The following is a 224,253-nucleotide window of genomic DNA, read 5'->3' as shown; positions in this document are numbered from 1 at the left end:
CCGAACTGCTCAACGATCCGAAAGACTTCGTTGCGACGCATCTGCTTGCCTGGGCGCAGGGTTTCTCCGTCGGCACCAAGAACTTTTATGCCTATTACCTACTGAGCCACGGGTTGGTGAAGATACTGCTCGTCATCGGTTTGCTCAGAGGCAAGATGTGGGCCTACCCGGCATCATTGGTGGCTTTGGCGCTTTTTATCGCCTACCAGCTCTACCGCTTCACCGAGACGCACGGCATCGGGCTCATCATCCTCACCGTCTTCGATTTGGTGGTGATGATCCTGATCTGGCAGGAATACAGAATCGTGCGGCGGCACGTGCCGGCCGAATAGAACGACAATCGAGCGGAATCAGCTGGGGAATACTACGCCATCAAAGCCGCCGCCGGCCTGATATCCCCGACATGGATGCCGTTCCAATTCCTGAACGGTCTGTTGGCCATGGCCATAAGGCCGGCGTGAACTTCGCCATCTTTTTCGAAGAAACGGGAGAGCGCCGTCGTCACCATAACTTCGGCGGCGCGACCATTGCCGTCGTCGCATTTGACTGAGATGGCGATGCCCTGTTCGGGGATTGCAGCGCAAAAGACGCCTTCGGCGCCGGTCTTGGCAAAGATGCGGCCGGGGGCGATCTGCATCAGCTTCGTGCAGGCGCGGTCGGTGCCGGCAACGTAAAAAGGCTCGGCCATGCAGGCCTCGAACAGCCGGCGTGACGCCTTGGCGCGCAGCGGCTCCAGGCCGACGCCGGTTGCCATCTTGGCAAAGCCGTGCGCCAGCCCCTTGAGCGGTACGGCATAGGTCGGGATCGAGCAGCCGTCCGTGCCGCAATTGTCATGGCCGAGAACCGCCCCGGTGAGGCTTTGCATCGTCTCGCGGATCTGCTGCTGCAGCGGATGGTCGTAGCCGACATAACCTGTCGGATCGATACCCTGATGGCAGCAGGCGCAGACGAAGCCCGCATGCTTGCCCGAGCAATTGTTGTGCAGCGCCGTCGGCTTGTCGATGGTGCGCGCCTGATGGATGACCGTCTTCAGATCGGAAGACCAATGCGCGCCACATTCGAGCGTGCCGACATCACGACCGGCGCGGGCGAGCATGGATGCGGCGAGCGCGACATGCTCATCCTCGCCATTGTGGGAGGAACAGGCAAGCGCCAGCTCCCTGTTGCCGAAACCGTATGCATCGGCGGCACCGCTTTCGACCAGCGGCAAAGCCTGCATCGCCTTGCAGGCCGAGCGGGGAAACACGCCCCGTTCGATATCGCCGACCGAAAAGACCAGCTTCCCCTCTCCGTCGACCGCAACGACGGAGCCGCGATGGCGGCTCTCCCCCAGGGCACCACGGGTGACTTCGACGCAGACGGGATTGGACATGACGGAATGCAGCCTCTGATTTGCCGGGATGGCCAGTGATAGCCGCTGCACCCCGGATTGCCAATCTCCGATGACATCAACGGCTCTCAAAAAGACCCCAGCCGAGACTGCTCCGAACCCTTGGCTGCGGCGAGAGGTTCCGCCGCCGTCAAATCCAATTTTCCAAGTTATAACTTGTTTTAATTTCGCAGTGATGTAATTTTCCAAATTATAACTTGGAAAATAATTACCCTACTAGGGAAACGCCGAGGATCTTCCGGTGTCGAGCATCGAAAACACCATGCCGCCCAAACCCGCCTCCCTCTTCACGCTATTCTCGCCAAGGCTCTTGCCTGCGACGCTGATGCTCGGCGGTGGCGTTACGCTCTATGCCGTGGAAGCCTATATCATGGCCACGGTTGCACCTTCGATCGTTCGGGATATCGGCGGCCTGGAGCTGTTTTCCTGGATGACGACGCTTTTCGTCGCCGCTGGCGTACTCGGTTCAATCACCGTCGCAACGAGGCCGAAAGGCATGGGTCTGCGTGCTGTCTATATCACGGCCGCCATCCTATTCGGCGCTGGCAGCCTGATTTGCGCCGCCGCGCCGGCAATGCCGGCGCTGTTGGTCGGTCGCGCCGCGCAGGGCTATGGCGCCGGCATGCTGTCCGGTCTCGCCTATGCCTTCATTCGCTTCGTCTATCCCGAGCCTCTGTGGCGCAAAGCGTCCACGCTCTATGCTGCCATCTGGGGCGTAGCGACAGTGCTCGGACCGACGCTGGGCGGCTTCTTTGCCGCCGGAGGCGCCTGGCGCGAGGCCTTCATCGTCCTGGTGCCGCTGACCCTGGTCATGGCAGTTTCAGCACGGTGGCTGCTGCCTGACGTCGCCGACGACCGGGCGGGCGGCAAAACGCCGCTTATCCAAATCGTGCTTCTGCTGACCGCCGTCCTGCTGGTCAGCATCGCCGGCACGAGCGGGCATGGATCCTATAAGATCGTGTTGATCGCCGTTTCGATCCTGCTCGTCACGGCGATGGTCATGATTGAGCGCAACAGCGACACACGGCTGCTTCCTTTTGGCACCGCCATGATCACCAACCCGATCTCACGGCTCTATCTGACGATGTTCACGCTCATGCTGGTGCTGACGAGCGATATCTACATCCCCTATTTCCTGCAGACGCTGCATGGCGTGACGCCCCTGATCTCGGGCTATCTCGTTGCGCTGGTAGCGCTCGGCTGGACGATCGGGGCTTTCTTCAGCGCCTCGTTTTCGCGCAGGCAGGCGGCCGTCGCCATCGTAACCGGCTGCATCCTTGAAACGGCCGCCACCGCATCCTTGATCCCATTCATGGCGACCACCGCTTCCTTTGGCGATCTTGTCCAGCTCGCGCCCGCCGTCGCCGCCATGTTCCTGATGGGCTTCGGCGTCGGCATCGGCTGGGCACATCTCGTCACCAGGATCATCAGTATCGCCAGCCGGGCCGAGCAGGACAAGGCATCGGCAGCGATCTCGATGGTTCAGTCGCTCGGCGGCGCATTCGGTGCGGCGCTCGCCGGCGTCATCGTCAACGGCGCGGGACTGACCCATCCGGGCGGCATTGCCGGAAGCCTGTCAGCGGCGACCTGGCTCTACGCACTGATGGCACTGCCCGGCCTGATCGCCATCGCCATGTCCGTGACGATCAAGCCAGCTTCAGCATGATCTTGCCGATATGGTTGCTGGTCTCCAGCAACCGGTGCGCCTCGATCACATCGTCAAAGGCAAATACCCGATGAATGACGGGGGCAATCGTGCCATCGTCCAGCAGCGGCCAGACCTGGGAGACAAGGTCGTCGCGGATGGCCCGCTTTTCCTCCGCCGTGCGCGGGCGCATGGTCGACCCGGTCACCGTCAGGCGCTTGACCATGATCGGCTGCAGATTGACCTTGTCAGCCACGGCGCCGCCGAGGAAGGCGATGATCGAGAGGCAGCCATCGCGGGCGAGCGAGGCCAGATTCTTCTCCAGATAGGCAGCGCCGATCATATCGAGGATGATATCGACGCCATGGGTCGTTTCCGCCTTGATGACCTCCGCAAAATCCTCTTGCCTGTAATTGATGGCCCGCTTCGCGCCGAGCTTTTCGCACGCCTCGCACTTTTCTTTCGATCCGGCCGTCGTGTAAACAGTTGCGCCGAAAGCGCGGGCAAGCTGGATCGCCGTCGTGCCGATGCCGCTGGAGCCGCCATGGATCAGCACGCTTTCGCCTTCGGTCAGGCCGGCCATCTGGAAGAGATTGGCCCATACGGTGAAGAAGGTTTCGGGGACCGCCGCGGCGCGCACTGCATCATAGCCATTGGGAAATCGCAGGGCCTGACCGGCCGGCAGCACGCAATATTCGGCGTAGCCGCCGCCGTTGGCAAGGCCGCAGACCTTGTTGCCAATGGCGAATTCCTTGACGCCGGGGGCGACGTCGACGACCTCGCCGGCTATTTCGAGGCCGAGTATCGGGCTGGCATCCTTGGGCGGCGGATACGTGCCCTGCCGCTGCGCCACATCCGGCCGGTTGACGCCGGTGGCCTCGACACGAACCAGGATCTCGCCTGCTTTCAGAACCGGCAGAGGCTTCCGGGCGATGGTCATGACCTCCGGTCCGCCGAAAGACGGCAAATCCACGAAACGCATTTCAGACGGCAAGGGCATGGCGCATTTTCCTCTCCAGTAAAGCAGTGGAGATAGTTTAGCGCAGGGCGCTTGAAAAGGCGCGAATGCGGGAGGGCGTCAATTCGTCTCGGCCAGACTGAGGAATGCGACGCCGGCGGCGCTCTCCTTTGCCTTCGTCTTGATGCCTGCGATGGAGGTACTGACGCGGTTGATATTGTCGATCACCAAACCTTCTGGCAGTTGCAGGATGCCGATGGAGCAGCGCATCAGCGGGAACTCGGCCTCGACGCCGCTACGGTCATGACCGCGAATGCGGCCGGCCGCCCGGTCCTCCGCCGAATAGAGATCGAGAACATCAGCATGAAAATCGGCAAGCAGCCGGTCCAGGATTTCGCGAAGCTCCTCCATGCTCCAGCCGGCGACGCCGATGAAGAAATCGTCGCCGCCGACATGGCCGAGGAAATTGCGCTCGGCAAAGAAGTAGCGGCGCATCAGCGCGGCGAACAGCGAGATGGCATGATCGCCCAGATGGAAGCCGTAGGCATCGTTGAACGGCTTGAAATTGTCGAAGTCGCAATAGCAGAAGTGCCTGACCTCATCGCCGTCGCGACCGGCACCCTGCATGAAATCATGGATCGCCCGGTTACCCGGCAGGCCGGTCAGCGGATTCTGATCCTGGGCGATCTTGAGCTGCTTTTCGTTGATGACCTTGATCAGCGACGCGGCCGAAACAATACCGGCATAATGCGTGCCCTCGGTGACGATCAGGCAATCGCTGCTTTCCATATTGGCGAAGATCGCCATCAGCGTATCGGCATCGGAATCGAGGCCGACGATCGGCGCCATCTCGACGAAATGCGAGATCGAGCGCTCGTAGACCTTGTTCTTCAGGAGATCGCGCCCGAAGGGCTGATAGATGTATTCCTTGAGCTGGTATTCATGGATGATGCCCCGCGGCTCGTCATTGGCGTTCACGACCGGGAAATAGGCCCGGCGCGGATTGCGGCGGAAGAGCTCGAAGACGCTGTCCATGCTGTCGCCCTCACGAATGGTCGGCAGCACTTCGATCTGCTTGCGGATGAGAATTTCGTCCAGGGACTGGCTGTTGCGCATCGTTTTGCCAAGGTCCTGCAGATGCGGATAGCTCTGTTTCAGTTCATTGACCAAAACCGTCGGGCGCGCAATGAACCAACCCTGGACGAGATCCACCCCGAATTCGCGGCAGGTCAGGAACTCCGCCTCGGTTTCAATGCCTTCGGCAATGACGCGGGTGCCGAGGACATGGGCGATATTGACGAGGTTTCTGAGAATGTGGCGCTTGCGGGCGCTGCGATCGATATTGACGATGAGATGCCGGTCGATCTTCAGGTAATCGACGGGGTAATCGGACAAAAGCTTCATTTCGCCGTGGCCGACGCCGAAATCGTCGATAGCCAGCTTGAAGCCCGCATTGCGCATCCGTGCAACCAGATCACGGAACTCGGGCACGCTCGTATTGTCGAAGCGCTCGGAAAACTCGAAGCAGACGGAGGAAGGGGCGACACCCGCCTTTCTCATGTGCTGCAGCAAGCCATCGACCAGTGCGACGCCCTGCGGGATCAACCGGACATCGAGATTGAGGAAAAGAGTGGCGGCAACGGCATTGGGCAGGGTGGCGAATTTCGCCAGTGCGCGGCTTGTGACCATCTGCTCCAGCCCGAAAAGCTGGCCGGTGCGCTCGGCTTCGTCGAGTATATCCACCGGGCTGTCGAAACCGATACGCTCCTGTCCGCGCATCAGGGATTCATAGCCGAAAACCGTGCCGGTGCCGGCCTCCACGATCGGCTGGAGCGCATTTTCGATAACGAGTTTGGCGAGAGTGACAATCTGGTCGCTGGCATACCGGCGCAATAGGCCCGGCTCGACTGCGGCAGTCAGGGACATGCCCATCTCCACTTGCGGATTCTTGATCTAATTATTTGAGTAAAACTTTGGATTTACCGCGTTTTCAACCCAAGATGCGCCAGAAGACGTCAACGAAACCTTTCCCCTGTGTGAAAGTTTCGTGAATGGTAAAGGTATATTAACCATCCATTCAGCGGCCACGAGCAAGGGATCCGCGACGATCTTCCGACGTTGCGGGGGCCTTGCGGCTCAGTTGTGCCGGCGTCTCTCCGCCTCGTAGTCGGCGAACATGTCAGCAACGCAACGGCTGCTTTTTACCGCCGTTTCCAGATCTTTGGCTGCTTGGGGCGCATCGCAAATGTCGCCGCGCTTGCGTGCGGCATCCCACATGCGCAGGGCCTCCCGCACGACTTCACTGCTCGAGGCGTAGGTGCCGGTGTCGACTGCGGCACGAATGCCCGCGGCCTGAAGCGGAGAGATGGAAACCGTTACCATCGGCATGATATTCCTCCCTTGACGTTGTTTAAGCGGAATTTTCGCTGGAGACATATTCTGCGGGCTTAAACAGTGCCTGTGAGACATGTCCTTTGGACATGCATGCTCCAGTTGATGGCACCGTCGTTACATTCGTTCGACGCCGTTCCGCCTTACACGGCAACAGGCAAAGAGTAGCGCTGCTCACGCTCCTTGTCAAAAAGTAGTAGTTCGTTACTCCTTAGGAAGCGGTCTACCGCCTGAGGAAGAGGCCGAAGGCCACCTGCGTCCAGCCCTGGAAAATCAGATCAAACGCCAGGAAAAGACCGAGAACCCACAGGCTGTTGACCGGCCAGCCAAGCGCGATGGCGATGCCGGCGATGGCGGTTGCAACGCCGCTGATGACGATCCAGAACCAACCGCTCTCGGGCTTTACCTTGCGGCCGACCCAGACGCGAAATGTGCCGGCGATGAGCAGCGCGATGGCGAGGAACAGGGTCAATGCCTCGGAGGCCAGCAAGGGGTTGGTAAAGGCAAGGACGCCGGCAAGCGTATAGAGCAGGCCGCTGAGCACCCAGAACAGGATATGCTCCCAACCCCGCACCTGAAAGGCATGCGCCAGATGCACGATGCCGCCGATCAGCATCAGCATGCCGACATAGTACACCGAGGCTACGGTGGCGATAAACAGATTGCCGAGAGCTATGCCGCCGCAAATCAGCAGCAAGATGCCGAGGCCAACAAACCAACCCCACTTGTCGCGCATCGCGGATGGGGGAACTTCATTAGGAATATCGACCATGACTGTACCTCCTCCTGTCAGGAAGTATGGCACAGAAATGCAACTCGGAAAGAGGCTGCGGATTTTTTGACGCGGCCCGGTCCGGCACGAGATTTTTTTGTTGATTGATCAGTCAATCAAAAATACACTCGCTGCAAGCCTTCAGGAGTGACGCATGCCGAAAGTCGGAATGGAACCGGTGCGCCGCAAGGCGCTTGTGGATGCGGCGATGCGCGTGATCGGCGATCACGGCTCGCTGACCGTTACCATGTCCGAAATCGCCAAGCAGGCGGGCGTTTCCCCTGCCCTGGCGCATCATTATTTCGGCAGCAAGGAACAGTTGCTGATCGAAACCGTCCGCGCTCATCTACAGCGCCTGCGCGACAGCGTCGTGACGGCGCTCAGGGCCGCGAGAACACCCCGAGAGAAGCTGTCAGCCATCATTCGCGTCAGTTTCCAGGCGGACCAGTTCGCACCGGAAACTATCGCCGCATGGCTCGCCTTCTATGCCGAGGCGCAACGCTCCGAGGAAACGCGCCGCTTTCTCGTTATCTACGCGCGCCGGCTGCATTCGAACCTGGTGGCAAATCTGAAGCCTCTGTGCCTGGCCGAGGACGCGGAGCGTATCGCCGAAGGTGCCGCCGCCATGATCGACGGGCTTTATATCCGTCAGAGCCTGCGATCCGCTCCGATCAGCACCGAGGCGTCGATCGCGCTGACCGAGGATTACCTGACGACCTACCTCAACGCGCTGAAAGGCTGAAGAGCATGCTGACCGTATGGGGCCGTAAATCGTCATCCAACGTACAGGCGCTGATGTGGTGCATCGGCGAGCTCGGCCTTGCCTATGAACGCATCGATGCGGGCTTCAAATATGGCGTCAACGACACCGTTGAATTTCTGGCGATGAATCCGAACGGCACCGTTCCGGTGCTGCGCGAGGATGATGGCGAGCCGCTCTGGGAAACAGGCGCCATCATCCGCTATCTCGCCGCGCAACATGGCGATGAGGCCTTCTGGCCGGATGACGCGCGACGCCGCGCTCAGATCGACAAATGGGCTGAGTGGGCCAAGCTCAACATTACGCTGAACTTCACCGGCCCGGTGTTCTGGCGCGTGGTGCGCACCGCACCGGCTCTGCAAGACCAACAGGCCATTGCGGCGGCGCTGACTGCGCTCGGCGCGAAACTCGACATCGCCGAGAGGCAGCTCGAGCGGCATCGCTTCCTTGCAGGAGATGACCTGACGCTGGCCGATATACAATTCGGCCATGTGCTCTATCGCTATTTCGACATCGATATCCCGCGCCCCTCCCTTCCGCGGCTGGAGCGCTATTACGAAAACCTGACCGAACGACCTGCCTTCCGGGAGCATGTCATGGTGTCTTACGAAGAACTGAGGGTTCTATGATGCGCGCACAACCGAAAGCCTCGCATTTCATCGACGGCGAGTATGTCGAGGATACCGACGGAACCGTCATCGAAAGCATCTACCCCGCGACCGGCGAGGTGATTGCACGGCTGCACGCGGCAACACCTGATATCGTCGAGAGGGCCATTGCCAGCGCCAAGCGGGCGCAGCCGGAATGGGCTGCGATGAGCCCGACGGCGCGCGGCCGCATCCTGAAGCGTGCCGCCGACATCATGCGCGAGCGCAACCGCGAGCTTTCCGAGCTCGAGACACTGGATACGGGCAAGCCGATCCAGGAAACCATCGTCGCCGACCCCACTTCCGGCGCCGACAGTTTCGAATTCTTCGGCGGCGTCGCGGCAGCCGGCCTCAACGGCTCCTACATCCCGCTCGGCGGCGATTTCGCCTATACCAAGCGCGTGCCGCTCGGCGTCTGCGTCGGGATTGGCGCCTGGAACTATCCGCAGCAGATCGCCTGCTGGAAGGGCGCGCCTGCACTTGTGGCAGGCAACGCCATGGTGTTCAAGCCTTCGGAGAACACGCCGCTCGGCGCGTTGAAGATCGCCGAGATTCTCATCGAGGCCGGTCTTCCCAAGGGGCTTTATAACGTCATCCAGGGCGACCGCGAAACGGGGCCGCTGCTCATCAACCATCCCGACGTCGCCAAGGTTTCGCTGACCGGCTCGGTGCCCACTGGCCGTAAGGTCGCCGCCGCGGCCGCGGGCAACCTCAAGCATGTCACCATGGAGCTCGGCGGCAAGTCGCCGCTGATCGTCTTCGAGGATGCCGACATCGACAGCGCCATCGGCGGCGCAATGCTCGGCAATTTCTATTCGACCGGCCAGGTCTGCTCGAATGGCACCCGCGTTTTCGTCAACAGGAAGATCAAGTCCGAATTCCTGAAGCGGCTGAAGGCTCGCACCGAAGCGATGCTGATCGGCGACCCGATGGACGAGGCGACCCAGATCGGCCCAATGGTCTCCTGGGCGCAGCGCGAGAAGGTGCTGTCCTATATCGAAAAGGGCAAGGCGGAAGGCGCGACACTGGTGGCCGGCGGCGGCATTCCGAACAATGTCTCCGGCGAAGGCTACTATATTCAGCCGACCGTCTTCGCCGACGTGACCGACGACATGACCATCGCCCGCGAGGAGATCTTTGGGCCGGTCATGTGCGTTCTCGATTTCGATGACGAGGCTGAAGTCATCGTCCGCGCCAATGCCACCGAATTCGGCCTCTCCGGCGGCGTCTTCACCGCCGATCTCACCCGCGCCCACCGCGTCGTCGACCAGCTCGAGGCCGGTACGCTGTGGATCAATGCCTACAATCTCGCACCGGTGGAAATTCCCTTCGGCGGCTCCAAGCAATCCGGCTTCGGCCGCGAGAATTCGCTCGCAGCACTAGAGCATTATTCGGAATTGAAGACCGTTTACGTCGGCATGGGGCCGGTGCAGGCGCCTTATTGATCTACCTCCCCTTGAGGGGGAGGTCGCCGCATAGTGGCGGGTGGGGGTGACCAGCCGCTATGCGCATACCAACGATCACCCCTCCCCGGCCTTCGGCCGACCCTCCCCTCAAGGGGAGGGTATAGAACCGCCTCGACTTTCGCCGCTATCCACCTGGAGCACATGGTCATGCAAGCAGATTTCGTCATCGTCGGCTCGGGCTCGGCCGGCTCCGCCATGGCCTACCGCCTGTCGGAGGATGGCAAGCATTCGGTCATCGTCCTTGAATTCGGCGGCAGCGACTTCGGCCCCTTCATCCAGATGCCGGCGGCCCTTGCCTGGCCGATGAGCATGGACCGCTACAATTGGGGCTATCTTTCCGAGCCGGAGCCGCAACTTAACAACCGGCGCATCACCGCGCCGCGCGGCAAGGTGATCGGCGGCTCCTCCTCGATCAACGGTATGGTCTATGTGCGAGGCCATGCGGAAGATTTCAATCGCTGGGAAGAACTCGGCGCCCAAGGCTGGGCCTATGCCGACGTGCTGCCCTATTTCAAGCGGATGGAACACTCGCACGGCGGCGAGGAAGGCTGGCGTGGCACCGATGGGCCGCTGCATGTGCGCCGCGGGGACGCCCGCAATCCGCTGTTCCATGCCTTCATCGAGGCGGGCAAGCAGGCAGGCTTCGAGGCGACCGAAGACTATAATGGCAGCAAGCAGGAAGGCTTCGGCCTGATGGAGCAGACGACCTGGATGGGCAGGCGCTGGTCTGCGGCGACAGCCTATCTCAAGCCCGCCCTCAAGCGGCCGAATGTCGAGCTCATCCGCTGCTTCGCCCGCAAAATCGTCATCGAAAATGGTCGCGCCACCGGCGTCGAAGTGGAACGCGGCGGCAAGATCGAAGTCATCAAGGCGAACCGCGAGGTGATCATTTCAGCCTCTTCGTTCAATTCGCCGAAGCTGCTGATGCTCTCGGGCATCGGACCGGCGCAGCATCTGCGCGATATGGGCATAGAGGTGAAGATCGACCGCCCCGGCGTCGGCGCCAACCTGCAGGACCACATGGAATTCTATTTCCAGCAGACCAGCCTGAAGCCGGTTTCGCTCTATTCCTGGCTGCCCTGGTACATGCAGGCGATTGTCGGTGCTCAATGGATGTTCTTCAAATCGGGCCTCGGCACCTCGAACCAGTTCGAAGCCTGCGCCTTCCTGCGCTCGGCACCCGGCGTCAAGCAGCCCGACATCCAGTATCACTTCCTGCCGGTCGCCATCAGCTACGACGGCAAGGCGGCGGCCAAGAGCCATGGTTTCCAGGCGCATGTCGGCTACAATTTGTCCAAGTCGCGCGGCGCAGTCACCTTACGCTCGTCCGATCCGAAGGCCGATCCCGTGATCCGCTTCAACTACATGAGCCATCCGGAGGACTGGGAAAAATTCCGGCATTGCGTGCGCCTTACCCGCGAAATCTTCGGGCAGAAAGCCTTCGACGACTATCGCGGGCCGGAAATCCAGCCAGGCCCGGGCGTCCAGACGGACGAACAGATCGACGCCTTCCTGCGTGAGCATCTGGAAAGCGCCTATCACCCCTGCGGCACCTGCAGGATGGGCTCGAAAGACGATCCGATGGCAGTGGTCGATCCGGACACCCGCGTTATCGGCGTCGACGGGCTGCGTGTCGCCGACAGCTCGATCTTCCCGCACGTCACCTACGGCAATCTGAACGGCCCCTCGATCATGACCGGCGAAAAGGCCGCCGACCATATCCTCGGCAAGCAGAGGCTGGCGCGCTCGAATCAGGAACCGTGGGTCAATCCGCGCTGGGAGACGAGCGACCGGTAAGATCGACAGGAATCAGTGATAGTCTTCCTCGCGCTGAGGCCTGATCGCCAATATCGTCACCGTCTCGCTATCCTCGATTTCAAACAGCGCGACGTAACCGGCAGACCCAAACGGAATGACGAGCTCGCGGAGAAATGGATTATCCACCGATGCCTTGCGGCAGCTGAACGGAAAGTCCGCTAACATCTTCATCGCACTTTCAATGACCGAAATGGCACGTTTGGCGGTGTTCTCATCGCGGTCGAGCAGACAGGCATAAAGCCGCTTGATATCGTCACGAGCCGAGCTGGCATAGCGAACTGCATATTTCAATTTGGCTTGCGCGCTATCTTTGCTGCAAGCATCTCCTTCAATTCGCCAACCACCTCATCGGCGCTATAATAGATCCCTGTACGCTTGGCTTGCTCTCGCGCAGCCAAGCCGCGCGCGATGAATTCCGCGTGTACCCGTCTGTGATCGATTTGAGCCCTTAGCGAATTCTCCACAAAAGCCGAGAGCGTTTCCCCCTCTTTCAGCACACTCTCAGCGGCGGCGCGCAGTTCCGGGTCGACTCTTAACGAAGGAATGGAAGCGGATTTCATGACCCACCTTTGTGCGTTGCAATTGCGATGCAATTGGAACATGTCAACACTCATGCAAACGTCCGCGGTAAATTGAAGTCTTGTAAGACAGTGTGAGTATCCTCATCCGCCATTTTTAAGCAGACTGTTCAGACTTGAGTCCTAAATGGACACATCGCTCGATCCACCGGTTAAAAAGCCTCATGCCCCCCATCTATCGTAAGTCTAAGCTGCTCCGCCGTTCCCGCGTCTTCTGGGGTTCATTTCAGCTCTGGCGGCCGCGATTGGTCTTCTGGACGGGGGCTCTGGCGATCGGCGTAATCAGCGTCGGCTTTGCGAAGCTTGCCGATCTGGCGCAGCGCGCCTTTGCGGGTGTTACCCATTCCGGAGAATGGACTTGGCTGCTGCCGCTCGTGCTGACGCCGCTTGGCTTCGTGCTGTCAGCCTATCTGGCCACGACCTTGTTTCCCAACGCGCAAGGGAGCGGTATTCCGCAGGCAATTGCCGCGCGGCATCTGCATCACCCCGAGGACCGTACGAAACTGCTGTCGCTACGGCTTGCCTTCGGCAAGATCGTGCTGACCGTTCTCGGGCTCCTCAGCGGCGCCTCGATCGGCCGCGAAGGACCTACGGTGCAGGTCGGCGCGTCCTTCATGCTGGCCGTTGCCCGGTTCGGCGGTATGGCGCAGGCGAAGGGGTTGATCCTTGCCGGCTCGGCGGCGGGCATCGCGGCAGCCTTCAACACGCCGCTTGCCGGGATCGTCTTTGCCATCGAGGAGATGAGCCGCACCTATGAATCGCGTGCCAACGGCCTGGTATTGACGGCCGTCATCCTTTCCGGCCTTGCAGCCCTCGGCCTTTCCGGCAGCTATAATTATTTCGGCACCGCCGATGCCGCGCCGACGATGCTCAGGGATTGGATCGTCATGCTGATCTGCGGCGTCGGTGGCGGCGCTCTCGGCGCCACCTTCAGCGGATTTGCGCTCTATGCCGGCATCCGCATCCGCCGCTGGGCACAGCCGCAGCCGCTCCAGCGCATGCTGATCCTTGCCGGCCTGTGCGGCCTCGTCGTGGCCGCCATCGGCGTCTTCTCGGGCGGCCAGACCTTCGGCACCGGCTACGACCAGGCCCGCGGCGCTGTGGAGGGACATGCCCTGCCCGCGCTCTTCTTCGTCGAAAAGCTGCTTGCGAGCTTCCTGTCGATGATCTCAGGCATTCCCGGCGGCATCTTCGCGCCTTCGCTTGCCGTCGGCGCCGGCTTTGGCAGCACGGTCGGCCAGTTCGTCGGTGGCGGTGTCGCACTTGCGGCAATTCTCGGCATGGCCGGCTATTTCGCCGGCGTCGTCCAGGCACCGATGACGGCCTTCGTCATCATCCTGGAAATGACAGGCGACCATCAGGCAGTGATTCCAATCATGGCGGTCTCGATGATCGGTTATGTGACGTCGCGGCTGCTATCGCGCGAGCCGCTTTATCACGGCCTGTCGCGCGTCTTCATCGCGGCGGCCATCCGCGCGCGGCGTGCCATGGAGAAGGAAGCGGGCGAGGAAACCGCCGCTCACTAGAGGTCAGGCCATCAGCCTCGTGACCGCGGCACCGTCAGGCTGCGCCACCGCATCGGCGATGGTCGTCGAGAAAAGAACCTTGCGGGTTGCATCGGCGACCCTGGCGAAGACATGCCGGATTTCGCAGGTCTGCTCACCGTCACAATCGTCACAACGACGATAGGCGGTGAGCGACAGACAGGGCAGCGGCGCCAGCGGCCCGTCGATGACGCGCAAGATCTCGCCGAAGGTGATTTCGTCGGCCGGCTTGCGGAGGAGATAACCTCCCTGCTTGCCGCGCCGGCTGATCACGATGCCCTGATGCTTCAGGTCGAGAAGGATCTGCTCCAGAAACTTTTTCGGGATCCTTTGCTGCGCCGCGATATCGGAAATCATCATCGGCGCGCCTGCCTCGGACTGGGCAAGGGCCGATAGCGCACGCAGCGCATATTTTGCTTTCTGAGTAATCATTTCGAACCGCTTACACACACATGCGATACGTTCGGCCGATCGGTTCAGCCGGATCGTTTGAGAACTCTGCAGACTTCGTCCACGGCTAATTCCGGAGCGAAGACACCAATGGGGCAACGTCGGGAAAACGCTGGCAACCCAGCCTTGTTTTCATTCTTTTGTCTCTATGCTCATAGTTTAGCTCAAAATCCGCCAATACGCATCATTTTGGCCATCACTTCCGATTTCCGTTTGACAAGCTATGTGTAACTCTACTATTTCTATAGACATTAAAGCAAGCACTTAAAGATGGCTAGCCATTTCAGGTGCTTCCGAGCAGCCGCTTCAGGTGGCAAAACGCCTTGGTTAACAGCCGAGGCGGTCGCTTTTCCTTATCGGCGCAGCTTCATGGAGATATTTACTCTCCAGCCGCTTGCTTTCGAAATCTATTTTTCTGTCCGCTGCCCCTGCGAGCTGCGATACTCCTGAGAATATCAGGACAGGATCCCCCATGACTGCCATTACACTTATTGAAGACGCCGCGACGCTGAACAGCCGCTTGGCATCGCTCGATCTTGCAGGCCGTCTGTCCCTGGTCGCCAGCCTTGGCGGCCGCGCCGTGTTCACGACCTCGCTCGGGATAGAGGACCAGGTCATCACGGCGGAGATCGGCAACCATCGCCTGCCGATCGAAGTCGCGACGCTGCAGACCGGCCGTCTCTTTCCCGAAACGCTCGCCTTGATCGACGAGACGGAAAGCCAGTACGACATCCATATCGTCCGTTACGAACCGGAAAAGGCTGATATTGACGCCTATGCCGAAAAGTACGGTCTCAACGGCTTCTACGAGAGCGTCGAAGCCAGGCATGCCTGTTGTGGCGTGCGCAAGCTGAAGCCGCTTGCGCGTGCACTGTCCGGCGCCACGATCTGGATCACCGGCCTGCGCCGCGGCCAATCCACCAACCGCGCCGATACGCCGTTTGCCGAATTCGACTCGGAGCGCAACCTGATCAAGATCAATCCGTTGGCCGATTGGGATATCGATGCTATCCGCGCATACGTCGCGGATAACAGCGTCCCGGTAAACCCGCTGCATGCCCGCGGCTATCCGTCGATCGGCTGCGAACCCTGCACCCGTGCCATCAAGCCAGGCGAGCCCGAGCGCGCCGGCCGCTGGTGGTGGGAGAACGACGAAAAGCGTGAATGCGGCCTGCATGTTCACGAAGAGGCCACGGTCGCCGCTCAATAGCATACCTCGCCGGTTCCCGGCTCCGATCTGAAGCGCGTTTCATCGCCGCCGATCTACCGGGAACCAACGCAGCCATTCTTTCCGGCCAAATTTCAGGTCGGGACAATTGAAGTTCTGGAGTCATACATGCCCGATAGCCGTCCGGATACGGAACTTTCCAATCCGCAAAGCGTCAAGCCGCCGCTCGATCCGCACCTGAAGGCGCTGGAAAACGAAGCCATCCATATCTTTCGCGAAGTTGCGGCCGAATTCGAGCGTCCCGTGATGCTCTATTCGGTCGGCAAGGATTCCTCGGTGCTGCTGCATCTGGCGCGCAAGGCCTTCTATCCCGGCCGCATCCCCTTCCCGCTGCTGCACGTGAACACCGGCTGGAAATTTGCCGAGATGATCACCTTCCGCGACGAGATCGTGAAGAAGTACGATCTCGACCTGATCGAGCATATCAACCCGCGCGGCAAGGCGGAGAACATCACGCCCTTCACCCATGGTTCGGCTGGCTACACCGACATCATGAAGACGGAGGCCTTGCGGCAGGCGCTGGATGCCGGCCAGTTCGATGCCGCCTTCGGTGGCGCCCGCCGCGACGAGGAGGCTTCGCGCGCCAAGGAACGCATCTACTCCTTCCGCACGCCCGATCATCGCTGGGATCCGCGCAATCAGCGCCCGGAGCTCTGGAACATTTATAACGGCCAGATCCGCAAGGGCGAGAGCGTGCGCGTCTTCCCGCTCTCCAACTGGACCGAGGTCGACATCTGGCGCTACATCCAGGCCGAGGACATTCCGATCGTGCCGCTCTATTTCGCCGCGAAGCGCCCGATCGTCGAGCGCGACGGCATGATGATCATGGCGGCCGATCCGCGGCTCGAATTGCTGCCGGACGAAGTCAAGCGCGAGGAACTCATCCGCTTCCGTACGCTCGGCTGCTTCCCGCTGACCGGTGCGATCCGCTCCACCGCCACGTCCCTTGAAGAAATCATTGCAGAGCTGGAAATCGCCACGGTTTCCGAACGTCAGGGCCGCGCCATCGACCGCGACCAGTCCGGCTCCATGGAAAAGAAGAAGCGTGAAGGATATTTCTGAGATGACCGCAAACGCCAACGCCGCCGTCACCCTGCCCGCTGTCGGGGCCGCCGCCGAACCGGCCAAGGCCGTCCGCGACTCGCGCCCGCTTCGCTTGCTCACCTGCGGCAGCGTCGACGACGGCAAGTCGACGCTGATCGGCCGCCTGCTCTGGGATACCAAGGCGGTCAAGGAAGACCAGGCCGCCACGCTGCAGCGCGATTCCACCGGCAAGCAGAACGATCTCGGCTTGCCAGACTTCGCACTCCTGCTCGACGGCCTGCAGGCCGAGCGCGAACAGGGCATCACCATCGATGTCGCCTATCGTTATTTCTCCACCGACAAGCGCTCCTTCATCGTTGCCGACACGCCCGGCCATGAGCAATATACCCGCAACATGGCGACGGGCGCTTCCACCGCCGATCTGGCGGTGCTGCTCGTCGATGCGCGCATGGGCATCCTGGAGCAGACGCGCCGCCACGCGACGATCGCTTCGCTGCTCGGCATCAAGCAGTTCGTCCTGGCCGTCAACAAGATCGACCTGACGAACTACGACCGCGCCGGCTTCGAGAAGATCTCGCACGATTTCCGCGAATTCGCCCTTTCGCTCGGCGTCAAGCAGATCACGGCCATTCCAATGTCGGCGCTGAAGGGCGAAAATGTCGTCTATTCCGGCCAGGCCGCCATGCCCTGGTACAATGGCCCGACGCTGGTCGAGGCGCTGGAATCGGCAACCGTTCGCTCGGCGCAGACGGTCGGGTTCCGTCTCTCCGTGCAGCGCGTCTCGCGCCCCGGCGAAAGCTTCCGCGGCTATCAGGGCACGGTTGCCGGCGGCTCGGTGAAGCCGGGCGACAGCGTCATGATCCTGCCTTCGGGCATGGTCGCCAACGTCTCGAAGATCGTCACCTTCGATCTGGTGCGCAACGCCGCCGTTGCCGGCGATGCGATCACGCTCGTCCTCGACCGCCAGGTTGACGTCTCGCGCGGCGACATGATTGTCGCGATCGACAGCCAGCCGCAATCCGGCCTCTCCTTCGATGCGCAGATCGTCGCGCTGCAGCCTGAGGGCATCGAGCCGGGCAAGCGCTACTGGCTGAAGAGCGGCAGCCGCCGCCAGCGTGTGCAGGTGCAGCCGATCGCTCAGCTCGAACTGAAGACCGGCGCCTGGGCACCGGCGCAATCGCTGTGGATGAACGCCATCGGCAAGGTTCGCCTTTCCTTCGACGAAGCCGCCGTCTTCGACCCATACGACCAGAACCGTTCGACCGGCTCCTTCATCCTGATCGATCCCGAGAGCAACAACACGGTCGCCGGCGGCATGATCACCGGCAAGCGCACCGATGTCGGCGGCATCCACAAGGAGGGCCAGCGCGTTCTCCTGTCTCTGCCGGCCGATCTCGCCGAGCAGATCATGGCGAGCGAACTCTTCGCCAGCCGCCGCGACGAGACGGAAGTCCGCCGCGTCACCTCGGCGCAGGCCGCGGAAATCTGGTCGAACGCTGCCAGCGATATCTAATCACGGCTGGGCATTCAGCAGCAGAGAGGCCGACCTCGGTCGGCCTCTCGCCAATTCCGGCCCCCTACACTTGGGATCAGCGCAATATTTCGCCTGGAGCCGCCAGAAGCCGATCGCATTCGGCGTCCGTTCCAATGGTGATGCGCAGGTAGTCGCCAATGCGCCCCCGGGAAAAACGCCTTATCAGAATTCCCCGGCTCCTGAGTTGTGCCGCCAACTCCGCGCCCGATTGATCCGGGTGCCGCGCGAACAGAAAATTGGCAGAGGACGGCAGCACGTCGAAGCCGAGTTCTTTCAGCGCCATGGACAGGCGTTCCCGGCTGGCAATGATCAAATCGCGATGTCTCTCGAACCAGTCCCGATGAAAGGTGCTGTAGGGGGTTTCGTTGGTATTCAACTTGATCACATCGCCCATGGCCGGCTGCTCCCCTGCGACATAGGGGGTCAGGGAATGGACAATGGGACTCCAGAAACAGTCATCGTGATTTCCAAATTTTGGCGGTTGCGGGCTGGTTTGGCGTCGCGTGGTTCAATTTTACTGTCTAATGGAGCAAATGCCACCATCGAACGGCATCTTTCGGCAGCCAAACTCCAAGAGCTTTGGTCCTTTGCCTTGTCCCACATTTTCCAAGCCATCTATGCGGGACCGGATTAATCGCAAGACCCGCTCTCAGAGTTGACCCGACACCATCTGCATGAGGAGCGTGATACGGTGAGACCGGAAAGCGGGCCTTATCCTGCCGTGGCGCTCAAGCTCCGCCAATCCGTGGAGTGCCGCCCAGAAAGTTTCAGTAGCGGTATCCACATCCTGGGAGAACGGCGCGATCACGGTCGCCATGGCTCCGAAACCCGCACGGAGCGGTGCCGGCGTGTCGGACCTGGCGAAGCGAAGGCCGGTTGGAAGGATAAACATCGCCTCGTACATCGCAGGCCGGGCGAAAGCGAAATCGAGATAGGCGGTCGCGACGCCTTCCACTGATTCCTTTGGCGTGGAGGATGGCCGGATCGCGGCACGGAGTATCGTGGCCAATTCGCTGAAGCCCTCAAGAGCGACCGCTCCGACGATCTCATCGCGATTTCCGAAATGCGAATAGAGAACGGGCTGGCTGTATTCTATCTCGTCGGCGAGACGCCGGATCGTGACGGCAGGCCAGCCATCACGTTCCGCGATCGTCCTCGCAGCGACGACTATCCGGCGTTCGCGCTCCTCACGTTCCCTGATCTTGCGTTCGCTGCTGCCCACCTCATGCCCTCATCTTCATGCGCGCGAATTTTGTAAGGCCAAGGCTATCAAAAAGAGCAGCGATTGACAAACTAGCTATGCTAGAATATATTCTATTGCTAGAATATCTAGAGCGGCATGATTCATCATCGAAGAGAAAATCAATGAATCTTCCAATTCAAACTTTCACGGGCGCAACGGTCCTCGAAAACGTCCTCGTCTGGCTGGCCGCCGCGGCGTTCCTCGTTGGCGCTATCGTCAACGCGAGCGGTCACCCGAAAATCCGCGCGGGTTTCGTGCAACTTGGATTCCCATTCTGGTGGTGTTGGGTAACGTCCGCTCTCGAGCTTGTAGCCGCGTTGTTGTTGATCACAGCCGGCACCCGCTACATCGGGGTCGGATTGGGTGCCTGCATCATGCTCGCCGCAATCGCGTCCGTTGTCCGTATCCGGAACTATCGGGAACTCCCGCCGCCAATGCTGTTCCTACTACTGCTGATACTGGCCGGTCTCAGCGGCCTCGCCTGAGCATCTTGCGGCAAGCAGAGGCGGTACCATGAGAACCAGCGCGTAACCGGCTGGATAACGGTCTCCATCGCCGCGGCATCGGGTGTCGTCCGAACTCCCGTCATCAATCCATCTCGAAGAAGACGCCAGACGGAGCGAACTCGCTTCCGGACAGCGCAAAGCAACGGCCCGAAGGAGGCCAAAACCAGCATGTCAAATCGTACAGCAAGCACAGTCGTCGTCTATCATTCCGGCTACGGCCACACCCAGCGGATGGCGGAAGCCGTCGCGGAAGGTGCGGGCGGAGTGCTTTACGCCATCGATGCAGACGGCAACCTCTCCGATGACGGATGGGCCGCGTTGGATGCCGCCGATGCCATCATCTTCGGATCGCCAACCTACATGGGTGGCCCGAGCTGGCAGTTTAAGAAGTTCGCGGACACTTCCTCGAAGGCCTGGTTCACCAATAAATGGCAGGACAAGGTTTTCGGGGGCTTCACCAACAGCGCCAGCCTGAACGGCGACAAACTCAACACGCTTGAATACTTCGTTCTTCTGGCAGGACAGCATGGGGGACTGTGGGTCAGCCTGGGGATAAAGCCAGCGAACGTGAAGGCGTCGACGCGAGACGATGCAAACAGGATGGGATCGTATATCGCGCCCATGGCGCAGTCCGATGCCGACGCAGCCCCGAACGAAATGTCGGTCGGCGATCTGGAGACTGCCCGCACTTACGGCGAGCGCGTGGCACGAGTCGCACGGCGGTTCGCGTTGGCTCAGGACGCCTGAGGCCGTGTCCTAACTCCCGGCATATGAAAGGCAGATGAATCTGGCGAGCAGAGCAGTCGTTTTCAGCATCACCGACCGACCCGCGACGCAGCGGTGCAATCGCGTCAACAAACACGACATAAACGGAAGTCACTCGCTCTGCTCGCCCGGCTACGCCGCCATATTGAGCTCTGCCTAATCGCCAAGCATGCCGCGTGCATCAGCACCTTTGCAAAATCCGCTGTTGGCGCGAAGTTGCCGCCAGACACAGTTGCTATCTCATTCCGCAATTTTGCATTGCCGTTGAAGATTGGCCCGGATAGGCCTTGATTCATGCTTTGAGAGCAGCGGGCAAGACTTCGCAGCTCTTTGCAAAGAGCCGCTCGCCGACAAAATCGACGAAGACGCGGACCTTGGGCGACAAATGACGGCTCGAGGGCCAGAGCACATGGAAATGGCCGGGCTCATTGATGAAATCATCGAGAACAGTTCGCAACTTTCCTTCCGCAAGCGGACTGCGCGCGAGGAAATCCGGCATGCATCCGATGCCAAGGCCGGCGACGGTGGCACCGCGCACGGCTTCCATATTATTGCAGGAAAAAGCCGTTCGCATGCGCAGTTCTGGCTCGCCCTCCGGCAAGGTCAGGGGCCAATCCTGCAGCTTGCCGCTGTTCGGAAAGCGAAACCGCACCGCCACATGCTCATTGAGCGCGCGCGGGCAATCGGGAACGCCGTGGCGCTCCAGATAGCTGGGGGCCGCGCAAAGCAGCATCTGAAACGGCCGCAAGGTGCGTGACATCAGACGCGAATCCGGCAGATCGCCACTGCGGATCGCCACATCGACCCCCTCCTCGATCATATCGACGATCCGGTCGTTGAAATCGATGTCGAGTTCGACATCGGGATAGCGGGCCACGAATTCCGGCACGACCGGCAGCAGGAAATGGTAGCTGACGATGGGAACGCTGACACGCAGCCGCCCACGCGGCACCGCCACCGCCTGCGCGAGCGAGGCCTGCGCGTCGTCGAGATCGTCGAGCACGCGTCGGCAGCGCTCATGAAAGAGGCGCCCCTCCTCGGTCAAGCGGATGCTGCGAGTGGAGCGCTGCAGCAGCCGAACGCCAAGCTGCCGCTCCAGATTGCTGACCGCCTTGCCGACCGCTGAGGCCGAAAGGCCAAGCACGCGACCGGCAGCGGCAAAGCTGCCGAGATCCGCCGTCCGGACGAAAGCATTCAAACCGCTCAAGCGATCCATGCGCACCTCATTCAAGCGTTTTTTTCCGGTATATATGGAGTTATAGCCTTATTATCATCCGATTACAGCAAAACTATCTTCATCCGGTCATTTGAAGCCCATGGGCGAAGGCGTTCAAGCCTTCATCGTTCCCAAGCCGCCCGTGGGCTCGCCCTTGCTCAAACCCAACGGAAATCCCGATGACCCTCAGCAAGACAAAGGTCGCAACTGCGACCGAAAAACTCTTCGTCCTCGTCGCAGTCTGCTGCGCCGCAGCGGCGATGCCCCTGACCTTCACCGGCCCGGCCGTTGCCTTGCCGGCCATCGGCCGCACGCTCGGCGGCAGCCCGATCGCCCTCAACTGGGTGACCAATGCCTTCATGCTGACCTTCGGCAGTTGCCTGATGGCGGCCGGCGCACTTGCCGACAGTTTTGGCCGCCGGCGCATCTTCCTGACTGGAGTGGGATGTTTCGCGCTGTTTTCGGCCGGACTGGCCTTTGCCGGCAACATCGTCTGGTTCGACATATTGAGAGCCCTGCAGGGCCTCGGCGCCGCCGCCGCTTTTTCGGGCGGCATGGCATCCCTTGCCCAGGAATTCGATGGCACGGCACGCATGCGGGCCTTCAGCATCGTCGGCTCAAGCTTCGGCGTCGGTCTGGCTTTCGGGCCGATTGCCTCCGGCCTGATGATCGATGCGTTCGGCTGGCCCTCTATCTTCCTCCTCGTCGTTATACTGGCTCTATTCGCGCTCGGCCTCGGTGCGCGCTTTCTGCGCGAATCCCGCGATCCGGATGCGGCCGGGCTCGACTGGCCGGGAGCGCTGAGCTTCACGCTTGCCCTCACGCTCTTCACCTATGGCGTGCTGCGCGCGCCGGAAACCGGCTGGAGCGACCCGATTGTCATTATCTTGCTAGCCGGCGCCGCATTGCTCCTCCTGGCCTTCGGTATTATCGAACGTAGCGTGAAGCGGCCGATGCTGGATCTCAGCTTGTTTCGCTATCTGCGTTTCGTCGGCGTGCAATTGCTGGCGGCAGCGCCGGCCTATGCCTTCGTCGTGCTGCTGATCCTGCTGCCGGTGCGCTTCGTCGGCATCGAAGGCATGAGCGAGATTGCCGCCGGCCGAATGATGATCGCCCTTTCGGCGCCGCTTCTCATCCTACCGATCGCCGCCGGCCTTTTGACGCGCTGGTTCAGTGCCGCCGCGATCTGCGGTGCCGGCCTTGTCATTTCGGCTGTGGGTCTCTTCTGGCTCAGCCATTTCGCTGCCGGTTCGGCGTCGTCGGCGCTGATCGGCCCGCTGCTGACGATCGGCGCCGGCATCAGCCTGCCCTGGGGCCTGATGGACGGGCTGGCCGTCAGCGTCGTTCCGAAGGAACGCGCCGGCATGGCGACCGGTATCTTCAGCACCACCCGCGTCGCCGGCGAAGGTGTCGCCCTTGCCGTCGTCAGCGCTGTTTTGAGCGCCTTCATACAGTCCAATCTCGGCACATCGGCGGGCGAGCACGCGGCCACCACGGCGCAACGGCTCGTCACCGGCGATCTTTCCGCCGCGGCAGCGAACGCACCTGCGATCGGACAAGCCGCACTGATCCACGGTTATAGTGATGCCTTCAGCGCACTGCTTTGGCTCCTGACCGCGATCACCGCCATCACCGCGATCGTCGTCTTCTCTTCCCTCGGACGAGGATCGTCGAGCGACACCAGCGAAGCCGCGAACCAGGTGCCCGACGACGACGAGGCTCTGACGGCGTCGGAGGCATAAGCCGGCGAGAGGCATGCCAGCAAGGCAAATCGAAGGCCAAAGAACGCAGAAATCTTTGCCACAACGCAACGGAATGTTTCGCCGCCACATAAATTGTGCGCGCCGCATCGCATCGATCGCAGCCTTTGGAATGGCAGAAGACTGGAGTTTAAATGTGCCGCTGCTATATCATATCCCAATGATATCAGACCGGTTTTTTAAGATTATCGCATGGACCTATATCGCGGCGCTCATCGCTGTGACCTTTGCGCATCTCAATTGGCAAGCCGCGTTTGGCAATCCCTTCGACCTATTTCGTGCCGGCGCGCTTTGCGTGGCCGGCATGCTTGCGCGACTGGCCTACCCGCAGTCGCCATCCTTCACCTGCCTCTTGATGATCGGCAGCGTGTTGGCACTTTGGCTTTCGCATTTCCTGGCGAGCGGGGACTCCGGTTCATCCCTTGATATCATCATCGGCATGATCAGCGGTCTTTGGGGCATCATGATCGGCGCGGCGCTCAGCAAGCTGATATCTCCGGCTTCGAAACGAACCGTGTCGTACTGAGCAAACCGGCGCCTGCCTCCTCACGCCAGCTTGACAGCGGCGCAGGCATGCTTGGCTTTTGCCCTCGCCTGAGCGCATGTCGGCTCGGCCTCTCCAGCCGCCTCTGCCACTCCGCTGAGCCATTCGAACGACAGCCGAGGCCGTCCTTTTCAGCGATCTATTCTTAAGAATGACTATTGCGTAGCCAATATTATGGCGCACTTACTATTTGTATTTGCAGATGTTGCTTTCCTGCAACTGGAATTTAAAATTCACGAAAAAGTCATTCCGAGAAAAATATATCATATAACTTTACAGGAATTCGTCTTTAATAGCGAACAGAAGCGGGTGGGGCCCGTTTCTCCCGAGTCGGGGTTTTTAAACAGGGATAGGGTCAAGGCACGTCGATTTTTCGACGCGACAGCCTGTGCCCAATCTATATTGGATTGGAGTTTTTATGAACATCAAGAGCCTTCTTCTCGGCTCCGCTGCTGCTCTGGCAGTAGTTTCTGGCGCTCAGGCAGCCGACGCTGTCGTCGCCGCTGAGCCGGAACCGCTCGAATACGTCCGCATCTGCGACGCGTACGGCGCTGGTTATTTCTTCATCCCGGGCACGGAAACCTGCCTGAAGGTCGGCGGTATGGTTCGTACCGAAGGCAAGTGGTACAACGCTTACAACCCGGCTGACCGTTACGGCACGCTGTGGCACACCCGCGCTCAGCTGAGCGTCGATACCGCATCGGACACCGAATACGGTCCGCTGAAGACCAACACCGTCTATCGTTTCGACTGGCAGGATGGCGGTTCGACAACCACCAAGCTGCTGTTCGCCAATATCAGCCTCGGTGGCTTCACCATTGGTAAGGCCGACTCGCAGTACAACTCCTACATCGGTTACGCCGGCAACGTCATCAACGACGACGTTGTTTATGACGGTCCGTACGAACTGAACCAGTTGACCTACAACTACGACGCAGGCAACGGCTTCACGGCTGTGATCTCGGTCGAAGACAGCAACTCCGGTTCGGGCGCCAAGGGCGTCAACGGCGAAGACAGCTCCGACCACTACGCTCCCGACGTTGTTGCCGGTGCCGGCTACAAGGTTGGCAACTTTGGCTTCAAGGTTGTTGGCGGCTACGACTCGATCGTCGAAGAAGGTGCCATCAAGGCCCGCGCCGATGCCGACTTCGGCGTCTTCAAGGCCTTCGTCATGGGCGGCTGGAACACCGACGGCGACAAGCTGAACAAGTACGCAAGCTCGAACGGCGCTGGCCCGGCCAAGACCATCGGCTGGGGTGACTGGGCTGTTTGGGGCGGCGTCACCGTTCCGATCGACGCCAAGCTTCAGGCCAACGCTCAGGTTGCCTACACCGACTCGAAGATCTTCGCTGCGACCGCCAACCTTCGTTGGAACCCGGTCAAGAACCTCCTGGTTCAGCCGGAAGTTTCCTACACCAATTGGGACTCCATCAATCAGGACCAGTGGGCTGGCGTTCTGCGCTTCCAGCGTAGCTTCTAAGACCTCGTTTTCGAGATCTGATCTGACTTGACCCCTGATCGGATGGGGACTGGTCCGACTTCCAGCGAAGTCGGGCCGGTCCTTCCGAGGCAGGGGTTAAATTTTGGGGTCCGTGCCTCTCAAACGAACAACAGCGGCATCCGTAGAGAATTGTAGAATATCTCACCCAGACAGACGATCCGCAAATAGGCGCTGAAGACCGGATCTGTCAGTAAGATGGAATGGCGGCGCCGCAGCCAATCTCCTTCATTTTGCCCGCATCAACATCATCGACATCAAGCATTTTTTGTCGTAGAGACAACTCATGTCGATCATCTGCGTATACGCCTCGCGATTTTATTCGTACCGCTGCTTTCAGCGGAGGCGGGCCTGTGCGTAGTTAACACTGACGCGACACCAAAGACCCGAACAGCCGCTAGTCTACCTGGCGGCTTTTTTTTTGTCGCCGCGGTATGATCTTACAAGGAACCGATACCGTGCTGAATTCCACTGATGATTTGCGCATTGTCGAGATCACGGCGCTCACGCCGCCCTCTCGCATCATAGATGAGATCCCCCGCGACGAAGCGGTGACGACAACCGTCACCGAGGCGCGCAACGCTGTCCATAACATCCTGCGCGATGAGGTCGACCGGCTGATCGTGGTCATTGGCCCCTGCTCCATCCACGATCCGGATGCCGCGCGTGAATATGCGGCATGGCTGAAGGAACAGCGCGACCGTTTCGTCGACGATCTCGAGATCATCATGCGGGTCTATTTCGAGAAGCCTCGGACCACCGTCGGATGGAAGGGTTTGATCAACGACCCGCATCTTGACGGCAGCTACCGCATCGAGGAAGGCCTGCGCATCGCGCGGAAACTTCTGGTCGATGTCAACGAAATCGGTCTGCCGGCCGGTTGCGAATATCTCGATACGATTACGCCGCAATATATCTCCGATCTCGTAAGCTGGGGCGCGATCGGTGCGAGGACGACCGAGAGCCAGGTGCATCGGCAATTGGCGTCCGGTCTCTCCTGCCCTGTCGGTTTCAAGAACGGGACGAATGGCGATGTGCGGATCGCGCTCGACGCCATCGTAGCGGCTTCGCAGCCGCATCATTTCCCGGCCGTGACCAAGGAAGGTCTGGCGGCGATCGCCTCGACACGCGGCAACGAGGATTGCCACCTCATCCTGCGCGGCGGCAAAGAGCCGAATTACGATGCGACCAACGTGCAGGCCGTATCGGAACTGGCATTGAAAGCCGGGCTCGAGCCGCGGATCATCATCGATGCCAGCCATGCCAACAGCAGCAAGAACCCGGAAAACCAGCCGGTGGTGGTCAGCGCCGTGGCGGAGCAGATATCGGCCGGCGACCGGCGCATCAAGGGCATGATGATGGAGAGCAACCTCATCGCCGGCCGCCAGGATCTCGTTCCCGGCAAGCCGCTGGTCTATGGCCAGAGCATCACCGACGGCTGCATTGACTGGCAGACCTCCATCCGCACATTGGAGGATCTGGCGCAAGCGGCGCAGGCAAGGCGGCGGCTTGCCCGATAAGGCAAGCCCAACCAGAACAGGCGGCTTTGATTAAGCGCGTCGATAGTGCGCGAGGCTGAGATAATGCTTCCGAGGCCCGCGCACGTGCCACATCTCGGCCCAGGCGTCCGGCCCTCGAAAGAAAAAACGGCCCCGGTAAAGATCGGGGCCGCAATGATGAACGACATGCTGTGACGCGCCGTCACCGATACGGATGAATTCGGCAAGATCGGGAAAGCGGACGACGAGATCTTCAACCGCATCGTCAAGCCGATACGCGCGGCTGCTTCTGAGCGTCGCGTGATCGCTGTGCGTGTCGCCATGTTCTTCGAACTGGACAGGCGTCACAAAAGCCTGCCCTTCGAATGTTACCAGCGAACGATTGAGGCGGTCGATGATCCGGCGCCTCACATCCCATGTGCCGAGATAGGGTTTCAGCCGTCCGATTGAGCTGTTCCCCGCGTCAGGACGCCGCGCGCTGCGCTGCGTCGGCATGCCGGACCGGAAGCTTCCAGCCGGGCCTGACGAAGTGGCAGGTATAGCCGTTCGGATAGCGCTCCAGATAATCCTGGTGTTCCGGTTCCGCTTCCCAGAAATCGCTGACCGGCGCTACCTCGGTGACGACTTTGCCCGGCCACAGGCCGGAGGCGCCGACATCAGCGATCGTGTCCAGAGCGACCCGCTTCTGCTCCTCGCTCGTGTAGAAAATCGCCGAGCGGTAGCTCATGCCGACATCATTGCCCTGGCGATTACGGGTGCTCGGATCGTGGATCTGGAAGAAGAATTCCAGAAGGTCACGGTAGCTGATCTTCTGCGGATCGAAAACGATCTCGATCGCTTCGGCATGCGAACCATGGTTGCGATAGGTGGCATTGCGGACATCGCCGCCGCTGTAGCCAACGCGCGTCGAGATGACGCCGTTGTAACGACGGATGAGATCCTGCATGCCCCAGAAACAACCGCCGGCGAGAACTGCACGCTCCGTAGTCATCTTACATCCTCCACTTGATCGATATAGGCACCATACCCCTCGGCTTCCATGCGGTCACGCGGCACGAAGCGGAGGGAGGCGGAATTGATGCAATAGCGCAGGCCGCCACGGTCCTGCGGCCCGTCCGGGAAAACATGGCCCAGGTGGCTGTCGCCGTGCGCCGAGCGCACTTCGGTGCGCACCATGCCGTGCGAGATATCGGTCAGCTCGCTGACATTGGCTGGTTCGATCGGCTTGGTGAAGCTCGGCCAGCCGCAGCCAGAATCGAATTTGTCGGAAGAGGCAAACAGTGGCTCCCCCGATACGATGTCGACATAGATGCCCGACTGCTTGTTGTAGAGAAGTTCGCCCGTACCGGGGCGCTCCGTGCCGCCTTGCTGCGTCACGCGATATTGCTCAGGGGTAAGCTTGGCTATCGATTCTGCTGTCTTGCTATAATTGCCCATGTTGTTCTCCTTGCCCTTGGCACGCATTTCAAACTTGACCGGGACCAGCGAAAGGAAGCGGGTTGGCGGATATCAAGCTCGATCAGCGTTATGGGAGTGGTTGCGAGGCGAGATATAGGTATCGCTGGTTCAATTTGCCATATCGATCACGAGCGCGTGACACTCCACGGTGTCGGCGCTCAATCGCCCGTTTGGCAAGAGGCGGTGTAGATTGCGGCAAGCGCCTCGATGCCGGCCTGATCATCGCGATCGAAGCGGCCGGCAACCGGACTATCGAGATCGATGACGCCGAAAACCTTTCCATTGCGGACCAACGGCACCACCAGCTCCGAGCGCGAGGCCGCGTCGCAGGCGATATGACCGGGAAAAGCATGAACATCTTCCACGAGGATCGACTGTGCCTTCTCGACCGCCGTTCCGCAGACGCCGCGGCCGACGGCTATGCGAACGCAAGCCGGCTTGCCCTGGAACGGCCCCAGCACAAGCTCGCTACCCGACCGCAGGAAATAGAAGCCGGCCCAATTCACATCGGGCAACATCTGGAAGATCAGCGCGGATGTATTGGCTGCATTGGCAATCGAATCCGCCTCGCCATCAAGCAAGGCTTGCAGCTGGCCGGCAAGCTCGCGATAGAATTCGGGCTTGCTGTCGTGCTCAATCGTCTTCTCTGCAAACATCGCACACTGCCTTCTTAAGGATCTCTTCTCTCAGGACCAGCGTCAGTCCTTGTCATCCGGATCGTCCGGCGGGCATGGCCAGACGGAGGGCGCCTGCAGCCAGGAGGGCAGCTTCGTCGTATTGTCGCCGCAAGCCAGATTGATCTGCGCCTGCTGGAGGCCAGTGGCAGCCGTCAGATCAAGACCTTCGATGCGGGTCAGGTACATGAAGGCCCCGCCGAAGGAGACCGGCCCCTGCATCACCGCGCCGGCCAGCGTCGCACGGGAGAGATTGGCAAAGGAGAAATTCACGCCTGACAGGACCGCCTTGTCGAAATCGGCGCGGCCGAGCTCGGCCTTCTGGAAATCCGCATTGGCAAGCTTAGCGCCGCCGAATTCTGCCCGTTGCAGCTCGGCATTGGCAAAAGATGCGCCATTGGCAGAGGCGTTGCTGAAGTCGGAGCGATAGGCCTCGATCCTTGAAAAATTCGCCCCGTCGGCAAGGACTGTCTTCAACCATGCGCGCACCAGCGTCGCCTTTTCAAGATTGGCGGAGGTCAGATTGGCGTCGCTCAGATCCGTGCTGTCGAAGTGAGCGCCGGCAAGATTGGCGCCGTGCAGATCGCTGCTTGGCAACATGATATTGGTCTTGCTGCATCCGCTCCAGTCGAGACCGGGCGCTGCGACATTGCCGCAATCAGCGGCGCGCGCGGGATCTCCGCCTGAAGCAAGGAGAAATGCGGCACCTAGAGCCAACACACCGACGCCGGTTGCAATCCCCAGCTTTTGTCCGATAGCGTCGCGAGACCACGCGCCATAGCGCTGCCGCCGCCACGCAAGTCCCTCTCCGGCCAACCCAGCCACCCTTTCAACAAGACTCATCCCGTCACTCCGCTTCTGCGCCCGCAAGCCGTCCGACGGTCGAGTCGGGTGCATGCACGCCTCCTTTGTATATGGTGCTTTGGGCGACAAAAAGAGCCGGTTTTGCAAAAGCAGATCTTGAACGCGGTCTGGGTGTCCGTGGCGCGCGATAACGGCGCGCACAGCCTTGAAGGCAACTCAACGAACCTCCAAGGGTATGGCCAGCTTCGCCGTAGTACAACGCCGCTCTGATGACTGCTTTGGGTGGATTTTTCGGGAGAAAGATCAGTGTTTTAAGCTGGTCGGAGTGGAGTGATTCGAACACTCGACCCCCACGTCCCGAACGTGGTGCGCTACCAGACTGCGCTACACTCCGTGACCAGCGGCGCTTCTATAGACCAGCCATTTTTGATGCACAAGCACCAATCTCAAAAAACCGTTTGATTTTTGACGAAAAGATTACAGGGCCGCTGCCTAGAAAATCGGCAGGAAACAGGCGCTGGAAGGGCCGGCGTGCAAAAGACGCAACAGATTGACTAAAATCCCACTTGTACACGCGGATGGGAATTTTCTTTTGCCGGCTTTGGCGCTAAAGCCCTAGGCGGGACAGGTGGAAACGTCGTGGGACAGCGGCCTTTCCGCGACCGAATGCGTGACAGAAGCTCAAGGACGACACGATGAATATCCGCATGATCACCGCGGCGGGACTGTTGCTGGCGCTAGCCGGTTGCAGCACCACGACAGCAACGACAACAGGCCTGCCGCTGATGGCGAGCAACCCCGTTCAGGATCGCTGGGAAGGCCAGTCCGCTGGACGCTTCTTCGCGGCCTACGGTCCGCCGCTCTCCGACCGCGACGAAAGCGGCAATCGCGTCTATACGTGGCGCGGCGGCTACAAGACGATCACGATCGCGACCAAGGATGGCAAGAAGGGCGGCAAGCGCTATCTCAGCTGCAAGGCCGATATCGTCACCAATCAGAGCTATGTCATCCGCTCGGTCCACATCCTCGGCGACCAGCCGGGCGTCAGCGGCTCGTCCTATTGCGCCGAACTTCTGGCTCCGCCGGAAAAGGCGAGCTGAAACAGGGACTTTATCGGGAAACCAATTCGACGGGCGGCTCGAAGGAGCCGCCTGTTTGACTTGATGCGGCCTCAGTCATTTGCCGCGGCGAACTCGGCGCAGCTCTTCGGCGGCACCGCACCCGCAGGCGGCACGAAGGCCTTGTCGATAGCATAGAGCTTGGCAAAGGGCGTTTCCGCGGCAAGCCCCACGCCGCTCGGGATCGTGCCGTCAAAACGATCCTCGACATCGGCATTGACCAGCAGAATGAAGTCGAAGCGCTGCCGCCAATTGACGAGATAGGGCGCAAAGCTGCTGACGGTGCCGATCTCATCGGGGCAATCGAGCAGGCCAACGGAGAGGAGATTGCCTTCCGGCACAGCGATATCGCTCCAGGGCGGCAGGACGGTCAATGGCTGCTTGCCCTTGGCGGTAAAGACCGTCGGCACGAAGCTATGCGCATAAGGGATAGCAAGCGTCGGCAAATGCCGGAACGTGTCCTGATTCCACGCAAAGTAACGATGGTCGACGACATGCGGCGCACTCTTTTGCTGCCGCATGACAGGCAGGATCGCCGCGCCCTCCGGTACCGCGGCAAGCACGGTGCGAACATCTGCGACCTCGGCCTCGCCCTGCCACCAGTTGAAACCGATCCAGGCGGTCCTGCCAAGCGCAACCGCTGAAAGCATGGCGACGACAAGCAGGGCCTGCCGGCGCGACAGGCGAGGCAAGGGACATACCATCACCATGGCCGCCAGCGCCGCCATGATCGGGAAGCGCCAGCTGATCCAGCCAGTAGCCAATAGATGGCGCGGCGAGAGGCAGGCGAACAGCAGCAGACCGGTTGCCGTGACCGCAAGCCCCGCATGCAGCTGCAGCCGGCGTGTCCGCACAGCATTGGTGCAGACGAGGATCAGCGGGATCAGGAACAGCATGTCCACCAGGACCGTATAGCTCCAGAACGCCGACATCAGGTTGGCCAGGATCAGAACCAGGGAATCATTCCAGGACGCGCCGAGATTGCCGTTGCCGGCATCGGGCAGCACCGGCTGGTAGAGGAAAAGACAGATCGCCGGCAAGGCGCAGGCCAGCACCGCCATCGCCAGCCTGCCGCATAAGCGCATGAAATCGCGAAATGACTTCATCGCCGCCATGGTGGGCGAAAACTCGAGCCCGCAGACGAGCGCCATATAGAAGCCGAGCGAAAAGATATGCATGGTGGTGAGCAGCAGGCCAGCCAGCAGGCGAAAGACAAACAGCACGGCCCGGTTTCGCGATTGCAGGGCATGATCGGCTGTTGCGAAGAACAGTGCCATGCCGAGCCCAATCTGGAAATTGATGAAGCCGCCGATCAGCGTTGCGCACCAGGCGAAATAAAGAATGGCGATCTGCCAATAGTAGCCGCCGCCAAACAAGCGCCTGTGCAAAGCAATCGCTCCGAGCGGCGGCAGCACGATCGCTAGGAAAAGCAGGCTGCGCGCCAGCAACGAAACACCGATCAGCGGTCCCAGCCAATAGGCCATGAGATCGATGCCGACATTGGTGAAGCTCCTGTTCCAATCGATCGCATAGATCTGCTGAAACGGCGGTGTATCGATGCCGCCGGCAAGCAGCCACATGCGCGCATGGTGGTTGGGATAGTCGAGGATCGGCGGGAATTTGAAAATGGCGACGAAGATGGCCACTGCCACCACGAAGGCAGCGATGACGACATCGGGCCTTTGCCTGACAACGAGGGCATCCGCCTCAACAGTGGTCCGCGCCGGAGCCGCGGCCGTCGCCCCGCCCCATGACGAATTGGCGGACTGGTGGGACATCAGCGGACTGCCCTGACCTGCGCCGCGCCGTTGCCCGCCTCACCCGGTCCACCCAAAGCTTGCTCCAGCGCACGGCGTTTGGTCGCTGTATCCATCTCGGAAAAATCGCCGGGGATATCAAGCGATCGATTGCCCTGCACGAGGCTTTCGATCATGAACATCGGGCGTCTCTTGTTCTCCTGCACCAGCCGGCCGACATATTCGCCGATGATGCCGATGCAGATAAGCTGGATGGCGCTGAAGGCGGTGATCGCCGCCATGATGCTCGACCAGCCGACGATCGTCTCGCCCGCAATCCAGCGCGCGAGCGTGTAGAGCAACAGCAAGGCCGCGCAACCGGCGCTCGCAAGGCCGAGCCACGTGCTGATCCGCAAGGGCACGGTGGAGAAGCTGGTGATGGCGTCGATCGCGAAATTGATCATCTTGCGCAGCGGATATTTGGTCGTGCCGGCGAAACGCGCATCGCGCTCATAGGGCAGCGCCACCTGCCGCCCGCCGATCCAGCTCACCATGCCGCGAATGAAGCGATCGCGCTCCGGCATCGACAGCAGGATATCGACCACCCGGCGGCTCATCAGCCTGAAATCACCGACATCGCGCGGGATCGTAACCGAGGCGAGCCGCGACAGCAGGCGATAAAAGAGCGAGGCGGAGGTGAGCTTGAACCAGCTCTCCCCCTGCCGGCGCACGCGCTGGCCATAGACGACATCCGCGCCCCGATCCATGATCGGCATCATCATCAGCAACAGTTCCGGAGGATCCTGGAGATCGGCATCGATGAGCAGCACCCGCTCGCCCCGCGAGGCGGCAAGGCCTGCGGTGGCGGCAAGCTGGTGACCATGATTGCGCATCAGGCGCACGCCGAGCACCTGCGGCGTCTCCCGCGCAAGCGAGGCGATGATCTCCCAGGTGCAGTCGGTGGAACCATCATCCACCAATATGACCTCGAAGGCTTCACCGACCGCACCCCGCGCCGTCGCCACCGTCCGCCGGCAAAACTCCTTCAGCCCCTCCTCCTCATTGTGGCAGGGGGCAACGATGGAGAGCAGTAATTTGGGGGAGGTCTGGTTCATGATCGCCTGTATCGAGATGATGGCGATGAGAGTGTCTGAAAATGGTCAAACAATATTTAAGCGCTGGGAATAAAGGGGAGCGGATACTGGGATTTCTCGAGCGAATTTCCTTCGTAAGTTAAAGAAAGACTGCCCTTGCGTTCTACAAGACAATAGCCGGAACGGACCCACAGATATGTGGCTGGGGCGCCAGGATTCGAACCTGGGAATGCCGGTACCAAAAACCGGTGCCTTACCGCTTGGCGACGCCCCAACAGAGGAAGTGGCCGCAACTCAGCCAAATCGGCGTCTGATTAGCAAAGGTCGCATCCGGCCACAATCACTAAGTTGCGCGTGGATGCATATTTCTGTGCGCTTCTCGGGTCGCTATGATAGGTCTTGCCGCACTGCAATCCAATCAGGAGATCCGATGAGCCAGTTTCGCGCCCGCCCGCCGGCTGTCCCGACCGTGCTTCTCGACGATGCTGTCGTGCGCATCACCCGCTGGGATTTCGAGCCGGGCGCCGATACCGGTCATCATGTGCATGGCCTCGGCTATGTCGTGGTGCCGATGACGGATTGCCGGTTTCTTCTGGAAGAGCCGGGCGGCAATCGGCGCGTCGATATGGCCAAGGGTGCCGCCTACCGGCGCGAGGCCGGCGTCGAGCATAATGTGGTCAATGCCGGCCCCGAGCCGATGTCCTTTATCGAAATCGAATATAAGCAATCATGAGCACGCCCGACTTCGACCTTGCTTTCAAGCCAGCCTATGGCCGCGCTGTTCCCGTTGCGCCCGGCATCGAGCGGATGACGGTCAACAATCCCAGCGCCTTCACCTTTCATGGCACCAACAGCTACATCGTCGGCGGCTCGTCCGTGGCGGTCATCGATCCCGGACCGGAGAACGAGGAGCATTTTGCCGGTTTGATGACGGCACTGAAGGGGCGCGAGGTCACGCATATCTTCGTCAGCCACACCCATCGCGATCACTCGCCGCTCGCAAGGCGGCTGAAAGAGGCGACGGGGGCGCTCACGGTCGGCGAAGGGCCACATCGCGCCGCGCGGCCGCTCTATCAGGGCGAGGTCAATCCTTTCGCCGAAAGCTCCGATATGGAGTTCCGGCCGGACATCGTGCTTGCTGACGGCGAAAGCGTCTCGGGAGACGGCTGGCAGCTGACCGCGCTGCTGACACCCGGCCATACGGCCAATCATGCCTGTTTTGCGCTTGATGGCAGCGGCATCCTCTTTTCGGCCGATCATGTCATGGCCTGGGCGACGTCGATCGTCGCGCCGCCGGACGGTTCGATGGCCGATTACATGGCCTCGCTCGAGCGGCTGCTTGTTCGAGAAGATCGCCTGTTTCTGCCCGGCCATGGTGGCCCAGTGAGGGAACCCGCTTCTTTCATGCGCGGCTTGAGAACCCATCGCCGCATGCGCGAACGCGCCGTACTGGAGCGCATCAAGGCCGGCGACCGGCTGATCCCCGACATGGTGAAAGCCATCTATCGCGATACGGACGCGCGTCTCCACGGCGCGGCGGCGCTTTCGGTGCTGGCGCATCTCGAGGATCTCGTGGAAAAAGGCCGGGTGGAAACCGACGGGCCGCCGGCGCTCACTGGAGCGTATAGACCCGCCTGAGCCGCGTCAGCCTCCGGCGATCCCGAGCAGCTCCGCATCCAGCGCCTTCAGAAAGCCGTCCGCCATATCGGCGCTGACGCCGAGATCATTCTGGCCGTAGCGGGAGGAAACGCGGATATCGACGAGCGTCGTCTCGGCCTCCTCGCGAAGACGGATCAGCACATCGCATGGGAGACCGAAAATGCGGGTGCGGGTCGCCCCCTGCAGAACAACGTCCGTGTTCTGACGGATCAGATCGGCCACGCCATCCCGAAGGGGGCGCGGCTTCGGCACCGGAACGATATCGGGCACGTCACCCACTGTGCTGTCGTCCTGTGCCGGGCCGGTGTTCTGCGGGCGGGTGCGGTGCCTCGGCTTCGCATTGCCGTTCGGGTCGGCGACATCGGCGCCATCGGCCTTGACGATGGTGATATGACTGTCCCTCGCAACCTTGCGCACCGCCTCCAATACCCGGTCGGTGGCCCCTTCGTAGCGGCGGCTGATCAGGGCCGGATAGGCTTCAGATTGCGCATCGCGCTCCTGCTGCGTCACCAGATGGCGTGCCGGCAGCCAGATCTGCCTGGCATCCGGCGTCGCCAGCCATTCCGGCGGGTCGCTGAGATCGGTCGATATCTCGTAGATCGGGGGCCGGGTCCAATAGCGCTCGGCGCCGTAACCGACGATAGCCAAGGGCAAGGTGGCATAGATGAGTGCCTTGACGGCTGAGACGCCGCCGATGGCGGCGCTCTGCCAGAGTTGGACAAGGCCGAGCATCGCAAGCAGCACCGCCAGGGCGGCACAGCCGGCGGAGATCAACAGCAGCAGCACGAAATAAGGCGTTTCCAACGGTCCGAAACGATGACCGATCAAGGTCACCCCGCAAAGCACCAGCGCAAAGGACGCGATCAAACGCCCGGCGCGGGCGGCATGTGAAACGGGACGGTCGAAGCGAATGGTCATCAAGGGCTCATCGGCGCGTCGGATCGGAAGCCGGATGCACCGAATCCCGGAAAGCGATCTATGTTTAGAACAAGAAACAGCGAAAATAAATCGAATGTCATGGCGTCGACGAGCAATGTCCTGTCAGAGCTGAAGCCAGTAACGGCTAGAACAAAAATGTGAGCGCTTGCTTAAATTCCAAAAAAAGGCCATTCTTCCAGTGTTTTATCGAGGCTGTGAAAGGACTTGATGAGATGGAACCGATGCTTTCCAAAGACATCGCGGCCAAGCCGCTGCCGGGAGCGACCATTGCCGCGGCCGATGCAGCCGAGCCGACATTGCCGCTCGAACTTCTCGAGCTTGAACTTTCGCTCGAAGGTTTTTCCGGTGGCGAGGCCTCCTTCTGCGCGGCCGTACGAAGCGCAGCTTCGACCGTGAGCGGCGACTTTCTGTTCGATCTTCCCGCCGCGGGGCTGATTCCGGATTGCCGCAGGTTGGCTGTCATCAGGATTCCCGAAGGAGACGCGGCGATGCGCACCCTCTTTGCGGCTCTCGATGAAGACGGCGCGGAAATCCGCCTGCTGCAACCCGATGAGGAAACCGAGCATCTGCTGCGTTTCGCCGATGCCTTCGTCGATCTGCTGCAGCGGCTGCCGAAAAAGCCGAGAGAAGCTGCCTGAGCATTTGCGCCGGCAACCGATGATAGGCCTTTCGCGCGGCACCGCGCGGCGCTATAATTCGCGTCTGCATATTTGCGTTGAGGACATCAGGTCATGCGTATCGTCGCTCCCGTACTCTCCCTTCTCGCCATGACGTTCGTGCTCTCTTCCTGCCAGACGGCGGAGGAGATTCGCGCGGCGGACGAAGCCAGATGCGGCAGCTACGGTTTTCGGCGCGGCTCGGAAAATTTCGCCAACTGCCTGATGAATCAGGATCTTAGCAGACGCGCGGACCAGCGTGCCTTCATGGAAAGCAATGATGATTTCTTCTGGGGACCGACAATCGTGGTCGGCGGACCGGGATATTACCATAACCGCGGCTATTGGCGCCGCTGAGCGGCGCGGCGTTCCGCCATCAGCGCATTTCCGCTTTTCTCCGAATCGCGAAAACGATCTATCTTCTTGTTTTTACGCATTCCGGACGGAAAACTGCTGCGCACTTTTCCTGGAAATGCTCCAGAAAATCAGGCTCGCCCCTTGATCGCCGCCTGTGCTGCCGCAAGCCGCGCGATCGGCACGCGGAAGGGTGAGCAGGACACATAGTCCAGCCCGATATCCTCGCAGAAATGGATGGAGGCTGGATCGCCCCCATGCTCGCCGCAGATGCCGAGCTTCATGTCATTGCGCGTGCGGCGGCCGCGCTCGGCGGCGATGCGGATAAGTTCCCCTACCCCGTCGAAATCGAGCGATATGAACGGATCGTGCTCGATGATGCCCTTGCGCTGATAGGTCGGGATGAAGGCGGCGGCATCGTCGCGCGACATGCCGAAGGTGGTCTGAGTCAGGTCGTTCGTGCCGAAGGAGAAGAACTCGGCAGCCTCGGCGATGATATGGGCGCGCAGCGCCGCGCGCGGCAGCTCGATCATCGTGCCGACGAGATAATCGATCTTCATCATGGCTTCCGACATGACGGCGCGGGCCACCTCGTCGATCCGCGCCTTGACGTAGTCCAGCTCCGAGCGCAGGCCGACGAGCGGCACCATGATCTCGGGCACGACCGGGGCACCCGTCTCGCGCGCCGCCAGAACCGCCGCCTCGAAGATGGCTCGCGCCTGCATCTCGACGATCTCGGGATAGGAAATCGCCAGCCGGCAACCACGATGGCCGAGCATGGGGTTGAACTCGTGCAAGGCATCGACGCGCTGGCGCAGAATAGCCGGCTCCATGCCCATACTGCCGGCAACCTCGGCAATTTCCTCGTCCGTCTTCGGCAGGAACTCATGCAGCGGCGGATCGAGCAGGCGGATGGTCACCGGCAGGCCATGCATGATGGTGAACAGGCCAGTGAAATCGAGCCGCTGCATCGGCATCAGCTTGGCGAGGGCAGCGCGGCGCCCCGCCTCGTCTTCGGCAAGGATCATCTCGCGCATCACATGGATGCGGTCTCCCTCGAAAAACATGTGCTCGGTGCGGCAAAGACCAATGCCTTCGGCGCCGAACGAGCGCGCCGCACGGGCATCGGCCGGCGTGTCTGCATTGGTGCGCACCGTCATGCGCCGCGACCGGTCGGCCCAAGCCATGATGAGCCCGAAATCACCGGACAATTCCGGCTGGATCATCGGCACCTCGCCTTTCAGCACCTGGCCGGTGGATCCATCGATGGTGATGATGTCGCCCTTCTTCAACGTGACGCCGATGCCGATCAGCTTTTCATTGCGCATATCGATGCGCATGGTGCCGGCGCCGACGACACACGGAATGCCCATGCCGCGGGCGACCACGGCGGCGTGGCTGGTCATGCCGCCGCGCGTGGTGAGGATCGCTTCGGCGGCATGCATGCCGTGAATGTCTTCCGGGCTTGTTTCGATCCGCACGAGAATAGCCTTTCGGCCTTCCTCTTCGGCGATGATCGCCTCCTCGGCCGTGAAGACGATCTCGCCGGTGGCCGCGCCCGGTGAGGCGGGCAGACCGGACCCGATGACCTCACGACGGACGCGCGGGTCGATGGTCGGATGCAAAAGCTGATCGAGCGTCGTCGGATCGATGCGCGTGACGGCTTCGTCTTCCGTGATCAACCCCTCCCCGACCATATCGACGGCTATCTTCATTGCCGCCTTGGTGGTGCGCTTGCCCGCTCGGGTCTGCAGCATCCAGAGCTTGCCGCGTTCGATGGTGAACTCCAGATCCTGGACGTCGCGGTAATGCGCCTCCAACTGCGCGCAGATGCGGCGGAATTCGGCGAACGCCTCCGGCATCACCTTTTCCATCGACGGCCGGTCGTAGCCGGAAGCGATGCGGGCGGCTTCGGTGATGCTCTGCGGCGTGCGGATGCCGGCGACGACATCCTCTCCCTGCGCGTTGACGAGGAATTCGCCGTAAAGCTCCTTTTCCCCGGTCGACGGATTGCGGGTGAAGGCCACCCCGGTCGCGGAGGCATTGCCGAGGTTGCCGAACACCATCGCCTGGATGTTGACGGCCGTGCCCCAGGCCTCGGGAATATTGTGCAAATGGCGATAGGTGACGGCGCGCGGGTTCATCCAGCTGGAAAAGACGGCGCTGACGGCGCCCCAGAGCTGGACCTCCGGATCCTGCGGGAAGGCCACACCGAGCTCCTCCTCGATGACGGTCTTGTAGATGGAGACCACGTGCTGCCATTCGACGGCGGAAAGATCGGTATCGAACTCGTGACCGAAACGGGCCTTCTCATCTTCCAAGATCTCTTCGAAGACCTCGTTGTCGAGTCCCATGACGACATCGGCATACATCTGGATGAAGCGGCGATAGCTGTCCCAGGCGAAACGCGCGTCGCCGGCATCGTGGCCGAGAGCCTGCACCGTGGCATCGTTGAGACCGAGATTGAGGACGGTATCCATCATGCCGGGCATGGAGGCGCGACCACCCGAGCGAACGGAGACCAACAGCGGCCGCTCGGTATCGCCGAACTTGCGCCCCGTGATGGTTTCCATCTGCTTCAGGCCCTGCATGACCTGTGGCTTCAGCTCATCGGAAATATTACGGCCATTCTTGTAGTAGAAAGAGCAGGCCTCGCTGATGATCGTTAGGCCAGGGGGAACCGGCAGGCCGAGGCTGCACATTTCGGCAAGATTGGCACCCTTGCCGCCGAGCCTCTCAAAGTCTCCGGCGCCTCCCTCGGCTTTGCCGCCGCCGAATGTATAGACCCACTTCGTCATTGTCCCCGTCCAACTCCTAGGGTTGAACTTAATTCATTGAGCGGCAAATGAAAATCGACAAATGCGGCAAAATGTTGCGCTGCACAATAAATATGACCCGCAGGCTCCCGATTTCAATCGATTGACTGAAATCGGAGGTCTTCCGGCCATTCCAAAAGACAGGGAGAGAGTGGGCAAGCGGTATTTCGTCGCTGCCGTCGGCCGGCGTTTAAGCCCCCGCCTCCCGCCGCGCCAGAATCTTGTCGATCCGCATTCCATCGAGATCGACGATTTCGAAATGCCAGCCGCCGAAGGTGAAGCTTTCGCCGACATCGGGCAGGTGGCCGAACTGGTAAAGAGCAAAGCCCGCGAGCGTATGGAATGTGACGTCTTCCTCGCCCTCGCGCAGACCGAGCCTCGCAAAGGCATCATAGACCGGCATCATGCCCTCCATCAGCAATGAGCCGTCGGCGCGCTCGACAACATCGGGCGTCTCGTTATCCATATCGGGCAGATCGCCGGCGATCGCTTCCAGGAGGTCGGTCTGCGTGACGATGCCCTCCAGGCTGCCATATTCGTCGATGACCATGGCGAGGCGCACGGGTGCGCGCTTGAAGCTTTCGAGCACCTTGAACACCGCCGTCGCCTCATGCACGACCAGCGGCTGGCGGATGACGGCCATCGGGTTCAGCGGCTCGCCGTTCAGCAGCTGATCGAGAAGATCCTTCTTCAGGATCATGCCGATGGGCTCGTCGATCGAGCCGCGGGCGACCAGAAGCTGCTCGAAACGGCTTTCTCGGATGGCTTTCTGCATTTCCTCCGGCGTATCGTCGGCATCGATCCAATCAACCTCCAGCCGCGGCGTCATGATGTTGGAGACATCGCGATTGCCGATGTTGAAGATGCGTTCGACCAGATCCTGTTGGGCTGGCTCCAACAAGCCGGCTTCCTGACTTTCGGCGATCAAAAGCTTGATCTCGGCGGGCGAATGCAGCGAGCCCTCGCCAGTCCCAGGCCGCAGCCCGAAGAGACGCAGGACCAGATTGCCAAGGCCGTTGAGGACGGTGATCGCGGGACGCAGCAGGAAGAGGAAAAGGCCGAGCGGCCGCACCACGCCGAGGGCCGTATCCTCGCTGCGCTGCAATGCCAGGCTCTTCGGAGCGAGTTCGCCGAGCACGATGTGGAGCGCGGTGATGATGACGAAGGAAATGACGACGGCGATCGCATGCGAGCTGGCCGCGGCCCATGCTCCGGGAAGGAAATCGAGAAGCGGCTCCAGAAGATGGGCGAGCGCCGGCTCACCGACCCAACCGAGGGCGAGCGAGGAAATAGTGATGCCGAGCTGCGTGGCCGCCAGATTGGCGTCGAGATTGTCGACCGCCTTCTGCAGCGACTTGGCGTTCATCCGCCCTTCGGCAACCAGCTCCGTCACGCGACTGCGACGAACGGAAACGAGAGAAAACTCCGCCGCGACGAAAAAACCGTTGGCGGCAACGAGCAGCAGCACGGCGAGTATTCCGAAGAAATCGAAAATACCGCCACCAGATCCAGACATGCTTCCCTTCCGGGCGGATTAGCGCCACATATTGTTGATCGAAAACAAAGCTATCACGCTTTACGGCTGCACGGCAGCCGACACCGCAATTTCTTGTCGATATCAGACCAGTTTTCTTGCCCGTGGAAAGGCGCTCAGGCGATTTCGCGCAGCCGCTCGGCGGTCTGCAGGTCGACGGAGACGAGCTGTGACACGCCCTGCTCGGCCATGGTCACGCCAAAGAGGCGATCCATGCGGGCCATGGTGATGGGATTGTGGGTGATCACCACGAAACGCGTCTCGGTCGATGCGGCCATCTCGTCCATCAGATTGCAGTAGCGCTCGACATTGTGGTCGTCGAGCGGCGCATCCACTTCGTCCAACACGCAGATCGGCGCGGGATTGGTGAGGAACACGGCGAAAATCAGCGCCATGGCCGTCAACGCCTGCTCGCCGCCGGACAGCAGCGTCATGGTCTGCGGCTTCTTGCCCGGCGGGCGGGCGAGAATTTCCAGGCCCGCTTCCAGCGGATCGTCGGATTCGATGAGCTGAAGCTCGGCCGTGCCGCCGCCGAAGAGATGCGTGAACAGCCGCTGAAACTGCGCGTTGACGACGTCGAAGGCGACGATCAGACGCTCGCGGCCCTCGCGGTTGAGGCTCTGGATCGCTCCGCGCAGCTTCCTGATGGCGTCGATAACGTCGTCGCGCTCCTTGATCAGCGCCTGCAGCCGCTCGCTCAGTTCCCGGCTCTCCTCCTCGGCGCGCAGGTTGACGGCGCCCAGGCGCTCACGCTCGATCTTCAGCCGTTCCAGCTCGCGCTCGACTTCGCGCAAATCCGGCGTGCTCTGCATCGCCGACAGGCCGGTGAGCCGGAGCGCTTCATGCGGCTCGACGTTCAGGGCCTGGCGAATGCGCAGCTCGCTCTCCTGCCGGCGCTCGCGGGCGGACGCCAGCCGCTCCTCGACACGGCCGCGCTTTTCGCGGCTTTCCGCCAGTTCGGACAGTGCTATAGCCGCGTGCCGATCGGCCTCGCGCTGAACGGTCTCCGCTTCGGCCAGGCGGTCGGCGGCCACGCGGCGCGCCTCCTCGGCCTTCTGCAATTCGTTCATCAGCGCGCGGCGCTTGTCATCGAATTCATCCGGCGCGAGATCGAGCTCGGCGGCCTCGTCACGCGCTTCCTCTTCGCGGTCGCGCAGCGTCTGGATATGCTCCTCGGCGCTGGCGGCGCGCTGGCGCCAGGTATCCCGCTCCTGGTGGATCGCCAGGATGCGCCGCTGCCGCGCCTCGTTTTCCCGGTTCAGGCCCTCATGGCGGGCGCGGGCCTCGGCCAAGATGCCGCGATCGGTCGCGACTTCAGCCTGCTGGGCATTCAACTTCAGATCGATGGCTGCAAGATCCGGCGCATCTTCCAGCTCGATGCGGGCATTTTCATCCTGCATCGCCACGTCTTCGAGCTGCTCCCGCAGCCGGCTGACCGCCTCGACGATCACATCCCGGCGGCGGATGAGATCGCCGGACGCGCGCTCGGCCGCAGCCAAGGCTTCACGGGCTTCAGCGAGATGACGGGCGGCAAGCCGGCTGGCGTCGCGGGCGGTGCCCAGACGCCCCTCTTCCGCCCGGATCGCCTCCGCGGCGGCCGACAGATGCTCTTCAGCCTCGATCAGCACGTCGCGTGCAAGCTCGGCCTCGGCTTCCAGTTCGGAAAGGCGATTCTTCTGCGCCAGCCGCAGGGCCGCGGCACTCGGCGCATCGGCTCCGGTCACATGGCCATCCCAGCGGAACACCGCCCCATCCTTGGTGACCAGCCGCTGCCCTGGCTTCAACGCCGGCATCAGCCGCTCAGCGTCGCCCGCCGCGACGATGCCGATCTGACGCAGGCTCCGCGTCAATGCTGCCGGCGCACCGACATGTGAAATCAACGGCACGGCTCCGTCAGGCAGGGCCGGATCGGTCGCGCCGCTGCCGTTGTCGGACCAATAAATCGGCGCCTGGGGATCAAGAGGCGATTCCAAATCATCACCGAGCGCCGCCCCGAGCGCAATCTCGAAGCCGCGATCGACGCGCAGATCCTCCGCAACCGGCGAAAAGGCGCCGGACGTGGCGCCCGCCGCCAGCATCTTGGAAATGGTGCGCGCTTCCGTTTCAAGCGCGTTCAGCGCCGCCCGTGCCTGCTCGACCGGTCCGCGCGACAGGGCTTCGGTTTCGCGCGCTTTGGAAAGAGCAGCTTCCACGAGCTGGATTGCGGCTTCCGCTTCTGCGACGACGTCTTCGGCCGCCTCGACCATGCTGCGTTTTTCGTCGGGGTCGGGCAGATCGGCCATCTTCTCGTCGATGGCGGCAAGCTCGCGGTTCGCCTCGTCGGCCTGGCGTTCGAGCCGCATCTTACGGTCGGCTAGATCACGGATGGCGCGTTCAAGCTGGTTGCGGGCGGCTGCGGCCTCGGCACGCTCGGCCGTCAGCGCGGCGAAGATCCGTTCGCTATCGGCGAGCTTTGCGGCAGCCTCCTCGAACGCCTCGCGCGTCTCCTCGGCAAGACGGCCGGAATCGGCAAGGGTCTCGGCAAGATCGGCTTCTTCCGCGTCCAGCCTGGCAAGGATCGTGGCGTTGTCGGCGACAAGGCGCTCCTCGCGGCTGATATCCTCGGCCAGTTGCGCCAGCCGGCGGGTCAGCTCGTCGCGGCGGCGCAGGATGCGGTTAGCATCCTCTTCCAGCTGGTTGCGGGCGAATTGCAGCCGTTGCAGCGCAGCAGCAGCCTTCGCCTCGTCCTCGCGCAGTTCGGGCAGCTTGAAGCTGGCGATGCCCTGGGCCTTCGCCGCCTCCATCTGGATCTGTGCCTTTTCGGCAACCAACACCGTCGCTTGATTGAGGGCACTGTCGGACTCGGCTTCGGCCTCCTTCGCCTGCACCCAGCGTATATGCAGCAGCATGGCTTCGCGGGCGCGGATATCGGCTGATAGCATCTTGAAGCGGCTGGCCTGACGCGCCTGACGCTTCAGGCTCTCAATCTGGCTTTCGAGCTGCGAGGTCACATCGTCCAGGCGCTCGAGATTGCCCTCGGCCGCACGCAAGCGCAGCTCGGCCTCATGACGGCGCGAATGCAGGCCGGAAATGCCAGCGGCCTCTTCCAACAGCTGCCGCCGTGCCTGGGGCTTGGCCTGGATCAGCTCGCCGATGCGCCCCTGCCCGACCATGGATGGCGAACGCGCCCCGGTCGAGGCGTCAGCGAAGAGAAGCTGCACATCCTTGGCGCGGGCCTCCTTGCCGTTGATGCGGTAGACCGAGCCCTGCTCGCGCTCGATGCGGCGCGTCACCTGGATCTCGTCGCTATCATTGAAGGCGGCCGGCGCCGTGCGGTCGCTATTGTCGAGATAAAGGCCGACTTCGGCGGTGTTGCGGGCAGGACGGTTGCCGGAGCCGGAGAAAATGACGTCATCCATGCCGGAAGCGCGCATGTTCTTGTAGGAATTCTCGCCCATCACCCAGCGCAGCGCTTCGACCAGATTGGACTTGCCGCAGCCGTTCGGCCCGACGACGCCAGTCAAGCCGCGCTCGATGACGAATTCCCCCGGCTCTACGAAGGATTTGAAACCGACCAGTCTAAGCCTGTTGAATTTCATAGGCTGATCTCCACCCTCCCCTTGAGGGGGTGGGTCGGACCGAAGGTTCGAGGTGGGGCGATCCTGCGTTCACCCCAGAAATCACCGCCACCGGCGGGTTCCTCGCTACCTCCCCCCTGGAGGGGGAGGTGATAGAAAGCAGGCGTGCGGCCTCGGCCGCCCGCCTGTGCATCAAAAAGGCGCGGATCAGAGAAGGCCGTCGATGAGCTTCGACATGGCACCAACAGACATGTCCCCTGCGTAGCGCTTGCCATTGATCAGGAAGGTCGGTGTCGCATTGACGCCGAAGTCCTTGGCCGCGCGTTCCCTTACTGAATTGACATCATCCAGAAGCTTCTGGTTCGTCAAGCACTTCGTAAAGCTATCCTCAGTAAAACCGGCGAGTTTCGACATTTGCAGCAGTGCGGAGCGGCCATCGACATCCGGAGACGCCCAGGCGATCTGCTGCTTGAACAGCATTTCGACCATCGGCATGTACTGTTCCTGCGGGGCGCAGCGGGCCAGCATGAAGGCTGCGGCGGCGCGCGGATCGAACGGGAATTCGCGGATGATGAAGCGAACCTTGCCGGTGTCGATATACTTCTGCTTGATCGCGTCAAAGGTCGTGACGGCGAAATGCGCGCAGTGCGGGCAGGTCAGCGACATATATTCGACGATCTTGACCGGAGCATCTTCCTTGCCGAGTGCGATTTCCGGCAGCGCGCCGGGCTTCAGCACTTCGCTCATGTTGACATCGCCATCCGCCGGGGGAACCGCGTCGTCGCCGGAGCTGGTGGTCTCCTGTCCGCCCGCGGCCGTCGAGGCATTTGCGGCGGATGCGGTGTCGGCAAAGGCCGAGAACGCCACGGAAAGCGCTGCAACGGCAGAACCGCCCAGCAGGTGGCGTTTGGTCAAGAACATGTCGGACATCGGCATAGAGTCACCCGTCGTTAAAAGAGGTCTTCGAATGTTTCATGCGATATAACGGCTGGTTGCCGCTAACAAGGCACGGTTGGGCAACTTTCTTCAAAGAATTGTGACCTGGCAAAGACAAACAACTTAAATTTCTTCCACAATTCAGGAAATATGCGGTTCGCCCGGTCTGTTACCGCCGCTTCCAGACCATCGCGGTGCCCAACCTCTGAATAGCCGCCCGCAACTTCTCGTCCTCGATGCCATCCATCATGCCTTCGAGCTTGCGAGCAGCCTCGCCCTTCAGCGGCGGCGGCGTGCGGGAGCGCTTCGACGCGGTCGAGACCGGCTTTTGCACGATGCGGATCTGGCTGATGGCGTGGAAGCCGAAGAAACCGTTGATGCGCTGGATGAGCTCGCCCTGCGCATGAGTGAGAAAAAGCGCGCGGGCGCCTTCGCAGGCGATGGTGAGTACGCCGGGCTGGTAGCGGCCGTCATCGCCCGAACCTCCATGCCTTGCCCAGGCGATCTTTTCCGGCCGCGTGCATTCCGCGAAATCCTCGCCGGCGATTTCATCCCAGGAACCGAGCAGCGCCGTATTGATCCCGGCGCGCTTCGCCAGCACGGGATCGACGATGCCGTTGGTCAGCTCGGAAATCTGCTTCTCGCCTTTTCGGGGATAACTCATCTCAATCGGGTTCCGGCACACGCTTTGTACGTTCTGGACCTTGATCGCCCGACGCAGCTTAGCCAAGTATAGAGCACTTCCCCTCGACGCGGCAAATCATGACCAAGACTTCGCAATCCCCTTCGGCCGCATCCCTGCTTGCCTGGTACGACCGCCATCATCGAGACCTGCCCTGGCGCGTCTCGCCGCCGATGGCCGCGCGCGGCGTCAAGCCAGACCCCTATCATATCTGGTTGTCGGAGGTGATGCTGCAGCAGACCACGGTGCCTGCGGTCAAAGCCTATTTCGCCAAGTTCCTCGAGCGCTGGCCGACAGTCGGCGATCTGGCTGCGGCTCCCACCGACGATGTGATGGCCGCCTGGGCCGGCCTTGGCTATTACGCGCGTGCCCGAAACCTGAAGAAATGCGCTGAAGCCGTGGCGGCGGACCATGGCGGGCGCTTCCCCGATGCCGAGGACGGTCTGCGGGCTCTGCCGGGGATCGGCGACTATACGGCGGCGGCCGTCGCGGCCATTGCCTTCAACCGGCAAGCGGCCGTCATGGACGGCAACGTCGAGCGCGTCATTTCCCGGCTCTATGCTATCTCGACGCCGTTGCCTGCAGGCAAGCCCATAATGAAGCAGAAAGTGGCATTGCTAACGCCTGCCGACCGCCCCGGCGATTTCGCGCAGGCGATGATGGATCTGGGTGCTACGATCTGCACGCCGAAACGACCGGTCTGTTCGCTCTGTCCTTTCAACAATGCATGCGTGGCGCTGGCGTTGCATGATCCTGAGCATTTTCCAGTGAAGGCGGCAAAGAAAGATAAGCCCGTGCGGCAGGGAGCAGCCTTCGTGGCGGTCAATGGCGAGGGCGAAATCTATCTGCGCCGGCGCATCGCCAGCGGGCTGCTCGGCGGCATGACCGAGGTTCCGACCACCGGCTGGACGGCACGGATCGATGGTGAGACCGGCACGGACGCCGCCCCCTTCCCGGCCGATTGGCAGGCAGCGGGGACCGTGACGCACATCTTCACCCATTTCGAACTGCGGCTGTCGATCTATCGCGCTCAGGTGGCATCGGGCAGCAACCGCAATGACGGATGGTGGGAACCGGTTACAAATCTTGAAGCGCAGGCCTTACCAACCGTCATGAAAAAAGCGATCACCCAGGCTATTCCTCGCGCATTCATTAAAGCCAGTGCCTAAACATCAGGAACTCATTCATGACCACGGAAATACGGCATATCGTTTTCGATATCGGCAAGGTTCTTCTTCATTACGACCCCACCCTTCCCTACAGCCGCGTCATCCCGGACGATGCCGAGCGCGAATGGTTCCTGGCGAACGTCTGCACCCATGAATGGAACATCGAGCAGGATCGCGGCCGTCCCTGGGAAGAAGCGGAAGAGCTGTTGATCGCCGAACATCCGGAGCGGGCGGAACAGATCCGTGCATTCCGCAAGCACTGGAACGAAATGGTGCCCCACGCCTATGACGACAGCGTCGCGATCTTTGAAGGATTGATCGATGAGGGACGTGATGTCACCATGCTGACCAACTTCGCCTCCGACACGTTTCGCGAGGCGCAGGTGCGCTTTCCGTTCCTCAACAAACCGCGCGGCGTCACGGTCTCCGGCGATATCGGGCTGATCAAACCGGATGTCGCAATCTACGATGCGCATGCCAGGAGCTTCGGCCTCGACCCCGCGTCAACGATTTTCATCGACGATTCGCTCGCCAATGTCGAAGGCGCCAAGGCCGCCGGCTGGCACGCGGTCCATTTCACCGGCGCCGAGAAGCTGCGCAGCGATCTCGCCGCCCATGGCATAAAGGTTTGAACCGATGATCTTCGATCCCGCAGAACGCATCGACCTGTTCCACGACGCCATCAATCGTCTTGACTACGAGGCGATCGAGAATTTCTTCGCTGACAATGCCACCTATGTCTCCAACGGTGTCGGCAGCCTCTCCGGCCGCGCCGAAATCATGGAGGCCTTCCGGGGTTATTTCGATACCTATCCCGACCAGACGGCGTCCAATTCGCTGGTGGAAACGCTGACACCGCTTTCGGGCCGCGCTGTCTGGTCCGTTCGCGCCACCAACAGCAAGACAGGCAAGCCGCTGATCCGCGAGGGCGAGGAAACGATCACCTTCGACGAAGACGGTCGCGTCGTACGCGTCGACGTCACGGACTATCAGGACTTCTGAGACCGGAAGCTAAAGAGACGCCCAGGGCCTTACCGGACGTATCGTGCGGTAAGGCCCTGGGCGTTTCGCCTTCTTCCCTAACTGGAGGTACATGACGGAAGAAGGGGTATTCGGATCCGGCCTCAGGCGACGTCCCGGAAACCGTGGGGCGGTTTACAACCGGACCTGCCCGCGCTTGCGACTGAGGCTACTCCACCTTTGCCATATCGCTGCGGATGATGGCCCGGAGCTCGTCGATCGGGCGCAGGGACCGCCCGTCGTCGACATGCCAGAACATCCATCCGTTGCATGCATCAAGGCCCTGGACCTTCGCGCCAAGGCGATGAATGGAACCGGCCTCACCGCCGGAAGCAACCGTGCCGTCGGCGCGCACGATGGCGCTATAGCGACGCTTCGCATCCGTCAGCACCTGACCGGGCTTGATAAGGCCGCTCTCGATGAGCACGTTGAAGGCGACGCGAACTTCGGCCTTCTTGCCGGTCATGACGGTCAGTTCCGCCTTGCCGAGCGGCTCGACGGCGGCGATGCGAGCACTGGCAGCGTCGATATAATCCTGCTCGCGCTCGATGCCGACGAAGTGGCGCCCGAGGCGCTTGGCGACGGCGCCGGTCGTGCCCGAGCCGAAGAAGGGATCGAGAATGATGTCGCCGGGCTTGGAGGAAGCCATGATGACGCGGGCGAGCAGCGCTTCCGGCTTCTGTGTCGGATGCGCCTTCTTGCCGTCTTCGCCCTTCAGCCGCTCGTTGCCGCTGCAGATCGGGAACAGCCAGTCCGAGCGCATCTGCACGTCGTCGTTGGCGGCCTTCATGGCGTCGTAGTTGAAGGTATAGCCCTTGGCCTTGGCGTTCGGGCTCGCCCAGATCATGGTCTCATGCGCGTTCTGGAAACGGCGGCCCTTGAAATTCGGCATCGGATTGGTCTTGCGCCAGACGATGTCGTTGAGGATCCAGAAATTCAGGTCCTGCATCGTCGCGCCGACACGGAAGATGTTGTGATAGGAGCCGATGACCCAGATCGTGCCTGCCGGCTTCAGCACGCGGCGGCAGGCAAGCAGCCAGGCGCGGGTGAAGGCATCATAGGCTTCGAAGGAGGCAAACTGGTCCCATTCGTCATCGACTGCGTCGACAAGCGATTGGTCGGGACGATGCAGCGTGCCGCCCAGCTGGAGATTATAGGGCGGGTCGGCAAAAATGACGTCGACGGAATGATTGGGTAGTGCTTCAAGAGCCGCTACGCAATCGCCCTTGATGATCGTGTCGATCCAGGACCCCGGAACTGCTGAGGTCCTGAGGTCGGCAAGCGGGAAAACTGACGCCATGTGATACTCTCTGTTACACTTACTCGATGCTCTTAACTGGGTGTTATGGTTACCTAACTTGGTTACCAAAGGCTGAAGCGGAGAGCATTTTCTCGAAATTCCGGTGGGACGGGTTAAATGGCGCCGACAACGCCAATGGCACAGATGACCATCGGGACGGTCCCTGGCAGTCGCAGCCAAAGATCAATCTGTTGGACAATTTTGGCAGCTCCGTCGACTTCGATCGAAGCTGAGCCCGTGCCGTTCGCTTTTGACGAACTGGCCCTGGAGTTGCGTAAAAACAATAACATGGAGCCGACAGAGACGCGGAAATCCGCGGCCCTGCCTTCATACACCTAGCGTCAATGCTTCAGCGAGCCACTTCACCGTATTGCATTGCGTCGAGATCGGCGATCAGCGACGGACCGGTCGGATGCCATCCGAGCCGTGCCTGGGTCTGAGCACTGGAAGCGGGGAAATCCATGCCGGCAAACGCCGACATCCATCCAAAATAATCCGCTGCCTCCTCGCGCGAAATGGACACGGCCGGCACATTCAAGCCGCGGCCAATGGCCTCCGCGATTTCGCGGGCTTCAACCCCCTCTTCGTCAACCGCATTGTAACGTGCTCCCGGTTCCCGCTTTTCCAGTGCGAGCCTATAGAGACGCGCCACATCGAGCAGGTGCGCAGCAGGCCAGCGATTGCGTCCTTCGCCGATATAGGCTGCGACGCCCTTTTCGCGAGCGATGGCGATGAACGGCGTGATGAGGCCCTGCTTGCGCGTATCATGAACCTGCGGCAATCGGACCACCGATACGTTCACTCCCGCATTCAACAGCTCAGCGCCCGTCAGTTCGGAAGCGATACGTGGATTGGGATGGCTGGTGTTGAAGACATCTTCGGTCCCGGGCTGGCCGGGCTTATGATTTCCCATGCCGGTGCCGGAGGTTATGACCAGCGGCCGATCCGAGCCGGCGAGTGCGGCGCCGAGCGCCCGGATGGCGTGTCGATCCTTTTCGCAATTTTCCACGAACCTTGAGAAATCGTGGTCGAAGGCTGTGTGGATCACGCCGTCCGCCTTCGCCGCGCCGCTGCGCAGGCTCTCCGGATCCTCAAGAGTTCCCCTGTGCACTTCGGCGCCTGCAGCCGCCAGCGATTGCGCTCCGGCGTCCGACCGGGTCATGCCGATCACCTGATGGCCAGCGTTTATAAGTTCAGGAACAAGGGCTGAACCGATAAAGCCGGTCGCACCCGTAAGAAAGATACGCACGATGACGTCTCCTTGTTGGTCGAGCACACACTATCCGACCATCCTTTATTCTGTTAAAGTAGTGACCTCATCATATTATAATTGCTAACAGGATCATCATGCCGATCAATACCGGCAACTCATTGGGAGCCTTCTTGAAGGATCGCCGCAACCGGCTTGATCCGGCGACCTTCGGCTTTTCGGGGCGCCGACGCACCCCCGGACTGCGCAGGGAAGAGGTGGCCCAACGCGCCAACATAAGCCCCACCTGGTACACATGGTTGGAGCAGGGTCGCGGCGGCTCTCCCTCCTCGGACGTATTGAACCGGATCGCCACCGGGCTGATGCTGACCGAACCGGAGCGCGAACATCTTTTCATGTTGGGGCTCGGGCGGCCACCCGAGGTTCGTTACAGGACCACCGAAGGCGTCACTCCTCGGCTGCAACGCCTGCTGGACTCGCTCGACGCAAGTCCCGCCTTGATCAAGACCGCCACCTGGGATGTCGTCGCGTGGAACCGCGCCGCAGCCGTGGTCCTGACCGACTATGGCGCACTTCCCGTCGAGCAACGCAATATTCTGCGCCTGCTATTCGGCAATCCCGCCATTCGCGCTTCACAGCATGACTGGGAGAACCTAGCCCGTTTTGTGGTCGGAGCCTTCCGGGCCGATGCGGCCCGCGCCGGCGCGGTGTCGGAAGTCAGCGAGCTTGTCGATGAACTCTGCAAAGTCAGTTCGGAATTCGAAGCGTTGTGGCTTGAGAATAACGTTCACGTCCAGGGGGAAGGATTAAAGCACCTGCGCCATCCCAAACTTGGCCCTATCGAGCTGGAATATTCCGCCTTTGCCGTCGACGGCCGACCCGATCTGGGTTTGGTCATCTATACCCCGGCCGACAGATCGGTTGCCGACCGTATCCGCTCACTTGTCATGCAGCAGCTTTGACTTTGCCGAGGCCGACTATCAGGCCCCGGCTCTCTCGGCTGAATCATGAATTTCCCGGCTATCAGCTGGCGCCTCGTCCCGCTCGTTCATGCCGTAGTCGCGGACGACATGGGCGATACGCAGACGGTAGTCCGCAAAAACAGTTCCTCGACCGGCCTTCTGCGCCGCGCGATGGGCTTCGCGGTTGCGCCACTCCTTGACCGCCGCCTCGTCGCGCCAGAAGGAAAGCGACAGGATCTTGCCGCTCTGGCTGAGACTCTCGAAGCGCTCGATGGAGATGAAACCTTCGATCGTTTCGAGTTCGGCGCGCAGCTTTCCGGCTATGTCGAGATAGTGCTGACGCTCATCGGGACGGGGAACGACTTCGAAAATGACTGCGATCATGGCGATATCCTCGGCGTATGCGGCAGGGATATATTTTTCAGGAAAATACGGTCCTCCTGCAAGATGAAACGCTCGCGGCGGGAGAAATCGTGATTCGCCTGGGCCTGCGGATCGGCGGCCAGGCTTTTGCGATAGGCCTCGTAGGCGGCCAGGCTCTCGATATTGTAGACGCCGTAGGCTGTCGTCAATGAGCCCTCGTGCGGGGCGAAATAGCCGATGAGATCGGCGCCATTGCGCGGGATGATCTGGCCCCAAGCCTTGCCATATTCGGCGAAGGCCTCCTGCTTGAAGGGGTCGATCTGATAGCGGATGAAACAGGTGATCATGGCTTTCTCCTTTGCTGATACGGATGTTTTCGCACATTGAAGAACGGAGATGCTTCGGCTACGATCGAAGTATGAGAGAAGGTCCTGACATAGCGCAGATCGGCTCGTTGATCGGCGATCCGGCGCGAGCAAACATACTGACGGCCTTGATGGGCGGCCGCGCGCTGACGGCAACAGAGTTGGCGGCTGCGGCCGGCGTGACGCTGCAGACGGCAAGCGCGCATCTTTCCAAGCTCGAAGCGGGTGGTTTACTGACGCAGCGCAAGCAGGGCCGGCATCGCTATTTCGCGCTGGCGGATGATGGCGTCGGCAAGCTGCTTGAGGGGATCATGGGGTTTGCCGCCAGCCGCGGACACCTGCGCCACCGCCCCGGCCCGAAGGAGCCGGCGCTGCGCAAGGCGCGCATCTGCTACGATCATCTTGCCGGTGACTATGGCGTGCGCATGCTCGACAGTCTGATAGAAGGTGGTTCGATTTCGGCCATGGGCGAAGGCCTGAGCCTGACGGCGCAGGGCGAGGCCCACCTTGGTTCGATCGGCATAGACATATCCGGATTGCGGTCGAGCCGCCGTCCGCTCTGTCGATCCTGCCTGGACTGGAGTGAACGCCGCGCCCATCTCGCCGGCAGCCTCGGCAAGGCACTTCTTGCGAATTTCCTCGACAAGGGCTGGGCGCGGCGAACCGAAAACAGTCGCTCGATCTTCTTTACGCCGGAAGGCGAGCGCCGTTTTCTGGCGCTCTTTCCGATCGAGGCGGGCGAGCTCTCCTAGGCGTGGCCGATCAGGACGTCGGCGAAATTGCCAGCTGCAATTCGGCTGCAGAGATCTCCCCATTCGCAACCAAGGCAGGCGTGGCGAATCTCACCGCTGGCGAAATTCCGCCGCAGTTTTGCAAGCAGGGCGGCATCGGGCACCAGCATCGCGCCAATTTCGATCTCTTCTCCCAGCAGGGCCACCACGTCCGCAAGAGCGGCGGCGTCCCGCTCGATGACCGACGCCTTGAAACAGTGCGGCTCCATCTCGTCCAGAAGCGGTGCGCAGATATCGTCAGGCCCGGAAACCAGCTTGATCTCCTCCCCTTTTGTCAGACGCTCGGCAACGCGGCGATAATTGTCGGTGAAGGCCGGCGTATAGCCTTCACCGACGAAGGTCAGCATGCAGAGCAGATGGTGGGCGCGAAGCCGAACAGTCAATTCAGCTTTGCCTTGCCGCTATAGACCTGGGCGGTCTTCAATACTGCGGCCGCAAGCGCGGATTTCAGCACGGCGCCAAGGATGAATGGAGCGACGCCTAAGAGCCAGCCCTTTTCAGCGCCGATCAATGCCGCAAGCCATGCGCCACCGATCGCAAGGCACAGGATATTGGCCGAGAGATGGGCGAGGAAACTACGCACGACGCGGTCGCCGCTCCAGCCGCGCTCGGCAAGCCAGCCGACCAGCGCGCCAATGATCGGGAAGGAGACGAGATAGCCGGCCGTAGGCCCCATGAAGGGCGCCATGCCGCCTGCGCCGCCGGCCAGAACCGGAAAACCGACCATGGCTTCGCCAAGCCACGCCAGAATAGTGATCGCGCCGAGACGCCAGCCGTAGAGCGCGCCGATCATGGTGATCGCAAAGGTCTGCATGGTGATCGGCACAGGCACCATCGGCACCGAAATCTGCGACGCGAGCGCCAGCGCCAGCGTTCCGGCGAGAACGAAGGCGGCCTTGACGACCAGCGACCGTTGAGCAAGGCGCAGCGGGTCAAAGGTGGCTTCTTCGTGATGATGCAACAGGGACATGAGCTCTCCTTCTAGAAATTATAGATAATTTTTAATTCTCATCTATTTTATGTCCGAGTTTATAGATCGAGGCAAGCGGCGGATGCGTAAATTTATGCTGCTTGGGGCAGGAGTACCCGGAAAGCATGGATTTCAAAGGGAAGAAAAATGGTAGTGCCGCCTTCAGGTACGGAGCTTTAGACCAAGCCCCGTACCGCAGATCAGATAGAATGGGCCAACTCCTGCCATCGAAAGATGACTCGTGCGAGTGCTTCCGCCAAAAATTATCTATAATTTTTTCGAGCGCTCAACCGACGATCGCGAAGGCCTCGCGCGTCGAGCCTGAGGGAGTGCGCACGGGAGCGCGACCGATCCATTGGACGTGCTTCTGCAGGATGGCGGCAGCCTCGTCGGTTCGACCTTGGCGGAGCGCGGCCAGGATGGCGCGATGATCATGATCCGTGCGCTTTTCCCAGCCGGATTGCCATGCGGAAAAGAGAAAGCGGGCGCTGGCGGCATGCAGGTCGTCGATGGCGGCCAGCAGGCGCACCATGCCGCAGGGCGCCAGGATGAGACGATGGAAGCGGCGATTGGCCTCTTCCCAGGCATGGACATCGCCGGCGGCATCGCCTTCCCGCGTCGCCTCCTCGGCGGCATCCAGAATGGCAGGCGTCAGGTGCTGCGCCGCATGCTTCAAGGCGAGACCCTCGAGTGCCGCGCGCATTTCGGCGACTTCGCGGACCTCCTTGAGATCGAAGGAGGCGACGCGAACGCCGCGACGCGGCAAGTTGATCGCCAGGCCTTGCGCTTCCAGCCGCCGGAATGCCTCGCGCACCGGCACATGGCTGGTGCCGAACTCCTCGGCGATATGATCCTGCCGCAGCCGCGCATCGGGCGCGATCTCACCACGGATGATGCGGTCGGCAAGCACCCGGCTGATGCGGCTGGCAATGGTGTCGTGACGCTCCTTGGCCATGGCCGATCCTTAAAGCCGGGCTTACGGATTGTCGAGCGACATGCTGAAGTCACGAAGCCTTTTGAACTTCGCCGACCCTTTCCGTCAGCGCAGCACAGCCATGCCCGCCAATTGGTTGAGCTTTGCCGGCACATCGTGTAAAGCGCGACGGTCATTTTTCTGAGCATGTTCCGACACACTGACGGTTTTCCACCGAACATGCCGAACCCAGCCCTCATCAAAGGCAGCAATTCTCATGAGTAATGGCTTCGACCTCATCATCTTCGACTGCGACGGCGTTCTGGTCGATTCGGAAATCATCGCGGCAGACGTCGAATCCAAACTGCTGACGGATGCAGGCTATCCCATCAGTGCCGAGGAAATGGGCGAGCGCTTCGCCGGCATGACCTGGCACAACATTCTGTTCGAAGTCGAGCGCGAGGCCAGCATCCCGCTCTCCGCATCGCTGCTCGACAAATCGGAAAAACTTCTGGATCTGCGGCTCGCCAACGATGTCCAGGCGATTTCCGGCGTTCCGCTCGCGCTGTCGCGACTGCCGATGCCGCGCTGTGTCTGCTCGAACTCCAGTTCCGCGCGTCTCGACATGATGCTCACCAAGGTCGGCTACCTCACGCTGTTCGCGCCGCATATCTACTCCGCCAAGGATCTCGGCGCCGACCGTGTGAAGCCCAAGCCGGACATTTTCCTGCATGGCGCCGAGCAAATGAACGCCAGCCCGGCCAATACCATTGTCGTCGAGGATTCCGTCCACGGCGTCCAGGCGGCGCGCGCCGCCGGCATGCGCGTCATCGGCTTCACCGGCGCTTCGCATACCTATCCCTCGCATGCCGACAAGCTGACCGATGCCGGCGCGGAGACCGTGATTGCCCGTATGGCCGACCTGCCTGGCATCGTCATGGCCCTGGCCGAATGGGATGGCGTTTTGTAAGACATCGCAGGCTGCAAAGAAAAGGCCCTGCCGCGAGACAGGGCCTTTTCTTTTTCATTTCGTGCGAATGACATATGCGCCCAAACAATCGCGGCGCAGGTTGGATGCGCAGGCGACGTGCGCTTAGTGGCGCTTCTTGCGTGCCGGCTTCTCGCCCTTGTCAGGCTTCTGCGGCCCCTGGTCGAAACTGACCTGGACGATGGTAAAGCCGCCTGAACCACCGGTAACGCTGATATCGTCGTCCCTGAAGAGGAACTGGGCCGTGCTCTCGCCCGGCGGAATTTCAGCCGTGTAGTTGATGGTCTTGCTGTAAAGCGCGGTCTCGTTGTCCATGACGGCGACATGGATCGGCAGGGTCACCTTGCCGGAGCTACCCATCGGGCCGGCGACCAGACGCCCTTGCACGGCGACATGAATCCCGAGATTGGTGCCATCGGTCGTGCACTGGCGTGTCGCCTCCGCCAGCGAGGCCTGATAGGTCAACTGGTTCGGGTCATCCTTGGCGCCCTTGGCGTAAGTCCGGTAGACGGCGGCCTGGTCGGGGATGGTAACCTGCGGGCATTTGCCGGCGACATAGGCCTGACCACCAGTTACCTGCGGAGCAGCCCCGGTGGTACCCGCCTGCGGTGCGACCGTAACATCCGTTCCCGGCTGCTTGTCACTGTTGCCGCCGAGGCCAAGAGAGCTGCAACCAGTCAGCAATGCCAGAAGCGAAGCGGAAAAAAGACGACGCGAAACCCTGCCAAACACTATTATTCCACCCTCTCCATACAATTCACATTATCGGCCTGAAGCCTGTCGGACGGGCCTTTTATGACACTTGGCGATGGTCTATACCAGCGACGCAGCGAAAAATCGATTGGGTAGACACCGTTTTGGCTCACTTTTCGAGATCGACATATTGGCACAAACTGCCGCCCGCCGGCGCTGATCCCACGCGCCTTGCGCAAACGCGAAAACCACGCGGCTGATCCGACGCAAAAAGACAGGCCGCCGTCGTTTCGTTCCTCTACTCTCTCAACCGATCACTCAGGCAATTTTGCGACCGAAGGAATTCTAGACCGTGGACTATATCTCAACGCGGGGAGAAGCCCCTGCCCTTGGCTTCTGCGACGCCCTCCTGGCCGGCCTTGCCCGTGACGGCGGGCTCTACGTTCCCCGTGAATGGCCGACCCTGACGAAAAAAGAGATCCGCGCCTTCCGCGGCAAGAGTTACCAGGACGTCGCCTTCGCCGTCCTGTCGCCCTTCACCAACGGCGAAATCCCCGCCGATGTCTTCCGCGGCATGATCGACGACGCCTACGCCACCTTCCGTCATCCGGCGGTGACGCCACTGGTGCAGACCGGCCCGAACAGCTTCGTCATGGAACTGTTCCACGGCACGACGCTCGCCTTCAAGGATGTCGCCATGCAGCTGCTCGCGCGGCTGATGGACTATGCGCTGGAAAAGCGCGGGCAAAAGGCAACGATCGTCGGCGCCACATCGGGCGATACCGGCGGCGCGGCAATCGACGCCTTTGCCGGCCGCGAGCGCACCGACATCTTCATTCTATTTCCGCATGGCAAGGTCTCGCCGGTGCAGCAGCGGCAGATGACCACCTCGACCGAAGCCAATGTGCATGCTCTGGCAATCAACGGCAATTTCGACGATTGTCAGAACCTCGTCAAAGCCATGTTCAACGATGCCGGCTTCCGCGACAAGGTCAGGCTTTCCGGCGTCAACTCGATCAACTGGGCGCGAATCATGGCGCAGGTGGTCTATTATTTCACCACGGCCGTTGCGCTGGGCGGCCCGGACCGGAAAATTTCCTTCACCGTGCCGACGGGCAATTTCGGTGATATTTTCGCCGGCTACGTCGCCAAGCGGATGGGCCTGCCGATCGACCGCCTGGTCATCGCCACCAACGAGAACGACATCCTGGCGCGCACGCTGAAGACCGGCCGCTACGAGATGCGCGCCGTCAAGGCAACCACCGCGCCATCGATGGATATCCAGATCTCCTCCAACTTCGAGCGGCTGCTGTTCGAAGCGAATGGCCGTGACGCCTCGAAGGTGCGCGCCGCGATGGAAAGCCTGAAACAATCGAGCGGCTTTTCGATCAGCGAAAAGGCCTTGAAGTTCATCAAGAAGGACTTCCGCGCCGGTCGTGCCAGCGAAAAGCAGGTGGCAGAGACAATCCGCAAAACACTGGCGGAAACGGGTTACCTACTCGATCCGCACACGGCCATCGGCGTCTTCGTGGCGGAGAAAAACGAGCGGTCGACGAGCCCGATGGTGACGCTTGCCACCGCGCATCCCGCGAAATTCCCCGCCGCAGTAAAATCCGCATGTGGTATTGACCCGGCGCTTCCAACGTGGCTTGCTGGTCTGATGACCAGGGAGGAGCGTTTCGACGTTCTCGATCCGGAGCTTAAAGCCGTGGAAAGTTTTATCGGCGAGCATGCCCGGGCCGGGGAACAACAGACGCGGAAAGACAAGCGATGACAGTGGAATGCACCCGGCTTGCGTCCGGGCTGACAGTAGCAACCCAATCGATGCCACACCTCGAAAGCGTGGCACTCGGCGTTTGGATCAAGTCGGGTTCGCGTAACGAGACCGAAGCGGAACACGGGATCGCGCATCTGCTCGAGCATATGGCGTTCAAGGGTACGGCGCGGCGTTCCGCGCGGCAGATCGCCGAGGAGATCGAGAATGTCGGCGGCGAAGTCAATGCCGCTACCTCGACCGAAACGACCTCCTATTATGCACGCGTGCTGAAGGACCATGTGCCGCTCGCAGTCGATATTCTTGCCGACATCCTGACGGAGTCCGCCTTCGAAGAGGAGGAGCTGGCCCGCGAAAAGCAGGTTATCCTGCAGGAAATCAATGCGGCGAACGACACGCCCGACGACGTGGTCTTCGACAAGTTCTCCGAGGTCGCCTATCGCGGCCAGACGCTCGGCCGCGCAATTCTCGGTACGCCGGAAACCGTCGTCTCCTTTTCGCCAGAGCAGATTCGTCACTATCTGGACCGCAACTACACGACCGATCGCATGTTTGTCGTGGCGGCCGGTGCGGTCGATCACGAAAGCTTCGTGCGTCAGGTGGAAGAGCGCTTCTCCAGCCTGCCGACCAAACCCTCCACTTCGCCTGTGATCGAGCCGGCTCGCTATATCGGCGGCAACATCCGCGAAACGCGCGACCTGATGGATGCGCAGATCCTCCTGGGCTTCGAGGGGCGTGCCTACCACACGCGCGACTTCTACTGTTCGCAGATCCTTGCCAATATCCTCGGCGGGGGCATGTCCTCGCGTCTCTTCCAGGAGGTGCGCGAATTCCGGGGTCTCTGCTATTCGGTCTACGCATTTCACTGGGGCTTCTCCGATACCGGCATCTTCGGAATCCACGCCGCCACCGGCGGCGAGAACCTGCCGGAGCTGCTGCCCGTCATCGTGAAAGAGCTCCATAAGTCCTCACACGACATCCAGCAGCAGGAAATCGAGCGTGCCCGCGCCCAGATCCGCGCGCAGCTGTTGATGGGCCAGGAAAGTCCTGCTGCCCGTGCCGGCCAGGTCGCCCGGCAGATGATGCTTTATGGCCGCCCGATCCCCAACCAGGAGATGCTGGAGCGCCTGGAGGGCATCACCATCGACCGGCTGACGGATCTTGCCGGCCGCCTGTTCTTCGATACAGTACCGACGCTTTCGGCGATCGGGCCGCTGGAACAGCTTGCACCGATGGAAGACATCGTCATGTCGCTGTCGTCGCCGGCGCCCGCCTCCAGAAGCGCGAGCGGCTAAGGCCACGCCGCGGGCCGATGGGTTCAATTCTCGGGGGAGTGCTTGGCGGCATGCAAAAATCTGTCTTTCGGTTTCTCTCACGTCATCCGGACGCGGTTGAACTCGAAAACGACCAATATTTGCTGCGCCTGCCGCGTTACTCCGATTTCAATCAATGGCACAGGCTGAGAGCCGAAAGCCGCCGCTTCCTGGAGCCTTGGGAGCCGACCTGGCGGCATGACGAGCTGACCGAAGGCGCCTACCGGGCGCGCATCATCAGGGGCAAGCAGGAATATAGTTCCGGCCAGGCCATACCGCTATTCATTTTCCTTAGGGAAAACATGACGTTGGTCGGAGGCATAACGATCGGATACATTCGCCGCGGTGCTGCGCAGAGCTGCATGATCGGATACTGGATGGGCGAGCGCTATTCCGGTCAGGGCCATATGTTCGCCGCACTTCAGTTGGTTATACCCTATATCTTTTCCGGACTTGAGTTGCACCGTATTGAAGCAGCCTGTATTCCGGATAACGAGCGTAGCATGCGGCTTTTGGAAAAGGCCGGTTTCCAGCGAGAAGGTCATTTGCGCGGGTATCTAAAAATCAACGGTCAGTGGCGCGACCATGTCATGTTTTCAAGGTTGGCAGCGGATGCCGACCCGAACCGAAAATACGACCAGCGATGACCACCGGATTGATGCCAGCAATGCCGACCGCCAAGCGGCTCTGCGCGCTGCTCGCAACGCTCGCGGCCACCATGCTGCTCCTGTTTGCCGGCATGGCGCACGCAGCCGAGCCCGTGAAGATTTCCCGCGACGACACAGCCCTCGACCTGACGGCAACAACGGAGATCTATACCAACCAGGGCGAGGCCTTTCAGGTCTCAACGGCCGCCGGCGCCGACGGCATCCGGCGCCGGATTGAGGTACGATCCTCCTCACCGAACCATCAGGGCGACTGGGCCGTTTTCGCGCTCGCCAATGTTTCCGAAGAGCAGCTGGAACGCGTCATCGTCGCCCCACATTTCCGCCTGGTGAATTCGAAGGTCTTCTGGCCGGACCTCGGCTCGCAGCGCATCGTCGCGATCACGCCGAGCGAAGGCTTTGCGCTCGACCGGCAACCGAGCGACGAGGCCGATGTGTTCCGCATCACGCTGAACCCCGGCGCCGTCGTCACCTTCGTTGCCGAACTCTCGTCTCCGAACCTGCCGCAGCTCTATCTCTGGGAACCCAACGCCTACAAGGATACGGTCAACGCCTTCACGCTCTATCGTGGCATCGTGCTCGGCATTGCCGGCCTGCTGGCAGTGTTCCTGACCATTCTCTTTGTCGTCAAGGGCACCTCGATGCTGCCGGCAACGGCAGCGCTCGCCTGGGCGGTGCTCGGCTATATCTGTGTGGATTTCGGCTTCCTCGGCAAGCTCATCATGATCACGTCAAGCGATCAGCGAATATGGCGCGCCTGTGCGGAGGTGGCGCTCGCTTCAAGCCTGGTGATCTTCCTGTTCACCTATCTCAACCTCAATCGCTGGCATGCGCACCTGGGCTACGTCACGCTCGCCTGGGTCCTTGGCCTCGCCCTACTCTTCGGCGTGGCGATCTACGATCCGTCGATCGCGGCCGGCATCGCCAGGTTGTCGCTGGCATTGACCGCGACTGCGGGCCTGCTGCTCATCATCTATCTGGGCTTCAGCCGCTATGACCGCGCCATCCTGCTGGTGCCTGCCTGGGCGCTGATCCTCGTCTGGCTGTTCGGCGCCTGGATGACGGTGACGGGCAAGCTCGACAACGACATCATCCAGCCAGCACTCGGCGGCGGCCTCGTGCTGATCGTCCTGCTGATAGGCTTCACGGTCATGCAGCATGCCTTTGCCGGCGGCGCATTCCAGCAGGGCCTGTTCTCGGATCTCGAACGGCAATCCCTAGCGCTTACCGGCTCCGGCGACACCGTCTGGGACTGGGATGTAGCACGCGACCGCGTGGTGACGACGCCCGACATCTCGACGAAGCTCGGCCTGTCGCCGGGCACCATGCATGGCGCGGCGCGCAACTGGCTGCCGCGGCTGCATCCCGACGACCGCGACCGCTTCCGCGCGACCCTGGACGTGCTTCTCGAACATCGTCGCGGCCGGCTGAACCACGAATTCCGCATCCGCGCCGAAGACGGACATTTCCACTGGCTCTCGATCCGCGCGCGGCCGGTGCTTGGATCGAACGGCGAGATCATTCGCTGCGTCGGCACCATCGTCGATATTACCGAGCAGAAGAATTCGATCGAGCGGCTGTTGCACGACGCGGTGCACGACAATCTGACAGGGCTGCCGAACCGACAGGTCTTTCTCGATCGCCTGCAGGCCGTTCTGACGCTGGCGCCGGAGGGCAACCAGCTGCGGCCGACCGTCATGGTGATCGACATCGACCGCTACAAGCTCGTCAATGACACGCTCGGCGTCGCTGCGGGCGACAATATTCTCATCGCGCTGACGAGACGCCTTCGCCGCCTGCTGAAGCCTCAGGACACGCTCGCGCGCCTCTCCGGCGACCAGTTCGGCTTGATCCTCGTTTCCGAGCGCGATCCGGCCAAGGTGGCCGACTTTGCCGACGCGATCAGCAAGGCGATCATGGTGCCGATCAACTTCGCCAATCGCGAGATCATCCTGACGGCATCGGTCGGGCTGACGTCCTGGGTCGACCAGCAGGAAAATGCGCCCGGCATGCTCAGCGACGCCGAGCTTGCCATGTACCGCGCCAAGCGCGCCGGCGGCAATCGCGTCGAGCCCTTCCAGCCCGCCTTCCGCAGCTTCGGCACTGACCGTCTGCAGCTCGAAACAGACCTGCGCCGCGCCGTCGAACGCAAGGAACTCTCGCTGGTCTATCAACCGATCGTGCGGCTTGAAGACGCCGAGGTGGCCGGCTTCGAGGCGCTGATGCGCTGGGAACATCCGAAGCGCGGCAATATTCCACCAACGGAATTCATCCCCATCGCCGAGGCCTCGGACATTATCGGTCCGCTCGGCATGTTCGCGCTGGAGCAGGCGACCAACGATCTGATGGCTTGGCAGCGACAGACCGGCGACCTGCCGCTCTTCGTATCCATCAATCTCTCCAGCGTGCAGCTGCTCAACAACGAGCTCTACGACGATATCCGTGCCCTGCTCGCCAAGACCCATTGCGATCCGAGCCGCATCAAGCTCGAGCTGACGGAATCGCAGGTGATGGAGAACCCGGAGCAGGCGCGGCTCGTGCTCGACAAGCTGCGCGAAGCCGGCATCGGCCTGGCGCTCGACGATTTCGGCACCGGCTATTCCTCGCTCGCCTACCTTACCCGCTTCCCCTTCGACATGATCAAGCTCGACAAGGCGATGGTCCGCGACGAGAGCGACAAGAAGGCCATCCTTCTGCGTTCCGTCATTTCCATGGCGCGCGAACTCAACATGCGCGTCGTCGCCGAGGGAATCGAATCCGAAGAGGATGCGCTGGAGCTCGCCAAGATCGGCTGCACCTACGGTCAGAGCTTCATCTTCGGGCCGCCGATGGGCACGGATTCCGTGATCAGGCTGTTGAAGGAACGCTTTCCTCTGACGAAGCGTGCATAGACCTTCCCCTCCCCGGCAGGGGTGACGGATCAGGCGTCGTTGATTAGGGTGCGGACATAGTCCAGCTTCGCCACCACCGGCGGCGACAGGATGAAGGGATAGGAGTCCGGCTGCCCCATGCTGCGCTGAATGGCGTTGATCGCGACGCTCAAGGGGATCCAGGCGCTGACGAGCTGGTCGGCGCTTTCGGCTCTATAGGGATTGAAATCCACCTCCGCCGCCATCTCGTGATAACCAAAGGGGTCGACCGCCAAACCGAAGGAGCGCGCGGTTTCCAGCGTATCGACGATGTGCAGGTAATGCGCAAAGCATTCCGCAAAATCTTCCCAGGGATGGGCGCTGGCATAGGCACTGATGAAGTTTTCCTGCCAGTTCGGCGGCGGGCCATTGTCATAGTGAGACTGGAGCGCCATGCCGTAATCCGCTCTCTCGTCTCCGAAGACGGTGCGGAAAGCATCGAACCGGCCGCGGTCGCGCACGAGCTTGTTCCAGATGAAGTGGCCGGTCTCGTGGCGGAAATGGCCGAGCAGCGTGCGGTATGGCTCGTTCATGGAGGTGCGCGCCTGTTCGCGCGTCACGTCGTCAGCTTCGGCGGCGCGAATGGCGATCAGCCCCTCTTCATGGCCGGTCCTGGCGGGCACGACATTGCTGCCCTGCACCTCATCTTCGAGGAAGTCGAACACCAGCCCGCCCACAGGATCCTGTTGTCGATCAGGATGCGGCAGGTTCCAGCGCAACAACGAATAGAACAGATGCCGCTCGGCCTGACCGATACGCCGCCAGCGGTCTATGCCCTGTTGGGTATCCGTGTTGGGCACCAGGCGGTTGTGGCGACAGGCTGTGCAGAATGGCTGCGGGTCGTCCGCATCGACAAGCCAATTGCAGATATCGAGTTCGGCGTTGGCGCAGAAACGGACGTGGCTCGATGGCTCGGCGACCAGATGCCAATTCGCCCCTTCCTCGGCCTCCAGCGCATATATGGCCAGACGATCCGGGACGAACCCGAGCTGATGACCGCAGCGGACACACTGCCTGTTGTCGAAATGCACCGGCTGGCCGCAATGGTCGCAAGTGAAAAGCCGCATGGAAACCCTCTTCGAAATAACGTCCCATCGACACGAAAGAGCCCGTCGCGTCTCCGAGACAGGCTCTACTTAGCGGGCCGCTTCTGCGGCATTATCTCAGATTGCACAGCGACCTGAAATTGGCGAGCAGCCGGATTACATCCGATCCACTGCACCCTTGACTTTATCCTTGGCCTTGCCGACGGCGCCCTGCACCTTGCCCTTGGCTTCCTGGGCCGCGCCTTTTGCGCGCAGTTCCTTGTCGTTCGTGGCCTTGCCGGCCATCTGCTTGGCCTTGCCGGCCACTTCGTTGACCTTGCCGGATACCTTGTCGGTCGTGCTACCCATGTCTAACACCTCCATAATTGGCACAGCGTTATTGCCGTTGCCCTGCCATGAAAACGTCACGGGCGTTACTTCGTTCCAATATAATGCAGTTCGGCTCAGCCATGCCCCGCATGCGGCGACAGCATTGCGGGGTTGATACCCATCAAAGCCAAGGCGCGCTCGTACTTGTCGTCGAGGCTTCGGTCGAAGATCAATTCCTCTTCGGCGGGGCAGTTCAGCCAGCCGTTATTGCCGATCTCGGCCTCCAATTGGCCGGCGCCCCAGCCGGCGTAACCGAGCAGCATGGTGGCGCGTTTGGGGCCGCTTCCCTTGGAGATGGCCCGCACGATATCCAGCGTCGCCGTCAGGCTGATGTCGTCGCTGACCGGAATACTGCTGTCGCTGATATAGTCGTCGGAATGCAGGACGAAGCCGCGGCCGCTTTCGACCGGTCCCCCGGTCTGGATGGGGAAATCGCGCGCGACGGGCGGGAGAACGATGGCGTCGTCGTCCTTGATCATATCGAGATGCAAAAGGACATCCGTGAAGGTCAGCTTCTGGCCGCGGTTGATGACGAAGCCCATGGCCCCGGCATCGGAATGAGCGCAAATATAAATAACCGTCCGGTTGAAGTTCCGGTCCTCCATGCCCGGCATGGCGATCAGGAACTGGCCGTCGAGAAAACCTCTTTCGCGTCTATTCTTCAGCGTCGATAGGGACATTGTGCCTCCTGACCGCAGTCCATAACTGCACCGCTAAAAAAGAAGATGGGGCAATGTCATAAATCAATCAACTGAAAATGATCATTTCTTTTTTAAGCCGCGCTGGCTCCGGGCCAGCCAATCCGCTAAATCCTGCTCTCATGATTGGAACAGTTGCCCTTCCCCGTCTGCCAACGCTTCTTGCCGAAACGCTTGCCGCAATCCTGTGCATCGGTACCGCCGCTTCCGCTGCAACGAGTGATTGGGTGGACAATCAGGGCGGCCGCATGCGCCTGGTTGCGCTGGCACCGGATGCCGAAGGGAATATCCGCGCCGCGCTGCAGATCGAACCACAGCCCGGCTGGATCACCTATTGGCGCGAACCGGGCCAGAGCGGCATCCCGCCACAGGTAACGCTGGCCCCCAATAGCGGAATAAAGCTGGAGAAGACCGGCTATCCGATCCCGAAAAGGATCACGGTCGGCGCCATACAGGAAATCGGCTATGACGCGCCGGTGACATTGCCGCTCGATTTCACCATCGAGGGCAAGACGCCGGCAAAACTGGAATTGACCGCCTTCATCGGTCTCTGCAAGGAGATCTGCATTCCATTCCAGGCTGAGTATTCGCTGGCGCTACCGACGAGCGAACAGCCGACGGCGCACGAACTGGCACTGCTGGACGCAGCCAAGGCCTCCCTGCCGCAGGCTCCATCCTCTGATTTCGCCCTTGAGAGCCACAGCCTTTCCGCGGATGCGAAAAACCTTTCGCTGCACCTCACCCTGCCTGACGCGACCGGAGAAAAACCGGCGATCTATGTCACCGGGCCGACGGGCTACGTGTTTTTCCAGCAGGCGAATGCGAAGCGGGAAGGCACCGCCTACTCGGCGGATATCGCAATCGCCAAGCTGCCGAAGAATTACGATATCAAGGGCAAGACCTGGGGTGTCCTCGTCGTCGACGGCGATCGCGCCATGGAAACCACGCTTGCGTTCGAATAGCTCCGATCTATAGTTCGCCCAACAATCCCTATCCAATCGGCGGCCGTTCAAACGCCCCCGAGATCGCGCCCCAAGGAGAGAGCCATGACCATTGCAATCGGCGATAAACTGCCTGCCGCCACTTTCAAGGAAAAGACCGCCGACGGCCCGGTCGAGATCAGCACCGAGCAGCTTTTTGCCGGCAAGCGCGTCGTGCTTTTCGCCGTTCCGGGCGCGTTTACGCCCACCTGCTCGCTCAACCATCTGCCTGGCTATCTCGAAAACCGGGACGCCATTCTCGCCAAGGGCGTCGATGATATCGCCGTCATCTCGGTCAACGACTGGCATGTGATGGGCGCCTGGGCGCAATCATCCGGCGGCATGGGCAAGATCCACTTCCTCGCCGACTGGGACGGCTCCTTCGCCAAGGCGCTCGGCCTCGAAGTCGACCTCTCCGCCGGTGGCCTCGGCATCCGCTCCAAGCGCTATTCCATGCTGGTGGAAGACGGCGTGGTGAAGTCGCTGAACATCGAGGAAAGCCCCGGCCAGGCCACGGTTTCGGGTGCTGCCGCGATGATCGAGCAGCTTTGAGATTTCGACGGATTGAGGGGGCTGGTCGTATGACTGCCGCTCCAGACTGAACCGGGAATACTTGGGTATGCCCAAGTGTTCCCATTTCTATGCCCTATGTCTGCTTGTCACCCGGATATAATAGCCATCCGGATCTATGATACGAAAATCGCGTAGACCCCATGGTTGCAGGACAAGCTCGGATACCGGGTGACCACGCGTTCTGGTGGTTTCATAGAAGCCCTCTATGTCCGCAACGTTCAATACGATTTCGACGCCGAGGCCGAGCCGCTCTCCATCGGTGGCTCGAAGGGGATGATCGTGTCCGAGGGCCTCCCGCTTGTTGACAGAAATGGCCGCCTCGCCATTCGTGAGCATCGTATAGTCCGCGCTTGCCTGACCAATCACCTGGAAATTCAGCACCCGGCGATAGAATTCTATCGATGCCTGAACGTCGGTAACAAATAGCTCCAGCCGCAATTTCAAGACAGCCTCCTCTTCCAGCCCTGTCCAGCATTCTCCAGATCTCAATATCGCGGCAAGATAACTTTGTAGCAATCGCTATGGCGATTGGGAGCCAACGGCATTGGCTGACAGATATTCCAATATCGTTCGTAGCAATCGGCAGGTAATCCAGCCCACGCCTCTTTTTCGCCATATTCTCCCGGCTACAACACGTAATGTTATTACATAAATGAAAGCCCCCACATGCCTTTCGACCACAACCCCTTCGCGTCCTCCCTGATGGGGCGTTCCGCTCTTGTGCGCCTTGCTTATGTCGCGGTCGGCATAGCGGTACTCTGGGCGGCCATCGGCTGGGCGGTGGCCTTGGCATGAGCGATCTGATCCGTCTCGACAATCTTACCGTCACCTACGAGCGTCATCCCGCCGTGCACCACATTTCCGGCGCCTTCCGGACCGGTAGCCTCACGGCGATCGCCGGGCCGAATGGTGCGGGTAAATCGACGCTCTTGAAAGCCATCGTCGGTGAACTCAGGCCGGCGGGAGGGTCGATCGATCGCGGGGCGCTGACGCGCAACGATTTCGGCTATCTGCCGCAGGCCGCCGATATCAACCGCCGCTTTCCGATCTCGGTCGCCGATACGATCATGCTCGGTGCCTGGAAGAATGCCGGCGCATTCGGCCGCTTCTCGCGCCAGGATGCGGAGCGGGCGCGCGATGCGCTTTCGGTCGTCGGGCTTTCCGGTTTCGAGAACAGACATATCGGCTCGCTCTCGGCCGGCCAATTCCAGCGCGTGCTCTTCGCGAGACTGCTGCTGCAGGACGCGCGCGTCATCCTGCTGGACGAACCTTTTACCGCCATCGACCAGCGCACGACGCGCGATCTGCTCGACCTCGTTCTGCGATGGAACAACGAAGGGCGCACCGTCATCGCCGTTCTGCATGATTTCGATCAGGTGCGCGCTCACTTTCCCGAGACGATGCTGATTGCCCGCGAGCTTGTGGGATGGGGCGACACGCAGGACGTGATGAGCCCCGCCAACCTCATCAGGGCGCGGGCCATGGCCGAGCACTGGGACGACGAGGCCGAAGCCTGCTTGCCGGACGATGAGCTTGCTGAAGGTGGTCTCGCAAAGCGGGAGCCGGCCGAATGACCGCCTACGATATCTTCCTCGCGCCCTTCGCGGATTATGGCTTCATGCGGCGCGCGCTCATCGCCTGCCTCTGCCTCGGCCTCGGCTCCGGCCCGATCGGCGTTTTCCTGATGCTCAGGCGCATGAGCCTGATGGGCGATGCCATGAGCCATGCGGTGCTGCCCGGTGCTGCCATCGGCTATCTCATCGCCGGTTCGCTGTCGCTGACGGCCATGGGGCTCGGGGGGCTGGTGGCCGGCCTGTCGGTGGCGCTGCTCTCCGGCCTCGTCAGCCGCATGACGGTGCTGCAGGAGGATGCGAGCTTTGCCAGCTTCTATCTGACGTCGCTGGCGCTCGGCGTGCTCATCGTGTCGCTGCGCGGGTCGAATATCGACCTGCTGCATGTGCTCTTCGGCACGATCCTCGCGATCGACGCCCCTGCCCTCTACCAGATCGGCACGATCACGACCGTGACGCTGCTGGCCCTTGCCGTCATCTACCGGCCGCTGGTCATGGAATGCTTCGATCCGGGCTTCCTGCGCGCCGTCGGCGGGCGTGGGCCGGTCTATCATTTCCTGTTCCTGCTGCTCGTCGTGCTCAATCTTGTCGCCAGCTTCCAGGCGCTCGGCACGCTGATGGCCGTGGGGCTGATGATGCTGCCGGCGGCGATCGCGCAGCTCTGGTCGCGCAGCCTGCCCGCGATGATGGTGATCGCGACGGGGACGGCGGCGGCTTCCGGCTATATTGGCCTCATCGCCTCCTACCATCTCGAATTTGCCTCGGGCCCGACCATCATCATCACGGCAAGCCTGATCTACGGCCTCTCCATCCTCTTCGCACCTTCGGGCCTTGCCCGGCGGTTCTTTCCCCGTCCCCATCTCCGGGGCTAATCCGAACAAGGAGACTCGCATGAACAAACAGAAACTGCTCCTCTCAACCGCTGCAGTGGCCTTCGTCGCCTTTGGCGTCGCCCGCCCCGCCGCCGCCGAGACGCTGGATGTCGTCGCTTCCTTCACCGTGCTCGCCGATGTCGTCAAGCAGGTCGGCGGCGACCATGTGAAGGTGTCGAGCCTCGTCGGCCCGAACGGCGACCCCCATGAATTCGAGCCGTCGCCGGCCGACGCCAAGAGGCTCAACGCCGCCAAAGTCACCTTCGTCAGCGGCGAGGGCCTGGAAGGCTGGATGGACCGGCTGATCAGCGCATCGGGCTACAAGGGAACGCCCGTCGTCGCCTCCGATGGCATCAACACCCGCACCATGGTCGATGACGGCAAGACGGTCACCGATCCGCATGTGTGGAACAGCCCGGTCAACGTGAAAATCTGGGTCGCCAATATCGAAAAGGCGCTCTCCGCGGCCGATCCCGCCGACGCTGCCGATTTCAAGGCCAATGCCGAGCGCTACACCAAGGTGCTCACCGAACTCGACGCCTATGCCCACAGCAAGTTCGACAAGATCGCTGACGATCGCCGCAAGGTGCTGACCAGCCACGACGCCTTCGGCTATTTCGGCCGCGAATACAATGTCAGCTTCCTGTCGCCGCTCGGCGTCTCGACGGAAACCGAAGCCTCTGCCGCCGATGTCGCCAAGCTGATCGAGCAGATCAAGACGGAGCATGTGAAGACCTATTTCTTCGAAAACTCCAACGATCCGCGTCTGGTCAAGCAGGTTGCCAAAGCCACCGGCGCCGAGCCGGGCGGCGAGCTCTATGTCGAATCCCTTTCCAAGGCCAACGGCCCGGCTTCGACTTACGAGAAAATGTTCCGTTATAACGTTGACCAGTTGGCCGCCGCGATGGCGAAGTCGAGCTGAGCCGCCGACTGAACGAACACTGAGCAAACCGGGTCGCAGGTATGTTTCGCCTGCGGCCCGTTCTGCTTAAAGCCCGTTGTGCTTAAAGATTGAGATCGAAGACCAGCAGCCCGGCCAGGCCGCCATCGGTCGAAGAGACGATCCGCTCGCCGACGGCGACATGCTGCGGATGCACCAGATAGGCATCCCGCGCCTCGGCGCTCTCGAACGTTACGGCAAAACCATCGACAAAGCCGCCATGCAGCCCTTCCGGCGAGACATTCGGCCCGTATTTGACATCGACAATGCCGGGAATGACCTGCTGCAAAGCGGCCACGGATTCGAAAAGAGCTTTCTTCTCATCCTGTGTCATGGCGGATTTAAGCCGCAGGAAAACGCAATGCAGGATCATGGATACAGCCTCCCTGAGTGTTGAGGGCAGCATAGAGGGAAAGGGGGATGGGGCAAGATGGGGTTGGGTGATGTTTGTGCTTTTTGGTGGTGACTGGCTCAATGTTCTCAGTGGACCAGAAGCGGACTTTGAAGGCCTGGCAAAGTCGGTCCTCTTCCCCTACCCCAAAGGCTGATTGGATCTGTCCGTATTTTTGATGGACGATCCGCCCGAGAACCATTGTTAAAACTGCGATCCTCACCGTCATCTACTTTATGATTGGCCTTCCGAGTGCCATGTTTCAGCGCAAAAGAGCCTTGCAAGGCAAATTGATCGAAGGCTTTCAATCGGTTCTGAGGATAGCATGAAGAAGCTGATGGCCGTGGCGATTCTGTTCGCTTGTCTTATCATAGGAACGCTCTATGCCACTGCAGGCGGTGACTATCCGCCGCTTCAAGACGGTGATCTGATTTTTCAGACATCGACCAGTAGCCAATCAAGCGCGATCATATTCGCCACTGGCTCCGCCTTTTCGCACATGGGCATCATCAAAAACGACAATGGCGCAATCACGGTCATCGAGGCCGCGGCGCAGGTCAAAGAAACACCCCTGAAGACCTGGATCAATCGCGGCTTGTTGAGGCGAGTGGCGATCTATCGCGACCCGCGCCTCACACCCGAAAAAGCACGGCAACTTCTGTCCTACTCCCGCACGCTCTACGGTAAACCCTACGACCTCTTTTTCTCCTTCAACAATGATGCGATTTATTGCAGCGAACTGCCCTATCTCGCCTACAAGGCTGCGGGCATCGACATTGGCAAGGCACAGAAAATATCTGAGCTAAACATCGACAACATGCTTGTCAAAAACCTGGTTCAGTCACGATGGCAGCGCGATAGCGAATGCACCGAACGCGGTTACGATTTCGATCAGTGCTATAAATACATCCTCAATCAGAGCCTCGTGACTCCAGTCAGCATCGCCAAAGATCCAAATCTCAGGATGATTTATTCGGACTACCCACTGTGATGACGCGATGCTGACGGCCGACAAAAATCGACGATCAGAGTGGCCTTAAGGGAGAAAATCTGGGCCGAGAACGAACGACACCAACCCCCTACTTCCGCTTAAACGGCTCCATCCCCTTGCGCGCCAGCTCATCCGCGCGCTCATTCTCCGGGTGCCCGGCATGACCCTTCACCCAGTGCAGCGTCACCTGATGCCGGTTGCGGGCCTCTTCCAGCGCCTGCCAAAGCTCGACGTTCTTCACTGGCTTCTTGTCGGCGGTCTTCCAGCCGTTTTTCTTCCAGCCGAAAATCCATTTGGAGATGCCGTCCATCACATATTTGGAATCGGTGTGAAGATCGACCTCGCAGGGGCTCTTCAGCGCGTTGAGCGCCGAGATCGCCGCCAGCAGCTCCATGCGGTTGTTGGTGGTCTCGGCCTCGCCGCCGAAAAGTTCCTTTTCGACGTCGCCGTAGCGCAGCACCGCGCCCCAGCCGCCGGGACCGGGATTGCCGGAGCAGGCGCCGTCCGTGAAGATATCGACATGCTTCATGCCTTCAGCCCGTATTCGGCTGCGGAGGCGATCTGGCGGTGGAAGCGCAGCTTGCGCAGATATTCGATCGGGTCCTTCTTGGTGACCATGGCGCCGGCCGGCGTCGTCAGCCAGTCGTAAAGGCGGGTCAGGAAGAAGCGCAGCGCCGAGCCGCGCGCGAGCGTCGGCAGGGCGGCGATTTCGGCTGAATTCAGCGGGCGCACGCTCTGATAGCCGTCGAGCAGCGCCATCCCCTTGGTGACATTGTAGGCGTGGTCCTTCTCGAAGCACCAGGCGTTGAGGCAGATCGAGACATCGTAGGCGAGCTGATCGTTGCAGGCGAAATAGAAGTCGATCAGTCCGGAAAGCGTGTCGCCCAGGAAGAAGACATTGTCCGGGAAAAGGTCGGCGTGGATGACGCCTTCAGGCAGGTCCTTGGGCCAATGGTGCTCAAGGAAATCGAGCTCGCTACGGATCTCGTTCTGCAGGCCGGACTCGACCTCATCGGCGCGCGCCTCGGACTTTTCCCAGAGCCCCTGCCATCCCTCGAGCGACAGCGCATTCGGGCGGCGGATCTCGAAGCCCTCGCCGGCAACATGCATGGCGGCCAGCGCCTTGCCGACCTCGCGGCAATGATGCGCCTCGGGCTTCCTCAGCCACATGCCTTCGAGGAAGGAGATCAGGGCGGCCGGGCGGCCGGAGAGATGGCCGAGCAGCTCGCCATCGCGGCGGGGCAACGGCAGCGGGCAGGACAGGCCGCGGCTTGCCAGATGCTGCATCAGCCCCAGGAAAAACGGCAGGTCGCCCTTATCGACACGCTTCTCATAGAGCGTCAGGATCAGCGGATCGCGCGTCGTGTGCAGCAGGAAGTTCGAATTCTCGACTCCCTCGGCGATGCCCTTGTAGGAGAGCAGTTCGCCTACATCATACTCCGTCAGGAACCACTTCAAATCGTCTTCGGTAATATCGGTATAAACAGCCACGAAACAGTCCTGAATTTGGGCGCTTTGGGATCGGTTATTCGCCGTTGACGAAGGCCATGTCGGCGGTCGTCAGCTCGATGCTGCGCAGCTCGCGATTGACGAGGAAATTCTCGGTTTCCTTCACCGTCTCGGCAAGCTCCACGACGGCATTGTAGCGGGCGCGGAACGCTTCGATGATCTCGTTGACGATGACCTCTGGCGCAGATGCACCAGCCGAAAGGCCGACAGTGCTGATGTCGCCGATGTTGTCCCAGTCGATCTCCGAAGCGCGCTGGACGAGCACAGATTTCGTCGCCCCTGCTCGCAGCGCCACTTCGACGAGGCGCTTGGAATTGGAGGAGTTCGGCGCGCCGACGACGATGAAGAGATCGCAGCCGGGGGCTGCCTCCTTCACCACTTCCTGGCGGTTTGTCGTGGCATAGCAGATCGAATCGGCTGATGGGGCGGTGAGATTGGGAAAGCGCTCCTGCAGCCGCGCGATGACGCCGGCGGTGTCATCGACCGAAAGCGTCGTCTGGGTCACGAAGCCGAGATTATCGGGATCGGCGGGCTCGTAGACGTCGGCATCCTCGACGGTCTCGATCAGCGACACCGCGCCTTCGGGAAGCTGGCCCATGGTGCCGATCACTTCCGGATGACCGGCATGGCCGATGAGGACGACATGGCGGCCGAGGCGATTGTGGCGCATGGCCTGCTTGTGGACCTTGGAAACCAGCGGACAGGTGGCGTCGAGATAGAAGAGATTGCGCGCATCGGCATCGGCCGGCACGGATTTCGGCACGCCATGCGCGGAGAACACGACCGGCTGGGCGCGATGCTCGGCCGGGATCTCGTCCAGCTCCTCGACGAAGATGGCGCCCTTGGCTTCCAGCCCCTCGACGACATAGCGATTATGCACGATCTCGTGGCGGACATAGACCGGCGCACCATAGGCCTTCAGCGCCAGCACGACGATCTGGATGGCGCGATCGACGCCGGCGCAAAAGCCGCGCGGCCCGCAAAGCCGGATGGTCAGGTCAGGTTTGGAAACGGCTATGTTCATGTCTCTTCCGAAATCCGCGACAGTGGCAGAGCTATAGATAGGTGCGCCCTGCCGCCTGCTCCATTTAGTCCGCATGATCTTGTCCAAAAACCGCTGCGCACTTTTGGGATCATGCTCTAGCCGAATATTCCATCGAAATGAAGCTATTCTATTGTGATGGCGCGTCCGGATGGTGTTTGCGCCACCAGGAAATCGCGACGATGGCAGCCAGCGCCACCGCCAGGCCATACCAGGTCACCGCATATTGCAGGTGGCTGTTCGGCAGATCGATGATGGTTACGCCGCCGATAGGCAAGCCCTGAGGATTGGGCGTCTTGTCGGCATCGATGAAGAAGGGCAGCACCTTGTCCTTGGGCAGCCCGACACTGGATGCCATCGCATCCAGGTCCCTCCAGAAGAATATGTTCTTGACCGGATCGTTGTCCGGCATGCCCGAGGGCCGGTCGACGAGCTTGGCGCGCGCAAGGCCGGTGACGGTCTGCTCGCCGGTCAGCTGCCCCTGCTTGCGCATTTCCGGCTCTTTGGCCTCGGACGGCACGAAACCCCGGTTGACGAAGATGAAGCGGCCATCGTCAAGCTGCAAAGGCGTATAGATGTGAAAGCCCGGCTCCTCTGCATAGGTGGCGAGGAAGTCCCGTTCCTTGTTGTTGAGATAGTGACCGGTGGTAGTCACCACGCGATATTCTATGTCGCCGCCGGAAGCGGCCATCGCCTCGATCGCCGACAGCGGCACGGCAGGCACATCCTTGCGCGCGGCAATGTCGGCCAGAAGGCCTTCCTTCCAGTGCAGCCGCTGGACCTGCCAGGTGCCCAAACCAACCAGGATGACAAGGACGGCGAGCAGGATCAGCGCCTTGCCGATTTGCCACAGAGGATTGGCGCGGCGGACTGATACAGCGGACTCAGTCACGACTGATCTGCCCTTCGCTGGCCTTGTTGCGATATTGCAGCGCGATCAGAATGCCCTTGCACCAGCGCAGGGACAGCAGCGACAGAATGATGGTGAGCGGCGCAAACAGCACGATATAGACCCACACCGGCGGCGCATAATTGATCTGCATCCACAGGACCAGGCCGATGACGATGAAGCCGACGATCAGGATGACGAAAACCGCCGGCCCATCGCCGGCATCGGCAAACGTATAGTCGAGATTGCAGGCGGAACAACGCGGCTTTATCGACAATAATCCATCGAAGAGCTTGCCATGGCCGCAGCGCGGGCAACATCCCTGGATGCCGACCTTGAACGGATCGACGGGGGCAAAGAGGGTGCTGTCATCACGGGGTGCCCCGTCGGGGCCTTTGTCTTGCTCTGAGGTCAAAGTTCTGTCTCGATCGGCCTGTCATTGCGGACGAGCATTCCGATCCCGCCCCCTGTCACCATCAGTAGCGGCGATGGGTGCGTCCGTCCAATCGAAAAGCTCTGACATCGTCGCATTCGAGCCGGAATATATGCAAAAGGGACCTATTTCATGGAACATGGCGACGGTGGCTCAGCGGGCCGCATCATCATCCTGAACGGTGCGCCGAGGTCGGGAAAATCCAGCATCGTCGAGGCCATCCAGGCCGGATTCGACGGCGTGTGGGTCAATCTCGGCGTCGACGCCTATATCAGGCACATCACGCCGGCGCGCTACCGTCCCGGCATCGGCCTGCGCCCCGGCGGCGAGCGGCCCGATCTCGAACCGCTCATTCCGCGCTTTTATGCCGCACTGTATGCGTCGATCGCCGCTCACAGCCGCATGGGCTTGAATGTCGTCGCCGAGTTCGGCCATCACGACGCCTATTCACGCCCGCTCGGCATTCTGTCGGGTTGCGCCAGGCAATTGGCCGGGTTGCCGGTTCTATTCGTCGGCGTGCGCTGTTCGCTCGACGTGGTGATGCAGCGGCGGCTGGCGGAAAGCCCGGAGAGGCAAGGAATCTACGTTCCGATCGGCCCTGATATGGCCGTTCCCGCGCCGGTGCTTGCCTGGCAGGAAGTGGTGCATCGGCCCGGCATCTACGATCTGGAGGTCGATACCTCGGCAAAAAGCCCACGGACATGCGCAGATGAGATCAAGCAGGCTCTGGATCGCGGCATTCCGAGCCCCTCGGCATTCGAGCGGCTTGCGGCGGGGGGCTGAAGCCGCCCAAACAGAAAGGCGGGCACCTGGTGCCCGCCTTCCATTTCATTGCAAGGGGATATTGGCGATCAGCCGGCCGCGACCGGCGCACCCCAGCTGCCCCAGATGTAGATGCAGAAGAACAGGAACAGCCAGACGACGTCGACGAAGTGCCAGTACCAGGCGGCCGCCTCGAAGCCGAAATGCTGCTTCGCGGTGAAATCGCCCCTGATGGCGCGGCCGAGGCACACCAGCAGGAAGATCGTGCCGATCAACACGTGAAAGCCGTGGAAGCCGGTCGCCATGAAGAAGGTCGCGCCATAGATCGAGTTCTTGAACTCGAAGGGTGCGTGCGCATATTCGTAGGCCTGCACGCAGGAGAACAGCGCGCCGAGAAGGACTGTCAGCGTCAGCCCCTGGATCATGCTCTTGCGGTCGCCATGCAGCAGCGCATGGTGCGCCCAGGTGACCGTCGTGCCCGACAGCAGCAGGATGATGGTGTTGTAGATCGGCAGGTGCCAGGGATCGAGCACCTCGACACCCTTCGGTGGGAACTGGCCGCCGAGGAAAGCCGTACGCGAAGCCTGGATCGCCTCGTTCGGGAACAGGCTGACGTCGAAATAGGCCCAGAACCAGGCGACGAAGAACATCACCTCGGAGGCGATGAACATGATCATGCCGTAGCGCAGGTGCAGCGAGACGACGCGTGTATGCGCGCCTTCATGCGCCTCCTTGATCGTGTCCGACCACCAGCCGTACATGACGTAGAGAATGACAGCCAGGCCAATGAAAAACAGCCAGGGCTGCGCAAAGTTGATCCCGAACAGATGCAGCGCGCCGCCATTGAGGTAGCGCATGAAGCCGACGCCGCCGAAGGTGATCACGAAGGCCCCGATGGCCGCGATGAACGGCCATGGGCTGGGATCGATAATATGATAATCGTGTTTCTTCTGATGCGCTTCGGCCATGTCAGCAATCCCCGAATAACTTTTTCCCATATTGCTTCCGGTGAACCCGAAAAGCACTCTCCATCAAAGTTTTTTTTCCGCCGGCTGCACTGCGCCGTCATTCGACGCCAAGGGCTTTGCGCCCTCCCGCGGGTAGAATGTGTAGGACAGTGTCAGCGCGTTGATCGTCTTGGTTTCCGCAGCCTTGGTGATTTCAGGATCGACGTAGAAGACCACCGGCATCTCGCGCTTTTCCCCGGGCGCGAGATCTGTTTCATTGAAGCAGAAGCATTGGACCTTGTTGAAATAGACACCGGCTTCGAGCGGCGTGACATTGAAGATCGCCTGGCCGCGTTCCACCTTGTCGGACTTGTTTTCCACCAGGAACTTGACCTCGATCGTCTCGCCGATCTTCGGATTCACCGATTTTTGCGCCGGCTTGAAATCCCAGGGCAGGCCGGGCGCGACATTGGCGTCGAAGGAAACCTGGATCGACTTGTCGAGAATGACGCTGGATACCTGTTCCGTACGCTGCGTGGTGCCGTTGTAGCCCGTAACCTGGCAAAACATGCGATAAAGCGGCACGGCGGCGGCACACATGGCGCTCATGCCGATGACGAAGCTCAGGCACATGGCAACGACCAGCCCGTTGTTACGGGTGCCGGTTCTTGCGCTCTTCGTGACCTCCTCCTCCATCATCCCTCCTCAACCGTGTCCGGTGCCGACCTTGATGATGGTGATCGTGTAGAACAGGATCACCAGGCCGGCCAGTACCAGGCCGAGCGCGATATTGCGCCCTCGCCGCGATTTCTTCTGTGCTTCGGTCAATTTGACGAGGTCGATCATAGCCAGCCTCCGCCGCCGCTCGACATCAACACGGCAATGAGCCGGTCGATCAGCAGCGCGGAAAAGATCGCAAAGAGATAGATGATGGAAAAGCCGAAGAGCTTCTTTGCCGGAACCATCTTCTTGTCGCCATCGGCCATGCGCCAGACGGCGATGGAACAGTGCACGAAGATCGCGCCCAGCACCGCGGCGACGACGCCGTAACCCAGGCTCGCAAAGCCCATGAAAGCCGGTACCACACCCACGATAGCGGTCAGCACGGCATAGACGACGATCTGCTTCTTGGTCGTGGGGATACCAGCGACGTTCGGCAGCATCGGGACACCGACGGCCTCGTAGTCGCCCATCTTGAACAGGGCCAGCGCCCAGAAATGCGCCGGCGTCCAGAGAAAGATGATGAGGAAGAGCACGATGCTCTCGATCGACACACTACCGGTGACGCAGGCCCAGCCGATAACAGGCGGGAAGGCGCCGGCGGCGCCGCCGATGACGATATTCTGCGGTGTCGAACGCTTCAGCCACATCGTGTAGATGACGGCGTAGAAGAAAATCGTGAAAGCGAGTATTCCGGCGGAGAGCCAGTTGACGGCAAGACCGAGGATCACCACCGAAAAACCTGACAGCACGAGGCCGAACGCCAGCGCTTCGGAGGCCCTGATGCGGCCCGAGGGTATCGGCCGGCGCGCGGTGCGGCTCATCACCGCGTCGATATCGGCATCATACCACATGTTCAAGGCGCCGGATGCGCCGGCACCCACGGCTATGCAAAGAATGGCGATGAAACCGAGAATCGGATTGATATGACCGGGAGCCAGCACCAGGCCGGTAAAGGCGGTGAAGACGACCAGCGACATGACCCGCGGCTTCAGAAGCTCGAAATAATCGCGTGCACTCGCTTCCGACAAGCCGGTTTCGCCTTTCTTTGCGAGCGCTTCGTGATTGTCGATGACCGTCATTCTCTCTTCCAATTGTCAGTTGAGCCGGACGCCGCTCATCACGGCGTCCGGAAACAGGCTTACTTGATGCGCGGCAACTCTTCCCACTGGTGGTGCGGCGGCGGCGACGATAGCTGCCACTCGAGCGTGGTTGCACCCTCACCCCAGGGATTGTTGCCTGCAACGCGCTTCTTCACGAATGCATCTATAACGCCCCAGAAGAAGAAGCAAACGCCTACCGCTGCGACATAGGAGCCGATGGAGGACACGAAGTTCCACCCCGCATAAGCATCCGGATAGTCGATGTAGCGGCGCGGCATGCCCGCGCGGCCGAGGAAGTGCTGCGGGAAGAACACCATGTTCACACCGACAAAGGTGATCCAGAAGTGCCAGTTGCCGATCCGCTCGTTGTACATGTAGCCGGTCATCTTCGGGAACCAGTAGTACCAGGCGGCGAAGATCGCAAAGACCGCGCCGAGCGACAGCACGTAGTGGAAGTGTGCCACAACAAAGTAGGTCGCGTGCAATTCGCGGTCGAGGCCGGCATTGGCGAGCTGAACGCCGGTGACGCCGCCGAGCGTGAACAGGAAGATGAAGCCGAGCGCCCAGATCATCGGCGTGCGGAACTCGATGGAGCCGCCCCACATCGTCGCGATCCACGAAAAGACCTTCACGCCGGTCGGCACCGCGATGACCATCGTCGCGAACACGAAATAGCGCTGCGTGTCGAGCGACAGGCCGGTCACGTACATGTGGTGAGCCCAGACGACGAAGCCGACCGCGCCGATCGCAACCATGGCATACGCCATGCCGAGATAACCGAAGATCGGCTTGCGCGAGAAGGTGGAGATGATGTGGCTGATCATGCCGAAGCCGGGCAGGATCAGGATGTAGACTTCCGGATGGCCGAAGAACCAGAAGAGGTGCTGATAAAGCAGCGGGTCGCCGCCGCCTTCCGGCGCAAAGAACGTCGTGCCGAAGTTGCGGTCGGTCAGCAGCATGGTGATGGCGCCGGCAAGAACGGGCAGCGACAGGAGCAGCAGGAAGGCAGTGACCAGCACCGACCAGGCAAACAGCGGCATCTTGTGCAGCGTCATGCCCGGGGCGCGCATGTTGAGGATCGTCGTGATGAAGTTGATCGCGCCGAGGATCGACGAGGCGCCGGCAAGATGCAGCGCGAAGATCACCAGATCGATCGCTGGGCCCGGATGGCCGACGGTACCCGACAACGGTACATACATCGTCCAGCCGGCGCCCGCGCCGTAAGCACCCGCGGGACCCTCGACGAACATCGAAAGAATGAGCAGCAGGAAGGCCGGAACGATGAGCCAGAAGGAGATGTTGTTCAGGCGCGGAAACGCCATGTCAGGCGCGCCGATCATGATCGGCACCATCCAGTTGGCAAAGCCGCCGATCATCGCCGGCATGACCATGAAGAAGATCATGATCAGCGCGTGGGCTGTCACGAAGACGTTGTACATCTGCTTGCCGCCGTCGATGGCGGCATCGCCCGAATAGCCATAGACCATGGACGCCAGACCGCTGAAGATCTGAATGCCGGGCTCCTGCAATTCCATGCGGATGGCAACGGACAGCAGGAAGCCGATCACACCCGCGAAAATCGCGAAGATCAGATAGAGCGTGCCGATGTCCTTGTGATTCGTCGAATACAGCCAGCGCTCGGCAAAGCTTGGCGTGTGAGCGTGATGATCGTCATGCGCATGGGCGTCCTGAAGATCGTGCGAATGATCGTCGTGTGCCGTGGATCCAGCCATTGTCCCTACCCCTCCTTATTTCGCCGTGTTTTCAGCGACCTTGACGGTTGCCGGTTGGTCGACGGCGGCCATCAGAGCCTTGTTCGCCTTGCTCAGATCAGTTGCAGCGGAAGCCATCCACTGCTTGTACTGATCGTCGGAGACGACACGGATGGCGATCGGCATGAAAGAGTGATCCTTGCCGCAGAGCTCGGAACACTGGCCGTAAAACAGGCCTTCGCGGTCAGCTTTGAACCAGGTCTCGTTCAGACGGCCAGGAATAGCGTCGATCCTGATGCCGAAGGCAGGCATGGCGAAGGAATGGATGACATCGGTCGGCGCGGCAGTGACGAGAACACGGACGTTCTTGCCGATCGGCACCACCATCTCGTTATCGACGGCAAGGAGCCGAGGATATTTCGACTTGTCTTCCTTGCCGGCGGCCGCCCGATCCGGCTCCTTCAACATGAACGAATCGAAGGCGAGCGGCGTGGTGCCGCTGTTCTCGTATTCATAGTTCCACTGCCACTGCGTCGCCGTCGCCTTGACGGTCACGTCCGTCTGCTCCGGGAAAGTCAGCTGGTCAGTGAGAAGGTTGAAGGAAGGAATGGCCAGGAACAGAAGGACGAGGACAGGACCTATGGTCCAGGCGACCTCGACCAGCGTGTTGTGACTCGTCCTGGAGGGCACCGGGTTTTTGGAAGCCCGGAATTTCACGATAACGACGACCAGAAGGACGAGAACAAGCAGCGTGATCGGGATGATAAACCAAAGCGTGTACGCCTCAAACCAGCGGATTTGATGCATATTGCCGGTCGCCGCCTCCTGCATACCGGTTTCCCAAGGTCTCGGCTGATCGGCATAACTGCCTGTCGCGAAAAGCAGACAGATCAGAGCCGTCAGAGCCGCGTAAGCTCTCTTAATCACGATGTCTCTCCCTCCAGCGTTTGATCCCAGATCAACCTCAAACGCAGTATCCCTACAGTCTATTGCGCTTCAAACCACAGTTTGGGGTACTCCGCAACAACTCCCGCCATTTGTTAGTGCGGCATTTTTGCGCGAATATGCCGTCCCCTTTTGCCAGCCGGACATGGCAAGCATTTCATCATCATACGAAAAATTGCATCGCGGTCCATGGCGTCACACGGACAAAATGGAGTACACGTCGTATTTCCGCCGTAGTCGATTGGAATCCAGCACGCGGGGCTTTTCATTTGCCAGCCTGGGCTTCAACAATATCGGCACTGATTCGAATCTAGAGGTTTCCATGGGTTTTCGTTCCCTTGCCCGGCTTTGGCTTGTTACCGGCAGCATTGCGGCATCGATCGCTGTGCCTGCATGGGCGCAGCAGGCACAACAGACTCAGCCGGCGCAGCAGACCCAACAGCTGCAGCCCCAGCAACAGGGCCAGCCGCAGCCCCATACGCAGCAAGTTCCGACCAGCCAGGTTCCACAACCTCCGGGCACGGTGCGCTCGAGCCACGGGGCCTGGTCCGTCGTCTGCGACAAGCCAGCGGGTGCTTCTGCCGAGCAGTGCGCCCTGATGCAGAACGTGATCGCAGAGGATCGCCCGGAGATCGGCCTTTCCGTCGTGGTCCTGAAGACCGCTGATCGCAAGTCAAAGATCCTGCGCGTGCTCGCGCCGCTCGGCGTACTTTTGCCGAACGGCCTCGGCCTCAATATCGACGGCAAGGATATCGGTCGCGCCTATTTCGTGCGCTGCTTTGCCGACGGCTGCTATGCGGAAGTCGTGCTTGAAGACGAATTGCTGAAGACGCTGCGCAGCGGCGCCACCGCGACCTTCATCGTCTTCCAGTCGCCGGAGGAAGGCATCGGCATTCCGGTCGATCTGAAGGGCTTTGCAGAAGGCTACGACGCCCTTCCCTGAGGGGATGGGCTTGCTCTTGCGCCATGCGAAGCCTACATCGGCTCTGAACGGAGCACCTGACCCATGAATACCGATCTCCTTACTCTTTTCGATGCCGATGAAACCAAGCTGCGCGGCATCGTCGCCGAGGCGCTTTCAGGCGCCGATGACGGCGAGCTCTTCGTCGAGCATGTCCAGGCGGAATCGCTGACATTCGACAATGGACGGATGAAGGGCGGCAGCTTCAACACAGAACAGGGCTTCGGCCTGCGCGCCGTTGCCGGCGAGGCGGTCGGATACGCCCATGCGGGCGATCTCTCCGAAGCTGCGCTGAAGCGGGCCGCCGATGCCGTGCGCGCCGTCACGGCGGGTTACGCCGGCTCCTATGCGGCCGCGCCGCAGCGCACCAACAAGGTGCTCTACAGCGACGAGAATCCGATCGGCGCGCCGACATTCGAGGATAAGGCGAAGCTGCTTCAGCAGATCGACAGCTATCTGCGCGACAAGGACGGCAAGGTGCGCCAGGTGACGGCATCCATCGCCGCAAGCTGGCAGGTGGTCGACATTCTGCGCGCCGACGGCCATCGCGTGCGCGATATCAGGCCGATGACGCGCATCAATATCTCCGTCGTCGTGGGTGACGGCGACCGGCAGGAGTCCGGTTCCTTCGGCACGGGCGGCCGTATCGGTTTCGGTGATTTCATCACGCAGGACAACTGGCGCCACGGCGCCGACGAGGCACTGCGCCAGGCACTCGTCAATCTGGAGGCGATCGATGCGCCTGCCGGCACGATGGATGTCGTGCTCGGATCCGGCTGGCCGGGTGTCATGCTGCATGAAGCCGTCGGTCACGGGCTGGAAGGCGATTTCAACCGCAAGAAAACATCGGCCTTTGCCGGACTGCTGGGTCAGATGGTCGCCGCACCGGGTGTCACCGTCGTCGACGACGGTACGATCGAAAGCCGCCGTGGCTCGATCACGGTAGACGACGAAGGCACGCCCTCGGCCTATAACGTGCTGATCGAGAACGGCAAGCTGGTCGGCTACATGCAGGATCGGCAGAACGCCCGCCTGATGGGCATGAAGGCGACGGGCAACGGTCGTCGGCAGGGCTATGCCCACACGCCGATGCCGCGCATGACCAACACCTATATGCTCGGCGGAGACAAGACGCCCGAAGAGATCATCGCCTCGGTGAAGAAGGGCGTCTACGCCGTTTCCTTCGGCGGCGGCCAGGTGGATATCACATCAGGCAAGTTCGTCTTCGGCTGCACCGAGGCCTATCTGATCGAGAACGGCAAGGTCGGCGCGCCGATCAAGGGCGCCATGCTGATCGGCAACGGCCCCGACGCCATGAAGCGCGTCTCGATGATCGGCAACGACATGAAGCTAGATACCGGCATCGGCAATTGCGGCAAGGGCGGCCAATGGGTTCCCGTCGGCGTGGGCCAGCCACATCTGAGGATGGATCAGGTGACGGTGGGCGGCACGAAGGCCTAGAGCGGTAACGCGTTTCACGGAATCGCCTGACCGCTCTATGCTATTGTTTCACGCAATTCCGGACGGAAAACCGCTACGCACTTTTCCTGGAATTGCTCTAGACCGCCCCTCACCCTCAATCTCCACGAGGGCGAAAGCACCACTTGCGCTCGACTGCGGCAGCGAGATCGAGGCCATTTCGATGCGCGAAAAGCAGGACATGGCCGAGCAGATCGGCCGTTTCATCCGCGAGCGCCATCGCCAGCTGCTCGTCGCTCATGCCCCTGCGTCGCCCGCGGCCTGTCGTCTTATTCCAGATCTGCGTGAGTTCGCCCATCTCCTCCTGAAGTTTCAGGACGAACCAGTCGTCGTCGCGCTCAAGGCCATTGTCGGCGGCATAGGTCGCGGAGGCTGTTTCGAATTGCTGGATCAGTTCGGATAGCATCGATATCGTTCCCTTTATGTTCCAGCCATCAATGAACGATTCCATCAAAAAAGTCGAGCCGGCGGATTTTTTTGCCCTGCCGGCTCGACTTTTCGAACTATCGCTATGCTCAGCCCTTGTTCGGAAGCAGCATGCAATCGAAATCCTTGCGCTTCAGCGCAGCGCAGGCCGAGCTTGCATCGTCACGGGTGGAGAAGCCGACGAAGCGGGCGCGATAGACCGTGTTGCCGCCCTTGCCGAATGCCTCCGTATAGGGCGAGGCGTTGGCGAGGGCATTGCCAGTCCTAGACTTCGCCTCGGACAGAATATCCTTGGCGGCCTGTGCGCTTGGGGTGGCGGCGATCTGCACCTGCCAGCCGCCGGTCGCAGCGGGCTTGCCGGCACTCATGATTTCGTCCATCGCGACGGGACGATCCATCGGCACGGTGACGTTCGACGTGGCGGCATATGCCAGCGGAGCGACCGGAGCGACCTCCAGACGCTTACGCGTCGTGGCGGTGGTCTGCGCGTCGATATCCACGGCGACGTTGTCGGACGCCGATGCCACTTCGACCTGCTTCGTCCTGATGTTGCCGATGCTGGCAACGAGCCGCGATGTCGAAACCGGGCTCGCCTTCGGCACGTTGCGATCGAGCAGCGACGCCATCAGGGCATCTCGGCTACGCGCTGTCGCGCCGCCCATGACGACGCCGATCACACGACGGTTGCCGTCACGCACGGCGCTGACGATGTTGAAGCCGGAGGCGTTGGTGTAGCCGGTCTTGATGCCGTCCATGCCCTCGTAACGATACATGAGGTTATTATGGCCGCGAACGTATCGGCCACGATAGTTGAAGCTTGCCTGCGAGAAGAGCCGGTATTCCTGGGGGTAGTTGTTGATGAGGGCGACGGCAAGCGTCGACATATCGCGGGCGGTCGTCACCTGCTGCATGTTCGGAAGGCCAGAAGCATTCATGAAAACGGTGCGGCGCATGCCGAGTTCGCGTGCCTTCTGCGTCATCAGCCGGGCAACGCCGCTTTCGCTGCCGCCAAGAGCTTCGCCCATCGCAGCGGCGGCGTCATTGGCTGACTTGATGATCATGCCGTCGACGGCTTCGCGGACGGTGACCGTGCCGCCGGGCTTCAAGCCGAGTTTGGTCGGGGGCTTGGACGCGGCGGCGCTCGATACGGGGATCCTGGTGTTCCAGCTCAGCTTGCCGCGATGGATCGCCTCGAAGGTCAGGTACAGCGTCATCATCTTGGTCAGCGATGCAGGATGGTTGAGATCATCGGCATTGCTCGATGCAAGGACCTTGCCGGTCTTCGCATCCATGATGAAATAGGCACTGCCGGCGAAGCTCGCCGCAGGAGCGCTCAACAGCAAGACGGCCGCCGACAGGGCCATCAAAAGTCTTTTCATAATTGTCCCCAACCGAATGAATGCCAACACACCGCATCAATCCCTGTATGATTTTGCGACAAAAAACCTGATATCGGTGCGATATTGAGGCAATAGCCTCGATAATTCCTCAATTTTGTCTTTCCTGGTAAAATAACTGTTAACGCATTGGAAATATGGCAAAGATTCAGCAAGACTTAACGGAGGATGCGCTACAGCCTTGACATTCGTCAACCGGGTCAAGCCGCATGGAACCAGGCATCAAGGTCCGCCTCAAGCGCACGATGATCTCCGGCGGGCTGGAAGCCGCCGCAATTCTTAAAGGCGCAGGCCTAATGCGAGACGTTGCCGGCATGGGCGTCATATTCACCCTGCATCACGTTCGCCCCGCCCTCCCCCGCCGCTTCGCCCCCAATGCACATCTCGAGGTTTCGCCCGATTTTCTCGACCGCACGATCGTCCGGTTGAAGCAGGATGGCTATGATTTCATTGCCCTTGATGCGCTGCCGGAGCGCGTGGCGAACGCTCATGGCAAACCGCCCTTCGTCGCCTTCACGCTCGACGACGGCAATCGCGACAATCTCGATCATGCCCTGCCGATCTTCGCCCGCCACCACACGCCGTTCACCGTTTTCGTTGCCCAGGGGCTTTCAGAGCGGACTCATAGCCTTTGGTGGGAAACGCTGGCTGAGCTGCTTGGCCGGCTGGATCGGCTGACCTTCGATTTCGGCGCCGGTGAGGAATTTCTGCCGCTCGGCAAGGAGAGCCAGCGATACGCCGCCTTTGCGCGCTTCGCTGCCTTCGTTCATGACAGCGACGAAAGCGAGGCCATCGCCCGGATCGATCACATTGCGCGAAAGAAGGGACTGGAGCCGCTCGACATCGTGAGCGCGTCGATCATGGACCGGACGGAGTTGAGGCATCTCGCCCATCATCCATTGGCTTCGCTCGGCGCGCATACGGTGAGCCACCGGGCACTGGCCAGGCTGCCCGAAGCGGAGGCTGCTGTCGAAATGGCGCTCTCGGCCGATTATGTGGCCGATATTACGGGACGGCGGCCGATGGCGATCGCCTATCCCTATGGCACGGCCCAGGCGGTCTCGCCGCGCGAAGGCAGGCTTGCCGCGGAGCTCGGCTTCTCGGTCGGCGTCACGACACGCCCCGGAACAATTACAGCAAACGCCAATGCCCTCACGCTTTTGCCGAGATTATCCCTGAACGGTCATTACCAGAAGGCGCGCTATGCCGCGGCGCTCGCCTCCGGCATCCCCCTGCGGCTGATGGGTCGCCGGGAAACGGCGTAGGCCCGCCGGACAACGGCGTAGGCCCGCCGGACAACGGCGTAGGCCTCACGGATACATCCGCACCTTTTGCCACGCGCCTTCCGGCACGTCACGGCGAAATTCGATTCGATCGTGCAGGCGGAATTGGCGATCGTGCCAGAATTCGATCGACAGCGGCCGAATACGGAAGCCGGACCAATAGGGCGGGCGTGGAATGTCGCCTATGACATAACGGGCCGTATATTCCGCAACGGCCTTTTCCAGCGCAAACCGACTCTCCAGAGGGCGAGACTGCTTCGAAGCCCAGGCGCCGATGCGGCTGCCGCGCGCCCTCGTCTTGTAATACTCATCTGCCTCCTTGTCGCTCACCACTTCAACCAATCCGCGCAGGCGCACCTGCCGGCGCAGCGATTTCCAGTGGAAACACATGGCTGCTTTCTTTTGGGAAAGAATTTCTTGACCTTTCTGGCTTTCGAAATTCGTATAGAATACGAATCCGTCGCTATCGAAACCCTTTAAAAGGACCATGCGGACATTTGGCAATCCATCCCCATCCACCGTCGCCAGGGCAACCGCATTCGGATCATTTGGCTCTGTGGTCTCTGCTTCGTGCAGCCAGGCCGCGAAAAGAGTGAAAGGCTCGTTCTGTTCGGTGAAGTCACCGCTTGTTAACTCGTTTTCCGACATATTAGTTCAAATGCTCCGCAATTCCTAAAAATCGCCAGCCTCTCAGGCAGGCCAAGATATCCGGGTGGAAGTCATAGCAAAGTCGACCGTTCATACAAAGCGCAAGCTTGCAAAAGGCGTGACGACGGCTGTCGCCCTTGTCTCCTTTTTCACCCTTGGCGGCTGCGTCGGCGGCGGCATGGACTATCTGAGCTCGGCCAAGGTCGACCGCAGCGTATCGACGGGCACGGTCCCGACTGCTCCGGTGACCACCGACAGCATCTCCGACGAAGCCACCGTGCGCAACGCCGTGACCTCTGCGGATCTTCACAAGCTTAACGGACAACCCATTCCCTGGGCGAATGCCTCCACCGGCAGCGCCGGCGTCATCGGCACGATCGTCGAGAGCAATGCCGCGGGTCTTGTCTGCCGCCAGTTTCGCACCACCCGCCATTCCTATGACGGCATCGCCAATTTCTCCGGCCGGACCTGCCTCATCGGTCAGGGCGAATGGCAGTTGCTGAGCTTTCAACAGGCCGGCTGACCGCAGCCCCTCCCTTTTTCCGGCTCGCGAAGAGACCTGGCGGAACAATGCGCTCCGCATCCAATCCCATATCTGGCAGCGATCGTTAGTAATTGGCTAACCATCCCCGAAGATGCAGGGCGCCACCCACTGTCCGGCGTAACGCCTGATTAGCAACTATTCCCGCAGGATCAGCTCGTACGCGCATCGACCTTGCCCCCTTCGGGGACGCGAGAAAACGAGGTGCGATCGTTGTGTTTTTGTTTCGGGGTGCCGCCGTGGGGCCAGGCACACCCATAAGACGGTGGCTACAGGAATGCGCGATCCTTACAAGATACTGGGCGTAAAAAGAGATGCCGAGGCGGGCGAAATCAAGGCAGCCTGGCGAAATCTCGCAAAGACCGCCCATCCCGATCACAATATGGGTGATCCGACGGCAACGGAGCGTTTCGCCGAAATCGGCCGCGCCTATGAAACGTTGAAGGATCCGCAAAAGCGCAGCCGCTACGATCAAGTCGCCCGTATGGCCGAAGCGAAGGGCCAGACCGCGGAGCAGACCATCATTCAACAGCGACAGGCTGCCCGTGAAGCCGCGGAACGTGCCAGGGTTGCCCGCGCCAATGCCGAAAGGGTGATGGAGGAGCTTGCCCGCGCAAACGCCCGCAAGGCAGCGGCAGCCGCCGCTTCGGGACAACAGGCCGGCACAGGCGAGGCGCCGGAAGATATGGTCGAGCGGATCTTCGGCGTGAAAGCCGGCCGCGCGCAGCAGGACCAGGCTGCATCCGAGATGAGCGCGCAACAGGCAGAGAAGCAGCGCGAGCCGAACGCGGCCGCGATGGAAGAACAGCGGGCGGAAGAGGAGCAGCTGGCAACGGGGACCGCCTCTGTCGGAGCGCGCTCCCCCTTCCGCATTCTCGGTTCCATCGTGCGTCGCTTCACGGGCAGCGTGCCGGACAAGGCGCCCGAAAAGACCCCGGAGGTCGCGGCCGAAGCGACAGTAACGCTCGACGACATGCTGAAGGGGCGATGGATCACCGTTCCGCTATCCGATGGTCGCGAGGCGCGCTTTCAGGCGACGACGGATATCGGTAACGGCCAGGTGCTTCATCTGAAGGGACAGGGATTGAAGCTTCAGGGGATGCTGCGTGGCGATGTGGCGGTCACCGTCCATCTCTCCACTGACGCGCGTTTCACACTCAACGGCCATGACGTCCGCACGACGCTGCCGGTTACCATCGAAAATGCAGTGCTCGGTTGCGAGACGACAGTCGAAGGGTTGAGCGGGCCGGTCAAGCTCACGGTGCCTGCCTGGTCCGGTTCGGATCAGATTATCCGAGTCCACGGCGAGGGATTACCGGACGGAAATGGCGGAAATGGCGATCTCGTCGTGGAATTGCGACTGATGCTGTGGGAAAAACCGGATGATAAGATTACCGATTTGATGCGCAGCATGCGGGAAGGTCTTTTCCTGTGAAATTTTGGTGAAAACAGCACCCTTTGTTACGATCCCTAACAGTTGATGATCCTGACGATGCTTGAACAGGGGGACGGCCTATGCCATAGGCAGGATCATTCGAAAGTTCAAGGGAGCAGAATATGGCTCAAACCACTGGCCTCATGGCAGGCAAGCGCGGCGTCATCCTCGGCGTAGCAAACAACCGTTCGATAGCGTGGGGTATTGCCAAAGCCTGTTCGGAAGCCGGAGCCGAAATCGCATTGACATGGCAGGGCGATGCCTTGAAGAAGCGCGTCGAGCCGTTGGCTCAGGAGCTGGGCGCCTTCATGGCCGGCCATTGCGACGTTACCGAGCCCGCGACGATCGACGCCGTCATCGACGCGCTGGAAGCGAAATGGGGCAAGATCGATTTCGTCGTGCACGCCATCGCCTTCTCCGACAAGGATGAGCTGACCGGCCGTTACCTCGATACCAGCCGCGATAACTTCACGCGGACGATGGACATCTCCGTCTATTCCTTCACCGCCGTAGCCCAGCGCGCCGAGCGAATCATGAATGATGGCGGCTCGATGATCACCCTGACCTATTATGGTGCAGAGAAGGTCATGCCGCATTACAACGTCATGGGTGTCGCCAAGGCTGCTCTGGAAGCAAGCGTGCGCTATCTCGCCGTCGATCTCGGCGGCCGCGGCATTCGCGTCAACGCGATTTCGGCAGGCCCGATCAAGACGCTCGCTGCTTCCGGCATCGGTGATTTCCGCTATATTCTGAAGTGGAATGAATACAACGCGCCGCTGAAGCGGACTGTCACGATCGACGAAGTCGGCAACTCCGCTCTCTATCTCCTGTCCGACCTGTCGACAGCCGTTACCGGCGAAATCCATCATGTCGATTCCGGCTACCACACGATCGGCATGAAGTCCGTGGACGCGCCCGACATTTCCGTCCAGAAGGACTGATCAACAGGAAATCTGACCGTGCCGCCCATCCTCTATGTGATCCGACACGGTCAGACCGACTGGAATGCCGAGCGCCGCCTGCAGGGTCAGAAGGACATCGACCTCAACGCCATCGGCCGAGAACAGGCGCGGCAGAACGGCATCGACCTTCGCGAAATCCTCGCATTCGAAAACAAGCCGTTCGATTTCGTCGCAAGCCCGTTGCGGCGCACCCGCGAGACCATGGAGATCGCGCGGGAGGCCATGGGCCTGCCGCCCAAGGATTATGGCACCGACGAACGGCTGGTCGAGGTGTCCTTCGGCGCCTGGGAAGGCTTCACCCTTAGGGAATTGAAGGCTGCCGAACCCGAGCGCCTTGCCGAGCGCAAGGCCGGCAAATGGGATTTCATCCCGCCCGGCGAAGATGCGGAAAGCTATGAAATCCTTTCCTGGCGTGTCGGCTCCTGGCTGACCTCGGTCGAACGGCCGACCGTCTGCGTCACGCATGGCGGCGTCATCCGCACATTGTTCCGTCTGGTCGGCGATGTCGCAAAGGAAGAGGCAGCGGAAATTCCGATCCACCAGGACCAGATTCTGAAGGTCGATCCGCACATGAAGATCATCGGCTGGATCTGAGGCAGCCCCGGAAAAGTACGCGGCAGCTTTCTTCCAGACCTCGATAAAACAACACGTCAACACAGCCGGTGACACGGTTCACGAGCCGCCAGTTGTCCGGCGGCATCAATATTTACTGAACGATGTCGAGATCGTTGACGACGCGTTTGCCGTCGACCTCAGTGTAGAAGACAACAACCTTCACGCCGGCCTTCAGACCGTTGAAATCGAAATCCTCCGGCACCTGATAGTTCTTGCCATCGTCCAGCGTAATGTTGAAATTCTTCGTATCGACCTTCTTGATCGTGGACTCGACGTCAGCGCTTTCGGCAAAGGCCGCGACGGGAGCAAGCAGGCTTGCCGTGGCCAAAAGCGTCGCTACAAAAAAGCGCATGGTCGTTACCCTTTATACGTCAATTCGATTTTGATTTGTTATGCAGCCTAAAAAACACTTCGAATATGGCGGAAGTTGCCCACAACGGTGACTTTGCTTGCCCAATTGATAAATGCATTGTCACAATCCACAGCACGGCTTAATCCTTGTTTACCATACCGAAGAGGCGATGACGGAGGGTGGAGACCGGCACTGCGCCATCGCGGAAAGAAAGATTTTGTCTTACCGGCTTTTTGTCCTATGAGTGTGCCGCAATCGCAAGAGACAAGACGCGGCCTGCCCGGCAGACCGCACCAATCCGGTCGTTTTTCATGTCGCACAATACATTCGGTCATCTTTTCCGCGTCACTACCTGGGGCGAAAGCCATGGGCCGGCGCTCGGCTGCATCGTCGACGGCTGCCCTCCCGGCCTTCGCTTCAGGCTCGAGGACATTCAGGTCTGGCTCGACAAACGCAAGCCCGGCCAATCGCGCTTCGTGACGCAGCGGCGCGAGGACGATCTCGTCAAGGTGCTGTCCGGAGTGATGATGGACGAGGACGGCGAAACGATGATCTCGACGGGCACGCCGATTTCGATGCTGATCGAGAATACCGACCAGCGCTCGAAGGATTATGGCGAGATCGCGCGCCGCTATCGCCCCGGCCATGCCGATTATACTTATGACATCAAATATGGCATTCGCGACTATCGCGGCGGTGGCCGCTCGTCTGCCCGCGAGACGGCAGCGCGGGTTGCCGCGGGCGGCATCGCCCGCCTCGTCGTGCCCGGCGTCACAATCCGCGGCGCGCTGGTGCAGATCGGCAAGCACAAGATCAACCGTGCCAACTGGGATTGGGCGCAGGTGGACCAGAACCCGTTCTTCGCACCGGATCCTGCGATCGTGCCGGTATGGGAGGAATATCTCGACGGCATCCGCAAGGCCGGTTCCTCGGTGGGCGCCGTCGTGGAAGTCGTGGCCGAAGGTGTGCCGGCGGGCCTCGGCGCGCCGATCTATGGCAAGCTCGACCAGGATATCGCCTCGCTGCTGATGTCGATCAATGCCGTCAAGGGCGTCGAGATCGGCGAAGGCTTCGCATCTGCCGAACTGACGGGCGAGGAAAACGCCGACGAAATGCGCATGGGCAACGACGGCAACCGCATCTTCCTGTCCAACCATGCCGGCGGCATTCTGGGCGGCATTTCCACCGGTGAGCCGGTTGTCGCCCGCTTCGCCATCAAGCCGACGTCCTCGATCCTGACGGAACGCCGATCGATCGATGCTGATGGCAACAATGTCGACGTGCGCACCAAGGGGCGGCATGATCCATGCGTCGGCATTCGCGCCGTGCCGATCGGCGAGGCAATGGTTGCCTGCGCCGTTGCCGATCATTATCTGAGAGATCGCGGCCAGACGGGCCGGCAGAGATAGGGATTTCTTGATGCCTTACGACCAGAAGCGCGTTGTCGATGCCATCCGGGCTTTTGAAGCCGGCGAAATCGTCGTCGTCATGGACGACAACGACCGCGAGAACGAGGGCGACCTGATCGTCGCGGCGGTTCATTGCACGCCGGAAAAGATGGCCTTCATCGTTCGCCATACATCCGGCATCGTCTGTACGCCCATGCCGCGCGAGGAGGCCAAGCGCCTGAACCTCAATGCCATGGTGGCGGAAAACGATTCCGCCCATACGACCGCTTTCACCGTTTCCGTCGACTTCAAGCACGGCACGACAACGGGTATTTCCGCCGACGACCGGACGCTGACCGTGCGCAACCTCGCCAATCCGAATGTCGGCCCGACCGATTTCGTCCGCCCCGGCCATATTTTCCCGCTCGTCGCCCGCGAAGGCGGCGTGCTGATGCGCTCGGGCCACACGGAAGCCGCGGTCGATCTCTGCAAGCTCGCCGGCCTGCCGCCGATCGGCGTCATCAGCGAACTCGTCAATGACGACGGCACGGTGACGCGCGGCCCGCAGGTGGTCAGCTTCGCCGAACAGCACGAGCTGAAGATGGTCTCCGTCGCCGATCTCATCGCCTATCGCCAGCGCAAGGAAACGCTGATCGAGCTCGGCACCAGCTTCGATATCGACACGCCATTCGGCAAGGCGCGCGCGCATACCTATTCGCTGCCCTGGGACACGATGCAGCATCTCGCCGTCGTCTTCGGAGACATCCGCGACGGCATCGACATTCCGGTGCGCCTGCATCCCGAGAGTGTTGCCGAGGATATTTTCGGCAAGCGCCGTCCCGTCGATTTCTACATGAAGAAGATCGCAGAAGAAGGCCGCGGCATCATCGTCTATCTGCGCGAAGGTTCCGTGGGCGTTGGCCATTTCGACAATGGCCGCAAAGCGCGACAGGCCGAGCGTGAAAGCCATGCCGAGGCGCAGGCGCGCGAAAGCGAATGGCTGGAAATCGGTCTCGGCGCGCAGATCCTCAAGGATCTCGGCGTCAGCTCCATCAAGCTGCTGACCAGCCGCGAACGGCACTATGTCGGCCTCGAAGGCTTCGGCATCAAGATCGCCAAGACGGAGATTTGCTGAGAGGTTGATCTCGCCCGCGAATGGGCGAGACAGCGCGATCGTTCCTGGCGAAGCCTGTACGAGGTCTATAGCCGTTGAAGCTGACCTGTTACGATGAAGGGTTGGAGCTAACGATTGCCGGGTTGCCGCCGATCTGGTTGCACGGTGGTATCATGATCGTTGCGTTCTTCATCACTTTTCCCCTGTGGAGCAGGTTTAGCGCAACGGGATTCATCGCCGCAGGCCTCGTGGCCGTAGGCATCATCCTTTCGATCCTGGCTCATGAGCTCGGCCATTCTCTTACGGCGCGGTATCTCGGTTTTACCCCAACGCTAATCCGCCTGCATGCAGGCGGTGGTCAAGCTATTTTGGAAACCGAGGGGAGCACCCATATTCAGCGGCGTTTGATTACGATCGCGGGGCCCATTATCAATCTCGTGCTCGGGCTCGTGCTTTTGTTGGCCTATCATACCGCTATCCAGAATTCCCTCAGTCCTGTTGCGCCAAGTCCAGAGGCACCTTGGTTTCGGCCCCCACCCACTGCCGTTCCACCGCTTTTCACAGCGTTGCTTTGGCTTGGCGTGTTAAATCTTGTCTGGTGTGGCGTGAATCTTTTGCCGGCATTTCCGCTTGACGGTGGGAATCTGCTGTATGAGGCACTCGAAGCGCGTTACGGCTCTTACCGCGCATTGTTTTGGACAGGATTGCTTGGGACAGCTTTCGCCATCGCTGCAAAGATCATTTTCATAATCGGCATTTTGACGGGGCTTGTGATCTGGTCACCGCCTTATCTCAAACCGAATTTGCAGGCACTACGAGCGTCGCGCCAACATCGACCAGCAACGTGAGCAAAAGCCGACCAACCGCACGCGGCACGCAGTTCTGACGGATAAAATCAGTCTCGCGGCCGCAGCGACGAGAAATCTCGATCGAGCAGGCCCATCATGATGTCATCGTGCCAACTGCCGTTGACATAGGCCGTCTCCCGCTCCCGTCCTTCGACAATAAAGCCGCACTTTTCATAGGCGCGGATGGCGCGTTTGTTGTAGGCGAGCACGCGTATTCCGATACGATGCAGCCCCATTTCACCAAAAGCATGGCGCAGCAGAACGGTGATCGCTTCGGTGCCGAAGCCTTTGCCTAGCAAGGCTGGATTGTTGATACCGATCGCCATCGTCGCGCGCCTGTCTTGGCGATTGACGTTGTCCAATCTGATTTCACCGGCGAAGACGCCATTGATTTCGATGATCCACGCATGGGGATGATCGATAAGCCATTGCAGCCACGCGGTCGCGCCTTCCTGGGTGATCGGCTTCACGTCGCCGCTGTTCACGCCGTACATCCCCGCTATCTCGGCATGATTGCCGAGAGCAACACGCACATCTGCATCATCAGCACATGGCGGGCGGAGCCTGATATTGCGGCCCTCAAGAATTGGTGCCAAGTATCCCTCCCTTTTCATAGGCCCCTCCACCTAACCCTCCCCTTGGGGGGGAGGGTTAGGTGGAGTTATTTGCGCCCGCTGCCAGAGCTAACCAACTGTCAGCCCAACCAGCGCGTTCCGCGCGACCTCCCCCCTCAAGGGGGAGGTGGTTAGCCCCGCCAGCCCTCGAGAAAAACGACCTTCTCGACGCCGGTGAAACGGGCGACACGCTCTAGCTCCGCTTCCAACCTCTCAAGCCGGCCAGCAGAGGGTTTGACGCCCGGTTCCAGCCACAAGCGCTTGACGTCCAATGTACCCACCTTGCGGTCGGCCTTCATGTCGATGCGGCCGATGAGCCGGTCGCCCTCCAGCAGAGGGAAAACATAGTAGCCATATTCGCGCTTGGGCTCCGGTACGAAAATCTCGATGCGGTAGAAGAAACCGAAGAGGCGTTCGGTGCGGTTGCGGTCGCGCAGCACCGGGTCGAAGGGACTGAGCACGCGGATACGCGCCGGCGCTTCCGGATAACTGTCGAGCATGGCATGGAAGTCGGTGAACGCGAAGGAGGGGCGTGGCTTCCCGCCAATGGCCGGTTCGATCAGCATTTCCGTCAGTTCGTCGCGATGTGTCTCCACCCATGTCTTAGCTTCCTGCGGCGTCACCAGATCCCAGAAGGCAGCGATTTCGCCTGAGGTGGCAAAGCCCAGGCGCTGCAAAGCGCTGCGGCAAGCCCATTCGACGAATTCCTCATGATCGACCTCCGGTGTATGGATGTGATCCGGCAAGACGCGCTCGACCAGATCGTAGACCTTCTGGAAATTCGTGCGGCCGGCGATCGCGAATTTGCCGGTACGCCAGAAATATTCGAGCGCGGTCTTGTTCGGATGCCAATTCCACCAGCCGCCCGAGACATGGCCCTCCGCCTTGATCTCACGCGCCATGATGGCGCCGTTCTTCAGCACACGCTCGTAGGTCTCTTCAAAAGCAGACTCGAAACCCTCGCCGCGCCATTTGCGCCACCGCTCGACGAGCGCCAACTCCTCGCGGCGGAACCGGTGCTTCCAATAAACGAAGAAAGCGCTCGGCAGGATCGAGGCATCGTGCGTCCAGTGTTCGAACAGCGCACCGTCCTTTTCCAGCAGCTCGGTCAGATGTTCGCGTCGATAGGTCTGATTGCGCGAGAACAGGATCTGGTGATGCGCCCGCTCGACGGTACCAATACTGTCCACCTGCACGAAGCCGATATCGTGGATGAGCTGCAGCAACCCCGCCTTGGTCAAGGCGCGGTTTGGCGGATTGGCAAGCCCCTGCTTGGCAAGGAAGACGCGGCGAGCGTCGCGATTCGAAAGCAGATTCGTCATGGAGCGATCATAGGCATAAATTCCCATGCTTTCAAACAGCCCGTGATTTGATAAATCGCCGTAATGCGCTATAGGACCGCGACATCACCATGGGACAGGCAAGCCGCTTGGACATCCGCTTCGACAATGCCGGCGTCAACTTCGGCACACGGACCGCGCTCTACCCGCTGAACCTGACGCTTCAGGAGAAGCGCGTCGGGATCGTCGGCCTCAACGGTTCCGGTAAGACGACCTTTGCGCGGCTGATCAACGGGCTCGCCAAGCCGACCACCGGCCGCGTCGTCGTCGACGGGCTCGATACGGCCAGCGATGCCGCCTCCGTGCTCGGAAAAGTCGGATATATCTTTCAGTCGCCGCAGAACCAGATCATCCTGCCCATCGTGCGCGACGACATCGCCTTCGGGCTCAAGGCACGCGGCTTGGACAAGGTGCAGATCGAGGCGGCGGTGGACGGCATTCTCGAGCGGTTCGGCGTCAGCCATCTCGGCGCGCGGCGCGCCCATGAACTTTCGGGCGGCGAGCTGCAGATGGCAGCTCTTTGCTCGGTGCTGGTCACCGGCCCCGATATCCTCATTCTCGACGAACCCACCAACCAGCTCGACTTGAAGAACAGGGCGCTGGTGCAGAGGACGATCGCAGCGTTGCCGGAAAACGTCATCATCATCAGCCACGACCTGCCGCTGGTCGAGGATTTCGACCGGGTGCTGCTGTTCGATCAGGGCCGCCTCGTTGTCGACGCACCGGCGGCGGAAGCCATCGCCCACTACAAGGAGATGGCGAGCTGATGCAAACGCTGCACGTGGACGCGGATACATGGATGCATCGGCTGACACCGCGCGTGAAACTCGTAACGCTTGCCGCGCTCGGCATTCTATTGTTCCTGGCGGATTCCACCGCGCTGCTCGAGCTCGCAAACCTCATCGGTGCCGGCCTCTATTTTCGCAGCGGCCTCTCGGTCGGCGAGGCATTGAGGCGGCTCCGTCCGATCCTCATCTCGATTGCCGTGCTTTCACTCTTGAACCTGCTCTTCAGTCCGTTTCACCTTGTCGTCGTGGTGGCGCTGCGGCTGACCGCGCTTGCGCTGTTTGCAGCCGCTGTAACGGCGACAACATCGATGGCCGCCTTCATCGATGAAATCACCGTTCTTGCGACGCCGCTTGAGAAGATGGGTTTGCTCAGGGCGGCCGATATCGGGCTCGCGGTCGGCCTCGTCCTGCGTTTCGTGCCTGAGATTCTCGACCGCTATCGCGCCATCCGCGAAGCGCACGAAGCGCGGGGAATCAAAATACGCTTGGCAACGACGCTTGTGCCGCTGATCATCCTCACGCTGCGCGACGCTGACAATATCGCGGCTGCGATTGACGCGCGCGGCATTCGGCGGCATTGAACATAGATCTTTTTCGGATGGAGCCGCCATGAATACCCGCGATCTTGTCCTCTCCGCACTCTTTGCCGCCATCATCGTGGCGCTCGGCCTGTTGCCGCCGATCCCGATCGGCATCATTCCCGTGCCGATCACCGCGCAGTCGCTTGGCGTGATGCTGGCGGGCGTGGTGCTCGGCGCCAGGCGCGGTACGATCGCGGTGCTGATCGTCGTCCTGCTGGTGATAATCGGCATGCCGGTGCTATCGGGCGGCCGCGGCGGTCTTGCCGTCTTCGCGGGCCCGACGGCCGGTTTCTTCATCGGCTGGATATTCGCGGCCTTCGTTACCGGCTATCTCTCGGAGCGGCTGGTGAAGCCGGAGCAGACCAGCCTCAACCAGGGCATCGGCTTCTTCATCGCCGCCGTCATCGGCGGCGTCGTGGTGCTCTATGCCTTCGGCATTGCCTGGCTGGCCATCAACATCGGCTTCACCAAAGCGTTCTTCGGCTCCCTGGGCTTTGTGCCGGGTGATCTCATTAAGGCAGTCGTCGCTGCCCTCGTCGGTCGCGCCGTCATGGCCGGCTATCCGCTTCTGCCGCAGCGGAGCTGAACTCGGCTCAGGGCGGAAAAAACGCAATCGGTGAACGCATCACGTCAGATATTTGTAGAGCCAGTCGCGGGTGTCCTCGGGCAGCGGCGCAGGGTCGTGCTCATCGCCACGCACGGCAAGCCACAGAATCTCGACCTCGGCCGCCAGTTCATTGCCGGTCTCGACCATGACGACGAAGCCGATGGACTTGCCGCCGATCTTGTTGACGCTGATCGAGAAGCGGGCAAGGTCGTCGTAATGCAAGGCCCTGTGCAGGGAACAGGATGCCTTGGTGGCGACATAGGCCGGTTCGTCGTCGACCAGCGGCCGCGTGCGCCAGAAATTCGAGAGCGCCGTCTCCGCCTGTGAGATATAGGAGGCGATGAACATATGACCGTGCCGGTCGACATCGCGCGGTGGCACTCTCAACTCGATGACATCGGATCGCTCTACACTCGTCATCACGTGAAAACCCTGCCCAACGCCATACGCACCTTAATGAAAGCTTAACATCGCGCCTTAATAAGTAAACGGGCGCCGCTCCAAAGTGGTTAAGATGGATTGTTGACATTGTAGTGACATTGTCCATGTCCTGTAATAGGCGTCACACCTCATTTATAGATTGGCCCCATGAGCACACGTCTTTACGAACACCCGATTTTTCTTGAGCATATTGTACCGCCTGGCCACCCGGAACGGCCGGACCGGCTGCGCTCGCTGAACATCGCGCTGGAGCATCCGAATTTCGAGAGGCTCGACCGGCGAAAGGCCCCTGCGGCCAATGAAGACGCGGTCCTGCTTGCCCATCCCGAAGAGCATCTGGACTTCGTCCTGCGCTCGATGCCGGACAAAGGCAACGATGGCGAGATCAACCAGATCGAGGCGGATACCTATGCCAGCCCGAAGACGCTGCAGGCGATCATGCACGGCGTCGGCGGCGCCATGGCCGCGGTCGATGACGTATTTTCCGGCGCTGCCGACAATGTCTTCGTCGCAGCCCGCCCGCCCGGCCACCATGCGGAGAAGACCAAGGCCATGGGCTTCTGCTTCTTCAACAATGCGGCGATCGCCGCCCGCCATGCGCAAAAGGCTCATGGCGCCGAGCGCGTCGCCATCGTCGATTGGGACGTGCACCACGGCAACGGCACTCAGGACATCTTCTGGGACGATCCATCCGTGCTTTTCTGTTCGACCCACCAGATGCCGCTCTATCCGGGCACCGGCAAGAAGGACGAGCGCGGCACGCACAATACCATCGTCAATGCGCCGCTTTCGCCCAATACCGGCGGCGATCATTTCCGAGAGGCCTTCAAGTCGCGCATCCTGCCGGCGCTCGATGATTTCCGCCCGGACATCATCATCATCTCGGCCGGCTTCGATGCCCACCACCGCGATCCATTGGCACAATTGAACCTCACCGGCGAGGATTTCGACTGGGCGACGGGGCGGATCCTGGAGGTCGCCGATCGCAGCGCCAACAACCGGGTCGTCAGCCTGCTCGAAGGCGGCTATGATCTGGAAGGGCTGGCCGAATCGGCGGGTCTGCATATTCTGCGCATGATGAAGGGTTGACGATGAGCGAAAGCGCCAAGGTAGATGTATCAGGCTATTCCTTCGAGAAGGCCGTGGCGGAGCTTGAAAGCATCGTTGCGCGGCTGGAACGCGGCGACGTGGCACTGGATGAATCCATCACCATCTACGAGCGCGGCGAGGCACTGAAGAAGCATTGCGAGGCGCTGCTGTCGGCCGCCGAGAACCGCATCGAGAAGATCCGGCTCGACCGCGCCGGCAAGCCGCAGGGCACGGAGCCGCTGGACGGCGCGTGAGATAAGACGGGAAAGTTTGAGTTTCCCTGACATTCCCGGTAGGTTGAGCCTCAACCGAAAGGAGAACCGCCATGTCTTTCTTCCCAGGAAACGATCCGCAAGCCGGTGACGCCTTCGCCTGCGATGCGATCGAGAATCTCATCATTCCGCGCACCAGCGACCTTGGCGGTTTCTCCGTGCGGCGAGCTCTTCCAAGCAGCCGCCGACGGTTGGTGGGGCCGTTCATCTTCTTCGACCGCATGGGGCCTGCAATTTTTCGGCCGGGCCAAGCGGTTGATGTGCGCCCGCATCCGCATATCGGCCTTTCCACTGTCACCTATCTGTTCGACGGCGAGATCCGCCATCTCGACAGCCTCGGCACGGCCAAGGTGATCCGCCCCGGCGACGTCAACCTGATGACGGCCGGACGCGGGATCGTGCACTCCGAACGCACCCCGGAAAATCTGCGCGATCATCCTTTTGCGATGTCGGGCCTGCAGACATGGCTGGCGCTCCCCGACGACAAGGAGGAGATCGATCCTTCCTTTGCCCATACAGAGAAAGACGAGCTGCCTGTCATCGCCGATGGAGGCGTAACCGGGCGCGTGGTGATCGGAGATTTCGAAGGCCTGAAATCACCGGTGAAATCCTTCTCCGACACGCTGTATGTCGATCTGCAGCTTCAGCCGAACACGACGTTTCCTTTTGGTGCAGCCCATGAGGAGCGCGCGGTCTATATCCTCTCCGGCTCGCTCATCGTCGCCGGCGATCACTTCGCGCAGGATCAGCTCCTCGTTTTCCGCCCCGGCGATGCCATCACCCTGGAAGCTGCGGAAAAAGGCTGTCATCTCATGCTTTTTGGAGGTGCGGCGCTCAATTCGAAGCGCTATATCTGGTGGAACTTCGTATCCTCTTCCAAGGAACGCATCGAAAAAGCCAAGGAAGAATGGCGCACGGGCCGTTTCGATATCGTGCCGGGCGACGAGGAAGAGTTTATTCCCTTGCCGGAGGGCTGACGGGTTCATAACAGTGCCAAATGTTTCTTGTTCGGGCACTCCTTGAATTCGGCGTCTTTTGTCGCAATCTGTTTTGACGTAAAGGCGGGCAACCGCCCAAGAATAGCAAGAAAGAGGCTTCTGCCTTGACACAAATGCCAGAGACGCCGCTGCTGGACCGGGTCCATTATCCTTCCGACCTGCGAAAGCTGGAGGACCGGGACTTGCCGCAACTCGCCCGCGAAGTCCGTGACGAAATGATCGATGCGGTATCGCGCACGGGCGGACATCTCGGCGCCGGTCTTGGCGTCGTCGAACTCACCATTGCCATCCACAGCGTTTTCGATACGCCGAACGATCGCCTCATCTTCGATGTCGGGCATCAGTGTTATCCGCACAAGATTCTGACCGGACGGCGCGACCGCATCCGCACGCTGCGCCAGGAAGGCGGGATTTCGGGCTTCACGCGCCGCGCCGAAAGCGAATACGATCCCTTCGGCGCCGCGCATTCCTCCACGTCCATTTCCGCCGGCCTCGGCATGGCAGTTGCCGCCGAGCTTGATGGAACCGACCGCCGGGTCATCGCCGTCATCGGCGACGGCGCGATGTCGGCCGGCATGGCCTATGAAGCGTTGAACAATGCCGGCGCGCTCGACGCGCGGCTGATCGTCATCCTCAACGACAACGATATGTCGATCGCGCCGCCGACGGGCGCGATGAGCGCCTATCTCGCCCGCCTCGCCTCCGGCCGCACGTATATGGGCTTCCGCGATTTCGGCAAGAAACTGACGGCCTATCTCGGCAAGAAGGTCGATCGCGCCATAACACGCGCCGTCGAGCACGCACGGGGCTATGTGACCGGTGGAACGATGTTCGAGGAGATGGGCTTCTATCATATCGGCCCGATCGACGGCCATTCCTTCGAGCATCTGCTGCCGGTGCTGCGCAACGTCCGCGACAATGCGCAAGGTCCGGTGCTGATCCATGTCGTGACGCAGAAGGGCAAGGGCTATCCCCCGGCCGAGGCGGCGGCCGACAAATATCATGGCGTCAACAAGTTCGACGTCATCACCGGCGCGCAAGCCAAGGTGAAACCGAATGCGCCGAGCTACACCAGCGTCTTTGCCGATGCTCTCGTGCAGGAGGCGATGTTCGACGACAAGATCGTCGGCATTACCGCCGCCATGCCTAATGGTACCGGCCTCGACAAGCTCCAGGAATTCTATCCCAAGCGCTGTTTCGACGTCGGTATCGCCGAGCAGCATGCCGTGACCTTTGCTGCCGGCCTTGCCGCCGAGGGCTACAAGCCCTTTGCCGCGCTCTATTCCACCTTCCTGCAGCGCGCCTATGACCAGGTGGTACATGACGTGGCGATCCAGGGTCTGCCGGTGCGCTTCCCGATCGATCGCGCCGGTTTCGTCGGCGCCGACGGGCCGACGCATGCCGGGTCCTTCGACACGACCTTTCTGGCGACCCTGCCCGGCTTCGTCGTTATGGCTGCCGCCGATGAGGCGGAACTGAAGCATATGGTGCGGACGGCGGCCGCCTACGATCTCGGGCCGATCTCGTTCCGCTATCCGCGCGGCGAAGGCGTCGGCATCGAAATGCCCGAACGGGGCCAGATTCTGGAGATCGGTAGGGGTCGCGTGGTCAAGCAGGGGTCGAAAGTCGCCTTGCTCTCCTTCGGCACGCGTCTCGCCGACAGCCTTGCCGCGGCCGAGGATCTCGACGCCGCCGGCCTGCCGACGACGGTCGCAGACGCCCGCTTCGCCAAGCCGCTCGACCACGATCTCATTCGCCAGCTTGCTGCCCACCACGAGATGCTGATCACCATCGAAGAGGGCTCGGTCGGCGGCTTCGGCAGCCAGGTCATGCAGTTCCTCGCCAGCGAGGGCCTGCTCGACAACGGCCTGAAGATCCGCACGCTCGTCATGCCCGATATCTGGATGGACCAGGCGAAGCCCGAAGTCATGAATGCCAAGGCCGGCCTCGACCGCGCAGGCATCGTGCAGACGGTGTTCAGGGCGCTGGGCCACGGCCGGATCGTCGAGGCTGCCGGATAATGCGGATAGGATCAGGCGGGTCTACGGCCGCCTGATGCCATCAAGAATCGATCGCATTGAAAACTGCCACGCGGTCGCGGCCGGCTGCCTTTGCCTGATAAAGCGCAGCATCGACATTCCTGAGCAGCAGCATACGCGTCGCGCCATCGTTGGGCGCGAGTGCAGCGCCTATGCTCAGCCTTGCGAAAATGGATACGCCATCGACCGTAAACGGCGCTCTGAATGCCATAAGCAATCGTTCGGACAATGAAACAAGCGCGTTCCTGTCGGGCGGGGCCGGCACGAATATCGCGAACTCGTCGCCTCCCATACGAACGACGATATCATCGGTACGGATGACCGAGCGGATGCGTGCTGCCGCCTCGCACAGAACTTCGTCGCCGACATTATGACCGAAGCGGTCGTTGATCGACTTGAAGCCATCCATGTCGAGATAGAGGACGCCGAAATTCCGGCCAGCTGCAACAGCGGCGCTCAATGCTCCGTCGACTACGGCATCCAATTCCGAACGGTTGAAGAAGCGGGTCAGAGGGTCGGTCATGGCGGCAGTGCGCAAGTCGTTTTCAGCGATACCCATTAGCAGATTCGTCTTCTGAAGACACAGGAGAGCGCTTGCGATCTGCGCAAATCGCAAAAGGCTCTGCTCCTCGCTCGGGGAAAAGCGCCTCGGCGACTGATCGAGAATGCAGAAGGCACCTACGGGCTGGCCATTCTCCAATCGGACCGGTGCGCCTGCATAGAAGCGAAAACGCGGATCCTCCACGACAAAGGGCGCGACCATCAACTCGGTATCTTCAGCCAGATCGGGTATAACAAGCAATTCGTCGTCAAAGACCACGCGCGTGCAGATCGACATATCGCGGGAGCATTCGGCAATCTCGAGGCCCGCCTGCCCCGCAATGCGCTGCCAGTCCTCGTCGATAATATTGATCGCCGCATAGGGTGTGCCGAAAACGCCCCTTGCCAGCTCCGCAAGGACGGAAAGCTCCGGCGTCGGACTGCTATGAATCGCGTTCAGGGAGCGTACCGCTAAAAGTCTCTGTGTTTCATTGGTCGGAACTCGGACGAGCCGTCCCATTCGAATCTCCCTCGGCAATCATCACGAGGCCCATAAAAAAGGTGGTTCGAAGCCCAGCGCAACCCTCTCATCGCTTAAATATTTAACAAATGCTGAGGAGAAGGGCGGCTGGCATGGCGTTGATGGCGCTCAAGGCCAGCATGCCACGCAAAAGAGCTGTTGTCCGTTGTCGCGACAGATGCGCCAAAATAGAACGGAGCTGGAGACCTCGTCGTTTTTTCTCGACCTCTCAACAGCATCGGCCCGTCGCTGAGCGGCGGGCCGATGCTGTTTACGGAGATGATTCGCCATGAACGACCCAGGCGGGGTCGTTCATCGAAGGACGATCAGAACTCTTCCCATTCGTCCTGGGCGGCCGCAGCCGCGGTTGCCTTGCCGCCGAAGGCCTTGGCCACCGTGCGGCCGAGCGCCCGGGCCGGCGATGCAGCAGGCTTCGAGCGTGCCGTTGCGATTGCGGGACGCGCGGACGTTGCCTGCGGCGCATTGCTGAGCCGGAACTGGCGCAACAGCTCATTCAGTGCCGCGGCTTCGCGGGCGAGTGCGTGGCTGGCTGCGGTCTGTTCCTCGACCATGGCGGCATTCTTCTGCGTGCCCTGATCCATGTTGTTGACCGCAGTGTTGATCTCCTGCAGGCCGGTCGACTGCTCGCGGGTCGCCGTGACGATCGCGCCGACGTGACGATTGATTTCCTGAACTTCCGAAACGATCAATTCCAGGGCCTTGCCGGTCTCGCCGACCAGGGACACGCCGGTATTGACCTGATCGCTCGACGTGGTGATTAGCGCCTTGATTTCCTTGGCGGCATTGGCGGACCGCTGGGCAAGCTCGCGGACTTCTTGGGCGACGACGGCAAAACCCTTGCCGGCATCACCGGCGCGGGCGGCTTCGACACCGGCGTTCAGGGCAAGCAGATTGGTCTGGAAGGCGATATCGTCGATGACGCTGATGATGTTGCTGATCTCGCCCGAGGACTTTTCGATCTGCTGCATGGCGGATACCGCCTTGCGCACCACTTCACCGGACTTCTCGGCGCCGAGGCGTGCGCGCTCGACGAGATGGCCGACATCCTCGGCGCGCTTGGCCGAATCGCGGACCGTCGTGGTGACCTCTTCCAGGGCTGCGGCAGTCTCCTCGACGGCGGCGGCCTGCTGCTCGGTACGATGAGCAAGATCGTCGGCGGCCGAACGGATTTCGTCGGCGCCGGCATTGATGGCGGCGGCATTGGTGCCAACCGACTGCAAGGCCGCTTCCAGCTTTTCGACGGCATTGTTGAAATCCGCGCGAACGCTGTCGAACTGCGGCGCAAAGGTGCGGTCGAGACGCGCCGCGACATTGCCGGCGGCGAGAGCCGAGAGCCCACCTGCGAGCGTCTCCATGGCGAAGCGGATTTCACCTTCTTCGCGCGCCTTCTGATCATCGCTCACCTGGCGCTGACGCTCGGCGTCATCGCGCATGCGATCGGTCTCGCCGGCGAGGCGCAGCTTCTCGATCGCCGCCTGCTTGAAGACGAGAACGGCATCGGCCATGCTGCCGACTTCATCGCCACGGCCAACGGCTGGAACGTCGATATCGTGCTCGCCGCCGGCCAGACGTCCCATGGCGGCGGTCATGCCGACGATCGGGCGAACGATGATGCGCGACAGCAGCCAGGCAAGAACGGCGGCGATCAGCGCCACGAGGATGCCGCCCACGACGAGCGTCAGGCGCAGATCGCCATTAGCCTGATCCTGCGTCGCCGCCAGGTCGCCGGCCTTGGCGCGGGCTGCCTGCTTGATCTTTGCGGCCGCCTCGCGGAAACCGTCGAGTTGGCCCTTGGTTTCGTTCTGACCGATCTTGACGATCTGGTCGAGCGGCATGTCGGTTTCCTTGCGAGCCTTCGTCTGCGGCTCTGCAAGCTGATGGAAATAGATATCCGCGGCCTTCTGCATGTTGTCGATGGCCTGCAGCAGATCCGGAGAGTCGGCGGCGACCTGCTTGGCCGCGGCAATGCTCTTCAACATCCGGTCGCGATTGGCGAAAACATCGGCATAGGTGCTGTCGCTGTGGAGCAGGAGGAAGCCGCGCAGGTTGACCGCCTGTTCCAGCATTGCCTGCAAGGAGTCGTCGATGAGATTGACGAGCTGCTGCGACCTGGCCTGCTCCGCCGCAGCTCCAGCCGACATCTCTTCCTTGGAATACACGAATGCCGAAACGCAGGCGAAAATGGCGATCAGCGCCGTGAACGTTATGGCAAGCTTGCCATTCAGCGACAGTTTTTTCGCAAACATAAGCGAGCGCCTCCTGAGCGCCGGTCCTGGCGAGCATCGATAGGCCGTGGGAAAGGACGGCGGATGCTCGAAAATTCAGGGAAGGGTATGATTGGGACGCGGAAGCGTGAAGCCGTCATGGCAGGCGTTGATCCTGAAACAGACCATCGCAATCACGGACATCGGTAGAGGCTACGGCTTTAAAATTATTTAATTTTGACGATACGCCGTTTAAACCTGGCTCAGTTCCCGGGGGTCGCGGCGAGGATCAAGATATCCAGATCGTGTTCGGGATAAAAATCCTGCGCCGCCATCTGAAAGGAGGTCGGCCCGGTCTTTTTGACGTCGGTGCCGCAGAAGCTGATGTAGTTTTCCGGGCTGCCCTTGTCGACCGTCAGCTCGAAATGCTTGATCGGGCCGGACCAGTTGGCGCCTGTGGTCAGCACATAGGAGATCCAGCTCTCGGTATAGGTTCGCCCGCCTTTGTCGGCCGTGGCGGAAAGCTTGGTCGCCGTCTTCAGGAAGGCATCGTCGACGCAATACTTGCTGCGGTAGGCCTGCAGCTGCTGTTTCTGGTAGTCCTGGTCGCCGGCAAACGTAATGGCCACGGTGCCGCCTACGCTCGGCTTGTAGCTATGCTGTACGCCGATCCTGGCTTTGGCCGGAAACTTGGTGCGCCACCAATAGGTGGTATGCAGCGTCCACATCGGCGTCGGATGATGCTTCATGCCCTGGCCGTCATTGTCATATTCGTCATCAACGATCAACCCGCGAGCCGTCCAGTCTTCCAAGACATCGACGGGCAGCTTGGCGACGGCATCCATGGCCGTCTTGCTGAGCGGCAGTAACGGTACGCCGCGCGCCTTCAATTCATCCGTCATGTCGACGCCCGCGACCGTGACGCTCTGCTGAAGGGTCGGTACGATCGCCTTGCCGTCCTGCGTCACGGTGAAGCCGAGAAAGTTGTCAGCGTCGACATTTCCGGCATCGACCATGCTGTCGACATCACCCTTGATATCGGGCATCGGGAAAGCGACGAGACTTTCGACGTCCTTGTCGGATGTGTTTTCGAAGACATAGTCGACGCGCACCTGGGCCGCGGAAATGAAGAGCTTCTCCTCGTCCATGCTGATATCGCCGGTGCGGACATAGGCGAGACCGCCGGTCTTCAACTCGGCCATGGTGTCGTTCGCAAAGGCCGGAGCGGCGAACATCGCCAATAGCGCCGCATAGCCACCGATTCTTCGCATGATGCCCTCTCAACCGTTGATTTGTGCGATTATGGCCGGCTGCAGCCCGGCGTCAACGGCGACATCGGCACAAAAGGCTTGCAACGCACTGCATTGCCCGGCATGGACTGCCTATGTCAGAACCGCAACGCCTCGACCAGCTTCTCGTCACCCTTTCGCTTTTCGCCAGCCGATCGCGGGCGCGCGATGCCATTCAACGCGGCACCGTGACCGTCGACGGCAAGGTTGTGACCAAACCGGGCACGCTGTTCACCGAAGAGGCGCAGATCGCGATCGACGATCCGGCCCAGGATTATGTCTCGCGGGCGGCCCTGAAGCTGGTCGCGGCACTCGATCATTTCCAGCTCGACCCGAAAGGGCAGCACTGTCTCGACGTCGGCGCGTCGACCGGCGGCTTTACCGAGGTATTGTTGCAGCGTGGCGCCGCGCATGTCACATCCATCGATGTCGGCCATGGGCAGATGCATCCACGCATATCGGCCGATCCGCGCGTGACTAGTATAGAGGGGCTGAACGCCCGCAACCTCACGGCCGAGGATATCGGCAAGCCGATCTCGTTCATCGTTTCCGATGTCTCCTTCATCTCGCTGAAGCTGGCGTTGGCGCCGGCGCTGGCATTTGCGGAGCCGGGCGCGCGCGCCGTGTTGCTGGTGAAGCCGCAGTTCGAAGCAGGGCGCGATGCGATCGGCAAGGCCGGTCTTCTGAAAGACCCCTCCTCTGCTCCCGCCGTTGCTGCCGAGCTCGAACGCTGGTTCTGCGAGGATATGGGCTGGCAGAGCCTCGGCCTCATCGCCTCGCCGATATCAGGCGGCGACGGCAACCACGAATTTCTTCTCGCAGGGATCAAGTCATGAGCACCGAAACCGTCACCATCCAGAAGCTCGGCGCCCAGGGCGACGGCATCGCGCAAGGCGCTGATGGCCCGATCTACGTGCCCTTTACGCTGCCGGGCGAAAGCGTCGCTATCGCGCGGGTGAAAAGCCAGGGCACGTTGATGTCGATCGCAGCGGCCTCGCCAGACCGGCGGGAACCGCACTGTCGGCACTTCGGTCCCGATGGCGTCAACGGCACCTGCGGCGGCTGCACGCTGCAGCACTATGCCGATGCGCCCTACCGTGCCTTCAAGCGGCAGCTCGTGATCGACGCGCTCCGTTCCAAGGGCCTGACGCCCGAGGTGGATGATATTATCGCCGCCCATCCCGGCGAGCGCCGCAAGGTCGTCTTCGCGGCGCGCAAGACCGAGAAGGGCACGCTGATCGGCTTTAACCAGGCCGAAAGCCACCACATCGTCGCAATCGAGGAATGTCCCATCGCCTCGTCCGGGATCATGTCGCAATTGCCGGCGATCACGGCGGTCGCTGCGGCACTCGCCGTCAACGCGGAAGCCTTCCGCATCTCCGTTTTGGAGATGCCTTCCGGCCTCGATCTCGCCGTCGACGACGTCAAATCCCTTTCCGACAAGCAGCGTCGGAGCGCGATCGAAATCGTGCTCACGCTTCGCGGCATCGCGCGCGTCTCGGTGAACGGCGAAATCCTGGTGGAACCGGCAAAGCCGATGATCGATTTCGGCGGCGTGCAGGTCTCGCCGCCACCCGGCGCCTTCACGCAGGCGACCAAGCAGGCCGAAGACGCCATGGCCGAGCTGGTCACGACCCATGTCGGCAAGGCCAAGCGCATCGCCGATCTCTTCGCCGGCAGCGGCACCTTCTCGCTTCGCCTGGCGCGGATCGGACGGGTGCACGCGGTGGAAGGCGAGGCCAAGCCCTTGGCCGCGCTCGATTACGCCGCCCGCAACACGCAGGGGCTAAAGCCGGTCACCATCGAGCGCCGCGACCTCTTCCGCCGGCCGCTGATGACGCAGGAATTGAAGGTCTACGACGCCGTCGTCTTCGATCCGCCGCGCGCCGGGGCGGAATTCCAGTGCAAGGAACTGGCCCGCTCCCAAGTCAAGAAGATCGTCGCCGTCTCCTGCAACCCTTTAACGTTGGCACGCGATCTCGCGCTGCTGACCGAAGGGGGCTATCGCATCACCAAAGTGACGCCGATCGACCAATTCCTGTGGACCTCGCATGTCGAGGTCGTCGTGGCGCTGGAGAAGTAGTTCTCTTCGACGCGCGTTGGGGTGGCCGACCCTCGTGGTTCGAGACGGCCCTTCAGGCCTCCTCACCATGAGGGCGGGTGATGTAGTTACCGCTTCATGAACGCCTCGAATGCTGCACGGGCTTCGGCGCTTTTCAGCCGTGCTGCGAAAAGCTCGGCTTCCTCAGCGATACGACCAAGAATAGCGTCCGGTTCGCCCCGTATCAGGTCACGCGCTATCCGCAGCGCCTCCGGCGGCTTGGCCGCAAGCTTGGCAGCCAACGATAGCGTTTCAGCCTCCACCGCTTCGGGTGCGGTCACCTTCCAGATCAGGCCGGCCTCCTTTGCTTCGGCGGCGGAGAAGCCTTCGCCGAGGGCGAGCAGGGCGAAGGCGCGCTGATGACCCATCAGGCGCGGCGCAATCAGGCTGGAGGCCGCTTCGGGGACGAGGGCAAGATCGACGAAAGGCGTCTTGAACAGGCTACGCTCGGAAGCCACCGTCAGATCGCAATGCAGGTGGATCGTGGCGCCTATGCCGATCGCCAAGCCGTCCACGCCCGAGACGACCGGTTTCTTCGCCGTGGCCAGTGCGGCAAGGAAATCCAGCACTTCGCGGCCCATGCTTCCGCCCATGGCGAAGGCCAGGAAATCCGCCATGTCGTTGCCGGCGGAAAAGCAGCCTTCAGTGCCGAGGAAGACGTTGACGCGGATATCCGGCGTGTCGTCCGCCGCCTTCAGCGCATCGGTCATCGCCTGGTACATGGCGCGCGTGATCGCATTCTTCTTTTCCGGACGGTTGAACCGGATAATCTGGACATGCGGCGTGGTCTCGGGACGTTCGATGATAATATGGTCGGTCATTAGATCTCCTCAGGCAAGCGCGATGCGGGCAGCTTCAAGGCTCGACGCGCCGGCGACGATACGGTCAGTGAGAGCGGCGGTCTCGGCCAGAAGATTCTCGGCAGCAAAGCGGCAAAGCGCGATGCGCTTTCCGGCCTCGCCATCCGCCGCATCGACCACCCCCCCCTTGGCCAGATAAGCTCCGGTCAGCACGAGACCGAAGAGCCGTTGATAGGGCGTCGCACCCGCCAGCGCCTCGGCGACGGCGCCTTCGGCCTGTCGCGAGAGCAGCCATTCGCTTGCCTTTTCGAGATCGGCGATGGCCGATTCCAGCCGCGGCGCCGTTTCCCCGAAGCCGTCGAGATTGGATCTGGCGACGGCATCGGCGATCCCGCGCAATTCGCCGAGGAAGGCGCGCACTTGATCGCCGTTCGCAATGGTCAGCTTGCGGGTCACGAGGTCGATCGCCTGGATGCCGTTGGTGCCTTCATAGATCGGCGCGATGCGGGCATCTCGCAGCAGGCGTGCCGCTCCCGTCTCTTCGATGAAGCCCATGCCGCCATGGACCTGGATACCAAGCGAGGCGACATCGACGCCGGCATCGGTCGAGAAGGATTTTGCAATCGGCGTCAACAGCGCGGCGCGCTCCTGCCAGTAGCGTGCCTTTTCGGGATCGCGATGCGACATATCGATCGCCTCGGCGCAGGCATAGCAGATGGCGCGCGAACCCTGCGTCAGCGCCTTCATGGTCAGCAGCATGCGGGCGACATCGGGATGTTCGATGATCGGGCTCATGCCCGTCGCCGTCGTGCCCGGCGCGCGGCCCTGCGTGCGCTCGCTGGCATAGGCGATGGCTTTCTGGGTGGCGGCTTCCGCAATCGCCACGCCCTGAATGCCGACGGCGAGGCGCGCATTGTTCATCATCGTGAACATGCAGGCGAGCCCCTTGTTCTCTTCGCCGACAAGCCAGGCGACAGCTCCTTTTTCGGCGCCATATTTGCCATCGCCATAAATTATCGTGCAGGTCGGCGAGCCGTGGATGCCGAGCTTGTGCTCCAGAGAATGGGCGAAATAATCGTTACGGGCGCCAAGCGATCCATCATCGTTTACGAGGAATTTCGGCACGAGGAAAAGAGATATGCCGCGCGTGCCCGCGGGCGCGTCCGGAAGCCGGGCGAGCACGAAATGGACGATGTTTTCCGCCGCCTCGTGATCGCCCCAGGTGATGAAGATCTTCTGGCCGAAGAGACGATAGGTGCCGTCGTCGCGGCGCTCTGCACGCGTGCGCAGCGCCCCGACATCGGAACCGGCATGCGGCTCGGTCAGGTTCATGGTGCCGGCCCACTCGCCTGATACGAGCTTCGGCAGGTATGTCTTTTTCAGGTCTTCGCTGCCGTGGGCGATGAGTGCCTCGACCGCCCCCATGGTCAGCGTCGGGGCAAGACCAAACGCCATCGAAGCGGAATTCCACATTTCCAGCGTCGCGATATTCAGCATATGTGGCAGGCCCTGTCCGCCGAACTCCTCCGGCGCGGTCAACCCGTTCCAGCCGCCGGCGATCCAGTCGCGATAGAGCTTTTCCCATCCGTCCGGAAGAACCACCTTGCCGTCGACCAGCTTCGCGCCCTGCCTGTCGCCGATTTCGGCAAGCGGCTCCATCTCGTCGCCGGCGAAACGTCCAGCCTCCGCCAGGATGGCATCGAGGACGTCGGCGCTGAGATCGCCGAGGATGCCCTCTTCCATCGCCCGCTCCATGCCGGCGACATGCTTCAGCGTGAATGCGATTTCCTCGACAGGCGCCTTGTACATGATGCTTTCCTCCGCATTTGTGGTCCGATGGCCCGCCTCACCCAGGCCATCGTCGACGTGTTGTTATAGCTAGTTGATTTTTACGTAAACGTCAATTTTACAAAGGCGATGCGATGCTCATTTCCACTTGATCGCGAACTCGAACGACACATTCGTCCTGCACGCGCCGCGCGGCTGAGACATCTGCACCCGCGCATGCGATTATTCCAACAACGGGCAGACTTGCATAAACAATCGTCATGAACGAAGACTAAGGCAACTGTTCCGACAATCCGAATGATCTGGCCATGAACACGATCACGTCTGCCATCACGATACCCGGCTTTGTCTGGGCCTATCGTCTCCATCCCGGCGCAGACAAGCCGGAGCGGTTGCCCGACGATACCGATCGCGCCACGCTCTTTGGCGGAGACGGTTTCCTCTGGCTGCATCTCAATCTCGTGGATGCCCGCGTCCCAACCTTCCTTGCGGACGTACCTGGGTTGAACGAAGCGGCACGCACGGCGCTGACCACGCACGAGACGCATGCGATGCTTACCGTCGACGAACAGATGCTCTTCGGCACGCTGGTCGACTTCCAGCATGAGTTCGGTCAGGACACTCGTGACATCGGCTGGCTGCATTTTGCGCTGACCGACCGCATGCTCATCACCAGCCGGCTGCAGCCGCTTCGCAGTCTGGACCGGGGACGGATGCTGATCGAAAAGAATGCGGCGCGATTTTCCCGTCCGCTGGATATTTTCGAGCTGCTGGTCGTCGAATTCCAGCGCTCCATGATCTCGGTCGTCATCGAGATGAGCGAAGAGCTGAATTCTATCGAGGACTTCCTTCACGGGAACACGTCGCGCGACGAGCGCACGCGGCTTCCGCCGATCCGACGGACGATCGTACGGCTGCATCGCCATCTGCGCACAGTCCTGTCGCTGATGCGCCACGCCGCCGCCTCGGACGACGAGGAAATGCCGCTCGGCTTCGAGGATGTCGCGGGGCGCCTGACGAGCCGGCTCGAAGCGGTCGAGCATGATATCTATGCGCTCCAGGAGCGCGCCCGGTTACTGCATGAAGAAATCAACTCGAAGCTCGCCTCCGAGATCAATCGCCATCTCTATATCCTGTCGATCATGACGGCGTTCTTGTTGCCGCCGACGCTGGTGACCGGCTTCTTCGGCATGAACACATCGAACCTGCCGCTCTCCGGCGGGACAGGCGGTACGCAATATGCGATCGGCTTCATCGTCGCGTCCATGCTGCTGGCATGGTGGTTGCTCAAACGGATCAACATTCTCTGACATCTGACTATGCATGAAAAGCCGCCCGGCATGTGCCGGGCGGCTCGCATCGATGAACCTCTAAGCGTCGCTCAATAATAGGGTGAGTAGCACTGACGGCGCGGGCCCTGATTGGGCTGGAAGGTGTTGTCGTAAGCGCGATAGGAGCGATAGCGATCCGAGCACCATTCGACGTGACGCGGGTTGATGCCGCCGGCTGGAGGCGGAGCGGCATAATAGCGCGGTTGGCTGGCAATCGCGCCGCCGATGATCGCACCGGCGCCGAAGGCGGCCAGCGGGAACCAATAACCGTCATGGTAACGATAGCCATGGCGATAGCCCGAGTAACCGCGATAGCCGCCATACCAACCCCGGCGATAGTAACCACCGTGATAGTGGCGCCATTGAACCTGCTCGATATTGGCGGGCGCGGTCTTTTCAGCGGGCGCAACCGGTGCGGCAGGCATCTGCAATGCGAAGGACGGCGTGAAGCTCGTCAGGGTAACAGCGGCCGAAATAGCGATGGTCGCAATTCTCGCACGGAAACCAAGCATTCTTATCTCCATTCCCTGGTTTGTCTTGTGCTCAGGCGTTTGGCGTTCGATATCGGGATGCTTCCCGAGCAGGGTTGAAATGCCTGCTTCGTCGCATGTCCGAACAGACGGCGAGAAACGCGGCAACACGTTATTCTGTTCCTCAAATCCCTACCAATTTAAGGAGTTATGCGAGGGCTCCACGATGAATTTATAGTGATTTCATCCTTAACCCAAGATTAACCAGCAATCCTTACTATTATTTCATGAAAGGATCCCGGCAGACTTACGCCTTGATTTGCAGCTTTCTGATGGTCCTGGCCCTCACGGGGCCGGCTACGAAGCTTTCGGCCGGTGAAAGTCGACCCTGGACGGATCCGAGAAACGCCCTCATCATCGACGCCTATGAACTGAACACCATCGACTGGAATACGTTTCTGCAGGACAAGCGGATCGCCGGCTTCATCTCCAAGGCCTCCGACGGTCTGCCCGAAAGTTTCAGTTGTACAGGCGACCATGCCGGCGACACGGTCGCACACTGCAAGACGATGTGGCGCAAATACGCCGTCAGTCGCGAGCTGTATCAGACGCGCCGCATGCTGGCGAAGATGAACGGCCTGTTGTGGGGCGCCTACCATCTGGGGCGGCCCGGCAATCCCATCGACCAGGCCAATCACTTTCTCGACTATGCCGATCCGCAGCCGGACGAGCTGATGGTGCTCGATATCGACGGCATGGACTCCACGCAATTCATGTCGCTGGAGGATGCCCAGGTCTTCGTCGCCCATATCAAGGTCAGAACCGGCCGCTACCCCATCCTCTATACCAACCACAACATCGCCCGCTACATCGCCGATCATCGCGACATCTATCCACTGCTGTCGCGGCTGCCGCTGTGGTACGCGCGCTACAAGCCGGACGTGACCGGCACCTTCCCGCTCGGCAATTGGGACAGCTATGCCATCTGGCAGTTCGCTTCATCGGACAATTGTTCCGAAAAGAGCTGCCCCTACCGCGTTCCGGGCACATTGACCGATATCGACGTCAATATCGTACCAATGACCAAGATACAGCTCGCCAAGATCTGGCCGCAAGGCGAGCTACTGCCTGCCAAACCGTTGCCTGCGCCCGACGTGATGATCGCACAGGCACCGACCTGCAACGGACCGCGGCAGACGCTTATCTCGCTGGTGATCGATCCCATCGTCACGGCCTCGACCCGTCGGTCTGAGCCGGTGGAGATCAATGAGCTGAATTATCAGGATTTCTAGAGCGACAACGGAATAGCGTTACCGCTCTATGATATTTTTTCGCGAAACTCCGGACGGAAAACCGCTGCACGCTTTTCCTGGAGTTTGCTCTAGGCTTCGACCTGGACATCCGTCTTCGGCCGCGAACAGCAGGCGAGGATATAGCCCTCCTCGATCTCGTCATCGAGGATGCCGCCATTGTGGTTCATCTCGACCTCGCCGGAAAGCTTCATGACGCGGCATGTGCCGCAGAGGCCGGATTCGCAGGCCGCACCGATGCGTACGCCCGCGCCGCGCGCGGCCTGAAGCACGGTCTGCCCCGCCGCGCAGACGACGTCCTTGCCGGCCATGGTGAAGCGGATCGTGGTTGCAGCTTCAGTCGACGCATCGTCGGTGACCTCGGCAAGCGGCGTTGCCGCATTCGCCGGCTGGAAGCTTTCCTGATGGTAGCGGGACATGTCGAAGCCATGCGCTTCCAGCATGGAGCGGACCGCATCCATGAAGACTTCCGGACCGCAGCAGAAGATCGTGCGATCCATGAAATCCGGCGCGAGCAAGCCGATCTTGGCCTTGTCGATGCGACCCTTCAGCCCCGACCAGAGCTCGGTGCGGCCGCAGCCCTCGACGATCAGGCCGAGATTGAGGTTCGGCATGAAGCGGGCGAGATATTCCAGCTCCGAACGGAAGATGATGTCGGCCGGGCTGCGCGAGCAATTGACGAAGGTGATGTCCGACAACGGCGCCGTGTCGGCCATGTAGCGGGTCATGGCCATCATCGGGGTCACGCCGGACCCGGCTGACACGAAGAGATATTTCTCGCCGGGATGGCGGATATGGCTGAAATCGCCGAGGGGACCGAAAGCCTTGATGCGCATGCCGGGCTTGAGGTTCTCGAACATCCAGCGCGTGCCGATGCTGTCCTTCTGCGCCTTGACGGTCACGGCGACCGAAAAGGGCCGCGACGGTGTCGACGACAGCGTATAGGTGCGCATGACCGGCTCGGGCGCCGTCGGCAGCTCCAGCGTCACGAACTGGCCCGGCAGGTAACGGAACCAGTTGTCCTTGTCGGACCCGAATGTGAAGGTCATCACATCGGGCGCTTCCGGCGTGACCGAGAGGCATTCGAGCAGATGCTGCCTGTCGCTCCAGGGCTGCATCTGGTCGAGATGTCGATGACGGAGGGAGACGGTCATGTTCATGCTCAGGCAACCGCCGACAGCTTGGCCTGATCGCCCTGCAGCCGGTTGATCATGAAATTCGAGTACCACTCGACGAACTGCATGACGCCGCCTTCATGGATTTCCGAATAGGGACCGGGCTCGTAAGCAGGCGAGCGGATGCCGAAGGCATTTTCCTCGACGATGCGGCGGTCCTGATCGTTGGTCTCAGTCCAGACGTGAGTAAGCTCTTCGAGATCATAATCGACGCCTTCGACCGCATCCTTGTGCACCAGCCATTTGGTGGTGACGGCGGTTTCCTCGGCGTTGAGCGGAAGGACGCGGAAGGAAATCGCGTGATCGCCGAGCATGTGGTTCCAGGTCGTCGGGTAATGGAACAGCAGCATCGTACCGATGTTGTTGATCGTCACATCGGGCGAGAGCGGCCGCTTGACGGCATTCTGGCCGGACATGGTGTAGCTTTCGGCCCCTTCGATCAGCGGCATGCGTGCGGTGCGGAACTGTCCGTCCGGCGAGATCTTGAATTCGCTCGGCAGGCCGGCAGCTTCACAGCGCTTCCAATGAGCTGTGATCACGGGATCGCTCATTGCCCCCTGCACGCCGCTCACCGTCGGCGCTTCCGAAAAAGTGCGGCAGAGTTCGGGATGGTTGGCAGCGCAATGATAGCACTCGCGGTTGTTTTCCCAGACGAGCTTCCAGTTGCCCTTCTCGATGATGGTGCTCTGGAAGGCGACCTTGGCCTCGCTGAGGCGATGAGGGGCTATGTAGGGCTCGATCGTGGCGCGAACCGGCGCGAAGTCCGGCGCATTCTGCGCAAGGCAGATGAAGATATAGCCGCCGACGCTTTCGCAGTGAACCGATTTCAGCGAGTACTGGCTCTTGTCGAAATCCTCGGCCATCTGGCGGGCGAAGAGCAGCGAGCCGTCCAGCTCGTAGGTCCACTGGTGATAGGGGCAGACGAGCTTTGCCGACGAGCCGCGCTCGGTCGTGCAGACCCGCGAGCCGCGATGACGACAGCTATTGTGGAAGGCACGGATGACCTGATCGCGACCGCGAACGATGACGACGGGATAATCGCCGATCTGGACGGTGAAATAATTGCCCGCGCGAGGCACTTCGCAATCATGGCCGATGAACAGCCAATCCCGATAATAGATCATTTCCATATCGAGCTTGAAGTAATCCGGGTCGGTATAGAAGGGCTGCTCCAGGCTGAAACCCTCACGGCGATTCTTCAATTGCCGCAGAACATTGCTGCTGATATCCATTTGCCTATCCTTGCGCAGTACCAAGAAACGGGCGAAGGACATGCACGGCCGGTGGGAACGGCCCAAAGCAATGTCCCGACCGCCCGCCGCGGTCAGTAAACCATATGTGCCCAAGGCTGGTTTCCGGGCTCTGGAGCGGCCCTGTCGCCAGGACCCCATGGCACCTTCCCAGGTCGACCCGACCCAGTGGCTTTATCCGCCATGCCTTACTCCACCACCGTTGCGGGGGCAGCGCCGGATTTTGACCGGCTTCCCAATTCTCCGCCTCCCTAGCAGACGGCACCTTGAGATTGATGACATCATAGCTCTCGGCCCCTTCAGCCGCTGCGCTACAATGCGACATCGGCTTCGAAATTGGCGACAGACGAAACGAGACGCCCGGACGGTTGCGCATAGCGGCAATAAAGGAAGACAATTCAATCTCTTATGCATCGCCGTGGGATGCAGGAATAGTGATCCTCCCACCTCTCGCGAGCGACGCTTTATTCTGAATGCGACAGGTCCGCCGATGGCAGGCGATCAAAGGCGCGCGTGCGCCTGCGAAAGCGCCTGCAGCGCCGCCACCGCACGGCCGGCATCAACGGCCGGAACGAAGATATGATCGTGATAGTAGGCGGCGACGACATTGGCGCTGATACCCTCATTTCCCAAGGCCGTGGCAAAGGCTGCGGTCAGGCCGACCGCCTCCAGCGAGGAATGGATATCGAGCGTGATCATCCGCATGGCGGGAGCCGTCGGAAGCCCTGCCTGCCGCGCTGCTTCCAGAGGAAGGATCAACGTCACTCCCTCCCTTTCCCGAAAGAGCCCGATCGGCTCCAGGTGAATATGATCGGCGAGCGCCGAAGCCGGCACGCTGCAATAGACGAACTCGCCCTCGGCAAGATTCGGCTTCATGTCCGCCAGCAGCAGCTTGAGATCGGTAATGCCGGGCATGATTCTGATCCTTTTCAACGATCCGCAAGCAAGAGCGCGCGCTTCAGCCCGGCTCAAGCTAGACGATCTATCATTCGGCATCCAGACCTCGATGGCGAGCCGGCATGGCAAAACTCAGATATTTCGATGCCAAGAAACCCGCCAACCCGGAGCCGGTGCCGCCGGCGGCGGGGTATACGGAATTTCTCCGCACCGGCCGCATCAATCGCGACAAGACGCATTGGCTCGCCGAGGAGCGACGTTACCTCACGTTCGAGGAAGTGGCCGAACGCACGGCGAGCAAGCTGCGGAACGCCGGCGAGACAACCCATGGCCGTCTCAACAGCTTTCACCAGTCGATCCGCTTTCCGAAACTGATCTTCCATCACACCCTGCGGGATACGCCGCATCTCGGCTATTGCCACGTCACCGCGGCGCGAACGCAATTCGCGAAATATGAGGAGGTAAGCTGGGCCTTCTACATCGCCAATTTCTTTGCTCGCCTCGGCCAGAACGACAATTTCTTCGAAGACATCAGCCTGAAATATTCGCGAATGTATTTCGCCGTCGCCGTCCATCCGGACAAGGAAGCGTCGGAAAAGAAGCTGACGATCAATCGCGACATCCGGGGCAACGGAGTGCTCTTCCACACCCATGATCCGCAGACCGCCATCCGCAACGTCCTGCTGCTCGGCGCCCGCAACGAGCAGCTTCGCGACATCATTCGCCAGCTTTGATCATTGATCCGAAAACTTGAAAAGCATAAGAACGGCCTGAACTGCAAACGGGCAGGCCATGGCGCGACACATAGACATCCTTGAACATCCGCAAACGGCGATAGAGGTCGCCTCGGCAACGCTTGCCGAGGGGTTGCCGATCGGATTGCCGACGGAGACCGTCTATGGGCTTGCCGCCGATGCCACCAATCCGGCCGCCATCACCCGGATATACGAAACCAAGGGCCGGCCGCGCTTCAATCCGCTGATCTGCCATATGAGCGATCTGGCCATGGCCGAACGCTACGCGATCTTCGATCCCATCTCCCGCAAGCTGGCGGAAGCCTTCTGGCCCGGTCCGCTGACGCTGGTGCTGCCGCTACGGCCTGAAAGCGGCATCCATCCGCTGGCGACCGCCGGTCTCGACACGGTCGGCATCCGCGTGCCGCAGGGCTTTGCCGGCGAGCTGATCCGCGCCTTCGGAAAGCCTCTGGCCGCCCCAAGCGCCAATACGTCGGGCAAGATCAGCGCCACCAGCGCCGATCATGTCGACGACGACCTCGGAGAGCGGATCACGCTGATCCTCGATGCGGGCGCTTCGGTGGTGGGCGTCGAATCGACCATCGTCAAGGTCGAGGACGGCGAGCTGCGGCTGCTGCGGCCGGGCGGATTGGCGGCGCGCGAGATCGAGCGGATCGCGGGCAAGGCCGTGAAGCGCAAGAGAGGTGCGGCACCTGCCATCGAAGCACCCGGCATGCTTGCTTCGCATTATGCGCCGGGCGCAGCCGTGCGGCTCGATGCGACCGATGTTTCGCCGGACGAAGCTCTGATCCGCTTCGGGACACCCGAGATTGCCGGCATCGGAAATGCTGTTGCCGTGCTGGATCTCAGCCCTAGCGGCGATCTTTCGGAAGCCGCCGCCAACCTCTTCGATTTCATGAAGCGCGCCGATGCGACGGGTGCCGTGACGATCGCCTTTTCCCACATTCCCGACGAGGGCCTCGGCGAGGCCATCAACGACCGGCTGCGCCGCGCGGCCGCGCCCCGAGCATGATCCCCAAAAGTGCGAAGCGGTTTTGGGGATCATGCAAAAGCGAATAGCTGGAACTTGATGACAATTCGAAGAAGATCAGCAAGTTCCAGAGACTAAATCGGCCCGAACCCTATCGGCAAAGGACACACCATGAGCAGCTTCGCCCCCTCCTCCGCCCTTCTCGACCGCTTCGCCGCCATCGTGGGCGAAAAGCATGCGACGCGTGACCCCGTGGAGATCGCACCGCATCTGGTGGAAAACCGCGGCCTCTACCACGGCGCATCGCCGATGCTGTTGAAGCCCGGCTCCGTGGAAGAAGTGTCAGCGATCCTCAAGCTCGCCAGCGAGACCGGCACGGCCATCGTGCCGCAGACCGGCAATACCGGCCTCGTCGGCGGCCAGACGCCGCGCGAGGGTGGCTCCGACATCATCCTGTCGCTGGAGCGGATGAACCGCATCCGCGATATCGATCCGGTCGGCAACACGATGATCGTCGATGGCGGCTGCATCCTGGCGGATGTGCATAAGGCAGCGGCCGAACATGGCCGCATGTTTCCGCTGTCGCTCGGCTCGGAAGGCTCCTGCCGCATCGCCGGCAACCTCTCCACCAATGCCGGCGGCACGGCCGTTCTCGCCTATGGCAATATGCGCCAACTCTGCCTCGGCCTCGAAGTTGTGTTGCCCACTGGCGAGATCTGGAACGGGCTGCGCCGCCTGAAGAAGGACAATACCGGCTACGATCTGCGCGATCTCTTCATCGGCGCCGAAGGCACGCTCGGTGTCATCACCGGCGCAGTGCTGAAGCTCTTCCCGCAGCCGCTCGGCCATCAGGTCGCCTTTGCCGGCCTGCAAACGGTGGATGAGGCGCTGACCCTGTTCAAGAACGCTTCGAGCCTCTGCGGCACGGCGCTGACCGGTTTCGAGCTGATGCCGCGCATCGGCATCGAATTCACCGCCCGGCACATCCCCGGCGTCCGCGATCCGCTGGAGACAGCGTATCCCTGGTACGTGCTGATCGATATCTCCACCTCGGACTCAGCCGAAACCGCCGAGCGGATGATGACGACGCTGTTGGAGCAAGGCTACGAGGCCGGCCTGATCCAGGATGCAACGATCGCCAGCTCCGAAGCACAGCAGAAGGCCATCTGGCACATGCGGGAAAGCATGTCGGATGCACAGAAGCCTGAAGGCGGCTCGATCAAGCATGACGTTTCCGTGCCGGTGGCGCAGGTTCCGCAATTCATGGCCGAGGCGGAAAAGGCGGTTATCGCGGCCCTGCCCGGCGCTCGCATCTGCGCCTTCGGCCATATGGGCGACGGCAATATTCACTACAACATCTCGCAGCCCGTGGGCGCCGATAAGGAAGAATTCATCGGCCGCTGGCACGAGATGAACAAGATCGTGCACGGGCTGGTGCTGCAGCATGGCGGCTCTATCTCCGCCGAGCATGGTATCGGCCAGCTGAAACGCGACGAACTGGCTTCGATCCGCTCGGATATCGAGATGGACCTGATGCGCCGGATCAAGATGGCGTTCGACCCGGCTGGGATCATGAATCCGGGGAAGGTCCTCAGGCCCTGAGATTTTAGACTGTCACAACGACCCGCTCGGAAGCGAAACAGCCGATTTGGCACGAAATGACCGTGCCGTCGGCATCGACGTCTTCGCCGGCATAGGCAAGAACCGGTGTCAGACGCGATTGCTGTAGAAGGCGCGCCTCGGCCTCGGTCGGCATACGCGCCGTGATGTCGGTGGAGCGGCGCCAATAGTCCGTCACACCGTAATCCTTCAGCGCCGCTGTAAACGAGCCCGTTGCGGCGAACTTTTCCGTCAGGCCGGGAAAGCGCATCGCGGAGCAACTTCGGATGACAACCGAGACAGGAAGTTCGTCGGCATAGGCAACCACGCGCATTTCCAGCACCATTTCGCCCGGCTGCAGATTGAGCCTCGTCGCGATATTGGCATTGGCTGGAATCTCGCGGGTCGAAAGAACTTTGCGGGTGAGGTTTGCCTCCGTCGCGGTCAGATCCTTGCTGAACCTCACCTTGTCACCCAGTTTGAAGCGGACGGGCATATCGGCGCGGACATAAGCGCCGCTTCCGCGCGCCACGCGCAGCAGCCCCTCCCCCTCCAACTCGGCGATCGCGCGCCGCATCGTCACCCGCGAAACACCGAATTGTTCCGACAAAGCGCGCTCGCTCGGCAGGCGGCTACCCGGAGCGTGCCTGCCTCTGTCGATGGCGGTTCGCAGTTCGGTGGCCACGGCCACCCAACCACCAACGGTTTTTACGCCGTCACCCTGCCGATTTTTCTCATCCATCACAATTCCGTCGCCTTGAAATTGGTATACACCAATTTATAGAGATCTGGATCGTTTATGGAAGGGTTCGGCATGAGCGGCAAGCGCATATATGTAACCTCAGTCAGCAGCAGCAATGTGCACGGGTTCAGCAAGCAGAACCGGACTCACATCCAGCTGCTGACGGGCCTCGGCGTGGAAGGCGACGCGCATATGGGGGTCACGGTGAAGCATCGCTCGCGCGTCGCAGTCGATCCGACGCAGCCCAATCTGCGCCAGGTGCATCTCATCCACGAAGAGCTGTTCGACGAACTTACCGAAAAGGGATTTTCCGTCGCTCCGGGCGACATGGGCGAGAACATTGCGACCAGAGGCATCGACCTGCTTTCGCTGCCGCAGGGAACGCGTCTGCATATAGGCGAAGAAGCGATCGTCGAGGTGACGGGTCTGCGAAACCCCTGCAAGCAGATAGACGATTTCCAGAGGGGCCTGCTGCATGCCGTGCTCGATCGCGATGCCGAGGGCGGCCTAGTCCGCAAGGCTGGCATCATGGGCATCGTATCGCAGGGTGGCCGGGTGCAGTGTGACGATACCATCCGGGTCGAGCTGCCGCCCTTGCCGCACATCGAGCTCGAGCGCGTCTGACAAAACAAAAGCGGCCTTCCATTCGAAAGGCCGCTTCCCAGTTAAGTTTGGATTACACCTGGCTGGGTGCCTTCCGGATCAATCGAAATCTTCCTGGCTCGCATTATTCGCCGGCACTCCCTGCCCCCCGCCATTGCGGTTGCCCGAGATGATCTCGCGCTTGCCCACATGGTTGGCGGGACCGACGAGGCCGTCCTTCTCCATGCGTTCGACGAGCGAGGCCGCGCGGTTATAGCCGATGCCGAGGCGCCGCTGGATGTAGGAGGTCGAGCACTTCTTGTCGCGCATGACGACTTTGATCGCCTGTTCGTAGAGGTCGTCGCCGTCTTCGGAGGCGATGGCGCCCTTGTCGAAAACCGCGGTATCCTCTTCGTCGTCTTCCTCGTCCTCGTCGGCGGTGACCGTGTCGAGATATTCCGGGCGGCCCTGCAGCTTCAGATGTGCCACGACCTTCTCGACTTCCTCATCCGAGACGAAAGGACCGTGGACACGGGAGATACGGCCGCCACCGGCCATGTGCAGCATGTCGCCCTGGCCAAGGAGCTGTTCCGCCCCCTGCTCGCCGAGGATGGTGCGGCTGTCGATCTTCGACGTCACCTGGAAGGAGATGCGCGTCGGGAAGTTAGCCTTGATCGTGCCGGTGATGACGTCGACCGAAGGACGCTGCGTCGCCATGATCAGGTGGATGCCGGCGGCACGCGCCATCTGCGCCAGACGCTGGATCGCGCCTTCGATTTCCTTGCCGGCGACCATCATCAGGTCGGCCATCTCGTCGACGATGACGACGATATAGGGCATCGGCGTCAGGTCCATCTCCTGGCTTTCCTCGATCGGGGCGCCGGTGCCCTTGTCGAAGCCGGTCTGGACCATGACGTGGATCGTCTCGCCCTTTTCCTTGGCGGAGGCGACGCGGCTGTTGTAGCCGTCGATATTGCGCACGCCGAGACGCGACATCTTGCGATAGCGGTCTTCCATCTCGCGCACGGCCCATTTCAGCGCCATCACGGCCTTCTTCGGATCGGTGACGACGGGGGTCAGCAGGTGCGGGATACCATCATAGACAGACAGTTCCAGCATCTTCGGATCGACCATGATCAGGCGGCACTGTTCCGGCGACATCCGATAGAGCAGCGACAGGATCATCGTATTGATGGCGACCGACTTGCCGGAGCCGGTGGTGCCGGCGACGAGCAGATGCGGCATCTTCGCCAGTTCAGCGATGACGGGTTCGCCGCCGATCGTCTTGCCGAGGCCAAGCGCCAGCTTGTAGCCGCTCTTTTCGAAATCCGGGGATTCGATCATCTCGCGGAAATAGACGGTCTCGCGGGTGACGTTCGGCAGTTCGATGCCGATGACGTTGCGGCCGGGAACGACGGCGACACGGGCTGATAATGCGGACATTGAGCGGGCGATGTCATCGGCAAGATTGATGACGCGCGAGGATTTGACGCCGGGTGCCGGCTCGAATTCGTAGAGCGTGACGACGGGGCCGGGGCGAACGTGGATGATCTCGCCCTTGACGCCAAAGTCTTCCAGCACGCTTTCCAGCAGGCCGGCATTCTGCTCCAGCGTTTCCTGGGTCATGATCACGCCGGAACGGACGGCCGGCTCCTGCAGCAGCTCGCGCGGGGGAAACTCATATTCTCCCTCGACGCTCTGGGCGATCGGGCGCCACTCGGGCGGCGTCAGCGATGCCGGTCGACGTGGCGTAATCCGCGACGGCGGCGCATCGATCAGCCGCTGGGCAGCGGCTTCGACGGCGGGAACGGTCGGTGTTGCCTTGGCAATCGGTCCGGCAGGTGCAGGTGCTGCGACCTTGGCCGGCATAGGTGCCACGACCATTACCGGGGCCGGACGAGATTCGGCAACCGGAGCGGCCTCGGCGCCGTAGACGGCCGTTACGAAAGCAGGCGGTACGAATACCTCCGGCTGGGCTACGACTTGCGGCTCGACAACGGCAGGTGCGGCAATCTCTGATGCCTCCTCTACGACCGGCGCCAGAACGGCAGCTTCCCAAGCCGCTAGTTCGTCCATGGCCGGCGTGCTGACTGTTGCCGTCGAGAGGCTGGGAACGGCTTCGGCCAACACAGCAGCTTCAACGGCAAAAGCCGCTTCGACAGTCCGCTGAATCTCCGCAACCGCAGCCGGTCGGCGGCATTCAACGATGCGGAACTTCGCGACGATCGATTCGGCTTCAACCTTAAGCTCGGAAATCATCACCGGCTTGGTCGGCGCGCCCCTGATGGCGGACACGAATTCGCCGTCGAAGGGCATCGCGTCCCAGAAAGCGAAATCGGAGAGATGAGCGAGCCGCGACTCGACCACAGGCGCGGCAACGGATTCGGAAACATTCAACGATACTGGGGAAGCGTCCAGCGCGGTCGCCGGAGCCTTCGAAAATGCGGTAGCGATAACGGTCATCTCCAATGCGTCCGGCTCGGTTGCCGGAGATTTCTGAATTACTGATGGCATGTAGCTCTCCACCGCAAAAGGCATGTCCTCAAGCAGCGGCAGATGGAACTCGGCGGGCTGCGCCGGCTGTGGCGCAGCGAGGGTGGCCGGTGCCTCGATGACGGGCGGTTCCATGACCCGCATCGCGGCATGAGTGGAGACCGGCGGCGTGATTTCGGCCGGCAGCTCGGCGGGCGGGCGACGGCTGATAATCTCGTTTTCCCGCGTGCGGGTGAACCGAACGTTCGGACCCATCAGAAAAGCGTTCTGCCAGCCGGGCGAGGCAAGATCCTCCGCCGAAATTCCATGCGGCAGGACGGTCATCACCGGATCCTTCTCCGCGGGCTTCGCCTGCAAAGCCTCGACGACCGGTTTCGGTACGGCGGCCGTCCGCTGCCTTGCCTCTTCGGCACGCCGCAATTCCTCGGCGCGGCGATGCTCCTCGGCCTTGCGCTTGGCTTCGCGGGCGTTGCGAATCTTCTCTTCCAGGAATGCACGGCGGGCAGCAATCTGCTCGATCCGACGCGCCTCCTCGGCGGCCTGTTCCGGGTCGAGTTCGCCCTCCGGCTGGACGCCTTGTGACGCATTCGAAAGTGTCGTTCGGGAAAGACGCATGAGACCTGCAACCCAGTCATTGATATTGCCGATGGCTTCTCAAATCGAATAGGGCAAGGATGGTTAATAAGTTCCTTCTGACCGCTGCTGAAAGCACGTATTCCTGCTGTCTGTGCCGCCCGAACAACATCGAAAATTCCGCGCAAATGGGCGCACTTGCCGCGCGGAAACGCGGCGGCAATGCAGATCGGATTTTTTTTGCGGGGTTCGTTACTTGGACGAGGACAGCTGCGCGATCGACAGCAGCGTGTCGGCGCTGATGCCGACGCCCGATGAAGAGCTCGTCAGAATCGACAGGGCCGGCGACGTGGACGACGCGGTATTGTTCTCCAGGTCATACATGGCAGAGAATCGCTGCAGCAGCTTATTGACCTTGTCCGGATCCTGAAGATCGGAAACGTTAACGAACTTGCTGAGCATATTGGCCTGGGTAGTGACATCCATGGAAGAGATCGAGCTCGGCAAGCTGTAGGTGGTGGTTATGACCTGGTAGAGCGCGGTGTCGCCCATGATGTCGTAAATCGAATTGATACTCGGCGCCTTGCGCTGGAAGTAGAGCGCCAGGCGCACACCGGCGTTGGTTTGTCCTTCCTGATCCTCGAGCGTCTGATGCAGGTAGAGATCGTTCGTCTGGGCGAGAGCGCCCCCGTTCTGTGCGGTGCCGAGCTTGCTGTCCGTCAGGTTCCCGCTCGTATCGAAATTGAACGCCTCGACGATGCTCTTGAACTTGGCACCATCAGCGGTGTTGATAAAGCTCTTGGAGTCGGACGGATCGGAGGCGAAAGCCTTCTTCAGCGTCGCCGTGTCGACGGTTTTCGGATCGATGCCGTTGGCGGTCAGGATGAAATTTGTGAGCTTGCTGTCGGCAAGCAGACCGGTGACGCTGGTGACATTGACGATGTTGGTCGCGAAATAGGTGCCGGCAGTCTTGGCGTCATTGGTCGCCTTGGTCAGCAGGGCGCCCGTCAATCCTGCCGTGGAGCGGCTGGAATATTCAGAAATATAGCTGTTCGTCTGCGTTTGCGACAGGGACTGGACCGGAGGCTTCAGATTGCCAGCGCTATCGAAATTGAAGGCCTTGGCAAGCGCCGTAAAGCGCGAATCCTTAAGCGAGCTGACATAGCTCTTGGAATCGTAGGGATCGCTTTCGAGGATCTTGGTCAGCTGGGTCTTCGTGACCTCGTTCGAACCGATGCCGTAGGCGCGCAGAGCCATCTGGTAGAGTTCGGGCATGCTGTCGTTGGACGTGCTGCTATCGGCGGTATTGCTCGTGAAGAAATCCTTGATGGTCTTCACGTTGGCGATGCGGTTCTTGTAGTTGTTGACCGCATCGGTCGTCAGGTTCGACTGCGAAGACCGATAGTTCGTCATATAGGCGGTCGAGGCAGCATCGATCGCGCTTTGGGACTGGGCCGTATCGCCAGAAGCAAGCGTGCCGTCCGATTGGAAATTGAACGCGGCGACGACATCCGTCAGGCCGAAGATGGAAGCGGTCGTCGGATCGGAAAAGGCATTTTTGAAGACGATGGCGGGTGTGCTCGCATCGACGCCGTAGGCCGTCTTGATAACGTCGAAGAGGCGGGCGTCCGACGTCAACTGGTCGACTGACGTGATAGAGCCGATATGGTCCTTATAGTACAGAGCGTTGTCGGCCGCGCCGACACTGGTGGTGTACGAGGGCACGCCGGAGTTATAGGCGCTCATGACATCGGCCTGCTGGCCGAGGGTCTGCGGCCCCCCAGGGTAATTCGTCGTATAGGCCGTGGTCGTGGCGCTCATCTGAGCCGATGTCTGCGCCTGCGAGCCGGAGGCGACCGTCCCATTGCTTTGGAAATTGAATTCGGCCATGACGCTGGTCAGCCCGTTCGAGCTCGCAACGCCCGCATCCTTGGCCGAGGCATTGAACTGGTCGGCGGTGATATAGACCGGGATATCGAAGGCTGTTTTGACGTACTGGAACAGCCGCGGATTGGACGTCAGCTGATCGACCGACGTGACATTGCCGATATTGGCCTCGTAATAGGCATTGTCGCTGTCGGCCGTGGATGTCTTGACCGTGCCATCCGCGTTGAAATTGAACTCCGCTGCGAGAGCCTTGTCGGCGGCGCTGCCGTTCTGGTTGACGTAGCTGTTTGGATCGCTGGTATCGCTCGTCAGCATCTGCTTCAGGATCGAATTCGATGCGTAAGTCGGATCGATGCCGTAGGCCTGCAGGACGTAGTTCCTCAGGCGCGTGTTGCCGAGCAGGTCATCGACAGACTTAACCGAACTGATGTTCTGGCTGTAGTAACTCGTTTCCGTCGCGGCAGCCGTCGCCTCATTCGTATATGATTGCTGATAAAGCCCGATCAGATCGTCTTCCTGCTTGCTGGATTGCGCCGCGTTCGTGCTGCCCGTACCGAAATTGAACGCCGCGGCAAATTCCTTGTAGCGCGGATCGGTCAATTTATTGGCGAAACTGGTGGAATCGCTGAGGTCGCTGGTCAGCACCTGTTTCATAAAGGCCTTGGCGTATGTCATGTCGGAGAGCCCGTAGGCCTCCATTGCATAACTGTACAGCTGATAGTTATTCACGAAGTCATCGACGTTCTTTACTTTGCCGATATTGGCATTGTAATAGTCGATCAGGCGCTTATTCTGAGACTGTGATGCCACCTGATTGAGCGACGTTGACATATCTCTGGTTGCAATCGTATAACCAAGATAAGTGGAAATCATCAGCAAAATCCCAATAGATCTCTAATATAAGCTCGTACAAGCCCGCGAATCTGGAAGCATTTTCCCACACAAACCTTACCTGAGACTTACAACACCTCATCCTTTGCGTGTACCGCGATGGAGCAGCCGCCGTGCCTTGCATTCACTTTATGGAAACCCTGATGCATTCGATTTCGCTAACCATTTGAGGACGCAAAGTTTTCTTAACCGCAATTTTTAAGCTGTCTGGAAGGGACCGCGCCTAATCTGCCCAGCAACGAGAGGACAAAAGTTCTCCGAGAGAAGACCGGAAAACCGGCTCTCAGGTAAAGCAAGGGTAGAAAATCGATGACAAATACCGTCCTGAAGCCCGACTGGGCTGGAACCACACTGCGGCTTGATCCGACGCGCTTTCCGCAACAGGTCAGCTATGCCATGCGGGGTGCCGAGGGTGACGTTACCATCACGATCGATGAGCGCGGCGCCGTGCTGCGCAAGATCCTGCCGTCCAGCGGCCTGCCGCTGTCCGTCGCCCTGCCAAAACGCGCTTTCATGGGTGTCGCCGCTCGCGCCATCGACCATGGTGACGGCGAAGTCACCGTTACGCTTGAACTGCATCACTCCGATCCGGACCTCTGCATCCCCCTCCTTGTTGCCCACGATCTCAGCGACATCGCTGCCGATTGGCGCTCCTGGTCGGAAGCCTTCCGTATCCCGATGCTGATGATTGAGGCCGATGGCGTTGCCCGTCCGTTGGAAGAGCATCTGGGCAGTGTCCGCGCGCTGGACAGCCAACCGCGTCGACGTCATTCCTATTTCGCCGATCGCCGCCCGCGCTTCCTCGTGCGCCGCTCGACCGGCAAGCTCGGCATCAAGATGAAGATCGAAGGCCGCGAGATCATTGCGCGGCACTGAGCTGTCAGGATTAAGTTCCGACATTACCAAAGATCGGCCGTGGGATGTGCAATCCTGCGGCTGACAGATTTTATGGCCTCAGCAAACGCTCATCGCCAGCCATGCTCGATGGTTACATGCTCACGGAACAAGAAGCAGGAACGACAGGAAGAGCCCGGCAAAGACAATCAGGCCAACCCGGTTGTTGGATAGGAACAGGGCTCGGCACTGCTCGCCATCTTTGATGTCAAGCACGGCGATCTGATAGGCGAACATACCGCCCGCGACGATCAGGCCGACATAGGAAAGCCAGCCGGCTCCGGCCAGGGCGAAGGCAACCAGCATCAGAAGCACTGTCGCGCCGTAGAGGCCGATCAGCCAGAGGCGCGTCTGGTCGCCGAAGAGCCGCGCGGTCGAGCGGACGCCGATCAGCTCGTCGTCTTCCTTGTCCTGATGCGCATAAATCGTGTCGTAGCCGATCGTCCAGAGGATGGCGGCGGCGTAAAGCACGATCGGAGCAAGCGACAGGCTGCCGAAAAGGCCGGCCCAGCCCATCAAAGCACCCCAGGAAAAGGCAAGACCCAGGAAGAACTGCGGCCAGTCGGTGAAGCGCTTTGCGAAAGGATAGAGCGCGACGATCGCAAGCGACAACACGCCGAGAAGGACGGCAAACCAATTGAACTGCAAAAGCACCAGAAGGCCGGCCAGGGCCTGGAGCGCGATGAAGACCTTGGTCTGAAAGCGTGTCACGCGGCCAGACGGCAGTGGGCGCGAGCGCGTGCGCGCGACCTTCATGTCGATCCCGTGATCGACCAGATCATTATAGGCGCAGCCGGCGCCGCGCATGGCGACCGCACCGACGAAATACAGGATGAGGTGATAGATCACCACAAAACCCGGCGAACCATGCCCCATGGAAATGGAGGCATTGGCGGCAAGTGCCACCGACCAGAAGCACGGCCACATCAGAAGCTGCCAGCCGATCGGCCTGTCCCAGCGCGCAAGCTGCGCATAGGGCCAAAGCACCGGCGGCAAAACGCGGTAAACCCAGTTTCCGGATGGCGCGTCAGCGACGCGCCCGTTGATGTCGCCTGTCTTTTGCATAGGCGATTAGTAGTGATATCCGACGCTGAAGGTCAAGCGGCGGAGCCTAAGCCCCGCTCATTTCTCAGTTCATCGTGAAGTTGAACTTGTAGCTGGCGGAGACGCCGATCAGCAGCTGGTTGCGGTCGCCACGCTCGCGCACGAGGCTGCTGTCACCGGCCGGGCCGGTAAGACGCGTATATTCCAGGAAAGTGCTGGTGGTCCAATTCTCGGACGGCTTCCATGTCAATGCGCCACCGGCACCGACGGATTTCACGCCGCCGCCCGGGTTGTAACGGCTGAGGCCGGAGGCGGCCGCCTCCCGCGCGTTGACGCCGTAATAGGTGTTGAAATAATCGTTGGAGGCGAGCGTCATGCGCGGGCCGCCGGACAAGCGCAGTTCCGGAGTGATGTCGGTGAAGGCGTCGACGGCGGCATCGGCAACGAGGCCGCTATGGGCGCGAATGCCCTGGCGGACTTCGACGCGGGCGCGCAGCCAGTCGGTCGGATAGGCTTCGGCAAAACCGCCAGCCTCAACGCCCCACTTGACCTTCTTCAGGCCCCTCAGCTCACGACCGTCGCTGCTGTCCCGGCTCGGCACGAACTTGCCGACGATACCGACTCGGAAGGCGTCACTCTCGATCAGAGCAAAGGACGGATTGTCGTTGCGCGAGGAGAAACGGGGACCCGGGCCCTGCTTGCCGACGGAGATCAACGGCGACCACTGCAGCTTGTTGTGCTTGCTGCCTTCGAATTTCGGCGCCGAGAAACCGGCCGCACCGACGCTTAGGTACCAGTTACCCGACCAGAAATGCTGGCCGTCTCCGGCCGAAGCCGCACCGGCTGAGGCAGCGAACAAGCCGAACGTGAAAAGCAGACGCGATCTCGTAAACACAATGCAACTCCATAATACACAATACAAAGGGCCATACACGCGGCCCTAGAGTTGCCTCAAACTATTCGGATCGCGTTACCGCTCTCTTAACCACGCGCGGTCGAATTCAGGACCGACGGCAAAATTCTCGATGAGACCTGCGCTGGTCTCCGGCTTGCGCCGATCTGTCGCAGCGATTTAATTTCGGTATGCGCTACTCAATCCAAGGTAATGGCGCGACGCCAGAATTTGAGCAGTGACCTGCTCATATGAAGGTTGAACAAGAGGCAAAATGAAAACCAAATCTTGGATTTATCTCGGTGCGTTTCTCAGCATCGGCTTGATGCTTTCCGGCTGTGTCAGCGCACCGATCGGGGGCGCCAAGCAAGATCAATATTCGCACAGAGTCATTTCGGGCAAGAAGACCGCGCTCGGAATGGCTTCGTCGGTGAAGCGGGACTGCACCTTCAACTCCTACCCCTATACGGCGGTGGTCAAGCAGCCCAGCCATGGCAAAGTCACATTCGAACATGGCACGGTTCACGTCAAATACGACAAGGATAGCGATGCCTATATCTGCAGCGGCAAGCCCATTGAAGGTACTACGATATACTACACGTCCGATCCCGGTTTCGTCGGCACCGATCAATTCACCCTGCGGGTGACCGTATTGTACGGAAGTAAAGTCAGCGACGAGAATCTGACCGTCAAAGTGGTCAAATAGCATTCATATCCTCGCTACCTGCCGGGACTGAACGCTAAAGCGCCGGACTTTGGAAATCCAAAATCCGGCGCAACCATTCAAAACAATGGCGAAGGTTTAGAACACAATCTTCTCCAGCGGCGCCCGTGTCGCCTCGAACTCCCTCAGCTTCGCCTCGCGCTCGCCAATATAGTTGCGGTTGTCGGGAACGGCGAACTGGTTCTTGGCAATCTGGATCTGCATGATGAAGAGCTCGTCCCAGCGGAAGCCCATTTCCGAGCCGGCCAGATAGAATTCCCACATGCGGAAGAAATTCTCGTCGTAGAGCGCCACGGCTTCCGCCTTTCGCGCGACGAAGCGCTGGCGCCAGTGCCGCAGCGTATGCGCATAGTGCATCGGCAGGATTTCGACATCCTTGACCAGAAGCCCGGCCTTTTCCAGCGGCGGCAAGGTCTCGCCGACCGAAGGAATATAACCACCCGGGAAGATATACTTTTCGATAAAGGCATTGGTGGCAAAGCTCGGCTTCGGACGGGCAATGGAATGCAGCACCATCACACCGTTGTCGTCGAGCAGTTCCGAAACCTTCTTGAAGAACCTGCGATAGGCGCCGATACCGACATGTTCGAACATGCCGACAGAGACGATGCGGTCGAACTTCCGGCCCGCCATGTAACGGTAGTCCTGCAGCTCGAAACGGACGCGGTCGGACAATCCGCGCTTGGCGGCGCGTTCACGGGAGACCTTGAGCTGCTCTTCGCTGAGCGTGATGCCGGTAAAATCGAGGCCGGGATTGGCTTCGGCGAGATACATGCCCATGCCGCCCCAGCCGGAGCCGATCTCCAAAACGCGCTGGCCGGGCTCAACCAGCAGCTTGGCGGCGATATGGCGCTTTTTGGCCACCTGCGCTTCGTCCAGGCTGATGCCAGGCGGCACGAAATAAGCGCAGGAATACTGCCAATCATCATCGAGGAAGAGATCGAACAGCTTGGCCGAAAGATCGTAGTGATGCGCAACATTGTATTTGTTGCGATTGATCGGCGACCGGCTCTTGAGCTGCTGCCAGACGATGCGCCCCATCAGTAGGGCCGCCATGCGCAGATCGAAGATTTCGTTGGTGGTGTTCTGCTTCACCAGAGAGAGGAATTCATAGATATCCCCCTGCTCGAGAATGAAGCGCCCTTCCATATACATTTCGCCGAGCTTCAAGGTCGGATCGCGCGCGATCGCGTCCTCCGCCTGCTGGTCGGCGAGGCGGATGGCGACCATTTCGCCGGACCCATCGCCGATCATGTGCGTCTCGCCGGACGCGAGCGTAAGTTTCAGCGAGCCTTTACGGACAAGTTTCGTAACAAGAGAGAAGAGTGCCGACGCCATGGACGCCTCGAATGTTATGACATGACATTAGGGCTGACTCTAGCGCTTCAGAACATTGTGGCAAGCGCACCTTTTCGCACTCTGTAGCACTCCGGCAACAACACTGCCAGAGTGTGACATTCTTGCAATGTCTCTCGCTAAGTCCTTATTTTCGCTTGAGTGCATCGGCCAGAGCGGCACCGAAACTGCCCTGCTGCTCCGCCTTCGGACGACTATCGCCCCTACCGCCAGCGTTGCGTGCCCCACCTTGCTCTCGCGAATCACGTGCCGGCGGCGGCGCCACAGTGCCGCCATCTTTGCGCATCGAGAGAGCGATTCGCTTCCGCTTCACGTCGATTTCCACGACCGTGACCTTCACGACGTCGCCAGCCTTGACCACCTCATGCGGGTCCTTCACGAAGCGATCGGCAAGCTGCGAGACATGCACCAATCCGTCCTGATGGACGCCTATATCGACGAAGGCACCGAAGGCGGCAACATTGGTCACCGTACCTTCGAGAAGCATTCCTGGCTTCAGGTCGCCGATCTCGTTGATGCCCTCGGCAAAGGTCGCGGTCTTGAAGCTCGGGCGCGGATCGCGGCCAGGTTTTTCCAGCTCGGAAATGATGTCGCGCACGGTCGGCAGACCGAATTTCTCGTCGATGAACTGCCTGGGATCGATGGCCTTCAGCTTTGCCGTATCTCCCATCAGGCTGCGAAGGTCGCGTCCGCAGGCGGCAACGATCTTCTTGGCGATGCCATAGGCTTCCGGATGCACCGACGAGGAATCGAGCGGCTCCTTGCCGTTGGGAATGCGCAGGAAGCCGGCGCATTGCTCGAAGGTGCGCTGGCCGAGGCGGGCAACCTTCAACAGATCGCGGCGGGTCTCGAAGGCCCCCTCGCCGTCTCGATGCTTGACGATCGCATCGGCGATCGACGGGCCGAGGCCCGAGACACGGGCCAGCAGCGGAGCGGAAGCCGTGTTCAGATCGACACCTACGGCATTCACCGCGTCCTCGACGACCGCGTCCAGCGAACGCGACAGCTTCAGCTGATCGACATCGTGCTGGTATTGGCCGACGCCGATCGACTTCGGCTCGATCTTGACGAGTTCGGCCAGCGGGTCCTGCAAGCGGCGGGCGATGGAGACGGCTCCGCGGAGCGAGACGTCGAGGCCGGGAAATTCAAGTGCCGCAGTCTCCGAGGCGGAATAGACGGAGGCGCCGGCCTCCGAGACGATGACCTTGGTCGGCTTCGGCGCCGGCAGATCGGCGAGCATGTCGGCCACAAGCTTCTCCGTCTCACGGCTGCCGGTGCCGTTGCCGATGGAAATCAGCTCGACCTTGTGCTTGCGGACCAGTGCCGCCAAGGTCGCCTGCGTACCGCGCACATCATTCTTCGGCGGGAAGGGATAGACGGTCGTCGTCTCCAGCAACTTGCCCGTGCCGTCGACCACCGCCACCTTGACGCCGGTGCGGATGCCCGGATCGAGACCCATCGTGGCGCGTGAACCGGCGGGGGCTGCGAGCAGCAGATCCTTCAGATTGCGGGCGAAGACGTGGATCGCCTCCTCCTCGGCGCGCTCGCGCAGCTCACGCATCAGGTCGAGCGACAGCGACATGGAAAGCTTCACGCGCCATGTCCAGCTCGCGACTTCCATCAGCCAGCGGTCGCCGGGCCGGCTCGGGCCGATCTCATAGGCCGTGGCGATCATCCGCTCGACCGGCTTGTTCGGCGAGATGGCGTCAACATCGACATCGATGGTCAGCGTCAGGACCTCTTCGTTCCATCCCCGCAGCATGGCAAGCGCGCGATGGCCCGGCGCGGTTGCCCAGCGCTCCTGATGTGAGAAATAATCGGAGAATTTGGCGCCCGCCTCCTGCTTACCATCCACGACCGTTGCCTTCAGGATGGCGGTCGTCTTCATATGCCCGCGCAGCTTGCCGAGCAGGTCGGCATTTTCCGTAATGCCTTCGGCGATGATGTCGCGCGCGCCCTCGAGCGCCGCCTTCACGTCGGGCACATCGGCTGTAATGAAGCCTTCGGCGAGAACCGCAGGCTCCTTTGTCCGGTCTGCAAGTATGGTGTCGGCAAGCGGAGCGAGGCCGCGTTCCCTGGCGATCTCGGCGCGGGTACGGCGCTTCGGCTTATAGGGCAGATAAAGGTCTTCCAGCTCGGCCTTGGTGGCAACCTTGGCGATCTTGCCCATCAGCTCATCGGTCATCTTGCCCTGGCCGGTAATGGACTCGACGATCGCGGCACGGCGGGCTTCCAGCTCGCGCAGATAGACGAGCCGTTCCGCCAGCGTCCGCAGTTGCCCATCGTCGAGACCGCCGGTCACTTCCTTGCGGTAACGGGCAATGAACGGCACGGTCGCACCTTCGTCGAGGAGCTCGATGGCGGCCTTGGCCTGATCCGGGCGGGAATTGATCTCGGCGGCGATGGTTGCGGCAAGGGAACGGATATCAGCGGCCATGTGACTCTCTGGACTGGACAATCGTGAGGGGACCATAAGCACGATCCCGCGAACATAAGAAACTGTTTTCGACGCAGATCACCCCGATCCGGCGGGAGAAAGGCGACCTGACATCCAAAACCGCACCCCGCTTTAGCGACATAAAAAGGCATGGCAATGTTGGCCGCCATGCCTCCACAGGATTTGATGCTTGACCTTTGGCCCAACCCCCCTTAACCGCGCAAAAGGATGCAACGAAAGGGCAAGCCATGAGAGTTCTGTTGATCGGATCGGGCGGACGCGAGCACGCACTGGCCTGGAAGCTGGCGCAATCGCCGCTCATGACGGAATTCTATGCGGCCCCAGGCAATCCGGGCATTGCCGAACATGCGACGCTGGCGGCGCTCGATATCGACGATCATGACGCCGTCGTCGCCTTCTGCAAGGAAAGAGCCATCGACTTCGTCGTGGTCGGCCCGGAGGCGCCGCTGGTTGCCGGTATTGCCGACAAACTCCGCGCTGAAGGCATCGCCGTGTTCGGCCCCTCCGCCGCCGCGGCGCAATTGGAAGGCTCCAAGGGCTTCACCAAGGATATCTGCGCCCGCTACGATATCCCCACCGGCGCCTATCAGCGCTTCAACAACGCGCCAAAGGCCAAGGCCTATGTCCGCGCGCAGGGGGCTCCGATCGTCGTCAAGGCCGACGGGCTTGCCGCCGGCAAGGGCGTGACGGTCGCCATGACGATAGACGAAGCCCTTGCAGCCATCGACGACTGCTTCGAGGGCGCATTCGGCGAGGCCGGGGCGGAGGTGGTGATCGAGGCCTATCTGGACGGCGAGGAAGCAAGCTTCTTCTGCCTCTGCGACGGCAAGCATGCGCTGGCGCTGGCCACCGCCCAGGACCATAAGCGCGTCGGCGACGGCGACACCGGCCCGAACACCGGCGGCATGGGCGCCTATTCCCCGGCCCCGGTCATGACGCCTGACATGGTCGATCGCACGATGAAGGACATCATCGAGCCGACGATGCGCGGCATGGCGGAGAGCGGTCATCCCTTCTCCGGCGTCTTCTTTGCCGGGTTGATGATCACCGCGAAGGGGCCGGAACTGATCGAATACAATGTCCGCTTCGGCGATCCGGAATGCCAGGTGCTGATGATGCGACTGAAGAGCGATCTTCTGCCGCTGCTTCTCGCCTGCGCCAACGGCACCCTGGATCAGGTCAACGCCGAATGGAGCGATGACGCCGCGCTGACCGTGGTCATGGCTTCGAAAGGCTATCCCGGCTCCTACGCCAAGAACACGCCGATATCAGCGCTGCCGGCAGACGCCGATGAGGCGAAAGTGTTTCATGCCGGCACAGCCCTCAAAGATGGCGCCCTGATCGCGACCGGCGGCCGTGTGCTCAACATTACCGCGACCGGCAAGACCGTGAGCGAAGCGCAGAAGCGCGCCTATGCCCTTGCCGGCCAGGTGCGCTGGGAAAACGGCTTCTATCGAAGCGACATCGGTTGGCGCGCGGTCGAGCGCGAGGCGTAAACGGCGCATCCTCTCTCAATGTGCGGTCCACTAAATTTTTACCTAATCTCCTGACGGTATGGAAACAAAGGCTCGCTAATGTCTTCGTCAACATAGACGGAGTTGTTTGTTATGCGTTCCTTCTTCCTGACCATGGCTTGCGTACTGGCCGGCAGCTCCGCCATGGCCTCGTCTATCCAGCCTATCGACGGCAAGTTGCTCGACCGCAACAGCAGCATTGTCGTCAAGACGTGCGTCCAGTGCCCTCCCCTCAAGCCGCCGGCGGTCGAAAAGGAATATGTCGTGCCGACGTTGACGCCCGGTACGCAATCCATCGCCATCCGCAGCATCGACGGCGAGAAGAAGGTGGTGCGCACTGAGGCTTGGATGGGCGGCTCTCCTGTCGTCTTCGTCACCAAGCCGACTCCCGAGGCCCTGGCTGCGGCCGGCGAATCCATCGACGGCATCGATACGGCGGCAAAGACCGCCGCCCTGCCAAAAATCGCCCAGACTCCCGAGCTTGCGCCGCTCGATCTCTCCGGCTTCCAGCTTCGTCAATAGCTGCGAATTTTCATGTCCTGCCTCGCCCGCCCACCTTTCGGGTCGGCGGGCCGAGCCGCGATGGCAGGACAATACGCTCAGGCTAAGTCCTGGAGCGCATTTGCTACTTCTAAAATAAATCCCGAGAAATTCTGATCTTCACTCGAGTTATTCTCGAGTCTGAATAAATATTACTTATCTCGCACGCCATATCCCAGGTTTCAACTCCCGGCAAATACAACCAGACTGCTCAAGTTAAAGGTTTTTTAGACATAAAATGAGATTTTACTGTCCACCGGACAGCAGCATGTCATTTCGAGCGGCGGCAAGCGTATTGGGAATCTCTCAGGCGATCGCACAGGCGGTAGGATACCGCACCGGTATTTAATTACCTGTGGGAGACGTTATGAAAAATCTCAAGATCGCACATCAATTATTTGCCCTGCTCGGCGTCCTCATGGCCGCCTTTGCCGTAGCCACCTATTTTCAAATCCGGTCGCAGGCCGATTCCATCTATGACGATCGTTTCGATATGCTGCGCACGCAGGTCGAATCCGGCATCTCGGTTCTGAACCAATATTACCAGCGCGAGAAATCCGGCGAGATGACACATGACGCTGCCCAGGCCGAGGCATTCAAGGTGCTGTCGCATGTCAGCTTCGCGCCGGCCGGCTATTTCTTCGGCTTCGATTACAATGTGATCCAGCGGATTCATCCGAGCCCGGTCAACATCGGCAAGGACATGTCCTCGCAGGTCGACAAGAACGGCACGCATTTCAGCAAGGAAATGGTGGAGAAGGGCATCAAGGGCGGCGGCCGCACCATCTATTACTGGAACAAGCCCGGCCACCCCGACGGCGACTTCTTCCTGAAGGGCAGCTATTCGGCAGCATTCGCTCCGTGGCAGATCGTGCTCGGATGCGGTGTTTACATGGATGACCTGCAGGAGCAGATCAATGCCACCATGTGGCGTGCGCTCATGATCTGCGGCATCGTCTCCCTGGTCGGCATCGGGGCTGCCTTCTATTTCATCCGCGGCATCACGAAGCCGCTCACCGATGTCCATGCTGCCCTCAAGGCTGTCGCCGACGAGGACGTGAAGACCGCCATCCCGCATATCGAAATGCGCAACGAAATCGGCCTGATGGCGAAGGCGACCAGGGCTTTGCAGGAAAAGATTCGCGAACGTCATGCACTCGCCGACCGCCAGGCGGCGCAGGAGCTGGAAATCAGCAACGAGCGCGAACAGAACCTGCAGCAGCAGCAGGATGAAGCGCGCGAGCAGGCACGCGTCGTCTCCGTCATCGGCAAGGCGCTCGAGGATCTCGCCCGCGGCGATCTGACGGTGCGTTGCGGCGATCTCGGTGCCAGCTATGCCGGCCTTCGCAACAACTTCAACGAGGCGCTCTCGCACCTCGAGGCTGCGATGGGCCGTGTCAACGCCAAAGGCAATGATATCGGCCTCAGCAAGGAAGAGATTCGTCGCGCCTCCAACGAATTGTCGCAGCGCACCGAACGCCAGGCCGCCAGCCTGGAAGAGACCTCGGCGGCACTGGACGAACTCACCGTCGCCGTCCGCCAGACCGCGGAAGGCGCGCATGAGGCCAGCAAACGCGTTCACGCCGTCAGCACCGAGGCATCGCGTAGCGACGCCGTGGTTGCCCAGGCAATCGAAGCGATGAGCGGGATCGAGAAGTCCTCGTCGGAGATCAGCAAGATCATCGGCGTCATCGACGAGATCGCCTTCCAGACCAATCTGCTTGCCCTGAACGCAGGTGTCGAAGCCGCCCGCGCCGGCGAATCCGGCAAGGGCTTTGCCGTCGTCGCCCAGGAAGTACGCGAACTGGCCCAGCGTTCCGCGGCCGCCGCCAAGGAGATCAAGGACCAGATCGCCCGTTCCTCCGGGCAGGTCGACCAGGGCGTCCGCCTTGTCGGCGAAGCAGGCGAAGCGCTGAAGCGCATCTCCGACCAGATCAAGGCGGCCAACGAGATCGTCTCGAAGATCGCCCACAGCGCCTCCGAGCAAGATACGACGCTGCGCTCGATCTCGTCCTCAATGAACCAGCTCGATGCCGCCACCCAGCAGAACGCCGCGATGGCAGAAGAGACGACGGCATCGGCCGAGACGCTCGCCGGCGATACGGAAGACCTGCTCGCCCTCATCCGTGGCTTCCGTGTCAACGATGGCCATCCGGCTGTGGATCATCGTCGTCGCGCGGCCTGAGCCGGAAAAGTCAGAAAAGAGAAACTGCCGGGCTTGCGTCCGGCGGTTTTCGTTTAAGCTGCGATCGGCTGCTTCAGTCTGCTGCCAACCGCTCGACCAGCCTGTCTATCTCACGATCGGAATAAACCTCGATGCCGGCCTGCTGCAACAGCGCAGCCGTAACGCCATGGCCCGGATGCCGCCCCCCGGAAAAGGAGCCGTCATAGATAAAGCCCGAGCCACATGAGGGGCTGCCGTCGATCAATAAAGCGTACCGACAGCCGGTTTCTCGCGCGAGCGCCAGCGCGTTCTCCGCGGCCTGCCGAAACCCTTCGGTTACGTCGCCGCCACTGATCTCCATCACGCGTGCGGTGCCGGCGAGCACATCCTCGCCTGCGGCGCTGTTTTCGATTTCGGCTGGCGGCCTGGGCACAGCCATACCGGCGGACATTTCCGGGCAGATCGTCACCAGCCGCCCCTCCTCGCGCCAGCGATCGATCGCCGGATGGATGAGCGGCTTGGAACGGCCGTCATAGCGGACGGCATGGCCCATGAGGCAGGCGCTGACGAGAATCTTTCCGGTCATCGCGCCCCCGGTTCTATCCCGCGATCTTCGAGAAATCAGCGACTGTGCCGGTTGCCTCGCGGATCAGGCGCAGCAGCGCCAGACGGTTGGCGCGGATGGCGGCGTCTTCATCGTTGACGAGCACGTCTTCGAAGAAGCGATCGACGGGCGCGCGCAGCTTGGAAAGCGCGGCCATAGCCGAACGGAAATCTTCCTTGGCGATCGCATCGGAGGCCTCGGCCGAGGCTGCCTTAACGGCCGCAAAGAGATCCTTTTCGGCATCGAGCTTCAGCAGGGCTTCCGAAACGCTGTCGGCGACAACCGTGCCCTTCTTCTCTTCGGCGGCCAGAAGCTGGGTGGCGCGTTTGGTGCCGGCGAGCAGGTTCTTGCCATCCTCGGAGGTAATGAAGGCCGTCAACGCCTCGACGCGACGGGCGATCATCAGCAGATCGTCGGTCTCCGGCGTCAGCACGGCGTCGATCAGGTCGTAGCGTGCGCCGAGATCGCGCAGATAGACCTTGAGGCGATCATGGAAGAAGGCCAGCAGATCAGCATCGTTGGTCGTTGCCAGCAGTGGCAGACGCACGCCTCGCTCCAGCAGGATCCGGACGACGCCGAGAGCGGCGCGGCGCAGCGCGTAGGGATCTTTCGAACCCGTCGGCTTTTCGTCAATCGCCCAGAAGCCGACGAGCGTATCCAGCTTGTCGGCAAGCGCGACCGTGATCGCGACCTTGTCCTCGGGGACGCGGTCAGAGGGGCCTTGCGGCTTATAGTGATCCTCGATGGCGGCGGCTACCGAGGCGTCCTCGCCCTGCAGCACCGCATATTTGCGGCCCATGAGGCCCTGAAGCTCGGGGAATTCGCCGACGGCTTCCGTGCGGAGATCAGCCTTGGCCAGGACCACGGCGCGATCGACCAAAGCCGGATCGGCCCCGGTGATCTTGGCGAGTTCAGCTGCAAGCATGCGGATGCGGGCGACACGCTCGCCCTGGCTGCCCAGCTTGGCATGGAAGGTGACATCAAGCGCATCGAGCTTGGCCATGCGCTGATCGAGCGGCTTCGTCAGGTCGAGGCCGAACTTGGCGGCTGAAGCTTCCAGCGTTTCGAGATCCGGCAGGTCGCCCTGGTCGCGCTTCCAGAAATGCAGCGCGTCGGACAGGCGGGCACGCACGACCTTGCCGTTACCGTGGATGATTTCCTTGCCGCCATCCGTCGCCTGGATGTTGGAAACGAGAATGAAGCGGTTGGACAGCGTCTCGCCCGCCTGCGGGCGCGTAACGAAACACTTCTGGTTGGTCTTGATGGTGAGACGGATGATCTCAGACGGGATCGACAGATAGTCTTCCTCGAAGGAGCCCATCAGCACCTGGGGCCACTCGACCAGGCCGGACACTTCTTCCAGCAAGCCCTCGTCCTCGACCAGGTCCAGGCCGTTGGCAAAGGCGATGTCGCGGGCATCATGCAGGATGATATCCTTGCGGCGCTCGGCATCGAGGATGACGCTGGCCTTCTCCAGGCTCGCCACATAGTCGTCGAAGCGCTTGACGGTGATCGCATCAGGCGCATGGAAGCGATGGCCATAGGTCACGTTAGAGGCGACGATGCCGTCGATCTCGAAGGGGATGGCGGCGGTCTCTTCGTGTTCCGTGCCGAACATGCAGACGATCGACTGCAGCGGGCGCACCCAGCGCAGCGAGCCGGGCTTAGCCGAGGCCTTGCCCCAGCGCATGGATTTCGGCCATGGGAAGTTTCTGACGATATCAGGCATAACGGCGGCGACGATTTCTTCCGCTGCACGACCGGGCCTGGAAATGATCGCAACGTAGAAATCACCCTTCTTCGGGTCGCTCTGCACCTGTGCTTCTGAAATGGAAGACAGGCCTGCTCCGCGCAAAAAGCCTTCGATCGCCTTTTCATTGGCATCGGTGCGCGGACCCTTGCGCTCCTCGCGCACATCGGCGGAGCGCGCCGTCAGGCCGCGAATGTCGAGCGTGAGGCGCCGCGGCGTCCAATATTCCCTCGCACCCTCATAGGAAAGACCCGCTTCGACCAGGGCATCGGTCACCAGCTTCTTCAGATCGCCGGCAGCCTTGCGCTGCATACGGGCGGGAATTTCCTCGGAGCGAAGTTCGAGCAGGAGATCGGGCATGTCAAGGTTCCTCACCCTCCCCTTGAGAGAGAGGGTCGGCACGGTGTGCCGGAGTGGGGTGAAAACGGTCGGCCTCTGCTAGCAAAATTTGCCGCTGCTGCACAATGGCAAATATCGTATCCAGAACAGCCTCGATCTCATCCATGACCTCGGCATTCCAGAAGCGAACGACATGGTAGCCCTCATTTTCGAGATAGGACGTTCGTTCGGCGTCATAACGTCTTGCCGCTTCGTCTGCGTGCTGGCTGCCGTCGAGCTCGATAATCAAACCTATCTGATGACAGGTGAAATCAGCGAAATAACGCCTGATCGGAACCTGCCGCCGAAAATGCGTCCCTTCGATTGGAATGCGCCACAAATGCTTCCAAAGCTTGGCTTCCGCAGCCGTTGAACCAGCGCGCAAGCGCCGGCTATTGGCGATCTTGAAACGATCCAGCTTGGAGGGCTTTTTGGGCATCAAGGATCCACGTCTCTTACAATCGAAAATCGCGGCGTACACCCTCCCCTTGAGGGGGAAGGTCGGCCGAAGGCCGGGGTGGGGTGATCGCGACAACCTCCGCAGCTAGACAACGGTCACCCCCACCCGCCGCTGCGCGGCGACCTCCCCCCTCAAGGGGGAGGTGGACAACTACCAGCCCCCACCGCCTCCACCGCCTCCGCCGCCACCGGAGAAGCCGCCGCCCCCACCGCCTCCGCCGCCCGAAAAGGCAGAGGACGAGCTGGATACCGGGGCGGGGATGGTGGAAGCAATGGTGGAGGCCATTGACGAAGAGAAATCGCCGATGGTTCCGCCGATATTGCCGGGGTTGAAGTTGCCGGAATACCATACCGGCGCATAGGTCGCCGCCGCAGACGCGCCAGCCGCGGTGGCGAGCCAGGTCTCGAAAGCACTGGACCAGGGCTTTTCGACGCCGAGAGCGACGGCATAGGGCAGCAGCTTCTCGAAATGCTGCGGCGACATTTGCGGCGCGCCCTGCATGTTCATCCGGTCACGTTCTGCCAGCGTCAGATATTGCCGAAGACCGTCGATGCCATCCATCATCTTACGCCCGAGCGGCGTCGGTGCCCCCATCAGGAAATAGAAGACGACGTTGAGGGCGAAGATGCCGACGATGCCGGCCGTCAGTGGCAGCAAGCCCGCTTCCCACAGCGGCATGACTGCAGCCGCAAAACCGCTGACCGCGATGGATACGAAGACGAAGCCGAAGAAGGCGAAGATCAGGACAGACAGAATTCGCTGGCCGAGGCTGGCACTGTGACGGTGGAACCTGCGGCCGATGGAGCTAGCGAAGATCGTCACGAAAATCGACAGGAAACCGGGCACGATGATCAGCGGCAGGGCATTCTCATGCAGGCGACCGAAGATGATGATGGACGCCAGGATCAGGACCGACAGCACAACGCCGAGAATGATGTAGAACGCATTGGCCTTATAGTATTCATCGCGATGGTCGCGCTCGATGGCGCTGCGAAACTGCGAGCCGAGCTTCTGCACCGCCTGGCCGTTTTCCTTGTCGATGACAAGCGGGGAAAACGGCCCGACAGCCTGCATCAGCACCTTTTCGCCGCCGCCCAGATTGCTGCCGGCCGCCTTGCCGGTCGGGCGGATGACCACTTTCTCCTTCAGATCGTCGAGGATGACATAGCCGCGCACCGCAAGATCGATCGCCGTCGCCGACAGTGCCGTCCATCCCGAGCGGGTGAAGCCCTTGTTGTCGATATAGTTGACCAACGCTGGCGAAACACCGTCAGGCGGGTCCCAGCGTGGAACCATCACGCCCGGCGGCGGATCGCGCCCCACTCTGACCCAACTGCGCATGTAATAGATAAACAGCACGATCAGACCACCGATGGCGATACTGGTATCCAGATGATCTCGAAAAAACCAGCCCCATTGCTGGCTGGCGCTCGGCGGCGTGATCGTCCCTTTCGCAAGCTTGACGGCGATCGTCAAACCTTCGGCCATAGCGAGGGGTCGGGTCGTTGCAAAGGTGACGATATTGCCCTGTGCGCTCGCGCTTGCATTCTTCCCGTTGGCGCCGAGCGGCCCGGTGAAAAAGGCAAGCTGCTGAGGTTCCACACCGTCAGGCAATGTGACAGTCGCCTTGGCATTGATGATCGGGAACAGCCAGCCATTGCCTGTCACGTTCCAGTAAAGCTCTTCGTGATCGTCGAAATAACGGATCTGCCGGTCGGTATCATAGGTGATGCGGAACGTGTGCGGGCCTGGGTTCAGGAGTCGATCGGCGTTGCCGATATAGATGCGCTCACCGCCCCTGATGCGCTCGCTGCGCCAATCCTCCGGCTGCCCGTCGCGCTCGACGGAAACGACCTTGAAATCCACCTCGATCTCGCGGCCGTTGGCATCGGTCATTGTCAACGGAAAGTCCCGGAAGATGCCGCGTCGGATATCACGGCCTTCCGCATTCGCCGAGATCGTCTCGATAACCCGCATGGAACCATCGCGATGCAGGGCGATTGCCTGGTCGAAATTGGTGATGAGTTCTGCCGCCGTTACAGCCGTTGCGCAAAGCAGCAGGAGCAAAGCCAGGAGAAGCCCGGAAAGCCGCGTCATCACACCCCCAAGAGATACCGCGGCGCCCTCCCGGGCGCCGTCCAGCGTAAAACATAGTTTCCGCGCTCGGTTCCCTTTTGAAGCGAGGCGTCAGTCTTCGTAGGCGACACCCAGCGATGCCAGTACATCCCAATAGGCCGGGAAAGTCTTCGCAACGCAATCGGGATCGAGAATGGTGATGCCGCCGATCTTCAGGCCAGCGAGTGCAAAGCTCATGGCGATACGGTGATCGGCAAAACTGTCGATCTCGGCCGGCAGAACCTTGCCGGCAAGGCTCGGATCGGAAGCGACGATCAGATCGTCACCCTCCTCCGTACCGAGGTTCGGGACGATGCTCGACAGGCCGCTCGACAGCGCGCGGATACGATCGCACTCCTTGACGCGCAGGTTTTCGATGCCGACGAAGCGCACCGGCGTCTCGTTGAAGGCGGCGAGAACGGCAAGAGTCGGGATGGCATCCTGCATCTGCGAGCCGTCGATGACGGCCGGAAGATGCGGGAACTTCGAGATGAAATCATAGGCTCGCGCATCCGGTTGCGAGAATTCCGTTGCCGGCGTGCCGAGATCGATCTTGCCGCCGCTCAGCACTTCGGCCGCCCAGAGATAGGTTGCGGCCGAGGCGTCCGGCTCGATCAGGAAATCGGCGGCCCGGTAGCCTGTGGCCTCGACGCGCCACGCAACCGGGCTCACGCGCTCGACCTTGGCGCCGAAAGCGCGCATGGCCGCAACCGTCAGGTCGATATAGCCGAGGGCGCCGATATGCTCGCCGAGCAGCTCGACGTCGACCGGGCGATCGCCGCCGGCAGCCATCATCAGCAGCGCCGAGACATATTGGCTGGAAAGGCCGCCATCGATCTGCACGCGGCTTGCCGGGAAGCGACCGGTGCCGTTGATAGTCACGGGCGGGCAGCCGGTTTCAGCCGAAGCATCGATGCCGAGCGAGCGCAGCGCGTCGACCAGCGGGCCGATCGGCCGCTTGCGCATGTGGGCGTCACCATCCACCACGACCTTGCCGTCAACCAGTGCTGCGGCGGCGGTCAGGAAGCGTGTTGCCGTGCCGGCATTGCCGAGGAAAAGCGGCTCGGACGGCGCCGTCAATTTGCCGCTGCCTGTCACGATGAAGGTCGTGGCATCCGGCTCATCGATCGTCACGCCCATGGCGCGCAGCGCTTCGGCCATATAGCGGGTATCGTCGCTCTTCAGCGCGCCGGTCAGCCGGCTCGTGCCTTTGGCAAGGCCGGCGAGCAGCAGCGCGCGGTTGGTGATCGACTTCGATCCCGGCGGCATGGCGCGGCCGGTCAACGGCTTGCCAGGCGGGATAATCGTGAGTTTTGCTCTACCCATCATCATTCTCTTTGGTCAGTCAGGAAGGCGGCCGATAGCCGTCGGTCGGCTTCCTTTACCGCCTCGCATGAAAAACCGATAGCGGGAATCTCAGAACTTTACCGTGGGAACGGCGCGATCTGCTTCGTTTGATATCTCGAAATAGGCCTTCTTGACGAAGCCGAAGGGGCCGGCGATGAGATTGTTGGGAAAGGTCTCGACCTTGACGTTCAGATCGCGCGCGGCGCCGTTGTAATAGCGGCGCGACATCTGGATCTCGTTTTCCGTCGTCTCCAGCGACTGCTGCAACTCGACGAAGCCGGTATTGGCCTTCAGATCGGGATAGGCTTCGGAAACGGCCATCAGACGGCCAAGCGCCTGGCTGAGAATGCCCTCGGCAGCGGCACGGCCGGCAACGTCACCAGCGGGCACAGCCTGGGCCGCATTGCGGGCCTGTGTGACTTCCACGAGCGTCTTGTTCTCATGGCCGGCATAGCCTTTGACCGTCTCGACCAGATTGGGGATGAGATCGGCGCGGCGCTTCAACTGCACGTCGATGCCGGACCATGCCTCTTCCGCGACCTGGCGCGCGCGAACGAGCCCGTTGTAGATGAAGACGACATAGAGTGCTGCCAGCACTATGATCGCTAGAAGAATATACATCTCGACTCCCCGGGGCGACTGCAACCGCAGGGACACTAGGCAGATTTGCCGGCAATGTCACCCGGCTTTCGCCGCGGTATAAGCCCAAGATTGGGCCGCGGAGCAATGCCGCAGCCCGCAAAGTAGGCGAGCGCTACCACTTCCAGCCGTTCAGGCCGCCCGCTGATGCCAATTGGCGCCGCCGGCATCCGTCAGCAGGAAGGCCTCGCCGCAGGCCTTGGCCAGCGTGCGCACGCGCAGGATGTAGCTCTGACGCTCGGTCACCGAGATGACGCCACGGGCATCGAGCAGGTTGAAGACGTGGCTGGCCTTGATGCACTGGTCATAGGCCGGGAAAACGCATTTGTGCAGGCGCTGGTTATCGCTGTCGCCGGGCGCGCCGGCGGCCAGCAGCGCCTGGCATTCCTTCTCGGCATCGATGAAATGGCGATGCAGCATTTCGGTATTGGCATATTCGAAATTATGCCGCGAATATTCCTGCTCGGCCTGCAGGAAGATATCGCCGTAGCTGATCTTGTCTTCGCCCTCGAGGCCGTTGAAATTCAGATCGTAGACGCTGTCGACGCCTTGGACATACGTCGCAAGGCGCTCCAGGCCGTAGGTCAATTCGCCGGCAACCGGCGCGCATTCGATGCCGCAGACCTGCTGGAAATAGGTGAACTGCGACACTTCCATGCCGTCGCACCAGCACTCCCAGCCGAGACCCCATGCGCCGAGCGTCGGGCTCTCCCAGTCGTCCTCGACGAAGCGGATGTCATGCAGAAGCGGATCGAGGCCGATCGCTTTCAGCGAGCCGAGATAGAGCTCCTGCAGGTTCGGCGGATTGGGCTTCAGGATGACCTGATACTGATAATAATGCTGCAGACGGTTCGGGTTCTCGCCATAGCGGCCGTCGGACGGGCGGCGCGACGGCTGAACATAGGCTGCACGCCAGGGCTTCGGGCCCAGCGCGCGAAGCGTGGTCGCCGGATGGAACGTGCCGGCGCCGACCTCCATGTCGTAGGGCTGCAGAACCGCGCAACCCTTGTCGGCCCAATAATTGTGCAGCGTCAGAATCAGCGCCTGAAAGGAGCGCTTCGGGTTCATATGGTCGGGCACGTTGGCAGTCATGGGAATTGATTTCTTCCGCTAGCGAATGGTTTGGCGGACAGGTGCCACGACCGGGCGAAAGGGTCAAGACTTTGACGGGCAAACTGTCGCCTTGCCGTTGCGCGCGCCGCGGTGTCCGCGAATGCTACTCATCCTCCCGCTTGACGCGGTATTCCCCCGTCTTCGGATCCTTGACCAGGGTCCCGATTGCACCGGTACGCCGCTCCGTTTCGGCGCGACGGGACTTCTCGGCAAGCCTCTGGGCGTCGCGGACGAAGCGCCGATACAAAAACCACAGGCCGCCGACGGCGGCGACGAAGAAGATGATCTGGGGCATCACCCAGCGCTCCCGATTACAATCCGTACCGGCTCCACAATGCCTTTTCCTCTGCCACTTCCGCAAGCCCGGAAGCAAGGCCGGCACCGAGACCGTCGATACCAGACAGAGAAACGCCGGGGGCGCGACGGCCGAAAAGGCTGCGTGGCGTGGTGATCAGCGCGAGCTTGACCTTATCGCCGAAACGCTTCCGCAACTCCTGACGCATGTCGCCGAGACCGTCGATAAGGCCGAGTTCAAGGCCGCGGCCTCCCGTCCAGAAGAGGCCGGAAAACACAGTATCGTCCGTATCAAGCTTTCCCGCCCGCCGCTCACGCACCATGTCGATGAAGACCTTGTGGATCTCGAGCTGGAGGCTCTTCAGATAGTCGATGTCCTTTTCCTTTTCCGGCTGGAACGGATCGAGGATCACCTTGTTCTCGCCGGCGGTATAGACGCGGCGCTCGATGCCGATCTTCTTCAACAGCTCCGGAAAGCCGAAACCGCCGGAGACGACGCCGATCGAGCCGACGATGGAGGTGGCGTCGGCGATGATCTCGTCACCGGCGAGCGCGATCATATAGCCGCCGGAAGCCGCCACATCCTCGACGAAGACCAGAACCTTCTTTTTCTTCTCAAGAGCCAGATCGCGGATGCGATTATAGATCATCCGCGATTGCACTGGCGATCCACCCGGCGAGTTCACCGCAATGGCGACGGCCGGCGCGTCCTTCATATCGAAGGCCTTTTCCAATGCCTGCGCGACGCCAGCCAGATTCAGCGATTGCCGCAGCGGACCGCCGCCGGAGGAGATGACACCGCTCAACCGAACGACAGGTATGACCACCCTTTCCTTGCGAAACCGCTTCGGAAGCATGCGCCTGAAAAACCCAACCATTCGTCACCTTGAATCATGATGTTTGCTGCCCGTGATGTATGCATGGAAACGGCAAACGCAACATCGCCGATCGCATTTCATGCGCCGATTCACGCCGGCAACGCGTTATTTGCGCGGATAGGCGGCACGACCGTTGTTCATATCGTCGACGAAATCGGAGAATTTGTGCGTCCCTTCGCCGTGCATGATCAGCGGCGCGCGCAGCACCAGCCTCGCCCTCGATCCCTTGATCGCCGTCACCAGGATGCGCACCGCGTTTTCGCCCTCGCGCGGATGGATCGGCGTGATCTCGATGCCGCCGAAGCGGCGGCCGCAGGCGCCGATGATCTCGCCGATCGATTGCGGCCGAGCAATGAGCGACAGCTGGCCGCCGGGGATCATGATCGCGCCCGCCGTGCGTATCCACCGCTCGAACAGCCCCTCAGTCATGGCATGCGCTTCCGCCTTCAGCGCATCGGGCGTCAGCCGGTCGCTGGCGTCGTTGAAAGGTGGGTTCATGATGACGTGATGGAAGCTGTCGTCGATCAGCCCCGCCTCATTGCGGTCCTTGCCGGTCAGCGTCACATCGGCCTCGAGGACCGAGACACGGCCGGCGAAATGGGCATTTTCTGACAGCAACAGGCTCTTGCGGGCGAATTCGGCCATGTCGGGCGAGCGTTCGAACAGCACGACATCAGCCCGATCGAGCCGCGACGCCACCGCCATGCCGGCCGCACCCGCGCCGGCGCCGAGATCGGCCACCCTGATGGGGCGTTCGTCGGCGACGAGAGCTGCCAGCAGCATAGCATCCATACCGGAACGATGTCCCCTGCCCTTCGGCTGGACCACATGAAACGCCCCGCGATGGAAGGCGTCGATGGTTTCCGAGGGGCTATCGGTCATAGCGCACCTCAGGCACGCGCCGGACGCAACTCGTCGCCGAGGCCGGCGTCGACGAGGATACGCCGTGCCTGATCGGCGCGCTCCTCATCCACCAGAAAGCGCCGCGGCAGCATGCCGAGCGAGCCTTCGAGAATGCTCATGGCTTGATCCGCGACGAAGCAATGAATCCCGGCATCTTTCATCAGGCTCTCCGCAAAAGAGAGGAGGACCGGATCATTCGTGCGGATGAGTTCGTGCATAAGCCTTGAGTTTCCTGTCAAATTTACGCGACGAGACAATTCGCCTCTTGCCGCCTCTTTCGCCCCTTCTTATGGTGCTTTGCAGAAAATGAACAGGAGTCCGGATCGTTGGGCGTCGTGATACCGCTGGAAGAAAGCAAGAATAAACTGGCATCCATCAAGCCTTTGGTGGATCTGACCAAGGCGGACATGGAACGCGTCAATCAGCTCATCCTGTCGAAAGCCGGTTCCGATGTACAGATGATTCCCGAGGTTGCGGAGCATCTCATCTCGTCTGGCGGCAAGCGCTTGCGGCCGATGCTGACCATCGCCTCGGCGGCGCTCTATAACTACCAGGGCGACAATCACATCAAACTCGCCACATCCGTCGAGTTCCTGCATACGGCGACATTGCTGCACGACGACGTGGTCGATGAAAGCGACCTGCGCCGCGGCAAGTCCACCGCCCGCATGATCTGGGGCAACCAGGCGAGCGTCCTTGTCGGTGACTTTCTGCTCGGCCAGGCTTTCCGGATGATGGTCGAAGTCGGCTCGCTCGAGGCGCTCGACGTGCTCTCCTCGGCTGCCTGCGTCATCGCCGAAGGCGAAGTGCTGCAGCTCTCCGTCTCCAAGAACATGGAAACGACCGAGGACGATTATCTCTCGGTCATCCGCGCCAAGACCGCGGCGCTTTTCGCCGCCGCCGCCGAAGTCGGTCCGATTGTCGCCAATGCCGGCAAGGCTGAGCGCAATGCGCTGAAATCCTACGGCACCAATCTCGGCCTCGCCTTCCAGCTCGTCGACGACGCGCTCGATTACGGCGGCAAAGCCGCTGATCTCGGCAAGAATGTCGGCGACGATTTCCGTGAAGGCAAGATCACGCTTCCGGTGATCCTGGCCTATCGCCGCGGCACCGAAAAGGAACGTGCCTTCTGGCGCGACGCCATCGAAACGGGCAACAACAGCGACGAGAACCTTGAGAAGGCCCTGGGCCTGATCACGAAATATGGCGCACTTGCCGACACAATCGCCCGTGCCATTCATTATGGCACCATCGCCCGCGACGCCCTGGCGCCTTTGCCGGAAACGCCCTGGAAATCCGCACTTCTGGAAGTGATCGATTTCTGCATCGAACGCGTTAATTGATAGCGGCGGACCGAATTTCTTGCAGGGCCGCTTCAAAAAAGCCATCCTGTTGTGAATCAGTTGACACGAATGCTTTATGCCGCCGGCGACTTCGCTGGCCATCCCTTGATGAAAGGCTTTCTAATGCGGCAGAGACTTGCCATCCGTTTCCTCTCGGGCGTAGCCTTGGCGGCGATCCTTTCCGTGTCCGTGCTGAATGGCGCGCGTGCTGAGGACAAGCCGGCAGCGCCGGAGATCAACACCCCGGTCGCCTTCGATCCGGAAAATGTCGATACTTTTGCCGGGGCTTTCCTGGCCGCCCGCACAGCCGATGTCGACCACGACTACGACACCGCCATCGCGCTCTACAAAAAGGCGCTGATGATCGAGCCGGGCAATCCGGAAATCCGTCAGCGGTTGATGATTTCGCTGCTGCTCAACGGCAATCTTGAAGAAGGCGTGAAATACGCCAACGAGCTGAAGAACGATCCCTCCGTCGAGCGCGTCACGACGATCGTGCGCGGCATGGATGCCATCCGCCGCCATGAATACAGAAGCGCTCAGGATATCCTGAAGTATAACGGCCCGAACGATCTCGACCGGATGATGACCAACCTGCTCTCCGCCTGGGCCCGGGCTGGCTCCGGCCGCGGCAAGGAAGCGATCGCGATGATCGACAAGATGAAGGGCCCCGATTGGTTCAACATCTTCAAGAACTATCATGCCGGCGCCATCGCCCTGACGATAGGCGATTTGAAATCGGCACGCTCGCATCTCAACGACGCCGTCCTCGACAAGACGGGTGGCGCAACGGCACCCGACACCTTCATGCGCTCCGTCATGGCACTGGCACGCCTCGAGGCCAAGGCCGGCGACAAGCAGAAGGCTCTCGATGCAATTTCGGTCGGCGACAACCTCGTCAGCAATTACGCGCCGCTCAATGCGCTTCGCGACAGCATCAGCAAGGGTGATACGCCAGAGCAGCAGGTAACTGACGCGACGCAGGGCGCGGCGGCCGTGCTGTTCACCATCGGTGCCGCGCTCAACCGGGACGGCGCCGAAGATGTCGTTTCGCTTTATCTGCAGATCGCCAACTCGCTCGATTCGAAGGCCGCCGATACGCTGGTTCTTCTCGGCGGGCTTGCGGAAAAGCAGGAGCAGACCGATCGCGCCATCGCTTTCTACAGGAAGGTGCCGGACAATTCGCCGATGGCCCGCATCTCCGAGCTGCAACTCGGCCTTGCTCTGGCGCAGGCCGGCAAGGTTGACGATGCCCGCAAGCATCTGAAGGCGCTGATCGATTCCGACCCCAACGACGTCCGCAGCTATCTGGCCTATGGCAGCGTCCTTTCCGATGCCAAGGACTTCCAGGCCATGGCCGATAACTACGACAAGGCCGTGCAGATCATCGGCCCCGTGCCGAAGCGCAGCGACTGGGCCGTGTTCTTCCAGCGCGGCATCGCCTATGAGCGGCTGAAGAAGTGGGCCGATGCCGAGCCGAACTTCAAGAAGGCTCTGGAACTCAACCCGGATCAGCCGCAGGTGCTGAACTATCTCGGCTATTCCTGGGTCGACATGAACATGAACCTCGACCAGGGTCTGGACATGATCCGGAAGGCCGTCGACCTCAAGCCGGACGACGGCTACATCGTCGATTCGCTCGGCTGGGCCTATTTCCGCCTCAACCGCTTCGACGATGCAGTGAACGAGCTGGAACGCGCCGCACAGCTCAAGGCCGGCGATCCCACCATCAATGATCACCTGGGCGATGCCTATTGGCGCGTAAACCGCAAGCTCGAAGCCGTCTACCAGTGGAATCGGGCGTTGGCCTCGAAGCCGGAAGAAGCCGATATTCCGAAGATCAAGGAGAAGGTCGACAAGGGCTTGCCTGCGCTCGACACCGATCCGAAGACGGTCGACAAGACCAAGCAGCCCGATCCGGCACCGGCGCCCGCTCCCGATTCGAACGCGCCGGCTCCGGTCGATAAGAAGTCCTAAGACTTTTCATGAACGCGATCTTGGCAGCGGGCGATTTCGACCTCACGGAGGAAGCGCCCGCAAAGATCAATCTTGCGCTGCATGTGATGGGCCGCCGCGCCGACGGCTATCATCTGCTCGATATGCTGGTGAGCTTTGCCCGCCACGGCGACCGCCTTGCCTTTCGCACCAGCGAGCATGACGAATTCAGCCTTTCCGGGCGCTTTGCCCCTCTTCTCTCCGCCGATGCAGAAGCGAGAAACAACCTCGTTCTCAAGGCGCGAGATCTGCTGCGGCAGGTAGCAGACGCGGCGGGGATCGATGCGCCGCCCGTTTACATCCATCTCGAAAAGAACCTGCCGATCGCCTCGGGCATTGGTGGCGGCTCGGCGGATGCGGCCGCGACGCTACGCGGGCTGGCGCGGCTATGGGGCGCGGCACTGCCGGAAGAAACGACAAAGGCAATTGCGCTGAAGCTCGGGGCGGATGTGCCGATGTGCCTCGCGAGCCGGCCGTTGGTGGCGCGCGGCATCGGCGAGGCGATCGAACTCCTGCCGGACTTTCCGTCCTTTTCCATGGTTCTCGGCAATCCCCTTGTCGGCGTCTCGACACCGGAGGTATTCCGCCGGCTTTCCCGCAAGGACAATCCGCCGCTCCTGTTCCCGTCGCGGATGCCTCAGGGGCGCGACGAATGGATCGAGACGATCAGAAGCCTGCGCAACGACCTCGAGCCCCCGGCGCGAATGATTTGCGGCGAGATTTCAACGCTCGCCGGTTTGATCGGAAGCCAGCATGCCATTGTGACGCGCATGTCCGGCTCCGGGGCGACATGCTTCGGCATCTTCGATACCATCGAGCAGGCAGAGGCTGCGGCTGCCTTGCTTCACAGACAGAAGCCGGACTGGTATTTCCAGGCGACCGAGACGATTGCGGGAGAGGCATGATGGCAGGCCCAGGCACCGAAAGATCCTTCATTCCCGTCGGCATCGCCGTGCTGACCGTCTCCGATACGCGCACGCTGGCCGACGACAAGTCTGGCGATACGCTGGTCGCACGCATTGCCGAAGCCGGTCACAGGCTTGTCGGCCGCGCCATCGTTCCCGATGACAAGGAGCGCATTCGCGCCCAGGTGGAAGCCTGGACACTTGATGATGCGGTCGACGTCGTGATCACCACCGGCGGCACCGGCTTTACCGGCCGCGACGTCACGCCCGAGGCGCTGGAACCCTTGTTCGAAAAGCGGATGGACGGTTTTTCCGAGGTCTTCCATCGCATTTCCTACGACAAGATCGGCACGGCGACGATACAGTCGCGGGCAACCGGCGGCGTCGCCAATGCCACTTTCATCTTCGTGCTGCCGGGCTCTCCCGGCGCCTGCAAGGACGCCTGGGACGGCATATTGAAGGCGCAGCTCGACTACCGGCACATGCCTTGCAATTTCGTGGAGATCATGCCCCGCCTCGACGAGCATCTGAAGCGCGGCGGCGGTTCCAAATAGATCCTGCGTGTCCGCAAGGCCTCGCAGCCCGCTATGCCTTTGGCCCCGGCAGGGCAGGAATTGATTCCCAAGTATCACCGCTGAGAATGATGCAGCTCCGTCCGGAGACGTCGCTGATCATCAGCGTCCAGTTGCCGCTTTCGGCAGCGTAGATTTCAACGATGGTGTTGGGATCGAGCTTGCCGGCAGCCGACAGCTTTTCGGAAAGATGGTCGCCAAGGAACGCGATGATATCAACGCGCTTGGCGCAAGCCAGTGTCGCTTGGGAGGCGGCAACGCCGGGATAGAGAATTGCACTTGCAACGAAGGCCGTTGCCATAAGGCGGTAGAGCATCGTGCGTTTCATAACGCACCTCCTTTCGCCGAAATCTCGGCGGAAAAGGAGAGTTCCGCTGACCAGTTCCGCCGCATACCGGCATCTTCGTGGTCGGCCGCCCGACGCGATACGCGAAAGGTGCCGCCACAACAAAATTATGACAGCTATTCCCAGGTTTACAAATGGAATCTGGGACGATGAAAGCTCTATCGCGCCGCCCGCGCGACCCAGGATGGAATGAGCTCGCTTGAAAGCCTGCGGCTTTTCTGACCTTTGGCGAATTCCGCCAGCCGCATGCCGGTTCTGGCGACGGCGATGGCCTGTGGCTTGGAAAGCAGCAATCCCAGCTCCAGGGGCGGTGTGCCGCGGCCGATGCGCTGCAGGAAAGGCCGGCGATAACCACGCGATGCGGTAAAGCGTGCAGGCACCTTGTTCAATGAAACATATTCGGCGATCTCGTCGATCCAGCCGGCCTGCGGGCGCGCGCCGGGCTCGACCAGCAGCAGCCATTCGCCGCGCGCCGTGCGCAATATGTCCTTTATATCCCACTGCGAATAGAACCGGCAGCCGGCGGCATCCGCCACCCGTGAGGTGCCGTCCCGCGAGCCGTGATCGAGCACGACGACATCGCAAACCAGGCCCTCGATAGCGCCCGCCACCAATGCCGCCAATGTCTGCGCCAGCTCAGGTTCCTGATCCTGACATTCGATGATTACCGTCAACATTGCCCATTTATAGAGCGGCGCACAATTTATTGCCAGCGCATAACCCCTCAAACCCGAAGGTTTAGCGGGAGGGCTTATACACAGCCTCAAAGGTCGCGGCGGAGTGCAATTTCGTATTTTGTTCTTGCATTGTTCTCATTTGTCGGATAGGAATTTAATCATCTTAGACGCGGCGTGCGGCGCCACGAACCGCCCTGGAGCTACCGATGAACGAGCAGTCCCTTGCAGGGCAGGCCGCATTCGCGCCTGCCAATACGCCAGACATTGCCAACGCCTTGATCGCCGACGCCGGCCTCAGGGTCGACGTCGAGCGCCGGCGCGGACGCGGCGCCGGGCTGAACCCGAGCGGCCGGTTCGAAGCTCGGCAGCGCGAGACCTTCGATGACGGCTGGCAGACCCTGGAGGAGCTTCCGCCCTTCAAGACCGAGGTGCAGGTGGAGAAGCCGCGCACCGCGATCACGCGCAACGAATCGCCCGATATTCCCTTCGATCGTTCCATCAATCCCTATCGCGGCTGCGAGCACGGCTGCATCTACTGCTTCGCGCGGCCGACGCATGCCTATATGGGCCTGTCGCCGGGGCTGGATTTCGAAGCGAAGCTGTTTGCCAAGCCGGATGCGGCGAAGCTTCTGGAGCGGGAACTGGCAAAGCCCGGCTACAAGCCGCGCGTCATCGCCATCGGCACCAACACCGATCCCTATCAGCCGATAGAGAAGGAATGGCGGATCATGCGCCAGATCCTCGAAGTGCTGAACAGGGCGAACCATCCGGTCGCTATCGTCACCAAATCAGCGCTGGTCATGCGCGATATCGATATCCTCAAGGACATGGCCGCCAAGAACCTGGTGCGGGTGGGCCTGTCGGTGACGACGCTCGATCGGAAGCTGGCGCGCACCATGGAACCGCGCGCCGCGACGCCGCCGCGGCGACTGGAGGCGATCCAGGCCCTGAGCGAGGCCGGCATCCGCACCTCGATCATGGTGGCGCCGATCATTCCCGCCCTCAACGACCATGAGATCGAGCGCATCCTCGATGCCGGCAAGGCTGCCGGCGCGCTGGAGGCAAGCTATGTGATCCTGCGGCTGCCTCTGGAAGTGAGCCCGCTGTTTCGCGACTGGCTGCTGCAGCACTATCCGGATCGATACCGCCACGTCATGTCGCTGGTCCGCTCGATGCGCGGCGGCAAGGATTACGATGCCGATTTTGGCAAACGCATGAAGGGTGCCGGACCCTATGCCTGGCAGATCAGCCGTCGCTTCGAAATGGCAACGCGGCGGCTCGATCTCACACGCCGCAATATCGCGCTGCGCGACGACCTGTTCGTGCCGCCTGACGGCAGCGGCGTCCAGCTGTCGCTGCTCTGACCTTTCCTTGCGGGTTTTTCCCTGTGCCCGCTGGAAGAGAGCCCCCCAGGTTCGCCGCCCTGATCCACCGGGGGCTTGCAGGAGATCGGGTGGTGTGCGAGCTTTGCCGCATGCCACGCAGCACATCACCCGATTCTCCCATGCTTTTCGACGAAGCGCCAATCATCCCGAGCTTCGAGCTGGAACTGATCGCCCGCCGCGCCGGACACTGGCCGGTCGCCGGTGCCGACGAGGCAGGCCGTGGGCCTCTGGCCGGGCCTGTCGTCGCAGCGGCAGTCATTCTCGATCCCGAACGCATTCCGCAGGGGCTGAACGATTCCAAGCAGCTCACCGCCGCCAGACGCGAAGCACTGTTTGTCGAAATCCTCGCGACGGCAACCGTTTCCATTGCCTCATCGAGTGCAGCCCGTATCGACACGACGGATATCCGTAAGGCAAGCCTCGACGCGATGCGCCGTGCCATTTGCAGCCTGGCGGTGCCGGCAAGCTATGTGTTGACCGACGGCCTCGATGTGCCCGCAGGCCTTGCCTGCCCTGGCAAGGCTGTGGTCAAGGGCGATGCGCGCTCTTTCTCGATCGCAGCCGCCTCGATCGTCGCGAAGGTGACGCGCGACCGGATGATGGCGCGAGCAGGCGACGTCTTTCCCGCCTATGGCTTCGCGGCCCATGCCGGCTATGGCACTGCCCAGCATCGCGCCGGCATCGAGCTGCATGGCCCGTGCTCCCTGCACCGCATGAGCTTTCGGCCCCTGAAGAAGGAAGCCGTCTGAAGATCATATCGCTGCTATCTGTTACTCGGTCATTCCTGCCGTAATTTCCGCCGACCATCTCGTCATATAGGCAATGTCCAGGCGGTAGCCCTGATCATGTCCCTCCTTGAGGTCCCACCGGTATTTTTCGACGCCGCGCGCCGCCTCCTGCTCCATGAAGCTCAGCAGCGCCTCCAGCCGCTCGACGATGGCATCGGGCAGAGAGCGGCGTTCTGCAGCCGACATTCCATAGGCATCGGCAAAGATGCGGGCACGCCGGATCTGGTTGTCCAGCCCATCCAAGCTTTCCACCCCGATGCCTGAGGACAGCGGCGCCCAGCGATAGACGGCATAGGCCAGATCCCAGCACCGAGGGGCGGGATGAGCCGTCTCGAAATCGATGATACCAGTCACCTCGCCGCCGTTCAGTACGACATTATAGGGTGCGAAATCCCCATGGCAGATGACTTCGCGCGGCGTTCGGGCCGGCAATTGCCATATGCATTCCGTTGCAAGGTCGCGCAGAAACAGCGCTGAACAATCGTGATAATGACGAAGCAGAGACGCCGCCGACCGCAAGGCCAGTTCGGAGCGCATTTCGACGTTGTCGTCGAGATCGCCGGTGGTGCCGGGCAGATAGGTCACTTTCTCCCAGACCGCATCAAATCCAGCCGGCAGCGGAGCTGCGGCAAAACCATGTCGCCGCAAGGCGGCGAGCAAAGCATGAACGCTTGATGTCCATGGGCGAACCGGCCGCAGGATGTGATCGCCCTGACGAAACGGTTCCTCGCCGTCCAATATCTGCATCGACCCTCCCTGCGCGCCCAAATGATCTAGATGCGGAAGGGGCCCTTAGTCAAACACCGAGAAGACGGGAGGCCGAAACAAAAAAAGCCCCGCCGAGGCAGGGCTCTTTTGAATTTCGATCTCTCGGGCTTAGTTCAGCCGGGTCTTCACTTCGTTGACTGCGTCGTTGAAAAGGCCCGATTGAACGCTTCCACCGGTCTTCTGCGCAAGCACGGATTCCGCAGCCGCAATCGCGAGGTCAACGGCAGCGGAACGAACCGCCTTCATCGCATCGGCTTCCGCCTGCTTGATCTTCTGCTCGGACAGCGCCGTGCGGTTGGCGACGAATTCCTCCGTCTTCTTGCGGGCTTCCGACGTCAGCATTTGGGCTTCACGCTCGGCAGCCGCAACGATGTTCGCCGCATCTGCTTCAGCTTCCTTGCGCTTGCGCTGGTATTCGGCCAGCAGATGCTGAGCCTCTTCGCGCAGGCGCTTTGCTTCTGCCAGTTCGTTGCGGATCTGATCGGCACGGTCGTCCAGCGACTTCGCCATCATGCCCGGAACCTTCAGATAGACGATCAGGCCGAGGAAGATGAGAAGCGCGACAAAAGCGAAGAAAGTTTCATCAAGAGCAAACGTCATGGATCAACCCTCCCGCTTGGCGGATGCTGCGGCAACAGCCGAAGCGACATCAGCCTTGCCGGCGACGTTGCCGACCAGCTGCTCGACGACGGCAGCAGCCGTCTCTTCCGCGATCGCTCCGACATCGCCGAAAGCCTTTTGCTTGATCTCGCCGATGCGAGCCTCAGCGGCCTTGAGCTTTTCGGAAAGGCTTGCCTCGATCGCCTTGCGATCTTCCTCGGCCTTTGCCTTGGCGGTATCGCGGGCGGTGGCGCCGATCGAATTTGCCTTGGCGCGCGCAGCTGCCAATTCGCTTTCGTAGGTCGCGACGGCAGCGTCGGCTTCAGCCTTCAGGCGCGAGGCTTCCTCGATATCCTGGGCGATACGGTCATGCCGGCTCTCCAGGATCTTGCCAACGCGCGGAATGACGATCTTCTGCATGGCCACGTAGAAGATAACGAAGGTGATCACCAGCCAAAGCAGCTGTGAGGCGTAGGTCGTATGGTCGAACGGCGGGAATACGCCGGCGTGATGGCCCTGCTCGGGCGCACCCGTTTCCGTGTGCACCTCGCCGGCGGCCGGCGGTGCTTCGTCAGCGTATGCCGGGGTCACAAACATGCTCACCTCCAGGTGGTCTGCAAATACAAAGAATCACGGCTCGCTGCCCGCGAACCGTGATCTATGACGCCGCTGATATCAGACGGCGAAGAGCAGGAGGAGAGCGATGAGCAGCGAGAAGATGCCCAGAGCTTCCGTAACGGCGAAGCCGAATACCAGACGGCCGAACTGGCTGTCAGCGGCAGACGGATTGCGCAGTGCGCCGGACAGGTAGCTGCCGAAGATATTGCCGAGGCCGAGAGCCGTGCCGGCCATACCAAAGCAAGCCAAACCTGCGCCGATGAACTTTGCTGCTTCCGCGTCCATGTTGAACTCCTTTGAAATGGTTGTGCGGTGAATGACTGACGCCCTTAGACGCCAATGTCTTTATCCTTAGTGGCCACCCGGGTGGATTGCGTCGTTGAGGTACATGCAAGTCAGTACCGCAAAGACGTAAGCCTGGAGGAAGGCAACGAGGAATTCGAGACCGGTGAGGGCGACGGTCATGATGAGGGGAAGAATTGCTCCACCGATGCCAAGCGCGCCAAGGGCTCCGAGCGAGGCGACGAAGCCTGCGAAAACCTTGAGCGTGATATGGCCGGCGAGCATGTTGGCGAAAAGACGAACGGAGAGCGAAATCGGCCGGGACAGGAACGAGATGATCTCGATGATCACCACCAGCGGCAGAAGAATGCCCGGGACGCCCTGCGGCACGAAGAGCTTGAGGAAACCGAAACCGTGCTTGAGGAAACCGTAGATAATGACCGTCAGGATGACCAGAAGCGCCAGCGCGAAGGTGACGATGATCTGGCTGGTGATGGTGTAGAAATAAGGAACCATGCCGAGCAGATTGGCCGTCAGGACGAACATGAAGAGCGAGAAGACCAGCGGGAAGAACTTCATTCCCTTCGTCCCCGCCCCTTCTTTCAACATGGAGGCGATGAACTCATAGGCCATTTCCGCCACGGACTGAGCCCGCGTCGGAATGACGCCGCGCGGCGCGCTGGCATAGTACAGGAATCCGGCAGAGAGCACTGCGGAGGCGACCATGAACAAGGAAGCATTGGTGAACGAAAAATCAATTCCACCGATATCGATCGGGATAATCTTGAAGATCAGGAACTGATGGGTAGGTCCGTTTGCCACCGCTTGTTCTCTTTCATTTTTCCGCTCTGCCGAACGGATGCCTCTCATTTGGAAACAGCGCCCCCGGCGTTGTTTCCGCTCATTTCTTGTCAGGCCCGCGCTCTTCGAGTACCGGTGTCGCCACCTTTCCCGCGGAGCGCAGCACATTCAGCACGCCGGCACAAAATCCGAGAAGCAGCAAGATAATCATGCCCCACGGCGCCGTACCGACAAAACGGTCGAAGACATAGCCCAGAACAGCGCCCACGATGATGGCAGCAATGAACTCACTGGAAAGCTTCATCGCCTGAGCGTAGCCCTTGCGGCTTACCTCGGCGCGAACCTCCCCCGATTCATCCTCTCTCACCGCAGCGCGCTTGCTTGCCAGTTCGGCTCCCAGCTCCGCACGCCGCTTTTCCAGACCTTCGTCGCGATCATCCGTCATGGTGGCATCCTCCCATTTTCGTTGCGCGTATCCCATTTCCCCGGTCAACGCGTAAACGAACGGCAGGTTTCGCCACCTTTCGGCCCGTTTTGAAGTCGCGCGCAACATAGTTTTAGGAAAAAGCATAGTCAAGGCGTAGACACCATCTGTCCAGCCATTAATTAGCCCAATTAAATCATGAGTTTACGCTAAAGAAGCCTTGCCGGGCGGAAACTGAGCCGAAGAATCCTCTTCAGCCCGCAGTTTCTTGTGGCTTTTTTGCCAGCCATGAGGCTTCAGGGCGCCTCAATTCATCGGCACGATCACGTCAGCTCCATCCGCCGCCATAGGTGCGATAGAAGATGTGCATGCCGATACGGCCGACCTTCACCATGTATGCCGCCCATTTCGGCCTGACATAAACAGCATGGTAGTGGGTGGCCGAGCCGACTTCCGGAAGCCAGATCTTGCCGGCGGTGACGGCCATGGCAACCTGACGGGCGATGCGCCAATGCTCCGGCGAGTTGACCCGGTCCTTGACGTTGTCGCATGCAAAGGAGAACTGGCAGGCATTGTGCCAGTCGTCGTTCTGGTAGACGACACCGCAGATGGTCTTGGGGTAGGCCGGATTGCGAACGCGATTGAGAATGACCTGGGCGACGGCCGCCTGCCCTTTTACCGATTCCCCACGCGCCTCGAAATAGATGCCGGTGGCGAGGCATTGCTGCTCATCGGAGGAGAATACCGAAGGCGGCAGGACATTGGCAGCCCAGGGATGATCCTTCGGTCCTATCTGCGGCACAAAACGACCCTCGCCGTCCTGATCCTTGGCAAGGATGGAATCGAAGGGCGAAGTCCGAGCATAGTCCGGCGCCGGCGACGCATAGGCGGCGGCCAGAACATCGGCGTTCTGATTGGTGACCAGGCCCTCCAGATAAGTCGGCACACCATCGTCCGGCTGCGGCGGCCGCTTCTTGTAGAAGGCGGTGGCGATCTGGATCTCCTTGCCGCCGAGTTTCGGCTTCAGGAACGCGGTGCGCTCGCCGGTGTCCGATTCCTGCCGAAACAGCATGCTTTGCCGCTGCAGCACAGAGCCGGCAGAAAAATCCTTCGGCGGCAACATCGGCGCGACGGAAACTATCCGGCCCTTCTTGTCCCGACGATTAATGCGCTCTTCATCCGGCCGGGGATCGCTGCCCTTCTGCTCGGAAAGGAAGGCTACGCGGCGGCCATCGGACATCACGAGCCCGCCATCGCCAACGGCAGCCGCCGTCTTTGCATCGCCGAAGGCCAGTTCTGCCTGGTGGGTGGAGCCGGCCGGCGAGTTGGTCATCACCATGCGCCAGTTGCTGCCTTCCCTGTCGATGCCCGAAAGCAGGCCGGCGAGATCGGCGTAGGCAGCCGTCGATGGAAAGATCAGCCAGGCGCAAAGCCCGAAGACGGCTGGAGATATCCAATTTTTTGGAAGAACCCGCAATTTTCGGCTGATATGAGGCGAACGAGACAACACCGGACTCCAAACGGCACTCGGAACTAAGAGCCGGAATAATCTCCCATTAACCTTGATGGATGGTTAATTCGCGCAAAGGCGCGTTCATCAATGGGCGAGCGACAGCGTGAAAGAAAAAAGGCCCGGCGGATATCCACCGGGCCTTTGACAAAACAGCGATAGCATCTGCCTTAGATGATGACGTGCGATCCGAGTTCGACCACGCGGTTGGCCGGCAGGCGGAAGTAGTCCGACGGATCCGTCGCGGCATTGGCAAGCGCGATATAGAGCCGGTCCTGCCAATGCGGCATGCCGGATTTGGCATCGGGCACCAGCTTGCGACGGCCCAGATAGAAAGAGGTCGACATGATGTCGAACTTCAGGCCGGTCTTGCGCAGGGTCGCGAGCGCCTGCGAGACGTTCTGCGATTCCATGAAGCCGAAGCGTAGCTCGACACGCGAGAACCGGTCGGAGACCTTCTCGACCGAGTAGCGGTCTTCCTGGGCGACGCGCGGCTTGTTGATCGTGCGGATCGTCAGGATGACGTTCTTGTCGTGCAGGACGTGATTATGCTTCAGATTGTGGAGCAGCGCGGCGGGCGCCGATTCCGGATCGCTGGTCAGGAAGATCGCCGTGCCCGGTACATGCGCCGGCGAGTGATCGCTCTTGCGCTCGATCGAGCTGACGAAGGATGACAGCGGAATATCGGTATGCCGCGTCTTTTCCATGAGGATCGCGGTGCCGCGACGCCAGGTCCACATGATGACGGTGAAGGCGGTTGCGATCAGCACCGGTACATAGCCGCCGTCGTGGATCTTCAGCAGGTTGGCGCCGAGGAAGACGAATTCCAGCAGCACCAGCGGCGCCAGCACGGCGATAGCCATGGGCATCGTCCAATTCCAGCGAACGCGGACGAACTCGAAAGCCATGATCGAGGTGACGACCATCGCACCGGTGACCGAAATACCGTAGGCCGTCGCCAGGGCATCCGAGGTCTTGAAGCTCAGCACCAGGAAAATGACGCCGAAGAACAGGACGGCGTTGACCGACGGCAGGAAGATCTGGCCGGTATTGGTCTCGGAGGTGAAGAGGATTTCCATGCGCGGCAGGAAGCCCAGATGGATGGCCTGGCGTGTCAGCGAGAAAGCGCCTGTTATAACGGCCTGGCTGGCGATGATCGTTGCCATGGTGGCGAGAATGACCACCGGCAGGATGGCCCAGCGCGGATACATCAGGAAGAAGGGATCCGACATGGCAAGCGGTTCGCGCAGCACCAGGGCGCCCTGGCCGAAATAGTTCAGCGTCAGCGACGGAAACACCAGCGCGAACCAGGCCCACTGGATCGGCCGGCGGCCGAAATGGCCGAGGTCGGCATACAGCGCTTCCGCGCCGGTCACGGTCAGGAAGACGGCGCCGAGCACGACCACGCCGAGAAAACCCTCCTTGACGAGGAAATTGACCGCATACCAGGGATTGAAGGCCGCGAGGATGCCGTAGTCATCGGAGATGTGCATGATGCCGACAACGCCCATGACGATGAACCACAGCGCCGTGATCGGGCCGAAGAAACGGGCAACGGCACCGGTGCCATGCGACTGGATGGCAAAAAGCAGCGCCAGAATCGCAACCGATATGGGCACGATATAGGCCGACAGCTGCGGCGTCACCAGCTTCAGACCCTCGACGGCGGAAAGCACCGAGAGCGCCGGAGTGATCATCGCGTCGCCGAGAAAAAGTGCGGCACCCAACAATCCGAGCAGCATCAGGACGGCTGTATGGCCGTTTGCCGTCTTCATCAGCAGCGCCAGGAGCGACAGCGTGCCGCCTTCGCCGTCATTGTCGGCGCGCAGCAGAAAAAGGACATATTTGATCGTGACGATGATGGTCAGCGCCCAGAACATCAGCGAGACGACGCTGATCACTTCGTTGCGCGTCAGGCCGTCGACGGCCACCGGTTTCAGTGCCTCGCGAAAGGCATAGAGCGGGCTCGTGCCGATGTCACCATAGACGACGCCGACCGATCCGAGGGCGAGGTAGGCGAGCTTACGAGGGTTCATTTTCCCGTCGGGAGAATGATCGGTTTGGTTAGACATTCAGGACCACTAGACTCTCAGAGCCAGCCTTTCCAGCGAAAAAAGAAAAACGGAACGATGGCGGATATGACCATCAGCAGCAACGAGCCCGGGTATCCGTAGGCGAAATGCAGTTCGGGCATAAGCTCGAAATTCATGCCATAGACGGATGCCACGAGCGTCGGCGGCAGAAACACAACAGATGCTATCGAGAAGATCTTGATGATGGCGTTCTGCTCGATATTGATCAGTCCGAGCGATGCATCCAGCAGGAAGGTGATGTTGCCTGCGACGAAAGATGCATGCTCCGACAGCGATTGCACATCCCGCGAGACATTGCGGCACAATTCCTTGGCCTCTTGGTCCTGCTGCATGGCGGATATGGTATAAAGGAAGGTCAGCAGCCGCGACAAAGAACTCAGGCTGTCACGCACCTTGCTGATGGTACGATGGTAGCCCGCAATGTCCTTGAGCTTCTCTTCCAGATAGTTTGACGGGCGGCGGATCTTCTTGACACGATCGCCGAACACATGCGCCGACAATATATCGATACCGGAAACCGTCTGTTCAAGGACCTCCGCGGTGCGGTCGACGATCGTTTCCAAAAGCATGGTCAGGAGCGCGATACCGGTACGCCGCTCCGGGGGAATGCGCGGTAGAGCCGCGATGAACAGCGCGAAGGATTTCGGCTGCGCATAACGGATCGTCACCAGCCGATGTCCCGTCAGGATGAAGGCGACATCGGTCAGCATCGGCAGATTGGTATCGGCCTTCCACAATAGCGAGGCCGTCAGAAAAACCGAGCCGTTCTCGACATAGAGCCGGCTCGACGGCTCGATATCCTTCATGTCCTCTCGCGTCGGCACTTGGAGCCCAAGCAGGCGCTCGATGTTGGCTTCTTCCTCGCGCGTAGGGTCGACCATGTCGATCCAGATAACATTGTCGGGCAAGTGAGCGGCAGCCGAAAGGTCGTGAAGCTCAAGCGGCTTTGAATCTGAGCAATGGGCAGTTATCAACTGCTGGCTCCCGGAGCAGCGGAGACAAAGCTGCAGCCAAGGCGCTTTGCACGCACTCGCCGCGATCCCACCAATGGCCAATGAAAAAAACTCATAAAACTCCGGTCGTATCCCGCCGGTCCGGCCGGGAATCCGTGTCCATGTTCCATTGCGCTGCTGTACCAATCCTTCGTCCGTCCCGGTGACCCAGCCTAGCCGGACGAAATAAAACCACCGAACGGCGGAAGGCGGTCATAGGACACGCCAGACCAGTTCCACGCCGGCGGCGCATATGCAGCAAAGCTCGCAAAGAATCAAGTCACAACCTCTTCATTGCGCGCTTTCACCGCAGATTCCCAAATTCTGCGAAGTCATAGCACACGATGCCGGCAAGACAATCCGTCGCGACGGAGAAAGCGGATATGCCGCGGTGAATTATTCAAACACGATCGCGGGCGCGGCGCGTAGCGGGGTATTGGCCACTTGTGCCCAGACCTTCGCGGCGATCTCGCGATAGATACCGGCGACCACGCCTTCCGGTTCGGCGGCGACGAGCGGCGTGCCGGCGTCGGAGGTCTCGCGAATGCTCATGGTCAGCGGCACTTCGCCGAGGAAGGGCACGCCGATGCGTTCGGCTTCCTTGCGCGCGCCGCCATGGCCGAAAATATCGTAACGCGCGCCCGTATCCGGAGCGATGAAATAGCTCATGTTTTCAACGATGCCGAGGACGGGAACCTCAACCTTGCGGAACATGTTGAGGCCCTTGCGCGCATCGATCAATGCCAGGTCCTGCGGGGTGGAGACGATGACGGCGCCGGCAAGCGGCACCTGCTGCGCCATGGTCAATTGCACGTCGCCCGTGCCGGGTGGCATGTCGACGACGAGCACGTCGAGCTCGCCCCAGGCAACCTCGCGCAGCATCTGCAAGAGTGCCGACTGAACCATCGGCCCGCGCCAGATCATCGCCGTCTCTTCCTCGACCAGGAAGCCCATCGACATGACCTTGAGACCGTAATTCTCCATGGGAACGATAATGCGGCCATCGATCTGTGACGGCTTGCCTGAGATCTTCAGCAGGCGCGGCATCGACGGGCCATAGACGTCGGCGTCCAGGATGCCGACGCGCAAGCCATTGGCAAGCAGGCCGAGCGCAAGATTGACCGCCGTCGTCGATTTGCCGACGCCGCCCTTCCCCGACGCGACCGCGACGATGGCGCCGACGCCGGGAACGCCGATCTTGGCGGCGCGGGGCGGCTGCTGCGGGGCATGCGGATGGGAATGGGCATGCGGGGCAGCTTGCGGCGGCGCCGGGCGCGCAGCCGGGGCGCCGGCCTTCTTGTCGGCAGTCAGCGCCACCATGGCACCCTTGACACCGGGCATTTGCTTGACGGCGCGCTCGGCCGCAAGGCGCATCGGCTCCAGATCCTTGGCGCGTTCAGCGGGAACAGTGATGGAGAAATAGACCTTGCCATCGGAGATAAAGACATCCGACACCATGCCGAGCTCAACGATATTGTGCTCCAGATCCGGGCCGCGAACCGTCTTCAGCGTCTCCAGCACCTGTTCCTTGGTGATGTCTGCCATTCCATCCTCACTGCGCAATCTTCATCCGGAGCAAGGCATCAAGTCGCGTGCCTTCCGGAATCTCTCTGGCTTAGATAGTGGAGCGGGAGGGCTTCGCCAAACGAAATCCAGGGGGCTTCGACAAAAAGCGTCGTCCGCTGCGGCCAGCAGGTCCGCCGGGTCTATGACCCTTACCAACCGCAACGGTCTCCCAAGACGAAAGTTATTTGCGACGGCCGACATAAAGCAAAGTTGGGAAAGAAGTAGGGCAAGGTCGCAAAAATCGTGCTTTCGGCCTCATCGATGTCGATCGGCGTGCCAAATAAGCAACAACCGCCGCCGATACCTTTCGCCAGGAGAAGTAGGGCGATGGTATCAACGACGGTCGTCTGATCCGCGCGCATTGATCGGCGCTGTTATCAAAGTCCCCTCTGGACCTCTGCCCGTTAACAAGCAGGAAGCGTGCCAATTTCGGAGGAAACAGAGAAGCTTATATTTTTCAAACACTTGAGGAACAGACGCTCAATTGCGCGGCGAAAGTGCCGCAAAGCGCTCCATCAGTTTTTATTTGCAGCGCACAAAATTCACTCAGGATGCTGCCTGAATTTCGTTCAATTGGGATCAGTTCGGCCGTCGATCGCTCGCGAAACAAAATATCCACCCGGGCCGGGTGTCGGCGAGCAAGGCCTATTTTATCAGCCCGACGCGGAGCGCCTTGGCAACCGCTTGCGTGCGGTTGACGGTATCGAGTTTCTTGGTGGCCCGGTTCAGATAGTGATTGACGGTATGTTCCGAGAGCGTGAGGATTTCGGCAATTTCGGCGCTGGTTTTGCCGGCCGCCGTCCAGTTCAGGCAATCGATCTCGCGATCGGTAAGTGCATCGACAACGCGGATATCGAGATTGCGGATCTCTGCAAGCCGATCGAAGATATGGGTTGCGATATAGAAGAGATCCTTGACCTCTTCGCGCGAGAAAGGCTCGCGATCGCCGGCCAGCGAAACCGCTCCGCGAACGCCTGAGACATCATGGGCCGGCAGATAGATGAAGCGCGTCATGCGAAAGCGTTCGAACAAGGCAACCGCGAACTGGGATTTGCTCTCTTCCCTATTCGGGCTCGTGGAGACCTCGTAGACAAAGGGTAAGGTCGAGGTTCGCAAGCGCTGCAACACCGGGCTGGTCGGCAACAACGCTTCCTGATCATAGATGGACAGAAGTTCAGCCGGCCAGTTGTTGATCACCGAACTGCTCTGCAACTCGAAGGAGGTGATCGGCGGCAGATTGACGACCATGAAAGCCCGGCAACGATAGACCTCCGTCAATCGTTTCATGAACCGAAACACGTCGAATTGGGTCTTCAGCCTGCTGACTTCGTCAATATAGTCCTCGCCGCGAGGAGACGTTCCCACCTGCACCAATGCCGCCATCATCAGTCTTCTTTATGTAAAAAAGGGAAAAATACGAAATTTCCGTCTCTTGGCCCCGGGAGGTCATCGTACCAACGTCGGTAGCCGGCACTTGTTCAAATATAATTTTCTCAGGATCTCGCTCGCGTCAACGCTCGTTACTACGATGTCCGGTCGTCATTTCACCAAACCCCTTCGCGCGCCCAGTAGTCACGCGAGGGATAATGGCAGTTCTTGCGCGCTTCTCAACAAGCAAATTCAAGACAAGCATGCAATTTTGCTAAGATCCAGCGCCTGAAGCATTAATTCAATATAATTCAGCGGTCCCTTGAGGAAAACATGTCGGAGCTATCGCTTCGGACCCAGCCGGTTGCGCATGTCCGTCATGATCGAATCGGCGGCGGCCACCACCAGGGGCGCCCATTGCTGCAATTTCTGCGATGTCACGCGATAGGCCGGACCGGTCACCGAGACGCCCGCCAGCATACCGCCATCATCTGCGCGGATCGGTGCGGCAACGCAGCATATGCCGCTCTCGTGCTCCTCGCGATCGAATGCATAGCCGCGCACCCTGATCTCCACGATATCGGCAAGCAGCCGCGCGGCATTGCGATGAGTATGCGCGGTGTAGGCTCGAAACTCGAGAGCGGCAATCCGCCCAGCGAGATCGAGATCGTCCAGTGCGGAGAGCGCCGCCTTGCCAACCCCCGTGCAATAGGCCGGCGAGGCATTGCCGATCTGGGAATACATGCGCACGGACTGTCGGCCTTCGACCTTGTCGAGATAGATGACCTCGGAGCCGCGCAAGACACCGAGATGCACGGTTTCGCCGGTCAATTCCTGCAAGTGGCGCAAATGCGGTTCGGCCACGGCGCGGAATTCGTTGCGCGCCCAGCTGCGCGAGGCAAGGTTCAGAAGCCTGATCCCGAGACGATAGCGCCCGTCGCGGTCGACCTCCAAAAGTCCTTCCTCGACGAGGTGCGACAATTGCCGATGTAGCGTACCACGCGGCTGATCGGACAATGAGAGGATGTCGGTAAAACGCATCGGACCATCGGCAAGCGCCACATGGTCGACCAGCGCCATGAGCTTTCCAAGCGTGCCGGTTTCGCGGCCACGGCGGGTATCCCCTTTTTCGCCATCCGAATTCAGACCCATGCGCCCTTCATTTATCGCTGGCACTGCCGCCGCATCCTTGACACGATGGAAGGGTAATCCGATAATTCCACATAGTCAAATTTCGTTCCAAATAATGGAACTAGAGATTTCATCGATCCTGGGAGGGAAGAAACCTTGACCGAGACGCAGGCACAATTTCCCGATCTGAAGGATCGAACCGTGCTGATCACCGGCGGCGGCTCCGGCATCGGCGCGGCACTCGTCGAAGGTTTTGCCCGGCAGGGCGCGAAAGTCGCCTTCATCGATATTGCCGAAGAGCCGAGCAAGGCGCTTGCCGCCAAGCTCTCGGCACAGTCGGCCCATCCTGTCGTCTTCTTTCACGCCGATCTGCGCGATGTCGGCGCCATCAGGAACACGGTCGCAGCGGTCGAATCCGATCTCGGCGCGATCCGCGTGCTTGTCAACAACGCGGCCTGGGACGACCGGCACGATATCGACACGACCACCGAGGAATATTGGGACAACAACCAGGCGATCAACCTCAAGCAGGTCTTCTTCGTATCGCAGGCGGCGGCCCCCGGCATGCGGGCGGCCGGTGGCGGCGCGATCATCAACTTCTCCTCGATCGTCTTCAGGATGAACCCACCGGCGCTTTCCTCCTACGCAACTGCGAAATCCGGTATTATCGGGCTCACCAAGAGCTTCGCGGGCCGCCTCGGCCCGGAAAACATCCGCGTCAATGCCGTTTTGCCCGGCATGATCGTGACGGAGAGACAGCTTGAGCTCTGGCTGACGGAGGAAGGCATGGCCAAAACCGTCGAACGGCAATGCCTCAAGCATGTGCTGAAGGCCGCCGATCTTGTGGGGCCAGTGCTTTTCCTCGCCTCGGACTGCTCAGGCAGCATCACCGCGCAAGCCATTACCGTCGATGGCGGCATTTTCTAGTGAAGAATCGGAGCATTTTCTTATGACGAAACCCGCATATGTCGCGGTGGACTGGGGCACCAGCAGTTTTCGGCTATGGCTGATCGGCCAGGATGGCAGTATTCTGGGGGAGCGGCGCAGTGGCGAAGGCATGACCACGGCGGCTCAGACAGGCTTTGCAGGGGTATTGCAGGCGCACCTGGATGCACTCTCGGCGCCGGCAGATATTCCCGTGATCGTATGCGGCATGGCTGGCGCGCGCCAGGGCTGGGTGGAAGCCGGCTACATCGACACGCCGACATCGCTTGCCGCCATTCTCACCGGCGCGGTCGCCGTCCCCGGACAGTCGCGCGATGTTCGTATCCTGCCGGGTCTAGCGCAACGCAGCAGGCAAGCGCCTGACGTCATGCGCGGCGAGGAAACGCAGTTGCTCGGCGCGATCGCCGCCGATACAAAGGGCGAGCAGCTCGTCTGCATGCCGGGGACACATTCGAAATGGGTGCGCGTGGTCGACGGCCAGGTGATGGGTTTCTCGACCTTCATGACCGGCGAACTCTTTGACGTCATCACCAAGCATAGCATTCTGTCGCATGCCGTTGCCGGCAGCGCCGACATGCCCACCGATACCGGGGCCTTCGAAGCCGCGCTCAAGGTTGCTTTCGACAAGCCGGCGCTCGCTACCAATCTGCTGTTCACCGCCCGCTCCGGCCAGCTTCTGCACGGACTGACGGCTGCCGGCGCCCAGGCGTTGATATCAGGCACGCTGATCGGCGCCGAGATTGCCGGCGCTTTGGCTTCCGCCGGACAGGGAGCATCCATCATGCTCGTCGCTTCCGGACGCCTGCAGGCTCTCTATGAGGATGCATTCCGCACCCTATCTCTCTCCCACAAGACCATCGATGCCGATGCCGCCGTCCGTCGCGGACTTTCCGCGGCGGCGGAAGCGATCTGGCTCAAGAACGAAAGCAAAAGCTGATGACGACCCGCATTCCCTTCCCTCCCATGAAGCGCCCGCTCATTGCCATTCTTCGCGGCATCAAGCCGGAGGAAACGGCCGATATCGTCGGCGCTCTGATCGAGACCGGCTTCACCGCCATCGAGATCCCGTTGAACTCGCCCGAACCTTTCCGCTCGATCAAAATCGCCGCCAAGATGGCGCCTGCCGACTGCCTGATCGGAGCCGGCACCGTGCTGACCATCGAGGACGTCGACAGACTGGATGGCGCCGGCGGCAAGCTGCTTGTCACGCCGAATGTCGAGCCTGCGATCATCAGCCGCGCCCGCGACAAGGGCATGGTGACAATGCCCGGCGTGTTCACCGCCACGGAGGCGCTTTCCGCGGCAAAGGCCGGCGCCACGGGTCTCAAATTTTTCCCGGCGGGTGTGCTCGGCGCTTCCGGCATTACCGCTATCCGTGCCGTTTTGCCACCGGAGCTTGTTATCGCTGCCGTCGGCGGCGTTTCGGACAAGAATTTCGCGGATTACACCAAGGCCGGCATTCTCGCTTTCGGCCTCGGCACCAGCCTTTACAAGCCGGGAATGACGGCAGAGGAGGTTGCCGAACGCGCCAAGGCAACCATCTATGCCTATGACGAAGCCATAGGAGCCTGATCTATGACCGATATTCATGATTTTCAGGGCAATATTCTCTGCAATACTTCATCTGTCCTGGGCGAAGGCCCAACCTACGATCCCGATACGGACACGGTCTGGTGGTTCAACATCCTCGGGAAGGAATTGCACGAGCTGCATCTGCCGACCGGCAAGAAGCAGGTTCACGAGCTGCCAATGATGGCGAGCGTGCTCGCCCGCGTCGACGCAGAGCGACAGATGATCGCCACCGAAGAGGGGCTATTCCTGCGCGACATCGCCAGCGGCGAACTGAGCTTCTATGCGGCGATCGAAGCCGACAAGCCTGAGAACCGTTCCAATGACGGGCGTACGCATGTTTCCGGATCCCTATGGATCGGCACCATGGGCAAGCGCGCCGAGATGCAGGCGGGCGCCATCTATCATGTGGCAGCCGGCGGCAAGGTCACCAAGATCTTCGACCAGATCAGCATTCCGAATTCGATCTGCTTTTCGCCCGATGGCACGATCGGCTATTTCACCGATACTCGCGTCAGCCAGCTCATGCGCGTGCTGGTCGATCCGGAGACCGGGCTTCCGGCAGGTGAACCGATTGTGATGGTCGACAGCATGGAGGACCCAGGCGGCCTTGACGGCTCGGTCTGCGATGCCGACGGCTATATCTGGAATGCGCGCTGGGGCTCCGGCTTCGTCGACAAGTACAGCCCGGACGGCCTGCGTATCGAGCGCTATCGCGTGCCCGCGATGCAGCCCTCCTGCCCCGCCTTCATCGGCAAGAACGCTGATCGGCTGGCGGTGACGACCGCCTGGGAAGGGCTTGATGACGAAGCTCGCTCCATGCAGCCGCAGGCCGGTGCGCTTCTGGAACTTGGCGCGACGGTCAGGGGCGTTTTCGATCCGCGATACAAGCTTTGAACGAAGGCCGCCTTCGCGCGTTGCGGGTGCGAAGGTGGTGCCCGCGATGCGAATTAGCGCCGTAACAGATCAAGCCCCGCGCCACCAAAGATGAGCGGGCACGATCCTTCATCACCACTCCGCTCAATCTTCCAGGTTGTTTTTGATCTTCATAACAAATTGTTTTTTCATAATATTCTCTCGGTCTGTCGCTCCGACAAATTTTCTTTCTGCAACTTTTAACGGAACCAAAGCCTCCGTGAACCATTAGCCTCTACGACCGGTACGATGATGGTCGGCAAAACAAAGGCTCCACTCGTACTGGTATGCATGCGCTTCTTAGAGCATGCCCATCAGAATGAAAGGTAGGTTCACGATGACTGGGAAACTCTTCACTTCCGTCGCCGCAGGCGCAATCTTTGCCACTGCATCCGTTCTCTCACCAATGGCTTTCGCGCAGTCGCAGCAACCGTCGACCGGCGGCAGCGGCGCACCGTTGTCGCAGAAGGCTCCGGCCACACCCGACACAACGAAGCCGGATAGTGCGGCTCCGCAGACCAAGGCACAGGCTCCCGCCGCCATGACCGGCACGGAACAAGCCGGTAATCTGACCGAACAGTCGGCAGACCAGATCAGCGCCAAGACCTATATGGGTCAGTCTGTCTATAACGGTAAGAACGAAAGCATCGGCAGCATCAACGATCTGATCCTGCAGAAGCAGGGCGGTGTTGTCGCCGCGATCGTCGGCGTCGGCGGCTTCCTTGGCATGGGCCAGAAGAACGTCGCAGTCCCGTTCGACAAGATCAGTGCCACCCAGAATGCTCAGGATGGCACCATCAAGCTGACGACGACCGAAACGGCTGAGTCATTGAAGGCTGCGCCGGAGTTCAAGACGCTTGCGATGCAAGCTTCCGACAAGGCCGCAAGTTCGGCTGGAACGTCGACAATGCCGGCAACGGACAACACGACGACATCGTCGACCACCAACAAGTAACCCAGGTGGTCAGATAGACGGACAAGCGGCGGCCCTCAGGGGCCGCCTTTTTTGGATTATTTTTCAGCCTATGCGATCTCGCGCTCGCTGGCGGCTTCGAAATAATGGGTCTGCAGATAGCGAAGCGTGGCGACGCTATCCACGGGCTTGCCGAAATAATAGCCCTGCCCCATGGCACAGCCCAACGCCTTCAACTTTGCGGCTTCCGCATGTTCTTCGATGCCTTCGGCGACCACGCGCAGCTCCAGCCCTTCACACATGGCAAGAACCGCCTTGATGATATGTTCGGAGGCTCTGTCCGAATTCATGCGCGAAACGAAGGCGCGATCGATCTTCACCTTGTCGAAGATGAATTCGCGCAAGCGGCCGAGGCTGGATTGCCCGGTGCCGAAATCGTCAAGGGAGATACGCACGCCCACTGCCCTGAGATCGGCAATGATGCGATGCGCCGTGTCGGCCGAACTCATGACCGCCGTTTCGGTGATTTCGAGCTCCAGGCGATGCGGGTCCAGGCCGACGCGGGCGAGAATGGCAAGGACGCTGCTGCTGGTGCCGGGGTCCATCAACTGCGCCGAGGACAGATTGAAGGACAGAAAAAGCTCGCGTGGCCACGAGAGCGCAGCCTCGGCAGCTTTTCGCAAAAGGGCCTCGGATAATGCGTCGATAAAGCCGCGCTCCTCGGCCAGCGGCACGAAGACGGCAGGTGAGACGAAGCCGAGATCGGGATCGTTCCAGCGAGCCAGGGCCTCGAAACCGAGAACCATATTATTGGCGAGCGAAACGATCGGCTGGAAATGCACATCGATGACATCCGAAATGATGGCATTGCGCAGCGCCTGCTCGAGCTGCGTCGCGCGCTTCATCTCCTGTGCGATCTCCTTGGAATAGACGGTGATCTGGCCACGGCCGCGACGCTTGGAGCGATAAAGCGCGGTCTCGGCATTCTTGAGGAGATCGTCGAATTCGTCGCCGGCGAAGGGATGGATGGCAAAGCCGAAGGAGGCGGAAAGGCGAACGTTGCGGTCGCCGAGATCATACGGCGCCGACAGCACTTCGCGGATCATCTGGCCGAATTTTTCGGCGCCGACGCGTTCGAAGACCAGCGGCAGGACAAAAGCGAATTCGTCGCCGTCATGGCGGGTCACCGTCGCACCATCCGGAATGCACGCCTTGAGGCGATGCGCAACCTGGCAGAGAATTTCATCGCCGGCTTCGACGCCGAAAAGATCATTGATTGGCTTGAAGGCATCCAGATTGGCGATGCCGATGGTGAAGGGGGCGGGATCGCTGGCGCGCTCAAGCGAAAGCTGTCGCGTGCGCTCGCGCATGCGATGACGATTGCCCAATCCGGTCAGCGGATCGGTATATGCTGTTGCCTGCAATTCCTGACTGACTGGCCCAAGCGGTATTTCAGCCGATTTCATATTCGATTCCGACGTTTTCTCCACCCTGGAAAAAGCATGAGGGCTAAGTCTTAACAAAGGATGGCAGGGTGATACTCATTCGATGTGAGCGATAACTTGCCGTCGGCGCTATACCATTGCGATACTTATCTGTTTTTTGCTTTAGCGGCGCTGCACAGGTGCTTCTGGAATACGGTCTCGATAATATCAGGGCTGACGGGCTTCAGGATGACGTCATCCATGCCAGCCTCCCCGCATTCCTTGCGATCGCGCTCGAAAGCCTGGGGCAGCACACCGATGATCGGCGTATGCGATCCGCTGCCCTTTTCCGCGCCACGGATCAGGCGCGCCGCCTCGAAGCCGTTGAGGCCCGGCAACGAAATATCCATAAGGATCAGTTCGGGGCGGTGCTCGCTCCACATTCGCGCTGCCTCATCGCCGCTCGCAGCAATTGCATAGCTGTACCCGAGGCCTTCGAGAATCTGTGAAAAGACGATCTGATTTATATCATTGTCTTCAGCGACGAGGATCTGGATGCTGCGGCTTTCACCGGCGGCGACCCGCCATTCCTGACCTATCCCCGGCTCGGCAATGTCCCCGAGCTCGCCGCGTATATTCCGGTTGAAATGACGTGCGATCAGGAATGTGAGCTCGGTGGAGAGTTGCGAACCATCGAGGGAGAGAGCGGAGACGTTCTGCCGCTCGGCCAGTTCGATGCCGCGCTTGCCGAGCTGGTTGTCGACGATCACAAGATCGATCTTGACGCCGTGCGCGCTTGCCACATCGAGAAACGCCGCCTCTTCGTTCTCATTATGAACGACACATGCCTCGAAGCCGTAATTCCCGAGCGTTTTCAGCGCGGCCGTCTCCGCGGCAAAATCGGCCGTGACGACCAGAATCCTGCGGCCACTGAAATTCTCCGGGACGAAGGTCTCCATGGCAGCCGGACGGCGCGAAATGGTTTGTAAAGCAGCCATGGGAACATAGGCGCGCCGATAGGACCGGTCGTTGTTCTCCCTGATCTGGGAAGCATGGGCGAATTCATCGAAATCGCCTCCGTCCTTCGGCAGATCCTGCATGGTGCCCACGAGGAAGTAACGGCCGGGTTTGCCGATGCGCTGCTTGCGCGTGACGATATCGCGCACGACGCCGTCTCGGCCAATCTGACGCTGCCGCGAGATCGACATCTCGCCGGTCTCGATGACATGCCGGTCACTCTCATGAAAGCGATTGGCAAGATCGGTGGAGAAGAGATCGGTGCCCTTGCGACCCAGCACCTCGTCGGCCACCGCCTGGTATTTATCGCAGAACGCCCTGTTGACAGCGACATAGACCATGTTCTGGTCCTTGACGAAAAGCGGGAACGGCAGGTTGTCGAGGATGTCCTCAGTAAGCTGCACGCGCTCCATGTCGACGCGCCACTGCTCCTCGCGTTTCTTCACTTCGGAAATATCGGAGACGATGCAGACGCCAATGCCAGACGGTAGTCGGCGCTTGATGATGCGAACCCAGCGCTCATCCGAAAAGTGTTCGGTCGTCTCAAACCGCTCGCGCCAGTGCGAGGCGATGCGCTGCGAGATCCAGTTTTCACGGTTGGCCGAAGACTTGGCCTGGCCGCGGTCCCGAGTCCGTATGCCCGTGTCGAACACGGCGCCCAGGAAGTCGCGCAGTCGCGTCGAGGGTCGCAGGAATTCAGGTTGGATCGGAAAGAAGTTCAGGACCTGACGGCTGGCGAACAACAGCAGATCGTTCTTGTCGTAGGCGAAGAGGGCGCTGGACAGTCCGTCACAGAGGGCGTCAAAAAGCATTGTCTGCAGATTGCCGCCGGAAAGCGCATCTTCAGTCATGATTGCCAAGGCTGCCTTTTCAATTCCGGCAGTCATTCGTCCGATCCCTACACCCAACCAGTTTCACAGCACGAAAAATCGACAGAGCGGCACTCACTCTGCAAGGCAAATTTATGAAAATATCATGCTGGCCTTGCCACTTGAAACAGATGGAACCTGGCTCATGAGAGTTGACGGCCACCAACCTGCCATCAAGAGCCTCCAGCGTGCACGAAGCGCGCCACCTGTAGTCATTTCAAGCTTCTTGTCACGCAACCTGTCATCATTCCCTTAAACATTGATTAAATTTCTTAACAAAGCCCCTGGATGGAAACGGGTGGATGATGACACGAGCACCGCCTTTCCTCTTTTCACACTGCCGCGAATCCACGAGAATGAAGCCATGGCCATCAAGCAACTTTCCGAAACACTGATCAACCAGATCGCCGCGGGCGAAGTCATCGAGCGGCCGGCAAGTGCTGCCAAGGAGCTGATCGAGAACGCGATCGATGCCGGCGCAACGCGCATCGAAATCGCCACGGCAGGCGGCGGCAAGGCGCTGCTGAGGGTAAGCGACAACGGCTCCGGAATGGAAGAGGCAGACCTCGAACTCGCGGTCAGGCGCCACTGCACGTCGAAAATCTCGGATACGCTGGAGGATATTCGCACGCTCGGCTTTCGCGGCGAGGCCCTGCCCTCCATCGCTTCCGTGGCGAGGCTGTCGATCGCCAGCCGCAGGACGGGTGCGGCCGGCGGCACGGAGATTGCTGTTGCCGGCGGAAAGGTATTGCATCTGCGCCCGGCGGCGGCCAATCCCGGCACGATCGTCGAGGTGCGTGACCTGTTCTTTGCGACGCCGGCGCGCCTCAAATTCCTGAAGACCGAGAGGGCGGAAGCGGCTGCCATCACCGAGGTCGTCAAGCGCATGGCGATCGCCTTCCCACAGGTGCGTTTCGTGCTGTCGGGCAGCGACCGTTCGACGCTCGAATTTCCCGCGACCGGTAACGATCATCTCGCGCGCATGGCGCAAGTGCTCGGCGCGGATTTCAAGGATAACGCCATCGCGCTCGACGCCATGCGCGAGGATGTGGGCCTCACCGGCTTTGCCGGCGTTCCCACATTCAATCGCGGCAACTCGGCACACCAATATGCCTTCGTCAACGGCAGGCCAGTTCAGGACAAGCTGATCCTGTCGGCGATCCGCGGCGCCTATGCCGAAACCATTCCCTCCGGCCGCTACCCCGTCGCCGTCCTCTCGCTGACGGTCGACCCGGCGCTTGTGGACGTCAATGTGCATCCGGCGAAATCGGATGTGCGCTTCCGCGATCCCGGCCTCGTGCGCGGCCTCATCGTCGGCGCGATCCGCGAGGCATTGGTGCGGGAGGGCGATCGTGCCGCAACGACGGGGGCGGATGGCATGCTGCGCGCTTTCACCGCCGGCCGCTCGGGCTTCCAGCCGGGATGGCGGCCATCGCCCGCGGCCGCTCCTTGGACGCCAGAAACATCGCCATCACGCCCTTATGAGAGGACCGCGACAGCCGGAGGATACGGTTTCACGGAAAGGTCTCAGGCTGCCTTCGACGGGCTTGCCATGCCCACTGCCCGCGCCGAGGCTGCTCAGCCGATAGAGCCGATGCGTGCCGAAGAACCGTCCCGCTTTCCGCTGGGCGCTGCCCGCGCCCAGCTGCACGAGAATTATATCGTCGCGCAGACTGAAAACGGTCTCGTCATCGTCGATCAGCATGCGGCGCATGAGCGGCTGGTATTCGAAGCGATGCGCAAGGCCCTGCATTCGAAGCGGCTATCCTCGCAGGTCCTGCTGATCCCCGAGATCGTCGACTTGCCGGAAGAGGATTGCGACCGGCTGATGGCGTTTGCCGAAGAGCTTGGCGAGCTTGGCCTTGCCGTCGAGCGCTTCGGTCCTGGCGCAATTGCCGTGCGGGAGACGCCGGCCATGCTTGGCGAGGTCGATGCGCAAGGGCTTATCCGACAGTTGGCCGATGAGATCGCCGAGTGGGACACCGCCTCCGGGCTTGCCGCGAAGCTGGAATATGTGGCCGCGACCATGGCCTGCCACGGTTCGGTACGCTCAGGGCGGCGGCTGCGGCCGGAGGAGATGAACGCGCTGCTGCGCCAGATGGAAGCGACGCCGGGCTCGGGCCAGTGCAACCACGGCCGGCCGACCTATATAGAGCTGAAGCTCTCGGACATCGAACGGCTCTTCGGGCGCAGCTGAAGACGCCCCGTTTCGAAAGGACTGGAAAAGTCCCGTCCGGCGCGGTATGGCAAACAGGTGACAGAGATCGAGGACGGCATCAGATGAATCTTTTCGAAGGACATGGGAACCGCGAGGCGAAAGTTCGCTACCTCGACGGCGACTTCCAGATCCTGATGCCGGGCTCGTACGTCATCTGCGCCATGACCGGCCAGCGCATTGCACTCGATGAGCTGCGCTACTGGAGCGTTGCCCGGCAGGAACCCTATGCCGATGTGATGTCCTCGCTGGAGGCCGAAAAGCGGGCAGGCGCGCTTCCCAACCAGAAACGCTGAATATCTTGGCTTATGCCTGACACAGGCCGGCAGCTTTAGAGCAATTCCAGGAAAAGTGCGTAGCGATTTTCCTGGAATTGCGCAAAAACAATAAGCCAGAGCGGTTAGGCGATTCCGTGAAGCGCGCAACCGCTCTAGCCGCTTTTGCCGGTCCTTCCTTCCCGTAAGCGCCGTTCGCGAGCCGTCGCGATCGCCCTGTCGATGATCAGCTTCGGAGCCTGCGGATCGTCGAAAACCATATCGATCTCGATGACGCGGCAACGCTCAAGCAGCTCGTCGGCGCGGCCGTGATGACCGATCAGGCGAACGTAATCCTTTGATGTCGTGACAATCTGGAGGTCTTCGCGCGCTGCGATATCGAGAATATCCGCAACCTCGTCCTCGCCCGGATGCTCATGATCTCCGAAAGTGCGGCGGATGGCGATATTCGCCCCGAGCGTTTCGACCGTGCGGAAGAATTTGCCGGGGTCGGCGATGCCGGCGAAAGCGAGCACATTGCGCCCGCGCAGATCCTCCTGGCCGCGCACCTTGACGGAGGCGGCGAAGAAGGGTTTTCCGGCCCGCGCGGCAAGCCGAACGATGCGATCGGCGGCATTGCCATCGCCGACCTTCAACAAAGCGGATGCATAGAGAAGCTGCGTGCGCAGCGGCGCGCGCACCGGACCGCCGGGAACGAGATGGCCATTGCCGATGCCTCTGCCGGCATCGATCACCACCAGTGCATAATCGATTGCTAGCTGCGCGCTCTGGAAACCGTCATCCATGATGATGAGATCCGCGCCTTCACGCACAAGCCGCTCCGCGCCCTCGGCACGGCGACGGGCAATTACCGTCAGCGCCTCGCGGGCAAGCAGCAGCGGCTCATCGCCGACAGCCGTGGCATGGTGATGCTCGGGATCGACCACTGTGGTAACATCAAGAGAGCCGCCATAGCCCCGGCTGAGGAACCCGGGCTTCATGCCCTTGGCTTTCGCAGCCTGGGCCAGAGCGAGCGCCGTCGGCGTCTTGCCGGCCCCGCCGACCGTGAAGTTGCCGACGCAAATGACCGGCACCGGCACGGAGGCTCGTTTGCCGTTCACCATGCGGTGTCCGGCAATGCGACCATAGAGGAAGGAAAAGGGTGAGAGCCCCCAGGCACGCCAATCCGGTTTTCGCCACCAGAAAGGTGGTGCTTCCGATACCATATTTCTAATCCAGCCTCGCCCCTGCGCCTTCAGCAAGGCGGCAGAAAAGGGCAGATCGGGTGAAAAAGCAAGCCTTTGGCAAGATCACGCCAATTGAGCGACCGGCATGAGCAGGCTCTCCAGTTCGGTAATGTCGTTGAGGCAATAGTCGGATGCGGCTGTCAGCGTCTCGCGCGAGCCGGTTCCCGTCAGCACGCCGACGGTCAGCCCCACGCCGGCGTTGCGCCCCATGTGAAGATCGTGATTGTTGTCGCCGACGACAGCGACCTGTACTGGCGAAAGACCGGTTGCCGCATAGAAGCCGAGCACCATGCCCGGCTCCGGCTTGGTGCCGAAACCGCTGTCGTAGCCGGCGATGTAATCGAGATAGTCGATGAAACCGAAGCGGCGGGCGGTCTGGCGAATGGAGCGCTCGTTATCGCTGGAGGCGACCCCGAGCTTGTAGCCCCGTTCATGCAACCGACGGAAGAAGCCGGCGAGATCGGTGACGGGCGAGGAAAAATCCGCCGCGTGCGCAAAGAGTGCGTCGAGCCTTTCTATCAGCTCCGATAGGTCCATCTTCGAGCCGGCCGCCACAAGACCTTCGGAAATCTGGCGCGTGTTGCCGGCCGCCAGCAGACTGTCCGGCACGATATGGCCTGTCTTGGGATCCATGCCGCATGCGGAAAGCAGATGATCCGCGAGGACGGCATCGTCATGCGCGGCAATTCGGGCAAGCTCGCGATTGACCGGCAACCAGCTCGCGTCATAGTCGAGCAGCGTGCCGTCCTTGTCGAAAAGAAGCCCCGCAATCGCTCCCAGCTTGACCGCCGCCATGCCGTTCCTTTCCTAGCCGTTCGCCATCGTCTTCGGCAGCAGCCGCGCCTTCACCGTAAGCGGATTGATATAGGGCTCGAGCCCCTTGATCGTTGCTGCCAGTGCGCCGCGCATCTCATGCACGGCCACGAAACCGGCATCGATCATGCCGCGCCGCGCCGTGTCGTTGGTCAGCAAATAATGAACGCCGCGAGCCAGCATCTCGGTGTCGCGCACCATGCGGGCACTGCCGCGACGGGCAAGCACCTGATAGGCATCGCGGAAATTCTGGACATGGCCGCCGGTCAGGATCGCGCAGCCGAGCATGGCCGGCTCCAGTGGATTCTGGCCGCCCTCGTTGAACAGCGATTTGCCCATGAAGGCAACTTCGGTCATGCGCAGATAAAGGCCCATCTCGCCGATCGTATCGCCAAGGAAAACATCCACGTCGGATGACAGTATGTCGTTGCGAGTGCGGCGCGCCACCTTCAGCCCCTGTTCCACGAGCATCGCCTCGATCGCATCGCAGCGCTCGGGATGGCGGGGCACGATGATGGTGAGCTGGCCGTTATGCTCCTTCAGCATCTTGTGGACGGAGGCTGCAGCGGCCTCCTCGCCCTCGAAAGTCGAAACCGCAGCCCAGGTCTTGCGGCCGCCGATCTGCTTCATGTAGCTGGCAAGCGTTGGCGCATCGTAGGACGGCGCGTCGGTATCCACCTTGAGATTGCCCGATCTGGTCACCTGCACGGCACCGAGATCGCGGAAGCGCTCTCCATCGAGATCGGACTGGGCAACGACCAAAGCGAGATTTTCGAACAGCGCTTCGGCAAGCGAGGGATGCTTGCTCCAGCGGGCGTAGGAGCGGTCCGACATGCGGGCATTGACGAGGATCTGCGGGATGCGCCGGCGACCAAGCTCGGTGATGGTGGTCGGCCAGATCTCGGATTCGGCGAAAATCGCGCAATCGGGCTGCCAATAATCGAGGAAACGTCGTATCGCCGGCTTCAGATCGAGGGGCACATATTGATGGATGACCTCCTCGCCGAGACGCGCATGCGCCACCTTTGCCGAGGTGATCGTGCCGGTCGTCAGAATGACGTGAATGTCGCGACGACGGATTTCGCGGATCAGCGGGATGACCGCCGAGGTCTCGCCGACGCTTGCGGCATGGAACCAGATCAGCGGCCCTTGCGGGCGGTTGGCGCTCGCATAGCCGGAACGCTCCAGTTTGCGGGAACCATCTTCCTTACCCTTCGCGGCACGAACCGCAAGGTAAGGTCCGATGAACGGATAGACAGCGATCCCGCCAAAACGATAGGCGCTCAAGGCAAAGCGCGCCCTGAGGCTGCTCATCTCGATCGACTCCTATCCCAGCTGATCATCATCGATGCCAAATCCCAATTATCAAACGGCCGAATAAACGGCCGATTTTTCGTTCTTATTGTGTCAAAGATACTGTTTCACAGTCGGATTTAAAGCGATAACGCCTCATCGGAGGGAAATATCAAATGCAAATTTCGGTATGAAACGACCTCAAGATCCCGCTTTTTCCTGCGGATCGAGCAGACGATGCAAATGGACGATGAAATAACGCATATGGGCGTTGTCGACAGTTTGCTGCGCCTTGGATTTCCACGCCGTCAAGGCACTCGCATAATCGGGATACATGCCGACGATATCGAGTTCGTTGAGGTTGCGGAACTGGACCTCTTCGAGGTTTTCCAATTCACCACCGAAGACTAGGTGCAGGAGCTGCTTTTTGCCGCTGGTATCAGTCATTTTCGTCTCTTTCTACTGTCGTCCCCCTCCGCCCTTCATCTGCGGGATTTTGACCAAAAGGTCAACTGTCTCGTCGGTGCGAAAGTTGACGGAGAAATTCAGGAAGCTGCGATGCCGGCGCGCCGCAAAGCTCGTCATGCGATACTTCGGCGCGATTGTAGCGCAGCGCATTGCCGGAGAGATCGACGAGCGCGCCGCCGGCCCGCTCCAGAATGAGGTCGGCGGCTGCCAGATCCCAGTCGTGGGAATTGCGCTTGACGAGCGTTGCTTCCAGGCGGCCGTCCGCAACCATGGCAAGGCGATAGGCAAGCGAGGGGATGTGTTTCACCCGTTCGACCGTCTTGCGGAAATCCGGATCGAAGCCCGTGAGCATATCTTCGCCCGTCGCCAGCCGATGAGGATCGTCGCCCAACCTTTGCGAGACATGGATCGGTTTGCCGTTCTTCGACGCCTCGCCTCCGGCTGTCGCCACGAACAGCTCATCCAGGGACGGCGCGTACAGAACCCCCGCCACCGGGCGACCATCCGTGACGACGGCGACGCTGACGCACCACAAGTCCGATCCGGCGAGGAAGCCCCTGGTGCCGTCGATCGGATCGACGACGAAGACGGTTTGATGCGACAGCCGATCGGCGTCGTCATCGGTCTCCTCCGAGAGCCAGCCATAGCCGGGGCGCGCCGAACGCAGGATAGCGGCAAGGCTTTCATTGGCGGCAAAATCGGCGGCGCTCACCGGAGAGAGGCCACCATTCTTCCACCAGACCTCCGGCGATTGCCGGAAGAAACCGAGAGCGATCCTACCTGCCTCGAGCGCGGCCTCGACAATCAGGTCCACATCGCTCAGCCGGCCGGCCTTCTGGCTATCGCTCATTCACAGATTCCAATCTCTACTTACTCCTCAGCGTCCTGCCAGCGTCATGCCTTCGATGGCGAGCGTCGGGGCGGCGACGCCGAAATCGCGGTCGATGTCGTTGGCCTGCGTCACGCGCATGAACATGTCCTTCAGATTGGAGGCGATCGTCACCTCCGAAACCGGGAAGGTCAACTCCCCGTTCTCGATCCAGAAGCCTGTGGCGCCGCGGCTGTACTCGCCGGTGATCATGTTGACGCCCTGACCGATAAGTTCGGTGACGTAGAAACCTGTTCCGACACTGCGGATCAGCTCCTCCGGGGATATATCGCCCGGTTCCAGCGCCAGATTGGTGGAGGACGGGGATACCGCCGTGCCGCCGCGAACGCCGCGGCCGTTGGTCTTGAGACCACCGCCAATCTCGCGCGCGGCTGACGTGGAGAGGAACCAGGATTTCAGCACGCCATCCTCGATCATGACCAGCCGCTTGCCGGAGACGCCCTCGCCGTCGAAGGGCCGAGAAGCCGGGCCGCGCACGACCAGCGGATCGTCCGTGATCGAAAGCCCGGCCTTCAAGACCTGCTGGCCCATCTTGTCACGCAGGAAGCTGGTCTTGCGGGCAACGGAGGCGCCGTTGATCGCGCCGGCGATGTGGCCGACGAAGCCGCGCGCGACGCGCGGATCGAACACGACGGTGACGTTCTTATCCGTGGGAACCTGGCGCGGATTGATGCGCTTGACGACACGATCGCCAGCGCGGCGCCCGATCTCCTCGGCCGTGTCCAGCTCGGCGAAATAGAGACGGCTGTCGAAATCATAGTCGCGTTCCATGCCGGTGCCTTCACCGGCAATGACGCTGACGGAGCGGCCGAAGCGCGATCCCATATAGTGGCCGGCAAAGCCATGTGAGGTGACGAGAACCAGGCCGCCCATGCCGGCGGACGCAGACCCACCCACGGAATTGCTGACGCCGGGCACGGCGAGCGCCGCCGCTTCGGTCGCAAGCGCTGCTTCCCGCAATTCGGCGGAGGAAACCTCTGTGGGATCGAAGAGTTCGAGATCGGGGTAGCTCTTGGCAAGGTCGCCTTCGTCGGCAAGGCAGGCGAACGGATCTTCCGGCGACACTTTTGCCATTGCCACGGCACGCTCGGCAAGCGCCTGCAGATCGAAACCGGGATTGGCGGAAACGCTGGCGACACGGTTGCCGACGAAGACCCTCAGTGAGAAATCATCGCTTTCGGAGGACTCGGTGCCCTCCACCTGGCCGAGGCGAACGCTGACGGACTGGGCTCGCGATCGCACGACGACGGCATCGGCCGCATCCGCCCCGGCTTTCCGGGCAAGGTCGATCAACTGGCTGGCACGGGAAAGCAGAGCGGCGGAATCGATTTCTGAAGACATGATTTGGCCTTTCATTCGCGTTCCATTTATTGTGCACTACATAAAGCATCAAGGGCGGCCGAGCCGATTCTTGTTCTAATCTCTTCACGCATGGCTGTTTATCGTAGTCATGTGTTGCAACACCGCCTGCCCTACGGAAAGAAACAGACGATGTCCGCCCCCAATAGCCTTTTCACCGAAACCCTGATGCTGCTCGGAGGCGCCGTCGTCACGGCGCCGATTTTCAAGAAACTGGGGCTGGGCACAGTGCTTGGCTATCTGGCAGCCGGCGTGGTGATCGGCCCGATCCTGCACGGCATTGGCGACAGCGAAGCCGTGCTCGCCGTCGCGGAGCTGGGTGTCGTCTTCCTGTTGTTCATCATCGGCCTCGAACTGAAGCCGTCTCGGCTTTGGCAGATGCGGCGCGATATTTTCGGTCTCGGCTCCGCGCAGGTGATCCTCAGCGGACTGGCGCTGACGCTCGCCGCCTATCTCGCCAATATTGCCGGCTGGCAGGGCAGCATCATCATCGGCTTCGGCCTCGCCCTCTCCTCTACCGCCTTCGCGATGCAGATCCTGGAACAGCAGGGCGACGTCAATACGAAGTACGGCCAGCGCTCCTTCTCCATGCTGCTGCTGCAGGATCTGGCGATCGTGCCGCTTCTTGCGCTCGTCACCGTTCTCGACGGGTCGAAGGAGGCCACCAATCCCCTGCCTGACCTGGCGGTCGCCGTCGGCGCGGTGGCGGCGATGATCATCGCCGGTCGCTATCTGCTGACGCCGCTGTTCCAGGTGATCGCCCGCACCGGCGCGCGCGAGGCGATGATTGCCGCTGCCCTCCTGGTGGTCATGGGATCGGCGACCTTGATGCAGCTTGCCGGCCTCTCGATGGCAATGGGCGCTTTTCTCTCCGGCGTGATGCTGGCCGAATCCTCCTACCGTCACGAGCTGGAGGCGGATATCGAGCCCTTCCGCGGCGTGTTGCTCGCCATTTTCTTCATCGCCGTGGGCCTGTCGCTGAAACTCGACGTGATCGTCGACAACTGGGTGCTGATCCTGCTTGCCGTTCCCGTCGTCATGATCGTCAAGGCAATCGTGATTTACGCGCTCTGCCGTGTGGCCGGCTCGCCGCATAACGACGCCGTCCGCATCGCCGGTCTGCTGCCGCAAGGCGGCGAATTCGGCTTCGTGCTGTTCAGCGCGGCCAGCGCCAGCGGCGGCCTCTTCTCGGCCAGCACCGCATCGATGCTGATCGCCATCGTCACCTTGTCCATGGCACTGACGCCGCTCAGCGCGGCGCTTTCGAAACGCCTGATAACGGCGGACACGCAGGAGGAACTGGACGAGGATTTCGAGGGCGCCGGTTCCGATGTGCTGATGATCGGTTTTTCGCGTTTCGGCCAGATCGCCGCGCAGATCCTGCTCGCCAGCGGCCGGGACGTCACCGTCATCGACTTTTCCGCCGATCGTATCCGCCAGGCGTCGAGCTTCGGTTTCCGCATCTATTTCGGCGACGGCACCCGCAAGGAGGTGCTGCGCTCCGCCGGCATCGATCGCGCCAAGATCGTCGTCGTCAGCACGCATCTGCGCGAGGTTACCGACAAGATCGTCGAGCTCGTCCAGACGGACTATCCGCATGCGAGCCTCTTCGTTCGCTCCTATGACCGCATTCATTCGATCGAACTGCGTCACAAGGGCGTGGATTACGAGCTGCGCGAGACGTTGGAATCCGGTCTGCTCTTCGGCCGCCGCACGCTGGAGGCCCTCGGCGTCAGCGAAGCCGAGGCCTATGAGATCGGCGAGGATATCCGCAAGCGCGACGAGCAACGGCTCGTGCTGCAGGTGAGCGAGGGGCTGCAGGCGGGTACCGACATGCTCTATTCACGTCCTGTCAAGCCGGAACCGCTGGTCAAGCCGAAGCGCGCGGCCGAAGCGTATAGCGACGCTGACGATCTCGTGGCGCTGCCGCAGGAGGAGCCGGAGCGGGCTTAGTATCTTTTGACAGGATGTTGGTTCGGAATAGCGCCTAATTCTTCGCTGTTATCACCCGGTCGAGGGCGAATTTCAGCTCGTCCTTGACGCCGGCTGACATCGCGAGAATCTCGCGCGCCTTCAGGAAGTCAAGCACACCGGTGCGGCCGACAGCCGGCCGCAGGAAGATTTGCGGTGCCTGCAGGCGCAGTTTCAAGGCGATGTTGGACTGCATGGTCAGCTGGCCGGCACCGAACAGGCTTTCGATGCGGTTCGGAATATGCCTGCCATTGCCTTCCGGGCCGCCGACGACGTCGATGCCGATGATGATATCGGCAAGCCCGGCCAGATGCTCATAGGGAACGGGGTTCATGATGCCGCCGTCGATCATCACCCGTTCGCCGAGTTTGACCGGCATGAAAACGGCAGGGATAGCAGCGGATGCGGCGAGCACCGGAAAAAGTTCGCCCTTTTCGATCACCACCTCGGCCTGCTCGTAATAATCCGTCGTCACCACTTTCAGCGGTATGTGCAAATCCGCAAAATTCTCAGGAAAGGTCGTCGGCAGGAAAGTGCGCAGGATGCGTTCCAGATTGAACTGACCGAAGCGGATGCTGCGCATGTTTACCGGCCGCAAACTCCAGATCTTGTTGAGCACGGCGGGGCGATTGCCGACCGTTGCAAGGGTATGATCGCGGATTTCGGCGCCGCTCATGCCGACCGCCATGGCAGCGCCCATGATCGAGCCGATGGAAGCCCCGGCGATCGCAACGGGGCGAATGCCGAGTTCGTCCAGCGCCTCGATGATATGGATGTGGGCGAGACCCCGCGCGCCGCCACAGCCGAAGGCAACCGCCACGCTCGGCGTGCTGGAGACAGCAAGCGTATAGTCGCTGCCGACGAAATCAGCGTAGTCGCCCATCTTTCTCTCCTTCCGCCGTCAGGCCGCCTGTGGCTGATAACGGAAGAAATGCATCTTGCTGTCGCCGAAGGTCCGCTCCTCCAGAAACAGGAAATCCGACGGGACGGCAATCGTCACGTCTGCCCGCTCTTCGAGGATAGCCAGGGCGCCCGGCACGAGCCAGCCGCCAGCTGCGGCGGCCGCAAAGGCCTTCTCGCCCATCCCCTTGCCATAGGGTGGATCGGCGAAGAGAAGATCGAAAGGTTCGAGGTTACCGACGCTGCCGAGATCCGTCGCATCGCGCCTCAGCATGCGCGTGCGGCCGTGCAGGCCAAGCGCATCGATATTTTCCCAGAGCAAACCACGGCCCTCGACACTGCTTTCGACGAAAAGCACATGGCGGCAGCCACGGGATGCCGCTTCCAGCCCGACTGCGCCGGTGCCGGCGAAAATATCCATCATCCGCGTGCCGTCGATGGCTTCGGGATAGGCGTGGCTCAGAATATTGAACAGGCTCTCGCGCGTGCGATCCGCCGTCGGACGAATATCGTTCGACTTCGGCGTTGCAAGAGAGCGACCGCGAAACTCACCGCCGACGATCCTCACCGCGCGTCAACCCTTTCCGCCCTTGGGGCCGCCCCTACCAGGGCCGCCACGGCTCGGGCCGCTGCGACTTGGGCCGCTGCGACTTGGGCCACCGGACGGACGGCCCGCGCCGCCGGGCTTGCCTGAGAAACCGCGCGAACCGCCAGGCTTTCCAGCCGGCTTGCCGCCGAAGGATTTGCCGCCGCCCGGCTTTTTGCCGAAGGGCTTGCCGGCCGGCCGGTCACCGAAAGAACGTTCGCCCTGCGGGCGATCACCAGCGGGTCGGTCGCCACGCGGCGGACGATCCCCAAATGGGCGATCGCCGCGAGGACGTTCGGAACGCTGCTCGCCATCGAACGATCTTGCGCGCGGACGTTCCTCGCCCTCGGCGCGGGGCCGGCGGTCGTCACGGGGACGGTCGCTGAATGGCCTATCGCCACGGGGCTTGTCACCATAAGGGCGAGCACCGCGCGGCTTATCGCCAAAGGGACGGTCGCCACGCGGCGGGCGATCCCCGACCGGGCGCTCACTACGGGGACGCTCGGAGCGGGCTTCGCCCTGGAAAGATTTCGCGCGGGGACGGTCACTACCCTCCGGCCGCGAGCCACGTTCGCCGCGGGGACGATCGCTGAACGTCCGCTCGCCACGGGGCTTGTCGCCAAAGGGACGGTCACCACGGGGCTTATCGCCGAAAGGACGGTCGCCACGGGGGCGATCTGAGCGCTTGCGATCGGAGCCTTCGTCATCGCCGCGCGACTTGCGCGGTGCTTCCTCGCTCGAACGGATCCATTCACCATCCGCCTCGTCGACGCGATTGACACGAACGCGGGGGCCTTCGTCCGGACGGTCGAAACCGCTGCGTTGCGGACGCTCGGGTTCGCCGCGCTTGGCGGCGGTTCTGGTATTCTTGGCAGCTTTCGCGGCAGCCTTTTCGCCGAGCGGACGGGCACCGGGCGCCATCCAGACATTGGCGCTGCGGCGCGACCCGAGCGGCTGGCGCTTCGGGCGGTCATCCTCCTTGCGGCCGCCTTCGCGGCGTCCCTCGTCGCGACGATCGTCGCGCTTAGTGTCGAGGCGGCTCAAGGCGCGCTCGCGCTTGTCCTCGGGACGCTCGCGGTCACGCCTCGGGCGCTCTTCCTTTGCGGCGTGTGCTGCCGGCTTAGCCTCGGCCTCGTCCTCGCCGGCAACCGCTGGGGCATTGTAGAGCGGCGCATCGAAATTCGCCTTGGCGTCTTCGACCAGACGCGGGCCGAGCTGATCGCGCAGCGTGCGGCCGCGCACTTCCAATACGCGACCCTCCGGCAGATCGCCAAGCTGGAACGGGCCGTAGGAAATGCGGATCAGACGGTTGACCTCGAGGCCGAGCGCGCCGAGCACGTTCTTGATTTCGCGGTTCTTGCCTTCGCGCAGGCCCATGGTGATCCAGACGTTGGATCCTTGCGTGCGGTCGAGCGTCGCCTCGATCGAGCCGTAGAGCACGCCGTCGACGGCAATGCCTTCCTTCAGCTTGTCGAGCGCGTCCTGATCGATCTCACCATGGGCGCGCACGCGGTAGCGACGCAGCCAGCCGGTGGTCGGCAGTTCCAGCACGCGGGCAAGCCCGCCGTCGTTGGTCAACAGCAGCAGGCCTTCGGTGTTGATGTCGAGACGGCCGATCGACATGACGCGTGGCAGTTCTTCGGGCAGGTTGTCGAAGACGGTCGGGCGCCCTTCCGGATCGGCATTGGTGGTCACCAGTCCGGCCGGCTTATGGTAGAGCCACATGCGCGTGCGCTCGATGCCGCGGATCGGCATGCCGTCCACTTCGATCTTGTCCGTGAGGGTCACGTTGACGACCGGCGTATCCAGCAGCACGCCGTTCAGCCTGACGCGGCCGTCCATGATCATGCGCTCGATGTCGCGGCGCGAGGCCACGCCGGCGCGCGCCATCACCTTGGAAATGCGTTCCGCCTTTCCGTCTCCGGCTACTGTCTCATCCGTAGCGCGGGCTACCGCGGCCTTTATCGGCTTCGCGCCATCGCGTTTTATCGTCTGCTTGTCGCCAGCAAAGGGTTTAGACCCAGGCCGCTTGGGCTTGTCATTCATTGTCATTTGTTGTTTGCCTGAATTTTTAAGGCGTGTTCCTATCAGGTCGCGCCCTTGCGGTTAAGTGGAAAATCTTGAATGGCGGCTACAAATCAATTCATGGAGCTTGCGCTGGCCGAAGCGCGCAGCGCCGGCGAACGTGGCGAAGTGCCGATCGGCGCTGTCCTCGTGCTTGACAACCGGGTTGTCGCCAAGGCCGGCAATCGTACCCGCGAGCTCAACGACGTCACCGCACATGCTGAAATCGTCGCCATCCGCCTGGCCTGCGAGGACCTGGGGCAAGAGCGTCTTGCAGGCGCCGATCTGTACGTCACGTTGGAGCCTTGCACCATGTGCGCCGCTGCGATTTCGTTTGCGCGCATCCGCCGCCTCTATTACGGCGCCGAGGATCAGAAGGGAGGCGGCGTCGACAATGGCGTACGCTTTTACCATCAGCCGACCTGCCATCACGCGCCGGAAGTCTACTCCGGTATCGGGGAAACAATATCTGCCGAGATCCTCAGAGGCTTCTTTCAACCGAAACGCTCCGAAGGCTGAAAAGCGGCGGCTTACAGCGCCGCGCGGCGCTGCAACACTTTAAAATACTGCATAATTTTCCATTAAATCGATTCCGATTTAGAGAATTATGCAGGACGGCCGCCCTGTGAACTGCTTATTGGAAGGGCTTCCACCAACTGCTGTTGTTGGTCTGCTGTGCGGCTTCGGCGTCCTTCTTGCGCTGCTTTTCCTTCTTCGACTCGGGCGTACCGACATCGTTGAGGGCAGTCGGATCGGAAACCTGACGATATTGCTGCGGCGGGTCGATCAGGTAGCGGCGCTGGTCGATATAGGTGCCGGCCTGATCCTGACGCGCGGCGCGATAGGCCGCCGTCTGCTGTGCTTCGGTCATGCGGTTTTTGGTACTGTCGGCCTGAGCCAGCGGCGAACGATAATTGACGTCGTTCTTTTTCTGGTCTGCTTCATCGGCAAGACGCTTGCGTGCGTCTTCAGGCGATTCCAGCCAGGCCGGATTGTCCTTGCTTGCCAGCGACTGCTGCGGCTGAGTCAGGTTGGCCTTGTCCTTGTCGGGAGGAACGACCAGACCGGGGCGGTTCGGATATTTCACGCCCTTGTCCTTCGGCGTCGCGGCCGAAATGGAAGCGATATCGCCAAGATCGTCCAGAAGCTGCACACCTGCCGTCTTGTCGGTGCCGTAAGTCGGGCTGCTGAGGCAGCCAGACATCACGCCGCAGCCAATCACAAGTGCCGCCAAGCTGACGCCGACACGAACGCTATGCATCGCTCTCATGAAAACCCTTCCCAGCCATGCCGGAACAAAATGTAGCAGAACCCCATTCAACGGCAACTGCCGTAAAAATCAGGCCATTTTCAGGCAGCTTTTACCGGATGAACGCCGCAAAGGCAATTCACCCGGCAATTTTCTTCAGTTGACAGCCATCAATTCGCGCAGGGCCGCGGCGTCACGCGCCGAGACATCCGGGTATTGCGGATCGGAGCCGACATCGGTGGTGATGCGCCAGGAGCGCGCGCATTTGCGGCCTTCGGCAAGCTTCGGCACGACGCTGACCTTGGCGGCATCATCGAGACGGAAAGCATCCGCCGGGCCTTCACCACTCTCGATCGTGATGCCCGAAGTGATGCAGATTTCCGAGAAATCCTGTCCTTCAAGCACCTTCAGCAGCTCCGGATCGGCGACATAGACGATCGGGGCAGCTTCCAGCGATGAGCCGATACGCTTGTCCTTGCGCTCGATTTCCAGCGCGCCGGTGACGACGCTGCGCACGGCACGGATCTTCTTCCACTTCTCGGCCAGGGCCTCGTTCTTCCATTCGACTGGTACGGCGACGAACTGTTCGAGATGGACTGATACCGCCGACGGATTGCGCGACAACCACGCCTCTTCCGTCGTGAACGGCAGCATCGGCGCCAGCCACGTCACCATGCAATCGAAGGTCGTGCGGATGACGGCGAGCGACGCGCGGCGGCGCAGGCTCGACGGCGCGTCGCAATAGAGCGCATCCTTGCGAACATCGAAGTAGAAGGCCGAGAGCTCGACATTCGCGAAATCGATGAGGGCGCGGGCAATGCGCTTGAAGTCGAAGGCGTCGTAGCTTTCGCGCACCAGCTCGTCGAGCTCGGCGAGGCGATGCAGCATCAGCCGCTCCAGCTCCGGCATGTCGGCGTAAGCGATCGCCTCGCCCGTGTCGTGCGCCAGGGTGCCGAGCATCCAGCGGATGGTGTTGCGCAGCTTGCGATAGGCATCAACATTGGTCTGGATGATGGCCTTGCCGAGACGCTGATCCTCCCAATAGTCCGTTGTCATGACCCAGAGGCGCAGGATATCGGCGCCCGCGTCCTTCATCACATCCTGCGGGGCGACGACGTTGCCGAGCGACTTCGACTGCTTGCGGCCCTGCTCGTCCATGGTGAAGCCATGCGTGACCACCGTGTCATAAGGCGCGCGGCCACGCGTCGCGGCACTTTCGAGCAGCGACGAATGGAACCAGCCGCGATGCTGGTCCGAGCCTTCGAGGTAGACGTCCGCCGGCCACTTGAGGTCCGGACGATCTTCCAGCGTGAACGTATGGGTCGAGCCCGAGTCGAACCAGACATCGAGGATATCCATGACCTGCGTCCAGGGCTCGTTGGCCTTCTCGCCGAGGAAGCGCTCGCGGGCGCCGTCTGCGAACCAGGCGTCAGCCCCCTCGCCTTCGAAGGCTTCGAGGATGCGGGCATTCACGCCGTCATCCTGCAGGATGTTGCCCTGCTCGTCGACGAAGATGCAGATCGGTACGCCCCAGGCGCGCTGACGCGACAGAACCCAGTCCGGGCGCTGCTCGATCATGGCGCGCAGACGGTTCTGGCCGGCAGCAGGCACGAAGCGGGTATCGTCGATCGCCTTCAGCGCGCGCGAACGCAGCGTGGAGCCGTCCGCGAAGTCCTTGTCCATGTAGACGAACCATTGCGGTGTGTTGCGGAAGATCACCGGCTTCTTCGAGCGCCAGGAATGCGGATAGGAATGCTTCAGCCGTCCGCGCGCGAAGAGCGTGTTCGTCTCGATCAATGCCTTGATAACGAGATCGTTGGCATTGCCCTTCTTGCCGTTGTCGTCCATGACGCGGCCGCCTTCGAAGCCGGGGGCATCCGCAGTATAGAAGCCGGCGTCATCGACGGGGAACGGGATGGTGGACGAGATGCCGCGCGCTTCGAGCGCACGCGCATGTCCCGTCCACGCGTCGAAGTCCTCGCGGCCGTGGCTGGGTGCGGTATGCACGAAGCCGGTGCCCGCATCGTCGGTCACGTGATCGCCGTCCAGCAACGGCACCTTGAAGCCGTAGCCGAGCGAAGCCAGCGGATGCGCGCAGGTGAGCGCTGCCAGATCGTCTGCGGTGACATCGTTCAGGCGCTTGTATTGTAGCTTTGCCTTGGCGAAGGATTCCTCGGCAAGCTTGTCGGCAAAGACCAGCTTCTCGCCAGGGCGCGGACCAAAATCATTGGCGGCTTCCGTCACTTCGTAGAGACCATAGGAAACGCGCTGGGAATAGGCGATCGCACGGTTGCCGGGGATCGTCCAGGGCGTCGTCGTCCAGATGACGACAAAGGTCCCGGCAAGCTCGGCCGGGCCTTCAACGACCGGGAACTTCACCCAGATCGTATCACTCTCGACATCCGCATATTCGACTTCGGCTTCCGCCAGCGCCGTGCGCTCGACCACCGACCACATGATCGGCTTGGAGCCACGATAAAGCTGCCCGCTGCGGGCGATCTTCAAGAGCTCACCGGCGATACGGGATTCCGCATGGAAATTCATGGTCAGATAAGGATTATCGAAATCGCCAACGATGCCGAGGCGCTTGAACTCCTCGGCCTGGATCTTGATCCAGCCGGCGGCAAAATCACGGCATTCCTGGCGAAACTCGTTCACCGGAACCTCGTCCTTGTTCTTGCCCTTCTCGCGGTATTTTTCCTCGATCTTCCACTCGATCGGCAGGCCGTGGCAGTCCCAGCCGGGAACGTAGTTGCTGTCATAGCCGCGCATCTGGAACGAGCGGGTGATGACATCCTTCAGGATCTTGTTGAGGGCATGGCCGATATGGATGTGGCCATTGGCGTAGGGCGGACCGTCATGCAGCACGAACTTGTCGCGGCCGGCGGCGGAGGCGCGCAGCTTTTTGTAGAGATCCATGTCCTGCCAGCGGCTTACCAGCTCCGGCTCCTTCTGCGGCAGTCCAGCGCGCATCGGGAAATCGGTTTCCGGCAGGTAAAGGGTCTTGGAATAATCCATCTTTTCAGCGGTATCGGTCATAGTTCTGACAATTGCCTCGGTGTCTCGGGCGTCTTGCGCCAAACAGGCGCAGCCATATGGGGATTTTTCGGCGGCGGAAAGCGCCTCGGGAACGGGCGCCAAGAACCCGGACCTCCCGGCAGCTTAAAGCGCGCGGAAGGCCGGGCCAATAATTCGTATCGATAGGCTCAGCCGAAATTGGGTCATGATCGCCGGTTCATAGGCGTTTTTTCCAAGGAAAGGAAGAGGAAACAGTGCCGGCAACGCACAGAAAGGCCGCGGACGTTTCCGCCCGCGGCCGATAGGATATTGCTTCGATCAGGCGTGTGCCGTCGCCCGCGCCGGCATGACCGCATTGAGGATCACCGACACAACGATGTTTGCTGCCAGCGCCAGCAGCCCCGTATAGACGGTGAAGCTTGCGTCTCCGAGCGTGACTATGTGCAGCGGCTTCCAGCCGGCATCCCACACGAGGTAGGTGCCGCCGAAGAAGCCGACGAACCAGCCGGCAAGCAGAGCCGGCGCCCGGAACCACTTGGTATAGAGGCCGAAGACCAGGGCCGGCAGCGTCTGCAATATCCAGATGCCGCCCAAGAGCTGCAGATCGAGCGCGAATTGCGTCGGCAGGAAAATGATGACGAGAAGCGCACCGACCTTGACGACGAGCGAGGTCATCTTGGCGACCTTTGCCTCGCCGGCATCGGAAACCTGCGGATCGACATAGGCCTTCCAGAAGTTGCGGGTGAAGAGGTTGGCGGCACCAATGCTCATCACGGCGGCGGGAACCAGCGCACCGATGGCGATGGCCGCAAAGGCAAAGCCGGCAAACCAGCTCGAGAACAGCGACTGGAACAGCGCCGGAACGACATCATTGGGGCTATCCAGCTTCAGATGTGCCGCGTGGCCCATATAGCCGAGCAGGGCCAACAGGCCGAGCAGCAGCGTATAGGCCGGCAGCAACACCGCATTCTTGCGGATGGTATTGCCGCTGTTGGAAGCGAAGATGCCGGTCAGCGTGTGCGGATACATGAAGGCCGCGAGCGCCGAGCCGAGCGCCAGCGTCGCATAGGCGACATACTGGTTGCCGCCGAGCAGCAGGCTGCCTGCCCCCTTGGCCTGGAAGTCCGCATCCGCGGCGGCAAAGACATTGGCGTAACCGCCGAGTTTCGCCGGAATGAGCGCGATGGCGGCAATGACAACGATGTAGATCATGATGTCCTTGACGAAGGCGATCAGCGCCGGCGCGCGAAGACCAGCCGAATAGGTGTAGAGCGCCAGGATGATGAAGGCGACGGCGAGCGGCAGTTCGCCGTGAAGCCCGAGGGCCTTGAACACTGCCGTCATGCCGACGAGCTGCAAGGCGATATAGGGCATGGTGGCGATGACGCCGGTGAGCGCGACCGCCAATTCGAGCGCCCGCGAGCCGTATTGGCCGTGCACGACATCGCCCGCAGTGACGTAGCCGTGATCCTTTGCCCGCCTCCAGAGAAGCGGCATCACCATGAAGACGAAAGGATAGACGACGATGGTATAGGGCAGCGCGAAAAACCCGTAGGCGCCGACCGTGTAGACCAGGGCCGGGACGGCGATCACGGTATAGGCCGTGTAGAAGTCGCCGCCGACGAGAAACCAGGTAATCCACGTGCCGAAGGTGCGGCCGCCAAGGCCCCATTCGTCAATATGGGCAAGGGTCTTCGGCCGGCGCCAGCGCGCGGCGACAAAGCCCATGACGGTCACGAGCGCCAAGAAGAAGATGAAGACGGCGAGTGCGGTCGGATCGATCTCAGTCGTCATGGCGCATGCTCCGATAGGCGATCCACGTCAGGACAGCGGTGATCGGCACCCAGGCCAGCTGATACCAATAGAAGAAGGGGAAACCGAGCAAGACCGGATCATGGCTGTTGTAGAAGGGGACCCAGAGCAAGCCGATATAGGGAATGACGAGCAGCCAGCAGGCCGCCGTTCCAAAGCGTTTATCCATTCGAATACCTTTCGGAGACTGGCGCACCGACTCACGCCTCATCGCCGATAAGGATTAACGCATATGAAGGTTGGCTCAAGGCAAAAAAATGCTGCGGTGCGGCACGCTTCGCCCAGCCAACCCCTTGCATGATATCAGGAAAAGGCGATGCAACGATCGATTTCGCCAAGCGGTCGGACGCCGGCGAGCAGCGCCCTCGCCTCGTCCTCGTCCTTCCTGATCTGCGCGACTAGCGCATCCAGGCCGTCGAACTTCAGTTCGGGGCGGAGATAGCCGAAGAAGGAAACCGAACAGATCTGGCCGTAGAGGTCGCCGCTGAAATCGAAGACATAGGTCTCGAGCAGCGGCGCGCCGTTGTCGGTGACCGTCGGACGGCGGCCGTAGCTCGCAACCGCGTCGCGGATGACGCCGTCCGCTGCACGGAACCGCACGGCGTAGATACCGGCCTTCAGCGATATTTCCGGCGGAAGCTGCATATTGGCTGTGGGGAAACCGAGCGTGCGACCGAGCTTCTCGCCGCCGATGACAGGCGCTTCGACGGTATAGCGGTATCCGAGCATGCAGGCGACCTGGCCCACGTCTCCCTCGGCCAACAGCGTGCGGATGCGGCTCGAGGAGATGACCTCGGTATTCTCGTCGCGAAAGGCGTCGATAAGCGTCACGCCGAAACCATTGTGGCTGCCGGCGTTCATCAGGAAGGCGGGGCCGCCCTGACGGTCGTGGCCGAAATGGAAATCGAAGCCGGTGACGACTTCCGAGGCGTGCAGCCAGTCGATGAGGATCGAATGGACGAATTCATCCGCCGAGCGCTGCGAAAAGGTACGATCGAACGGGTATTCGATGACGGCGTTGAAGCCGAGGGCTTCCAACAAGCGCGCCTTCAGCGGTGCCGGCGTCAGGCGGAAGACCGGCCGATCCGGCTTGAACACGGTGCGGGGATGCGGCTCGAAGGTCAGCACCAGAGCTGGAACACCCCGCTCCCTGGCGATCTCCAGCGCCCGATCGAGGACCGACTGATGACCGCGATGCACACCGTCAAAATTGCCGATGGCGATGACCCCGCCCTTGAGATCGTCGGGAAGCGGGTCGCGGGTCTCGTTGCGATGGAAAACGGTCATCGTCTGCCACTCCGGTCAAGCAAGGCGCGGCATCCACCACTTCGGCAAGGCCTGCTCGCGCGCCAGGAAGGCGCCGAGGGCTGCTTCGTCGGTGTGACCGTCGACGACGTATTCGCGGGCGTGGATGCCATGGCTGATGTAAAGAAGATCGAGGCCGTAATCGAGCGCGCCGCGCACGTCGGTCGGCATGCCGTCGCCGATGGCGACGACGCGCGACAGCGGGAATTCGCTTCGCACCTCGCGGGCTGCCGCAATCGCGGCTTCGTAGATCGGCTGATGCGGCTTGCCGGCGATCCGCGTCTGCCCGCCGAGCCGCTCGTAATAGGCGGCCATGGCGCCGGCGCACGGGATCATCCGGTGGCCGCGCTCGACCACGAGGTCTGGATTGGCGCAGATGAGCGGCACCTTGCGGGCAGACCAGGCCGTCAGCATGTCGGTATAATCGTCAGGCGTTTCGGTCTCGTCGTCGAAGAAGCCGGTGCAGACGATGCTTTCGGCTTCGCCCGCCTCGACACGCTGCACGTCGAGCCCTTCGAGGATGCCGATGTCACGCTCCGGCCCCAGCAGGAACACTTTTTTCGGACCCTCGGCGATCAGGCTGCGGGTGACATCGCCCGATGTGACGATGCGGTCATAGGCACTGTCGGGAACACCGATCACGCGCAGCTGCTCGACCACCCTCGGAGCGACGCGCGGGGAATTGGTGATGAGCACGACGGTCAGACCCTGGCTGCGGGCCGCTTCCAGCGCGATGGACGCTTCCTTGTAACCGGAGACGCCGTTATGCAGCACGCCCCACACATCGCAGAGCGCAACATCATAAAGTCCGCCGATCTCGCGAAAGCTTCCGATACGTTTGCCCATGCGGTCCTCGCGTCAAATAAATCACGGGCTGACATCGCAAACCGGCCGGCAAATTACAAGAGCGATACGCAGGTTTTTGCGCCGCACAGGGCTCAAGCGGCAAGCCGGAGCAAGGAACCCGCCACGGCGGAAACGCCGAGCACGGTGGCAACACCGGCGCGCTGACGGAAAACCAGGACGGCCGCGAGGACGAAGAGCAACAGCGCCGAAATATCAAGGGTGCCCCAATTCGGCCACGCGATACCAGCGATCGGTACATTGGCGAAATCGCCGCCGTCAATCCTGACGGGGTGACTGAACAGCACCAGCCGATCGACATTCGCAAACAGCACATGCAGCCCGAACCAAACCGAAAGGTTGGTCATAACGCCGACGATGGCCGCCGTGATGGCGGCAAGCGCGCCCGAAAGACCCGCATGGCCGCGCAATTTTTCGATGTAAGGCGCACCGGCGAAGATGAAGAGGAAGCTCGGCGCAAATGTCGCCCAGGCCGCGAGGCTCGCTCCGAGAAAGCCGCCAAACAGAGGATCGAAGCCGAAGGGATTGCGAAATCCCGCCATGAAGCCGACGAAGCACAAAACCAATACGAGGGGCCCAGGAGTCGTCTCGGCAAGTGCGAGACCATCCAGCATTTCGCCCGGCTTCAGCCAGGCATAATGCTGTACCGCCGTCTGCGCGACATAAGCCAGAACAGCATAGGCGCCGCCGAAGGTGACGATCGCCATGCGTGAGAAAAAGGAGAAAATGGCGCCGAATACGCTTGTTTCACCGCTGAGCGCCTCGGAGACGACATCCTGTGGACCGTGGAGAGCATGCACCAACAACAGTGGCGCCTGCCAGATCAATACCCAAAGCAGGATCGTCAGGACGGACGCCTTCGCTTGAGCGCCTCCGAGCCATCCGAAGCGGCTGGTTGGCGCCGGCAGGCGCGGCAATCGTGGTCGCCACTGTTCGTCACGCCAGGCTCGATAGAGGACCCGCCCATATCCGGTAAGGCCGGCCAGCAGCACGACCATGGGAAAGGGCAGATCGAAGATGAAGAGAAGGACGAAGCTGGCAATCGCCATCGCCACATGGAAGCGGCTCTTGAGGGCACGGCCGCTCAGCCGCATCAGCGCCTGCAACACGATCGCCAGCACGCCCGCCTTGATGCCGAAGAAGATCATGGCAAGCAGGCTGGTGTCATGGAAAATGGCGTAGAAAGCCGAAAGCGCCAGAATGACGACAAAGCCCGGCAGGATGAACAGCAGACCGGCAATCAAACCGCCGCGCCAACCATGCAGAAGCCAGCCGATGTAAGTCGCAAGCTGCTGTGCCTCCGGGCCTGGCAAGAGCATGCAGTAGCTCAAGGCGTGCAGGAAGCGCTCCTCATCGACCCAACGCCCCTCGTCGACGATCAGGCGATGCATGAGGGCGATCTGCCCGGCCGGGCCGCCAAAGCTCAAGGCGCCGATGCGCGCCCACACGCGTGTGGCTTCGCTGAGGGACGGGCTCGCAGCCAGATCGTCAGCCAAAACGGTTTCGCTCACGATCTTCTTGCTCCATGCGATACCCAATCATGCTTTTCCTGGGTCGCGTCTCGCGACCAGCGATAAAGCGCGTCATAACACAACATGCCTGCATCCAACTGTTCGATATCGTCAGTAAACATGCGCGACAGGCCGAGCGAAACGGCAAGCAAGCCAGCCGCCTGCGGTTCAAGATCGAGCCGGTTGGTATCGGCGCCCCTGATGATGCGGGAAAGATGGTGAAGTGCCGGGAGGTCGAGCTGGAATTCTTTTACCATGGTATCGAAAGTGCATTCCTCCTCGCGGTGGCTCCAGAATACCCCCTCCACATCGAAGGGTGTCGCGCCGAAGCGTTCGGCGACGCCGTCAACTTCCTGAGCCGTCACGAAGAGAAACGAAGCGCCGGGATCAACGAAGCGGCGGATCAGCCAGGGACATGCGATACGATCGATCTTCGGCCGGGCGCGGGTTACCCACACAGTTGCACCGGACGCGTTGGCATCGGGCAGGATCGAATCCGGGATCAACGGCAATCCTGCCGCCCGCCAGGCGTCGAGACCGCCATCGAGGATTTCCGCCGCGGCACCAGCCAGCCGCAGCCAGGCGGCGACGCCTTCGCTGAGCTTGCCGCCGTGCTGACAGAGGCAAACGACATTCCGGTTGCGAAATTCGGCGGCCCAAGCCTGAACATCCTTGTAATCCCGGCGGCGCGAGGCCGGCACCAGACAGGGATCGGCGTCGAAATCCTCGGCGCTGCGAACGTCGAGTATCGCGGGCGCTTTCGGCGTACCCAGCAGACGAAGAAGCTTTTCGGGGGTGATGGCGCTGAACGAAGTCATGTTACGTCCCTTCCAAAAGAGATGGACGCGAAACTCCGGCATGACGCCTCGTGGGGTATCCGCAAACCCCATGCCCAGGATTTTCCGGCAAAACCGGCAGCAAGTCAATGAAGAGCGGTTTGAAAAAATTCACGGGCACGTTCTTGACTCGTTTGCTAGCCACCCCTAAATCACCGTCGCTAGCACTCGCCAATGCTGAGTGCTAACGCAGCCCATACGGATCCCCCGCTGATCCGTGAATGTCATTTGATCGAGGGATTAGACAATGGCAAGCACCAATTTCCGCCCCCTTCATGACCGCGTCGTCGTTCGTCGCGTCGAGTCCGAAGCAAAGACCAAGGGTGGTATCATCATTCCCGATACCGCCAAGGAAAAGCCGCAGGAAGGCGAAATCGTCGCCGTCGGCTCCGGCGTTCGCGATGACTCCGGCAAGATCGTCCCGCTCGACGTCAAGGCCGGCGACCGCATCCTGTTCGGCAAGTGGTCGGGCACCGAAGTCAAGCTTGACGGCGAAGACCTTCTCATCATGAAGGAAGCCGACATCATGGGCATCATCGGCTGATCCAGCCGGTTTCCCCTTTTCCGATACAGCTGACGGGCCATAAACCCGGACAATGCGAATTCAGGAGTTTTTAGACATGGCAGCTAAAGAAGTAAAATTCGGCCGCAGCGCCCGCGAAAAGATGCTTCGTGGCGTCGATATTCTCGCCGACGCAGTCAAGGTAACGCTCGGCCCGAAGGGTCGTAACGTCGTTATCGACAAGTCCTTCGGCGCTCCGCGCATCACCAAGGACGGCGTCACGGTCGCCAAGGAAATCGAACTCGAAGACAAGTTCGAAAACATGGGCGCCCAGATGGTCCGCGAAGTTGCTTCGAAGACCAACGACATCGCAGGCGACGGCACGACGACTGCAACCGTTCTCGCCCAGGCCATCGTTCGCGAAGGCGCCAAGGCAGTTGCAGCCGGCATGAACCCGATGGACCTGAAGCGCGGTATCGATCTCGCCGTTTCAGAAGTCGTCAAGGATCTCCAGGCCAAGGCCAAGAAGATCAACACGTCGGAAGAAGTCGCACAGGTCGGCACGATCTCGGCAAACGGCGAAAAGCAGATCGGTCTCGATATTGCTGAAGCCATGCAGAAGGTCGGCAACGAAGGCGTCATCACGGTTGAAGAAGCCAAGACCGCCGAAACCGAACTCGAAGTCGTCGAAGGCATGCAGTTCGACCGTGGCTACCTCAGCCCCTACTTCGTGACCAACCCGGAAAAGATGATCGCCGATCTCGAAGACGCGTTCATCCTGCTGCACGAGAAGAAGCTCTCGAACCTGCAGGCCATGCTCCCGGTTCTCGAAGCCGTCGTTCAGACCGGCAAGCCGCTCCTCATCATCGCTGAAGACGTCGAAGGCGAAGCTCTTGCAACGCTCGTCGTCAACAAGCTGCGTGGCGGTCTGAAGATCGCTGCCGTCAAGGCTCCTGGCTTCGGCGATCGCCGCAAGGCCATGCTTGAAGACATCGCCATCCTCACGGGCGGCACTGTCATCTCCGAAGACCTCGGCATCAAGCTCGAGTCGGTCACCCTCGACATGCTCGGCCGTTCCAAGAAGGTTTCGATCTCCAAGGAAAACACCACGATCGTCGACGGCGCCGGCCAGAAGTCCGACATCGAAGGCCGCGTTGCCCAGATCAAGGCTCAGATCGAAGAAACCTCTTCCGATTACGACCGCGAAAAGCTGCAGGAACGTCTTGCCAAGCTCGCTGGCGGCGTTGCCGTGATCCGCGTTGGCGGCTCGACGGAAGTTGAAGTGAAGGAAAAGAAGGACCGCATCGACGACGCTCTCAACGCGACGCGCGCTGCTGTTCAGGAAGGCATCGTACCGGGCGGTGGTATCGCTCTCCTGCGTTCCTCCACGAAGATCACCGCCAAGGGTGAGAACCAGGATCAGGAAGCCGGCGTCAACATCATTCGTCGTGCGCTGCAGGCGTTGGTTCGCCAGATCGCTGAAAACGCTGGTGACGAAGCTTCGATCGTTGTCGGCAAGGTTCTCGACAAGAACGAAGACAACTACGGCTACAACGCTCAGACATCTGAATATGGCGACATGATCGCCATGGGCATCGTCGACCCGGTCAAGGTTGTCCGCACGGCTCTGCAGAACGCAGCTTCTGTTGCTTCGCTGCTGATCACCACCGAAGCCATGATCGCCGAACTGCCGAAGAAGGACGCTCCGGCTATGCCTGGCGGCATGGGCGGCATGGGTGGAATGGACATGATGTGATAGGGCTTTAGCCTTATTATGACTGTTCAATCCGGCATCCGGAATTGACGAAGGGCGGCCCTCGGGTCGCCCTTTTCATTTGTGCCGAAACAGTCTCGATGCAAGTTCGGCAAGTTTCATGGCCATGCAAATTTACGCAAACTGCCCCATTGCCGTTTTCAAAAAAGTCCCTATAAATCCCAGCGCAGCGATTTTAGAGGGTAAGCTGCAATGCACACAAATTTTACTTATTTTCGGCACGATTAATCAGCGCCTGCGTACAATCATGACATCATGGAATGATGGCGTCCGGATTTATTACTTGAAATGACTTCATAGACGGGATCGACAACCCGAAAAGCATGGCGAAAGACGGAATCAGCGGAGATGCGGCTCTGCTTTTCCTGAAGGCGCGACATGCGGGGGAGACGTTCCATCCGAAGATGGACGGAATTCGAATGAAGCGCGCTCGGGGGACCATGCGCTCAAGTGAGGATCATATTGTTCAAGATTGCCAAGGCCAATTTTTCCGCACCCTTTGCTCCCGGCTCGCTGGAATTCGAGGGGCATGATCCCGATCTTCTGGCGCAGTTTTGTGTTTCCGAAGGTTGGACGGGCGACCTGTCGAGCGGCATCATCCGGCTCGGTCAGTGGAGCACCATGCTGCACGGGCTGAGCTCCTCGGAATGCGGTCTCTTGAGCCTGATGCATTGCTATGATGCGCATGATCGCATCCGCATCCTCGATATTTTCGAGCAAGGGGCTACCGCTGCATCCTGCTTCTGCTACTCAACGACGATCCTTGGTACCGGCGGTCATCGCCAGCCAATCTTCTGCGTCGGCGAATCCATCGCCGCCGACGGAAAACATGCCGGCAGCCTGGTCGGCGTCTTCCTGTTTCCGCGCTTCAAGCTGGAGCCGGGCAGCCAGCTGGCCATCCGGCAGTAGAAGCCACTGTCGATGATGGTCAGGTGAATTCACCATCGTCGCCCTTGCGTGCCCGCCCCTCACCCCAACCCTCTCCCCGCAAGCAGGGAAAGGGAGTCTCGTCCTCTAAAATCGGCACCTTCATTGCTGAGTGAGATCCCGCCGCAAACGCGGGACCGACCCCCTCGCCCCGTCTACGGCAGGGGAATCGCATATGAGATGAGATCGTCGCCGCACAACCCCTTCTCCCCTCGGGGAAAAGGGGCTTACGGCACTGGCATGCCCCATAAGCAATTGCCCTGCCGTCTACGGGGAGCGTGCTGGCGTGAGAGGCCAGGCACATAGACGCCGACAAAGACGGACCTGACCGACCTGCTCCCGAAGAGATCGGAGCCAATCAATCCCGCTTTGGAATGTTCAACCCGCGCTGGCTCGCCGGACGTGCAAGAGCGCGCTCCAGCCAGCTCATGACCGAGGGGAAGCTCTCGAATTCGAGAACATCCCGGCCGCCATAAAACACATCGACGCCGCGAACCCACGGAAACGTCGTGATGTCGGCAATGGTGTATTCGTCGCCCATGATCCACTGGCGCCCCTTCAGGCGCTCTTCCAGAACCCCTAAAAGACGCTTGGCCTCGTCGCGATAACGTTCGACCGGATAGGGATTGTTGGCGACCTTATCAGCCGCAAACTTGAAGAAGTGGCCGAACTGGCCGAACATCGGACCAATGCCGGCCATCTGGAAGAAGACCCATTCCAACACCTCGTAACGGCCGGCCGCGTCCTTGGGCATAAGCTTGCCGGTCTTCTCGGCGAGATAGACCAGGATCGCACCGGACTCGAACAGGCCGATCGGCTTGCCGTCCGGACCATTGGGATCGATGATCGCGGGAATGCGACCGTTCGGATTCAGCGACACGAATTCCGGCGACTTCTGGTCGTTGGTGCCGAAGGAAACCAGATGAGGCTCATAGGGCAGACCCAGTTCCTCGAGCGCGATCGACACCTTGACGCCATTTGGCGTCGGCAGCGAATAGAGCTGGATGATATCCGGATTACTGGCGGGCCAGCGCTTCGTGATTGGAAAAGACGACAGATCGGCCATGGGGGCTCCTTCCAAGATTATGATTTTGGCGGATGAATTTGCGTCACCATAACCGATACGGAGCCGATGGGAAGAGTGCTGAGCGTCAGCATTGTTCACTGATTGTGAACTAATTGTGCGCAGTTGTTTATCTTTTCAATCTCCCAAAAATCACGAATATCTGTCTTCAGAAATTGTCGCCACCGACCCAACCGCTTTCATTGGAGACTATCATGTCCAACACCAACAATATCGTCATCCTCGTGGCGCGCATCCTGCTCGCCTTCATGTTCATCTTCGCCGGCTTCGGCAAGCTGACCGATCCGGCAGGCACCGCCGGCATGATCGCCGGCGCCGGCATGCCCTACGCAACGCTTCTCACCTATCTCGCCGGCACCTTCGAATTCGTGACGGGTGTTTGCGTTCTCATCGGCTTCCAGGTCCGCATCGTCGGCTGGCTGCTCGCCGCCTTCTGCGTGTTCACCGGTGTTATCTTCCACCTGCCGACCGTCAACGTTCCGGACTTTCCGGCTGCCGCCAACGGCTGGATCAACGGCCTGAACTTCGTCAACTTCCTGAAGAACGTCACGCTCGCCGGCGCCTACATCATGCTCGCCACCAACGGCGCAGGTGTCTATTCGCTCGACGCACGCCGCGGTGCTTACGCCACCGCTTGATTGCAGCGCATCTCCCAGGACTAAAAAAGCCCGCCGGATCGCTCCGGCGGGCTTTTTTCATGCGTGAATATCCAAAAAATCAGAGCGCGGCACGCACCGCCGCGACGATGCGCTGAACCATGGGGTTGCCCTCGTGGCTTTGCTTGCGGGCGCGAACGAGGCACGCCTCCGAGCGCAGGATGACGCCATCAGACAGAACCTTGAGATGGTTCGCCCTCAGCGTCGAGCCGGTGGAGGTAATGTCGACGATGATATCGGCGGAGCCGGCGGCCGGCGCACCCTCGGTAGCGCCGAGGCTTTCGACGATGCGATAGAGCTGGATGCCGTGCTGGCTGGAGAAGAACTGCTGCGTCAGCCGCCAATATTTGGTGGCGACCGTCAACCTGCGGCCATGACGGGCGCGGAAATCGGCGGCGACATCGCCGAGATCGGCCATGGTGTCGACATCGAGCCAGATGTCAGGCACGGCGACCACGACATCGGCATGGCCGAAGCCGAGGCGGGCTGAGAATTCGACGCGGCGATCCGCCTCCGCCATGCCCTCACGCACGAGGTCCTCGCCGGTGACGCCGAAATCAACGCTGCCATTGCCGAGTTCACGCGAGATTTCCGAGGCAGACAGGAAGGCGATCTCGACATCCTCCCAACCCTCGACGCGCCCGCGATAGGAGCGGTCATTGCCGACGGCGACAATGGGCATGCCGGCGCGTTCGAAGATCGCCGAGCAATCGTCCTTCATCCGGCCCTTGGAGGGAAGCGCAATGGTGATCGTCATCAGGCTGCCCTCGCGGTTTCGATGCGGTCGAGCCAGAGCGCGAAGCCGACGGCCGGGATATGATCCCTAGCACCGAGCAGGGTCAGCAAACGGTCGAAGCGGCCGCCGCCGGCGAGCACCGCCGTCGATCCCTCCACCGTCGCCTCGAAGACGAGGCCGGTATAATAGTCGAGCGGGCGGCCGAAGGCGGCGCGATATTCGATCATCGATGTATCCACGCCGGCATTGGCGAGCGCCGCGACACGGGCATCGAAACCTTCCAGCGCCGCGCCCAGCTTCAGGCCAGCCGCGTCGGCAAAGCCGGCCAGCGCTGCAGACGCGTCCGCCAGCGGCAGGCTCAACGACAGAAACTCTTCCAGCACGCCGAAGGCGGCATTATCGAGACGGGTTTCCGACAGAACCAGCTTCTCGCGAAGACGGCGAGCGATCTCCTGTGGCGAGCGGCTGGCATTGGTGGAATAGCCGGTCGCCTGCATGGTGTTGTCGATATGAATGACCAGCCCCTGCTCGTCGCCGCGATTGAGGAAATCGAGGGCATGCGGATCGAGCCCGGTGACCGGATGCGGGCTTGCCAGACGCGCCAGCAGGGTTTCGAGCTGCATCATGTTGCCGAAGGCATGGATCAGCCGCTTCTGCCAGCCGGAGGGCAGACCGAGCGCCTGGACGACCGCCTCGAACACGGCCTGGTCGCCCAGCGTCACCGACAATGCCTTGCCGGGGACCAGGCGGTTGAGGATGGCGATGGCATCGCCGATGGCGCGCGCATCGGCGCTTGCCGTATCGCGGTCGCCGAGATCTTCGATGCCAGCCTGATAGAATTCATGGCCGCCCTCGCGGCGCTGGCGAAAGATTTCACCCAGATAGGAATAGCGCTTCGGCGTGCCGGTCGCGGTTTCGATGTGACGCAGGCACACGGGAATGGTGAATTCCGGACGCAGGCAAAGGCTGGCGCCGGTCTCGCTTTCGGTCATGAAGATGCGGCGGCGAAGATCTTCGCCCGCCATGTCGAGAAACGGCTCGGCCGGCTGGATGATGGGCGTGTCGACCCGCTCCGTCCGGCGGCCGGTAAATTCGGCAAGGAGGTCACCGGCAAAATCCGGAAGGTTGATCAGGGCCATCAGCCCGCCCTCTTCCTGTCTTCCGCCTGTGCCGCCAGTATTTCCTGTACCTTGGCGACCAATTCTGCCTCCGGCACAGTATCCTGCGCGACGCGGGCTTCGCGCCAGCTGGCATTGTCCTCGATTTCGCCGGAGAGGCGCTTGCCCTCGATCAGGTCTTTGAGCTGGACGACGCCCTGGGCGCGCTCATCGCCGCCCTGGATGATGGCGATCGGGCAGCCGCGGCGGTCGGCATATTTCAGCTGATTGCCGAACTTCTTCCAGTTGCCCTGGAACATCTCGGCGCGGATGCCGGCGGCACGCAGCTGCTGCGTAAAGCGCTGATAGCGGCCCATGGCCTCGACATCGCCGTCCATGACGGTGACGAGGACCGGAGCGATCACCTCGTCCTGGCCGAGCTTACCTAGGTTCTTCAGGGCCGTCATCAGACGGGAGACGCCGATGGAGAAGCCCGTGGCCGGCACCGGCTGGCCCATGAAGCGCGAGACGAGCCCGTCATAACGGCCGCCGCCGCCGACCGAGCCGAAGACGACCTTTTCGCCCTTCTCGTTGGTGACATCGAACAGCAGCTCGGCCTCATAGACCGGGCCGGTGTAATATTCGAGGCCGCGCACGACGGAGGGGTCGATCTTGATACGATCAGCCTGATAGCCGGCGCTGGTGACGAGGCTGCCGATGAAATTCAACTCCTCGACGCCCTCGCCGCCATTCGAGGTGCCGGCGACCAGCTCGGCGAGCTGGACGGCGCTTTCGGCATAATCCTTGATGCCGACAAAGAAGAGCACCTTGTCGATCTGCTCGACATCGAGCCCGGCGCCCTTGGTGAAATCGCCGGATTCGTCCTTGCGGCCGGGTCCGAGCAGCAGTGCCACGCCTTCGGGACCGAACTTGTCGAGCTTGTCGATGGCGCGCAATACGTTCAACCGCTGGCCGGCCTTGTCGTCGCCGCCAAGGCCGATCGCTTCCAACACGCCATCCAGAACCTTGCGGTTGTTGACGCGGATCACATAGTCGCCGCGCTTGATGCCGAGGGCTTCCAGCGTATCGGCCATCATCATGCACATTTCGGCATCGGCCTGTACGCCCGGCGCGCCGACGGTGTCGGCATCGAACTGCATGAACTGGCGGAAGCGGCCCGGGCCTGGCTTCTCATTGCGGAAGACATAGCCGGCGCGATAGGTGCGATAGGGAAGCTGGATCTCGTTGAAGTTCTCCGCGACATGACGAGCGAGAGGCGCCGTCAGGTCGTAGCGCAGCGACATCCATTGCTCGTCATCGTCCTGGAGCGAGAACACGCCTTCGTTGGGCCGGTCGCTGTCGGGCAGGAACTTGCCGAGCGCATCGGTATATTCGAACAGGGGCGTCTCGACGGGATCGAAACCATAATGCTCGTATACGCTACGGATCTTTGCGGTCATCTCGTTGACGGCGCGGATATCGCTTGCCGAACGATCGACAAAGCCGCGCGGCAGGCGGGCCTTGAGCTTCTGTGGTTTCTTCTGCTTGTCGCTCATCTGTAGGGTAATCCGGTACGGGAACAGTGGCGGTTAACTAGCGGATTGGGCGGAATGCGGCAAGGATTGTTATATGTTAGCGGTCGACAAAACCGACAAAAGCCGGACAGCGAGACAGAGACGCCATGCCATACGCGATCGTTCTGAAATGTTCGAATGCCACCGCCGCTCCTGTCTTGGATCTCTGGCGAGAGGCCAGCGGGTTCGAAACCATTCCGTCAATGGCGCGTCTGGACTATCCTCCGCATCTGACCTTCGCCATCTACGAAGATGTTTTGCAGGCGGATATCTTCGCGGTGGCTGAAAGAGTGTTCGGCAATATGTCGGCCATATCGATTGAATTTGCGGATATCGGCCATTTTCTCAACGAGATGCTGGTTCTATGGGCGCGTCCCGCCGACGATCGAGTTCTGAGGCAAATGCATCGCGCTATCAATGACGACATCGATCCCGCTCTCTGCTACGAGCACTATCGCCCGGACCATTGGCAGCCGCATTGCACCATCGCCATGAGCATTCCGGCTGCTTCGGCGGAGCAAGCACTGGAATGGGCGGCGAGAAAACGTTCGGGATTCACCGTGACCTTCGATGCCGTCGATTGCATCAGTTTTCCTCCGGTCGAAATCATTAAGCAGGTCGAACTGCTGCCCTGACCGCCACACAATGTCGCGCCGCTGCAATTTGCACTTGCCTTCGAAGCACGCGCAGCTAGGTTCTTGCTCATGCGCTTCTTCGCGATCCTGACGATGCTGATTGCCTGGCTGTTCTACGGTGCCATGCCGGCGCTGGCGAACTGTCCTATCTGCGATTCCGTGATGGCGATGCCGGCTGCATCCGCGATGAGCATGCACGGCGATATGCCTGGCATGGCAGGTCATGGCGACATGGCTCAGCACGAGGACAGGAAGCCGGAAAATCCTTGTGCCGGCGGCATGGCGCATGTGCCGTCCTGCGCGGCCTGCCTGGCCGTGACGCCAGTGCTTGCGGCTGCCGACAGCAGGCAGGATGCATTCTCCTATCCGGTGCCGGCACCCGGCCAACGTCTTGCCGGCTCACGCCCGGAGCCGACGGCGCCGCCGCCCCGTTTCGCCTGACGACCCTCTGTTTTCATCGCAAGAGCGGGTTCTCCGCTCACATTCAGATATCGTCCAGAAATGGAAAGGACGCCTATGTCTATGTCAAGAACCCTTATCCTCGCCGGCGCTTTCGCCTTTGCCTTTACCCTTCCCGCCCTTGCCGACGACATGTCGGGCATGGACATGAGCAAGCCGATGGGCGACCAGGGCGCCTCCAGCAAGGCTTTCAATAATGCCATGGGCAAGATGCACAAGGACATGATGATCACCTATAGCGGCGATGCCGACGCGGATTTCGTCCGCGGCATGATCCCGCACCATCAAGGCGCGATCGACATGGCCAAGGTGGAGTTGAAATACGGCAAGGATCCCGAACTGCGCAAACTGGCGGAGGCCGTCGTCACCGCGCAGGAAGCCGAGATCAAGGAGATGAAGGCCTGGCTGAAGAAACACGGCAAGTAATTTCGCGAGAACGGGAGGCGGCACGCGAGCGCCGCCTCCCTTGCCGTCATTCAGGCTGTTGAGAGGGTGGGCGGTAGAATACCTTGTCCAGCCAGCCCGAAACGGCGCGGATGCGGGCGAGTTGGCGAAACTCCGCATGGATCAGCAGCCACACCTCACGCACCGGCAGGCTTCCGTCCTCGCTGTCGACGCGGCAGAGACCGTCGGCATCCTCGGCCAAGACTCTTGGCAGGAGCGCGCGCCCCAGCCCAGCAATCGCGGCCTGGAGCAGGGATTCCGCATCATTGATCGCAAGAGCGCCGGCGCGGCCGGACTTCTCCGCTTGGGTTGCGATCCAGCGGGCGTGCGGCAGATGCGCCATCGCCTCTTCATAAACAATCCAGGGCAAGCTTTCCGCCTGATCCCGCTGCCCTTCCGCCACATAGACGGCATAGTCCAGCGTCGCGATGCGTCGCGCCACGACCTTGCTGTTCGCCATATCGGCCGGCCTTGCAAGCCGCAGCGCCATGTCTGCCTCGCGCCGGGTCAGGTTGAAGTTGCGGGCATCGCCGATGAGCTCGAATTGCAGGCCAGGATGTTGCGACAGGAGACCGGGTACCGCCGGGATCAGCAGGCGATTGATGAAGGATGGCGGCGCCGTCAGGCGCACCCTGCCGAGTGCCATGGGGTCGGCGGCCTCCAAGGCCCCTGACAGCGCTATGACTTCCGCCTCGATCGCTTCGGCCCGCGCCACAGCAATTTCGCCCGTCGGCGTCGGCAACATCATGCCGCCTGCATCGCGCTGGAACAGGGCCGCGCCGAGATGCCGTTCCACTATTCTCAGGCGTCGGCCAACGGTCGTCGCATCGGTGCCGAGTTCCCTTCCGGCCGCGGCGAAGGAGCGGCCGCGGGCCAGAGCAAGGACATAGCGCAGGTCATTCCAATCGATATCGTGCAATTTTGCAGCCCCTTACCGCAAACTCACCGCATGCAATCGCATTATTGCAGTCATAGGCTGGGAAGATCCAGCCAAGGAGGCCATAATGAAACTATTCGCGGTTTTGTTCGAAGACGAACGGCAAGATGCCGCCGCCATTCGCAAGGAATATCTGGGGCGCCACTTCACCTTTCTGGAGGAGAACGCAGCCTCCATCAAGACGGCGGGACCGCTCAACCGGGAAGACGACACTTTTGCCGGCGGGCTATGGCTCGTCGAAGCTGAGAGTTCCGATGATGTCGACCGACTGGTGAAGAAAGATCCCTTCTGGTCAGCCGGGCTCAGAAAATCGGTGCAGATCCTGGCGTGGAACCGGGTGTTTGCAGACGGCAGGCGTCTCTAGGATCGACCATTGCTATAGCTTCGGCGAGGTTCCGGCCGCCTTCGATCATCTCGATCGCGGTGCCTTCGGCAAGATCGTCATCGAGTTGTGATGACATGCGAGCCGCCGTCCCTCAGACGGCGGCTCGGTCTCGGCATAAATCAAGCCTTCGGTTCGAAGGGCTGGGGCACGCGCAAGGCGCCCTGGCGGACCAGCATCCAGCCGGGATATTCAGGCGCAAGCGCGCTGACCTGGTCGAGCTTGGCGATATCGTCGGCATCAAGCTGAAGCTTGACGGCGGCGAGATTCTGATCGAGCTGATCGAGACGCTTGGCGCCGATGATAATGCTGGTGACGAAAGGCTTCGCCAGGATCCAGGCAAGCGCCACGGTGGCGACGCTTGCGCCATGTTTGTCGGCCACTTCGCGCATGGCAGCGACGCAGGCCCAGGCACGGTCCTTGTCAACGGGCGGGAAGTCGAAGCTCGCCCGTCGTCCCTCGCCATTGCCCGGGGCTCCCGGGCCATACTTACCGGATAGCAGGCCGCCCGCGAGTGGCGACCAGACCATGAGGCCGAGCTTTTCCTCGGCCATCAGCGGCACGACTTCACGCTCCAGATCGCGGCCGGCGATGGAATAATAGGCCTGAACCGTCTCGAACCGGGCAAAGCCGCGGCGTTCGGACAGGCCGAGCGCCTTGGCGATGCGCCAGGCCTGCCAGTTGGAAACGCCGACATAGCGGACGAGACCGCGCGAGACGAGATCGTCCATCGCCCGCAGCGTCTCCTCGATCGGCGTCACTGTGTCCGTCGCATGGATCTGGTAGAGATCGATGTGATCCGTCTGCAGGCGGTCGAGGCTTGCCTGCACAGAGTCCATGATATGGCCGCGCGATGCGCCGCGATCATTCGGCTTGTCGCCCATGACGCCACAGACCTTGGTGGCGATGACGACATCCTTGCGGGGAACACCGAGGTTCTTCAGGGATTGGCCGAGCAGCTTTTCGGAATTGCCGAGCGAATAGACGTCGGCGGTATCGATGAAATTGATGCCGGCGGCGAGCGAGCTTTCGACGATCTTGTCGGCCAGCGCCTGGTCGACGTCGGCGATCGAGCCCCAGGTGCTGTTGGGATTGGCTTCGCCGAAGGTCATCGTGCCCAAGCAAAGCTCGGAGACGAACAGGCCGGTATTACCGAGTTGATTGTAACGCATAGGAGAAAATTCCCTTGTGGTCAGCCGGAAGAGACTTCCAGTCTGTGAGTTCTTATCTCTTGGCTATAATTGGCCCCGGCATGGCAGCCGCTTGTCCGCGCCGCCGTGGAGAGGTCAGAAGACAGTCGTCGAAGCTCGGCTCTGGCGCCGTTGCAATCGAGACAACAACGACATAATGCACCGGAATTGGCTTTCAACGCGAGACCTCCGATCGATCACGATGCGGTTACCATTGCTCGCTCTTGCTTCCAGTCCGGCGCAGGATAGACTCCAACCTTCATCCCCTGCGCAGAACGGAAATACCGATGACGCAACGCCCGCTGACCACGATCGGCTTCGATGCCGATGACACGCTCTGGCAGAACGAACAATTCTACCGGCTGACGGAACAGCAGTTCATCGATCTGCTCTCCGACCATGCCGACAGCGACCGTGTTTCGGCGCGGCTGCTGGAGGCGGAGAAGCGCAATCTGCGCCACTACGGCTTCGGCATCAAAGGCTTCACGCTCTCGATGATCGAGACGGCGATCGAGATCACGGAGGGCCAGGTGCCGGCGACCGTCATCGCCGAGATCCTCGATATCGGCCGGGATCTTCTCGCCCATCCCGTCGAAACGCTGCCGCATGTCCGCCAGACGCTGGAAGCGCTGTCCGGCAACTATCTGCTGGTGCTGATCACCAAGGGCGACCTCTTCGATCAGGAGCGCAAGCTCGCCCAGTCCGGCTTGGGCGATCTTTTCGATGCGGTCGAGATCGTCTCGGACAAGAACGCCTCCACCTATCGCCGCATCTTTTCCAAGGTGGGCGACGGACCGGAGCGGGCGATGATGATCGGCAATTCGCTGAAATCCGACATCGTGCCGGCGCTTGCCGCCGGCAGCTACGGGGTCTTCGTGCCGCACGAACTCACCTGGGCCTTCGAACATGTCGAGGAGCCCACGGAAGCCCCGCGTTTCCGCAAGATCGGTCATCTCGGAGAATTGGCAAGCGTAATCGAAGGGCTGTCCTGAGCCCTACTGCCCCTGCTTGGAACGCGGCGGGAAAAGCATCGGTCCCTGATCCTTCCGCTGATCGGCGGGCGGTTGCTGCGCGGCCGGCGGATTGGGATCGATGAGGATTTCATAGGGCGCGCCGAGACCGCGACGACGCGTGACGCGAGAATAATAGGGCTTGATCAGCCAGGTGGTATCCTCGTTGACTGTGACATCAGCGGTGTTGCCGTCCTCGTCCGTGCCGAAGAAGGATTCGTCATCGTTCGAGGACAGATCGAAAATCGCCATATAGGTGTATGGGCTCTTCGAACTGAAGGTGATCCGCACATGCTGGCCCTTCTTGAGCGCCAGCATGTAGACCTTGCCCTTGCCGAACTTCGTCCAGCCCGTCAATTTCTCGAGCACGGCAGGCAGGCCGATCTTCTCGATCGTCTCTCCCCGATCGAGCTGCGGCAGTTGCAACTGCTGCTGCGTATCCTCCGCATAGACGACCCGGCCGTCAAGGAGCGCGAAGACGGACAGCGAAAGACCAACGGCCAGACCTTTCATGGCCGCACCAATGCGCGGCGCATCGCCTCCACCTCTTTCCGGCAAAAGCAACCCTCTATGTGATCGTTGACGAGGCCCATGGCCTGCATGAAAGCGTAAACTGTCGTTGGGCCGACGAAAGTCCAGCCGCGCTTCTTCAGATCCTTCGAAATCCGCACGGAAGCAGGTGTCGTCGGGTTGGCGCGAAGGTGCGCAAAGTCGAAGACATCGGGGCGCTCCGCAGTGCCGGGCTCATGGCTCCAGAAATAGCGGGCGAGCGATCCGAATTCCCCGCGCAGCTCAATGGCGCGGCGGGCATTGTTGATGGTGGAGACGATCTTGCCGCGATGGCGGATGATGCCCGCGTCACCAAGGCAGCGTTCGATATCTGCCTCTTCGAACCGGGCAACCTTCTCGAAATCGAAACCGGCAAAAGCGGCACGAAAGTTCTCGCGCTTGCGCAGGATCGTCAGCCAGGAGAGGCCGGATTGAAAGCCCTCCAGGCAGATCTTCTCGAACAGCCTGATGTCGTTTACGACCGGGCGCCCCCATTCCTCGTCGTGATAGCGCAGATATTCCGGCAGATTGCCGTGCCAGAAGCAGCGGTCCTTGCCGTCCTCGCCGGTGATGATGCCCGTTTCGGTCATTTTTGCGATTCGTCTCCCAATTCAGCGGGCACCACCGGAAACCGGTAAGCAACTATCGGATAAAATCAGATCAATCAAACGCTTAAAATCATAGACGCATTTCGGCGATCGCGCATTCCGATTCCAGATTTACCACTTGCAAACCATATTTCCAAACCAGGCGGTAACCCTGACAAAGCTTTATCGGCTTTCCGGCATTTTGATGAATAGATGTTTACCATTCGCTCGCGCGCAGGTGGCACCATAGTCGTGACCGGGCGCTGTCGCGCCCATCCTCGGCCCATGTGTAGAGAGTTTGTCCGATGATGAAACACGCCATTCTATGTGCTGCCGGCGCCTTGAGCCTGGTTGCCTCAACCGCCCTCGCAGACGATCGCTACCAGTCGCGCCCGCCTGTGATCGTCAGTCCCGATCTGACCGCTCCCTGGGTGATGCAGCTCGGCGGCAACGGCGTCCAGCCGGTCGTCTACCCAGTTCGACCGATGGCGCGGCGTGCCGCCGAACAGCAGGTCAATCCGCAGGTTCGCCAGGTCGTGCAGCCGCGTGGGCTGTTCTCGCGTCCCGTCGTGCAACAGGTCGCCATGGCCCGCCCGCAATATCCGGCAATCCGCGGCCAGATCGATCCGCAATTCCTGCCGCAGGTCGTCGATTACCAGACCAAGGAAAAGCCCGGCAGCATCGTCATCGACACCAACAACCGCTTCCTTTACCTGGTGATGGAAGACGGCAAGGCACGGCGCTATGGCGTCGGCGTCGGCAAGCCCGGCTTCGAATGGGCCGGCGCCCACACCGTCACCCGCAAGCAGGAATGGCCGGACTGGAACCCGCCGTCCGAAATGGTGGCACGGGAAGCTGCAAAGGGGCACTATCTGCCGGCACACATGGAAGGCGGCGAAGGCAATCCGCTCGGCGCGCGCGCCATGTATCTCGGCTCAACCCTTTATCGCATCCACGGCACCAACGCGCCCTGGACGATCGGCAACGCCGTCTCGTCAGGCTGCATCCGTCTGCGAAACGAGGATGTCATCGACCTCTATAACCGGGTGAAGGTCGGAACCCGCGTTATCGTAATGTGATCTGCAGATCACTCTGGGGAATGCGCGGCGATCTCGCTCCCGATCGAAGGAGCCTCGGGGTTCGCCGCGCCAGCGTTATCCTCCCACACACTACAGCCCCGACTATAGCCGACCGGACGACAGAAGAGATGGCGCTCCTTTGAGGCCAATCTTTGCATCGGACATTTTGATCTTGATCCCCTCGCAGGTTTCGGTAGTTTCTTGCTGAATTCAGCGAGGGGAATGACATATGAAACCAGCACTATCCGTCGTGGCGGCAGGCGTCGTTACGGCGTGTCTTCTTGCGGCATCGAACGCCGCGGCTTTCAGCGCTTCCGCACCCTATGCGGCGCCGGCCACGCGCAGCGATGTGATCCGGGTGGCGATGGAGCCGCGGGGCCAGGTCAAGCCACAGTTCCAGCGGCGGTTGGTCAGGCTGGCGACCAACGAGCAGCCGGGCACCATTATCATCGATACCAACAACAAGTATCTCTATCTCGTCGAAGGCGACAACCGCGCGCGACGCTACGGCATCGGCGTTGGCCGCGACGGCTTCGGATGGTCGGGCGTCGTCAAGGTTGGCCGCAAGGCGGAATGGCCGGGCTGGACGCCGCCGCCGGAAATGCGTGTCCGCGAAGCCAAGAAGGGCCACAAGCTGCCAGCCTTCCAGGAAGGTGGCGAGGACAATCCGCTCGGCGCACGCGCCATGTATCTCTATCGCAACGGCAACGACACAGCCTTTCGCATCCACGGCACCAATCAGCCCTGGAGCATCGGCCTGAACATGTCCTCCGGCTGCATCCGCATGATGAACAAGGATGTGACGGATCTCTACGATCGGGTGCCGATCGGCACCAAGGTCATCGTCGTCGGGCCCGGTAACAAGCAGGGCGAGGTCAGCTATCAGGATCGCGGTGTCGACGTGCTGAGGACGATCTTCGGCGGCTGACCGGCTGATCCCGTTCGCGACTCACACTCAAGCCTGAATCACGAGCGCCCTGAGCCATGGACAGGCTCAGGGCGCTCGTGTCGCCTTGGAACACGGCTCCGTTTCTGTTTCGTACCGGTACGGCGAAGCCCACTGTTGCGTTGTTGTTACATCCTCGAACTTATCGGGACTGACTGCCGGAAAATGGCCGCTTATATTCAGTTTCGTGTCAGTTTTCCCGCCTAAGCCACATCCAGTTACCAGTGTGTGCAATAGAACTGTCATGGAAGCGCGTTTAGATAGCATCAATTTGCCATCCGGGGATTTCATATGCATCGCGCATTTCGCATCAAGCAGCCGGCTGTCGCCGCGCTTGCGATTTCAGCATTCCTATTCGCCGCCAACTCTGCCTCGGCGGAAATGCAGTTTTCAGCTTATGGCGGCTTCCAGGGTGCCACCGGCAGCAATGTGAAGACATCGGACGGCGCCGATTTCGACCCCAACTGGTCGGGAAAATCCTTCAAGATGCCGCCCTATTTCGGCTTCCGCGGCATCTGGTGGCTTGACGAATTCGACAAGTCGAACTGGGGCGTGTCGCTCGACTACACCCATGCGAAGGTTTACGGCGATCTCGGCAATACGCCCGGCTGGTCACATTTCGAGTTCACCGACGGCCTGAACATGCTGACGCTGAACGCGCTCTATCGCTTCCAGGATCCGACCCGCAAGTGGACGCCCTATGTCGGCCTCGGCGCCGGCATCAACGTGCCGCATGTCGAAGTGACGCGCTCGTCCGGCCGCACCTTCGATTACGAATTCGGCGGCGCGTCGCTGCAGGCGCAGGCCGGTGTCAGCTACCAGTTCAGCAAGCGCTGGTCGACCTTCGTCGAATACAAGGGCAACTACAATTTCGTGGACAATGTCTCGATCGACAGCGGCGACACGCTGAAGACCAGGGTCTTCACCCACGCCCTCAACTTCGGTGTCTCGTTCAGCTTCTAGAAATATTTTGGCTGGGCTAGCGACGGATCCCCTAAACCGGTTCAGGCTTAGGGGATTTTGTGCTATGCAATAGAGCATGAGCTTTTCTTATTATCGGTGTGACTGGATCCATCCGGAAAGCGAGGAGCCGGTCGTCGTCTACTACGAGGTCGATGTCGCCGGCGACGTTCCGCGGCTGATCGACGTATTCGCTGACGGTCGCCGGCAATGCATGTCGGTTGCCGATTTTTCCGCGCGCGAGCACGACATGCGGCGCATCACCAGCCTGGTGGAAGGCTCGTTTTACGACGGCGTTGCGGATCTCGTAGACGGCATCTTCTTCGAGGAAGGGCAGGAGCGCATCAGCATGACGCAGATCGCTGCTGATAAATTCGAGATCGAATGGCAAACATACCGCCCGACCCCGCCGGACAAATTACATTAGAGCGCTTGCGCACTTCACGGAATCGCTTAACCGCTCTATGTTGTTTTACGCACTTTCGGACGGAAAACCGCTGCGCACTTTTCCTGGAGTTGCTCTAGGTGACCGCCTCATAAGATCGGAGCCAAATTCGAATTGAGGCTAGCTGGACGGATGCGAGGAAGTTGTCGTCGCGTTTGTCGTATCG

At 61.0% G+C, this 224,253-nt stretch carries 220 protein-coding genes, 2 tRNA genes, 1 pseudogene and 1 riboswitch (1 of these 224 only partly in view); of the genes and pseudogenes, 98 read left to right on the top strand and 125 right to left on the bottom strand.

Annotation, left to right across the window (positions count from 1 at the left end; genetic code table 11):
- Positions 1-332, top strand: partial view of a DUF2127 domain-containing protein gene (locus tag FHT29_RS19530; RefSeq protein WP_052212500.1) — the 3' portion only. It extends 145 nt beyond the left edge of the window; only the last 332 of its 477 coding nucleotides appear in the window; its start codon lies off the left edge, out of view; the stop codon is at positions 330-332.
- 32 nt (positions 333-364) lie between these two features.
- On the opposite strand, the gene FHT29_RS19525 is transcribed toward FHT29_RS19530, so the two are convergent.
- On the bottom strand, positions 365-1,372 hold the full coding sequence (locus FHT29_RS19525) for an asparaginase (RefSeq protein ID WP_047559572.1): 1,008 nt from the start codon (positions 1,370-1,372) through the stop codon (positions 365-367).
- 259 nt (positions 1,373-1,631) lie between these two features.
- On the opposite strand from FHT29_RS19525, the gene FHT29_RS19520 reads away from it, so the two are divergent.
- Entirely contained in the window at positions 1,632-3,056 is a 1,425-nt protein-coding gene (locus tag FHT29_RS19520; protein ID WP_047559569.1) for an MFS transporter, read from the top strand.
- On the opposite strand, the gene FHT29_RS19515 is transcribed toward FHT29_RS19520, so the two are convergent.
- The 4 genes from FHT29_RS19515 to FHT29_RS19500 form a co-directional block, all read right to left on the bottom strand.
- Positions 3,037-4,035, bottom strand: a complete 999-nt coding sequence (locus FHT29_RS19515; protein ID WP_047559566.1) for an NAD(P)H-quinone oxidoreductase — start codon at positions 4,033-4,035, stop codon at positions 3,037-3,039. The genes FHT29_RS19520 and FHT29_RS19515 overlap by 20 nt on opposite strands.
- Positions 4,036-4,113: 78 nt before the next feature.
- Entirely contained in the window at positions 4,114-5,919 is a 1,806-nt protein-coding gene (locus FHT29_RS19510; protein WP_047559776.1) for an EAL domain-containing protein, read from the bottom strand.
- 210 nt (positions 5,920-6,129) lie between these two features.
- Positions 6,130-6,381, bottom strand: coding sequence for an amino acid ABC transporter (locus tag FHT29_RS19505; protein ID WP_047559563.1), 252 nt, complete (start codon positions 6,379-6,381; stop codon positions 6,130-6,132).
- A gap of 226 nt (positions 6,382-6,607) precedes the next feature.
- On the bottom strand, positions 6,608-7,156 hold the full coding sequence (locus tag FHT29_RS19500) for an HdeD family acid-resistance protein (RefSeq protein WP_047559559.1): 549 nt from the start codon (positions 7,154-7,156) through the stop codon (positions 6,608-6,610).
- A 154-nt stretch (positions 7,157-7,310) separates the two neighbouring features.
- Here FHT29_RS19500 and betI point away from each other — a divergent pair, with 154 nt between their 5' ends.
- The 4 genes from betI (at position 7,311) to betA (ending at position 11,826) form a co-directional block, all read left to right on the top strand.
- A complete protein-coding gene (betI, locus tag FHT29_RS19495) occupies positions 7,311-7,898 on the top strand; it encodes a transcriptional regulator BetI (protein ID WP_047559556.1) in 588 nt (195 codons plus the stop codon).
- A gap of 5 nt (positions 7,899-7,903) precedes the next feature.
- Positions 7,904-8,545, top strand: coding sequence for a glutathione S-transferase family protein (locus FHT29_RS19490; RefSeq protein WP_037193565.1), 642 nt, complete (start codon positions 7,904-7,906; stop codon positions 8,543-8,545).
- Complete coding sequence (gene betB / locus FHT29_RS19485) at positions 8,545-10,008, top strand: betaine-aldehyde dehydrogenase (RefSeq protein WP_047559773.1); 1,464 nt, start codon at positions 8,545-8,547, stop codon at positions 10,006-10,008. The genes FHT29_RS19490 and betB overlap by 1 nt, the downstream gene beginning before the upstream one ends.
- A gap of 168 nt (positions 10,009-10,176) precedes the next feature.
- Complete coding sequence (gene betA, locus FHT29_RS19480; RefSeq protein ID WP_092573017.1) at positions 10,177-11,826, top strand: choline dehydrogenase; 1,650 nt, start codon at positions 10,177-10,179, stop codon at positions 11,824-11,826.
- A 12-nt stretch (positions 11,827-11,838) separates the two neighbouring features.
- Here betA and FHT29_RS19475 read toward each other — a convergent pair whose 3' ends face one another.
- The gene (locus FHT29_RS19475) at positions 11,839-12,138 is read right to left on the bottom strand and encodes a type II toxin-antitoxin system RelE/ParE family toxin (RefSeq protein ID WP_168600047.1); all 300 of its coding nucleotides are present in this window, start codon (positions 12,136-12,138) and stop codon (positions 11,839-11,841) included.
- Positions 12,135-12,407: a YlcI/YnfO family protein gene (locus tag FHT29_RS19470; RefSeq protein WP_168600076.1), complete on the bottom strand. Its 273-nt coding sequence runs from the start codon at positions 12,405-12,407 to the stop codon at positions 12,135-12,137. The genes FHT29_RS19475 and FHT29_RS19470 overlap by 4 nt, the downstream gene beginning before the upstream one ends.
- 182 nt (positions 12,408-12,589) lie before the next feature.
- Here FHT29_RS19470 and FHT29_RS19465 point away from each other — a divergent pair, with 182 nt between their 5' ends.
- Positions 12,590-13,951, top strand: coding sequence for a chloride channel protein (locus tag FHT29_RS19465; protein WP_168600046.1), 1,362 nt, complete (start codon positions 12,590-12,592; stop codon positions 13,949-13,951).
- 3 nt (positions 13,952-13,954) lie between these two features.
- Here FHT29_RS19465 and FHT29_RS19460 read toward each other — a convergent pair whose 3' ends face one another.
- Positions 13,955-14,401: an Rrf2 family transcriptional regulator gene (locus FHT29_RS19460; protein ID WP_037193559.1), complete on the bottom strand. Its 447-nt coding sequence runs from the start codon at positions 14,399-14,401 to the stop codon at positions 13,955-13,957.
- A gap of 490 nt (positions 14,402-14,891) precedes the next feature.
- Here FHT29_RS19460 and FHT29_RS19455 point away from each other — a divergent pair, with 490 nt between their 5' ends.
- The 3 genes from FHT29_RS19455 (at position 14,892) to cysN (ending at position 18,204) form a co-directional block, all read left to right on the top strand.
- Positions 14,892-15,629 (top strand): phosphoadenylyl-sulfate reductase, encoded by a 738-nt coding sequence (locus tag FHT29_RS19455; protein WP_168600045.1) that lies wholly within the window; start codon positions 14,892-14,894, stop codon positions 15,627-15,629.
- A gap of 126 nt (positions 15,630-15,755) precedes the next feature.
- The gene (gene cysD / locus FHT29_RS19450) at positions 15,756-16,709 is read left to right on the top strand and encodes a sulfate adenylyltransferase subunit CysD (protein ID WP_047638858.1); all 954 of its coding nucleotides are present in this window, start codon (positions 15,756-15,758) and stop codon (positions 16,707-16,709) included.
- A gap of 1 nt (position 16,710) precedes the next feature.
- Positions 16,711-18,204, top strand: coding sequence for a sulfate adenylyltransferase subunit CysN (cysN, locus tag FHT29_RS19445; RefSeq protein WP_047560559.1), 1,494 nt, complete (start codon positions 16,711-16,713; stop codon positions 18,202-18,204).
- Positions 18,205-18,280: 76 nt separating this feature from the next.
- Here the strand turns inward: cysN and FHT29_RS19440 are convergent.
- Together FHT29_RS19440 and FHT29_RS19435 are read right to left on the bottom strand one after the other, a co-directional pair.
- A pseudogene (locus tag FHT29_RS19440) lies at positions 18,281-18,559 on the bottom strand (aminotransferase class I/II-fold pyridoxal phosphate-dependent enzyme); the annotation flags it as partial.
- 315 nt (positions 18,560-18,874) lie between these two features.
- Complete coding sequence (locus FHT29_RS19435) at positions 18,875-19,447, bottom strand: TetR/AcrR family transcriptional regulator (RefSeq protein WP_168600043.1); 573 nt, start codon at positions 19,445-19,447, stop codon at positions 18,875-18,877.
- Positions 19,448-19,590: 143 nt separating this feature from the next.
- Between FHT29_RS19435 and FHT29_RS19430 the strand changes: the two genes are divergently transcribed.
- A complete protein-coding gene (locus FHT29_RS19430; RefSeq protein ID WP_168600042.1) occupies positions 19,591-19,953 on the top strand; it encodes a DoxX family protein in 363 nt (120 codons plus the stop codon).
- Positions 19,954-20,142: 189 nt separating this feature from the next.
- Positions 20,143-20,721 (top strand): flavodoxin family protein, encoded by a 579-nt coding sequence (locus tag FHT29_RS19425; protein WP_168600041.1) that lies wholly within the window; start codon positions 20,143-20,145, stop codon positions 20,719-20,721.
- Positions 20,722-21,031: 310 nt separating this feature from the next.
- Here FHT29_RS19425 and FHT29_RS19420 read toward each other — a convergent pair whose 3' ends face one another.
- The gene (locus FHT29_RS19420; protein WP_047560571.1) at positions 21,032-21,955 is read right to left on the bottom strand and encodes a LysR family transcriptional regulator; all 924 of its coding nucleotides are present in this window, start codon (positions 21,953-21,955) and stop codon (positions 21,032-21,034) included.
- Positions 21,956-22,134: 179 nt separating this feature from the next.
- On the opposite strand from FHT29_RS19420, the gene FHT29_RS19415 reads away from it, so the two are divergent.
- From FHT29_RS19415 to FHT29_RS19400, 4 genes are all read left to right on the top strand, one after another.
- On the top strand, positions 22,135-23,697 hold the full coding sequence (locus FHT29_RS19415; protein ID WP_047560575.1) for an MFS transporter: 1,563 nt from the start codon (positions 22,135-22,137) through the stop codon (positions 23,695-23,697).
- Between the two features lie 13 nt (positions 23,698-23,710).
- A complete protein-coding gene (locus tag FHT29_RS19410; protein WP_246703056.1) occupies positions 23,711-24,241 on the top strand; it encodes a hypothetical protein in 531 nt (176 codons plus the stop codon).
- A 436-nt stretch (positions 24,242-24,677) separates the two neighbouring features.
- On the top strand, positions 24,678-25,739 hold the full coding sequence (locus FHT29_RS19405; RefSeq protein WP_037193535.1) for a porin: 1,062 nt from the start codon (positions 24,678-24,680) through the stop codon (positions 25,737-25,739).
- A 476-nt stretch (positions 25,740-26,215) separates the two neighbouring features.
- Positions 26,216-27,277, top strand: a complete 1,062-nt coding sequence (locus FHT29_RS19400) for a 3-deoxy-7-phosphoheptulonate synthase (protein WP_047560735.1) — start codon at positions 26,216-26,218, stop codon at positions 27,275-27,277.
- A gap of 30 nt (positions 27,278-27,307) precedes the next feature.
- Here the strand turns inward: FHT29_RS19400 and FHT29_RS19395 are convergent, their stop codons facing one another.
- The 6 genes from FHT29_RS19395 to FHT29_RS19370 all read right to left on the bottom strand — a co-directional run bounded on the left by FHT29_RS19395 (position 27,308) and on the right by FHT29_RS19370 (position 30,586).
- Positions 27,308-27,751, bottom strand: coding sequence for a DUF6314 family protein (locus FHT29_RS19395; RefSeq protein ID WP_047560578.1), 444 nt, complete (start codon positions 27,749-27,751; stop codon positions 27,308-27,310).
- Entirely contained in the window at positions 27,720-28,247 is a 528-nt protein-coding gene (msrA, locus tag FHT29_RS19390; RefSeq protein WP_047560581.1) for a peptide-methionine (S)-S-oxide reductase MsrA, read from the bottom strand. Before msrA ends, FHT29_RS19395 begins: the two co-directional genes overlap by 32 nt.
- Positions 28,244-28,693: a peptide-methionine (R)-S-oxide reductase MsrB gene (gene msrB, locus FHT29_RS19385; protein ID WP_047560738.1), complete on the bottom strand. Its 450-nt coding sequence runs from the start codon at positions 28,691-28,693 to the stop codon at positions 28,244-28,246. Before msrB ends, msrA begins: the two co-directional genes overlap by 4 nt.
- A gap of 179 nt (positions 28,694-28,872) precedes the next feature.
- Entirely contained in the window at positions 28,873-29,370 is a 498-nt protein-coding gene (locus FHT29_RS19380) for a GAF domain-containing protein (protein WP_047560584.1), read from the bottom strand.
- A gap of 42 nt (positions 29,371-29,412) precedes the next feature.
- Positions 29,413-30,231, bottom strand: a complete 819-nt coding sequence (locus tag FHT29_RS19375) for a pentapeptide repeat-containing protein (protein ID WP_080760633.1) — start codon at positions 30,229-30,231, stop codon at positions 29,413-29,415.
- 278 nt (positions 30,232-30,509) lie between these two features.
- Positions 30,510-30,586 (bottom strand) — tRNA-Pro (locus tag FHT29_RS19370).
- Positions 30,587-30,887: 301 nt separating this feature from the next.
- Here FHT29_RS19370 and FHT29_RS19365 point away from each other — a divergent pair.
- Positions 30,888-31,292 (top strand): hypothetical protein, encoded by a 405-nt coding sequence (locus tag FHT29_RS19365; RefSeq protein ID WP_037193522.1) that lies wholly within the window; start codon positions 30,888-30,890, stop codon positions 31,290-31,292.
- Positions 31,293-31,363: 71 nt separating this feature from the next.
- On the opposite strand, the gene FHT29_RS19360 is transcribed toward FHT29_RS19365, so the two are convergent.
- The 3 genes from FHT29_RS19360 to FHT29_RS19350 form a co-directional block, all read right to left on the bottom strand.
- Positions 31,364-33,088: a hypothetical protein gene (locus FHT29_RS19360; RefSeq protein ID WP_052212547.1), complete on the bottom strand. Its 1,725-nt coding sequence runs from the start codon at positions 33,086-33,088 to the stop codon at positions 31,364-31,366.
- Complete coding sequence (locus tag FHT29_RS19355) at positions 33,088-34,161, bottom strand: glycosyltransferase family 2 protein (protein ID WP_051963337.1); 1,074 nt, start codon at positions 34,159-34,161, stop codon at positions 33,088-33,090. The genes FHT29_RS19360 and FHT29_RS19355 overlap by 1 nt, the downstream gene beginning before the upstream one ends.
- A 178-nt stretch (positions 34,162-34,339) precedes the next feature.
- A tRNA-Gln gene (locus FHT29_RS19350) sits at positions 34,340-34,414 on the bottom strand.
- Between the two features lie 156 nt (positions 34,415-34,570).
- Here FHT29_RS19350 and FHT29_RS19345 point away from each other — a divergent pair.
- Both FHT29_RS19345 and FHT29_RS19340 read left to right on the top strand, forming a co-directional pair.
- Entirely contained in the window at positions 34,571-34,873 is a 303-nt protein-coding gene (locus FHT29_RS19345) for a cupin domain-containing protein (RefSeq protein WP_037193520.1), read from the top strand.
- Positions 34,870-35,778: an MBL fold metallo-hydrolase gene (locus tag FHT29_RS19340; RefSeq protein WP_037193517.1), complete on the top strand. Its 909-nt coding sequence runs from the start codon at positions 34,870-34,872 to the stop codon at positions 35,776-35,778. The genes FHT29_RS19345 and FHT29_RS19340 overlap by 4 nt, the downstream gene beginning before the upstream one ends.
- 6 nt (positions 35,779-35,784) lie before the next feature.
- Here the strand turns inward: FHT29_RS19340 and FHT29_RS19335 are convergent, their stop codons facing one another.
- Positions 35,785-36,717 carry a DUF1499 domain-containing protein gene (locus tag FHT29_RS19335; RefSeq protein ID WP_037193515.1) on the bottom strand — a complete coding sequence of 311 codons (933 nt, stop codon included), beginning with the start codon at positions 36,715-36,717 and terminating at the stop codon, positions 35,785-35,787.
- A 242-nt stretch (positions 36,718-36,959) separates the two neighbouring features.
- Between FHT29_RS19335 and FHT29_RS19330 the strand changes: the two genes are divergently transcribed.
- Both FHT29_RS19330 and FHT29_RS19325 read left to right on the top strand, forming a co-directional pair.
- Positions 36,960-37,376 carry a hypothetical protein gene (locus FHT29_RS19330; protein WP_037194340.1) on the top strand — a complete coding sequence of 139 codons (417 nt, stop codon included), beginning with the start codon at positions 36,960-36,962 and terminating at the stop codon, positions 37,374-37,376.
- Between the two features lie 93 nt (positions 37,377-37,469).
- Positions 37,470-37,751: a hypothetical protein gene (locus FHT29_RS19325; protein WP_037193513.1), complete on the top strand. Its 282-nt coding sequence runs from the start codon at positions 37,470-37,472 to the stop codon at positions 37,749-37,751.
- A 128-nt stretch (positions 37,752-37,879) separates the two neighbouring features.
- Here the strand turns inward: FHT29_RS19325 and ppdK are convergent, their stop codons facing one another.
- The 5 genes from ppdK to FHT29_RS19300 form a co-directional block, all read right to left on the bottom strand.
- Positions 37,880-40,546 carry a pyruvate, phosphate dikinase gene (gene ppdK / locus FHT29_RS19320; RefSeq protein WP_037193504.1) on the bottom strand — a complete coding sequence of 889 codons (2,667 nt, stop codon included), beginning with the start codon at positions 40,544-40,546 and terminating at the stop codon, positions 37,880-37,882.
- 208 nt (positions 40,547-40,754) lie between these two features.
- On the bottom strand, positions 40,755-42,080 hold the full coding sequence (locus tag FHT29_RS19315; protein ID WP_047560587.1) for a hemolysin family protein: 1,326 nt from the start codon (positions 42,078-42,080) through the stop codon (positions 40,755-40,757).
- A gap of 134 nt (positions 42,081-42,214) precedes the next feature.
- Positions 42,215-45,676 (bottom strand): chromosome segregation SMC family protein, encoded by a 3,462-nt coding sequence (locus tag FHT29_RS19310; RefSeq protein ID WP_047560590.1) that lies wholly within the window; start codon positions 45,674-45,676, stop codon positions 42,215-42,217.
- 186 nt (positions 45,677-45,862) lie between these two features.
- Positions 45,863-46,591, bottom strand: a complete 729-nt coding sequence (locus FHT29_RS19305; protein WP_037193498.1) for a DsbA family protein — start codon at positions 46,589-46,591, stop codon at positions 45,863-45,865.
- Positions 46,592-46,760: 169 nt separating this feature from the next.
- Positions 46,761-47,255 (bottom strand): DUF721 domain-containing protein, encoded by a 495-nt coding sequence (locus tag FHT29_RS19300; protein ID WP_047560593.1) that lies wholly within the window; start codon positions 47,253-47,255, stop codon positions 46,761-46,763.
- A 98-nt stretch (positions 47,256-47,353) separates the two neighbouring features.
- On the opposite strand from FHT29_RS19300, the gene mutY reads away from it, so the two are divergent.
- Genes mutY through FHT29_RS19285 form a run of 3 tightly spaced genes read left to right on the top strand, consistent with a single transcriptional unit; the run spans position 47,354 to position 49,444 of the window.
- Positions 47,354-48,442: an A/G-specific adenine glycosylase gene (gene mutY, locus FHT29_RS19295; protein ID WP_173410498.1), complete on the top strand. Its 1,089-nt coding sequence runs from the start codon at positions 47,354-47,356 to the stop codon at positions 48,440-48,442.
- A gap of 17 nt (positions 48,443-48,459) precedes the next feature.
- The gene (locus FHT29_RS19290; protein WP_047560599.1) at positions 48,460-49,074 is read left to right on the top strand and encodes an HAD family phosphatase; all 615 of its coding nucleotides are present in this window, start codon (positions 48,460-48,462) and stop codon (positions 49,072-49,074) included.
- Between the two features lie 4 nt (positions 49,075-49,078).
- A complete protein-coding gene (locus FHT29_RS19285) occupies positions 49,079-49,444 on the top strand; it encodes a nuclear transport factor 2 family protein (protein WP_047560602.1) in 366 nt (121 codons plus the stop codon).
- Between the two features lie 187 nt (positions 49,445-49,631).
- On the opposite strand, the gene FHT29_RS19280 is transcribed toward FHT29_RS19285, so the two are convergent.
- Together FHT29_RS19280 and FHT29_RS19275 are read right to left on the bottom strand one after the other, a co-directional pair.
- Positions 49,632-50,762 carry a site-specific DNA-methyltransferase gene (locus FHT29_RS19280; RefSeq protein WP_037193489.1) on the bottom strand — a complete coding sequence of 377 codons (1,131 nt, stop codon included), beginning with the start codon at positions 50,760-50,762 and terminating at the stop codon, positions 49,632-49,634.
- Positions 50,763-51,111: 349 nt separating this feature from the next.
- Positions 51,112-52,011: an SDR family oxidoreductase gene (locus FHT29_RS19275; protein WP_047560745.1), complete on the bottom strand. Its 900-nt coding sequence runs from the start codon at positions 52,009-52,011 to the stop codon at positions 51,112-51,114.
- 98 nt (positions 52,012-52,109) lie between these two features.
- Here FHT29_RS19275 and FHT29_RS19270 point away from each other — a divergent pair, with 98 nt between their 5' ends.
- A complete protein-coding gene (locus tag FHT29_RS19270; RefSeq protein WP_047560605.1) occupies positions 52,110-52,934 on the top strand; it encodes a helix-turn-helix transcriptional regulator in 825 nt (274 codons plus the stop codon).
- An 18-nt stretch (positions 52,935-52,952) separates the two neighbouring features.
- On the opposite strand, the gene FHT29_RS19265 is transcribed toward FHT29_RS19270, so the two are convergent.
- Both FHT29_RS19265 and FHT29_RS19260 read right to left on the bottom strand, forming a co-directional pair.
- Positions 52,953-53,318, bottom strand: a complete 366-nt coding sequence (locus FHT29_RS19265) for an antibiotic biosynthesis monooxygenase (protein ID WP_168600039.1) — start codon at positions 53,316-53,318, stop codon at positions 52,953-52,955.
- A complete protein-coding gene (locus FHT29_RS19260; protein ID WP_037193482.1) occupies positions 53,315-53,644 on the bottom strand; it encodes an NIPSNAP family protein in 330 nt (109 codons plus the stop codon). The genes FHT29_RS19265 and FHT29_RS19260 overlap by 4 nt, the downstream gene beginning before the upstream one ends.
- Before the next feature lie 71 nt (positions 53,645-53,715).
- Between FHT29_RS19260 and FHT29_RS19255 the strand changes: the two genes are divergently transcribed.
- A complete protein-coding gene (locus FHT29_RS19255) occupies positions 53,716-54,414 on the top strand; it encodes a helix-turn-helix transcriptional regulator (protein ID WP_168600038.1) in 699 nt (232 codons plus the stop codon).
- Here the strand turns inward: FHT29_RS19255 and FHT29_RS19250 are convergent.
- The 3 genes from FHT29_RS19250 to FHT29_RS19240 form a co-directional block, all read right to left on the bottom strand.
- Positions 54,411-54,836 carry a DUF1284 domain-containing protein gene (locus tag FHT29_RS19250; RefSeq protein WP_168600037.1) on the bottom strand — a complete coding sequence of 142 codons (426 nt, stop codon included), beginning with the start codon at positions 54,834-54,836 and terminating at the stop codon, positions 54,411-54,413. The two genes, FHT29_RS19255 and FHT29_RS19250, sit on opposite strands and share 4 nt — an antisense overlap.
- On the bottom strand, positions 54,833-55,423 hold the full coding sequence (locus FHT29_RS19245) for a biotin transporter BioY (RefSeq protein ID WP_168600036.1): 591 nt from the start codon (positions 55,421-55,423) through the stop codon (positions 54,833-54,835). Before FHT29_RS19245 ends, FHT29_RS19250 begins: the two co-directional genes overlap by 4 nt.
- 286 nt (positions 55,424-55,709) lie before the next feature.
- The gene (locus tag FHT29_RS19240; protein ID WP_168597051.1) at positions 55,710-56,378 is read right to left on the bottom strand and encodes a GntR family transcriptional regulator; all 669 of its coding nucleotides are present in this window, start codon (positions 56,376-56,378) and stop codon (positions 55,710-55,712) included.
- A gap of 235 nt (positions 56,379-56,613) precedes the next feature.
- Here FHT29_RS19240 and FHT29_RS19235 point away from each other — a divergent pair, with 235 nt between their 5' ends.
- On the top strand, positions 56,614-57,306 hold the full coding sequence (locus FHT29_RS19235) for an HAD family hydrolase (RefSeq protein ID WP_168600035.1): 693 nt from the start codon (positions 56,614-56,616) through the stop codon (positions 57,304-57,306).
- Between the two features lie 123 nt (positions 57,307-57,429).
- On the opposite strand, the gene FHT29_RS19230 is transcribed toward FHT29_RS19235, so the two are convergent.
- Entirely contained in the window at positions 57,430-58,056 is a 627-nt protein-coding gene (locus FHT29_RS19230; RefSeq protein ID WP_037193468.1) for a hypothetical protein, read from the bottom strand.
- A 313-nt stretch (positions 58,057-58,369) separates the two neighbouring features.
- Here FHT29_RS19230 and thrC point away from each other — a divergent pair, with 313 nt between their 5' ends.
- From thrC to FHT29_RS19210, 4 genes are read left to right on the top strand one after another with little or no spacing between them, the layout of a single operon-like run.
- On the top strand, positions 58,370-59,791 hold the full coding sequence (gene thrC, locus FHT29_RS19225) for a threonine synthase (RefSeq protein WP_047560623.1): 1,422 nt from the start codon (positions 58,370-58,372) through the stop codon (positions 59,789-59,791).
- Positions 59,788-61,086 (top strand): pitrilysin family protein, encoded by a 1,299-nt coding sequence (locus FHT29_RS19220; RefSeq protein WP_037193460.1) that lies wholly within the window; start codon positions 59,788-59,790, stop codon positions 61,084-61,086. Before thrC ends, FHT29_RS19220 begins: the two co-directional genes overlap by 4 nt.
- 50 nt (positions 61,087-61,136) lie before the next feature.
- Complete coding sequence (locus FHT29_RS19215) at positions 61,137-61,751, top strand: GNAT family N-acetyltransferase (RefSeq protein WP_034508238.1); 615 nt, start codon at positions 61,137-61,139, stop codon at positions 61,749-61,751.
- The gene (locus FHT29_RS19210; RefSeq protein ID WP_047560630.1) at positions 61,748-64,660 is read left to right on the top strand and encodes a sensor domain-containing phosphodiesterase; all 2,913 of its coding nucleotides are present in this window, start codon (positions 61,748-61,750) and stop codon (positions 64,658-64,660) included. Before FHT29_RS19215 ends, FHT29_RS19210 begins: the two co-directional genes overlap by 4 nt.
- 29 nt (positions 64,661-64,689) lie before the next feature.
- On the opposite strand, the gene FHT29_RS19205 is transcribed toward FHT29_RS19210, so the two are convergent.
- The 3 genes from FHT29_RS19205 to FHT29_RS19195 form a co-directional block, all read right to left on the bottom strand.
- Positions 64,690-65,745, bottom strand: coding sequence for a putative zinc-binding metallopeptidase (locus FHT29_RS19205; protein WP_168600034.1), 1,056 nt, complete (start codon positions 65,743-65,745; stop codon positions 64,690-64,692).
- Positions 65,746-65,880: 135 nt separating this feature from the next.
- Positions 65,881-66,072 carry a CsbD family protein gene (locus FHT29_RS19200; protein WP_037193442.1) on the bottom strand — a complete coding sequence of 64 codons (192 nt, stop codon included), beginning with the start codon at positions 66,070-66,072 and terminating at the stop codon, positions 65,881-65,883.
- A 95-nt stretch (positions 66,073-66,167) separates the two neighbouring features.
- Positions 66,168-66,773 (bottom strand): YqgE/AlgH family protein, encoded by a 606-nt coding sequence (locus FHT29_RS19195; RefSeq protein ID WP_037193441.1) that lies wholly within the window; start codon positions 66,771-66,773, stop codon positions 66,168-66,170.
- 140 nt (positions 66,774-66,913) lie between these two features.
- Here FHT29_RS19195 and FHT29_RS19190 point away from each other — a divergent pair, with 140 nt between their 5' ends.
- Together FHT29_RS19190 and FHT29_RS19185 are read left to right on the top strand one after the other, a co-directional pair.
- A complete protein-coding gene (locus tag FHT29_RS19190) occupies positions 66,914-67,753 on the top strand; it encodes a protein-disulfide reductase DsbD domain-containing protein (RefSeq protein ID WP_210255494.1) in 840 nt (279 codons plus the stop codon).
- Positions 67,754-67,837: 84 nt separating this feature from the next.
- The gene (locus FHT29_RS19185; RefSeq protein WP_037193438.1) at positions 67,838-68,323 is read left to right on the top strand and encodes a peroxiredoxin; all 486 of its coding nucleotides are present in this window, start codon (positions 67,838-67,840) and stop codon (positions 68,321-68,323) included.
- An 87-nt stretch (positions 68,324-68,410) separates the two neighbouring features.
- Here the strand turns inward: FHT29_RS19185 and FHT29_RS19180 are convergent, their stop codons facing one another.
- Positions 68,411-68,788, bottom strand: coding sequence for a VOC family protein (locus FHT29_RS19180; RefSeq protein ID WP_047560637.1), 378 nt, complete (start codon positions 68,786-68,788; stop codon positions 68,411-68,413).
- A gap of 222 nt (positions 68,789-69,010) precedes the next feature.
- Between FHT29_RS19180 and FHT29_RS34960 the strand changes: the two genes are divergently transcribed.
- The 4 genes from FHT29_RS34960 to FHT29_RS19165 are packed head-to-tail and all read left to right on the top strand — an operon-like array spanning position 69,011 to position 71,709.
- Entirely contained in the window at positions 69,011-69,139 is a 129-nt protein-coding gene (locus FHT29_RS34960) for a hypothetical protein (RefSeq protein WP_280518117.1), read from the top strand.
- The gene (locus FHT29_RS19175; protein ID WP_168600032.1) at positions 69,136-69,918 is read left to right on the top strand and encodes an ABC transporter ATP-binding protein; all 783 of its coding nucleotides are present in this window, start codon (positions 69,136-69,138) and stop codon (positions 69,916-69,918) included. The genes FHT29_RS34960 and FHT29_RS19175 overlap by 4 nt, the downstream gene beginning before the upstream one ends.
- On the top strand, positions 69,915-70,787 hold the full coding sequence (locus tag FHT29_RS19170) for a metal ABC transporter permease (protein ID WP_168600031.1): 873 nt from the start codon (positions 69,915-69,917) through the stop codon (positions 70,785-70,787). The genes FHT29_RS19175 and FHT29_RS19170 overlap by 4 nt, the downstream gene beginning before the upstream one ends.
- 19 nt (positions 70,788-70,806) lie before the next feature.
- Positions 70,807-71,709 carry a zinc ABC transporter substrate-binding protein gene (locus FHT29_RS19165; RefSeq protein ID WP_168600030.1) on the top strand — a complete coding sequence of 301 codons (903 nt, stop codon included), beginning with the start codon at positions 70,807-70,809 and terminating at the stop codon, positions 71,707-71,709.
- 82 nt (positions 71,710-71,791) lie between these two features.
- On the opposite strand, the gene FHT29_RS19160 is transcribed toward FHT29_RS19165, so the two are convergent.
- Positions 71,792-72,100, bottom strand: coding sequence for a Dabb family protein (locus FHT29_RS19160; protein ID WP_113119269.1), 309 nt, complete (start codon positions 72,098-72,100; stop codon positions 71,792-71,794).
- Positions 72,101-72,443: 343 nt separating this feature from the next.
- On the opposite strand from FHT29_RS19160, the gene FHT29_RS19155 reads away from it, so the two are divergent.
- Positions 72,444-73,109: a YiiX/YebB-like N1pC/P60 family cysteine hydrolase gene (locus FHT29_RS19155; RefSeq protein ID WP_168600029.1), complete on the top strand. Its 666-nt coding sequence runs from the start codon at positions 72,444-72,446 to the stop codon at positions 73,107-73,109.
- 88 nt (positions 73,110-73,197) lie between these two features.
- Here FHT29_RS19155 and rnhA read toward each other — a convergent pair whose 3' ends face one another.
- The 5 genes from rnhA to FHT29_RS19130 form a co-directional block, all read right to left on the bottom strand.
- A complete protein-coding gene (gene rnhA, locus FHT29_RS19150) occupies positions 73,198-73,638 on the bottom strand; it encodes a ribonuclease HI (protein ID WP_168600028.1) in 441 nt (146 codons plus the stop codon).
- Positions 73,635-74,600, bottom strand: a complete 966-nt coding sequence (locus FHT29_RS19145) for a homoserine kinase (protein ID WP_037198617.1) — start codon at positions 74,598-74,600, stop codon at positions 73,635-73,637. The genes rnhA and FHT29_RS19145 overlap by 4 nt, the downstream gene beginning before the upstream one ends.
- 34 nt (positions 74,601-74,634) lie before the next feature.
- A complete protein-coding gene (gene ispH / locus FHT29_RS19140; protein ID WP_037198615.1) occupies positions 74,635-75,642 on the bottom strand; it encodes a 4-hydroxy-3-methylbut-2-enyl diphosphate reductase in 1,008 nt (335 codons plus the stop codon).
- Between the two features lie 148 nt (positions 75,643-75,790).
- The gene (locus tag FHT29_RS19135; RefSeq protein WP_168600027.1) at positions 75,791-76,552 is read right to left on the bottom strand and encodes an SURF1 family protein; all 762 of its coding nucleotides are present in this window, start codon (positions 76,550-76,552) and stop codon (positions 75,791-75,793) included.
- Complete coding sequence (locus tag FHT29_RS19130) at positions 76,545-76,964, bottom strand: DUF983 domain-containing protein (RefSeq protein WP_047560663.1); 420 nt, start codon at positions 76,962-76,964, stop codon at positions 76,545-76,547. Before FHT29_RS19130 ends, FHT29_RS19135 begins: the two co-directional genes overlap by 8 nt.
- Before the next feature lie 150 nt (positions 76,965-77,114).
- Here FHT29_RS19130 and FHT29_RS19125 point away from each other — a divergent pair, with 150 nt between their 5' ends.
- Positions 77,115-77,765 (top strand): chloramphenicol phosphotransferase, encoded by a 651-nt coding sequence (locus FHT29_RS19125; RefSeq protein WP_168600026.1) that lies wholly within the window; start codon positions 77,115-77,117, stop codon positions 77,763-77,765.
- Positions 77,766-77,833: 68 nt separating this feature from the next.
- On the opposite strand, the gene FHT29_RS19120 is transcribed toward FHT29_RS19125, so the two are convergent.
- The 6 genes from FHT29_RS19120 to coxB all read right to left on the bottom strand — a co-directional run bounded on the left by FHT29_RS19120 (position 77,834) and on the right by coxB (position 83,153).
- On the bottom strand, positions 77,834-78,712 hold the full coding sequence (locus FHT29_RS19120) for a cytochrome c oxidase subunit 3 (RefSeq protein WP_168600025.1): 879 nt from the start codon (positions 78,710-78,712) through the stop codon (positions 77,834-77,836).
- A 63-nt stretch (positions 78,713-78,775) separates the two neighbouring features.
- On the bottom strand, positions 78,776-79,387 hold the full coding sequence (locus tag FHT29_RS19115; RefSeq protein ID WP_047638921.1) for a cytochrome c oxidase assembly protein: 612 nt from the start codon (positions 79,385-79,387) through the stop codon (positions 78,776-78,778).
- 9 nt (positions 79,388-79,396) lie between these two features.
- On the bottom strand, positions 79,397-79,537 hold the full coding sequence (locus tag FHT29_RS19110; RefSeq protein ID WP_037198606.1) for a hypothetical protein: 141 nt from the start codon (positions 79,535-79,537) through the stop codon (positions 79,397-79,399).
- Complete coding sequence (locus FHT29_RS19105; protein ID WP_092572932.1) at positions 79,534-80,493, bottom strand: heme o synthase; 960 nt, start codon at positions 80,491-80,493, stop codon at positions 79,534-79,536. Before FHT29_RS19105 ends, FHT29_RS19110 begins: the two co-directional genes overlap by 4 nt.
- 59 nt (positions 80,494-80,552) lie before the next feature.
- Positions 80,553-82,247: a cytochrome c oxidase subunit I gene (ctaD, locus tag FHT29_RS19100; protein WP_037198602.1), complete on the bottom strand. Its 1,695-nt coding sequence runs from the start codon at positions 82,245-82,247 to the stop codon at positions 80,553-80,555.
- A gap of 15 nt (positions 82,248-82,262) precedes the next feature.
- Positions 82,263-83,153: a cytochrome c oxidase subunit II gene (gene coxB, locus FHT29_RS19095; protein ID WP_037198600.1), complete on the bottom strand. Its 891-nt coding sequence runs from the start codon at positions 83,151-83,153 to the stop codon at positions 82,263-82,265.
- Positions 83,154-83,493: 340 nt separating this feature from the next.
- On the opposite strand from coxB, the gene FHT29_RS19090 reads away from it, so the two are divergent.
- Both FHT29_RS19090 and tldD read left to right on the top strand, forming a co-directional pair.
- Positions 83,494-84,114, top strand: a complete 621-nt coding sequence (locus FHT29_RS19090; RefSeq protein ID WP_037198632.1) for an invasion associated locus B family protein — start codon at positions 83,494-83,496, stop codon at positions 84,112-84,114.
- A 63-nt stretch (positions 84,115-84,177) separates the two neighbouring features.
- Positions 84,178-85,593, top strand: a complete 1,416-nt coding sequence (tldD, locus tag FHT29_RS19085; protein ID WP_037198596.1) for a metalloprotease TldD — start codon at positions 84,178-84,180, stop codon at positions 85,591-85,593.
- Positions 85,594-85,708: 115 nt separating this feature from the next.
- On the opposite strand, the gene FHT29_RS19080 is transcribed toward tldD, so the two are convergent.
- On the bottom strand, positions 85,709-86,017 hold the full coding sequence (locus tag FHT29_RS19080; protein WP_168600024.1) for a pyrophosphatase: 309 nt from the start codon (positions 86,015-86,017) through the stop codon (positions 85,709-85,711).
- A 109-nt stretch (positions 86,018-86,126) separates the two neighbouring features.
- Entirely contained in the window at positions 86,127-87,416 is a 1,290-nt protein-coding gene (locus tag FHT29_RS19075) for a D-alanyl-D-alanine carboxypeptidase (RefSeq protein ID WP_037198594.1), read from the bottom strand.
- Positions 87,417-87,643: 227 nt separating this feature from the next.
- Here FHT29_RS19075 and FHT29_RS19070 point away from each other — a divergent pair, with 227 nt between their 5' ends.
- Positions 87,644-88,699, top strand: coding sequence for a polysaccharide deacetylase family protein (locus FHT29_RS19070; protein ID WP_037198593.1), 1,056 nt, complete (start codon positions 87,644-87,646; stop codon positions 88,697-88,699).
- Between the two features lie 45 nt (positions 88,700-88,744).
- Here FHT29_RS19070 and pdxH read toward each other — a convergent pair whose 3' ends face one another.
- Positions 88,745-89,365, bottom strand: coding sequence for a pyridoxamine 5'-phosphate oxidase (gene pdxH, locus FHT29_RS19065; protein ID WP_168600023.1), 621 nt, complete (start codon positions 89,363-89,365; stop codon positions 88,745-88,747).
- Positions 89,366-89,483: 118 nt separating this feature from the next.
- Between pdxH and FHT29_RS19060 the strand changes: the two genes are divergently transcribed.
- The 4 genes from FHT29_RS19060 (at position 89,484) to FHT29_RS19045 (ending at position 92,897) form a co-directional block, all read left to right on the top strand.
- Positions 89,484-89,888, top strand: a complete 405-nt coding sequence (locus FHT29_RS19060) for an RT0821/Lpp0805 family surface protein (RefSeq protein ID WP_245297432.1) — start codon at positions 89,484-89,486, stop codon at positions 89,886-89,888.
- A gap of 295 nt (positions 89,889-90,183) precedes the next feature.
- On the top strand, positions 90,184-91,341 hold the full coding sequence (locus FHT29_RS19055; RefSeq protein WP_037198588.1) for a DnaJ domain-containing protein: 1,158 nt from the start codon (positions 90,184-90,186) through the stop codon (positions 91,339-91,341).
- A 122-nt stretch (positions 91,342-91,463) separates the two neighbouring features.
- Positions 91,464-92,282, top strand: a complete 819-nt coding sequence (gene fabI, locus FHT29_RS19050; RefSeq protein WP_037198586.1) for an enoyl-ACP reductase FabI — start codon at positions 91,464-91,466, stop codon at positions 92,280-92,282.
- Between the two features lie 18 nt (positions 92,283-92,300).
- Positions 92,301-92,897, top strand: coding sequence for a histidine phosphatase family protein (locus FHT29_RS19045; RefSeq protein WP_168600022.1), 597 nt, complete (start codon positions 92,301-92,303; stop codon positions 92,895-92,897).
- A gap of 112 nt (positions 92,898-93,009) precedes the next feature.
- Here FHT29_RS19045 and FHT29_RS19040 read toward each other — a convergent pair whose 3' ends face one another.
- Positions 93,010-93,270 (bottom strand): DUF1344 domain-containing protein, encoded by a 261-nt coding sequence (locus FHT29_RS19040; RefSeq protein ID WP_037198584.1) that lies wholly within the window; start codon positions 93,268-93,270, stop codon positions 93,010-93,012.
- Between the two features lie 311 nt (positions 93,271-93,581).
- Here FHT29_RS19040 and aroC point away from each other — a divergent pair, with 311 nt between their 5' ends.
- The 3 genes from aroC to FHT29_RS19025 all read left to right on the top strand — a co-directional run bounded on the left by aroC (position 93,582) and on the right by FHT29_RS19025 (position 96,620).
- Positions 93,582-94,679 carry a chorismate synthase gene (gene aroC, locus FHT29_RS19035; protein ID WP_037198582.1) on the top strand — a complete coding sequence of 366 codons (1,098 nt, stop codon included), beginning with the start codon at positions 93,582-93,584 and terminating at the stop codon, positions 94,677-94,679.
- Positions 94,680-94,689: 10 nt separating this feature from the next.
- Positions 94,690-95,793: a 3,4-dihydroxy-2-butanone-4-phosphate synthase gene (gene ribB, locus FHT29_RS19030; RefSeq protein ID WP_037198581.1), complete on the top strand. Its 1,104-nt coding sequence runs from the start codon at positions 94,690-94,692 to the stop codon at positions 95,791-95,793.
- Between the two features lie 74 nt (positions 95,794-95,867).
- Positions 95,868-96,620 (top strand): site-2 protease family protein, encoded by a 753-nt coding sequence (locus tag FHT29_RS19025; protein ID WP_168600021.1) that lies wholly within the window; start codon positions 95,868-95,870, stop codon positions 96,618-96,620.
- Positions 96,621-96,667: 47 nt separating this feature from the next.
- Here FHT29_RS19025 and FHT29_RS19020 read toward each other — a convergent pair whose 3' ends face one another.
- Positions 96,668-97,234, bottom strand: a complete 567-nt coding sequence (locus FHT29_RS19020; RefSeq protein ID WP_168597037.1) for a GNAT family protein — start codon at positions 97,232-97,234, stop codon at positions 96,668-96,670.
- Positions 97,235-97,365: 131 nt separating this feature from the next.
- The gene (locus tag FHT29_RS19015; RefSeq protein WP_168600020.1) at positions 97,366-98,556 is read right to left on the bottom strand and encodes a winged helix-turn-helix domain-containing protein; all 1,191 of its coding nucleotides are present in this window, start codon (positions 98,554-98,556) and stop codon (positions 97,366-97,368) included.
- Between the two features lie 107 nt (positions 98,557-98,663).
- Between FHT29_RS19015 and FHT29_RS19010 the strand changes: the two genes are divergently transcribed.
- Genes FHT29_RS19010 through FHT29_RS19000 form a run of 3 tightly spaced genes read left to right on the top strand, consistent with a single transcriptional unit; the run spans position 98,664 to position 100,529 of the window.
- Entirely contained in the window at positions 98,664-99,341 is a 678-nt protein-coding gene (locus FHT29_RS19010) for an ABC transporter ATP-binding protein (RefSeq protein ID WP_168600075.1), read from the top strand.
- Positions 99,341-99,943 (top strand): energy-coupling factor transporter transmembrane protein EcfT, encoded by a 603-nt coding sequence (locus tag FHT29_RS19005; protein WP_037198578.1) that lies wholly within the window; start codon positions 99,341-99,343, stop codon positions 99,941-99,943. Before FHT29_RS19010 ends, FHT29_RS19005 begins: the two co-directional genes overlap by 1 nt.
- Positions 99,944-99,971: 28 nt before the next feature.
- A complete protein-coding gene (locus FHT29_RS19000) occupies positions 99,972-100,529 on the top strand; it encodes a biotin transporter BioY (RefSeq protein WP_037198577.1) in 558 nt (185 codons plus the stop codon).
- 39 nt (positions 100,530-100,568) lie between these two features.
- Here the strand turns inward: FHT29_RS19000 and FHT29_RS18995 are convergent, their stop codons facing one another.
- Positions 100,569-100,970: a thioesterase family protein gene (locus tag FHT29_RS18995; RefSeq protein WP_047560693.1), complete on the bottom strand. Its 402-nt coding sequence runs from the start codon at positions 100,968-100,970 to the stop codon at positions 100,569-100,571.
- 168 nt (positions 100,971-101,138) lie between these two features.
- On the opposite strand from FHT29_RS18995, the gene FHT29_RS18990 reads away from it, so the two are divergent.
- The 4 genes from FHT29_RS18990 to dxs all read left to right on the top strand — a co-directional run bounded on the left by FHT29_RS18990 (position 101,139) and on the right by dxs (position 105,371).
- Positions 101,139-102,080, top strand: coding sequence for a histone deacetylase family protein (locus FHT29_RS18990; RefSeq protein ID WP_047560696.1), 942 nt, complete (start codon positions 101,139-101,141; stop codon positions 102,078-102,080).
- 2 nt (positions 102,081-102,082) lie between these two features.
- Complete coding sequence (locus tag FHT29_RS18985) at positions 102,083-102,334, top strand: exodeoxyribonuclease VII small subunit (RefSeq protein ID WP_034488124.1); 252 nt, start codon at positions 102,083-102,085, stop codon at positions 102,332-102,334.
- A gap of 71 nt (positions 102,335-102,405) precedes the next feature.
- A complete protein-coding gene (locus FHT29_RS18980) occupies positions 102,406-103,329 on the top strand; it encodes a pirin family protein (protein ID WP_092572935.1) in 924 nt (307 codons plus the stop codon).
- A gap of 125 nt (positions 103,330-103,454) precedes the next feature.
- Positions 103,455-105,371 (top strand): 1-deoxy-D-xylulose-5-phosphate synthase, encoded by a 1,917-nt coding sequence (gene dxs / locus FHT29_RS18975; protein ID WP_047638891.1) that lies wholly within the window; start codon positions 103,455-103,457, stop codon positions 105,369-105,371.
- 40 nt (positions 105,372-105,411) lie between these two features.
- On the opposite strand, the gene FHT29_RS18970 is transcribed toward dxs, so the two are convergent.
- The 3 genes from FHT29_RS18970 to FHT29_RS18960 all read right to left on the bottom strand — a co-directional run bounded on the left by FHT29_RS18970 (position 105,412) and on the right by FHT29_RS18960 (position 109,945).
- Entirely contained in the window at positions 105,412-106,449 is a 1,038-nt protein-coding gene (locus FHT29_RS18970) for a sensor domain-containing diguanylate cyclase (RefSeq protein WP_168600019.1), read from the bottom strand.
- Positions 106,450-106,775: 326 nt separating this feature from the next.
- A complete protein-coding gene (locus FHT29_RS18965) occupies positions 106,776-108,716 on the bottom strand; it encodes a methyl-accepting chemotaxis protein (RefSeq protein WP_168600018.1) in 1,941 nt (646 codons plus the stop codon).
- Between the two features lie 221 nt (positions 108,717-108,937).
- A complete protein-coding gene (locus FHT29_RS18960; RefSeq protein ID WP_052224182.1) occupies positions 108,938-109,945 on the bottom strand; it encodes a DUF4424 domain-containing protein in 1,008 nt (335 codons plus the stop codon).
- Between the two features lie 113 nt (positions 109,946-110,058).
- On the opposite strand from FHT29_RS18960, the gene FHT29_RS18955 reads away from it, so the two are divergent.
- Positions 110,059-110,799, top strand: a complete 741-nt coding sequence (locus tag FHT29_RS18955; protein ID WP_113118784.1) for a TlyA family RNA methyltransferase — start codon at positions 110,059-110,061, stop codon at positions 110,797-110,799.
- Positions 110,796-112,046, top strand: coding sequence for a class I SAM-dependent RNA methyltransferase (locus FHT29_RS18950; protein WP_168600017.1), 1,251 nt, complete (start codon positions 110,796-110,798; stop codon positions 112,044-112,046). Before FHT29_RS18955 ends, FHT29_RS18950 begins: the two co-directional genes overlap by 4 nt.
- Before the next feature lie 86 nt (positions 112,047-112,132).
- On the opposite strand, the gene FHT29_RS18945 is transcribed toward FHT29_RS18950, so the two are convergent.
- Together FHT29_RS18945 and FHT29_RS18940 are read right to left on the bottom strand one after the other, a co-directional pair.
- Positions 112,133-112,885, bottom strand: coding sequence for a crotonase/enoyl-CoA hydratase family protein (locus FHT29_RS18945; RefSeq protein ID WP_037198562.1), 753 nt, complete (start codon positions 112,883-112,885; stop codon positions 112,133-112,135).
- Positions 112,886-112,894: 9 nt separating this feature from the next.
- Positions 112,895-114,673 (bottom strand): acyl-CoA dehydrogenase, encoded by a 1,779-nt coding sequence (locus FHT29_RS18940; RefSeq protein ID WP_168600016.1) that lies wholly within the window; start codon positions 114,671-114,673, stop codon positions 112,895-112,897.
- A 287-nt stretch (positions 114,674-114,960) separates the two neighbouring features.
- On the opposite strand from FHT29_RS18940, the gene FHT29_RS18935 reads away from it, so the two are divergent.
- The gene (locus FHT29_RS18935; RefSeq protein ID WP_168600015.1) at positions 114,961-115,962 is read left to right on the top strand and encodes a transporter; all 1,002 of its coding nucleotides are present in this window, start codon (positions 114,961-114,963) and stop codon (positions 115,960-115,962) included.
- 71 nt (positions 115,963-116,033) lie between these two features.
- On the opposite strand, the gene FHT29_RS18930 is transcribed toward FHT29_RS18935, so the two are convergent.
- Positions 116,034-116,495 (bottom strand): BA14K family protein, encoded by a 462-nt coding sequence (locus tag FHT29_RS18930; RefSeq protein ID WP_037198556.1) that lies wholly within the window; start codon positions 116,493-116,495, stop codon positions 116,034-116,036.
- Between the two features lie 290 nt (positions 116,496-116,785).
- Here FHT29_RS18930 and FHT29_RS18925 point away from each other — a divergent pair, with 290 nt between their 5' ends.
- Complete coding sequence (locus FHT29_RS18925; protein WP_246703055.1) at positions 116,786-117,745, top strand: GH25 family lysozyme; 960 nt, start codon at positions 116,786-116,788, stop codon at positions 117,743-117,745.
- Positions 117,746-117,834: 89 nt separating this feature from the next.
- Here FHT29_RS18925 and FHT29_RS18920 read toward each other — a convergent pair whose 3' ends face one another.
- The 3 genes from FHT29_RS18920 to FHT29_RS18910 all read right to left on the bottom strand — a co-directional run bounded on the left by FHT29_RS18920 (position 117,835) and on the right by FHT29_RS18910 (position 121,103).
- A complete protein-coding gene (locus FHT29_RS18920; RefSeq protein WP_037198554.1) occupies positions 117,835-118,923 on the bottom strand; it encodes a hybrid-cluster NAD(P)-dependent oxidoreductase in 1,089 nt (362 codons plus the stop codon).
- Positions 118,924-118,925: 2 nt separating this feature from the next.
- A complete protein-coding gene (locus FHT29_RS18915; RefSeq protein ID WP_037198552.1) occupies positions 118,926-120,170 on the bottom strand; it encodes an aromatic ring-hydroxylating dioxygenase subunit alpha in 1,245 nt (414 codons plus the stop codon).
- Positions 120,171-120,266: 96 nt separating this feature from the next.
- A riboswitch (cobalamin riboswitch) is annotated at positions 120,267-120,472 on the bottom strand.
- 217 nt (positions 120,473-120,689) lie between these two features.
- The gene (locus FHT29_RS18910) at positions 120,690-121,103 is read right to left on the bottom strand and encodes an ACT domain-containing protein (protein WP_037198550.1); all 414 of its coding nucleotides are present in this window, start codon (positions 121,101-121,103) and stop codon (positions 120,690-120,692) included.
- A 104-nt stretch (positions 121,104-121,207) separates the two neighbouring features.
- On the opposite strand from FHT29_RS18910, the gene FHT29_RS18905 reads away from it, so the two are divergent.
- The 3 genes from FHT29_RS18905 (at position 121,208) to FHT29_RS18895 (ending at position 124,412) form a co-directional block, all read left to right on the top strand.
- Positions 121,208-121,819: a DUF6656 family protein gene (locus FHT29_RS18905; protein ID WP_037198549.1), complete on the top strand. Its 612-nt coding sequence runs from the start codon at positions 121,208-121,210 to the stop codon at positions 121,817-121,819.
- A 58-nt stretch (positions 121,820-121,877) separates the two neighbouring features.
- Positions 121,878-122,852, top strand: coding sequence for an L-threonylcarbamoyladenylate synthase (locus FHT29_RS18900; protein WP_047560912.1), 975 nt, complete (start codon positions 121,878-121,880; stop codon positions 122,850-122,852).
- Positions 122,853-122,981: 129 nt separating this feature from the next.
- Positions 122,982-124,412 (top strand): FAD-binding oxidoreductase, encoded by a 1,431-nt coding sequence (locus tag FHT29_RS18895; protein WP_047560908.1) that lies wholly within the window; start codon positions 122,982-122,984, stop codon positions 124,410-124,412.
- A 4-nt stretch (positions 124,413-124,416) separates the two neighbouring features.
- Here the strand turns inward: FHT29_RS18895 and phnF are convergent, their stop codons facing one another.
- Positions 124,417-125,151, bottom strand: a complete 735-nt coding sequence (phnF, locus tag FHT29_RS18890) for a phosphonate metabolism transcriptional regulator PhnF (RefSeq protein WP_052212590.1) — start codon at positions 125,149-125,151, stop codon at positions 124,417-124,419.
- A 72-nt stretch (positions 125,152-125,223) separates the two neighbouring features.
- Between phnF and FHT29_RS18885 the strand changes: the two genes are divergently transcribed.
- Positions 125,224-125,775: an MOSC domain-containing protein gene (locus FHT29_RS18885; RefSeq protein ID WP_047560944.1), complete on the top strand. Its 552-nt coding sequence runs from the start codon at positions 125,224-125,226 to the stop codon at positions 125,773-125,775.
- A 78-nt stretch (positions 125,776-125,853) separates the two neighbouring features.
- Here FHT29_RS18885 and FHT29_RS18880 read toward each other — a convergent pair whose 3' ends face one another.
- Both FHT29_RS18880 and FHT29_RS18875 read right to left on the bottom strand, forming a co-directional pair.
- Complete coding sequence (locus tag FHT29_RS18880; protein WP_047560905.1) at positions 125,854-128,841, bottom strand: DNA translocase FtsK; 2,988 nt, start codon at positions 128,839-128,841, stop codon at positions 125,854-125,856.
- Positions 128,842-129,051: 210 nt separating this feature from the next.
- Positions 129,052-131,559, bottom strand: a complete 2,508-nt coding sequence (locus FHT29_RS18875; protein ID WP_047560902.1) for a DUF1217 domain-containing protein — start codon at positions 131,557-131,559, stop codon at positions 129,052-129,054.
- A 327-nt stretch (positions 131,560-131,886) separates the two neighbouring features.
- Here FHT29_RS18875 and FHT29_RS18870 point away from each other — a divergent pair, with 327 nt between their 5' ends.
- Positions 131,887-132,453, top strand: a complete 567-nt coding sequence (locus FHT29_RS18870; protein WP_037198541.1) for a DUF6101 family protein — start codon at positions 131,887-131,889, stop codon at positions 132,451-132,453.
- A 120-nt stretch (positions 132,454-132,573) separates the two neighbouring features.
- Here the strand turns inward: FHT29_RS18870 and ubiA are convergent, their stop codons facing one another.
- Together ubiA and FHT29_RS18860 are read right to left on the bottom strand one after the other, a co-directional pair.
- Positions 132,574-133,536 (bottom strand): 4-hydroxybenzoate octaprenyltransferase, encoded by a 963-nt coding sequence (gene ubiA, locus FHT29_RS18865; protein ID WP_037198540.1) that lies wholly within the window; start codon positions 133,534-133,536, stop codon positions 132,574-132,576.
- Between the two features lie 64 nt (positions 133,537-133,600).
- On the bottom strand, positions 133,601-134,410 hold the full coding sequence (locus FHT29_RS18860) for a MipA/OmpV family protein (protein WP_047560899.1): 810 nt from the start codon (positions 134,408-134,410) through the stop codon (positions 133,601-133,603).
- A 271-nt stretch (positions 134,411-134,681) separates the two neighbouring features.
- Between FHT29_RS18860 and FHT29_RS18855 the strand changes: the two genes are divergently transcribed.
- Positions 134,682-135,113: a hypothetical protein gene (locus FHT29_RS18855; RefSeq protein WP_052212587.1), complete on the top strand. Its 432-nt coding sequence runs from the start codon at positions 134,682-134,684 to the stop codon at positions 135,111-135,113.
- 96 nt (positions 135,114-135,209) lie between these two features.
- On the opposite strand, the gene FHT29_RS18850 is transcribed toward FHT29_RS18855, so the two are convergent.
- On the bottom strand, positions 135,210-136,469 hold the full coding sequence (locus tag FHT29_RS18850) for a cyclopropane-fatty-acyl-phospholipid synthase family protein (protein ID WP_037198537.1): 1,260 nt from the start codon (positions 136,467-136,469) through the stop codon (positions 135,210-135,212).
- 145 nt (positions 136,470-136,614) lie between these two features.
- Complete coding sequence (locus FHT29_RS18845) at positions 136,615-138,924, bottom strand: Tex family protein (protein ID WP_047560896.1); 2,310 nt, start codon at positions 138,922-138,924, stop codon at positions 136,615-136,617.
- A gap of 248 nt (positions 138,925-139,172) precedes the next feature.
- Between FHT29_RS18845 and purD the strand changes: the two genes are divergently transcribed.
- The 3 genes from purD (at position 139,173) to FHT29_RS18830 (ending at position 143,184) form a co-directional block, all read left to right on the top strand.
- The gene (purD, locus tag FHT29_RS18840; protein ID WP_047560893.1) at positions 139,173-140,441 is read left to right on the top strand and encodes a phosphoribosylamine--glycine ligase; all 1,269 of its coding nucleotides are present in this window, start codon (positions 139,173-139,175) and stop codon (positions 140,439-140,441) included.
- 111 nt (positions 140,442-140,552) lie between these two features.
- Positions 140,553-140,981 carry a plant virulence effector HPE1-like domain-containing protein gene (locus FHT29_RS18835; RefSeq protein ID WP_047560891.1) on the top strand — a complete coding sequence of 143 codons (429 nt, stop codon included), beginning with the start codon at positions 140,553-140,555 and terminating at the stop codon, positions 140,979-140,981.
- 385 nt (positions 140,982-141,366) lie between these two features.
- On the top strand, positions 141,367-143,184 hold the full coding sequence (locus tag FHT29_RS18830; protein ID WP_037198532.1) for a methyl-accepting chemotaxis protein: 1,818 nt from the start codon (positions 141,367-141,369) through the stop codon (positions 143,182-143,184).
- A 73-nt stretch (positions 143,185-143,257) separates the two neighbouring features.
- On the opposite strand, the gene FHT29_RS18825 is transcribed toward FHT29_RS18830, so the two are convergent.
- The 11 genes from FHT29_RS18825 to FHT29_RS18775 form a co-directional block, all read right to left on the bottom strand.
- Positions 143,258-143,749, bottom strand: coding sequence for a DUF523 domain-containing protein (locus FHT29_RS18825; protein WP_047560889.1), 492 nt, complete (start codon positions 143,747-143,749; stop codon positions 143,258-143,260).
- A gap of 13 nt (positions 143,750-143,762) precedes the next feature.
- Positions 143,763-145,877, bottom strand: coding sequence for a glycine--tRNA ligase subunit beta (gene glyS, locus FHT29_RS18820; RefSeq protein WP_047560887.1), 2,115 nt, complete (start codon positions 145,875-145,877; stop codon positions 143,763-143,765).
- 1 nt (position 145,878) lies between these two features.
- Positions 145,879-146,334: a DUF559 domain-containing protein gene (locus tag FHT29_RS18815; RefSeq protein ID WP_168600013.1), complete on the bottom strand. Its 456-nt coding sequence runs from the start codon at positions 146,332-146,334 to the stop codon at positions 145,879-145,881.
- A gap of 171 nt (positions 146,335-146,505) precedes the next feature.
- Positions 146,506-148,452, bottom strand: coding sequence for a DUF2207 domain-containing protein (locus tag FHT29_RS18810; RefSeq protein ID WP_168600012.1), 1,947 nt, complete (start codon positions 148,450-148,452; stop codon positions 146,506-146,508).
- Positions 148,453-148,542: 90 nt separating this feature from the next.
- Positions 148,543-149,799: a 3-phosphoshikimate 1-carboxyvinyltransferase gene (locus tag FHT29_RS18805; protein ID WP_047640436.1), complete on the bottom strand. Its 1,257-nt coding sequence runs from the start codon at positions 149,797-149,799 to the stop codon at positions 148,543-148,545.
- 87 nt (positions 149,800-149,886) lie between these two features.
- Complete coding sequence (locus tag FHT29_RS18800; protein ID WP_168600011.1) at positions 149,887-150,438, bottom strand: LemA family protein; 552 nt, start codon at positions 150,436-150,438, stop codon at positions 149,887-149,889.
- Positions 150,439-150,588: 150 nt separating this feature from the next.
- Positions 150,589-151,548, bottom strand: a complete 960-nt coding sequence (locus tag FHT29_RS18795) for a glycine--tRNA ligase subunit alpha (RefSeq protein ID WP_037198523.1) — start codon at positions 151,546-151,548, stop codon at positions 150,589-150,591.
- Between the two features lie 124 nt (positions 151,549-151,672).
- Positions 151,673-151,864: a membrane protein gene (locus FHT29_RS18790; RefSeq protein WP_034508388.1), complete on the bottom strand. Its 192-nt coding sequence runs from the start codon at positions 151,862-151,864 to the stop codon at positions 151,673-151,675.
- 16 nt (positions 151,865-151,880) lie between these two features.
- A complete protein-coding gene (locus tag FHT29_RS18785) occupies positions 151,881-152,741 on the bottom strand; it encodes a S49 family peptidase (protein WP_168600010.1) in 861 nt (286 codons plus the stop codon).
- Positions 152,742-152,846: 105 nt separating this feature from the next.
- Positions 152,847-153,623, bottom strand: a complete 777-nt coding sequence (locus FHT29_RS18780; RefSeq protein WP_047640412.1) for a methyltransferase — start codon at positions 153,621-153,623, stop codon at positions 152,847-152,849.
- 8 nt (positions 153,624-153,631) lie between these two features.
- Positions 153,632-153,862 carry a DUF2007 domain-containing protein gene (locus tag FHT29_RS18775; protein ID WP_037198519.1) on the bottom strand — a complete coding sequence of 77 codons (231 nt, stop codon included), beginning with the start codon at positions 153,860-153,862 and terminating at the stop codon, positions 153,632-153,634.
- Between the two features lie 108 nt (positions 153,863-153,970).
- Between FHT29_RS18775 and FHT29_RS18770 the strand changes: the two genes are divergently transcribed.
- The 4 genes from FHT29_RS18770 (at position 153,971) to moaB (ending at position 158,441) form a co-directional block, all read left to right on the top strand.
- A complete protein-coding gene (locus FHT29_RS18770; RefSeq protein WP_037198518.1) occupies positions 153,971-154,987 on the top strand; it encodes a polyprenyl synthetase family protein in 1,017 nt (338 codons plus the stop codon).
- Positions 154,988-155,110: 123 nt separating this feature from the next.
- On the top strand, positions 155,111-156,964 hold the full coding sequence (locus tag FHT29_RS18765) for a tetratricopeptide repeat protein (RefSeq protein WP_168600009.1): 1,854 nt from the start codon (positions 155,111-155,113) through the stop codon (positions 156,962-156,964).
- An 8-nt stretch (positions 156,965-156,972) separates the two neighbouring features.
- Positions 156,973-157,887, top strand: coding sequence for a 4-(cytidine 5'-diphospho)-2-C-methyl-D-erythritol kinase (locus FHT29_RS18760; RefSeq protein WP_168600008.1), 915 nt, complete (start codon positions 156,973-156,975; stop codon positions 157,885-157,887).
- The gene (gene moaB / locus FHT29_RS18755) at positions 157,887-158,441 is read left to right on the top strand and encodes a molybdenum cofactor biosynthesis protein B (RefSeq protein WP_168600007.1); all 555 of its coding nucleotides are present in this window, start codon (positions 157,887-157,889) and stop codon (positions 158,439-158,441) included. The genes FHT29_RS18760 and moaB overlap by 1 nt, the downstream gene beginning before the upstream one ends.
- A gap of 31 nt (positions 158,442-158,472) precedes the next feature.
- Here moaB and FHT29_RS18750 read toward each other — a convergent pair whose 3' ends face one another.
- Together FHT29_RS18750 and FHT29_RS18745 are read right to left on the bottom strand one after the other, a co-directional pair.
- A complete protein-coding gene (locus FHT29_RS18750) occupies positions 158,473-158,787 on the bottom strand; it encodes a hypothetical protein (protein ID WP_047560876.1) in 315 nt (104 codons plus the stop codon).
- A gap of 176 nt (positions 158,788-158,963) precedes the next feature.
- The gene (locus FHT29_RS18745; RefSeq protein ID WP_037198514.1) at positions 158,964-159,482 is read right to left on the bottom strand and encodes a glycosyl transferase; all 519 of its coding nucleotides are present in this window, start codon (positions 159,480-159,482) and stop codon (positions 158,964-158,966) included.
- A 206-nt stretch (positions 159,483-159,688) separates the two neighbouring features.
- On the opposite strand from FHT29_RS18745, the gene FHT29_RS18740 reads away from it, so the two are divergent.
- Together FHT29_RS18740 and FHT29_RS18735 are read left to right on the top strand one after the other, a co-directional pair.
- Positions 159,689-160,846 carry a PA0069 family radical SAM protein gene (locus tag FHT29_RS18740; RefSeq protein ID WP_037198513.1) on the top strand — a complete coding sequence of 386 codons (1,158 nt, stop codon included), beginning with the start codon at positions 159,689-159,691 and terminating at the stop codon, positions 160,844-160,846.
- A 110-nt stretch (positions 160,847-160,956) separates the two neighbouring features.
- Positions 160,957-161,616: a ribonuclease HII gene (locus FHT29_RS18735; protein ID WP_168600006.1), complete on the top strand. Its 660-nt coding sequence runs from the start codon at positions 160,957-160,959 to the stop codon at positions 161,614-161,616.
- A gap of 21 nt (positions 161,617-161,637) precedes the next feature.
- Here FHT29_RS18735 and FHT29_RS18730 read toward each other — a convergent pair whose 3' ends face one another.
- From FHT29_RS18730 to FHT29_RS18675, 12 genes are all read right to left on the bottom strand, one after another.
- Entirely contained in the window at positions 161,638-162,402 is a 765-nt protein-coding gene (locus FHT29_RS18730) for an aminoglycoside phosphotransferase family protein (RefSeq protein WP_168600005.1), read from the bottom strand.
- Between the two features lie 129 nt (positions 162,403-162,531).
- Complete coding sequence (locus FHT29_RS18725) at positions 162,532-163,023, bottom strand: F0F1 ATP synthase subunit B (RefSeq protein WP_047560865.1); 492 nt, start codon at positions 163,021-163,023, stop codon at positions 162,532-162,534.
- A gap of 3 nt (positions 163,024-163,026) precedes the next feature.
- Positions 163,027-163,620: a F0F1 ATP synthase subunit B gene (locus tag FHT29_RS18720; RefSeq protein WP_037198509.1), complete on the bottom strand. Its 594-nt coding sequence runs from the start codon at positions 163,618-163,620 to the stop codon at positions 163,027-163,029.
- Positions 163,621-163,698: 78 nt separating this feature from the next.
- On the bottom strand, positions 163,699-163,926 hold the full coding sequence (locus tag FHT29_RS18715; RefSeq protein WP_004109844.1) for a F0F1 ATP synthase subunit C: 228 nt from the start codon (positions 163,924-163,926) through the stop codon (positions 163,699-163,701).
- 66 nt (positions 163,927-163,992) lie between these two features.
- Positions 163,993-164,745 carry a F0F1 ATP synthase subunit A gene (locus FHT29_RS18710; protein WP_037198508.1) on the bottom strand — a complete coding sequence of 251 codons (753 nt, stop codon included), beginning with the start codon at positions 164,743-164,745 and terminating at the stop codon, positions 163,993-163,995.
- A gap of 79 nt (positions 164,746-164,824) precedes the next feature.
- Positions 164,825-165,169 (bottom strand): AtpZ/AtpI family protein, encoded by a 345-nt coding sequence (locus FHT29_RS18705; RefSeq protein WP_037198506.1) that lies wholly within the window; start codon positions 165,167-165,169, stop codon positions 164,825-164,827.
- A 307-nt stretch (positions 165,170-165,476) separates the two neighbouring features.
- Entirely contained in the window at positions 165,477-166,658 is a 1,182-nt protein-coding gene (locus FHT29_RS18700) for a cell wall hydrolase (protein WP_168600004.1), read from the bottom strand.
- Positions 166,659-166,828: 170 nt separating this feature from the next.
- Positions 166,829-168,730 (bottom strand): potassium transporter Kup, encoded by a 1,902-nt coding sequence (locus FHT29_RS18695; protein ID WP_168600003.1) that lies wholly within the window; start codon positions 168,728-168,730, stop codon positions 166,829-166,831.
- Positions 168,731-168,747: 17 nt separating this feature from the next.
- The gene (locus FHT29_RS18690; RefSeq protein WP_037198501.1) at positions 168,748-169,725 is read right to left on the bottom strand and encodes a magnesium transporter CorA family protein; all 978 of its coding nucleotides are present in this window, start codon (positions 169,723-169,725) and stop codon (positions 168,748-168,750) included.
- Positions 169,726-170,139: 414 nt separating this feature from the next.
- On the bottom strand, positions 170,140-171,288 hold the full coding sequence (locus FHT29_RS18685) for an Mrp/NBP35 family ATP-binding protein (RefSeq protein ID WP_168600002.1): 1,149 nt from the start codon (positions 171,286-171,288) through the stop codon (positions 170,140-170,142).
- Between the two features lie 666 nt (positions 171,289-171,954).
- A complete protein-coding gene (locus tag FHT29_RS18680) occupies positions 171,955-172,695 on the bottom strand; it encodes a LuxR family transcriptional regulator (RefSeq protein WP_173410450.1) in 741 nt (246 codons plus the stop codon).
- 324 nt (positions 172,696-173,019) lie between these two features.
- Complete coding sequence (locus FHT29_RS18675; RefSeq protein WP_052212580.1) at positions 173,020-173,829, bottom strand: IclR family transcriptional regulator; 810 nt, start codon at positions 173,827-173,829, stop codon at positions 173,020-173,022.
- A gap of 135 nt (positions 173,830-173,964) precedes the next feature.
- Between FHT29_RS18675 and FHT29_RS18670 the strand changes: the two genes are divergently transcribed.
- The 5 genes from FHT29_RS18670 (at position 173,965) to FHT29_RS18650 (ending at position 178,192) form a co-directional block, all read left to right on the top strand.
- Positions 173,965-174,735, top strand: a complete 771-nt coding sequence (locus FHT29_RS18670) for an SDR family oxidoreductase (protein WP_168600001.1) — start codon at positions 173,965-173,967, stop codon at positions 174,733-174,735.
- 22 nt (positions 174,736-174,757) lie between these two features.
- A complete protein-coding gene (locus FHT29_RS18665) occupies positions 174,758-175,690 on the top strand; it encodes a 2-dehydro-3-deoxygalactonokinase (protein WP_168600000.1) in 933 nt (310 codons plus the stop codon).
- Complete coding sequence (locus FHT29_RS18660; RefSeq protein ID WP_047560852.1) at positions 175,690-176,325, top strand: 2-dehydro-3-deoxy-6-phosphogalactonate aldolase; 636 nt, start codon at positions 175,690-175,692, stop codon at positions 176,323-176,325. The genes FHT29_RS18665 and FHT29_RS18660 overlap by 1 nt, the downstream gene beginning before the upstream one ends.
- Positions 176,326-176,328: 3 nt before the next feature.
- Complete coding sequence (locus FHT29_RS18655; protein ID WP_037198491.1) at positions 176,329-177,219, top strand: SMP-30/gluconolactonase/LRE family protein; 891 nt, start codon at positions 176,329-176,331, stop codon at positions 177,217-177,219.
- A gap of 355 nt (positions 177,220-177,574) precedes the next feature.
- On the top strand, positions 177,575-178,192 hold the full coding sequence (locus tag FHT29_RS18650; RefSeq protein WP_037198489.1) for a PRC-barrel domain-containing protein: 618 nt from the start codon (positions 177,575-177,577) through the stop codon (positions 178,190-178,192).
- A gap of 68 nt (positions 178,193-178,260) precedes the next feature.
- On the opposite strand, the gene FHT29_RS18645 is transcribed toward FHT29_RS18650, so the two are convergent.
- Together FHT29_RS18645 and FHT29_RS18640 are read right to left on the bottom strand one after the other, a co-directional pair.
- Entirely contained in the window at positions 178,261-179,616 is a 1,356-nt protein-coding gene (locus tag FHT29_RS18645) for an EAL domain-containing protein (RefSeq protein WP_047560850.1), read from the bottom strand.
- 125 nt (positions 179,617-179,741) lie between these two features.
- Entirely contained in the window at positions 179,742-181,478 is a 1,737-nt protein-coding gene (locus tag FHT29_RS18640) for a response regulator (protein ID WP_047560849.1), read from the bottom strand.
- Positions 181,479-181,824: 346 nt separating this feature from the next.
- Here FHT29_RS18640 and mutL point away from each other — a divergent pair, with 346 nt between their 5' ends.
- Together mutL and FHT29_RS18630 are read left to right on the top strand one after the other, a co-directional pair.
- Positions 181,825-183,657 (top strand): DNA mismatch repair endonuclease MutL, encoded by a 1,833-nt coding sequence (gene mutL, locus FHT29_RS18635; RefSeq protein WP_047560923.1) that lies wholly within the window; start codon positions 181,825-181,827, stop codon positions 183,655-183,657.
- An 83-nt stretch (positions 183,658-183,740) separates the two neighbouring features.
- Positions 183,741-183,971, top strand: a complete 231-nt coding sequence (locus FHT29_RS18630) for a DUF2093 domain-containing protein (RefSeq protein ID WP_047560846.1) — start codon at positions 183,741-183,743, stop codon at positions 183,969-183,971.
- A gap of 134 nt (positions 183,972-184,105) precedes the next feature.
- On the opposite strand, the gene lpxK is transcribed toward FHT29_RS18630, so the two are convergent.
- The 6 genes from lpxK to FHT29_RS18600 form a co-directional block, all read right to left on the bottom strand.
- Positions 184,106-185,155, bottom strand: a complete 1,050-nt coding sequence (gene lpxK, locus FHT29_RS18625; protein ID WP_113119361.1) for a tetraacyldisaccharide 4'-kinase — start codon at positions 185,153-185,155, stop codon at positions 184,106-184,108.
- An 84-nt stretch (positions 185,156-185,239) separates the two neighbouring features.
- Entirely contained in the window at positions 185,240-185,971 is a 732-nt protein-coding gene (locus FHT29_RS18620; RefSeq protein ID WP_037200839.1) for an HAD family hydrolase, read from the bottom strand.
- Positions 185,972-185,983: 12 nt separating this feature from the next.
- On the bottom strand, positions 185,984-187,303 hold the full coding sequence (gene waaA / locus FHT29_RS18615; protein ID WP_168599999.1) for a lipid IV(A) 3-deoxy-D-manno-octulosonic acid transferase: 1,320 nt from the start codon (positions 187,301-187,303) through the stop codon (positions 185,984-185,986).
- Between the two features lie 180 nt (positions 187,304-187,483).
- Positions 187,484-187,729 (bottom strand): DUF4170 domain-containing protein, encoded by a 246-nt coding sequence (locus tag FHT29_RS18610; protein WP_037200836.1) that lies wholly within the window; start codon positions 187,727-187,729, stop codon positions 187,484-187,486.
- 61 nt (positions 187,730-187,790) lie between these two features.
- Positions 187,791-188,600, bottom strand: a complete 810-nt coding sequence (locus tag FHT29_RS18605; protein WP_037200835.1) for a 3'(2'),5'-bisphosphate nucleotidase CysQ — start codon at positions 188,598-188,600, stop codon at positions 187,791-187,793.
- A 27-nt stretch (positions 188,601-188,627) separates the two neighbouring features.
- On the bottom strand, positions 188,628-189,980 hold the full coding sequence (locus tag FHT29_RS18600) for a TldD/PmbA family protein (protein WP_168599998.1): 1,353 nt from the start codon (positions 189,978-189,980) through the stop codon (positions 188,628-188,630).
- Between the two features lie 150 nt (positions 189,981-190,130).
- On the opposite strand from FHT29_RS18600, the gene FHT29_RS18595 reads away from it, so the two are divergent.
- Positions 190,131-191,951 carry a monovalent cation:proton antiporter-2 (CPA2) family protein gene (locus FHT29_RS18595; RefSeq protein ID WP_047560837.1) on the top strand — a complete coding sequence of 607 codons (1,821 nt, stop codon included), beginning with the start codon at positions 190,131-190,133 and terminating at the stop codon, positions 191,949-191,951.
- Positions 191,952-191,985: 34 nt separating this feature from the next.
- Here FHT29_RS18595 and FHT29_RS18590 read toward each other — a convergent pair whose 3' ends face one another.
- Genes FHT29_RS18590 through FHT29_RS18580 form a run of 3 tightly spaced genes read right to left on the bottom strand, consistent with a single transcriptional unit; the run spans position 191,986 to position 195,507 of the window.
- The gene (locus FHT29_RS18590) at positions 191,986-192,852 is read right to left on the bottom strand and encodes a patatin-like phospholipase family protein (RefSeq protein WP_037200832.1); all 867 of its coding nucleotides are present in this window, start codon (positions 192,850-192,852) and stop codon (positions 191,986-191,988) included.
- 18 nt (positions 192,853-192,870) lie between these two features.
- A complete protein-coding gene (gene rsmD / locus FHT29_RS18585; protein WP_047560834.1) occupies positions 192,871-193,437 on the bottom strand; it encodes a 16S rRNA (guanine(966)-N(2))-methyltransferase RsmD in 567 nt (188 codons plus the stop codon).
- Between the two features lie 6 nt (positions 193,438-193,443).
- Positions 193,444-195,507: a pseudouridine synthase gene (locus tag FHT29_RS18580; protein WP_168599997.1), complete on the bottom strand. Its 2,064-nt coding sequence runs from the start codon at positions 195,505-195,507 to the stop codon at positions 193,444-193,446.
- A gap of 93 nt (positions 195,508-195,600) precedes the next feature.
- Here FHT29_RS18580 and FHT29_RS18575 point away from each other — a divergent pair, with 93 nt between their 5' ends.
- Complete coding sequence (locus FHT29_RS18575) at positions 195,601-196,038, top strand: nucleoside deaminase (protein WP_210255497.1); 438 nt, start codon at positions 195,601-195,603, stop codon at positions 196,036-196,038.
- A 115-nt stretch (positions 196,039-196,153) separates the two neighbouring features.
- Here the strand turns inward: FHT29_RS18575 and FHT29_RS18570 are convergent, their stop codons facing one another.
- The 8 genes from FHT29_RS18570 to FHT29_RS18535 all read right to left on the bottom strand — a co-directional run bounded on the left by FHT29_RS18570 (position 196,154) and on the right by FHT29_RS18535 (position 206,096).
- Entirely contained in the window at positions 196,154-196,789 is a 636-nt protein-coding gene (locus FHT29_RS18570) for a hypothetical protein (RefSeq protein ID WP_037200826.1), read from the bottom strand.
- A 135-nt stretch (positions 196,790-196,924) separates the two neighbouring features.
- The gene (gene ileS, locus FHT29_RS18565; protein WP_168599995.1) at positions 196,925-199,807 is read right to left on the bottom strand and encodes an isoleucine--tRNA ligase; all 2,883 of its coding nucleotides are present in this window, start codon (positions 199,805-199,807) and stop codon (positions 196,925-196,927) included.
- Positions 199,808-200,104: 297 nt separating this feature from the next.
- Positions 200,105-201,580 (bottom strand): sodium:solute symporter family protein, encoded by a 1,476-nt coding sequence (locus tag FHT29_RS18560; protein ID WP_092572967.1) that lies wholly within the window; start codon positions 201,578-201,580, stop codon positions 200,105-200,107.
- Entirely contained in the window at positions 201,570-201,767 is a 198-nt protein-coding gene (locus FHT29_RS18555) for a DUF3311 domain-containing protein (protein WP_034508488.1), read from the bottom strand. The genes FHT29_RS18560 and FHT29_RS18555 overlap by 11 nt, the downstream gene beginning before the upstream one ends.
- A gap of 134 nt (positions 201,768-201,901) precedes the next feature.
- Positions 201,902-202,885 carry a bifunctional riboflavin kinase/FAD synthetase gene (locus FHT29_RS18550; RefSeq protein WP_168599994.1) on the bottom strand — a complete coding sequence of 328 codons (984 nt, stop codon included), beginning with the start codon at positions 202,883-202,885 and terminating at the stop codon, positions 201,902-201,904.
- 15 nt (positions 202,886-202,900) lie between these two features.
- Positions 202,901-203,749 carry a TIGR01459 family HAD-type hydrolase gene (locus tag FHT29_RS18545; protein WP_168599993.1) on the bottom strand — a complete coding sequence of 283 codons (849 nt, stop codon included), beginning with the start codon at positions 203,747-203,749 and terminating at the stop codon, positions 202,901-202,903.
- Between the two features lie 92 nt (positions 203,750-203,841).
- A complete protein-coding gene (gene chrA, locus FHT29_RS18540; RefSeq protein ID WP_168599992.1) occupies positions 203,842-205,278 on the bottom strand; it encodes a chromate efflux transporter in 1,437 nt (478 codons plus the stop codon).
- Positions 205,275-206,096 (bottom strand): sulfurtransferase/chromate resistance protein, encoded by an 822-nt coding sequence (locus tag FHT29_RS18535; RefSeq protein WP_168599991.1) that lies wholly within the window; start codon positions 206,094-206,096, stop codon positions 205,275-205,277. Before FHT29_RS18535 ends, chrA begins: the two co-directional genes overlap by 4 nt.
- 265 nt (positions 206,097-206,361) lie before the next feature.
- Between FHT29_RS18535 and groES the strand changes: the two genes are divergently transcribed.
- From groES to FHT29_RS18515, 4 genes are all read left to right on the top strand, one after another.
- Positions 206,362-206,658 carry a co-chaperone GroES gene (gene groES / locus FHT29_RS18530; protein WP_034508496.1) on the top strand — a complete coding sequence of 99 codons (297 nt, stop codon included), beginning with the start codon at positions 206,362-206,364 and terminating at the stop codon, positions 206,656-206,658.
- Positions 206,659-206,734: 76 nt separating this feature from the next.
- Positions 206,735-208,372 carry a chaperonin GroEL gene (gene groL, locus FHT29_RS18525; protein ID WP_037200815.1) on the top strand — a complete coding sequence of 546 codons (1,638 nt, stop codon included), beginning with the start codon at positions 206,735-206,737 and terminating at the stop codon, positions 208,370-208,372.
- Positions 208,373-208,490: 118 nt separating this feature from the next.
- Positions 208,491-208,682, top strand: a complete 192-nt coding sequence (locus FHT29_RS18520; RefSeq protein ID WP_131512195.1) for a hypothetical protein — start codon at positions 208,491-208,493, stop codon at positions 208,680-208,682.
- A 170-nt stretch (positions 208,683-208,852) separates the two neighbouring features.
- Positions 208,853-209,299 carry a hypothetical protein gene (locus tag FHT29_RS18515; RefSeq protein ID WP_047560914.1) on the top strand — a complete coding sequence of 149 codons (447 nt, stop codon included), beginning with the start codon at positions 208,853-208,855 and terminating at the stop codon, positions 209,297-209,299.
- 376 nt (positions 209,300-209,675) lie between these two features.
- Here FHT29_RS18515 and FHT29_RS18510 read toward each other — a convergent pair whose 3' ends face one another.
- Positions 209,676-210,383, bottom strand: a complete 708-nt coding sequence (locus FHT29_RS18510; protein ID WP_047560810.1) for a glutathione binding-like protein — start codon at positions 210,381-210,383, stop codon at positions 209,676-209,678.
- Positions 210,384-210,595: 212 nt separating this feature from the next.
- Between FHT29_RS18510 and FHT29_RS18505 the strand changes: the two genes are divergently transcribed.
- Entirely contained in the window at positions 210,596-211,039 is a 444-nt protein-coding gene (locus FHT29_RS18505) for a DoxX family protein (protein WP_037200811.1), read from the top strand.
- 79 nt (positions 211,040-211,118) lie between these two features.
- Here the strand turns inward: FHT29_RS18505 and hisG are convergent, their stop codons facing one another.
- The 3 genes from hisG to hisS are packed head-to-tail and all read right to left on the bottom strand — an operon-like array spanning position 211,119 to position 214,446.
- Positions 211,119-211,814 (bottom strand): ATP phosphoribosyltransferase, encoded by a 696-nt coding sequence (hisG, locus tag FHT29_RS18500; RefSeq protein ID WP_037200809.1) that lies wholly within the window; start codon positions 211,812-211,814, stop codon positions 211,119-211,121.
- The gene (locus FHT29_RS18495) at positions 211,814-212,932 is read right to left on the bottom strand and encodes an ATP phosphoribosyltransferase regulatory subunit (RefSeq protein ID WP_037200806.1); all 1,119 of its coding nucleotides are present in this window, start codon (positions 212,930-212,932) and stop codon (positions 211,814-211,816) included. Before FHT29_RS18495 ends, hisG begins: the two co-directional genes overlap by 1 nt.
- Positions 212,932-214,446, bottom strand: a complete 1,515-nt coding sequence (hisS, locus tag FHT29_RS18490; RefSeq protein ID WP_047560803.1) for a histidine--tRNA ligase — start codon at positions 214,444-214,446, stop codon at positions 212,932-212,934. The genes FHT29_RS18495 and hisS overlap by 1 nt, the downstream gene beginning before the upstream one ends.
- A gap of 125 nt (positions 214,447-214,571) precedes the next feature.
- Between hisS and FHT29_RS18485 the strand changes: the two genes are divergently transcribed.
- From FHT29_RS18485 to FHT29_RS18475, 3 genes are all read left to right on the top strand, one after another.
- On the top strand, positions 214,572-215,099 hold the full coding sequence (locus tag FHT29_RS18485) for a 2'-5' RNA ligase family protein (RefSeq protein ID WP_047560800.1): 528 nt from the start codon (positions 214,572-214,574) through the stop codon (positions 215,097-215,099).
- A 69-nt stretch (positions 215,100-215,168) separates the two neighbouring features.
- Positions 215,169-215,540 carry a hypothetical protein gene (locus tag FHT29_RS18480; RefSeq protein ID WP_047560797.1) on the top strand — a complete coding sequence of 124 codons (372 nt, stop codon included), beginning with the start codon at positions 215,169-215,171 and terminating at the stop codon, positions 215,538-215,540.
- A gap of 75 nt (positions 215,541-215,615) precedes the next feature.
- Positions 215,616-215,984 carry a DUF305 domain-containing protein gene (locus tag FHT29_RS18475; protein ID WP_047560794.1) on the top strand — a complete coding sequence of 123 codons (369 nt, stop codon included), beginning with the start codon at positions 215,616-215,618 and terminating at the stop codon, positions 215,982-215,984.
- A 46-nt stretch (positions 215,985-216,030) separates the two neighbouring features.
- Here the strand turns inward: FHT29_RS18475 and FHT29_RS18470 are convergent, their stop codons facing one another.
- Positions 216,031-216,921 (bottom strand): LysR family transcriptional regulator, encoded by an 891-nt coding sequence (locus FHT29_RS18470; protein ID WP_246703054.1) that lies wholly within the window; start codon positions 216,919-216,921, stop codon positions 216,031-216,033.
- Positions 216,922-217,006: 85 nt separating this feature from the next.
- On the opposite strand from FHT29_RS18470, the gene FHT29_RS18465 reads away from it, so the two are divergent.
- Entirely contained in the window at positions 217,007-217,303 is a 297-nt protein-coding gene (locus FHT29_RS18465; protein WP_047560790.1) for a YciI family protein, read from the top strand.
- 140 nt (positions 217,304-217,443) lie between these two features.
- Here FHT29_RS18465 and FHT29_RS18460 read toward each other — a convergent pair whose 3' ends face one another.
- Complete coding sequence (locus FHT29_RS18460) at positions 217,444-218,493, bottom strand: aldo/keto reductase (RefSeq protein WP_047560787.1); 1,050 nt, start codon at positions 218,491-218,493, stop codon at positions 217,444-217,446.
- Between the two features lie 305 nt (positions 218,494-218,798).
- Here FHT29_RS18460 and FHT29_RS18455 point away from each other — a divergent pair, with 305 nt between their 5' ends.
- Positions 218,799-219,503, top strand: a complete 705-nt coding sequence (locus FHT29_RS18455; RefSeq protein WP_047560784.1) for an HAD family hydrolase — start codon at positions 218,799-218,801, stop codon at positions 219,501-219,503.
- Between the two features lie 3 nt (positions 219,504-219,506).
- Here the strand turns inward: FHT29_RS18455 and FHT29_RS18450 are convergent, their stop codons facing one another.
- Positions 219,507-220,034 carry a hypothetical protein gene (locus tag FHT29_RS18450; RefSeq protein WP_047560781.1) on the bottom strand — a complete coding sequence of 176 codons (528 nt, stop codon included), beginning with the start codon at positions 220,032-220,034 and terminating at the stop codon, positions 219,507-219,509.
- On the bottom strand, positions 220,031-220,660 hold the full coding sequence (locus FHT29_RS18445) for a DNA-3-methyladenine glycosylase I (RefSeq protein ID WP_037200786.1): 630 nt from the start codon (positions 220,658-220,660) through the stop codon (positions 220,031-220,033). Before FHT29_RS18445 ends, FHT29_RS18450 begins: the two co-directional genes overlap by 4 nt.
- Positions 220,661-220,962: 302 nt before the next feature.
- Between FHT29_RS18445 and FHT29_RS18440 the strand changes: the two genes are divergently transcribed.
- The 4 genes from FHT29_RS18440 to FHT29_RS18425 all read left to right on the top strand — a co-directional run bounded on the left by FHT29_RS18440 (position 220,963) and on the right by FHT29_RS18425 (position 224,069).
- Entirely contained in the window at positions 220,963-221,736 is a 774-nt protein-coding gene (locus FHT29_RS18440; RefSeq protein WP_037200784.1) for a L,D-transpeptidase, read from the top strand.
- Positions 221,737-221,965: 229 nt separating this feature from the next.
- Complete coding sequence (locus FHT29_RS18435; RefSeq protein ID WP_047560778.1) at positions 221,966-222,664, top strand: L,D-transpeptidase; 699 nt, start codon at positions 221,966-221,968, stop codon at positions 222,662-222,664.
- Positions 222,665-222,973: 309 nt separating this feature from the next.
- A complete protein-coding gene (locus tag FHT29_RS18430; protein ID WP_037200780.1) occupies positions 222,974-223,645 on the top strand; it encodes a porin family protein in 672 nt (223 codons plus the stop codon).
- Between the two features lie 76 nt (positions 223,646-223,721).
- On the top strand, positions 223,722-224,069 hold the full coding sequence (locus FHT29_RS18425; protein WP_037200779.1) for a hypothetical protein: 348 nt from the start codon (positions 223,722-223,724) through the stop codon (positions 224,067-224,069).
- The last annotated feature ends 184 nt before the right edge of the window (positions 224,070-224,253 follow it).

Source organism: Rhizobium sp. SG741 (assembly GCF_012275435.1).
GTDB classification, from domain to species: Bacteria; Pseudomonadota; Alphaproteobacteria; order Rhizobiales; family Rhizobiaceae; genus Rhizobium; species Rhizobium lusitanum.
This window is presented reverse-complemented; position numbering and strand designations above follow the sequence as displayed.

Coding starts and splice junctions, on each gene's coding strand:
- FHT29_RS18985 (WP_034488124.1), top strand. CDS start 102,083: ATGAGCGAAAGCGCCAAGGTAGATGTATCAGGCTATTCCTTCGAGAAG.
- FHT29_RS19155 (WP_168600029.1), top strand. CDS start 72,444: ATGAAGAAGCTGATGGCCGTGGCGATTCTGTTCGCTTGTCTTATCATA.
- FHT29_RS18870 (WP_037198541.1), top strand. CDS start 131,887: ATGACAAATACCGTCCTGAAGCCCGACTGGGCTGGAACCACACTGCGG.
- FHT29_RS34960 (WP_280518117.1), top strand. CDS start 69,011: ATGCCTTTCGACCACAACCCCTTCGCGTCCTCCCTGATGGGGCGTTCC.
- FHT29_RS19465 (WP_168600046.1), top strand. CDS start 12,590: ATGCCCCCCATCTATCGTAAGTCTAAGCTGCTCCGCCGTTCCCGCGTC.
- cysD (WP_047638858.1), top strand. CDS start 15,756: ATGCCCGATAGCCGTCCGGATACGGAACTTTCCAATCCGCAAAGCGTC.
- FHT29_RS19255 (WP_168600038.1), top strand. CDS start 53,716: ATGAGAGAAGGTCCTGACATAGCGCAGATCGGCTCGTTGATCGGCGAT.
- mutY (WP_173410498.1), top strand. CDS start 47,354: ATGACCAAGACTTCGCAATCCCCTTCGGCCGCATCCCTGCTTGCCTGG.
- FHT29_RS18550 (WP_168599994.1), bottom strand. CDS start 202,885: ATGACCGTTTTCCATCGCAACGAGACCCGCGACCCGCTTCCCGACGAT.
- FHT29_RS18455 (WP_047560784.1), top strand. CDS start 218,799: ATGACGCAACGCCCGCTGACCACGATCGGCTTCGATGCCGATGACACG.
- FHT29_RS18990 (WP_047560696.1), top strand. CDS start 101,139: ATGAGCACACGTCTTTACGAACACCCGATTTTTCTTGAGCATATTGTA.
- FHT29_RS18685 (WP_168600002.1), bottom strand. CDS start 171,288: ATGGCAGACATCACCAAGGAACAGGTGCTGGAGACGCTGAAGACGGTT.
- FHT29_RS18725 (WP_047560865.1), bottom strand. CDS start 163,023: ATGACGTTTGCTCTTGATGAAACTTTCTTCGCTTTTGTCGCGCTTCTC.
- FHT29_RS18835 (WP_047560891.1), top strand. CDS start 140,553: ATGCGTTCCTTCTTCCTGACCATGGCTTGCGTACTGGCCGGCAGCTCC.
- FHT29_RS19235 (WP_168600035.1), top strand. CDS start 56,614: ATGAGTAATGGCTTCGACCTCATCATCTTCGACTGCGACGGCGTTCTG.
- FHT29_RS18805 (WP_047640436.1), bottom strand. CDS start 149,799: ATGATGGGTAGAGCAAAACTCACGATTATCCCGCCTGGCAAGCCGTTG.
- FHT29_RS19290 (WP_047560599.1), top strand. CDS start 48,460: ATGACCACGGAAATACGGCATATCGTTTTCGATATCGGCAAGGTTCTT.
- FHT29_RS18640 (WP_047560849.1), bottom strand. CDS start 181,478: ATGACTGCCGGAATTGAAAAGGCAGCCTTGGCAATCATGACTGAAGAT.
- FHT29_RS19330 (WP_037194340.1), top strand. CDS start 36,960: ATGCTTTCCAAAGACATCGCGGCCAAGCCGCTGCCGGGAGCGACCATT.
- FHT29_RS19505 (WP_047559563.1), bottom strand. CDS start 6,381: ATGCCGATGGTAACGGTTTCCATCTCTCCGCTTCAGGCCGCGGGCATT.
- FHT29_RS18845 (WP_047560896.1), bottom strand. CDS start 138,924: ATGGCCGCTGATATCCGTTCCCTTGCCGCAACCATCGCCGCCGAGATC.
- FHT29_RS19160 (WP_113119269.1), bottom strand. CDS start 72,100: ATGATCCTGCATTGCGTTTTCCTGCGGCTTAAATCCGCCATGACACAG.
- FHT29_RS18600 (WP_168599998.1), bottom strand. CDS start 189,980: ATGTCTTCAGAAATCGATTCCGCCGCTCTGCTTTCCCGTGCCAGCCAG.
- moaB (WP_168600007.1), top strand. CDS start 157,887: ATGGCAGGCCCAGGCACCGAAAGATCCTTCATTCCCGTCGGCATCGCC.
- FHT29_RS18910 (WP_037198550.1), bottom strand. CDS start 121,103: ATGCCCGGCATTACCGATCTCAAGCTGCTGCTGGCGGACATGAAGCCG.
- FHT29_RS18920 (WP_037198554.1), bottom strand. CDS start 118,923: ATGAACATGACCGTCTCCCTCCGTCATCGACATCTCGACCAGATGCAG.
- betI (WP_047559556.1), top strand. CDS start 7,311: ATGCCGAAAGTCGGAATGGAACCGGTGCGCCGCAAGGCGCTTGTGGAT.
- FHT29_RS18940 (WP_168600016.1), bottom strand. CDS start 114,673: ATGTACAAGGCGCCTGTCGAGGAAATCGCATTCACGCTGAAGCATGTC.
- FHT29_RS18810 (WP_168600012.1), bottom strand. CDS start 148,452: ATGACGCGGCTTTCCGGGCTTCTCCTGGCTTTGCTCCTGCTGCTTTGC.
- FHT29_RS19405 (WP_037193535.1), top strand. CDS start 24,678: ATGAACATCAAGAGCCTTCTTCTCGGCTCCGCTGCTGCTCTGGCAGTA.
- FHT29_RS19165 (WP_168600030.1), top strand. CDS start 70,807: ATGAACAAACAGAAACTGCTCCTCTCAACCGCTGCAGTGGCCTTCGTC.
- FHT29_RS18660 (WP_047560852.1), top strand. CDS start 175,690: ATGACGACCCGCATTCCCTTCCCTCCCATGAAGCGCCCGCTCATTGCC.
- FHT29_RS18595 (WP_047560837.1), top strand. CDS start 190,131: ATGTCCGCCCCCAATAGCCTTTTCACCGAAACCCTGATGCTGCTCGGA.
- FHT29_RS18425 (WP_037200779.1), top strand. CDS start 223,722: ATGAGCTTTTCTTATTATCGGTGTGACTGGATCCATCCGGAAAGCGAG.
- FHT29_RS18430 (WP_037200780.1), top strand. CDS start 222,974: ATGCATCGCGCATTTCGCATCAAGCAGCCGGCTGTCGCCGCGCTTGCG.
- FHT29_RS19415 (WP_047560575.1), top strand. CDS start 22,135: ATGACCCTCAGCAAGACAAAGGTCGCAACTGCGACCGAAAAACTCTTC.
- FHT29_RS19040 (WP_037198584.1), bottom strand. CDS start 93,270: ATGCGCTTTTTTGTAGCGACGCTTTTGGCCACGGCAAGCCTGCTTGCT.
- FHT29_RS18960 (WP_052224182.1), bottom strand. CDS start 109,945: ATGCGAAGAATCGGTGGCTATGCGGCGCTATTGGCGATGTTCGCCGCT.
- lpxK (WP_113119361.1), bottom strand. CDS start 185,155: ATGGTATCGGAAGCACCACCTTTCTGGTGGCGAAAACCGGATTGGCGT.
- FHT29_RS18855 (WP_052212587.1), top strand. CDS start 134,682: ATGAAAACCAAATCTTGGATTTATCTCGGTGCGTTTCTCAGCATCGGC.
- FHT29_RS19210 (WP_047560630.1), top strand. CDS start 61,748: ATGACCACCGGATTGATGCCAGCAATGCCGACCGCCAAGCGGCTCTGC.
- FHT29_RS19120 (WP_168600025.1), bottom strand. CDS start 78,712: ATGGCCGAAGCGCATCAGAAGAAACACGATTATCATATTATCGATCCC.
- FHT29_RS19410 (WP_246703056.1), top strand. CDS start 23,711: ATGCCAGCAAGGCAAATCGAAGGCCAAAGAACGCAGAAATCTTTGCCA.
- groL (WP_037200815.1), top strand. CDS start 206,735: ATGGCAGCTAAAGAAGTAAAATTCGGCCGCAGCGCCCGCGAAAAGATG.
- fabI (WP_037198586.1), top strand. CDS start 91,464: ATGGCTCAAACCACTGGCCTCATGGCAGGCAAGCGCGGCGTCATCCTC.
- FHT29_RS18885 (WP_047560944.1), top strand. CDS start 125,224: ATGAGCGGCAAGCGCATATATGTAACCTCAGTCAGCAGCAGCAATGTG.
- FHT29_RS19470 (WP_168600076.1), bottom strand. CDS start 12,407: ATGAAATCCGCTTCCATTCCTTCGTTAAGAGTCGACCCGGAACTGCGC.
- FHT29_RS19075 (WP_037198594.1), bottom strand. CDS start 87,416: ATGAAAAGACTTTTGATGGCCCTGTCGGCGGCCGTCTTGCTGTTGAGC.
- FHT29_RS19380 (WP_047560584.1), bottom strand. CDS start 29,370: ATGTTTGCAGAGAAGACGATTGAGCACGACAGCAAGCCCGAATTCTAT.
- FHT29_RS19055 (WP_037198588.1), top strand. CDS start 90,184: ATGCGCGATCCTTACAAGATACTGGGCGTAAAAAGAGATGCCGAGGCG.
- purD (WP_047560893.1), top strand. CDS start 139,173: ATGAGAGTTCTGTTGATCGGATCGGGCGGACGCGAGCACGCACTGGCC.
- FHT29_RS18785 (WP_168600010.1), bottom strand. CDS start 152,741: ATGGTTGGGTTTTTCAGGCGCATGCTTCCGAAGCGGTTTCGCAAGGAA.
- FHT29_RS18680 (WP_173410450.1), bottom strand. CDS start 172,695: ATGATGGCGGCATTGGTGCAGGTGGGAACGTCTCCTCGCGGCGAGGAC.
- FHT29_RS18970 (WP_168600019.1), bottom strand. CDS start 106,449: ATGGGACGGCTCGTCCGAGTTCCGACCAATGAAACACAGAGACTTTTA.
- FHT29_RS19020 (WP_168597037.1), bottom strand. CDS start 97,234: ATGAAAAGGGAGGGATACTTGGCACCAATTCTTGAGGGCCGCAATATC.
- FHT29_RS18955 (WP_113118784.1), top strand. CDS start 110,059: ATGTCAGAACCGCAACGCCTCGACCAGCTTCTCGTCACCCTTTCGCTT.
- FHT29_RS19105 (WP_092572932.1), bottom strand. CDS start 80,493: ATGACGGTCATCGACAATCACGAAGCGCTCGCAAAGAAAGGCGAAACC.
- FHT29_RS18790 (WP_034508388.1), bottom strand. CDS start 151,864: ATGCCCCAGATCATCTTCTTCGTCGCCGCCGTCGGCGGCCTGTGGTTT.
- FHT29_RS19205 (WP_168600034.1), bottom strand. CDS start 65,745: ATGCGGCTTTTCACTTGCGACCATTGCGGCCAGCCGGTGCATTTCGAC.
- FHT29_RS19460 (WP_037193559.1), bottom strand. CDS start 14,401: ATGATTACTCAGAAAGCAAAATATGCGCTGCGTGCGCTATCGGCCCTT.
- FHT29_RS18850 (WP_037198537.1), bottom strand. CDS start 136,469: ATGGCGTCGGCACTCTTCTCTCTTGTTACGAAACTTGTCCGTAAAGGC.
- mutL (WP_047560923.1), top strand. CDS start 181,825: ATGGCCATCAAGCAACTTTCCGAAACACTGATCAACCAGATCGCCGCG.
- FHT29_RS19265 (WP_168600039.1), bottom strand. CDS start 53,318: ATGATCGCAGTCATTTTCGAAGTCGTTCCCCGTCCCGATGAGCGTCAG.
- FHT29_RS18630 (WP_047560846.1), top strand. CDS start 183,741: ATGAATCTTTTCGAAGGACATGGGAACCGCGAGGCGAAAGTTCGCTAC.
- FHT29_RS19315 (WP_047560587.1), bottom strand. CDS start 42,080: ATGTCTGGATCTGGTGGCGGTATTTTCGATTTCTTCGGAATACTCGCC.
- FHT29_RS18875 (WP_047560902.1), bottom strand. CDS start 131,559: ATGATTTCCACTTATCTTGGTTATACGATTGCAACCAGAGATATGTCA.
- FHT29_RS19200 (WP_037193442.1), bottom strand. CDS start 66,072: ATGGGTAGCACGACCGACAAGGTATCCGGCAAGGTCAACGAAGTGGCC.
- FHT29_RS19335 (WP_037193515.1), bottom strand. CDS start 36,717: ATGACCATTCGCTTCGACCGTCCCGTTTCACATGCCGCCCGCGCCGGG.
- FHT29_RS18555 (WP_034508488.1), bottom strand. CDS start 201,767: ATGGATAAACGCTTTGGAACGGCGGCCTGCTGGCTGCTCGTCATTCCC.
- FHT29_RS18445 (WP_037200786.1), bottom strand. CDS start 220,660: ATGACCGAAACGGGCATCATCACCGGCGAGGACGGCAAGGACCGCTGC.
- FHT29_RS18895 (WP_047560908.1), top strand. CDS start 122,982: ATGAGCAGCTTCGCCCCCTCCTCCGCCCTTCTCGACCGCTTCGCCGCC.
- FHT29_RS19245 (WP_168600036.1), bottom strand. CDS start 55,423: ATGTCCCTGTTGCATCATCACGAAGAAGCCACCTTTGACCCGCTGCGC.
- FHT29_RS19080 (WP_168600024.1), bottom strand. CDS start 86,017: ATGCTATCCGAACTGATCCAGCAATTCGAAACAGCCTCCGCGACCTAT.
- FHT29_RS18460 (WP_047560787.1), bottom strand. CDS start 218,493: ATGCGTTACAATCAACTCGGTAATACCGGCCTGTTCGTCTCCGAGCTT.
- FHT29_RS19345 (WP_037193520.1), top strand. CDS start 34,571: ATGAGCCAGTTTCGCGCCCGCCCGCCGGCTGTCCCGACCGTGCTTCTC.
- FHT29_RS18620 (WP_037200839.1), bottom strand. CDS start 185,971: ATGGCGGCGGTCAAGCTGGGAGCGATTGCGGGGCTTCTTTTCGACAAG.
- FHT29_RS19215 (WP_034508238.1), top strand. CDS start 61,137: ATGCAAAAATCTGTCTTTCGGTTTCTCTCACGTCATCCGGACGCGGTT.
- FHT29_RS19220 (WP_037193460.1), top strand. CDS start 59,788: ATGACAGTGGAATGCACCCGGCTTGCGTCCGGGCTGACAGTAGCAACC.
- FHT29_RS18995 (WP_047560693.1), bottom strand. CDS start 100,970: ATGACGAGTGTAGAGCGATCCGATGTCATCGAGTTGAGAGTGCCACCG.
- FHT29_RS19500 (WP_047559559.1), bottom strand. CDS start 7,156: ATGGTCGATATTCCTAATGAAGTTCCCCCATCCGCGATGCGCGACAAG.
- FHT29_RS18925 (WP_246703055.1), top strand. CDS start 116,786: ATGGTCCTGGCCCTCACGGGGCCGGCTACGAAGCTTTCGGCCGGTGAA.
- FHT29_RS18730 (WP_168600005.1), bottom strand. CDS start 162,402: ATGCAGATATTGGACGGCGAGGAACCGTTTCGTCAGGGCGATCACATC.
- FHT29_RS18560 (WP_092572967.1), bottom strand. CDS start 201,580: ATGACGACTGAGATCGATCCGACCGCACTCGCCGTCTTCATCTTCTTC.
- FHT29_RS19190 (WP_210255494.1), top strand. CDS start 66,914: ATGATTGGAACAGTTGCCCTTCCCCGTCTGCCAACGCTTCTTGCCGAA.
- ileS (WP_168599995.1), bottom strand. CDS start 199,807: ATGACCGATACCGCTGAAAAGATGGATTATTCCAAGACCCTTTACCTG.
- FHT29_RS18880 (WP_047560905.1), bottom strand. CDS start 128,841: ATGCGTCTTTCCCGAACGACACTTTCGAATGCGTCACAAGGCGTCCAG.
- aroC (WP_037198582.1), top strand. CDS start 93,582: ATGTCGCACAATACATTCGGTCATCTTTTCCGCGTCACTACCTGGGGC.
- FHT29_RS19300 (WP_047560593.1), bottom strand. CDS start 47,255: ATGAGTTATCCCCGAAAAGGCGAGAAGCAGATTTCCGAGCTGACCAAC.
- FHT29_RS18505 (WP_037200811.1), top strand. CDS start 210,596: ATGTCCAACACCAACAATATCGTCATCCTCGTGGCGCGCATCCTGCTC.
- tldD (WP_037198596.1), top strand. CDS start 84,178: ATGAATACCGATCTCCTTACTCTTTTCGATGCCGATGAAACCAAGCTG.
- FHT29_RS18465 (WP_047560790.1), top strand. CDS start 217,007: ATGAAACTATTCGCGGTTTTGTTCGAAGACGAACGGCAAGATGCCGCC.
- FHT29_RS18750 (WP_047560876.1), bottom strand. CDS start 158,787: ATGAAACGCACGATGCTCTACCGCCTTATGGCAACGGCCTTCGTTGCA.
- FHT29_RS18520 (WP_131512195.1), top strand. CDS start 208,491: ATGGCCATGCAAATTTACGCAAACTGCCCCATTGCCGTTTTCAAAAAA.
- FHT29_RS19375 (WP_080760633.1), bottom strand. CDS start 30,231: ATGAGTCTTGTTGAAAGGGTGGCTGGGTTGGCCGGAGAGGGACTTGCG.
- FHT29_RS19195 (WP_037193441.1), bottom strand. CDS start 66,773: ATGTCCCTATCGACGCTGAAGAATAGACGCGAAAGAGGTTTTCTCGAC.
- ppdK (WP_037193504.1), bottom strand. CDS start 40,546: ATGACGAAGTGGGTCTATACATTCGGCGGCGGCAAAGCCGAGGGAGGC.
- FHT29_RS18800 (WP_168600011.1), bottom strand. CDS start 150,438: ATGTATATTCTTCTAGCGATCATAGTGCTGGCAGCACTCTATGTCGTC.
- FHT29_RS19420 (WP_047560571.1), bottom strand. CDS start 21,955: ATGGATCGCTTGAGCGGTTTGAATGCTTTCGTCCGGACGGCGGATCTC.
- ubiA (WP_037198540.1), bottom strand. CDS start 133,536: ATGCAAAAGACAGGCGACATCAACGGGCGCGTCGCTGACGCGCCATCC.
- FHT29_RS19070 (WP_037198593.1), top strand. CDS start 87,644: ATGGAACCAGGCATCAAGGTCCGCCTCAAGCGCACGATGATCTCCGGC.
- FHT29_RS19270 (WP_047560605.1), top strand. CDS start 52,110: ATGCCGATCAATACCGGCAACTCATTGGGAGCCTTCTTGAAGGATCGC.
- betA (WP_092573017.1), top strand. CDS start 10,177: ATGCAAGCAGATTTCGTCATCGTCGGCTCGGGCTCGGCCGGCTCCGCC.
- FHT29_RS18905 (WP_037198549.1), top strand. CDS start 121,208: ATGGCAAAACTCAGATATTTCGATGCCAAGAAACCCGCCAACCCGGAG.
- rnhA (WP_168600028.1), bottom strand. CDS start 73,638: ATGAAGCATGTCGATATCTTCACGGACGGCGCCTGCTCCGGCAATCCC.
- FHT29_RS18535 (WP_168599991.1), bottom strand. CDS start 206,096: ATGACTTCGTTCAGCGCCATCACCCCCGAAAAGCTTCTTCGTCTGCTG.
- glyS (WP_047560887.1), bottom strand. CDS start 145,877: ATGCCCGATCTCCTGCTCGAACTTCGCTCCGAGGAAATTCCCGCCCGT.
- FHT29_RS19340 (WP_037193517.1), top strand. CDS start 34,870: ATGAGCACGCCCGACTTCGACCTTGCTTTCAAGCCAGCCTATGGCCGC.
- FHT29_RS19360 (WP_052212547.1), bottom strand. CDS start 33,088: ATGTCCCACCAGTCCGCCAATTCGTCATGGGGCGGGGCGACGGCCGCG.
- FHT29_RS19115 (WP_047638921.1), bottom strand. CDS start 79,387: ATGGAGGAGGAGGTCACGAAGAGCGCAAGAACCGGCACCCGTAACAAC.
- FHT29_RS18440 (WP_037200784.1), top strand. CDS start 220,963: ATGATGAAACACGCCATTCTATGTGCTGCCGGCGCCTTGAGCCTGGTT.
- FHT29_RS18760 (WP_168600008.1), top strand. CDS start 156,973: ATGAACGCGATCTTGGCAGCGGGCGATTTCGACCTCACGGAGGAAGCG.
- FHT29_RS19365 (WP_037193522.1), top strand. CDS start 30,888: ATGAATATCCGCATGATCACCGCGGCGGGACTGTTGCTGGCGCTAGCC.
- FHT29_RS18720 (WP_037198509.1), bottom strand. CDS start 163,620: ATGTTTGTGACCCCGGCATACGCTGACGAAGCACCGCCGGCCGCCGGC.
- FHT29_RS18605 (WP_037200835.1), bottom strand. CDS start 188,600: ATGAGCGATAGCCAGAAGGCCGGCCGGCTGAGCGATGTGGACCTGATT.
- FHT29_RS18945 (WP_037198562.1), bottom strand. CDS start 112,885: ATGACCGACCATATTATCATCGAACGTCCCGAGACCACGCCGCATGTC.
- FHT29_RS18915 (WP_037198552.1), bottom strand. CDS start 120,170: ATGGATATCAGCAGCAATGTTCTGCGGCAATTGAAGAATCGCCGTGAG.
- FHT29_RS19515 (WP_047559566.1), bottom strand. CDS start 4,035: ATGCCCTTGCCGTCTGAAATGCGTTTCGTGGATTTGCCGTCTTTCGGC.
- phnF (WP_052212590.1), bottom strand. CDS start 125,151: ATGGATGAGAAAAATCGGCAGGGTGACGGCGTAAAAACCGTTGGTGGT.
- FHT29_RS19525 (WP_047559572.1), bottom strand. CDS start 1,372: ATGTCCAATCCCGTCTGCGTCGAAGTCACCCGTGGTGCCCTGGGGGAG.
- FHT29_RS19125 (WP_168600026.1), top strand. CDS start 77,115: ATGGAACATGGCGACGGTGGCTCAGCGGGCCGCATCATCATCCTGAAC.
- FHT29_RS18735 (WP_168600006.1), top strand. CDS start 160,957: ATGCCACGCAGCACATCACCCGATTCTCCCATGCTTTTCGACGAAGCG.
- FHT29_RS19280 (WP_037193489.1), bottom strand. CDS start 50,762: ATGGCGTCAGTTTTCCCGCTTGCCGACCTCAGGACCTCAGCAGTTCCG.
- FHT29_RS19510 (WP_047559776.1), bottom strand. CDS start 5,919: ATGTCCCTGACTGCCGCAGTCGAGCCGGGCCTATTGCGCCGGTATGCC.
- FHT29_RS19260 (WP_037193482.1), bottom strand. CDS start 53,644: ATGATCACCTGTTTCATCCGCTATCAGATCGACCCCTTCAAGCAGGAG.
- FHT29_RS18930 (WP_037198556.1), bottom strand. CDS start 116,495: ATGCTTGGTTTCCGTGCGAGAATTGCGACCATCGCTATTTCGGCCGCT.
- pdxH (WP_168600023.1), bottom strand. CDS start 89,365: ATGTCGGAAAACGAGTTAACAAGCGGTGACTTCACCGAACAGAACGAG.
- FHT29_RS19240 (WP_168597051.1), bottom strand. CDS start 56,378: ATGGCCAAGGAGCGTCACGACACCATTGCCAGCCGCATCAGCCGGGTG.
- FHT29_RS18475 (WP_047560794.1), top strand. CDS start 215,616: ATGTCTATGTCAAGAACCCTTATCCTCGCCGGCGCTTTCGCCTTTGCC.
- FHT29_RS19395 (WP_047560578.1), bottom strand. CDS start 27,751: ATGCCGACGCAGCGCAGCGCGCGGCGTCCTGACGCGGGGAACAGCTCA.
- FHT29_RS18645 (WP_047560850.1), bottom strand. CDS start 179,616: ATGAAATCGGCTGAAATACCGCTTGGGCCAGTCAGTCAGGAATTGCAG.
- FHT29_RS18705 (WP_037198506.1), bottom strand. CDS start 165,169: ATGACGGATGATCGCGACGAAGGTCTGGAAAAGCGGCGTGCGGAGCTG.
- FHT29_RS18450 (WP_047560781.1), bottom strand. CDS start 220,034: ATGAAAGGTCTGGCCGTTGGTCTTTCGCTGTCCGTCTTCGCGCTCCTT.
- FHT29_RS18610 (WP_037200836.1), bottom strand. CDS start 187,729: ATGACTGATACCAGCGGCAAAAAGCAGCTCCTGCACCTAGTCTTCGGT.
- FHT29_RS18825 (WP_047560889.1), bottom strand. CDS start 143,749: ATGACCGGAAAGATTCTCGTCAGCGCCTGCCTCATGGGCCATGCCGTC.
- FHT29_RS18695 (WP_168600003.1), bottom strand. CDS start 168,730: ATGTCTAACCAAACCGATCATTCTCCCGACGGGAAAATGAACCCTCGT.
- FHT29_RS18780 (WP_047640412.1), bottom strand. CDS start 153,623: ATGACCGATAGCCCCTCGGAAACCATCGACGCCTTCCATCGCGGGGCG.
- FHT29_RS18575 (WP_210255497.1), top strand. CDS start 195,601: ATGGAGCTTGCGCTGGCCGAAGCGCGCAGCGCCGGCGAACGTGGCGAA.
- FHT29_RS18580 (WP_168599997.1), bottom strand. CDS start 195,507: ATGACAATGAATGACAAGCCCAAGCGGCCTGGGTCTAAACCCTTTGCT.
- FHT29_RS18775 (WP_037198519.1), bottom strand. CDS start 153,862: ATGCACGAACTCATCCGCACGAATGATCCGGTCCTCCTCTCTTTTGCG.
- FHT29_RS18965 (WP_168600018.1), bottom strand. CDS start 108,716: ATGTTTGCGAAAAAACTGTCGCTGAATGGCAAGCTTGCCATAACGTTC.
- waaA (WP_168599999.1), bottom strand. CDS start 187,303: ATGAGCAGCCTCAGGGCGCGCTTTGCCTTGAGCGCCTATCGTTTTGGC.
- FHT29_RS18900 (WP_047560912.1), top strand. CDS start 121,878: ATGGCGCGACACATAGACATCCTTGAACATCCGCAAACGGCGATAGAG.
- FHT29_RS18655 (WP_037198491.1), top strand. CDS start 176,329: ATGACCGATATTCATGATTTTCAGGGCAATATTCTCTGCAATACTTCA.
- FHT29_RS19490 (WP_037193565.1), top strand. CDS start 7,904: ATGCTGACCGTATGGGGCCGTAAATCGTCATCCAACGTACAGGCGCTG.
- FHT29_RS19170 (WP_168600031.1), top strand. CDS start 69,915: ATGACCGCCTACGATATCTTCCTCGCGCCCTTCGCGGATTATGGCTTC.
- FHT29_RS18715 (WP_004109844.1), bottom strand. CDS start 163,926: ATGGACGCGGAAGCAGCAAAGTTCATCGGCGCAGGTTTGGCTTGCTTT.
- cysN (WP_047560559.1), top strand. CDS start 16,711: ATGACCGCAAACGCCAACGCCGCCGTCACCCTGCCCGCTGTCGGGGCC.
- FHT29_RS19425 (WP_168600041.1), top strand. CDS start 20,143: ATGTCAAATCGTACAGCAAGCACAGTCGTCGTCTATCATTCCGGCTAC.
- FHT29_RS18650 (WP_037198489.1), top strand. CDS start 177,575: ATGACTGGGAAACTCTTCACTTCCGTCGCCGCAGGCGCAATCTTTGCC.
- FHT29_RS19305 (WP_037193498.1), bottom strand. CDS start 46,591: ATGCCGATGTCCGACATGTTCTTGACCAAACGCCACCTGCTGGGCGGT.
- FHT29_RS18950 (WP_168600017.1), top strand. CDS start 110,796: ATGAGCACCGAAACCGTCACCATCCAGAAGCTCGGCGCCCAGGGCGAC.
- ctaD (WP_037198602.1), bottom strand. CDS start 82,247: ATGGCTGGATCCACGGCACACGACGATCATTCGCACGATCTTCAGGAC.
- FHT29_RS18590 (WP_037200832.1), bottom strand. CDS start 192,852: ATGGGCGACTACGCTGATTTCGTCGGCAGCGACTATACGCTTGCTGTC.
- FHT29_RS19310 (WP_047560590.1), bottom strand. CDS start 45,676: ATGAAATTCAACAGGCTTAGACTGGTCGGTTTCAAATCCTTCGTAGAG.
- FHT29_RS19455 (WP_168600045.1), top strand. CDS start 14,892: ATGACTGCCATTACACTTATTGAAGACGCCGCGACGCTGAACAGCCGC.
- FHT29_RS18570 (WP_037200826.1), bottom strand. CDS start 196,789: ATGAGAGCGATGCATAGCGTTCGTGTCGGCGTCAGCTTGGCGGCACTT.
- FHT29_RS18765 (WP_168600009.1), top strand. CDS start 155,111: ATGCGGCAGAGACTTGCCATCCGTTTCCTCTCGGGCGTAGCCTTGGCG.
- FHT29_RS19185 (WP_037193438.1), top strand. CDS start 67,838: ATGACCATTGCAATCGGCGATAAACTGCCTGCCGCCACTTTCAAGGAA.
- FHT29_RS18495 (WP_037200806.1), bottom strand. CDS start 212,932: ATGGCCCTGATCAACCTTCCGGATTTTGCCGGTGACCTCCTTGCCGAA.
- ribB (WP_037198581.1), top strand. CDS start 94,690: ATGCCTTACGACCAGAAGCGCGTTGTCGATGCCATCCGGGCTTTTGAA.
- FHT29_RS18435 (WP_047560778.1), top strand. CDS start 221,966: ATGAAACCAGCACTATCCGTCGTGGCGGCAGGCGTCGTTACGGCGTGT.
- FHT29_RS19325 (WP_037193513.1), top strand. CDS start 37,470: ATGCGTATCGTCGCTCCCGTACTCTCCCTTCTCGCCATGACGTTCGTG.
- FHT29_RS18740 (WP_037198513.1), top strand. CDS start 159,689: ATGAACGAGCAGTCCCTTGCAGGGCAGGCCGCATTCGCGCCTGCCAAT.
- msrB (WP_047560738.1), bottom strand. CDS start 28,693: ATGGGCAATTATAGCAAGACAGCAGAATCGATAGCCAAGCTTACCCCT.
- FHT29_RS19015 (WP_168600020.1), bottom strand. CDS start 98,556: ATGACGAATCTGCTTTCGAATCGCGACGCTCGCCGCGTCTTCCTTGCC.
- FHT29_RS18745 (WP_037198514.1), bottom strand. CDS start 159,482: ATGTTGACGGTAATCATCGAATGTCAGGATCAGGAACCTGAGCTGGCG.
- FHT29_RS19090 (WP_037198632.1), top strand. CDS start 83,494: ATGGGTTTTCGTTCCCTTGCCCGGCTTTGGCTTGTTACCGGCAGCATT.
- FHT29_RS18675 (WP_052212580.1), bottom strand. CDS start 173,829: ATGGGTCTGAATTCGGATGGCGAAAAAGGGGATACCCGCCGTGGCCGC.
- FHT29_RS18815 (WP_168600013.1), bottom strand. CDS start 146,334: ATGCCCAAAAAGCCCTCCAAGCTGGATCGTTTCAAGATCGCCAATAGC.
- FHT29_RS19355 (WP_051963337.1), bottom strand. CDS start 34,161: ATGAACCAGACCTCCCCCAAATTACTGCTCTCCATCGTTGCCCCCTGC.
- FHT29_RS19005 (WP_037198578.1), top strand. CDS start 99,341: ATGCAAACGCTGCACGTGGACGCGGATACATGGATGCATCGGCTGACA.
- FHT29_RS18545 (WP_168599993.1), bottom strand. CDS start 203,749: ATGGGCAAACGTATCGGAAGCTTTCGCGAGATCGGCGGACTTTATGAT.
- FHT29_RS18480 (WP_047560797.1), top strand. CDS start 215,169: ATGCGCTTCTTCGCGATCCTGACGATGCTGATTGCCTGGCTGTTCTAC.
- FHT29_RS18795 (WP_037198523.1), bottom strand. CDS start 151,548: ATGACTGCCAACGTGCCCGACCATATGAACCCGAAGCGCTCCTTTCAG.
- FHT29_RS19110 (WP_037198606.1), bottom strand. CDS start 79,537: ATGATCGACCTCGTCAAATTGACCGAAGCACAGAAGAAATCGCGGCGA.
- hisG (WP_037200809.1), bottom strand. CDS start 211,814: ATGACGATCACCATTGCGCTTCCCTCCAAGGGCCGGATGAAGGACGAT.
- FHT29_RS18485 (WP_047560800.1), top strand. CDS start 214,572: ATGCCATACGCGATCGTTCTGAAATGTTCGAATGCCACCGCCGCTCCT.
- FHT29_RS19000 (WP_037198577.1), top strand. CDS start 99,972: ATGAATACCCGCGATCTTGTCCTCTCCGCACTCTTTGCCGCCATCATC.
- groES (WP_034508496.1), top strand. CDS start 206,362: ATGGCAAGCACCAATTTCCGCCCCCTTCATGACCGCGTCGTCGTTCGT.
- FHT29_RS19175 (WP_168600032.1), top strand. CDS start 69,136: ATGAGCGATCTGATCCGTCTCGACAATCTTACCGTCACCTACGAGCGT.
- msrA (WP_047560581.1), bottom strand. CDS start 28,247: ATGACTACGGAGCGTGCAGTTCTCGCCGGCGGTTGTTTCTGGGGCATG.
- FHT29_RS19285 (WP_047560602.1), top strand. CDS start 49,079: ATGATCTTCGATCCCGCAGAACGCATCGACCTGTTCCACGACGCCATC.
- ispH (WP_037198615.1), bottom strand. CDS start 75,642: ATGAACATAGCCGTTTCCAAACCTGACCTGACCATCCGGCTTTGCGGG.
- FHT29_RS18510 (WP_047560810.1), bottom strand. CDS start 210,383: ATGGCCGATCTGTCGTCTTTTCCAATCACGAAGCGCTGGCCCGCCAGT.
- betB (WP_047559773.1), top strand. CDS start 8,545: ATGCGCGCACAACCGAAAGCCTCGCATTTCATCGACGGCGAGTATGTC.
- FHT29_RS18665 (WP_168600000.1), top strand. CDS start 174,758: ATGACGAAACCCGCATATGTCGCGGTGGACTGGGGCACCAGCAGTTTT.
- FHT29_RS19430 (WP_168600042.1), top strand. CDS start 19,591: ATGAATCTTCCAATTCAAACTTTCACGGGCGCAACGGTCCTCGAAAAC.
- hisS (WP_047560803.1), bottom strand. CDS start 214,446: ATGAGCGACAAGCAGAAGAAACCACAGAAGCTCAAGGCCCGCCTGCCG.
- FHT29_RS18830 (WP_037198532.1), top strand. CDS start 141,367: ATGAAAAATCTCAAGATCGCACATCAATTATTTGCCCTGCTCGGCGTC.
- FHT29_RS18980 (WP_092572935.1), top strand. CDS start 102,406: ATGTCTTTCTTCCCAGGAAACGATCCGCAAGCCGGTGACGCCTTCGCC.
- FHT29_RS18935 (WP_168600015.1), top strand. CDS start 114,961: ATGAACACGATCACGTCTGCCATCACGATACCCGGCTTTGTCTGGGCC.